Source organism: Actinomadura luteofluorescens (assembly GCF_013409365.1).
Taxonomy (GTDB): domain Bacteria; phylum Actinomycetota; class Actinomycetes; order Streptosporangiales; family Streptosporangiaceae; genus Spirillospora; species Spirillospora luteofluorescens.
The window spans coordinates 7,928,880-8,159,565 of the sequence record NZ_JACCBA010000001.1; the positions used below are offsets into that span (position 1 = coordinate 7,928,880).

Genomic DNA, 230,686 nt, shown 5'->3' on the forward strand with positions numbered 1-230,686 from the left:
GCCGCGTCCGCGCCGTCCCCACCGGGCCGCCGGCCGTCCCTGCTGGGCCCGCTCGACCAAGTGAACCCGAAGGGATAACGATGCCGCCGGCTGAGAAGTTCGCGCGCTCCCACGTGTCCGCCGTCACCTTCCTGGCCCTGGGCGCCGCCGCCCTGGTCGCCCTCCCGCCCGCCGCCGCGTCCGCCTCCCCGCGAGGACTCGGCCTTCCGTCCCTCACCCGCGCCGACCGCTACGTCCTCGCCCCCTCCGGCCGCAATGTCCGCCCCGTGCGGGCCGCGGAGGCGTACGGGGTCAACGGCGACCACGTGGCCGCCGCCTCCGGGACGTCCGAGAAGGGCCACGACCTCGACGCCGGGTCCTCCACCGCCGCCAAGGCCGACGGCGTCATGACCCGCCAGACGGGCGGCGAAGCAGGCGCGGCGTTCGGCTACCGGCTGCGGGTCACGCCCGGGCGCGCGGTCACGCTGCGGGTCGAGGAGGCCGGCAGCGCCACGGCGCACTACGAGGTGCTCGTGAACGGGACGGTCGTCCACGAGCGCGCACCGGACCCGGCCCAGGCCGGCGTGTGGAGCGGCGACAAGGCGGGCCTCGTCCACTACGACGTGGCCGTCCCGGCGCACCTCGTGGGCTCGTCCAAGGACATACGGGTCACGTTCCGCAACACCGACAAGCCGGGCCCCGGCGCCCGCGTCCACGCCGTGTGGACGTTGTACAAGGACGGCCAGGCCCCCGCGGCGCCCTTCGGCGGGACGGTGCGGAACCCGTCCGGCGCCTTCCGGAACGGCACGACCACGCTCGGTTCCAACGAGTACGGCCGCCCCTACGTCGTCTACGACTTCGGGCAGGAGGTCGGGGGGCAGATCCAGGTCACCGCCGACGTCCGCGAGGGCTCGCCCAGGATCGGCCTGGCGTTCAGCGAGAGCGCGCAATACCTCACGACCGCCTCCGACTACAGCCAGGACCCGGTCGGCCTCGCCACCGAGACCCACTACCTGGAGACGAAGAACGGGCGTTCCGCGCTCACCGATCCCGTCATCCGCGGCGGGTTCCGCTACCTCATGGTCTTCCTGGACGGCCCCGGCGAGGTGCGGTTGTCCGACCTGCGGCTGAAGTTCACCGCCGACCCCGCCAACCCCGACCTGGACGGCTACAAGGGCGCGTTCCTGTCCAGCGACGACACCCTGAACCGGCTCTGGTACGCGGGCGCCTACACCGTCCAGATGTCGACGATCGACCCGGCTACCGGGCGCCCCTACCCGGGCCAGGAGGGCCCGGTCCGCAACGACGCCATCGTCGGCGAGGGCGACAGCGTCATCAGCGACGGCGCCAAGCGCGACCGCATGATCTGGGGCGGGGACAACGCGGTCGCCGACCCGGTGGCCTACCTGTCGACCGGGCAGGCCGGTCCGGCGGCCGGCGCCGTCGGGTTCATGGCCAAGGGCCAGGCCGCCGACGGCCAGATCCCCGGCCTCTACCTGACCGACAAGTTCGGCTACAACATGGGCTGGGGCGAGTACGCGGCCTGGTGGGTCCACAACTACTGGACGCACTACCTCTACACCGGCGACCAGGCGTTCTTCGACAAGTGGTACGACGCGATGAAGAAGAACGTCGCGTGGCTGGAGTCGAACGCGGGCGACGACGGCCTCCTCACCATGAAGGGCGCCGGCGGCACCTGGGGCTACGGCAACGAGGCCGGCGGCACCTACGTCTCGTCCCTGTACGTCAAGGTGCTCGGCCAGGCCGCGCAGGCCGCCGAGGCCAAGGGCGACACCGGGCTCGCCGGTGCCTACCGCGAGCGCGCGGCCCGCACCGCCAAGGCGGTGAACGACCGCCTGTGGGATCCGGCCGCGGGCGCCTACAAGGTCAGCCCGTCCGACGGGAACCACCCCCAGGACGGCAACGCCATGGCGGTCGTCGCGGGCGTCGCCACGGGCGACCGCGCGGCGTCGGTGCTGAAGTTCTTCGGCGACAGGCTCGCCGACCCGCACGGCGACCTCACCGTGGACAGGGCGGGCGGCGCCGTCCCGCAGTACATCAGCCCGTTCGTGTCCGCGCAGTCGCTGCTCGCCCACTCCTCCCAGGGCGACACGGCCGGCGCGATGTCGCTGCTGCGCCGCACCTGGTACCCGATGCTCGGCAAGGCGCAGCCCGGGACGCTCTGGGAGAACGTCAGCCGGGCGGGTGCGCCGCAGCTCGGCTCGTACACGAGCCTGTCGCACGGGTGGGCCGCCGCGCCGACCTCGTTCCTGACCAACCAGGTCCTCGGCGTCGCCCCGGCCTCCGGCGGCTTCCGGACGTTCACCGTCCTTCCGCATCCGGCGAGCGGGCTGCGCTGGGCCCAGGGGCGGGTGCCGACGCCGCACGGCGACATCACCGCCGCCTGGAAGCGCGACGGCGGGACGTTCACGCTGCGCGTCGACGCGCCGCGCGGGACCACCGCGACGGCCGGCGTCCCCGCCCGGGGCGCGTCCGAGGTCCGCGCCGGCGGGACGGTCGTCTGGCGGCACGGCGCCGCCGTGAAACCCGGCGTCACCGTCCGGGACGGCCTCGTCCAGGTGCCCGGCCTCACCGGCACGTCCATCCTGACCGCGTCCCGCTGACTGGAGTGATCATGGCTTCCCCCACTGCCCGGCGCTCCCTCGCCCGCGCGGCCGCGGCCGCCGCCCTCTCGGTCACGAGCACCCTCGCGCTCGCCGTCCCCGCCCTCGCCTCGCCTCCCGCGAAGGGGCCCTGGCAGGACGCCTCCTACACGCCGCGCCCCGGCCAGTGGCGGCCGTACGTCCTGGCCCCCTCCGGCCGGGACGTCCCGCCGGTCAGGGTGTTCAAGGCCGACCCGCGCCAGGGCGCGATCGACGGCGACCCGCGCCGCGCGCTGCGGCGGGGAGGCGGCGCGGTCCGCCTCACCGGCGCCGCCGACCGGGCGGGCTCCCCGCTGCTGATCGTCGACTTCGGCAAGGAGGTCGCCGGGCACCTCGAGGTCCGGGTGAACGGCGCCTCCGCCGACCGGCCGAAGCTGCGCGCCTGCTTCTCCGAATCGGTCGAGTACATGGCGCTCGCCCCGGACGCCAACGACGGCCAGGGGAAGATCGCACCGGGCTGCGACACCGCCAACATCTGGAACGGGTTCCCCGGCCAGCCCTACACCCAGGACACCGACAGCCACGCCCTCCCGCTGGACGGGGTGAGCGTGCCCGGCACCGTCCGCGACAAGGAGCTGCGCGGCGGATTCCGGTACGCGACCCTCTTCCTGGACGGCCCGGGGCACGTCGACGTCGACGAGATCTCCCTTGACTTCACCGCCGCGCCGGACCAGCGCGACCTGGACGGCTACCGCGGCCACTTCCTCTCCAGCGACGACGAGCTGAACAAGATCTGGTACGCGGGCGCCTACACCGTGCAGATCGACACCGGCGCCTCGAACACGGCGAAGAAGTGGCCCTACCAGCCGGGGGAGGGCGACCACGCCGACGCGCAGGTCCCGCACGCCGACCCGCGCACCTCCGTGATCTACGACGGCGGCAAGCGCGACCGGATCGTCTGGCAGGGCGACCTCGCCGTCCAGGCGCCCGTCGCCTACGTCAGCACCTACGACCTGGGCTCGGTCGCCAACTCGCTGTCGTCGCTCGCCGCCCAGCAGCTCCCGGACGGCTACATGCCCGCCGCGAGCCTCGTCGGGCAGCACAACCAGAACGAGCTGCGCACCTACGGCGAGTACGTCACCTGGTTCGTGTCCAACATGTACGAGCACTGGTGGTACACCGGCGACCGCGCCTACCTGGACCGGTGGTGGCCCCAGCTCACCCGGGCGACCGCCTGGCTGGAGTCGGTCCGCGCCGCCGACGACGGCGGCCTGATCGGCTTCAAGGACTCCGGCTCGTGCGGCCACTACGGGTACTCCGACTGCGGCCACGAGACCTACGTCAACGCCCTCTATGCCCGCAACCTCGACCAGATGGCCGCGATGGCGAAGGCGCGCGGCGACGCGCCCGCCGCCACCACCTACGCCGGCCGGGCCGCCTCGGTGAAGCGGGCCGTCAACGACCAGCTGTGGGACGAGACGACCGGCGCGTACCGCCTGTCCCGGGAGATCCCCGGCGCCTACCCGCAGGACGGCAACGTCACCGCCGTCCTCACCGGCATCGCCGGGGGCGACCGCGCCAAGCGTGCCCTCGCCTACCTGCGCGCCCGCAACTGGACGGACATCGGCTCGCTCACCGTCTCCCAATCCACCCCCAACGCGAGCCTTCCGCCGTTCTACGCGCCGCTGCCGAGCGGGTTCGAGGCCGACGCCCGGCTGGAGACCGGCGACGCGTCCGGCCTGGAGCTGATCCGCCGCTTCTGGGGCCACCAGCTCAGGCAGGACCCGGGCTCCACGTTCTGGGAGCACATGCAGCCGGACGGCACGCCCAACCTGAAGCAGTTCTCCAGCCTGGCGCACGGCTGGGCCGCGCAGCCGACCGTCACCCTCAGCACCAGGGTGCTCGGGGTGCGGCCCGCCGCGCCCGGGTACGAGTCCTGGTCCGTGGTCCCCTTCACCGGGGACCTGACCTGGGCCGAGGGCACGGTCCCGACCCCGCACGGCGACCTCGCCGCGTCCTGGCGCAGGAGCGGGCGCGGCCTCCGGCTGACGGTCACCGCGCCGCGCGGCACGCACGGCCGGCTCGGCGTCCCGATCACCCCGTCCACCCGGCGGGTCACCCTCGACGGCCGGACGGTCTGGGCCGGCGGGAAGGCCACCGCGCCGGGCGTGTCCGGAGACGGCGGCCACGTCTACGTGGACGGGGCGTCCGCCGGGCGCCACACCCTCACGGCCCGTTAGGAAAGGACAAGCAATGGCAGACACCACAGCGCCGCCGCCGGTGAAGGTCGGCCTCGTCGCCGGCGGGCTCGGCGCCTACTGGCCGCAGTTCCCCGACCTGCTGCCGCAGCTCCAGCGGTCCGCCGAGCGCGTCTCGGAGCGGATGCGCGGGCTCGGCGCCGAGGTCGTCGACGTCGGGTTCATCTCCGACGCGCAGGAGGGCGCGGCGGCGGCCGAGCGGCTGCGGGCCGCGGGCTGCGACATCATCGTCGGCTTCCTCACCACCTACATGACCGCGACGATGCTGGTCCCGGTGGCGCAGCGGGCGGACGCGCCCGTCCTGCTGATCAACCTGCAGCCCACCGAGTCGATGGACCACGCCACCTTCGACACCGGGCAGTGGCTCGCCTACTGCGGCGCCTGCCCGCTGCCGGAGATGGCGAACGCGTTCGCGCGCTGCGGCGTCCCGTTCCGCTCGGTGTCGGGCTACCTGGAGGACGAGCGCGCCTGGGCGAGGATCGGCCGCTGGGTGCGCGCCGCCGGGGTCCGCGCGGCGCTGCGCCGGGGCAGGCACGGGCTGATGGGCCACCTGTACCCGGGCATGCTCGACGTCTCCACCGACCTCACGCTCGTGAGCGCCAACTTCGGCGGGCACGTCGAGGTGCTGGAGTTCGACGACCTGCGGGTCCGGGTCGAGAAGGTCACCGAGGCCGAGACGGCCGCCAAGCGGGCCGAGGCGGAGAAGATCTTCGAGCTGGACGCGTCCGTCGACGAAGACGACCTGACCTGGGCGGCGCGCGTCTCGGTCGGCCTCGACCGCCTCGTCGAGGACTTCGAGCTGGACAGCCTCGCCTACTACCACCGCGGCCTGGACGGCGAGGTGCACGAGCGGCTCGGCGCCGGGATGATCCTCGGCGCGTCGCTGCTGACCGCGCGCGGGATCCCGGCGGCGGGGGAGTACGAGCTGCGCACCTCCCTGGCGATGCTGATCGCCGACCGGCTCGGCGCGGGCGGCTCCTTCACCGAGCTGCAGGCGCTCGACTTCCACCGCGGCCACGTCGAGATGGGCCACGACGGGCCCGCGCACCTGGCGATCAGCGCCCGCCGCCCGCTGCTGCGCGGCCTCGGCGTCTACCACGGCAAGCGCGGCTACGGCGTGTCCGTCGAGTTCGACGTCAGGCACGGCCCGGTCACCGCGATCGGGGTCATCCAGCGCCGCGACGGCCGGTTCGCGCTCGCCGCGTCCGAGGGCGAGACCGTGGACGGGCCGCTGCTGAAGATCGGCAACACCACCTCCCGCGTCGACTTCGGCTGCGACCCCGGCGAGTGGACCGACGCGTGGTCGGCCACCGGGATCTCCCACCACTGGGCCCTCGGGACGGGCCACCGCGTCGCCGACCTCAAGGCGCTCGCCGACCTCCTGGAGATCGAACTGGTCCATGTGAACCCCTGACGACACCCTTACGGCGCGACGCCGTCACCCCCCACCCCCGCGCAGGTCCGAAGGATGTTCCGTCATGCCCGAAATCCCCCTACCACGCGGTGCCGTCTGCGGCGTCGCCCTCTGCCTCGCGCTCACCGCCGTCACCGCACTGCCCGCCCGCGCGGACGCCCCCGGGCTGCGCGCCACCGGGCTGCGGACCGACGCGCTCGACGACCCCATCGGCATCGACGACACGACGCCCACCCTGAGCTGGCGCCTGTCCGCCCCGGGCCGCGGCTCCGCACAGGCCGCCTACCAGGTGGTCGCGGCGACGTCCCGGGATCGGCTCGGCAGCGCCGACCTGTGGGACTCCGGCAAGGTCTCCTCAGGCGCCGCCGACGCCGTCTACCGGGGCACGGCGCTCACCTCCCGCCGCCAGGTGTGGTGGCGGGTCCGGGTCTGGGACGGCTCGGGGCGCGCGTCGGGCTGGAGCACCCCGGCCCGGTTCGAGACGGGCCTGCTCGCCAAGGACGACTGGTCCGCCAAGTGGATCGGCGACGAGCGCTGGCTGAACCGGGAGCCCACTCCCGCCACCGTCGCGCTGCCCGCCGGGACCAGGGCCCGCCACCTGCGGCTGGACGTGACGAAGCTGGGCCTGCCGGTCAAGGAGGGCGGTTCGCTGCTGTCGAGGCTCCAGCTCGCCGAGATCGAGGCGCTCGACCCGTCCGGGGCGAACGTGGCGAAGGGCGCGAAGGTCACCGCGTCCGAGGTCCGCGAGTACCCCGGCAAGTGGATGCCGGAGTTCGTCACCGACGGATCCCTCACCACGCAGAAGGCCCCGTTCGGGTACACGAGCCCCGCCTACGGATCGCAGGACCCCGGCCACCACATCTGGCTCCAGCTCGACCTCGGCGCCGTCAAGGACCTCGCGTCGGTCAAGCTGTACCCGCGCACGGACCTGATGACGGCCGACGGCAAGACGCCGAACTTCCCCGTCGACTTCACGCTGCAGACCTCCGACTCGGCGGACGGCCCGTTCGCCACCGCCAGGACCGTCACCGGCCAGGAGCCGCCGCCCGCCTACCAGACGGACCTGCCGCGGCTGCCCCTCCTCGCCCGGCAGTTCTCGCTGAAGGACAAGGTGCGGTCCGCGCGGCTCTACATCACCGCGCTCGGCATCTACGACGCCACCGTCAACGGCCGCCCGGTGAGCGACGCCGTCCTGGAACCGCCGAACACCGACTACCGCAAGCGCGCCGAGTACGCGGCCTACGACGTCACTAAGCTGCTGCGGCGCGGCGGCAACGCGATCGGCGTCCGGCTCGGCAACGGCACCTACAACGTCACCTCCACCAGCGACCGCTACACCAAGTACGTCGGGGCGCAGGGCGCGCCGAAGCTGCTCGCCCAGCTGGAGGTCACGCTCGCGGACGGGACCACCGCCCGGGTCGCCACCGACCGGTCCTGGCGCACCGACCTCGGCCCGACCACGTTCACGCACTGGTACGGCGGTGAGGACGAGGACGCCCGCCTCGCGCGCGACGGCTGGGACGGGCCGTCGGCGGACCTGGCGTCCTGGCGCCCGGCCGCCGAGGCGCCCGACCCCGGCATCGCGCTCACCGCGCGCATGTCACCCGCGATCGTGCCCGTCGGCCGCCGCCGGACCGTGAAGGTCACGCAGCCCGAGAAGGGCACCTACGTCTTCGACCTCGGCGAGAACATCGCCGGCTGGCCGCAGATCCGGGTCGGCGGCGCGCGCGGGACGGAACTGACGCTCAAGCCGGGGGAGCGGCTCGGTGCGGACGGCCTCGTCGAGCAGGGCACGATGATCGCCGGCGGTGCGCGGCGCCCCCCGGTCGAGGACCACTACACCCTCGCCGGGAAGGGCGCGGAGACCTGGCACCCCCGCTTCGTCTACCACGGCTTCCGCTACCTCCAGGTGACGGGCCTGCCGTCCGCGCCGGACGCGGACGCCGTGTCGGCCGTCGTGCTGCGCGCGGGCAACGCCTCCGCCGGATCGTTCGAGAGCTCCGACCTGCTGCTGAACGGCATCCACACGATCATCGACCGGTCGATCCAGGGCAACATGTACAGCATCCTGACCGACTGCCCCGACCGGGAGAAGCTCGGCTGGCTGGAGGAGACCCAGCTCGTCCAGGGGTCGGTCACCCGCAACTACGACGTCGCCGCCTACTACCCGGCGCTGCTGCGCAACATGGCCGAGGCGCAGACCTCCGACGGGCTCGTCCCCGACATCGCGCCCGAGTACGTCCAGTTCTCCGGCGGCGTCCGCGACGACCCGAACTGGGGCAGCGCCATCATCCTGGCGGCCTGGCAGCACTACCGCACCTACGGTGACACCCGCCCGCTGCGCGACTTCTACCCGAACATGCAGCGCTACCTGGACTACCTGACCTCCAAGGCCAAGGGGAACCTGCTCGACTACGGCCTCGGCGACTGGGCCGCCGTCGACAAGACCACGCCGCGCGGGATCGCCGCCACGTACGGCTACCAGCGCAGCGCCGCCGCGCTCGCCTCCGTCGCCGGGCTGCTCGGCAAGGACGACGACGCCGCCCGCTACCGCAAGCTCGCGGGCGACATCGCCGGCGCCTTCAACGCCGAGTACCTGGACGAGGCCAGGCACACCTACGGCTCCGGCAGCCAGGCCGGGGACGCGTTCGCGCTCGACCTCGGCATCGTCCCGGAGGGGCAGCGGAAGGCCGTCCTCGACCACCTCGTCGCCTCCGTCAAGGCCAAGGGGTACCACCTCACGGTCGGTGAGATCGCGCTGCCCGCGCTGTTCCGGGTGCTGTCGGCGGCCGGGCGCGACGACGTCATCCTCACCGTCGCGCAGCAGGTCACCGACCCCAGCTACGGCTACCAGGTCGTGCACGGCGCGACCGCGCTCACCGAGTACTGGGACGGCCCGACCGGCTACGGCTCCCAGAACCACTTCATGCTGGGCGCCATCGACGAGTGGTTCGGCGCCGGGCTCGCCGGGATCGGCCAGGCCGCCGACTCGGTCGCGTTCGGCAGGCTCGTGGTCCGGCCCGCCGTCGTCGGCGACCTGACCCGCGCCGCCTCCACCTACCGCACGCCGCGCGGCGCCGTCTCCAGCGCGTGGCGCCGGTCCGGGCACGACCTGCGGCTCGACGTGACCGTCCCGCCGGGCGCGCCCGCGCGCGTGGAGGTGCCGCTGCTCGGCGCGTCCGGCGCCCAGGCCCCGGCCGGCGCCAAGGCCCTCGGCGTCCAGGACGGGCGAGCCGTCTACGAGGTCGGATCCGGGTCCTGGACGTTCACCGTCCGCACCCCCGGCTCCGTGCGGCAGGACCGGACCCAGCTCGCCGTCGAACCCCCGTTCGGCGCCGACGTCCCCGTCATCGAGGGCGAGTCCTCGAAGGCCCGGTTCCGCGTCACCAACCTCGAACGCCGCGCCGTCACCGTCCCGGTGAAGGCCGCAGCGTCGGACGGCTTCACGGCCGAGGCCGCGGGACGGGTCACGATCCCCGCGGGCGGCTCCACCGAGGTCCCGGTCACGATCGGGCGCACCGGCGCCGCGACGGACGGGACCGTCACCCTCACCGTCGACGACGAGAGCGTGCGGGCACCGGTGCGCGTCACCGGGAACCTCGTGCGCGTCGCCGAGATGTCGGCCTCCAGCACCCACAGCGGCTCGTCGCCCGCGTGGGCCAACGACGGCGGCACCGACTCCCGCGTCTGGCTCAACGGCGTCGGCGGATGGAACGACGACACCGCCGGGGACTTCCCCGACACCCTCACCGCCACCTGGGACGGGCCGCGCCGCGTCGGCCGCGTGAAGGTCTTCACGCTCGACGACCCGGCGCACCCGGCCGCCAAGACCGGCATCCGCGACTTCGACGTCCAGGCACGCGTGGACGGGACGTGGACGACGGTCGGCACCGTCACCGGCAGCACCGCCGGGACGGTCGAGAAGACCTTCGCGCCCGTCGAGGCGTCGGCGCTCCGGCTCCTCGTCCACGACTCCAACGACCACAACTACAGCCGCGTCATCGAGCTGGAGGGCTACACCTCATGACCCGTTCCAAGGCCCGGCTGCTCGCGGTCCCCGCGGCCGCGCTCGTGGCCCTGTCCGGCCTCGCGGTCGCCGGGGCCGCGCAGGCCGCCCCGCCGTCCGGTCCAGGCGTCCCGGCCCTGACCCGCGCGACCTTCGCCGACCCCCCGGCGTCCGTGCGGCCCAAGTACCGCTGGTGGCAGCCCCTGGCCCACACCGACGACAGGGAACTGGCCGCGGAGCTCGAACAGATCAGGAAGGCGGGCGGCGGGGGAGCCGAGGTCGCCCCGTTCAGTGTGGAGGGCGCCGGCAACAACTCCCCGGAGTTCCTGAAGACCTACGGGTGGGGCACCCCGCTGTGGGCGCAGAAGACCCGGACGATGCTGGCCGCCGCCAAGGCCAACGGCCTCGGCCTGGACTTCACCATCGGCCCGCGCTGGCCCGCGACGGTCCCCACCGTGAACGACGTCAACGATCCGAGCGCGCAGCAGCAGGTCGTCTTCTCCCACGAGTTCCACAAGGGCGGCACCGGCAGGTCCGGTGCGCTGCCGGCGAACTTCAACGTCGCGCCGCCCGCCGGCGCGAAGAAGACGCTCATCGCGGCTCTCGTCGCCAAGTGCGCCGACGCGGGCTGCGCCTCGTCAAGCGGCCCGCGGATGCTGGACCGCGCGAGTGTCACCGACGTCACCTCCAAGGTGGACGCGCAGGGCGGCCTCGCGGTCGACTTCCCCGGCGACGGCGAGAGCACCTACGCGCTGATCGCCTTCTACCAGACGCCCAGTGGGCAGTCCCTGTCCGGCTACACCGCGACCGGCACCAACTACGCCCTCGACCCGTTCAGCAAGGTCGGAGCGAAGGCGACCACGGACTTCTACGACGAGCACATCCTCACCCCCGACGTGCGGAAGCTGCTCGCCCAGATGGGCGAGAGCGACCTGTTCGAGGACTCGCTCGAACTCGGCACCACCCAGAAGTGGACGTCCGAGCTGGTCGGCCAGTGGACGAAGCTGCGCGGCTACTCGCCGGTCGAGGTGCTCCCCGCCCTCGCCGGCGCCGGTGACCAGGGCATCACCGACCGGCCGTTCTTCGACTTCGGCGGCGGCGCCGGCGCCCGGGTCCGCACCGACTACCGGCAGACCCTCAGCGACCTCTACATCCGCAACCGGCTCGACGTGCTGCGCGAGTGGGCCCACAAGCACCACATCAGCACCCGCATCCAGCCCTACGGCATCCCGGTGGACGTCCCGGAGGCCGCCTCGCACGTCGACGTCCCCGAGGGCGAGTCCCTCGCGTTCGGGCAGTCGGTCGGGGCCTACAGCAACGTGCAGGACTACCGGGTCGTCGCCACGGGCGCGCACGTGTCCGGGCGGCCGGTGGTGTCGGACGAGTGCTGCGCCTTCTCCGGCTCGGTGTGGGGCTCGACGGCCGGCGCCGGAACGGACGCCTCGAACCTCCAGGCGGTCTACCGGGGCTTCGCCGGCGGTGTCAACCAGGTCGTCTGGCACGGCTTCCCGTACCTGAGCAGGGGGCCCGCGGGCGCCGGACCGCAGTCGGCCTGGCCCGGCATGACCTACGGCGGCAACACCTCCTACTCGGAGGCGTTCGGCGACAAGGGCGGCCCGAACTGGGCCGACTACCGGGCGGTCAACGACAGCCTGGCCCGGATGCAGCTCGTGCTGCGGCAGGGCAAGCCCCGGTTCGACCTGGCCGTGTACTGGCAGGACTTCGGGATGAACGGCACCGGCACCACCGGGAGCGGGTCGAACAAGCTGATCCAGAGCACCTCGGCGCTGGCGTCGTCCGGATACACCTACGAGTACCTCAGCCCGGCGCTGCTGCGGCGCAAGGACGCCTCCTTCTCCCGCGGCGCCCTGTTCGGCGACCGCTCCGCCTACCACGCGGTGCTGCTGAACGACCAGAAGACGATGCCGGTCGACGCCGCGGAGAAGCTGCTCCGGCTCGCGCGGCAGGGGCTGCCGGTCGTCATCGTCGGGGACGTTCCGGGCACGGTGCCCGGCAACGGCGACACCGCACGGCAGGACGCGCGGCTGAAGTCGGCCGTCTCCGAACTCCTCAAGCAGCGCGGCGTGGTGCGGGTGGCGAGCGAGGCGGACGCGCCGGACGCGCTGCGGCGCCTGAACGTCACGCCCGCCGCCACGCCGCACGACGGCTCGGGCGCGATCCTCGACGTGCGCCGCCAGGCGGGCTCCACCGACTACTACTACCTGTACAACCAGACGAACACCGCGACCGCGCAGAAGGTCACCCTGACCGGCGAGGGCGTCCCCTACCGGCTGGACACCTGGACCGGGAAGATCACCCCGATCAGCGGCTACACGTCCGGGCACGGCACCGTCACCGTCCCGGTCCGGCTGGCCGCGAACGACGCCGCGTTCATCGCGGTCACGCCGCGGCACGACGCCACCTTCACCGGCCGCCCGCAGGCCGCCCGCCCGCCGGGCGGGCAGAGCACGGCGGCCGTCCCGCCGCCGGTGAAGCTCGACGAGTGGTCGCTGTCGGTGGACTCCTGGGGCCCCGGGCCCTCCGGACGGCCCGGCGACACCGCGCACAAGACGCTCGGGCCGGTCACGGTGAAGGCCGGGGAGGGCGGCGCGCTGCCCGCCTGGTCGGCGATCACCAAGGCCAACGGCTACCCCGTGGACCTCGCGGACGTCTCGGGCGTGGGCACCTACACCGCGAACGTCGCCCTGGACGACGGCTGGAAGGGCATCGACTCGGCCGCGCTCGACCTCGGGACGCCGGTGGACACCGTCCGGGTGAACGTCAACGGCCACGACCTCCCGCCGCTGAACCAGGCCGACCTGCGGCACGTCCAGGTGGGCCGGTACCTGCGGCCCGGGAACAACACGATCACCGTGCGGGTCGCCTCCACGCTGCTCAACGCGGTCCGCGCCGCGCCCGGCACCGGGGCCTCGTCCCGGTCGCCGATGGACTACGGGCTGTTCGGCCCCGCCGTCCTCACCCCGTCCGGCGGCGACCGGCCGGTGCTGACCGCCGAGGCGCTCGAACCGGAGCTGCCGCTGGCGGACGGCGGCTACAACCGCGCGAACGTGCTCGTCACCAACGCCTCCGGGCGCGCGGCGAACGTGACGGTCACCGCGTCCGCGGCCGAGGGGGTCAGCGCCGAGCCGGAGCGGGGCCGCGTGGCGGTGCCCGCCGGGGGCTCGGTGACGGTGCCCGTCGGGCTGCGCGGCAAGGGCGTCGCGTCCGGCGCGAGCACCCTGAAGGTGACCGCGCGCAGCGACGCCGGACCGTCCGCCGTCACGGCGGTGACCCTGCGGCACTCCGGTGACCTCGCCCTCAACCCGGGCGGCACGCCGTTCCCGCGGGTGGTCGCCGACGCCGGACAGGACCGGTACCCGGCCAAGCTCGCCGTGGACGGATCACCGAGCACGTTCTGGGTGTCGTGGGGACGCGCCGCAGGCCAGGGACCGACCCCCGCCGACCCGGTCCGCTACGGCGTCGACTTCGGCGCGCCGGTCGAGTTCGGCTCGGTCGTCGTGGGCGGGCGCTCCAACTACGGGCCGCGCGACTACGGCGTCCAGGTCTCCTCGGACGGCCGGAACTGGCGCACCGTGGCCACCGCCACGGACACGCCCAAGGAGGGCGGGACGACGGCCTTCGCCAAGGTCAGCGCCCGCTACGTGCGCCTGGACATCACCAGGAGCTGGGACGGCATCGGCGCGAACGTGCAGATGAGCGGGTTCTCCGTAAGGCCGTAGGCCGGAGGGCCGGGGGCGCGAGGGCGCCCCCGGCCCCGTCCGGCGGATGACCCCAAGCCGCAGCAACGAACTGGAGGACCACTCCTCATGATCCGTTCCAAGACGTTCCGCGTCGCCGCCGCGGCCGGGCTCTCGGCCGCCGTGGTGGCGCTTCCCGGGACCGCGCAGGCCGCGTTGAAGGCCGGGCACGCGCCGCAGGCGCCGGCCGGGCTGACCGTGGGGGACCAGGCCCGCCCGCTGAGCGTGGAGGGGGCGCCGCTGTTCGGGTGGACGCCCCGTGACCGCGACCCCGGGGAGGTGCAGAGCGCGTACGAGATCATCGTGCGGGGGCCGTCCGGCACGGCGGTCTGGGACAGCGGCCGGGTCCGGTCGGGGAGCCAGGAGTACGTGCGGTACGCCGGGCCGTCGCTCGCGCCGGAAACGTCCTACACATGGACCGTCCGGACCTGGGACGCCTCTGGAAAGCGCTCTCCTTGGGCGCGGCCCGCCGCGTTCGACACCGGCCTCTCCGACCGGGACTGGCAGGCCACCTGGATCCGGCGCACCACCGCGGACGCCGACGACTACACGCTCGCCCGCAAGGACTTCACGGTCGGCGGGTCGAAGGTCGTGCGGGCCCGCGTGCACATCGCGGCCGGCCAGCAGTACGCACTGCACCTGAACGGCGAGACCGTCGACCGCGGCCCGGCCTTCGAGTACGCCGACGACGGCTTCTACAAGACCGTCGACGTCACCTCGAAGGTGAAGGCCGGGCGGCCCGCCACGATCGGTGCGCTCTACCACTGGTACGGGTCGGGGCAGGGGCGTCCGAAGGGGGAGCCCGGCCTGCTCGTCCGGCTGGTCATCGACCACGCCGACGGGACCCGGCAGGTCGTCGTCACCGACGGGACGTGGAAGGTCACGCGCGCCCCCTGGAAGAAGGCGCCGAAGCGCAACGGAGACGCCGGCGACTACGTCGAGGACATCGACGGCACCGCCGCCCCGCTCGGCTGGGACGAGCCGGGGCACGACGCGTCCGCCTGGCAGGACCCCCAGGTCGTCGGGGTCCATCCCGCGTCCGGGTTCAAGCACCTGCACGGGCAGGAGACCGCGCTCTCGTACCAGGCCGTCCGGCCCGTGAAGGTCACGCGGCTGGACTCGGGCGCGCTGGTCGCCGACTTCGGGAAGGTGATCCCGGCCGTTCCGGTGGTGCGGTTCCGCGACGGCGTCGCCGGCCGCCACGTAGACATGCACGCCTCCTACGTCCTCAACGACGACGGGACGGTCTCCCGCTCCAAGGACGACAACCAGGACACCGACCTCAGTTACGGCTACACCCAGCGCGCAGGCGACCAGACCTTCCGGCCCCTCACCTATGTCGGCTTCCGCTACCTGGAGATCGCGCCGGACGCCGGAGCCGAGGCCGGCGACGTCTCCGCCGTCCTCCAGCACGACGAGGTGACCCGCGGTGGCCGCCTCCACACGTCCGACGCGGGAGTGAACGCGGCCTACGACCTGATGGCGCGGTCGGCGCTGTACGGGTCGCAGTCCCAGTTCCTCGACACCCCGACCCGGGAGAAGGGGCAGTTCCTCGGCGACTCGGTCGACACCTCGCTCGCCATGATGGGCGCCTACGGGGAGCGGCGGCTGACCCGGCAGGCGATCCGCGAGTTCATCGCGTCGCAGGCGCGGTACTGGCCGGACGGGCGCCTCAACGCGGTCTACCCGAACGGCGACGGCAAGCGCGACATCCCCGACTACACCGAGATGTTCCCCGGCTGGATCTGGGACTACTACGAGCAGTCCGGCGACGCGTCCACCCTGGCGGAGGCCTACCCCGTGATGAGCGCGGTCGCCGGCTACGTCCGCCGCTACATCGCGGAGGGGACTGGGCTGGTCACCAACCTCGAAGGAGGGTCCGGGCAGTACAGGTACGGCATCATCGACTGGCCCGCGACCATGCGCTACGGGCACGACATGGACACCGCCGCCCGCACGGTCATCAACGTGCTCGGCGTGGACGTCCTGAACGCCACCGCCCGCGCCGCCGACGCGCTCGGCAGGAATGGTGACGCGGAGGCGCTGCGCAAGGACGCCGGGACGCTCACCGGCAACATCAACGCCAAGCTCCGCCGTTCCGACGGCGTCTACATCGACGGCCTGAAGAGCGACGGCGCCCAGAGCACGCACGCCTCGCAGATCGCCAACGCCTACGCGCTCGCCTACGGCGTCGCGCCCGCCGACGGGCGGGAGAAGGTCGAGTCGTACATCGCCGGGCTCGGCATGCAGATGGGACCGATGACCGCGCACCGGCTGCTGGAGGCGCTCGGCGGCCGTCCCGCGGACGTCGTCACCCGCCTCACCGACACGAAGGGGCCGGGCTGGGGCAACATCCTCGCGCGCGGCGGCACCTTCACCTGGGAGTCGTGGGACGCCCCCGAGACCGGGCAGAGCTTCTCCCACCCCTGGGGCGCGACGTCGCTGGTCGAGGTGCAGCAGACCCTCCTCGGCGTCACCGTGACCGCCCCGGCCTCGGCCGCCGTCCGGATCAGGCCGCCGCTGACCGGGCTCGACCGCGCGTCCGGGACCGTCCCGCTGCAGCGCGGAGACGTCGGCGTCACGTGGAAGCGCGCCGGCCGCGGCTTCTCCCTCGACGCGGACATCCCGGTCAACGTCCGCGCCGAGATCCACGTCCCGGCGCGTTCGGCCGGTGACGTCCACGTCTCCGGACCGGGCGGTGCCCGCTTCACCGGGATGAAGGACGGCTACGCCGTCTTCGAAGCCGGCTCCGGGCACCTCACCTTCCGATCCGACCACCGCTGAGGAGCACGGAGATGACCGAACGATCGAGCGGGATGAGCAGGCGGCACTTCCTCGGGGCGTCGGCGGCGGGGGTGGCGGGCACGGTCGTCCTCGGCTCCGCCGGGGGCACCGCGTCGGCGGCCCCCGCGCCCCCGGCGGCACGGACGCCGTCCGGGCTGCTGACCTCCCTGATGCCGGACGGCCTCGGCGTCGGCGCCCGGCCGAGGCTGAGCTGGCAGGTCGCCGACCTCGGCCCGGGGACGAAGCAGACGCACTACCAGGTGCAGTTCGCCACCACACCGGCCCGCCTGGAGCACGGCCCGCACGCGTGGGACAGCGGGAAGGCCGCGTCGGCGGTGTCCGTCGCGGTGCCGTACGGCGGCCCGGCGCTGTCGCCGCGGACGGTGTACTGGTGGCGGGTCCGGACGTTCGACGGGCCGAGGGCGTCCCGCTGGTCCGAGCCCGCCCTGCTGGCCACGGGCGTCGGCGGGTGGTCCGCCGAGCCGATCTGGACGACGGCCGCGCGGGCGCCCGGCGACGGCGTCCTCAAGGCCCGGCTCCAGATCACCTCGGTCGCGGCGAGCCTCTGGTTCCGGGCGTCCGGGACGAGCGCCAACTACCTGTGGCAGCTGCGCGCCGGGGCTCCGGGCGTCCTGAAGAAGCACGTCTGCGTGAACGGCGCCTACCAGGTGCTGGAGGAGAAGCGGCTGCCGTTCCCCATCGAGACGGGCCGCTGGTACGACGTGGCGGTCGAGATGGCGGGCTCGACCTTCCGGACGTCGATCGACGGCGCCGAGGTCGACACCGCCACCGACGCCACCTACCGGACGGGCACGGTCGGGATGCGCAACGGCTCCACCGAGGCGAACGTGTGGGACCGCGTCACCTTCACCGGCCCGGACGGCGAAGCGATCATCGACGAGGACTTCACCGACGGCCGCGGCACCTTCGGCGCCGGCACGGTCGCCGGCGGTGCCCTGACCCTCGCCAAGGGGCAGTCGACGCTGTCCTCGGCCGGGTCGCCCGACGACTCCTGGGCGCTGCTGCGCACCGAGTTCGTCCCGGAGCGCAAGCCGGTCGCGGCCGCCGTGCTCCACGTCGCCGCCCAGTCCCCGGCGTCAATCCGCCAGTACCCGGCCAAGATCTGGGTGAACGGGAAGGTGGCCGGCTTCGCCTCCATGCGGGGCGGGGCGGGGGCGCCGAAGTACCACTCCTTCGACGTGACCAAGGCGCTGGAGCCGGGCCGGCGCAACGCGCTCGCCGCTCTGGCGTTCACCCCCGAGGACAAGCGCTTCCTCGCCGAACTCGTCGTCACCTACGCCGACGGAACGACCACCACCGTCGCGAGCGGCGCGGCATGGCGGACGCGACGCCAGGCGGGGCTGCTGCGCGACGCCGGGACGATCGGCTCCGGCTTCTACACCGGCCCCCAGGAGTACTGGGACATGCGGCAGGAACCGGCCGGGTGGACGAGCCCCGGCTTCGACGACTCCGGCTGGGAACCGGCGGTGGTGAAGGCGGCCATCGCCGGGCTGGAGCCCGCTCTCGTCGAACCGGTCGGACTGTACGACGCCGAACCCGCGTCCGTGCGTAAGGTGTCGCCGGGCACCTGGCTCGTCGACCTCGGACGGGAGATCGCGGGCGGTCTGCGCCTGTCCGTGCGCGGCAAGGCCGGGCAGACCGTCGAGGTCCGGCTCGGCGAGGAGCTGAACGGCGACGGGACCGTCAGGTACGCGCTGCGCGCCGGCGTCACCTACAAGGAGGTCTGGACGCTCCGCGACGGCCCGCAGACCATCGAGCACTGGGGCTACCGAGGGTTCCGCTACGCGCAGCTCATCTGCGACGACGACCTCGACCTCTCGCAGGCCGCCACCGGGCGCGCCTGGCGGGCCGCCTGGCGCGACTCCGACGCGTCGTTCTCCAGCTCCGACCCCGACCTCGACCGCGTGTACGAGATGTGCCGGTACTCGATCGAGGCGACGCGCGGCGACCTCTACACCGACACGCCGACACGCGAACGCGGCCCCTACGAGGGCGACGCGCTCATCAACCAGGCGTCCGAGTACGCGGTGCAGCGCTCGTTCGCGCTGGCCCGCGCCTCCGACGTCTACCTCACCCGCAACCCCACCTGGCCGACCGAGTACCGGCTGATGAACGTCATGTCGGCCTGGCAGGACTACCTGCACACCGGCGACCCGGAGCAGCTCGCCGCGGACTACGCCCTCCTCGTCTCCAAGCACCTGACGGCGCACCTCGGCGACGACGGGCTCGTCCACAAGAGCCCCGCTTCACCGACCCAGGACCTGGTCGACTGGCCCACGTCGAATCGTGACGGGTACGTGTTCACCGACGTCAACACGGTCGTGAACGCCTGCCAGTACGCCGCGTTCACCGCCATGGCCGACATCGCGGACGCCCTGGGCAAGACCGCCGACGCGAAGAGCTGGCGGGGCCGCGCCGGCACGCTGGCCAAGGCGATGCGGGAGAAGCTGCTCGACGCGCCCAACGGGCGGTTCTTCGACGGAGCGGGCACCACCCACAGCGCGCAGCACGCCACCGTGTACCCGGTCGCGCTCGGCGTAGCGGGGCCCGGCACGGTTCCCGACTCCGTCGTCCGCGCGTTGGGCGAGACCCTCGCGGACGGCGGTATGAAGGTCAGCGTCTACGGGGCGCAGTTCCTGCTGGACGCCCTGTTCGCCACCGGCCAGGCCAAGGCCGCGATCGGGCTGATGACGGCCACCGGCATGAGCTCCTGGCTGCACATGATGGACGACCTGGGCGCGACCATCGTGGCCGAGGCGTGGGACCCGTCCCTCAAGCCCAACATGACGTTCTCGCACGCCTGGGGGTCGGCGCCCGCGAACGTCATCCCGCGCCACGTCCTCGGTGTGCGGATCACCGCGCCGGGAGCCGCCGAGATCGAGATCCGGCCGCGGCCCGGCGACCTGACCCGGATCTCCGGGCGGGTCCCGACGATCCGCGGCCCCGTCTCCGTCGCGCTCGACCGCGGCGAGGGGTACCGCCTGGACGCGGACGTGCCGCCCGGCATGTCCGCGCGCCTGGTCGTCGAGCTCGGCGACGACGATCCGCGCGCGTTCCACGTCACCGGACCCCATGCCCGCGCCCCCCGCGCCACGGGCCGGGACGCGACCGGCCGGCTCCTCACCCTCGGCCCGGTCGGCTCCGGCCGCATCACAGTGATCAGGAGAAGACAGTGAACGACGAACGCACGGGGCAGGGGTTCACGCGCAGGCGCGTGCTCCAGATGGGCACGGCCGCCGCCGTCGCGGCGGGCGCGGCCCCGGTCCTCGGAGGCGAGGCGGCCGCCCAGGCCGCGCCGCAGGCGGGACCGGGCGGGTTCGCCCGGCCCGGCGCGGCGGTGCGGCCGCGGTTCCGCTGGTGGTGGCCGGACGGCCTGGTCGACCCGGCGGAGATCCGGCGCGAGATCGACCAGATCGCGGACGCCGGGTTCGGCGGCGCGGAGATCGTCGCCGTGCACCACAGCATCCGCGACAAGTCCGTCCTGGACCCGGCGGGGCACGGCTGGGGGACCCCGGCCTGGAACGCCGGCGTCGAGGCCGCGCTCGACCAGGCGGCCCGGCGCGGCGTGACCGTCGACCTGACGATCGGCCCGGCCTGGCCCGCCGCCGTCCCGACCATCACGCCGGACGACGAGGCCGCCGTCCAGGAACTCGCGTACGGGACGGCGGCCCTCGCGGGCGGCGCCACCCACGACGGCCCGGTCCCCGAGCCGGTCGCCGCGCCCGAGGACGGCGTGACGAAGCGCCACCTCGTCGCCGTCCACGCCGTCCGGATCGACGCCGCGAACACCACCCGCAAGGAGACCGGCCTCGACCCCGCGTCGTTCACCGACCTGACCTCGAAGGCCGCGGGGGAGCGGATCACCTGGACGGCCCCGGAGGGCGGCGACTGGCTGCTGTTCTCCTACTGGCGTCGCGGCAGCGGGCAGCGGCCCGAGTCCGGCCCGCACTCCTCCCCGGACAGCTGCGTCGTCGACCACTTCAGCCGCGCCGGGACGCGCGCCGTCACCGCGTTCTGGGAGGCGCGCCTGCTCACCCGCGACGTCCGCGGGCTGATTAGGCGGGCGGGCGCGACGCTGTTCGAGGACTCGATCGAGCTGGAGACCGGCGCGCTCAACTGGACGCCCGACCTGCCCGCCGAGTTCAGGCGGCGCCGCGGCTACGACCTGATGCCGTACCTGCCGGTGATCGTCCGCCTCAAGGAGAACACGAAGTTCGCCTACGACGCGGCGACCACCTCGCACGTGCGGCACGACTTCTGGCAGACGGTCTCCGACCTGTTCAACGAGTTCCATTTCGCGGCGCTCGCCAAGTGGGCGCACTCGCTCGGGCTGGAGTACCGCGCGCAGCCGTACGGGCTGGAGACCGACGCCATCCACACCGCCGCGATCCTGGACGTCCCGGAGGGCGAGTCGCTCGGGTTCAAGAACCTGGACGACTACCGCGCTCTCGCCGGAGGCCGCGACATGGGCGGCCGGACGATCCTCTCCTGCGAGGCAGGCGCCTACCAGGGCGGCGCCTACAACACCACCTGGGGCAGGTTCCTTCGCACCATGGGCGGTGCCTACGCGGCCGGGCTCAACCAGACCGTCCTGCACGGCTTCTCCTACGCCACCGCGCCGGGCGCGGCATGGCCGGGATTCGCGGCGTTCACGCCCTACAACGGCGGCGTCGGGTTCTCCGAGTCGTGGGGACCGCGCCAGCCGACATGGCGGCACGTCCCCGACGTTGCCGGCTATCTGTCGCGCGTCCACCTGGCCATGCAGGCCGGCAAGAGCCGCATCGAGGTGGCCGTGTTCCGCCAGAAGGGCTACACCAAGACCGGGATCGGCGCCGGATGGTTCACCAAGAGCGGTGTACCGCTGGGCTGGACGCACCAGCTCATCAGCGCGCCGCTGCTCGACCTGCCGTCCGCGACCGTGTCCGGGGGGCGGCTCGCCCCCGGCGGCCCCGCCTACAAGGTCGTGTTCGTCGAGGGCGACCGTTTCGGCGGCAACGAATGCACGCTGCCGCTGGGCACTGCCCGCACCATGCTGAAGCTGACGAAAGCGGGCCTGCCGCTGGTGTTCCTGGGCGACTGGTCGGCCGCGACCGTTCCGGGCCTCGCGCGCGACGGCGAGAACGAGCGGCTGCGCGCCGTCCTCAAGCAACTGTTCGCGCAGCCGCGCGTCCGGGTCGTCGCCGCGGAGGCCGACGTGCCCGGGGCCCTGGCCGACCTGGGCCTGCGCCCGGCGGTCTCCTACGCGGAGGCGTCCACGCTGCTCACCGCCCACCGGAGGGACGGCCACGCCGACTACTTCTACCTGTGCAACGGCAAGCACGCCGAGACCGTCAAGCCGCCGGTCGCCGCGATCGACCACGACGTCACCTTCACCCGGTCCGACCGCGAGGCCGTCCCGTACCGGCTGAACCTGTGGACGGGCGAGACCGAGCGGATCGCCGTGTACCGAGAGGAGGGCGACACGGTCACGCTGCGGGTGGCGCTGCAGCCGTCCGAGGCCACCGTGATCATCCTGGCGCGCGGCGGGCACGCCCCGTCCGCCACCGCGTCGCAGGCCGCGCTCCGCGTCGACCGGCAGCGCCTGGTCGCCCGCGCGACCTCCGCCGGCACCTACACGACCACGCTGCCCGGCGGACGCACCGTGCGGACGGAGATCGGCGCCGTGCCCGAGGCGCGCGCCCTCACCTCCTGGCGGCTCCAGGTGGAGGACGTGACGCCGGACGGCGTGAAGCGGCACGACCTGGAACTCGACGGCCTCAAGGCGTGGCCGGACATCCCCGAACTCGCGGACGTCTCCGGCATCGGCACCTACACCACCACCGTGGACTGGGCGGGCGGCGGCGCCCTGCTGGAGCTCGGCGAGGTCCTCGACACCTGCCGCGTCACCGTCAACGGCCACCGGCTCCCGGTCAGCGTGATCGTCCCGGTCGTGGACATCGGCCCGTGGCTGCGGCGCGGCGCCAACACGATCGAGGTCGAGGTCGCCACGACGCTGAACAACCGGCTCCGCGTCTGCGACCCCGGCGTGTACGGCGGCGCGTCCCGCCAGCGGTACGGGCTGATCGGGCCCGTCCGGCTCGTCCCCTACGGCGAGGCGGTGGTCTCCACCCGCTGAACCCCGAACGTGCGGGAGGGCGTTGGCCCGCCCTCCCGCACGGTGGACCCCTCATCCCACGTCCTGCTCAAGACCGGAAAACGCGAGGAATCCATGCGCACCAGCGTATCCAGGCGCCACCGCGGCGTAGTCGCCGTCGCTCTCGGACTGTCCGCCCTGACCGCCGCCCAGGCGGCCCCACTCGCCACCGCCTACGCCCAGCCGGGCCGCGGTCCCGCCCCGTGGGAGCGGTACAACTTCTCCCCGTCGTCGCGGACGCTGCACCCGGTGTCCGTCTTCAAATCCAGCGGCGCCGTGGCCGACCCGGGCGCCGTCCTGAAAGGCGGCACGACCAGCCTGTCCGGGGCCGGATCGTCCGTCACGCTGGACTTCGGCAAGGAGGTCAGCGGACTCACCACGCTGCACTTCGCCGGGTCGGACGGCCCGCAGAAGGTCGGCGTCGCGTTCTCCGAGTCGTCCACGTACGTGGACACGACGAGCGACGCGTCCACCGGCGGGCCCCGCAGCCGCGACGGCGCCCTGTCCGTGGACGTCGACGGCGCCACGTCCTACACCACGCCCGCCGAACTGCTCCGCGGCGGCTTCCGCTACCTGACGATCTTCCTGTCCTCCGGCGGCCGGGTCGACCTGGACAAGGTGTCGCTGTACTACACCCCCGCGCCGACGATGAAGGACCCGTCGAAGTACGCCAACTACTTCTATTCGAGCGACGACCTGCTCAACCGCGTCTGGTACGCGGGCGCCTACACCGTCCAGCTCAACACGATCTCCCCGAAGACCGGCCGGGTCTGGGAGCCCCCGGCGGCGCTGTGGAACAGCACCGGCGACATCGGCGTCGGCGACACCATCCTCGTGGACGGCGCCAAGCGCGACCGGACGGTCTGGCCCGGCGACCTCGGCATCGAGATCCCGAGCGCCTACGCGGCGTTCAACGACACCGAGTCCGCCCGCAACGCGCTCACCACCGTGTACCAGCACCAGCGCGACACCGGCGAGCTGCCCTACGCCGGGCCCGAGCTGAACAAGTACGGCTCGGACACCTACCACCTGTGGACCCTCGCGGCGAGCTGGGACTACTACCGCTACACCGGCGACGCGCGCTGGCTGTCGGGCGTCTGGGACCGGTACCGCAAGGGCGTCGACTTCATCACGCAGAAGATGGACGACAAGGGCCTGGTGTCCATCACCGGGACGTCCGACTCCGTCCGCATCCTGGCCAAGGGCGAGAACCTCATCGCGAACGTGCTGATGTGGCGCGTCCTCGACACCGGCTCGCGGCTCGCCAAGGCGCAGGGCGACGACGCCCTGGCCGCGTCCTACGCCGAGCGGGCCGCCGCGCTCCGCACCGCCATCAACACGAACTTCTGGGACGAGGCCGCCGGCGCGTACAAGTTCTACCCGAACTCGACGATCCACCCGCAGGCGGACAACTCCCTGGCCGTCTGGTACGGCCTCGCCGACCAGAGGCAGGCGCGCCGCATCAGCACGTCCCTCAAGGGCAACTGGAACGAGGTCACCTCGACCGCGCCCGAGAACAAGGGCAACCCGGGAGTCTTCTCCGGATCGATCGAGGTGAACGCCCACTTCGCCGCCGGCGGCCAGGCCGCCGACCAGGCCGGAGTGGACATCATCCGCCGCCAGTGGGGCTACATGCTCGACCACCCGGAGGGCACCGGCAGCACCTTCTGGGAGTCGTTCCGCAACCCGCAGGACGGATGCGTCTTCTGCAGTTCCTACGTCAGCCTCGCGCACGCCTGGGCGACGGGCCCGACCCCGGCGCTCACGTTCTCCGTCCTCGGCCTGAACCCCACCGGGACGGGCGGGCGGTCGTTCGACTTCGTCCCGCACCCGGCCGACCTCACGTTCGCGCAGGGCCGGATCACCACGCCGGCCGGGGCGGTCGACGCCTCCTGGAAGGTCGCCGGCGGAACCTACACCGCGCACCTGAAGGCTCCGGGAACCGCCGTCGGCCGCGCCGGCGTGCCGACGTTCGGCGCCCGGGTCGAGGTCCGCGTCGACGGGCGCCTCGTCTGGGACGGCGCCCGCGCCCGGGGCGTGGCCGGCCTGAAGCTGGGCGTCCACAGCGACGGCGAATACGTGTACATCGACGGTCTGCGCGGCTCGCACCGCCTGCGGAGCGACCGCGCATGACCACCCCGTCCCCCCGCTCCACCCACCCCCCTGAGGAGCACGGCATGAACGAGTTGTCGCGGAGAAGGTTCGTCCAGGCCGGCGGGATCGCCGCCGCGGCGGTCACGGCGAGCGGCGCGGTCGCCGCGCCCGCCCTCGCCGCGCCCGCCGCCGCCCCGCACCGGGAGCTGCGCCCCACCGACCTGCGGGTCGACCACCTGCCGTCCCCGCTCGGCATCGACGACACGGCGCCGACGCTCGGCTGGCGGTTCGCCGCCGGGCCGCGCGACGCCGTCCAGAGCGCCTACCAGGTGCGGGTGGCGAGCACGGACGCCCGCCTCGCCCGCCCCGACCTGTGGGACTCCGGCAAGGTCGCCGGGGGCGCCGTCTCGGCCGTGTACGCGGGACGCGCGCTGAAGTCCCGGCAGCGGGCCTCGTGGCAGGTCCGCGTGTGGGACGGGCAGGGCAGCGCGTCCGCGTGGAGCGAACCGTCGCACTTCGAGATGGGCCTGCTCGCCCCCGCCGACTGGACGGCCGGGTGGATCGGGAACGCGGTGTGGTCGGCCGACCCGGAGCCCGCGCCCGCGACGGTCGCGTTCGCCGCCCGCACCGCCCGGTACGTCCGGCTGAACGTGACCCGGCTCGGGCTGCCGATCAAGGAGGGCTGGCCCTACAAGGTGTCGCGGCTCCAGCTCGCCGAGATCCAGGTGCTCGACGGCGCGTCCGGCCCGAACCTGGCGGCGAAGGCGCCGGTCACCGCGTCGGAGAGCTACACCGTCGGCGGCCAGTGGGAGCCGAAGGCCGTCACCGACGGCAACCTCACCAGCGACGCCGCGCCCTTCGGCTACACGAGCCTCGAGCGCAAGGACCAGGACCTCGCCGCGCCCATCTGGATCCAGATCGACCTCGGCAGGGAGCAGCGGTTCGACCGGATCCGGCTCTACCCGCGCACCGACGAGACGACCGACGACGGCAGGACCCCCAACTTCCCGGAGGACTTCACCGTCCAGACCTCCGGAGACGGCACGGCGTTCGACACGGCCGCCGCGGTCAAGGGCCAGGAGGCGCCGCCGCCGCTGCGCCGCCAGCCCGAGGCCCTGCCCGTCCTCAGGCGCGAGTTCACGATCGGCAGGCGCGTCCGCTCGGCCCGCCTCTACGCCACGGCCCTGGGCGTCCTGGACGTCACCGTGAACGGGCGGCCCGTCAGCGACGCCGTCCTCGAACCGCCCTACAGCAAGTACAAGGAGCGGATCGTCTACACCACCTACGACGTGACCAGGCTCCTCCACCGCGGCGGCAACACCGTGGAGGTGGAGCTGGGCACCGGCATGGCGCACGTGCCGCCGACGCCCGGCCGCTACGAGAAGCTGACCCGCTCGGACGGCAAGCCCGCGTTCCTCGGCCAGCTGGAGATCACCTACACCGACGGGTCGCGCGAGGTCGTCGCGTCCGACACCTCGTGGCGCACGGCCCTCGGCGCGACGACCTTCACCAACTGGTACGGCGGCGAGGACCACGACGCGCGCCGCACCCGGCGGGACTGGACGGCGGCGGTGCGCGTCGCGGCGCCGACCGCCCGGCTCGCCGCCCGCATGGCGCCGCCGATCGTCCCGGTCGAGACCCTGCGCACCAAGAAGATCACGAGCCCGAAGGACGGCGTCCACGTCGTGGACCTCGGCGTCAACTTCGCGGGCTGGCCGCTGCTGCGCGTCAGCGGCCCGGCCGGGACGAAGGTGACGATGCGCCCCGGCGAGCTGCTCAACGCCGACGGGACCGTCAGCCAGCACACCACCGGCTCGCCCATCTGGGACACCTACACCCTCTCCGGCGACGGCACCGAGACGTGGCATCCCCGGTTCTGTTACCACGGCTTCCGCTACCTGCAGCTCGAGGGGCTGCCGGGGGAGCCGGACGACGGCACGGTCACCGGGATCGTCCTGCGCGCGGACAACGCCAGGGCGGGCTCGTTCACCAGCTCGCACGGCCTCCTCAACGACATCCACAAGATCATCGACCGGGCCGTGCAGAGCAACATGTACTCCGTCCTCACCGACTGCCCGCACCGCGAGAAGCTCGGCTGGCTGGAGCAGGCCAACCTGGTGTTCCCCGCCGTCGCCCGCAACTACGACGTCACCGCCTACTACGGCGAACTCGTCCGCGACATCGCCGAGGCCCAGACCGAGGACGGCCTCGTCCCCGACATCGCGCCCGAGTTCACGGTGTTCGGCGGCGGATTCAGGGACGACCCCAACTGGGGCAACGTCATCGTGTTCGCGCCCTGGCAGATGTACCGCGCGTACGGCGACGAGGCGACGCTGCGCACCTACTACCCGAACATGGTCCGCTACGTGGACTACCTGTCCGCGAAGGCGAAGGGGAACCTGCTCGACTACGGCCTCGGCGACTGGATCACCTTCGACAACAGCACCCCGAAGGGGGTGACCGCCACCTTCGGCTACCACCGCGCCGTCACCGCCCTCGCGCGGATCGCCCAGGTCGTCGGGAAGGGAGCCGACGCCGCGCGGTACGAGGCGCTCGCGGGCGAGATCGGCTCGGCGTTCAACGCCAAGTACGCCACCGGCGACACCTACGGGTCCGGCAGCCAGGCGTGCGACGCGCTCGCTCTCGACATGGGGGTCGTCCCGGCGGACAGGAAGGCGGCCGTCCTCGCCCACCTGGTGAAGAGCATCGAGGCGAAGGGCTACCACCTGACGGTCGGCGAGATCGCGCTGCCGTCGGTGTTCCACGTGCTGTCCGCCGCCGGGCGCGACGACGTCATCCACGCGGTCGCGACGCAGACCGGCAACCCCAGCTACGGCTACCAGGTCGTGCACGGCGCGACCTCGCTCACCGAGAACTGGGACGGCCCCACCTCGGGCGCCTCGCAGAACCACTTCATGCTCGGCGCGATCGACGAGTGGTTCCACGCGAGCCTCGCGGGCCTCGGCCAGACCGACGACTCGATCGGGTTCGCGACCCTCCTCGTCCGGCCGGCGGTCGTCGGCGACGTCACCCGCGCGGCCGCGACCTACGAGACGCCGCGCGGGCACGCCGCGTCCTCGTGGCGCCGCGCCGGCAGGAAGCTCCGCCTGGACGTCACCGTCCCGCCGAACACGCGGGCCCGCGTGGAGTACCCGCTCCTCGGCGGATCCGCGAGGCCGAAGGCACCGCAGGAGGCCAGGTGGATCGGTGTCCAGAACGGCCGCGCCGTCTTCGAGGTCGGCTCCGGCGACTGGACGTTCGAGGGGAGCGTGTCATGACGGCCGGATGACCACCGGCGGATCACGTGCCCGCGGGCCGGGGCTCCACGCCCCGGCCCGCGGGCCCCGCGCGCTTGGCCCGGCCATGTTTGACCGCACGTCGCTGGGCAGGAGAAGCACACGGCTCACAGCCGGGGAAGGAGGGACACCGTGACCGTACCCAACGTGGATCTCATCGACGGGACCGCGATGCCGCAGCTCGGCTTCGGGGTCTTCCAGGTGGGGGACGACGAGGCCGAGAGCGCCGTCGCGGTCGCCCTGCGCAACGGCTACCGCAGCATCGACACCGCCAGCGTCTACGGCAACGAGGAGGGCGTGGGGCGCGCCCTGCGCGCGTCGGAGCTGCCGCGCGAGGAGCTGTTCATCACCAGCAAGGTGTGGAACAGCGACCAGGGCTACGACGCCACCCTGCGCGCCTACGAGGCGAGCCTGCGCCGCCTCGGCCTGGAGTACCTGGACCTCTACCTGATCCACTGGCCGATGCCGGGCCGCGACATGTACGTGGAGACCTGGCGGGCGCTGGAGCGGCTCAAGCACGACGGCCGGGTCCGGTCGATCGGCGTCTCCAACTTCACCGTGCCGACGCTGCGGCGCGTCCTCGACGAGGCCGACGTCGTCCCCGCCGTCAACCAGATCGAGCTGCACCCCTACTTCCAGCAGGACGGGATGCGCGCCTTCCACCGCGACCACGGCATCCGCACCGAGGCGTGGGCGCCGCTCGGGCAGGGCCACGGGCTGCTGGACGACCCCGCCCTGGACCGCATCGCGGGGGCCCACGGCCGCACCCCCGCGCAGATCGCGCTCCGCTGGCACCTGGAGATCGGGAACGTGGTCATCCCGAAGTCGGCGACGCCGTCCCGGATCGCCGAGAACATCGACGTCTTCGGCTTCCGGCTGACGCCGGACGACATGAAGACGCTCGGCGAGATGGACAAGGGCGTCCGCTTCGGCCCCGACCCGGCGACGTTCGAGACGGACTAGCGAGCCCCGCGAACCGCACGCCCCGGTGCGGGCACCCCCGAGATCATGACCGGGAGTCACGAGGCGTAACGTTCCGTGCATGGGGGAGGGGCGGGGGAGCTGGACGGGACCCGGGGGACTGCGGGTGACCGCGGTGCGGCTGACCGGCTCGCACGCGGTGTGGGCGGACTTCGCCGGCGTGCGGGGGGCGACCGCGCTGCTGGTGACGCGGGACGGCGTGCCCGTCGGCCGCGGCTACTACCCGTCGGTCGACGACCTCGCCGAGATCGTCGACCTGGCGGAACTGCGCTCGGAGTAGCGGTTGCGCGGACCGCCCCCGCGCGTGTAGTCGGTTACGGGTGGGACAGCGCAGGTGTGACGTGGCCGTGGTGGGGTCGCTCAACGCCGACCTCGTGGTGGGCGTGGAGCGGCGGCCCGCGCCGGGGGAGACCGTGCTCGGGTCCGACCTGGCCACGCATCCGGGCGGCAAGGGCGCCAACCAGGCGGTCGCGGCGGCGCGGCTCGGCGGCCGGGCCGCGATCGTCGGCCGGGTCGGCGACGACGGGCACGGCGCCCTGCTGCGCGAGGCCCTGGCCGCCGACGGGGTGGACCTGGCGCACCTGGCGACCACGCCGGGCGTCCCGACCGGCGTCGCGCTGATCACGGTCGGGCCGGACGGCGACAACAGCATCATCGTCTCGCCCGGCGCCAACGCCAGGCTCGGCCCCGCCGACGTCGAGGCGGCCCGCGCGCTGATCGAGGACGCCGCGGTGGTGTCGTTCCAGATGGAGGTGCCGCTACCCGCGGTGGAGGCCGCCGCCGGCGTCGCCGCCCGCGCGGGCCGCCGGGTCGTGCTGAACCTCTCGCCGGCCGCGCCGGTGCCGGACGGGCTGCTCGCCCTCTGCGACCCCCTCGTCGTCAACGAGCACGAGGCCGCGTTCCTGCTCGGCGGGGACGGCGACCCGAGCCGGATGGCGGCGGAGCTCGCCGGGGCCGGCCCCCGCTCGGTCGCGGTCACGGCCGGCGCCGGCGGCGTCGTCGTCGCCGACGGCGGGGGCGCGGCCGCCATCCCGTCGCCGCGGTCGGAGGCGGTCGACACCACGGGCGCCGGAGACGCCTTCACCGCCGCGCTGTGCCTGCGCCTCGCGCGCGGCGACTCCCTGCGGGACGCGGCCCGCTACGCCACCCGCGCCGGCGCCGCCGCCGTCCGCCGCCCCGGCGCCCAGACCTCGTTCCCCACCCCGGCCGAACTGCCCAGGCTCTAGTTCACCGGTCGGTGCGGGCGCGGAGGCGGTACAGCTCGTCGGCGGCGTCGTGCACGTCCGAGCCCAGGTCGAACGCGCTGAGCAGGTACAGGTCGTCGGCGGTCTCGATCTCCAGGATCCGCGTGTGCAGCAGGAGCCGGCGCCGCTCGTCGACCCGGATGGAGACCACCTGCTCCCAGCGCAGGCGGTGGCGCCTGGCGTAGCCGGTCACGACGGTGAGGCCGTCGCCGTCGGCGGCGAGCCGGACCGGGGCGACCAGGTCGCGCAGCGCGAGCACGTTCAGGCCGATCGCGGCCGCGCCCGCCAGGAAGAGGAACTGGGGGTCGTGCGAGTACAGCACGAGCAGCGCCGTGACCGCCGCCGCGGCGGCGCACTTGACCACCACGTGACCTGGCGGTACGCGCCACCGCCGCTCCTGACCCGGCTCCATGCCGCAGACCATAGCCGCAGCCGGGGCCTGCCCGCGCCATGGATCGGTCCGATAGCGTCGGGATTATGCGACTCGGTGTACTGGATGTGGGTTCGAACACGGTGCATCTCCTGGTGGTGGACGCCCATCGGGGCGCGCGGCCCCTCCCCGCGTACTCCCACAAGGCGGACCTGCGGCTCGCCGATCATCTGGAGGACGGCGAGCGGCTCTCCGACGAGGGCGAGACGCTGCTGCGCGACTTCGTCGACGAGGCGCTGCAGGTCGCCGAGGACAAGGGCGTGGAGGATCTGGTCGCGTTCGCCACCTCCGCCGTCCGCGACGCCTCCAACGGCGAGGACGTGCTGGCGCGCGTCCGCGAGGACAAGCGGATCGACATCCGGGCGCTGTCGGGCGAGGAGGAGGCGAGGCTGACCTTCCTCGCCGTCCGGCGCTGGTTCGGCTGGTCCTCGGGACGGCTGCTGGTGGTGGACATCGGCGGCGGCTCGCTGGAGGTCGCCTCCGGCATCGACGAGGAGCCGGACGCGGCGTTCTCCCTGCCGCTCGGCGCCGGGCGCCTCACCCGCGACTGGTTCACCACCGACCCGCCGCCCGCCGAGGAGGTCCGCAACGTGCGCCGGCACGTCCGCGCGGAGATCGCGCGGCGGGTCGGGGACGTCGCCCGGTACGGGGCGGCCGACCACGCGGTCGCCACGTCCAAGACGTTCAAGCAGCTCGCCCGGATCGGCGGCGCCGCCCCGACGGCCGACGGCCCCTTCCAGCGGCGCGTGCTCGCCGGCGGGGACCTCACCGACTGGACCGACAAGCTCGCCGCGATGCCCTCCGCCGAGCGCGCCGAGCTGCCCGGCGTGTCCGAGCGGCGCGCCCCGCAGCTGCTCGCGGGCGCGATCGTCGCCGACGCCGCGATGGACCTGTTCGAGCTGCCGGAGCTGGAGATCTGCCCGTGGGCGCTGCGCGAGGGCGTCATCCTCCGCCGGCTCGACATGATCACCGGCTGAGCGCGGGGCCGGTGCGGCCCGCTACGACCAGTTCGGGTGGCCGAGCACCCGGCCCTCGGGCGTGACGGCCCGGTCGCCGGTGCCGTCCGCGCGGACGGCGCGGATCACCGGGTCGGTGACCGCGCCGCGCACGTAGGCGAGCCAGCGGCCGTCGCCCGACCACGCGGGGTCCATGTCGCGCGCCGCCCCGGACGTCAGCGCGTGCGCGCCGGACCCGTCCGCGTTCATGATCCAGATGTCGCTCCCGGTGGCCGGGCCCCGCACGTAGGCGACCTTGGAGCCGTCGGGCGACCACTCCGGGTCGACCGCGCGGACACCGTCCTTGGACAGCCGCGTCCAGGTGCCGCCGGGCCGGTCCGCGTCCATGGTGTAGATCTGCTCCACGTCGGAGTCGCGCTTGCTCCAGAACACGAGCCCGCCCTTGGACGACCACATCGGGTCGTCCTTGAGGGAGTCGTCGGTGGTCAGCTGGGTGGCCGGGCCGCCCGCCACGGCCACGGCGAAGATCTGCCGGACGCCGTCCCTCTCGTCCACGTAGGCCAGCCGGGTGCCGTCGGGCGACCACGTCACGCGGGTGCCGCGCACGATGCCGGTCACCTTCCGGGCGCCGGACCCGTCGGCGTTCGCCACCCAGGCCTCGGCGCTCCTGTCGCCCATCCTGGTGAACGCGACGCGCCTGCCGTCCGGTGAACGCTCGGGGAGGACGTCGCAGCTCGGCCCGCCCACGAGCGTCTTCGCGGACGCGTCGCCGGGCCTGTAGACGCCGATGTCGGCGTTGCACGACGTCGGCCAGCCGGGCGCGGTGTCGATCCGGACGAACATCGGCGCGGTCGGGAACGCCGCCGAGCCCGCCGCCGCGTTCCGCGCGCCGCCGGACTTCTGGCCGGACAGGTACACGGCCCCCGCCACGATCCCCGCGGCCAGCAGGGCCGCCGCGGTCGACGCGGCGAGGACGCCGCGCCGCGACGGCCCCCGGCCCCGGGCCGGGGCTGGGGCCGCCGGGAATTCCCGCGCGGTGGGCGGGTCCGTGCGGCTCTCGTACGCGGGTTCGGTCCGCGGCTCCGGCTGGGGCTGCGGCTCCGGCCGAGGCTGGGGCCGAGGTTGCGGGACCGGAACGTCCTGGGAGGTGGCCGACGGGTTCGCGGCGTGCGGAACCACCGGGGCGCCCGCGGGCGGGGAGGTCCACATCTCGCCCAGCTCGGTCGTCACGGCCGCCTCGCCGGACCCGCCGACCAGCGCCAGGAGCAGGTCGCGGGCGCTCGGCCGCTGCGCGGGGTCCTTGCGCAGCGACGACCGGACGAGCCCGGCCAGCGACGGCGGCAGGTCGCCGATCTCGGGGTCGGCGTGCACGGCGCGGGCCGCCATGATCTGGAACGAGCCCTGCCCGAACGGGTTACGCCCGCTGGCGGCGAACGCCACCAGGCAGCCCCAGGCGAACACGTCCACGGCCGGGGTGACCTGCTGCGTGGTGATCTGCTCGGGCGCGATCCAGCCGGGCGTGCCGACGACCTGCCCGGTCCGGGTGTGGGAGGAGGCCATGTCCAGCGCGCGGGCGATCCCGAAGTCGATCACGCGCGGGCCGGAGATGGACAGCAGCACGTTGCTCGGCTTCAGGTCGCGGTGCACCAGGCCCGCGCTGTGGATGGCGACGAGCGCGGCGGCCACGCCGACCGCGACGCCGTGCAGCATCCCCGGCGACAGCGCCCCGTTCGCGCTGACGTGCTGGAGCAGCGACGGCCCGTCGATGTACTCGGTCACCATGTAGGCGAGCCCGAGGTCCTCGCCGTGCTCCAGGACCTGTGCGGTGCAGAACGACGCCACGCGCTGGGCGTTGGCGGCCTCGTCGTGGAAGCGCGCGAGGAACGTCCTGTCGCCCGCCAGCTCGGCCCGGACCACCTTCACGGCCACGGCCCGCCCGCCGGTGTCGCGGCCGAGGTAGACGGCGCCCATCCCGCCCTCGCCGATCTTGGCCTCGATGCGGTACCGGCCGATCCGGGAGGGGTCGTCCGGGCGCAGCTCACCCAGGGAGGTCGCGTCCATGAGGTCTCACCTTCCGCCCCCACGGAGCCACGTCTTGGCGACCGCCCCCACGGCGGCACGCGGCCCCAACGCCTCCATACGATGACAGAGGAGGCGGCGAGGTTCTAGCGCGGGCCGCACGATCTCGTCTCAGTGGAAGTTCCGGGCCCGGACCCGGCCGGGGACCGGCAGCCGGCGCAGCCGGGTCGCGCGCACGTTGGTGACCCCGTCCACGCGCTCCAGACGGCCGCTGACCAGCAGCGCCTGCGAGTCGACGGCGAGGGCGCGGTGCCGCTGGAACACCTGCGGCGGGCACACCACGTTGATGATGCCGGTCTCGTCCTCCAGGGTCATGAACACGATGCCGCCGGCCGTCGGCGGGCGCTGCCGGTGGGTGACGAGCCCCGCGACGACGACGTTGGTCTCGCCCGGCGTCGCCGCGAGCCGCGCGGACGGCAGCGCGCCCAGCTCGTCCAGCGCCTCCCGGACGTGCGCGACCGGGTGGGTGTGGGAGACGCCGGTCGCCCACAGGTCGGCGAGGGTCTCCTCGATCGGCGTCATGGCCGGGAGCGCCGGGGCGGACGCGCCCGGCGTGACGCCCTCGATCCGTCCCGGGCCCGAACCCGCCAGCGCGCCCGCCGCCCAGAGGGCCTCGCGCCGCGACAGGCCGAACCGGTCGAACGCGCCCGCGGTGGCGAGCGCCTCCAGGGCGCCGGCCGACAGCGGCACGCGGCGGGCGAGGTCCTCCATGCCCGTGTAGGGGCGCCCGGCCGCGACCGCCTCGGCGGTGTCGTCGCCCAGGTTGCGGATGCCCGACAGCCCCAGCCGTATCGCCGGCTGCGGCGCGGCGGGCGCGTGGGGATGGGCGGAGTCGACCTCGACGGGCTCCTCCAGGGTGGGATGGACGCCGCTGGCGTTGACGTCCACGCCCCGGACCACCACACCGTGCCGCCGGGCGTCGGCGAGGAGGCTCTGCGGGCTGTAGAACCCCATCGGCTGGTTGCGCACCAGGGCGGCGGTGAACGCGGCGGGGTGGTGGCGCTTCAGCCAGGCGCTCGCGTACACCAGATGGGCGAAGCTCTGCGCGTGCGACTCGGGGAACCCGAACCCGGTGAAGCCGAGGATCTTCTCGTACACGCTCTCCGCGATGGGGGCCGGGATGCCGCGCTCGGCCATCCCGTCGAGCAGCCGCCGCCTCAGCCGCTCGACGCGCTCGGGCGCCCGCTTGGCGCCCATCGCCTGCCGGAGCTGGTCGGCCTCGGCGGGCGTGAAGCCCGCGCAGTCGACGGCGAGCTGCATCATCTGCTCCTGGAACAGCGGGACGCCGAGCGTCCGGGACAGCGCCGGCTCCATCAGCGGGTGCGGGCAGTCGGCGGGCTCCAGGCCCTTGCGCCGCCGCAGGTAGGGGTGCACGGACCCGCCCTGGATCGGACCCGGCCTGATCAGTGCCACCTCCACCACCAGGTCGTAGAACTCGCGGGGCCGCAGCCGGGGCAGCGTCGCCATCTGCGCCCGCGACTCGACCTGGAACACCCCGACCGTGTCGGCGTCGCACAGCATGTCGTAGACCTGCGGGTCGTCCGGGGGGATCGACTGGAGGTCGTGCCGGCGCCCGTGGTGCTCGGCCACCAGGTCGAAGCAGTCGTGCAGCGCCGCGAGCATCCCGAGGCCGAGCAGGTCGAACTTGACGAGCCCGGCCGCCGCGCAGTCGTCCTTGTCCCACTGCAGGACGGTACGTCCCGGCATCGTCGCCCACTCGATCGGACAGATCTCGCCGACGGGCCGGTCCGCGATGACCATGCCGCCGGAGTGGATGCCGAGGTGGCGGGGGAGCGTCAGCATCCGGCCCGCCAGCTCCCGCACCGGCGCCGGGATGCCGGTCTCCGTCCCGACGGGGTCGCGCGGGTCGATGCTCTTCGACCACGCGTCCTGCTGGCCGGGGGAGAAGCCGAGCGCGCGCGCCGCGTCCCGGACGGCCATGCGCGGGCGGTAGCTGATGACGTTGGCGACCTGCGCCGTGTGCGTCCGCCCGTACTTCCCGTAGACGTACTGGATGACCTCCTCGCGGCGCCGGTGCTCGATGTCCAGGTCGATGTCGGGCGGGCCGTCCCGCCCGGGCGACAGGAACCGCTCGAACAGCAGGCCGTGCCGGACGGCGTCGACGCCGGTGATGCCGAGCGCGTAGCAGACCGCCGAGTTGGCCGCCGACCCCCGCCCCTGGCACAGGATCCCCTTGCTCCGGCAGAACTCCACGATGTCGTGCACGATCAGGAAGTAGCCGGGGAAGCGGAGCTGCTCGATCACGTCCAGCTCCCGGGCGATCTGCTCGTGGGCCCCGGTGACCCGCTCCCGCTCGGGCGGCCCGTACCGCCGGAGTGCTCCCTCCTTCACCAGGCGCCGCAGCCAGCTCGCCTCGTCGTGCCCGTCCGGGACGGGCCAGTCGGGCAGCCGGGGCGCGACCACGTCGAAGTCGAACCGGCACTCCTCCGCCAGCGCGACCGTCCGCTCGCGGACTCCGGGGAACCGCGCCAGACGCCTCTCCATCTCCGCGCCGCCGCGGATGTGCGCTGTGCCGCCCGCCGGAAGCCAGCCGGCCATGTCGTCCAGGCCGCGCCGTGCCCGGACGGCGGCCATGGCCTGCGCGAGCCGCGCGTCGGCTCCGGGCGCGGCGAAGTGCACGTTGTTGGACGCCACCACGTCCACCCGGGCCCGGCGCGCCAGCGCGAAGAGGGCGTCGTTGCGCAGGTCGTCGTCCGGCTGGTCGTGGTCGATCAGCTCGACGAACACGTTGTCGCGGCCGTAGGCGGCGATCAGCTCGCGCAGCTCCCGTTCCGCCGCGTCCGGGCCGCCCGCCTCCAGCGCGGCCGGGACCGGGCCCTTCCGGCAGCCGGTGAGGACGGCCCACCGGCCGTCGTGCGCGGCGGCCAGCGCGTCCGCGTCGTAGACGGGACGGCCCTTGCGGCCGCCCGCGAGCTGCGCGGACGTGATCGCCGAGCAGAGCCGCGCGTACCCGGGGGCGCCCCGGGCGAGGACGAGCAGGTGCCGGCCCGCCGGGTCGGGCTCGCCGGTCCGCGGCCCGGGCAGGCCGAGGCCCAGCTCCGCGCCGAACACCGTGCCGATCCCGGCCTCGCCCGCGGCCTGCGCGAACTGCACCGCCCCGTACATGCCGTCGTGGTCGGTGACCGCCATCGCCCGCACGCCGAGCCGGGCCGCCTCGGCGACCAGCGAGCCGGGGTCGCTCGCCCCGTCCAGGAAGCTGAACGAGGAGTGGACGTGCAGCTCCGCCCACGGCACCGCCGCCTCGGCGCGGCGGGGGACGCCGGTCGGCTCGGGCGGCGGCTCGGGCGCCCGCTCCCCGGGCCGCCACGAGAGCCGCTCCTCGAACTCGCGCCACGGGATCGGCGGGTTGTGCCATCCCATCAGCCGGAGCCCTCCTCGGTCATGGACGGCCGCTCAGTCATCGACGGCCGCTCAGTCATAAACCGCCTCGACGTGCCAGCGCCCGCCCTCCACGGCGAGCAGGTAGGCGGCGCCGTCGTCGGTGGTGACCTGGAACCGGGCGCGGCGGCGCGCGGCGGCCGGGTCCCACCAGCGCTCGTCGGCGGGCCACGGGCCCGTCCAGCCGGTCACGGCGGCGGGACGTCCGCGCACCCGGAGCGTCGCGGGCGGCGCGGACACCTCGCACCGCGCCGACACCACGACCGCCGCGCCGGACGCGTCGGCCAGCTCGGCGGGAGCCGGCGACGCCGGGACGACCGACGGCGCGGGCCCGGGCACTCTCCCGGGCCACGGCCCCTCCCGCGGCTCGGCGGGGGCCAGGTCGCCGACCGGGACGCGGATCACCCGCTCGCCCGGGCCGCGCCCGCCCACCAGCACGGGCCGCGCGATCCCGTGGTGGCCGAGGAGCGCCTGGATCCGGTCGGCGGCCCGCGCGACGCGGTCGGTGACGGTGGTGCGCCCCCAGAGCCCCTCCTGCCTCCCGAGGTCGGGGACGAGCTGGTCGGGCGCCAGCTCGACGCACGTCACGCCGCCCCAGACGTCCTCGCCGTCTCCGGCCGGCCGGTGCGCCGACAGCTGCCACCGCACCCGCTCGGCGACGGCCAGCGCCGACAGCCCGTCGTGCCGCCACAGCCGCCGCAGGACGTGCCCGTCGGCGAACCCGACCGCGACCTCCAGCCGGACGCACGCGAGCCCGCCCGCGGCGAGGCCCTCGTGCAGCTCGGCCGCGAGCCGCTTCGCCGCGAACACGACCCGCTCCGCCTGCTCGGCGGGCGGGTCGAAGCCGCCGCGCACCGACAGGTCGGCGGCGGCGCGGACCGGTGCGAGCGGGCGCGGCTCCTCGCCCCGCGCCAGCCGGTGCGCGAGCGCCCCGTCCGTCCCGAAGCGCCCCGCGACGTGCCCGGACGGCAGCGCCGCGAAGTCGCCGAGGGTCTTGACGCCGAGCCGCCGCAGCAGGTCGGCCAGCTCCGGGCGGTCGAGCACCGACAGCGGGTACGGCGCGAGGAACGCCGCCGCGCCGCCCTCCGGCACCACGACGCCGCCCTGCCCCGCGCGCGCCGCCAGCTCGGCCGCGAACAGCCCGTCCGCGACGCCCGTCCCGCAGTCGTGGCCGGCCTCGACGACCGTGTCCTGCACCAGGACGCGCAGCGCGTCCTCGCCCCCGTAGAACCGGGCGGGCCCGCGCGCCGGGATCGCGCACAGCCCCGGCCGCACCACCTCCACGCGCGGCGTCAGCTCCGCGACCGCCTGCGCGACCGCCTCGAAGCGGCGTCCTTCCGCGTCGGTGTCGCGCTCGCGCACCACCAGCTCGGGACACCGCCGCTGGGCGTCGCGGATCCGCTGCCCGCGCCGCACCCCCTCGGCGCGCGCCGCCGCCGAGCAGGCGGCCACCTGCCCCCGCACGACCACGGCGCCCGGTGCCGCCGCGTCGATCCCGACCGCGGTGACCGGCCAGTCCGGGCACCAGGCCGCGAGGACCCTGGTCACGCGATCCCCTCCTCGGCCCGCACCCGCACGAGCGGTGGGACGCCGGACGGGCGCGGATGGACGGGCGCGCCGGCGGCGACGGCGCCGGGCACCAGCTCCAGTGGCGGCCGCGCCGTCTCCACCGGCCGGACGCCGCCGTCGGGCGCGGGGAGCCAGAGGCTCGCGCGGCGGCCGGAACCCGGGGCGTCGTGGCCCTCGGCGACGACCTGGACGCGCCGGCCGGTGAGCCGGCCGTGCCCGTCGGCGAGCCCCTCCCAGACCGGGTCCTGCACGCGGAGGCGGAGCCGGGTGCCGGGCCAGTCGCGGGCGAACGCGCCGGTCAGCGTGAGGACGCAGCCGTGCTTGCGGGCCAGTGCCGACAGCCGGCGGACCGCGGCGGCGCCGGGACGCTCCGGCGGGCACAGCAGGACCAGCTCGACGGCCTCGGCCAGGGCGGCGACGACGTCCGGCCAGCGGTCGCCGGGCTCGTCGACGAGCAGCAGCCGCTCGGGCTCGGCGCCCATGCCCGCCGCGGCGGCCACGCCGAAGCCGGGGAGGCCGACGACGCCGCACCAGCCGCCGGCGCCGTCCTCGCCGCCGTGCCGGGACACGCCCGCGGCGAGGGCGAGTCCGAGGGAGGCGGCGCCGGGGCCGTCCAGCCCGACGACCGAGCCGGGACGCAGCCCGCCGCCGGGGACCACGGTCCGCAGCGCGGGCAGCACCGGCACCGTCGCGTGCGGGGCCGTCCCGGGTCCGGCCTCCAGCGCCGACGCGAGATCCCGCAGGGCCGCCTCCGGCACGCTCGCCCTCCTCTCACACCCTCCCGCACAATCTCGAACACAAGTTCGACCTGTGTCAAGTTGTCGCAGGTCACACGGTGGAGTCGGGCAGGGCCGAAAGCCCGATAGGGGCGGGCTTCACGGCTTTTTTGGGCATGATGGGGAGATGACGACCGATGTGCCGACCATCGCCTGGACGGGCGACGCCCTGCGGCTGCTGGACCAGACCGTCCTGCCCCACCGGGTGGAGTTCCTCGCGGTCCAGGACGTCGACGCGCTCGTGGACGCGATCCGGCGGCTGGTGGTGCGGGGCGCCCCCGCGCTGGGCGTGGCGGGCGCCTTCGGCGTCGCCATCGCGGTCCGCCAGGCCGAGCGCGAGGGCTGGGACAGCGCCGGGCGCGACGCCGCGATCGCCCGCGTCCGGGAGGCCCGCCCGACGGCGGTGAACCTCGCCGCCGGGGTGGACCGGGTCCTGCCGTTCGTCGCGAAGGGCGCCGACGCGGTCGCGGCCGAAGCGCAGGCCCTGCTGGACGAGGACGTGCGCGGCAACCGGGCCATCGGGGCCCACGGCGCCGACTGGATCCTCGCCCGGGCGGGGGACCGGCCCCTGCGCGTCCTGACCCACTGCAACGCCGGATCGCTCGCCACCGCCGGCTGGGGGACCGCCCTCGGCATCGTCCGGGAACTGCACGGCCGCGGGCGCGTCGAGATCGTCTACGCGGACGAGACCCGCCCCCTGCTGCAGGGCGCGCGGCTCACCGCGTGGGAACTCGACCGGGCCGGCATCCCCTGCGTGGTGCAGGCGGACGGGGCCGCGCCGAGCACGATCCTGCGGGGCCTGGTGGACGTCGCGGTCATCGGCGCCGACCGGATCGCCGCCAACGGCGACACCGCCAACAAGATCGGCTCGGTCGGCGTGGCGCTGGCCTGCCGGGAGGCCGGCGTTCCGCTGGTGGTCGCCGCGCCGTGGAGCACCGTCGACCTCGCGCTCCCGGGCGGCGCGGGCGTGCCGATCGAGGAGCGCGACGCCGGGGAGATCCTGTCCTGGGGCGGCGCGCGGACCGCCCCGGAACGGGTGGGCGCGTTCAACCCCGCCTTCGACGTCACGCCCGCCCGCCTCGTGACCGCCCTGGTCACCGAGACGGGCGTGCTGGAGGTCTCGAAGGGCGCGACGCCCGCGGCCGCCGCCACGCCCGGGTCTGGCTCCGCGGGCGTTTAGAAGTACGTGCTGAACAGGTTCGTGGAGGGCCAGGTCGTCAGCGCGTTCGCGACCTTGTGCAGCGGGGCGCTGAAGTCGTCGTACTCGTAGGTGAGCCCGGACGGGTCGTCGCGCTGGTCGAACAGCAGCGCCCAGGTCACGCCGTCGTAGCGGCGCGTCACGATCGTGCTGGTCCCGTCGAGGGCGCCGGAGTGCCAGGTGTTCCGGCCTCCCGTCACGTCGCGCACGTACCAGCCGAAGCCGTAGTAGGACCCGCCCGAGTTCAGGCCGGTCTCCGGCTTGGCGAAGATCGAGGCGATCGAGGAGGAGCCGAGGACGCTCGTCCCGCCGTCGTGGATCTGGGTGAAGCGCACGTAGTCGACGGCGGACGCGAGCCAGCCGCCCATCGGGGTGCGGTTCTCCACGTTGAACGTGCCGTAGGGGGCCGGGAGCGTCGTCCCGACCTCGTCGAACACCGACGGGCCGGTGCGCTGCGAGAAGTAGGGCACCTCCCCGGCCGCGCGGCCGGCCGCCAGCGACCTGCCGGGCCGCATCCGGGTGATCCCCATGGGGGCCAGCACGTTCTCCTGGACGTACTGCTCGTAGCTCGTCCCCGCGGCCTTGGCGATGATCTGGCCGAGCAGCAGGTAGCCGTAGTTGCTGTAGGCGAAGGTGGAGCCGGGGTCGTGGTCGAGTTTCAGGCCCGTCCCGTACTGGACCATGTGCTCCCGGGTGATCGGCAGCGGGACGCCCAGCAGTTTCGCGGTGGTGCGGTCGCGGTAGGTCGGGTCGCCGGAGATGTCGCGGTCCCAGCCGCCGAGGTGCTGGAGCAGCCGCCGCACCGTCACCTGGCCGAGGCGCGGGTCGGCGGACTGGCCGGGCGGCGGCGTCAGCGTCAGCAGGTCCGTCACGCGCGCCGACAGGCTGAGCTTGCCGTCCTGGACGAGCCGGGTGACCGCCGTGGCCGTGACGGCCTTGCTGAGGCTGGCGAGCCGGAACAGCGACGTCGGCTGGACGCTCAGCGCCGCGTCGTCGCTCCAGGTGTATCCGCGCGCGAGCACGAGCTTGCCCTTGCGCATGACGGCGAGCGAACCGCACGGGATGTTCCGGGCCTGCATCAGCGACTTGACGGCGGTGTCGAAGCCGCCGAGCCCGGCGCCCGCCGTCCCGGAGACCCGCCACGTCCGGGTGCCGGCCCGCGTCGCCGCCTTCCGGGACGCCGTCCCGCATCCGCCGGCGAGTGCGGGGGCCGCGAGGCCGAGCCCCGCGGATCCCATGAGCCTGCCGAAGTCCCGCCGGCTGAGCCCCTGCGCCATCGCGTCCCCTCCCGATCACCCTCCCCACATGATCCACATGGGGGTGAGCGGGAAAAATAACATGATCTTGGGGCGATACGGCCGGTTTCCGGCGGGAACGCCGCGCGGGTCACTCCTCCGGGGCGAGGGTGCGGGCGGCCGCGCGCAGGCTCGCGAACAGCCGGGCCTCCTGCGCCCTGGCGGCGCGGACGTCGCGGTCCGAGAACAGCGCGTCGTGCAGCCCGGGAAGCCGCTGCGTGGCGTAGCCGGTGTCGATCCCGGGCGCGTAGATCTGGTGCCGGTACCAGGGGCGGCCCGGCAGCCCGGCCGCGGTCAGAAGGTCCCGCTCCGTCCGCATGATCTTGTCGTTGAGGCGGCGGAACGCGGCGGTGTCGCCGTCGCGCAGCGCCTTCCCCGCGCGCGCCTGGAGCGCCTCCGCCGCGCGCTGCCAGGCCCCGGCCTGCGCGATGTCGCGCGAGACGTCCACGACCACGGAGCCGAGCCGCCTGCGCTGCTCGGCGGTGAAGTCGGCGAGGTAGCGGGCCGTCTCCTGCGCGTACGGGCGGTAGCCCATCGCGATCACGTCGGCGTTGGCGAGCCGCAGCGTCGCGATGCCGGCCAGCCGCGACATCGCCGCGTGGTACTCCCAGGACGGGTCGCCGAAGCGCTCCATCCAGTAGAAGTCGTCGCAGGAGCAGTGGTAGTTCCCTGACGATCCCGGCGACGCGGCGCCGACGTCCATGGCGGGCACCCCGTACCGCTGGAAGAACGCCTGGAAGTCCGAGCCGCCGCCGATGCGGTCGATCGGGGTCTCGCCGGAGTTCTGCGCCTTCCACGCCTCGTACAGCGTCCCGCCGGTGCCGGGCCAGCGCACTTCCTTGGAGGCGTCGATGACCGAGCGGTCCAGCGCGGGCGTGGCCGACGCGCCGAACCGCGATCCTCCGGCGCCGTCCATGTTGACGTAGGCGACGGTGTCGCGGAGCAGGTCCGCGCGCTGCTCGGCGTACTCGGTGGAGCCGAACAGCCCGTACTCCTCGCCGTCCCACGTGGCGAGGACGACGGTGCGCTTAGGGCGCCACCCCTTCTTGAGCAGCGTCCCCAGGGCGCGCCCCACCTGGAGCACGTTCTCGGTGCCGGACAGGTTGTCGCTGCTGCCGTACGCCCAGGAGTCGTGGTGCGCGCCGAGCATGACCTCCTGCTCGGGGTGCTCGCTGCCGGGGATCCGCACGATGACGTCCCAAAGCGGACGTACCTGGAAGGTGTTCCTCAGGTCCAGGTGCGCCCGCGTCCCGCCCGGCCCGAACCGGTACGTGAACGGAAGGCCGCCCTGCCATTCCCTCGGCACCTCCTTGCCGTTCAGCGCGCGCAGCAGCGGCTCGGCCGCGCCGTAGGAGATGGGCGTGGTCGGGACGAGCCCCTTCAGCATCGGCGCCTCCGACGGCGGGACGCGCCGCGCGCCCTTCACCGACGGCCAGCCGGGCGTCTGCGGGTCTCCGGCCGCGAGCTGGATCTGCGCGATGCTGCCGCGCTGGATGCCGTCGGAGGCGCGCCACGGCCCGGCCGGGTACACCGGGCCGTGCGCGGACCCGTCGTCGGCGGGGTCGGAGTAGATCAGCACGCCCCTGGCGCCGCGCCGGGCGGCCTCGCGCGGCTTGATGCCGCGGAACACCGACCCGTACCGGACGAGGACGATCTTGCCCTTGACCGAGACGCCGTTCTCGGCGAGCAGGGCGAAGTCCTCGGGGCGGCCGTAGTTGGCGTAGACGACCTCGCCCCGCACGTCCCCGGACGGCGACATGCCGTTGTGGGACGGGATGACCTCGTCGTAGAACTCCTGCCAGGGGCGCCGCTTCTCCTTCACCGGCAGCGTCAGGCGCCGCGGCGCGGTCATCTCGACCTTCACCCGCTCCGGCATGGACAGGTAGGCGTAGTACGTCCTGACCTCGGGTTTCAGGCCGTACGACCGGAGGCGGGCGACGATCCGCCCGACGCGGTGCCGGTCACCGGTCGTGGTGGCCAGCGCGGGCTCGCGCGCCAGCTCGGCGTCCAGGTCGCGTGCCGTCCGCGCGGACGGGACGGCCGACAGCAGCCGCTCGTACCGGCGCTGCCACTTCGCGTTCTCCGCGGTGAAACCCGGGATCGGGCCGTCCTGCCTGGGGGCGGGGGGCGAGGCCGCGGCCGGAGCCGCGACCGCGAGGGCGAGGACGGCGGACAGGACGGGGCCGCCGATCGCGGCCGGTGCCCGGGTTCGGGAGCGAAACACCGGTGATACCTCCCAGTACGCGTTGTATGGGTGCTGATGTACGGGTGCGCCCGGAACGTATGTCGTGATCACGGGAAGATCCAGAACGTCTGCCGGATCCGGCCATCCCACCGGGCCGATCGGGCACCATGGTGGGCGTGCCGACCTCCCCGAACCCACCCGCCGCGCCGCGTCCGGCGGAGCTGGAGGCGGTACTGGAACGGATCACCTACGCGAACGAGGACACCGGGTACACCGTCGCGCGCGTCGCGACCCCCAAGAGCGGCCCCGACCTGCTCACCGTCGTGGGCGCGCTGCTCGGCGCGCAGGTGGGGGAGAGCCTGCGCCTGGTCGGGCGGTGGCGCTCGCACCCGAAGTACGGCAGGCAGTTCGAGGTCGACTCCTACACGACCGTCCTGCCGGCGACGATCCAGGGCATCCGCCGCTACCTCGGCTCCGGCATGATCAAGGGCATCGGCCCGGTGATGGCCGACCGGATGGTCGGCCACTTCGGCACCGACATCCTGCGCGTCATCGAGGAGGAGCCGGAGCGGCTCGTCGAGGTGCAGGGCCTCGGCCCCAAGCGCACCAAGCGGATCGGGGACGCCTGGCAGGAGCAGAAGGCCATCAAGGAGGTGATGGTCTTCCTCCAGGGCGTCGGCGTCTCCACGTCCCTCGCGGTCCGCGTCTACAAGCAGTACGGGGACGCCTCCATCGACACCGTCCGCAAGCGGCCCTACCAGCTCGCGTCGGACGTGTGGGGCATCGGGTTCAAGACCGCCGACACCATCGCGCAGGCCGTCGGCATCCCGCACGACAGCCCCGAGCGGATCAAGGCGGGCCTCCAGTACACGCTGTCGGAGGCCGCCGACGACGGGCACTGCTTCCTGCCCGAGCCCAACCTCGTCACGGCGGCGGAGAAGATCCTCGGCGTCGGACGGGACCTGATCGTCCCGGCGCTGGACGAGCTGGCGCGCGAGGAGGGCGTCGTCCGGGAGCCGATCCCCGGGGAGGGCGAGGACGCCGCGACGATCCCGGCCGTGTACCTCGTCCCGTTCCACCGGGCCGAACGCTCCCTGGCCCGCGGGCTGCTGGAGCTCCTCGACGCCCCCGCCGACCGGCTCAAGGCGTTCGCCGACGTCGACTGGGACAAGGCGCTGCCGTGGCTCAAGCGGCGCACCGGCCAGGCGCTCGCCCCCGAGCAGGAGGACGCGGTCAAACTCGCGCTGACGTCCAAGGTCGCCGTGCTGACCGGCGGCCCCGGCTGCGGCAAGAGCTTCACCGTCCGCTCGGTGGTGGAGCTGGCCGCCGCCAAGCACGCCAAGATCGTGCTGGTGGCGCCGACCGGGCGGGCGGCCAAGCGGCTCGCCGAGCTGACCGGGCACGAGGCCGCGACCGTGCACCGGCTGCTCCAGCTCCAGCCGGGCGGCGACCCCAGGTTCGACCAGGACAACCCCCTCGACGCCGACCTGGTCGTGGTCGACGAGTGCTCCATGGTCGATCTGATCCTGGCCAACAAGCTGGTGAAGGCGATCCCGCGCGGCGCGCACCTGCTGCTCGTCGGGGACGTCGACCAGCTCCCGTCCGTCGGCGCGGGCGAGGTGCTGGCCGACCTGCTCGGCGCGGAGGCCGTCCCGCGCGTCCGGCTGACGAAGATCTTCCGGCAGGCCCAGCGGTCGGGCATCGTCGTCAACGCGCACCGCGTCAACTCCGGCGAGCACCCCCAGACCCAGGGATTCCCCGACTTCTTCCTGTTCCCCTGCGACGAGCAGGACGAGGCCGCCGAGCTGACGGTGGACGTCGTCGCCCACCGCATCCCGCGCAGGTTCGGCCTCGACCCGCGCCGCGACGTCCAGGTCCTCGCCCCCATGCACCGGGGCGCCGCCGGGGCCGGCACGCTGAACTCGCTGCTCCAGGAGGCCCTGACCCCGCACGACGACACCCGTCCCGAGCGCCGCTACGGCGGCCGCGTGTTCCGCGTCGGCGACAAGGTCACCCAGCTCCGCAACAACTACGACAAGGGCGAGGCGGGCGTCTTCAACGGCACCGTCGGCGTCGTCGCGTCCGTGTCCCTGGAAGAGCAGTCTCTGACCGTCGTGACCGACGAGGACGAGAGCGTCGACTACGCCTTCGACGAGCTGGACGAGCTCGCCCACGCGTACGCGATCACGATCCACCGCTCGCAGGGCAGCGAGTACCCGGCCGTCGTCATCCCGCTCACCACCGGAGCGTGGATGATGCTGCGCCGCAACCTCCTCTACACCGGCATCACCCGGGCCAAGAAGCTGGTGGTCCTCGTCGGTTCGCGCCGGGCCCTGGCCGCCGCCGTCCGCACCGCCGGCGCGGGCCGCCGCCACACCGCCCTCACCCACCGCCTCTCTCAGCGATGACGTCCTCTCCGCCCTAAGGGGCAGAGATTCCCTTCACGCCGCGCTGTGAGCGTGCGGCGTCGGGGTGGGTTACCGCTTCTTTGCGCGCTGCCGGCGCCGCACGGGCACCCCCACGCGCGGATGTCGAGCGCCATCTTCTGGTTGATCCGTCCGCAATCCGAGCACAAGCGAGTGGAGGGGAAGAACCGGTCCACCCGGGCGAACGTCCGCCCGTACCTCTGGGCCTTGTACTCCAGCATGGCGGTGAAGCCCGCCCACCCTGCGTCTTGAACGCTCTTGGCGAGCCTGGTCCGGGCCAGACCGGCCACGCACAGGTCCTCGACGTACACCGCTTGGTTGTCGCGGATGATCGCCGTGGACAGCTTGTGCTGCCAGTCGCGCCGGGTGTCGGCCACCCGCCCGTGAGCGCGAGCGACCTTGATGGCGGCCTTCTTGCGGTTGGCCGAGCCCTTCTGCTTGCGCGACAGGGCCCGCTGCAGTCGCTTGAGCTTGCGGGCGGCGCGGCGCAGGAACCTCGGCGCGGCCACCTTCGTGCCGTCCGACAGCACCGCGAAGTGGGTCAGGCCCAGGTCGACATCCACTTCGCAATCCGAGGGCGGCAGCGTCTCCCCGTGGCCGGTCCGCACGACGAACGAGGCGAAGTACCGCCCGGCCGCATCCCGGATCACGGTGACCGAACTGGGAGCCGACGGCAGCGGGCGTGACCACCGCACCCGCACCTCGCCGATCTTCGGCAGCCTGAGCCGGCCGTTGTCCAACACCTTGAACCGGGCGTTCCTGGTGAACCTGATGGCCTGCCGGTTGTCCTTGCGGGACCGGAACCGAGGCGGGGCCACCTTGCGGCCCTGGCGCTCACCTCTGATCGAGGCGAAGAAGTTGCGGTAGGCCGCGTTCAGGTCGGCCAGGGCCTGCTGCAACACCACGGCCGACACCTCACCCAGCCACGCCCGCTCCGGCGTGGCCTTGGCCTGCGTGATCACCCGCCTGGACAACTCAGCGTCCGATGTATACGGAAGTCCCTGCTCGCGAGCGTCCAACCGCGCGCGCAGCCCGTCGTTGAACACGACCCGCGCGCACCCGAACGCTCTCGCCAGCGCGATCTGCTGACCAGGCGTCGGATACACACGGTAGTTGTAACGTAACTGCACACCCGCACCGTACCGGTTCATGACCAAACCCGGAGGCAATCGCACCGACAGCCGGTATGCCTTTGTGATGCATGGTCTTCGTGGCGAAGTCATAGACCAGATGTTCGGCGGCCGGTGCCTGCTCCGGGTTTAGCGATCCTCGCAAGTGCGCGTCTTTACCCGTCCTGAAGGGCGGAGCGTTGGCCGACATCCCGGTAGCGGGCGAGTTCCCAGGGGTCGTGGGCGCAGAACACCTCGACCTCTCCAGTGCGCGCCAGCTCCCGTAGCCGGGCCACGTTCGCGAGCCGCAGTTCCCGGTCGACCTCGCCGCCCGCCTGGACGAGCTCCATCAGCGGATGCACGACCGGCTCCGGGCGGTCGACCTCGCCGTGGTACATGTACGCGTCTCCGGCGTGCAGCAGCCAGCGGGCGCCGTCGCGGACCGCCACGCCCGCGTGCCCCGGCGTGTGGCCGCCGAGCGGCACCAGCAGGACGTCCTCGGGTACGCCCTCCAGCGACCGGACGCCCTCGAAACCGTGCCAGGTCTCGCCTCCGGCCCCCGCGTAGGCGACCCACTTCGGGCCGTGGGCGAGCTGCGCCGGGGTCTTGCCGCCGTCGGCCAGCTCCGCCTCGAACAGGTGCACCGCCGCGTCCGGGAAGTCGCTCAGCCCGCCCGCGTGGTCGCGGTGCAGGTGCGTGGGGACGACGTGCCGGACGTCGGCCGCCGCGTATCCGAGCGCCTCGATCTGCCGGACGGCCGTCGCCGACGGGTCGAGGGTCGCCCCCGCCATCTCCACCCAGTCGTCCAGCAGCCGTTCGGACGGGCGCTCGATGTCGCCGAGCCCGATCCCGGCGTCCACGAGCACGAGCCCGGCCGAGCCGGTCTCCACCAGCAGCACGTGGCCCACGGCCGGCGCGGGCCGCAGCGGGCTCTCCGGGCCGTCGGCCGGTTCGATCTCCCGCATGGGAGCGCAGTCGAGATGGTGTACGCGCATGGAACGCTCCTTCAGATCAGGTCGCCGAGCTGGCGGGTGACCTCGTGGATGACGGACACGTCGCGCCGGACGCGGGCCAGCATGACGGCGCCCTGGACCGACGACAGGACGAGCGCGGCCAGCGGATCGGCGCGCTCGTCCGGCACCCCCCAGCCGCGCAGGGCGGCCGCGATGCCGTCCTGCCACTCGGCGTAGGTGCCGTCGCAGGCGGCGCGGATGGTCTCGCTCTCGGCGGCCGTCTCCAGCGCCACCGTCGCGACCGGGCATCCCTCGGCGAAGCCGGACTCCAGCAGGGCGTTCGCGAAGTGGTCGCCGAGGGCCGCCAGCCCGGCCCGGCCGTCCGGCGCGGCGACCAGGGCGCCCGCGAGCGCCTCGCCCACCGCGCGGCCGGACCGCGCGACCGACTCCGACGCGAGCTGCTCCTTGCCGTCCGGGAAGTGGAAGTACAGCGAGCCCTTCGGCGCCCCGCTCTCCGCGAGGACCTGGTTGAGCCCGGTGCCGTGGTAGCCCTGCCGCTGGAACAGCTCCGCCGCCGTCCGCAGCACGCGCTCGCGCGTCTCGCCCCGAGGTGTCATGAGGCGATACTAGGTAGACTGGTCTAGTAAGTCAATCCCGGAGCGCGGCGTGCAGCGCCGCCATCGCCCCGGCGATCCGGGCGCGCGGCTCCGCGGTGCGGACCAGGCCGTCCTCGCCCACGTCGGGCCGGGTCACCGGGATCCGCGCGCACGCGGCCTCGACGATCTCGGTGCCCGCGTAGCCGAGCACCTTGCGCAGCGAGGCGTGCGCGTCGCCGCCGCCCGTGGGCGCGGAGGGGGAGGCCACGTTCAGCCAGGCCACCGGCTTCTCGTAGATCTCGCCGCCGCCGATCGTCCAGTCGAGCAGGTTCTTGAACGAGCCGGGCAGCGCGCCCGCGTACTCCGGGGTGCAGATCAGCACCGCGTCCGCGGCGCCGATCGCCGCGCGCAGTCCCGCGACGGCCGGGTGCGGCGGCTCGCGGTCGTCGTCGGGGTTGAAGTGCGGCAGGTCGCCCATGCCGGCGTAGAGCGTCGTGTCGAGCCCGTCCGGAGCCACCGCCTGCGCGGTGCGCAGCGCCGCCTCGTTCGTGGACCCCTTGCGCAGGCTCCCGCAGAGCATCAGCACGTTCGTCATGATCTTCAGGTTATGCGTCAGCCGGTGACGGTCAGCCGGTCCAGGCGCAGGCCGGTGAAGGCGTCGGCGGTGACGCCGCGGGCGCGCTCGGACCAGACCAGGTGGTCGTGGCGGGACCACAGCGGCATCGCCGGCATGTCGCGCAGCAGGGCGCTCTCGGCGAGGCGCGCGGGGACGACGCCCTCGTCCGCGGTGGCCGCGCGCTCGGCCTCGGCGAGGAGGCCGGTCGCGTACTCGTCGTCGAAACCGGTCCCGGCGTCCAGCAGCGGCGCCAGCGACGCGACGGGCGCGGGGTAGGCGGCGGTGGCGTGGACGACGAAGGGGCCGTCCACCTGGTGGGAGTCCACGGCCTCGCGCAGGTCGGCGACCGGACGCGGGCGGGCGTCGAGCCTCAACTCCCTGCCGAGCTGGGCGGCGACGGCCCTCACCCACGCGTCGTCGCCCCGGCCCGCCTCGTACCAGAGGTTCAGCGGGCCGCTCAGCCCGCCCGCGTCGGCCAGCGCGGCGACCGCCGCCTTGGAGTCGTGAACGCACAACCGGCACTGCCCTTCGCGGTGGCCGGGGCGGATGCCCGGCGCGACGAGCGAGTCGGCGGGGGAGTACTGGTGGCCGAGCGGCCCCTCAGTGACGGCGGACCGGTCGATCGCCATCGACAGCGCCGTCCGGACGGTCGGGGACGACAGCCGCTCCACCCGGGCCGGGAACGCCAGGTAGGTGACGTCGCGGCCGGGGACGGCGAGGTGCCGGTCGCCGAAGTCGGCCTCCATCGACTCGTGCCGGTCCGGCGGCACGAGCGTCGCGACGTCGAGGTCCCCGGCGCCGGCCGCGGCGTACTGGCGCCTCGCGTCCGGCATCGCCCGGACGACCACGGACCGGCCCTCGCCCGAGCGGCGGCGCAGGACGATCTCCCGCGCGGTCCGCGACCTCACCCGGAACGGCCCGTTGCCGACCGGGGCGCGGCCGTAGGACGCCCAGTCGCGCGACGCCAGGACGCTCTCCGGCACCGGGAAGAACGCCGGGTCGCCGAGGAGGGCGGGGAACCCGTTCAACGGGCGGTCCAGCGTCACCTCGAAGGTCAGGCCGTCCTTCACCTCCAGGCCCGCGACCGCGTCCTCGCCCGCGCGGGCGCCCTTCACGCGGGCGACCTCGGTGAACAGCCGCGACCCGGCCCAGCGCTCGCGCAGCACGGCCGTCCAGGCGCCGGTGAACGAGCGGGACGTGACGGGCGAGCCGTCCTGGAACGTCGCGCCGGGACGGAGCCGGACCGTCCAGACGCGCCGGTCCGGGCTGGTGACCGACGCGGCGGCGGCGTTCACGGGCGCGCCGGTCTTCGGGTCGTAGGAGACCAGGCCCGTCCACACCGCGTTCGCGATCATCCGGCCGGAGGCGTCGCGGACGTCGCCGGGCAGCAGCGTCGCGGGGGCCGGGGCGCCGACCGAGATCCGCGGGTCGGCGGGCTCGCTCCACGCCTTCAGGGCCGCGACCGGCGCCACCAGCACCGCCACGGCGCCGGCGACCAGGGCGGCGGTGCGGGCTGAGCTCTTCACTGGCCTCTCCCGGGAGCTGGGCGGTCCAGGGGAGGGTAGACCACGGTGTCAGGTCCCACCAGTCCTCACGGTGCTGAGTCCATTTCGTGACCCGGGGACCTGTTGATCAAGACGGCGCCGCCGGTCACACTGGCGCTTGCGAAGATCCATTCCGTGGAGGCGCGATGCTCCCCCGCACATCCTTTCCCTCCGGACGCCTGCTGCAGGGCGGCGTCGCGGTCGCGGCGTCCGTGGCGCTGATGGCCGGCAGCGCCTGGGCGTGCCCGCCCGAGCCGGAGAAGACCCAGACCGAGCAGGCCGCCGCCACCGGGGGCGAGGGCGCCGGCGGCCACGCCGGGCACTACCACCGGGCGGCCGCCGCGAGCACGAAGTCCGAGGCGGTCAAGGGCGTGCGGCGCGTCGGCGGCGTCCCGGACGCCAAGGGCGCCATCTCCCTGATGTTCATGGACTACGGCCAGGGCCGGCACAAGCGGACGATCATGTACGCGACCGGCGAGTTCGGGCTGAAGGCCTACGACATCAGCGCCGACCCCCGCGTCCCCAAGCTGGTCGGGCAGCTGAACATGCCCGGCATGTGGGAGACCGAGGACACCGACTTCGACCCCAAGCGCAAGATCATCTATCTGTCCCGGGACCCCCGCGCGTTCGGCGGCACCACCGCCACCGGGGAGTCGGGCATCTACGTCGTGGACGCCTCCAAGCCGGAGAGCCTGCGCCAGATCACCTACGTGACGGTGCCCGCGGGCCACACGACGACCTGCGTGAACGACTGCAAGTACCTGTGGACGGGCGGCCCCGCGAAGGCCAGCTGGATGCCCGCGGACTGGGGCGGGCGCCCCGTCTGGGTCACCGACGTCCGCGACCCGGCCAAGCCGAAGGTCCACAAGGACCCGATCGACACGGGGCGCAACGACGGCAAGACCGACTACACCCACGACATCCAGGTGGACTCCGACGGGGTCGCCTGGGCGTCCGGGCGCGGCGGCGTGCGCGGCTACTACACGACCGGCCGCCACTACGACCCCGTGCGGAAGAAGTGGCGCAAGGCCACCGCGGTCGACCCCGTCCCGTACGCGGGCGGCGGGCTGGACGAGGCCACCACCAACTCCACCTTCATGCACAACAGCTACCGGGCGGTCGGGCAGACCAAGAACCAGGCGGCCGACCCGCGCAGGTGGGGCGACGGGAAGCTGCTGTACGTCACCGAGGAGACGTTCAACGACGGCTGCGCCAACGACGGCCTGCTCGTCATCGCGTCGCTGCGGGGCTCCTACGGCGGTGAGGGCTGGCGGTCCACGCCGGAGCACAGGTTCCGGCTGAACACCGTTGCGACGTGGGGCGTGGCCGGCAAGGAGGGCAGCGACCCCGAGAGCACGGACTGCTCGGCCCACTACTTCGACGTCCGCGACGGCGTGATCGCCCAGTCGTTCTACTCGCAGGGCACCCGCTTCCTGGACGTCACGGACCCGACGAACCCGCGGCAGGTCGCCTACTACCGCCCGGCGGACGCCGCGTCCTGGCAGCCGTACTGGCACGGCAGGTACGTCTACGTCGCCGACAACACCCGCGGCGTCGACGTGCTGGAGCCCACCTTCCGCTGACCGCCGCACCGGGGCTCCGCCCCGCACGAAGGCCCGTCCTCATCCCCCCGAGGACGGGCCTTCGTCCCGCTCGGGCCGGCTGACGCGCGTTTCGGTCTCGCCCGCGCCGCGCTCGGCCGCCGCGACCGCGGACCCGGCCGCCCGGCGCAGCTGCTGCCCGGCCTGCTGCACGACCTGGACGGGCCGCGCGGGCAGGTGCCGCGAGGCGCCGCGGTGCCGCCGCCAGTGCTCGCGGGCGCGGGCCCCGGTGCTCGACGCGCAGGTTCTCGATGAGCCGGTCGATGTCCATGGACACCTCCCCGTACAGCGGCCACAGGTCGCCGGCCGCGGCCCGCTCGTGCAGCCGCCGGGTGAGGCGGGCGCGGCGCTCGCGCGCCACGTCCACCCGCACCTCCAGCTCGTGCTCGGCGAGGAACGGCCGGGCGTCGCGGGTCAGGTCCGAGCGGGCCAGCCGGCCGTAGGAGGCGACGCTCGCGGCGATCCCGGCCAGCGCGTCGCCGAGCTCGCGGCGCAGCTCGGCGTCGGTGAGCAGCCGGCCCCGCTCGCCGAGCCGCTCGTCGTCGGCCAGGGACCGGGTCAGCCCGCGCAGCGACAGCGTGAAGTGCTCCATCGTCTCCATGGCGTTGCGCAGCGCGACGCCGGCGTCGATGAGCCGCCGCGCCCGCGTCCGCGGGTTGAGCCGGACGCTCTCCTCGGCGGCGCCGAGCTCGCGGTCGGTGCGGCCGAGCTCGCGGGCGAGCCGCTCGGCCTCCGCCTGCCAGCGGGCCGCCTCGCCCTCGGTGCGCTCGCCGCGCAGCCCGTCGGCGATGCCGGCGATCAGCTCCCGCAGGCTCTCGGCGACGTCCTGGACGGCCTCCTCCGCGGGCCGCACCCGCACCGTCGGCACCAGCAGCGTCGCCGCCAGCCCGGTCGCGGCGCCGATCAGCGTCTCCAGGACGCGGTCGGCGGCGCCCGCCTCGCTCGCCGACCCGAGCGCGAAGATCAGCATCGCGGAGATCGGCGCCTCCAGCACGTGCTCGCCGAGGCGCAGCACGTGCCCGATGACCAGGGCCGCGAGGATCGTCAGGCCGAGCGTCCACCAGGAGAACCCGATGGTCCCCGCGGCCAGCACCGCGATCAGCACCCCGGAGGTGACGGCGGCGACCCGCAGGACGCTCGCCTTGATCGTCTGGTAGACGGAGAACTGCACGACGAGCAGCGCGGTCAGCGGCGCCAGCAGCGGCTGCGGCCCGCCGGCCGGCAGCACCTCCAGGGCCAGCACGAACGCCAGCGTGGCGGTGATCGTCAGGCGGGCGATGCGGTACGCGGTGGAGCGCACCTCCGTCGCCACGCGCAGCGGCGAGCGGCCGTCGCGGCCGGCCTCGCCGGAACGGCGGCGGAAGAACACGAGCGACATGCGCTCTGTCATTCCCGCAGGCGGGCAAAGGTCACAGGGGTGGACAAAGATCACAAAAACGACGGAGGCGGGTCACTCCCGGCGGCGGGCGCGGAACGCGGCGACGTTCGTGCGGTTCGCGCAGGCCTCCGAGCAGAACCGGCGCCGGCCCGCCCGGGAGGTGTCGGCGTACACGCGGTCGCAGCCGCCGGCGGCGCAGACGCCCGTCCGGCCGAGCCCGTGCTCGACGACCAGTTCGGCGAGGTTCATGAGCGTGGTCGCGCGGAACCGCTCCACCAGCCGGGACGACGGCGGCGCGTAGTGCATGTGCAGGCCGTGCGGCTCGTGGTCGGCGAGGTGCGGATGCATGGGGATCTCCAGCATCAGCCGGTTCAGCATCGCCGTCGCCTCCTCCAGTCGGTCCGCGTCGAAGAAGGGGCGCAGGACCCGCCCCCAGCGCCGGAAGTCGGCGGCGTCGGCGTCCTCGAACTCCTGCCAGAAGAACTCGTTCTCCCGCAGGAGGCGGCGCAGCGCGTCCGGGGAGTCGTCCCCGTCGGCGCTCGTCACGGCGTTGACCAGCGCGGCGGCGGCCGCCACCCCGTGACTCTTGTATCCAGTGATGCGCATTACCCGGGCCTCCGGTCCCGCAGCCGATCAGTAAATGTTATCTTGTTTACAACCCTTACAGACGTCCCTGGGATGCGCGGTGGAATGCCCACGCTGTGGCTGGCCTGAGTCCGATGTCTACGAGGTGCTGTCGCGGCACCTCACCTCCGAGGGAGTGGTCACCTACACGCGCTGCGCCTGCGGCAGGCCGCAGATGCGCGTGCAGCGCTTCGAGCCGGGCCCGGTCGCGGCGGCCGGACGCGACGGCGCGCCGGAGCACCGCTAGTGCCGCCAGCGGGTGGCGGCGGCCACCTGCTGCGGCGTCGCCCCGTCCAGCAGCGCGATCTCCCCGCGCCGCACCGCCGCCACCGTGTCGGTGACGGCCTCGCCGAGCGCCTCGCGCAGCACCGCGTCGGCCTCGAACGCCGCGACCGACTCGGCCAGCGACGCCGGCAGCGGGGCGATGCCCCGCGCGGCGCGCTCCTCCTCCGCCAGGCCCGCCGGATCCACGTCGACCGGCTCCGGCAGCCTCAGGTCGGCGCCGAGGCCGTCGCGCCCGGCCGCGAGGAGCGCCGCCAGCAGCAGGTACGGGTTGGCGGCGGCGTCCAGGCACTTGACCTCCAGGTTCGCGGCGGTCTCCCGCTCGCCCTCGGCCCCCGTCACGAACCGCAGCGCGGCCTCCCGGTTCTCCAGCCCCCAGCACGCGTACGCGCCCGACCAGTGCGACGGGATGAGCCGCAGGTAGCTCGCCACCGACGGCGCGCCGACCGCGAGCAGCGCGGGCAGCCGGCGCAGGATGCCCGCGGCGAACGCCTCCCCGGCCGCCGTCATCCCGTACGGCCCGGGGCCGCCCGCCATCGCGTTCACCGCGCCGTCCGCCGCGCCGTCCCGCCACAGGCTGAGGTGGGCGTGCGCGCCGTTGCCGACCGAGTCGGCCTCGACCTTGGGGGAGAACGAGGCGGCCATCCCGTGCCGTAGCGTCACCGCCCGGATCGTCTCCCGGACGAGCACGGCGGTGTCGGCCGCGCCGACCGGGCCCTCGGCGGCCACCGACACCTCGTACTGCCCGGCCGCGTACTCCGGGTGCAGCTGGACGACCGTCACGCCCGTCGCCCTGAGCGACTCCAGGACGTCCCGCAGGTAGCCGGCCAGCTCGGTGACCCGCGTCATCCCGTAGGCGGGGCCCTTGCAGGCGGGGGAGAAGTCCTCGCCGTCGCCGTCCGACACCGCCCACTCGATCTCGAACGCGGCCTTCACCGTGAAGCCGAGCCCGGCGAGCCGGTCCGCCTCGCGGCGCAGCAGGGCCCGCGCGTCCAGCGGGTGGACGGACCCGTCCTGGGCGTACCGGAGCGCGGGCGCGTGCGCCCAGCCCGGCAGGGCGGCCAGCGGGACGAGCCGGTCCAGGTCGGGGTGCAGCCGCAGGTCGCCGCTCGGGCCGCCGATGTGGCGCCCGGACACGATCGAGTCGTCCAGCAGGAAGACGTCGAACACCGGGGACATCCCGACGCCCCACGCCGCGGCGTGCTCCAGCCGGCCCACCGGGACGGTCTTGGTGCGGGTGATCCCGCTGACGTCCACCCACGTCAGCGCGACGGCGACGATGCCCTCGCCGGCCAGCCGGCGCGCCGCCTCGGCCGCCCGCGCGCCGAGCCGGTCCCGCTCGCGCCCGTCCAGGACCCGCCCTCCGGCGTCGCTTCCACGGAGTGCGGTGTGAGAGGTGGGTTCCACGGTTGCTCGCTCCTGGTCGGCTGGCGGCGGAGGGAGGTGAACACGCTCCGTAAGGGCATCGTAGGGAGAACGCAGTCGTGTTTCAGGGAGGATGCGGAAGCCGTGCTGGAGTATCTGGAGTCCCTGCGGCTGGTCGACCATCACTGCCACGGCGTCCTCGGCGAGGATCTAGGCAGGACGGCGTTCGAGGCGATGCTCACCGAGGCGGAGACCGCGGGGCCGCCCGGCGTGAGCATGTTCGACACCCAGGTCGGGTTCGCGCTGCGGCGCTGGTGCCCGCCCGTCCTGGGCCTCGACGCCCACGCCGAGCCGGAGGAGTACCTGGCGCGCCGGGCCGAACTGGGCGCCGCCGAGGTCAACCGCCGGTTCCTTGCCGCCGCCGGGCTCGACGCGCTGTGCGTGGACACCGGCCACACGCCGCGGGCGATCCTCGAGCCGCCCGGCCTCGGGCGGCTGGCCGGGGCGCGGGCGCACGAGATCGTGCGGCTGGAGTCCGTCGCGGAGCGGGTGGCGGCGGACGGCGTCGAGGCCGGCCGGTTCGCCGGCGAGGTGCGGTCCCGGCTCGACGCCGCGGACGCCGTGGGGGCCAAGTCGATCGCCGCCTACCGGGCCGGGCTGGAGCTGTCGGGCGCGCGGCCGTCGGACGCGGAGGTCGCCGGCGCGGCCGGGCGGCTGATGCGCGCGGCGGAGAGCGGCGATGACCCGCCGCGCGTGTGCGACGAGATCCTGCACCGGTTCCTGGTGTGGTGCGCGGTGGACGCCGGGCTGCCCGTCCAGTTCCACGTCGGCTACGGGGACGCGGACGCCGACCTGCGCCGCGGCGACCCGCTGCTGCTCATCGAGCTGCTGCGCGCCATGGACCCCGTCCCCGCGATGCTGCTGCACAACTACCCGTTCCACCGGAACGCCGGATACCTGGCGCAGGTGCTGCCGAACGTGCACGTCGACGCCGGCCTGGCGACCCACAACCTCGGGCACCGCTCGCCCGCGCTGATCGCCGAGCTGCTGGAGCTGGCGCCGTTCGGGAAGGTGCTGTACTCCTCGGACGCGTTCGGGCTGGCCGAGCTCTACCACCTCGGGGCGCTGCTGTTCCGGCGCGGGCTCGCGGGGTTCCTGGCCGGGGGAGCGGAGGACGGCGCCTGGACGGCCCGCGACGCCGAGCGGGTCGCGGGGCTGGTCGCCTCCGGCAACGCGCGCCGGGTCTACGGTCTGGAGTGAGCCGATCTTTCCGGCGGAACCGCCGACCGGGAGGAAGCGCAATGGGGAGGTGCGATGGCCGCACGTGAACGCCTGCTCGTCATCGGGGGCGACGCCGCGGGGATGAGCGCCGCGTCCCAGGCCCGCAGGCTGCGCGGCCCGGACGAGCTGGAGATCGTCGCCGTGGAGCGCGGGCACCACGCGTCCTACTCGGCGTGCGGCATCCCCTACTTCGTCGGCGGCGTGGTGGACGAGCTCGACGCGCTCGTCGCCCGCACGCCCGCCGAGTTCCGCGAGCGCGGCATCGAGCTGCGGCTGCGCACCGAGGCCGTGGAGATCGACACCCGCGGCGGCCGGGTGCGGATGCGCTCCCTCGACGGCGGCGGCGAGCGCTGGGAGCCCTACGACCAGCTCATGATCGCGACCGGTGCCGACCCCGCGCGCCCGGACCTGCCCGGCGCGGACGCGAAGGGCGTCCACGGCGTGCAGACGCTCGATGACGGGGTGGCGATCCGCCGCGCGGTCGAGGAGGGGAGCCCGCGCCGCGCCGTCGTGGTGGGCGGCGGCTACATCGGCCTGGAGATGGCCGAGGCGATGGTGATGCGCGGTCTGGAGGTCTCACTCGTGGACTTCGCCGACCAGCCGATGCGCACCCTCGACCCGGACATGGGCGCGATCGTCGCGGAGGCGATGCGCGGCATCGGCGTGCGGCTGCACCTGGGGGAGCCGGTCGAGGGGTTCGACACCTCCCCGGACGGGCACGTCACCGCGGTCCGCACGCGCGACGGCGCGCTGCCCGCCGACCTGGTCGTCCTCGGGCTCGGCGTGCGGCCGGCCACCGGCCTCGCCGAGGACGCCGGGATCGAGACCGGCCCGACCGGCGGGATCGTCACCGACCGGCGGATGCGCACCCGCGCCGAGCGGGTGTGGGCGGCGGGCGACTGCGTCGAGACCCGCCACCTGGTGTCGGGCGCGCCGGTCGCGATCGCGCTCGGCACGCACGCCAACAAGCAGGGCCGCGTCGCCGGGATCAACATCGGCGGCGGCTACGCCACCTTCCCCGGCGTGGTCGGCACGGCCGTCTCCAAGATCTGCCGGGTGGAGGTCGCGCGGACCGGGCTGAACGAGGCCGAGGCGGCCGCGGCCGGGTTCGAGACGCTGAGCGTGGCCGTCGAGTCCACCACCCGGGCCGGCTACATCCCGGGGGCCGTCGCGATGACCACCAAACTGATCGCCGAGCGCCGCTCCGGACGGCTGCTCGGCGCGCAGATCGTCGGCGAGGAGAACGCCGCCAAGCGCGTCGACGGCCTGGCGATCGCGCTGTGGAACGGGATGACGGTGGAGGAGATGACGGGCCTCGACCTCGGGTACGCGCCGCCGTTCGCGCCCGTCTGGGACCCCGTCCTGGTCGCCGCGCGCAAGGCCGCCGACGCCGTCGAGCGGGACATGCGCTCCGCGTCCTGATCCGCTTTGTCGGTGATCTCCCCTACGGTGTGGGCTCATGGCGACTGCGGGGCCGGTGGCGGCCGACGAGAGCACCTGGGAGATGCCGGACGCGTGGCGGCGGGTCGCCCATCCCCGCCGGGACCGTCCGGGGCCGTGGCCGCCGGCGCGGGTCGACGCCGCCGCGGTGGGCAGGGCGCGGGCGCTGGTGGAGGCCGCCAGGGCCGGCGTCGAGGACGTCCTCGCGCTGCCCGGCACGGAGCCCGAGCTCGCCGAGCACGGCCGCGCCTACCTGAAGGGCGAGGCCGACGCGCTGGGCGCGGCGGTGGTCGCGACCGTCGCGGTGTCCAAGGGCGGCCTGCTCGAATCCGGAGGCAAGGACCCGTTCCGGGACGCGTGGGCCGCCGAGCACGGCCTGCCGTTCGCGGCGGCCGCCTATGCCGAGCTGCCCGAGGTCACGAGCGACTACCGGCAGGCGGGGAGCCAGGCGACCTGGACCGGTGTGCGCTGGACCGGGACGCCGGGCAACTACCGCGAATGGTGGTCGGAGGAGGATGCCGCACGGCACCTGCGCGCCCTGCTGGCCGCCGCTGACGACGACGTGTACGCCGCGGCCGTCGAGGAGCTGGCGGGCCGGCGCCGGACGCCGCTCCAGCGGATGGTCGTGTCCTACCTGGTGCCGACCATGCGGGACTGGGTGGACGAGCTCCGCGCCGACCCGGCGGTCATCGGCCTGCCGCCCTACTCGGTGCACCGGTGGATGCTGTTCTGCGCGCTCGGTGGACCGGAGCAGGCCGACCCGGCCGTCCTGCCGCTCGGCTTCTACGACCGCAGGACGAGCGTCGTCGCGACCCTCGTCGACGGCGTCGGCCCGGCCGGCGCGGTGCCGCTGGTGGCCGGAGCCTTGGAAGGCCAGTACACCGACACCGACACGTACCGGAGTCTGCTGGACGTGCTCGCGCGGCTCCCCGTGGACGAGGCGTTCCAGGCACTCGTGGACCGGGCCCGCCACAAGTACGTCCAGCCCGCGCTGCTCGCCGCCGCGCGGGCGTACCCGCGGCGGGCGCTGCGCCTCCTCGCCCCGGCTGCGGGGACGCCGGAGGCGGAGGACATACTGCGGGCCCACCTGCTCACTCATCCCGAGCTGGTGGAGGAGATGCTGCCGGAGCTTCCGGCGGAGTCCCGCGCGGCGGTCGACGCGCTCCGCGAGACCATCGCCCGGGTCCCGGAGGCGTCCGGCGACGCCCTGCCGGCGCTGCTCGTGGACCCGCCGTGGGCCCGGCCCCGGACGAAGGCCAAGCCGGTCGTCATCAAGGACCTGGCCTCGCCCGGCACGCGCCGCATCGCCTGGGAGCCCGGCGAGCGGGACGCCTGGACGGTGGACCTCCACCACATGTGGCGGTGGGTGAAACGCCTGGAGTGGCCCGTCCAGGTGGAGAGGTTCAAGGGCGGCGAGCTGCCCTCCCACCAGCAGCCCGTGCTCTTCATCGAGGCGCCCGAGGACCTCGTCCGCCCGCTCCTGGCGGGCTGGGAGCCGCCCGACCCCTGGTACGTGGGCGAGTGGATGCGGGTCGTCGTCGCCCGGTTCGAGCTCGACGCGCTGGACCCGGCCGTCTTCGCGGCGCGCCGCGACCCCGCGGGCGTGGGCGGCGTCCTCCTGCCGTTCCTGAGCGACGAGGTCGCGCTGCTCATGGCCGACTGGCTCGTCCGTCTCAAGCAGGCGGGCAGGACCGCGCAGACCTGGTTCCGGCGGCACGGCACGGCCGCCGTCCCGGCCCTGGTGCCGCCCGCGCTCGGCAAGGCGGGCGCCCAGCGCCGCGCCGCCGAGGCGGCGCTGCGGTTCGTCGCGGACCGGCACGGCGCCGAGGCGGTCGTCGCGGCGGCCCGCGTCCACGGCGACCGCGCGGCGGACGCCGTCGAGGCGCTGGTCACGGCCGACCCGCTGGACGTCCTCCCCGCGAAGATCCCGCAGGTCGGCGACTGGGCCGACGTGCGGCTGCTCCCGCAGATCCTGCTGCGCGGCCGCGAGCGGGCGCTGCCGGACGCCGCCGCGCGGCACGTCCTCACGATGCTCGCGATGTCGCGGCCCGCCGAGGTCTACCCCGGGGTGCGGACGGTCCGCGACGCGTGCGACGGGGAGTCCCTCGCCGAGTTCGGCTGGCGGCTGTTCCGGCAGTGGGAGGCGCACGGCGCGCCGTCCAAGGACGGGTGGGCGCTGGCGCAGCTCGGCCAGACCGGCGACGACGAGACCGTCCGCCGCCTGACCCCGGTGATCCGGGCGTGGCCCGGCGACGGCGGGCACGCCAAGGCGGTGACCGGCCTGGACGTCCTCGCCGCCATCGGCACCGACGTGGCGCTCGCGCACCTGCACGGCATCGCGCAGCGGGTGAAGTTCAAGGCGCTGAGGTCCAGGGCGCAGGAGAAGATCGAGGAGGTCGCCGCCGGGCTGGAGCTGACCGCCGAGCAGCTCGCCGACCGGCTCGTCCCCGACTTCGGCCTGGACGCCGACGGGACCCTCACGCTCGACTACGGCCCCCGCCGCTTCGTCGTCGGCTTCGACGAGCGGCTCAAGCCGTTCGTGGCGGACGAGGGCGGCGCCCGCCGCAAGGCGCTGCCCAAAGCCGGCGCCAAGGACGATCCGGAGCTCGCCCCGGCCGCCTACAAGGCGTTCTCGGCGCTGAAGAAGGACGTGCGGACCGTCGCCGCCGACCAGCTCCGCCGCCTGGAGGCGGCCATGGTCGCGCGGCGCCGCTGGTCCGCGCGGGAGTTCCGGGAGCTGCTGGCCGGACACCCGCTCGTCCGGCACCTCGTCCGGCGCCTGGTGTGGCTCGCGTCCGAGGGCGAGGAGGAGGACGCGAGGACGACCGCGTTCCGCGTCGCCGAGGACGGCACGTTCGCCGACGTCGACGACGAGGCCGTCACCATCGCCGACACGGCGCGGGTCCGGGTCGCGCATCCGGTCGACCTCGACGGCTCGCTCGCCGCCTGGTCGGAGGTGTTCGCCGACTACGAGATCCTGCAGCCGTTCCCGCAGCTCGGACGCCCCGTCCACGCCCTCGCCGACGGCGAGGGGAAGGGCGGCAGGCTCGAACGCTTCGAGGGACTGACCGTCCCGGTCGGCAAGGTGCTCGGCCTGACCTCGCGCGGCTGGGAACGCGGCGCGCCGCAGGACGCGGGCATCGAACCCTGGATCTCCCGGCGGCTCCCCGGAGGCCGGTACATCGTCATCGACCTCGATCCCGGCATCGCCGTCGGCACCGTGGACGCCCTGCCCGACCAGAAACTCGACGCGGTCGGCCTGGCGAACCGCCCCGAGCAGAGCTGGCTCGGCGGCGGCGCCACGGGCTCCTTCGCCGACCTCGACCCGGTCACCGTGTCCGAGATCATCGCCGACCTGACGACGCTCACCTGAGAAAGAGAACCCCCATGGATCTGCCGAAGGCGCTGCTGGAACCGCCGTGGGCGCGCAAGCCGGCCCCCGCGCCGTCCGGGGACGAGCCGATCATCGTCCCCGGCCTCGTGCCGCCGGACGACCGCGCGGTGGTCTGGGAACCCGGCGAGCGCGAGGAGTGGGCCGCGGTCCGTCCCTTCGGGTCCTGGCAGGACGGCGACTGGGAGAAGGCCGCCGAGGAGTTCCGCGACGGGCGGATGGGCTACGAGCCCACGCGGGCCGGTTTCCTCGCACAGGCGCCCGAGCATCTCGCGCGGCCGCTGCTGGCCGGGTGGGAGCCGCACGTGACGTGGGACTTCGACCATTCCCTGCGGCCGATCGTGGCGCGTTTCGAGACCGCCGCCTGGGACGTGTCGGTCCGGCTGGCCAAGCAGAACCCGTACGGGACGGGCCCGGTCGTGATGCCGTTCCTGTCCGCCGACGTGGCCCGGATGGTCGCCGACTGGCTCCACCGGCTCAAGTCGGCGCAGAAACTCGCGCACGCATGGTTCGACCGGCACGCGTTGGCGGCCGTCCCGTACCTGGTGCCCGACGCGCTGGGCAAGCGCGTCGGCCCGCGCCGGGGCGCGGTGAAGGCCCTGCGGACCATCGAGGGCGACGTCGTCGGAGCCGCGCGCGTCCACGGGGACGAGGCGGCCGAGGCGGTCGCCCGGCTCCTCGCCGCCGCGCCGGCCGGCGCCGCGCCCGTCGAACCGCCGATCAGGGCGCCGTCCCTGCCGAGGTGGCTCGACGCCGACGCCCTTCCCCGCCCGGTCCTGCGCGAGGGCGGGGAGCTGCCGCGCGACGCGGCCCGCAACCTGCTGCTCGCCCTGACGGTGAGCCCTGGCGCCCGGCTCGACGCGACCGCCGTCGTGGACGGCGCCGCCCAGGTCTGCGAGCCGGAGTCGCTGACCGCCCTCGTCTGGGCGCAGTTCGAGGCGTGGCAGGCGGCGGGCATGCCCAAGGGCAGCGGGTTCGTGCTGTCGGCCCTCGGACGCTTCGGCGACGACGTGGTCGTCCGCAGGCTCGCCCCGCTGGCCAAGGAGTGGCCGGGGCGCAGTGGCGGCTACAGCAGCGCCGTCCAGGGACTGGAGGCGCTGGTCGACATCGGCACCGACCTCGCTCTGACGCACCTCAACGGCATCGCGCAGAAGTCCCGGTACAAGGGGCTGCGGGGCGAGGCGCAGCGCAAGCTGGCGCGGATCGCGGAGCGGCGCGGCCTGACGCCCGGGCAGCTCGCCGACCGGCTCGTCCCCGACTTCGGCCTGGACGCCGACGGGACCCTCACGCTCGACTACGGCCCGCGCCGCTTCGTCGTCTCCTTCGACGAGCAGCTCAGGCCGCAGGTGGCGGACGAGGGCGGGACGCGCCGCAAGGCTCTGCCGAAGCCCGGTGCCAAGGACGACCCCGACCTGGCCCCGGCCGCCCACCGGCGTTTCGCGGAGCTGCGGAAGGACGTCCGCGCGGTCGCCTCCGCCGAGGTGGCCCGGCTGGAGTCGGCCATGGTCGCGGGCCGGGCGTGGACGCGCGACGAGTTCGGCGCGTTCCTCGTCGCGCACCCGCTGATGTGGCACCTCGCCCGCCGGCTCGTCTGGCTGGCCGGCGACCGGGCGTTCCGGCTCGCCGAGGACCGGACGTTCGCCGACCTCGACGACGAGACCGTCGAGCCCGCGGCCTCGGCGGACGTCCGGATCGCCCATCCGCTGCTGCTGGGCGACTCGCTGGCCGCCTGGTCGCAGGTGTTCGCCGACTACGAGATCCTGCAGCCGTTCCCGCAGCTCGGACGTCCCGTCCACACCCTCGCCGACGGTGCGGGCGGCGGCCTCGAACGCTTCGAGGGCCTGACCGTCCCCACCGGCAGGTTCCTCGGCCTCACCCGTACGGCGTGGAAGCGCGGCGCCCCGCAGGACAACGGCATCGAGCACTGGATCTCCTGCACGCTCGCGCCCGGCGTCACCGTCGTGGTCGACCTGAGTCCCGGCATCGCCGTGGGCCTGGTCGACCTGAACCCCGTCCAGACGATCGAGCGGGTCTGGATCGGCGCGGTGCCCGGCGCCCCTTCCAGTGCGATCGAGAACGGCCTCGCCGGCGTCGACCCCGTTCTCGTCTCGGAGCTGCTGGCCGACCTGACGAGGCTGACCGCGACCTACTAGGTCCTGTCTCGAAGTGGCTTCGGCCCGTGCGCGAACGCGTGACCTGGCCGGTGGAGCGAGGCCGGAGGCGAGCGGAGCCGGGCAGATCGCGAAGCGATGCCGCGTTCGCCCAGGCGCGGTCACGTAGCGAGCCGCCAGGCGAGCGAAGTGGGCCGGGACTGTGAGAACACAGCCTAGGCGAAGCGGCTGCTCGGCACGGGGCCGGGGGAGCGCACCATGTCCCTCGGCCCGGTGAGCCAGTGGCCGGCGACCGCCCGGACGAAGCCCGCCAGGCGCTCGCCGGGGTCCGGCGGCGCGCCGTCGTCGCCGTCGTCCGGCAGGGGCTCGGCGGCGACGATCTCGGCGGCCAGCTCCTCCTCGGGGCGCTCGTCGGGCGGGGCGGTCTGCGTCTCCCCGCCGGGCGTGACCCGCAGCTGCTCGCCCCAGGGCGCCACCGCGACCTGATGCAGGAATCCGGCGACGTCGGCGCTCACCACGGGCGGGTCGGTCCAGCAGGACGCGTGCTCGAACAGCACCTGCCCCTCGGCCCGCTCCCGCAGGCCGTCCGCGTCCGTCTCGTTCAGGTCGTAGGCGACGACGAGCGCGCCGGGGCGGTCCGGGGCGAACGGCTCGGCGGGCAGCCCGAGCAGCCGCGCCGCGGCCAGCCCCACAATGCGGCTCGACCGGTCGGGCAGCAGGCCGACCGACGCGGGACGCCGCCCCGCCGCGTCCAGGACCAGCCGCAGCCGGTCGAGGGTCCGCCTGCACAGGGCGAAGCTGTCGGAGGTGTAGGCGTAGCGGCCCGTCATGCCCTCGTCGAACCCGTACGGCGAGATCGTCGCGAGGACGCCGCCGCCCAGCGCGAAGTGCCAGCCCCGCAGGTCCCGGGAGCCGAGCGGGCCGGCGGCCCGCGCCCGCGCGAGCATCCGCGCGAGCCGGTCGCGGGCCGGGGCCCAGTCCCCGTCCGGCGCGGGCAGCCGCGCCGCCTCGCGGGCCGCGCGGTCGAGGTCCCCGGAGAACAGCGCGTTGTAGGCCAGCAGGTACCGGGCGGGCCACGGGTCCAGCGCGTCCACGCGCGGTTCCAGGGCCGCGACGGCCTCGGCGTGCCGGTTCTCGCGTTCCAGCGCCGACACGAGCTCCATGAGCAGGACGGGCTCGTCCGGCATCATCTCCAGGGCGCGCCTCAGCGCCGGGATCGCCAGGAAGGCGACGCCGCGCTCGACGCAGGCGAAGCCGAAGTCGTAGAGCTGCTGCGGCTCCTGCCGTACGGCCAGCGCCGCGGCCGCCTCGCGCATGTCCTCGAAGCCCGACAGCGCCGCCGCGCCCTCCATCAGCCGCGCGACCTCGCCCGGCTCCATCGCCTCGGCGTTGAACCGCAGATGCCGGATCAGTCCGGCGATGTCGCCGCTTTCCAGAAGTGCCCACGCGTGGTTCATGGGCGGTCACGGTAGCGCCGGCCGCCCGCGCCGATCACCCGGTTTTCGCGCTACCCGACCGCCGCCAGCGCCCGCAGGACGTCCGCGACGAGGTCGCCGGTGTCCTCGACGCCGGCCGAGAAGCGCACGAAACCGGGCGGGACGGCGTCGCCGCCCCACCGGGCGCGCCGCTCGGCGGAGCTGTGCACGCTGCCGAAGCTCGTGGCCTGCATGACGAGCCGCAGCGAGCCGAGGAACCGCTCGGCGGCCGCCTCGTCCCTCAGCGCGAACGACACGACGCAGCCGAACCGGCGCATCTGCCGGGCCGCGACCGCGTGGGACGGGTCGTCCTCGAGGCCCGGATACCTGAGCCCGGACACGTGCGGATGCCCGCGCAGCGCCTCGGCCACGGCCAGCGCGTTGGCCGCCTGCCGGTCCAGCCTCAGCTGGAGCGTGGCGAGCGACCGGTGCGCCAGCCACGCCTCCATCGGCCCGGGGATCGCGCCCACGGTCCTGCGCCAGACCCGGACCGCTTCCGCCAGGCCCGGGTCGCGAATCGCGACATGCCCGAGCAGCAGGTCCCCGTGCCCGGTCAGCGCCTTGGTGTCGCTGGCGACGGAGAAGTCGGCCCCGAGGTCCAGCGGGCGCTGCCCGAGCGGGGTGGCGAGAGTGTTGTCCACCGCCACGAGCGCGCCCTCCCGGTGGGCGGCCTCGGCGACCCGCCGGACGTCGCACACGTCCAGGTCCGGGTTCGACGGGGTTTCGAGCCAGACCAGCCGCGCCCCCTCCAGCAGCCCGATCTGGGCGTCGCCGGCGGTCGGGCCCATGCGGACCACCGCCCCGTACGACTCCAGGCGCTCCCTCAACGCCCGGGTCGTGTGATAGCAGTCGTCGGGCAGGACCACGACGTCGCCGGACCGGACCTGCGACAGGAGCACGGCCGCGACCGCCGCCATCCCCGAGGAGAACGCGACGGCCTCCGCGCCGCCCTCCAGCTCGCCGATCGCCCGCTCCAGCAGCGTCCACGTCGGGTTGGACTCGCGCCCGTAGGTGTAGGGCCCGCTCGCCTCCCCGGCCAGGTGGTAGTGCGCCGCGAACACGGGCCCGGGCAGGGCCGGGGCGAAGTTCTCCGCCTCCGGCCGCCCGGCGCCCACGGCCAGCGTCCCGTCCCCGATCTCCATGCGCGCCCCTTCCTCACGGTCCGGCCTCCCATCGTTCCACCTGCGGATTCGGGCGGCCGAACCGCTCAGCGCGCGCCGCCCGTCGCCGCTCAGGACGGGCGCTACCAGCCGCCGCGCCCGCGCGTCCTCCGCGTCGAGCATTCACCGGATCCTGCGGATTTGTCGGCGTGCTCCTCTACCGTGGTGCGGCATGGAAGATCAGCTCCCCGGTGAGGACGACCTCGTGATCCCGGACGCCTGGCGGCGTTCGCTGCACGCGCGGCGCGGCGGCGCCCCCGGTTCCAAGATCAAGGTGGCCGGACCGGCGACGGCGGCGCGCGCCGTCCAGGGCTTCGCGGAGCGGAGCCGCGGGGTGGTCGAGGCGCTGCTGCAGGGCGGCGCCGGCGAACCCGAGCTGACCGAGGCGGCGCGGGGGCACCTGGACGGGCGGCCCGATCCGGCGGGCGCTGCGGTGGTCGCGGCCGTCACCGCGATGGGCGTGGGCGGCCACGACACGGACAAGGTGCACCGGGCGCACGTCGACGCGTGGGTCGCCGAGCACGGTGTCGCGTTCGCGGCGTGCGCCCTGGTCGAGCTGAGCCGGACGAAGCCCGTCCGGAAGGGCGGCGGCACCTGGCTCGGCACCTCCGTCGGCGCGGAGCGCATCACGGACGAGTACGCCCTCCAGATCCCGGAGCAGGAGGCGAAGCGCGTCCGCGGGCTGCTGGCCGTCGCCTCCGACGCCGACCACGCCGGCGCGGTGGAACGTCTCGCGGCGCACAGGTCCGGGTGGTGCGCGAACTGGCTGGTGTCCTATCTCGTCCCGAGCCGCGAGGACTGGGTCGACGAGTGCTGCGCGGCCCCGGCCCAGCAGGCGCGCCGCCGCGACCTCCTGTGGGTGGTGATGCCGGCGCTCGGCAAGCCGGAGCAGCTCGCGGCGCCGTACCCGGCGCGCGGCCTGCACTGGGGCCAGGCGACCCGGGCCGTGCTGGCCAGCATGGCCGACGGCATCGGACCTGGCGTCCTGCCCTTCCTGCTCGCTCAGGCGGACGGCCGATACCTGGAGTCCGACGACCGCAAGCGCATCTACGAGACGGTCGCGATCCTGCCGACCGACGAGGCATTCCAGGCGCTGCTCGACCGGATCGACCACAAGCACGTCCGGGCCGCCCTCGGGGAGGCCGCGCGCCGGTTCCCGATGCGGGCGCTGCGGCTGCTCGCCCTCGCGGGCGCCGACGACCTGCTCGCCTCCCACATCGAGGCCAACCCCGAACTGGTCGCCGCGGCGCTGCCCCACCTGCCGGAGGAGGTCGCCGCCGCCGTCCGGCGCGTCGCCGCCTCAACCGCCCGCGTTCCGGACGCGGCGCGCGACGAGGTGCCCGCCGTGCTCGCCGACCCGCCGTGGCTGAACCCCCGGCGCCCCGTGCTCACCGGCCTCACCGTCCCGGAGCCACGGCTCGTGTGGCAGGAGGGCGAGCGGGAGGAGTGGCTCCAGTGGGACCCGAAGACAGAGAAGCCTGACGACCCCGACTGGGAGGCGCTGGTCGAGGCCTACACGTCCGCGGGACACGACTCCGGCAACGTGCAGCTGATGGTGTACGGGCCGGAGGAGCTGATCCGTCCCCTCATGCCCCGCTGGAAGGGCCACGGCGTCCGGTGGGCCCACGTGTGGATGAGGCCTCTCGCCGCCCGCTACGAACTCGACGCCCTGCCCTCGGCGATCCGGATGGCCAAGGCGTTCCCCGACTACTGCTGCGCGCCGCTGATGCCATACCTGGACGGCGGCGTGGCGACGTTCATGGCGGGAGGTCTCGTCAAGCGCGGCGCGCTCCTCGTCCCCGCCCGCCAGTGGTTCGGCCGCCACGGGCTCGACGCGGTGCCCCTGCTGGTCCCGGCGGCGCTCGGCGGCAAACCCAAGGACTGGCGGAGCGCCGAGACCGCCCTGCGGTACGTACGGGACCTGCGCGGCCTCGACGGCGTGGTGGCCGCGGCCCGCGACGCGCACGGCGAGGAGGCCGCCGAAGCGGTCCGCGCGCTGCTGTCCACCCCGCCGCTGGGGACGGGCCTGGAGGAGCCTCCCAAGGTCGGCGCGTGGCTGGATCCGACCCCGCTCCCGCAGGTGCTGCTGCGGGGCCGCGACCGTGCCCTGCCCCGGGACGCGGTCGATCACCTGGTCGGGATGCTCGCCCTCCCGACCTCCTACGGGGTCGAGGAGCTGGCGGAGGCGTTCGCGCCGGGCACCCTCGCGGAGTTCGGGTGGGCGCTGTTCCGGCAGTGGCTCGACGCCGGCAAGCCGTCCAAGGACGCCTGGGCCCTGCGGCAGCTCGGCCGCACCGGCGACGACGACACCGTCCGGCTCCTCACCCCGGTCATCCGGGCGTGGCCGGGGGAGGGCGGGCACAAGAACGCCGTCCACGGCCTGGACGTGCTCGCCGAGATCGGCACCGACGTGGCGCTGATGCACCTGCACGGCATCGCCCAGAAGGTGAAGTTCAAGGGGCTCCAGGCGGAGGCGCAGGAGCGGATCCGGCAGGTCGCGAAGCGGCTCGACCTGACCACCGAGCAGCTCGCGGACCGGCTCGTCCCGGACTTCGGCCTCGACGCCGAGGGCGGCATGACCCTCGACTACGGCCCGCGAAGGTTCCTCGTCCGGTTCGACGAGCAGCTCAAGCCCTTCGTCGCCGACGAGGACGGCAAGCGGCGCACGTCCCTCCCCAAGCCCGGTGCCAAGGACGACCCCGAACTCGCGCCCGCCGCCCACAAGGCGTTCGCCGGGCTCAAGAAGGACGTCCGCACCGTCGCCGCCGACCAGCTCCGCAGGCTGGAGCAGGCGATGGTGACCCGCCGCCGCTGGACGCCCGCCGAGTTCGGCGAGTACATCGTCCGGCACCCGCTCGTCTGGCACATCGCCCGCCGCCTGGTCTGGCTGGCGGAGGACGGCGGCACGACCGCCGCGTTCCGCATCGCCGAGGACCGGACGTTCGCCGACGCCGGCGACGACGCGTTCGCCCTCCCCGGGACGGCCCGCGTCGGCGTCGCCCACCCGCTGGACCTCGGCGACGCGGTGAAGGCCTGGACGGAGGTCTTCGCCGACTACGAGATCACGCAGCCGTTCCCGCAGCTCGCCCGCCCCGTGCACGCGCTGACCGAGCAGGAGCGCGGCAGCGGCAGGCTGGAGCGGTTCGAGGGCCTCAAGCTGCCCTTCGGCGACGTCCTCGGCCTGGTGAAGCTGGGCTGGGAGCGCGGCGCGCCACTGGACGCGGGCGTCGAGCGGTGGATCTACCGCCGCGTCGCCGACCGGCGGTACGTCGTCATCGACCTCGATCCCGGCTTCGCGGTCGGCGCGCTCGACGCCACCGGCGACCATCAGATCCTCAACTACGTGTGGTTCGCGACGGAGCCCACCGACTTCTGGCCCAGCAGGGGCACCCCGCTGACGTTCGGCGAGCTGCACCCCGTCATGGCGTCCGAGATCCTCTCCGACCTGACCGCCCTCGCGGAGAAGGCGGAGAAGTGAGCGGCACGACCACCTGAGCGACCTCTCACCGGCCGGGGCCCGGGACCCGCGGGCCCTGGCCCTGGCCGCCGCACGCGGCGTCCAGGACGGCGGCGACGCGGTCCAGCGTGGTGATCGGCGAGGTGTAGGGGAGGCGCAGATGGTGCGCGCAGGTCGCGTCGGCCGCGAAGGACTGCCCGGGTGAGAGTTCGAGCCCGTACGCGCTTGACTGGGCCGCGACGACGTCAGAGCGCACGTCGGTCAGGCGCAACCAGAGCGCGAGCCCTCCGGGCGGGACCGTGAACCGCCAGCGGCTGTCTCCGGCCAGCAGCCCGCTGAGGTGGTCGCGCTGCCGGCGCAGGGCCGTCCGCCGGTGGTCCAGGACCCGCGCGGGGTCGCGGAGGAGTTCGGCGGCGACCAGCTGCTGCGTCGGCGCCGCAGACAGCGGTTCGCACAGGGGATGGCAGGCCAGTTCGCCGACCAGCGCCGCCGTTCCGCGGATCCAGCCGACCCGCAGGCCGCCCCAGACCGTCTTGGCCGCCGATCCGACGAGGACGGCGCGGGGTATCCGCTCGAGCGGCGACGGTGCCGGGCGCAGGTCGAGATCGCGCATGGTCTCGTCCGCCATCACGGTCACCCGATACCGTTCGGCCAGCCGGGCCACGGTGCGCCGGGCGGCGTCCGGCATGAGCGCACCGGTCGGGTTCTGGAAGTCGGGGACCAGGTAGGCCACCCCGCCCGCCGCGGCCCGGAACGCGTCGTGGAGCTGGTCCAGGTCCCAGCCGTCCGCGGCGACCCGGAAGCCGGCCAGGCGGGTTCCGGAGGCCCGGAAGCCGGCCAGCACGGCGGGATAGGCGGGGATCTCCACGGCCGCGGCCCGGGGACGCAGGTGCGCCGTCAGCAGCGCGAGGGCCGCGCGAGCCCCCGAGGTGATCAGTATCTGCTCGGGCCGCGTGACGAGCCCTTCCTCCGTGTAGCGGCCCGCGATCAGTGAGCGCAGCGCCGGCAGCCCCGGGCCGGTCTCTCCGCTCTCGGCCAGGACCGGGCCGGAGCGCTCGGCCGCTCTCAGCAGCGCCTGCTGGTACGCCGTGTGGGGCGCGGCCGGCACGGCGCTCCGCAGGTCGATGGCGCCGTCCTCGCCGACGGCCGAGACCGGGGCGAGGCGCATCGCCGCCTCCGGCGGAAGCCGCAGCGTGCTCCCGCTGCCGTGGCGCGTGTCGACCCATCCCTCGACGCGGAGGATGTCCAGCGCCGCGGTCAGGGTCCCCCGGCTCACGCCGAGCGCGGCGGCGGCACGGCGTTCGGCGGGAAGCGGGGAGCCGACCCGCAACCGGCCGTCCAGGGCGGCGCCGCCGACCGCGTCGGCCAGCGCCCGCGCCAGCGCCACGCCCGGTCTTCGCCACGCCCCCAGCGCTGAGGCCAACTGGAGGTCGGTAGTACGCACTGGTCCAGTTTGCCAAAATTGGATCGGGATCTCGGACGCCGCCCTGGATACCGTTCCGCTCATGCATCCACGCCTCGCCGCAGATCTCGCCCGGCTTCCAGATCTCCTGCGGACGGTCGGCCTGAGTGCGAACGACCTCCTCGGTCGCCTGCACGAGCAGCCGGTCGTCCCGCCGCTGCACCTGCCCGGCCCCGGACCGCTCCCCGAGGAGGGCGCCGGGCTGGCGGAGGCGCTCACGGAGTTCACCCGCGAGTGGGCTCCGCTGCTGTCCGCCAGCGCCGGGCCCCGTTACCTGGGCTTCGTCACGGGCGGCGTCACGCCGGCCGCGCTGGCGGGCGACTGGCTGACCGCGGCCGCCGACCAGAACCCCACGTCGGCGCTCGACGGCGCGGGCCCGGAGCTCGAACGCCGGACGGTCGGCTGGCTGCGCGAGCTGTTCGGTCTCGGCGCCGCGCACGAGGGGGCGTTCGTCAGCGGCGCGACCATGTCCAACACGGTGGGCCTGGCCATCGCCCGCGAATGGCTCGGCGAGCGCAGGGGCGTCACCGTGGCGGAGGAGGGCACTGCGGCGCTGGGGCGGGTGCGCGTCCTGTCCGGCAGCCCGCATTCGAGCATCGGGAAGGGCCTGTCCCTCCTCGGCCTCGGCCGCGCCTCGCTGGTCCAGGTGCCGGTTCTGCCCTGCCGGGAGGCGGTCGACCCCGAGGCGCTGGAGCGGGCGCTGGCCGGGGCGGACGGCCCGGCGATCGTGGTCGCCAACGCCGGCACGGTCAACACGGTCGACTTCGACGACCTCCGCGCCATCGCCGCCCTGCGCGAACGCCACGAGTTCTGGCTGCACGTCGACGCCGCCTTCGGCGCCTTCGCGGCGCTGTCGCCGGACCACGCGGACCTGGTCACCGGACTCGACGCCGCCGACTCCATCTGCGTCGACCTGCACAAATGGCTGAACGTCCCCTACGACAGCGCCGTGCAGTTCACCCGCCACCGTCGCCTCCAGACCCGGGTGTTCCAGAACGCCGCCGCCTATCTCGGCCCGCTCGGCGAAACGCCCGACCCCGTCCACCTCACCCCGGAGAACTCCCGCCGCCTGCGCGCGCTCGCCGCCTGGTTCACCTTGCGGGCCTACGGGCGGGACGGGCACCGCGAGATCGTCCAGCGGAACACCGCCTGCGCCCACGCCCTCGGACGGGCCGTCGAGGCGATCCCCGGACTGCGCCTGCTGGCACCGGTCCGCCTGAACGTCGTGTGCTTCACGCTGGCCGAGGACCCCACCGCCGAGCGGCTCGCCGACCTCGCCGCCGACCTGAAGGACGACGCGTTCCTCACCCCGACCACGTATGCCGGGGTCCCCGCGCTCCGCGCCGCCTTCAGCAACTGGCGCACCACCGAGGCTGACGTCCACCGCCTCACCGAAGCCTTGAGGAACGCGCTGGGCCGTCCGGCTCCCGCGCCCTAGGCATCGGCCGCCCGCCCCCAGGGGGCGAGCGGCCGCGTGCGCCCCTGTCAGGTGGTCTTGAGGGTGCCGCCGTCGATGACGTGGTCGGCGCCGTGGATGCTGGTGGCGCGGCCGGACAGCAGGAAGGCGACCAGGTCCGCGACCTCCTCGGGTTCGGTGAGGCGCCCCGAGGCGATGCGGAACTGACCGGGCAGGGCCCGCGAGGAGGTCGTCGTGGCCGATCCCGGATGCGGCGGCCACCTTGCCGCCGAAACCGTCCGGGTCGGTCCAGAGCGGGCTGGCGACGACGCCCGGGGAGACGGTGTTCACGCGGACGCCGCGCGGCGCCATCTCCTCGCTGAGCCGCTTCCCGAACTGGACCAGCGCCGCCTTGGCCTCCGCGTAGCCGACTGGCGAGCCGCCGGGCATGCGGGCGTTGATCGAGGAGATGTTCACGATCGCGCCCCTGCGCTCCAGGATGCTCGGCAACGCCGCCCTGGTGGTCCACACCGCGCTGAACAGGTTGAGGTCGAACATCCTCCGCCACTGCTCGTCGCCGACGTCGAGGAACCCGCCGAGGGTCAGCCCGTCCGGGTCGCCCGCGCCGACGTTGTTGACGAGGAAGTCGATCCCGCCGACCGCGGCGAGCGCCTCATCGACGATCGACGTCGCCCCGCCGCGGGTGCTCAGGTCGACGGACACGGCCGCGGCGGCGGCCTTCTCCAGCTCGGGGGTGACGGTGCGGGCGGCGCCCACCACCCGGACGCCCTCCGCGGCCAGGGTCCGGGCGATCGCGAGGCCGATGCCGCGACTCGCGCCGGTGACCAGAGCGGTCCTGCCGCCGATGCCGAGATCCATGATCTGCCTTTCGTGAACCGACAGGTTCTTGAACTAGAGGTCAAAAATGAGGGCGCGGAAAAGGGCCGTCGCCCGAGTTCCCGCGCCTAGAAGGCCGCCAGGGCGGTGTCGATGATCCGGTACAGGGCCGGCCGGTCGAACGTCTTCGCCATGACCCGCAGCCCGGCGAGGGTGGTCTGGAGGAGGAGCGCCTGCGCTCTGGCGTCCACGTCCCGGTCGACGTCGCCGTCCCGCTGCCCCTGCTCGATGCGGGCGGCGAACAGCTCGACGGCTCACCTCGATCAGGGCGTCGGCGTGGTACGCGGGCAGGCCGCGTTCCAGCATGGCCGCGCGGGCGTCGGCGTCCTCCAGTTCGACGAAGCGGACCGGCCTGTCCAGGACGCGGGAGAGCACCTCGGCGGCCGCGCCATAGGTCAGCGCCTCGGGGCCCGTGAGGGCGTGGACGCGGCCGTCGTGACCGTCGGTGGTGAGCACGTGGGCGGCGGCCCGGCGATGGGCGTCAGTTCCTCGTCGGCCCGCCAGACCGACAGCTTGACGACCCGGGACACACCGGCGGCGGTCGCCGCCTCGATGAGGTTGAGCTCGTGCCGGGTCTGGCCGGGGCCCATCGCGCCGACCAGGTCCCACGGCCCCGCCCGCCCCCGTCACCAAGATCATGTCGCGCATGCCGGCCGCCCCCGCCGACAGCCCCGCCCGCCCGCGATCCTCCGGGCCGGTGGGGAAGATGGGGATCTCTGGGCGGAGTGTCCGACGGGTCCCCTAGCGTTGGGGGGCATGAAAGATCATCCCTCGGAGGGGTCCGAGGACGTGGACGCGGGGACGGCGGAGTATCAGCGGCCGCCGGCGGAGGTCCGGTTCGCCGACGAGCTGGACAGGCTCCGCGAGAGCGACACCGGGCCGAGGCCGCCCGGCTGGGCGCTCGGCCTGACGGCCGCGCGGCGGTTCATCGTCGGGGACGAGGCGCTCGGCGTCCGCCGCAAGTTCGTCGGCGACACCGCCCTCATCGACCGGGCCCTGGTCACCCTCGCCACCAGCCGGGGGCTGATGCTCGTCGGCGAGCCCGGGACGGCGAAGTCGCTGCTGTCGGAGCTGATCGCGGCCGCGGTCAGCGGCACCTCCACGCTGACGATCCAGGGCGGCGCGGCCACCACCGAGGACCAGATCAAGTACTCGTGGAACTACGCGCTGCTGGTGTCGGAGGGGCCGTCCACGCGCTCCCTCGTCCCGGCGCCGCTGCTCACCGGGATGGCCGAGGGGAGGGTCGTCCGGTTCGAGGAGATCACCCGCTGCCCGCTGGAGGTGCAGGACTCGCTGCTGTCGCCGCTGTCCGACCGCGTCCTGGCGATCCCCGAGCTGTCCCGCGCGGCCGCCGGCGGCGGGGCGGCCTCCCACGGGGGGCAGAGCGCGGACGCGATGGTGTTCGCCCGCGACGGGTTCAACATCATCGCGACCGCCAACACCCGCGACCGCGGCGTCAACGAGATGAGCGCCGCGCTCAAGCGGCGGTTCAACTTCGAGACCGTCTTCCCGATCGCGGACTTCGCGACCGAGCTCGACCTGGTCGAGCAGGAGGCGGGGAGGCTGCTGGAGCACAGCGGCGTGCAGGTCGCGCCGCGCCGCGACGTCCTGGAGGTGCTCGTCACCGTGTTCCGGGAGCTGCGCGACGCCACCACCGAGGAGGGCCGCTCGATGGACCGGCTCTCGGCGGTGATGAGCACCGCCGAGGCGGTGTCGGTCGCCCACCAGGTCGGCGTGCGCGGCTGGTTCCTGCGCGGCGAGGAGGGCGGGGCCGCCGACATCGTCGAGTGCCTCGCCGGCACCGCCGCCAAGGACAACCCCGAGGACCTGGCCCGGCTGCGCCGCTACCTGGAGCAGCAGGCGGCCCGCCGCGACGGGGAGCAGTGGAAGGCGCTGCACGCCGCCCGGCACCTGCTGCCCGGCTGATGGCCGTCACGTTCGTCGGCGTCCGGCACCACAGCCCCGCCTGCGCCCGGCTCGTCCGGGAGACGATCCGGCGGCTGCGCCCCGCGTACGTGCTGGTGGAGGGGCCCGCCGACTTCGGGGACCGGATCGGCGAGCTGCTCCTCGGCCACGCGCCGCCCGTCGCGGTCTACAGCTACTACCGGGACGACGAGCGCGTGCACGCGTCCTGGTCGCCGTTCTGCGCCTACTCCCCGGAATGGGTCGCGCTGAACGAGGGCCGCGCCGCCGGGGCGGAGCTGCGGTTCATCGACCTGCCCGCGTGGCACCCGGCGTTCGCCGGCCGCAGCAACCGCTACGCCGACGCCGAGCGCCGCTACGCCGAGGTGACCGCGCGGCTGTGCCGGGAGTTCGCCGTCGACAACACCGACATCCTCTGGGACCACCTGTTCGAGATCGACGCCGAGGGGGCGGGGGAGCGGCTCGACGCGTACTTCGGGCTCCTGCGGGGCGAGGCGGAGGCCGGGGAGGACGACACCGCCCGCGAGTCCTACATGGCGGAGTGGGTGCGGGCGGCCGAGGCCGACGCCGGAGACCGCCCCGTCGTCGTGGTGACCGGCGGCTTCCACAAGCCGGCGCTCGAAGCGCTCGCCGCGTCCGGCGGCACGGCGTGGCCGAGCGTGCCCGAGCCGCCCGGCGACGCCATCGGCGGCAGCTTCCTCGTCCCGTACTCGTTCCGGCGCCTCGACGCGTTCACCGGCTACCAGTCGGGCATGCCGTCGCCCGAGTACTACCAGCGGCTCTGGGAGGACGGCCCCGACGCGGCCGCCGGGGCGCTGGTGGAGACGGTCGTGGCCCGGCTGCGCGAGCGCGGGCAGGTCGTGTCGACCGCCGACCTGATCGCCGCCCGCACCCTCACCGGCGGCCTCACCCGCCTGCGCGGCCACCCCGCGCCGGCCCGCACCGACCTGCTCGACGGCCTGGTGGCCGCGCTGGTGAACGACGACCTCGACCAGCGGCTCCCGTGGACCTCCCGCGGCGCGCTCGCGCCGGGGGCGCATCCGGCCGTCGCCGAGATGGTCGACGCGCTGAGCGGCGACCGGACCGGTCGCCTGCACGCCGGCACGCCCGCCCCGCCGCTCGTCGGCCATGTGACGGCCGAGCTCGCGCGGCTCGGGCTCGGCCGCGACGGCCCGGTCGCGCTGAAGCTGGCGACCCCGCGCGGGCTGGATCGCAGCCGGGCCCTGCACCGGCTGCGCGTCCTGCGGATCCCGTTCGCGCACCGCGACTCGGGCCCCGCCACGGGCGCCGACCCGGTGCTCGAGGAGCGCTGGACCGTCGACGCGTCCGACCGCGACGGGCGCCGCCACGCCGCGCTCATCGAGGCGGGCGCCTACGGGCCGACGCTGGCCGACGCCGCGTCGGCCGCCCTGGACGAGCGGATGAACGCCGCGGGCGCCGACATGGAGCGCCTCGCCGCCGTGCTGTTCGACGCGGCGCTGTGCGGATGCGCGGACCAGTCCGGCCGGATCGCCGAGTCGATCTCCGCCGGGGTCGCGGGCGCCTCCGACATCGCCGCGCTCGGCGCCGCGCTGGAATCCGTCCTCGGGCTGTGGCGGCACGACCGCGTCCTCGGCACGGCCGGCAGCCCGCTGTTCGGGACGGTCATCGAGGAGTGCGCCGACCGGATCCTGTGGCTGGCCGAGGGCGTGCGCGGCGGGCCCGCGCCCGCCGACCTGCGCCGGCTCCGCGCGCTCGCCGCCGTCCGCGACGCGCTGCTGCACGCCTCCGGCGCGCTGCGCCTCGACCGGGCCGCGGCGCTCGGCGTCGCACGCCGCGTCGCCGCCGGATCCGGCGCCCCGCCCGACCTGCGCGGCGCCGCGTTCGGGCTCGCCCGCGCCCTCGGCGACGCCTCCGACGCCGCCCGGGCGCTGCGCGGCGCCGCCGCCCCGGCGACGTTCGGCGACTGGCTCGCCGGGCTGTTCGCGCTGGCCAGGCAGGAGGTGCTCGACTCGGGCACCGCACTGCTCGGCGTGCTGGACGAGCTGGTCGCCGGGCTGGACGAGGACGACTTCCTCATCGCGCTGCCCGCGCTGCGGCAGGCGTTCGAGTTCTTCCCGCCCCGCGAGCGCGCGACCATCGCCCAGGGGCTGCTGGACCGCCGGAACCTGCGCGGCTCCGCCCGCACGCTGCTGCGCGCGCCGGAGGCGCCGATGCTCATCGCCGAGGCCCTCGCGCTCGACGCCCGCGTGGACAGGGCCCTCGCGGCGGCGGGCCTCGCGGCCGACGAGCAGGACCCGCCCACCGCACAGCCCAGCGAGGAGGCCTCGTGATCCCGCCCGACCTGGAACGCTGGCGGCTCGTCCTCGGCTCGCCCGCCGAGTCGTGCACGGGCGCGCTCGACGGCGAGGCCGCCGAACGGGACGCGGCCCTCGGCTGGCTGTACGGGCGCGACCCCGACCTCGCCAGGCGCGGCGTGCGGCGCGGTGACGGCGGGGGCGGCGACGGCGAGCCCGTCCGGTCCGAGGACCGCACCGGCGGGATCGGGCCGTCCCAGCTCACCACCGTCGACTGGCTCGACGCCGTGCACCGGCTCTTCCCCAAGGAGACGATCGAGCGGCTCGAACGCGACGCCGTCGAGCGGTACGAGATCCACGAGATCGTCACCGACCCGGCCGTGCTGGAGCGCATCGACCCGGACGAGGCGCTGCTGCGCGCCGTGCTGCGGACCAAGCACCTGATGAACCCCGAGGTCCTCGCGCTGGCCCGCAGGATCGTGGAGGCCGTCGTGCGGCAGCTGATGGAGCGGCTGGCGACCGAGGTCCGGCAGGCGTTCCACGGCACCCGCTCGCGCCGGCCGAGCCGGGTGAAGAACTCCCGCAACTTCGACTTCCACGGCACCGTCCGCGCCAACCTCGCCCACTACCGGCCGGACGAGCGCCGCCTCTACATCGAGAACCCGCGGTTCGTGTCCCGGACGAGGCGGCACGTCGAGCAGTGGCAGATGATCCTGCTCGTCGACCAGTCCGGCTCCATGCTCGGGTCCGTCGTGCACGCGGCCGTCACCGCCGCCTGCCTGTGGGGGCTGCCCGGCCTCAAGACGCACCTCGTCGCGTTCGACACCTCCGTCGTCGACCTGACCTCCGACGTGACCGACCCCGCCGAGCTGCTGATGAAGGTGCAGCTCGGCGGCGGCACCGACATCGGCCGCGCCGTGGCCTACGGGGCCGGCCTGGTCGAGAACCCGCGCCGGTCGATCGTCGCGGTCATCACCGACTTCTACGAGGGCGGCAACGAGTACCGGCTGGTCGAGGAGGTGCGGCGGCTCGTCCAGCAGGGCACGCAGGTGCTCGGGCTGGCGGCGCTCGACGAGGAGGCGAACCCCTCCTACGACCGCAGGACGGCGCAGCGCCTCGCCGACGAGGGCGCCCACGTCGGCGCGATGACGCCGGGGCAGCTCGCCGCGTTCGTCGCGGAAAGGATCGGCCGGTGACCCGCGCCGACCTGCTCGCGCTGACCCCGGACGCGCTCGCCGCCCTCGCCAACCGCGGCCTGGTCAAGCGCGCCGCCAAGGACCTGGACGCCGGCAACGGTCCGGAGATCACCGTCTCCCCGGACGGCGGGGTCGACGGCGCCTTCCCCGACGGCACCACCGCGTCCCTGCCCGCCGGGGCGGGGCTGGAGGCCGCGCGCTGCTCCTGCGCGGCGACCGGCACGTGCCGCCACCGGATCTGCCTCGTCCTTGCCTACCAGCGGACCGCCGCGGAGCCGGAGGAGCCCGCGGCGCCCGTGCAGGCGGCCGGCTGGTCGCCGGGCGCCTTCGACGACGACGCGCTTGCCCGCGTCCTCGGGCGGCGGGCCCTCACCGCCGCGCGCCGCGCCCTGCGCGCCGGGTACCCGGCGAAGATCCGCCGCCCCACCGCGCAGGACCCGGTGGCGCAGGTCGAGCTGCAGACCTGCACGGTCCGGTTCCTGGTGCCGGAGGAACTCGGCTACGTCCACACCGACGCGGTCGCGGCGGTGCGCGGCGAGGTCACCGTGCTCGCCGTCTGGGCCTTCCGCGCCGCCGACGAGCGCGGCCTGGCGGGCGAGGAGATCCGGCTGGAGGTCGGCGGCCCGGAGGGCGCCGGCTCCCCGGGGACCGGCGGGGACGGCCTGGACGCCGCGCTCGACCTCGCCGACCAGGTCCTCCTGGAGGGCGCGGCGCACGCCGGGCCCGTCCTCGCGACCGCGCTGGGCCGCGCCGCCGCCGACCTCGGGGCGGCCGGCCTGCACTGGCCCGCCGCCGCGCTCGGCGACCTGGCCGAGCAGCTGGCCGCCCACCACGACCGCCGCGCCGACCACGACCCGGCGCGCGTCGCGGAGCTGCTCGCCGAGCTCCACGCCCGGCACCGCGCCGCACGCGGCGGCGCCGCCCGCTCCCAGGTGCTCGGCACGCAGGAGTCCGCGGACACGCCGCTGCGCCGCGTCCGTCTCGCCGCCCTCGGCTGCCGCGTCGCGGGCACGCCCGCGGCCCGCACCGCCGACGTCTTCCTCGCCCACACCGGGACCGGCATCGTCCTGGTGCTGAAACGGCGCTGGGACGTCCCGGACGGAGACCGGCTCACCGGCGCCGACCTCGCCGGGCGCCGCGTGCTCGGGTCGCCGCTGCGGTCCCTCGCCGCCGCGAACGTCGTGTCGGAGAGCGCCTCGCGCAGCGCCGGGCGGGTCGTCCGGGTCACCGCCGGGCGGATCGCCAAGACGACGGTCACCCCGCTCGGCGACACCTGGGAGAGACTGCCCGCGGCGCTGCTCGTGCGCGACCTGGCCGCCGAGGGGCGGGCCCTGGACGCGCTGCCGCCCCGCCTCGTGCGGCCCCGCGTGGAGGCGGAGCTGGTCCGGGTCGTCGAGATCGCCGAGGTCCGCGACATCGGCTACCACCCCGGGGCGCAGCGGCTGGAGGCCGTGGTCGCCGACGCGGCGGGCACCCCCGCCGTCGTCTCCGCCGACTACAGCCCGCACAGCCCCGCCGCGCTGGACGTCCTGGCCGGGGCGCTCGCGGCGGGGCCCCGGTTCGTCTCCGGCGCCGTCCGCAAGGACCGCGGGGGCCTGGTCATCGACCCGTTCGCCGTGCTGACGGCCGACGGCCCGGTCGTCCCCGACCTGGCCCCCGGCGAGGGCACCGCCGCCCTCGGGGCCCCGCCCGCCGCCCCGCCCGATCCGCTGGCGCGGGCCCTGGACGAGGCGCTCGCCGCCTGCGCCGAGGCCGCCCACTGCGGCCTCCTGCGCCTGCCGTCCGGGACGCGGGACCGCCTCGCCCGCGCGGCCGCGACGCTGCGGCGCGCCGGCCTCCGCACGTCCGCGGAGACGCTCGCGGCCCTCACCGCCGCGCTCGCGGCCGACGACCCGCGGGAGATGACCCGCGCCTGGGCCGCCGCCCACATCCGCCTGGTCACCGCGGCCGAACTGCGCTGACGCGCCGCTAAGCGCGGCAGGTGAGCGGACGGCCCCCGTTGAAGGCGACCATGTCGGTCAGGGCCGAGACCAAGTCGATCGGCGCGCCGGGAGGCTGCCCGTCCAGTTCGGCGTAGGCGCGGTACAGGTTGCCCACGAGGCGCTCGGGGTCGGTCAGCTCCGCGTACGGGCCGAGATCGGCCTCGCGGGCGGCCTCCAGCGGCGCCAGCCCGGCCGCCCTGGCCTCGGCGGCGGTCGCCTGGACGAAGCGCGCGTAGCCGAGCACCCGGTCGATGAGCTCGGGACCGGCGACGGGACCGTGCCCGGGGACGATCGTCTCCGCGCCCAGCGGCGCGACGACCTCCTCCAGGACCCGGACCGCGCCCGCGACCGACCCCTGCATCAGGAACGGGGTGCCGCCGTTGAACAGCAGGTCGCCGCAGAACAGCACCCGCCGCTCGGGGATCCACACGATGGAGTCGTTGGTGGTGTGCGCGGGCGTCCCGACGTGCCGGACCTCGCAGCGCAGGTCGTCCACCCACAGCGTCACGCCGTCGGTGAAGGTGAGGAACGGCGGCTCGATCTCGACGCCGCCCCAGTCGACCTTCGTCCAGAACGGCTCGTCGAACGGCATGCCCCAGCTGAGCGCGCCCTCCCGCGTGGCCTCGTGGCCGACGACGGTCGCGCCCGAGAACAGGTAGTTGCCGAAGGTGTGGTCGCCGTGGTGGTGGGTGTTGACCAGCGTCCGGACGGGACGGTCCGTGACCGAGCGGATCGACTCCAGGTACGCGCGGGTGCGGCGCTCGGTCGAGCAGGAGTCGACGCTCGTCACCCCCCGCGCGCCCGTGAGGAAGCCGGTGTTGTTGATCCACCAGGTGCCGTCGGGCTGGAGGTAGGCGAAGATCCCGTCGGAGACCTCCTCCAGCCGCGGGCTGCCCGGTCCCTCGCGTTCGGGTGCGTCGCTCATGCCATCGGGAGTGTAACCGCCGCCGGCGGCGGGCCCCGGTCAGTAGTCCGCCAGGCTCGTCAGCACGTGCGGGCGCGGTGAGGTCTCGCGGGCGGACGGCTCCCGCGACCCGGCGGACCGCAGCACCTCCCCGGCGCCGAGCACGGCCGCGTCGCCGGTGTCGTCCCCGACCCGCGCGCCCAGCCCGGTCCGGTCCTGGATCAGCCGCTCCAGTCCGGGCAGCCGGGCGCAGCCGCCGGTGAGCGTGATGCCGACGCCGAGCAGGTCGCCGGAGATCTCGGGCGAGCAGCCGGCGAGGCCGGCGCCGATCGCGTCCACGATCCGCGCCACCGGGCCGGAGATCGCGCGGGCGACGTCCGCGGTGGTGAGGACGACGCCGCGCGGCATGCCCGTCGCGATGTCGCGCCCGTGCACGACGGTCTGCCGCACCGGGCGGCGGCCGAGCGGCGGCACCGCGCCGACCTCCAGCTTGGCCGCCTCCGCCCCCGCCAGCGACAGCGCGAGGCCGTGCTCCTGCCGGACGAGCGCGGCGATGGCGCGGTCCAGCGCCGACCCGCCGACATGCGCGGTGTGCGAGGTGACCAGGCCGCCGAACGCGATGACGCCCACGTCGGTGACGTCCGCGCCGATGTCGGCGATCACCGTGATGTCGGGCCGCCCGCAGGAGGTCATGCCCATCCCGATGGCGGCGGCGATCGGCGTCGGCACGAGTGTGAGGCGCCGCGCGCCCGCCTGGTAGGCGGAGAACTGCAGCGCCCGGTAGTGGACGGAGGTCAGCCCGCTCGGGACCGTGACGACCAGGCGCGGCCGCGCGGTGTAGTGGCGCCGGTGGTGGCGGCGCACCAGGTGCCGCATCAGGTACTCGGCCTCGTCGGTCTCGGTCGGCGCGCCTTCGCGGATGGGCCGCACGAGGGTGACGTCGGGGTTGCGCCCGGCCATCTCCCGCGCGGGGACGCCGAGGGCGAGGATGCGTCCGGTCTCGCGGGAGCGCGCGAGCAGCGAGGGTTCTCGGCAGACGACGCCGCGGCCCTTCACATGCATCCGCACGGTCGCGCTGCCCAGGTCGATAGCGGTGTCCCGGCCCGCGAAGTCCCACATCGCGCCCTCCCAATCGCCCCGTTCGCCGCAAGAGTCCAGATGATTCGATTCCCGTGCGGCCTGCGGCGATGCCCACGCCGGGGTAAGCGAATCGCAACGACCTGGTGATCTGGGATCCGACATGTCGGGAACGCGGTGCGCGGTGCGGCGCCCGCCCGGGGCGCAATCCCGGGCGGGCGCCAAAAGATCATGTAGGGACGGTGCCGGGACGCGCGCCCCGCGGCGCCGTCCACCCCCGCCGGGCCCGGACGGCGCCCGCCGCGCGGCACGCCCCGTACAGCAGGAACGAGATCGTGGTGACGTACGGGCTGATCGGGATGCTGGACCCGATCGACAGCAGGATCCCGCCCAGCACCGACACCGTCGCGAGCGCCGCGCTCAGCAGCGGCGCCAGCACCGGCGACGCGGTGACCCGCACCGCCGCCGCGGCGGGCGTGCAGATCAGCGCGAGCACCAGCAGCGCGCCCACGACCTGCACGGACACGGCCACCGCCAGGCCGAGCACGAGCATGAAGGCCGGCGACAGCGCCCGCACCGGCACGCCCCGCGCGGCCGCCACGTCCGGGTCCAGGCTCGCGAACGCCAGCGGGCGCCACATGACCGCGAGGCAGGCCAGCACCACCGCCGACGTGGCGAGCAGCCACGACAGCCGCGGCGTGTCGATCGCGACGATCTGGCCGGTGAGGATCCCGAACTTGTTGGCCGACCGCCCCTGGTAGAGCGACAGGAACAGCACGCCGAGCCCGAGCCCGAACGGCATCAGGACGCCGATGGCCGACCCGCGGTCGCGCGCCTTCGCGCCGAGGACCCCGATCAGCCCGGCGGCCGCCAGGGCCCCCGCGATCGAACCGCCCGCCACGCTCACCCCGGCCAGCAGGGCGGCCGCCGCGCCCGCGAAGGACAGCTCACTGATCCCGTGCACGGCGAACGCCAGGTCGCGCATGACGACGAACGTCCCGGCGAGCCCTCCGACCAGCCCGAGCACGGCCCCCGCGACGAGCGAGTTGCGCACCAGCGCGAGCAGCGCCCCGTAGTCCTGGAAGTTGAAGATCTCGTGCCACGCCTCCTGCCAGCTCATGCCGTCTCCTGCCGGGAAGTTTGCGCGCCGGGGGCGGCGCCCATGTCGAGGATCCGGTCGGCGAAGGGGAGGACCGGGTCGATCTCGTGCGTGACGAACACGACGGTGGTGCCGTGGTCGCGGCGGCGCCGCTCCACCAGCTCGGCGACGACGCGCTGGTGCTCGGCGTCCAGGGAGGCCAGCGGCTCGTCGCACAGCAGGACGCGCGGGCCGGTCGCCAGAGCCTGCGCGACGCGCACGCGCTGGAGTTCGCCGCCCGACAGGAGTTCGAGCGGGACGTCGGCGAACGCGGCCGCGCCGACGTCGGCGAGGACGGCCTCGACCCGGCGGCGCGCGTCCCGGCGCGGCCGCCCGGGGCCCCAGCGGTGGCCGTCGATGCCGAGCCGCACGAGGTCGCGGGCGCGCAGCGGGGTGTGCGGCGGGACGGCCCGGTGCTGCGGGACGTAGCCGACGGCGTCGCTGCCCCGCCGGGGGCGGCGCCCGTCCACCTCGACGGTTCCGGACGACAGCCGCTGGAGCCCGAGCAGCACCCTGAGCAGGCTGGTCTTCCCCGACCCGTTGGATCCGGCGACGGCGAGGAACTCGCCGGGCCGCACGTCGAGGTCCAGCCCGCGCCACAGGGTCCGTTCGCCGTAGGACAGGGTCGCGCCGCGCAGGGTGATCACGCCAGCGCCCGCTGGAGCGCGGCGATGGTGCCGTCCATCCAGGCGACGTAGTCCCGGCCGGCCGGGAGGGTCTCGGTGACCGGCACCACCGGGACGCCCGCGCCGGCCGCCGCCTTCCGGACCCTGTCGGTCTGCGGGCCGCTCGTCTGCACGTTCGCCACGAGCGCCCGCACCTTCCGGTCCGTGAGCAGCGCCAGCGTGTCGCGCAGCGCCCGCGGCGGGACGTCGTCCCCCTCCTCGACCGCCTCGGCGAACTCCTCCGGCGTCCGGTCGACCAGTCCGGCCGCCTCCAGCAGGTAGACCGGGACGGGCTCGGTGACGGCGACGCCGTCCCCCGCATGCGCGGCCCTGACCGCCGCCACCTTCTCCTCCAGCGCCTTCAGCCTCGCCTTGAAGGCGGCGGCGTTCGACGAGAACGTCCGGGCGTCCCCGGGGGCGGCCTCGGCGAGCGCGGCGGAGATCCGGTCGGCCAGCAGCGCGACGGAGGGCAGGTCGTACCAGACGTGCTCGTTCGGCTCCTCGCCCTTCGGGGCGGTCTTCCCGGAGATCTGGACGGCGTTGAGCACCCGGGCCTTCGACCCGGAGCCCCTGAGCAGCGTCTCCATGAAGTCGTCGTAGCCGCCGCCGTTCTCGATGACCACGCCGGCCTTCGACAGCGCGAGCCTGGTGCGCGTCCCCGCCTCGAAGGAGTGCGGGTCCTGCGCGGGGTCGCTGATGAACGAGGTCACCTTCACCCTGTCGCCGCCGATCTGCCGTGCGATGTCCCCGTACACGTTGGTCGAGGCCACGACCGGGACCGTCTCCGCGGCCCCGGCGCCGGAGGAGGACCCGCAGGCGGAGGCCCCGAGGGCGGAGAGGGCGAGGGCGGCGCCCGCCCCGAGGACGCGGGCGCGCTGAGCAGACATCATGGAAGCTCCTGAAAATGAAAACGATTTTCAGTGGCAACTTAACATGACTCGCCCCTTTGGTCCCGTCCTGTTGCCGTCCCGGCAACCCCGGCACGCGAAAGGCCGCCGTCCCGGTCCCGGGACGGCGGCCTTCGAGGCGGTCGTCTAGCGCTTGCGGAGAACCCCGCCGTACTCGTAGATGCCGCGGTCCAGCTTGGAGGCTCCCTCGTACTGCTCCAGCTCGGGCGGGACGGGGGCGAGCGGCGGCTGCACGTCCAGCGGGCGCCAGTCGACGAGGTTGCACAGGCCCGGCTCGACGGGGTCGAAGTCCGACAGCAGCGCGTCGATCTCGGCGGGCGTCCGCGTCTGCCAGGGGATCCCGGCCCCGCGGACCTGCTCGTTCATCTGCGCGCTGCGCACCGGGTCGTCGCAGGCGACCTGGGAGAAGGTGAGGTGGCTGCCCGGCGCGGCCCGGTCCATGATCGTGTGCAGGACGCGGCGCGGGTCGTCGGCGTCGGGCAGGTGGTGGCCGACCGACAGGAACAGCGTCGCGACCGGCTCGCTGAAGTCGATCAGCCGCTCGACCTCCGCGTCCGCCAGGATGGCCTCCTGGTCGCGCATGTCGCCCTGGATGACCGTGGTCGAGGAGTCCCCGGCCAGCAGCGCCCTGCCGTGCGCGAGGACGATCGGGTCGATGTCCACGTAGACGACGCGCGCGTCCGGCGCGAAGTCGCGGGCGACCTGGTGCACGTTGGCGTCGGTCGGCAGGCCGCAGCCCATGTCGATGAACTGCCGGATCCCGGCCTCGGCGGCCAGGTACCGGACGGCGCGGTACAGGAACAGGCGGTTCTGCCGGGTGATGTCGAGCCCGGCGGGGTGGTGTTCCAGCTGCCCCCTGATGAACTGCCGGTCGACCTCGTAGTTGTCCTTGCCGCCGAGCAGCCAGCCGTAGGCGCGGGCGGACGTCGGGACGTCGTGGGGGATGTCCGCCAGGGACGGCCTGTCGTGATCGTTCACAGGGGGAACGCTACCCCGCCGCGGCCCGCCGCGGGCGCCTGCCGCCACCCGGGCCGCGGCCGGGGGTCACCAGGCGAACGCCTCCGGCACGGGACCCGGGCCCGGGAAGATCTCGTCCAGGGCGGAGAGGAACTCCTCCGGCAGGTCCAGCTCGGCGGCGCGGACGGCGGAGTCGAGCTGCGCGCGGACGCGCGGGCCCACGATCGGGCCCGTCACGCCGGGGCGGGTGAGCAGCCAGGCGAGGCCGACGTCGCCCGGGTCCAGGCCGTGCTCCCCGCACAGGTCCTCGTAGGCCTGGACGCGCGCCCGCTCGGCCGGGTCGTTCAGCATCTCGGCGGAGCGCCCCGACCGGGACCGGGACCCCTCCCCGTCGCGCTCCTTGCGCAGGACGCCGCCGAGCACCCCGCCGTGCAGCGGCGACCACGGGATCACGCCGAGCCCGTAGGCCCGCGCGGCCGGGACGACCTCCATCTCGGCGCGCCGCTCGACCAGGTTGTACAGGCACTGCTCGCTGACCAGGCCGAGCGAGCCGCGGCGGGCGGCGGCCTCGTTGGCCTGCGCGATGCCCCAGCCGGGGAAGTTGGACGACCCGGCGTACAGCACCTTGCCCTGCTGGACGAGCACGTCGATCGCCTGCCAGATCTCCTCCCACGGCGCCGACCGGTCGATGTGGTGGAACTGGTACAGGTCGATGTGGTCGGTGCCGAGCCTCCTCAGCGAGGCCTCGGCGGCCTGGCGGATGTGCAGCGCGGACAGCCCGCCCCGGTTCGGCCAGGGCGCGTCCGGCGCCGCCATGTCCGCGTAGACCTTCGTCGCGAGGACGGTCTTCTCGCGGCGCCCGCCGCCCCTGGCGAACCAGGTGCCGATGATCTCCTCGGTGCGGCCCTTGTTCGCGCCCCACCCGTAGGCGTTCGCGGTGTCGAAGAAGTTGATCCCCGCGTCGAGCGCCGCGTCCATGATCGCGTGGGCGTCGGGCTCCTCGGTGAACGGGCCGAAGTTCATCGTGCCGAGCACCAGGCGGCTGACCTTCAGGCCGGTACGGCCGAGCTGGGTGTACTCCATGGTGATCCAGCCAAGCACCCGGAGTGCCCTCCAGGTCAAGTGTGACGCGCCCCCCCGGCGCCGCGCGCCACGCGCGCGTGCGCCGGGGAGGGCGGAAAGGGGCTAGGGAGAGACGTACTTCGACCACGGCTCGACGCTGGGGCCGTTCCAGAAGGATCTCGGGTGCGCCACGGCTCTCGGCCGGGGCTCAGGCTTTGACTCGTCCGACGGTCCGTCGCTTCGCGGAGCCTGTGCCGCGGAATGGTCCGGTTTCGCGGAGTGGCCGCCGGGTGGCGCGGCCTTCTCCGCCGGGATGTGTCCGGGGGCTGTGATTGGGGGAATGTCCGTTTTCTTGAAATGTGTGCTACTGGGTGGCGGATTATGGGGGGTCCGCTCGCTATCAGGGGGCTGGTCGGCCCGCTTCTCCGCGCTCATCCGGTCGATCTTCTCGACGAGCTCCCGCACGGACGGCGACCACTCCCTGAAGGCGGGGGCGCCGGGCCGCACCGCCCCCGCGAACTGTCTCTTGCGCGCCGCGCCGAACCTGTCGATGCGGACCCTGGCCCCCGAATTGGGCGCGTGCAGGAATCGGCCGTGCCCCACGTACATGCCGACGTGGCTGCGGCCGTGGAAGAAGATGAGGTCCCCGGGCTTGAGACTCCCCATTCCCACCTTCCGGTCCACCTGGCGGTACTGGGCGTAGGTGACGCGGGGGATCTTGACGCCGGCCCGGCGCCACGCGGCCATCATGAGCCCGGAGCAGTCGTAGCCGCCCGGCCCGTCCGCGCCCCACCGGTACGGCTTGCCGAGCTGCTTGCGGGCGAACCGCAGCGCCTTCTTGGCGCGCTTGCGCTGGAGGGTCTCCCGCGTCCGGTACCTGTCGTACGCCTGGACCTTCTCCAGCGTGGCCGCGTCGAGGTGCAGGCTCTTCAGCACCGTCGGGTTGAGTGCGGCGAAGGCCGTGGAACCCAGCGGGACCGTCAGGGCGAGCCCGGTCACCGTGGCCGTGACGGCCGTGCGGAGCACGCTCCGTTTTCGATCGGCCGCCCGGCCGCGGCCGGTATGGCCCGCGACCGCTCCGCTTGCGCTTGCGGTCTCCTGCGAGTGGCGTGCGGACATTCCTCTGCTCTCCGTTTCCGTTCGGGTATTCGGCAGGTGATCATCATCCCGCCGAGGGATCGGGTACCCGTTGATCGGCACGGAATTGTCGGAGCGGGCCGATTTTACGTGATCATGGCGCGGAATTGGGCACGGCCTTCGGTGTCTTTGATCAAGCGGTCAGATGGGCCAGGGATTTCAGCGGAACGGCGAGCCAGGCCGGTCTGTTCTGCGCCTCGTAACGCACCTCGTAGACTGCCTTCTCGAATTCGAAGGCGCGGATGAGCACCGAATGCGCGGCCGGATCCGGTCCGCCGCCCGCCGCGTAGCCGCGGCAGAACGCGGCGCGGTTGCGCGCCGCCCAGGCGTGCGCCCGGGTCTCCAGCCGCGGCCCCGACTCGCTCGGCACCGAGCCCGCCTTGGTGATGAGGAACCGCGCGGCGTACTCGAACGAGCGAAGCATCCCGGCGACGTCGCGCAGCGGGTGCGCGAGGGCCCGGCGCTCGCTCTGCGTCCGCGCCGGCTCGCCCTCGAAGTCCAGCACCGACCACCCCGACTCCGTGCGCAGGACCTGGCCGAGGTGGTAGTCGCCGTGCACGCGCTGGACGGGCAGCGGCTCGGCCCGCGCGGCCAGGTCCAGGAACGCCTCGGTGAGCGCCTTCGCGTGCGGCGCGAGGCCGGGCACCGCGCGGCAGGTCGCGGTCAGCTCGCGGTTCATCCGCGCGGCCGTCGCGCGGACCTCCGCGGCCGGGACGACCGTCACGCCGAACGCGTCGGCGAGCGCCCGGTGCACCTCGGCGGTGGCCGCGCCGAGCCGTTCGGCCTCGGCGGCGAAGTCGCCGCCGGCCGCGCTCGCGTCCAGCTCCGCCCACTCGTCGCCGCCGGGCGGCGGCGTGTGCGCGAACCAGTCGCGGACGCTGGCTATCGCGAGGCTCCAGGCGTCCACGCCGGTGTGCAGGTAGTCCGACAGGAGGGCGAGCGTCACCGGCTCCCCGCCCCCGCCGGCCATCGCCCCGTGCCCCGGGTCCAGCTCGATCCACCCGAGGACGGCCGGGACGCGCGCGCAGCCGCCGCGGGTCAGCGCGAGGTTGACCTCCAGGTCGAGGTTGACGCCGGGGGACAGGCGGCGGAACAGCTTGCAGATGTACTCGTCGCCGAACAGTAACGAGGTGTTGCTCTGCTCGGCGGTCATGGGAAGGCTCGCCAGGTCCGTCCGGACGCGGGCGCCGTCGGCGTGGTGGAACCGCAGCGGGCCCACGGACGCCCCGCTCGCCAGGGCCTCCAGGAGCACGCGGGTCAGGTCCGGGTCGTGCGCGGCGTCGTACAGCCGGGCCCTGCCGGAGCGGTCGCCGCAGGGCCCGCCGATCTCGACGTGCCGGAGCCGGTCCGGCAGGTCGCGGCGGGCGCCGAGGAGGAGCTGGTAGTGGTCGGTGGTGTCGTCCTGGCGGACGTCGAGGATGAGGTGGTGCAGGGCGGGGTCGCCGGGGCGGAGTTCGGTGGCGGTGCCGATGGTGAGGTCGTGGATGGGACCGTCCTTGCCGCCGAACCACCGCTGCCGGGGCAGCCACTCGGCGAGGTCCCGGACGAGGTCCGGCTCTGGAGGAAGCACGGTCAGACGGTCCTTCCCGCGCGCGTGCCCGGTCCCGCGTCCGCGCCCGCCCCTGGAGCGCCGTCCTCAGGAGGGACCAGCTGGAACCAGAAGAACCCGTGCCCGGGCAAGGTGAGCAGGTACGGGAGTTCGCCGATGGCGGGGAACTGCACGCCGCCCATGCACTCGACGGGGGAGTAGCCCTCGAAGCGCCGCAGGTCCAGCTCGACCGGCTGCGGGAACCGCGACAGGTTGCTGACGCACAGGACCGTGTCCATCTCGTCCCACGGGCTCTCGTCCTCGGTGATCTCGCGGGTGAAGGCGAGGACGGAGGGGTTGGAGGCGGACAGTTCGACGTAGGAGCCGACGCCGAAGACGGGGTGGCGCTGGCGGATTTCGATCATTTTGCGGGTCCAGTGGAGCAGGGAGCCGGGGTTGTTGGTCTGGGCCTCGACGTTGACGGCTTGGTAGCCGTAGATGGGGTCCATGATGACGGGCAGGTAGAGGCGTGCGGGGTCGCAGGTGGAGAATCCGGCGTTGCGGTCGGGGGTCCATTGCATGGGGGTTCTGACGGCGTCGCGGTCGCCGAGCCAGATGTTGTCGCCCATGCCGATTTCGTCGCCGTAGTACAGGACGGGGGAGCCTGGGAGGGAGAGCAGGAGTGCGGTGAAGAGTTCGAGTTGGTTGCGGTCGTTGTCCAGGAGTGGGGCCAGGCGGCGGCGGATGCCGATGTTGGCTTTCATGCGGGGGTCTTTGGCGTATTCGGTGTACATGTAGTCGCGTTCTTCGTCGGTGACCATCTCCAGGGTGAGTTCGTCGTGGTTGCGCAGGAAGATGCCCCATTGGCAGTTGTCGGGGATCTTGGGGGTCTGGGCCATGATCTCGGAGATGGGGTAGCGCTGTTCGCGGCGCACGGCCATGAAGATGCGGGGCATGACGGGGAAGTGGAAGGCCATGTGGCATTCGTCGCCGCCGGCGGCGGGGTCGCCGAAGTACTCCACGACGTCGGCGGGCCATTGGTTGGCTTCGGCGAGCAGGACGCGGTCGGGGTAGAGGCGGTCGACTTCGGCGCGGACGCGTTTGAGGTAGGCGTGGGTTTCGGGGAGGTTCTCGCAGTTGGTGCCTTCGCGGGCGTACAGGTAGGGGACGGCGTCCAGGCGGAAGCCGTCGATGCCCAGGTCGAGCCAGAACCGCAGGTTCTCCAGCATGGCGTCCTGGACGTCGGGGTTGTCGTAGTTGAGGTCGGGCTGGTGGGTGAAGAAGCGGTGCCAGTAGTACTGGCCGCGGACGGGGTCGTAGGTCCAGTTGGAGGACTCGGTGTCGACGAAGATGATGCGGGCGTCGGGGTAGCCGGTGTCGTCGTCGGCCCACATGTAGAAGTCGCCGAAGGGCCCGTCGGGGTCGGTGCGCGATGCCTGGAACCAGGGGTGCTGGTCGGAGGTGTGGTTCATCACCAGATCCGCGATCACCCGGATGCCCCGGGCGTGCGCCTGCTCGATCAGCTCGACGAAGTCCCCGAGCTCCCCGAAGTCGGGCAGGATGCTGGTGTAGTTGGCGATGTCGTAGCCGCCGTCCTTCAGCGGGGACTGGTAGATCGGCAGCAGCCACAGGCAGTCGACGCCGAGCCATTGCAGATGGTCCAGCTTGGAGATCAGCCCGCGCAGGTCGCCGTAACCGTCGTTGTTGGAATCGGCGAAGCCCCGGACCGACACCTCGTAGAACACCGCCGTCTTGAACCAGTCCGGCGTGCGGGGGGTGTCCTCGTCGAACGGGTCCGGGATGGGGCCGGCGGCCGGGCCCGCGGCCGGCCGGGCGGTGTACTCCGGGAGCGCGGCGCCCGGTCCCGGTGCGGTGACCCCGTCGGCGTCCCGGTCGGATCGGGTGCTGCGGGTGAAGTTCTTCGGCTGGCCGTCCATGGGTCACCCCGGGTGTGTTGGAGACATCTAGATCAGCAATTCCCTCCGCCCCGGCCAGGTGTCTGCGCGACAGGCAACCATCCGTAAAAGCTTCAGTACGGTCCGTGACCGTGGGGCCGGTTTCGGGTCCCGGCGGCGCCGCCCCGCCGCGGCGGCGCGCCCATGACCGGGGTAGATCGCCCGGGTCCGCGGGCCGTCCGGGCGGGCGGCCGCCCGCGGGGGAAGGTCATCGCCCGGTCGCGGCCGGGCAGCGCACGGAAAGGCAGCGCAAAAGAACGGCGATTCCCGGCCCGTCGAGTGGCGCCGGACGCCGCGAATACTTGCCGCGCGGCGGTTGTGTCATGTCCGTGTTTTTAGGTTCGCCGCTTTTTCTGTCGCAACCCTCGGGTAGGTCATTTCCAACCTCAGAACCCGTCAGGACGGCGGGTTCTGCTCAGTTCGGGCGGAATTCCGTCCAGAAGCGATCGGAGGGACAGTGGAGCGCTGGGAGAAGTCGCCATCGGTCGTACCGACGCGGGATGACCTCGTGGCACGGCTGCGCGTCCGTTTCGCCGACATTCCGGTGGAGCGCGTGCGGCGCTGCGTGGACGACCTGTGGTGCTGCTGCGCCCATCTGGGGGTGCGGCCCGAGGAACGGACCATCGAGCGCCTCGCGGCGTCCCGGCTCACGGGCGTCGTGCGGGGCGGCCGCCCGCCCTATCCGGACGAGCGGCCGGGGTCCAGACCGCCCGGCCACCTGACCGCCTCGCCCCGGCCCGCCCGCGCGGCGGCCCGAACTCCGATCGGGATGTGACAGATGAAGGACACGGCGGTGCCGGGTCTGAGCACCGAGACCCGGCGAGGGTTCATCGTGCTCGGCCTGCCGGCGCAGATCAGTTGGCAGAACTACGCGGGGATCCGGGAGGAGGTGAGCAGGGCCCTGTCGCTGGCCTGCGCGGGCGCGCGGGGGACGCGGCGCGGCGGGGTCGTGGTCGACTTCGGTGACGCGGTCCTGCTGGACGCGGCCGGCCTCGTGCTGATGGCGCGGGCCGAGACGCGGGCGCAGCTGCTCGGCTGCCCGCTGCGGGCCGTGGTGCCGGCCCTGTCGGCGCACGTCCGGCGGGCGCTGCACCTCACCGGCCTGGACCGGCTCGTCCCGGTGTTCGCCGACGTCGCGTCGGCGACGGCGGCGCCCGTCCCGGAGGCGGCGCCGGGGGAGGTCGACACCACGCACGTCCTCGACGCGATCCGCGCGCTGCACCCGGGGGACGCCGGTCTCACCCCGACGCCGCCCGCCCCGTCCGAGCTGATGATCACCACGACGGCGGCCGGCGACGGCGACCACACCGTCGTGCACCTGTCCGGGGTGCTGGACGAGGTGACGGTGCCGCGGCTCGGGGAGACGCTGACCACGCTGGTCGAGGGCGACGAGCGGCACCTGATGGTGCGGATGCACGACCGGCTCGGCGTGCGCTGCGACCCGCTGCCGATCCTGCTCGGCATCCGCTGGCGCGTCGCGGCCGAGGGCGGCTGCCTGGCGCTGCCGGCGATGCCGGCCAGGCTCCGCGAGGTCATCGACCGCGAGGGCCTCGGCTCGGTGTTCACCGGCTGCCGTTCCGCCGAGGACCGCGTGCTCAGCGGCGCCGGGTCCGGGTAGCCCCGCCGCCCTGCCCGCCACCGGCCCGCGCACGTCCGCCGTTCTCCTGGAACGTGAGGATGTGCGCGGGCTTGGTGTGCGGGTCGAGCCGCACGTAGTTGGACTTCCGCCAGGTGTAGGTGGTGCCGTCGAGTTGGTCGGTGACGGTGTGGGGTTGGTCGGGGTCGTCGGGGAGGCCGAGGGCGGGCAGGTCGAGGTGGACGGTGGCTTCGCGGGGTTGGTGGGGGTTGAGGTTGATGATGGTGAGGACGGTGTCGTGGAGGTGGCGTTTGGAGAAGGCGAGGAGTTCGGGTTGGTCGATGTGGTGGAAGTGCAGGTTGGTGAGTTGCTGGAGGGCGGGGTGGGTGTTGCGGAGTGTGTTGAGGGTGGTGATGAGGGGGGCGATGGTGGTGTCGGTGCGGTCGGCGGTTTCCCAGTCGCGGGGGCGGTACTGGTATTTCTCTGAGTCGCGGTATTCCTCGCTGCCGGGGCGTTGGGGGGTGTTCTCGCAGAGTTCGTAGCCGGAGTAGATGCCCCAGGTGGGGGAGAGGAGGGCGGCGAGGATGGCGCGGATTTCGAAGGCGGGGCGGCCGCCGTGCTGGAGGTATTCGTTGAGGATGTCGGGGGTGTTGGTGAAGAAGTTGGGGCGCATGTAGGTGGCGGCGGGGCCGGTGAGTTCGGCCATGTATTCGGTGAGTTCCTGGGCGTTGTTGCGCCAGGTGAAGTAGGTGTAGGACTGGTGGAATCCGATTTTGGCGAGGGTGTGCATCATGGCGGGGCGGGTGAAGGCCTCGGCGAGGAACAGGACGTCGGGGTGGGTGGTGTGGATGTCGGCCAGGAGTCGTTCCCAGAATGCGACGGGTTTGGTGTGGGGGTTGTCGACTCTGAAGATGGTGACGCCGTGGTCGGTCCAGTGGTGGATGAGGTTTTTGACGGCGGTGTAGAGGCCGTCGGGGTCGTTGTCGAAGTTGAGGGGGTAGATGTCCTGGTATTTTTTGGGCGGGTTCTCGGCGTAGGCGATGGTGCCGTCGGCGCGGGTGGTGAACCATTCGGGGTGGTCCTTCACCCAGGGGTGGTCGGGGGAGCATTGCAGGGCGAGGTCGAGGGCGATTTCCAGGCCGCAGTCGCCGGCGTGGGCGACGAAGGCGTCGAAGTCGTCCAGGGTGCCCAGGTCGGGGTGGACGGTGTCGTGGCCGCCGTCGGGTGATCCGATGGCCCAGGGGGATCCGGGGTCGTAGGGGCCGGCGTCCAGGGTGTTGTTGGGGCCTTTGCGGTGGGTGGTGCCGATGGGGTGGACGGGTGGGAGGTAGACCACGTCGAAGCCCATGTCGGCGATCGCGGGGAGGCGTTTCATCGCGGTGCGGAGGGTGCCCGAGGTCGGGCCGCGGCGTCCCAGGGGGTCGAAGGCGGCGCCCTCGGAGCGGGGGAAGAACTCGTACCAGGCCCCGAACAGCGCCCGCTGCCGGTGCACCACCAGCGGATACCAGTCACTGACCGTCAACAGATCCCGCAACGGGTACCGCTCCAGCACCTCCAGCACGGTCGGGTCCTCGGTGGAGGAGAGCCGGTCCAGGGCGTCCTCGTCCTCGTCCGCCAGGAAACGGGCGACGCGGGCCAGCACGCGGCGGTCCTTCGACGGCACCTCGCGTGCCGCCCGCATGAACAGCGCGACGCCTTCGGCGAACATCAGTGCGACGTCCTGACCTCGCGGAACCTTGATCTCGGCGTCGTGGCGCCAGTGCGCGATCGGATCGCCCCAGGCCTCCACCCGGAACGACCACGACCCCATCTCCGTCGGCGTCACCAGCGCCGACCACCGGTCCAGCCCCGCCCCGACCTCGCTCATCCGCTGCGGCGCCAGCTCCTCGCCCTCCGGCGTCCGCAGCACCACGGCCGCGCCCAGCCGCTCGTGCCCCTCCCGGAACACCGTCGCCGACACCTCGACCGTCTGACCCACGACCGCCTTCGCCGGCCACCGCCCGCATCCCACCACCGGCGCCACGTCCAGGATGGGGATGCGGCCGAGCTCCGCCTCCAGCTTCACCTGCATGTGTCCCGCTCCCGCTCGTCGCGCCGGGCCGTCCGGTACCGGTCGCAGACATCCATGCCCCGTCCGCAACTCACCGGCATCCGCGAAATCACAAGATCATGCAAAGAACCGTCCGGCCGCGGCGCGCTCATCGGGGGGGCGACCGGCGGGCGGGCGGCGCGTCGCGGCGCTAGGTTGGGCGGAAACCGAGGATCTTGGAGGTGCCGCGGTGGCGGAGGGACCGGAGATCGACACGAACGTTCCGCATTCGGCGCGGGTCTGGAACCACCTGCTCGGCGGGAAGGACAACTACGAGGTCGACCAGCGGGCCGCCGAGCAGTTCCGGGCCATGTTCCCGCAGATCGTCGACATCGCCCTCGCCGACCGCGCGTTCCTCGGCAGGTCCGTCCGCCACCTCGCGGGCGAGGCCGGCGTCCGGCAGTTCCTCGACATCGGCACCGGCCTGCCGACCATGGACAACACCCATGAGGTCGCGCAGCGCGCGGCGCCGGACGCGCGCATCGTCTACGTGGACAACGACCCCCTGGTGCTGACCCACGCGCGGGCCCTGCTCAGCAGCAGCCCCGAGGGCGCCTGCGACTACCTCCACGCCGACCTGCGCGAACCGGGCGACATCCTGGCGAAGGCCGCCGCGACGCTCGACTTCGGAAGGCCGGTGGCGATCATGCTGCTGGGCGTCGTGCACTTCGTCCACGACGACGGCGAGGCCCGCCGCGTCCTCGACGTGCTGCTGGACGCCGTGCCGTCCGGAAGCCACCTGGTGATGACGCACGCCACCCTGGACTTCGACGCGGGGGAGACCGCCCAGGCCGAGGCGCAGCAGGACTGGAACGAGAAGTCGGCCAATCCGATGGTCCCGCGCACGCGCGCGGCCGTCACCCGCTTCTTCGACGGCCTCGAACTCCTGGACCCCGGAGTCGTCTCCATGTCCAGGTGGCGTCCCGAGCACACTCCCTGGGGCGAGCCCGCCGAAGTGGCCGGTTACGCCGCCGTCGCCCGCAAGCCCTGACCCTTCCCGCGCGGGGAGGGCGGACGGCGCCCGCGGGTGTGGGCCGGGACTGTGAAAACACGGCTTAGCCGGCCGCGCGGATGACCGAGGCGATGCCGTCGGACGTCGTGACGAGGCGCTGGTACTCCGGCCTCCGCAGCTCCCCGCCCATGAACGGGTAGGGGTTGCGGTGCACGGCCGGGCTCGGCTCCTCGCTGAGCGCGGCGAAGTGGATCTCGGTGGCGCCGGTCGCCGCCACGACCCGCGCGACGTTGCGGTCGGTGACGCCGCCGCCGGGCATCACGATGACGCGGTCGCCCGCGTGCCGCACCAGCTCGGCGATCAGCGGCGCGCCCTCCAGCGCGCTCGCGTCCTGCCCTGACGTCAGGACGCGGGCCACGCCGAGGCCGGCGAGGGCGTCCAGCGTGCCGAACGGGTCGGCGGCCATGTCGAAGGCCCGGTGGAAGGTGACGGGCAGCCCGCCCGCCGCCGCCATGAGCCGCTCGACGACCGGGCGGTCGACCGTCCCCTCCGGGGTGAGCGCGCCGATCACCACGCCGTGCGCGCCCGCCTCCCGGACGAGCGCCACGTCGTGCTCCATCGCCGCGACCTCGTGCTCGTCGAAGATGAAGTCGCCGCCGCGCGGGCGGATGATGACGTGCACCCTGATCGACGACACGGCGGCGAGCGCGGCGCGGACCGTCCCCAGCGTCGGGGTGAGCCCCCCGTCGAACAGCGCCGCGCACAGCTCGACGCGCTGGGCGCCGGCCTTCTCGGCGGCGACGGCGCCCGCGACGCTGTCGATGCAGACCTCGTAGGTGAGGCTCACGAACGTCCTTCCGGGATGGTGCGGATCTCGCCCACCGGGCGCCCGCCGCCGAGAACGGGGACGGTGCCCAGCGGGTCGGCCGGGGTGGTGTCGGCGCCGAGCGCGGCGAGCGCGCGCAGCGCGATGGCGGTGGTGGCGCGGGGGCTGCCGTCGATGACCTTCACCGCGACGGCGCGGCCCTCGGCGGTGGCGGCGACGAGCACGCCCTCCGCGCCGCCCTTGACGACCGAGCCGGGCAGCGCCCGCATGAACTCGGTGTTGACGTGGCCCGTCCCGCCGACGTACTCGGGGTGGGCGCGCATGGCGTCCGCGACCGGGCGGGCGTCCCCGGCGAGGACGAGGGACCGCGCGGCCCGGGCCAGGCCGGTCAGGGTGAGGCCGAACAGCGGCGCGCCGCACCCGTCGATCGCGACGGGGGAGGGGTCCTCCCCGGCGCAGTCGGCCATCACCTGCCGCACCAGCTGCTGCAGGGGGTGCGACGGGTCGAGGTAGGTGTCGAGCGGCCAGCCGTTGGCGGCGCACGCGGCGAGCATGGCGGCGTGCTTGCCGGAGCAGTTCATCCGGACCCGCGACTCGCCCTCGCCCGCCCTGATCAGCGCGTTCCGCGTCGCCTCGTCCTCGGGCCAGGACGGCGGGCACCGCAGCGCGTCCGCGCCGAGTCCGGCGTCCGACAGGATCCCCTCGACGGTCTTGACGTGGAAGTCCTCGCCGGTGTGGCTGCCCGCCGCGATCGCGAGGCGCTCCCCGTCCAGCGGCGCGCCCGCCTTCAGGCAGGCGAGCGCCTGGAACGGCTTGGTCGTGGAGCGCGGCAGGACGGTCTCCCCGACGGCGCCCCGCGCGTGGGCGAGGGTGCCGTCCGGGGCGAGTCCGGCGACGCTGCCGTAGTGGCGGCTCTCGGGGAAGCCGTTGCGCACGACCTCCGCCAGTACTTCGTACATGTCGGTCCTCACGGTCGCGCCGCCGGGGCGGCCTCGCGGACGGCGCGGGACGGACGGGTCCGCTGCCGCGCCTCCAGCGTCCGCGCGAGCTTGGCCAGCGACGCGTTGATCACCAGGTAGATCAGCGCGATCACCAGGTAGGTCTGGATGAGCAGATGGTTGTAGTTCGCCAGCACCTTCCCGCTGTAGAGCAGTTCGGCGTAGCTGACGACGTACCCGAGCGAGGTGTCCTTCAGCAGCCCGGCGGACTGGCTGACCAGCGACGGCAGGACGCGCCGCGCCGCCTGCGGCAGCACGACCAGCCGCATCGCCCGCCCGCGGGTCAGGCCCAGCGCGAGCCCCGCCTCCAGCTGCCCGCGCTCCACCGACCGGATCCCGGCCCGGAAGATCTCGGCGAACGCGGCGGCGTTGGACACCGACAGCGGGACGACGAGCTTCCAGAACAGCGGGAGGTCGAGGCCGTACTTCGGCAGCGCGAACAGCACGATGTAGACCAGCAGCAGCGCCGGTACCGTCCGGACGATCTCGACGTAGGCCGCCGACGGGACGCGCAGCCACCGCGCCGGCGACAGCCGCCCGAGCGCGAGCGCGACGCCCGCCGCCGTGGCGAGGACGATCGACACGGCCGCGGCGTACAGCGTGGAGCGAAGGCCCTCCAGCAGGTACCCCCACATCGGCCACGTCCCGTACGGGCGCCACCGGTCGGCGCCGAGCTGGCCGTTCTCGCCGAACTGGCGCAGCGCGAGCGCGACCAGGACGGCGCCGCCGAGCAGCGTCAGCGCGGTGGCGATCCGGATGCGGCGCCGGGCGCGGGGGCCCGGCTCGTCGAACAGCAGGCGCGAGGAGCTCATCGCAGGATCGCCAGCTTCCGTTCCAGGCCGCCGGTCACCAGGCCGAAGACCGCCGACAGCGCCATGTACGCCAGGCCCGCCGTCACGAAGATCCAGATCGGCTGCGCCTCGGCGAGGTTGACCCGGTTCGCGGCGGCGGTCAGCTCGACCACGCCGACCGCGGCGGCCAGCGCCGTGTTCATCAGCGTCATGATCGCGATGTTGCCGAGCGGCTGGACGACCGTCCGCAGCGCCTGCGGGAGGACGACCAGCCGCAGCGACTGGACGAACGTCAGCCCGAGCGCGCGGGCGGCCTCGCCCTGCCCGGCCGGCACCGCGTTGATCCCGGAGCGGATCGCCTCGGCCGTGTACGCCCCCTGGTAGAGGGCGATCACGATGACCGAGGTGGTGAACAGCCCGGCGATCACCCCGATCTCGGGGAGCCCGAACACGGCGATGACGAGCCACACCAGCAGCGGGATGTTCTGCAGGACCTCGACGTAGGCCATCCCGGCGGCGCGCAGCACGCGCACCGGGCTGACCCGCATCGCGGCGACGGCGATCCCCGTCGCGAGGGCTCCGGCGAGGGCCAGCAGCGTCAGCTCGACGGTGAGCAGGAGGCCGTCGCCGAACTCCCCGAGGTGGTCGGTGATGACGTTCATGACAGGGCGGGGCCTCCGCTCACTCCGAGCCCGGGGCCGAGCCGATCGCGGGCGGCTGCGGCGCCTCGCCCTGCACGACCGTCCCGATCGAGTTCTTCCAGACCTTCGCCCACAGGCCCGACTGCTGGATCTGCTTGAGCCAGTCGTTGACGAACTGCTTCATCTGCGCGTCGCCGTGCTTGAGGCCGATGCCGTACGGGTCGCTGGTGAACGGCTTGCCCTGGATCTGGATGGAGGGGTCCTGCTTGGCGGTCGCCAGCAGCACGGCCTCGTCCTGGACGTAGGCGTCGCCGCGCCCCTGCTTGAGCGCCTGCACGCACTCGGGGTCGCTGCCGAACGTGACGATCTTCGCGCCCGGGGCGGCCTTCTTGATGGCCGGGATCGCCGGGGTGTTGGCGCCCGCGATGACGGTCTTGCCCTTCAGGTCGGCGGGGGCCTTGATCCCGGTCTCGTCCTTCTTGGTGGCGATGACCAGGCCGGAGCTGTAGTACGGCCCGGCGAACGCGACCTGCTTGGCACGTTCCGGAGTGATGCTGTAGGTCTGGAACACCACGTCCACGGTGCCGTTGGACAGCAGCGCCTCGCGGGTCTCCGACGCCGAGTTGACGATCTTCACGTTGGGCTTGCCGATGATGTACTTGGCGAGCAGCCGGCCGAAGTCGGCGTCCAGCCCCTCGACCTTCTTCGTCGCCGGGTTCTGCTGGGACAGCAGCGGCGCGTCCAGCGAGCCGCCCACGACGAGCTCGCCGCGCTGCTTGATCTTCTCCATGGTGGAGCCGGCGGGCAGGTTCGCGGCGACCGGGGCCGAGGCCGCCAGGTCGTCGCCGCTGCCGCCGCCGGAGCCGGGCACCGCGGAGTCGGAGTCGCCGCCGGAGCAGGCCGCCAGGCCCGTCAGCGACAGCGCGGCCACCGCGGCCACCGCCGCCCGCCGCATCCCCGCAGGGGTACGCACCATGATCATCAACCTTTCTCGGGTGGCGCGCCATGGGCGGCGCGCCGGGGTCGCACTAGTGGCTGAGGACCTTGGCCAGGAAGTCCCGGGCCCGGTCGCTGGCGGGGGAGTCGAAGAAGGCGGCCGGCGCGCCGGTCTCGACGACCTCGCCGTCCGCCATGAACACGACGCGGTCGGCGACCCGGCGGGCGAACCCCATCTCGTGGGTGACGACCACCATCGTCATGCCGTCGCGGGCGAGGCCCGTCATCACCTCGAGGACCTCGCCGACCATCTCGGGGTCGAGCGCCGAGGTCGGCTCGTCGAACAGCATCGCCTTCGGCCGCATCGCGAGCGCGCGGGCGATCGCGGCGCGCTGCTGCTGGCCGCCCGACAGCTGCGCGGGCAGCTTGCCGGCCTGCTCGCCGATGCCGACCCGGTCGAGCAGCTCGCGCGCGGTCCGCTCGGCCTCGGCGCGCGAGACGCCGCGCACCCGGGTGGGCGCGAGCGTCAGGTTCTCCAGGACGGTCTTGTGCTGGAACAGGTTGAACGACTGGAACGCCATGCCGACGTCCGCGCGGAGGCGGGCGAGGGCGCGGCCCTCCTCGGGCAGCTCCTCGCCGTCGATGCGGACGACGCCGGAGTCCGGCGTCTCCAGCCGGTTCAGGCACCGGCACAGCGTCGACTTGCCCGACCCGGACGGGCCGACCACCACGACGACCTCGCCGCGGGCCACGTCCAGGTCCACGTCGCGCAGGGCCGTGTGATCGCCGAAGCGCTTGTACAGGCCGCGAACCTCGATCATTCGGTCACCTTCGTTCCAACTTCCTTCGAAATCGAAGTCAAAGAGGACGATAGAGCGTCAAATCGACGTAAGTCAACGCGTTGCCGTACCAAGTTCGCGCATGCTATCTATCTGGGGTGCGTAACAGCAGAGACGACGGACCGGCGGCACTCGTGCGGCTGGTGGCGACCGGCCAGGCGGAGTCGCGGGCCGAACTCGCCCGGCTCTCCGGCCTCGCCGCCTCCAGCGTCTCGCTGCGGGTCGAGCAGCTCATCGAGGCCGGCCTGTTCGCAGAGGAAGGCGCCGGGGCCTCGCGCGGGGGCCGGCGGCCCCGCCGCCTTCGGCTCGCCCGCGAGGCGGGCGTGCACCTGGTCGCCGACCTCGGCGCGCACCACGCCCGCCTCGCGGTCGCCGACCTCGCGGGGACGCCCCTCGCACTGTCCGACCTCGCGTGCGACATCGCCGTCGGGCCCGAGGAGACGCTGGCGGCGGTCCTGCGCAGCCTGCACGCCCTCGCCGGCGACCACGGCCTGCGCGACGTCCCCGTCCGCGGCGTCGGGATCGGGCTTCCCGGTCCGGTCGACCCGGCGACGGGCCAGGTCGTCTCGCCCTCGCGCATGCCCGGCTGGAACGACTTCCCCGTCCGCGACTACGCGGCCGGCCTCGCCGGCGTCCCGGCCCTGGTCGAGAACGACGCCAACCTCATGGCCGTCGGCGAGCACCGCGCGTCATGGCCGGCGCTCGACAACGTGATGGTCATCAAGCTCGGCAGCGGCATCGGCTGCGGCGTCATCGTGGACGGGCGGCTGCACCGGGGGCGCGGCGCGGCGGGCGACATCAGCCACGTCCGGATCCTGTCCGAGGCCACCGTCGACTGCTCCTGCGGCCACCCCGACTGCCTGGAGGCCCACGCCAGCGGCGCCGCCCTCGCCGCGTCCCTGGCCGCCCAGGGCATCGAGGCCGACAACCCGTCCCGGATCGTCGACCTCGTCACCGACGGCGTCCCCCAGGCGACCAGCGCGGTGCGCACGGCCGGGCGCCTGATCGGCGACGTGCTGACCGCGCTCGTGAACTTCTTCAACCCCGACGCGCTCGTCATCGGCGGCAGCCTGTCCAACGCCGAGCCGCTGGTCGCGACGATCCGGGGGGTCATCTACGAGCGCTGCCTGCCGCTCGCCACCCGCAACCTGGAGATCGCCACCTCCCGCGCGGGCCGCGACGCCAGCATCCTCGGCGCCGGCCACCTGCTCCTCGGCGCCGCGGACGAGTGGATCGACCGCGCTCTGGAGCGCTGAGGGGCTACGCCCCCGCCGACGCCGACAGCGCCTCGCGGGCCGTCGCCACGTCCGGCGCGATCGCGACGCGGCGCTGGAGCCCCGCCACCTCCGACACCCGGCGGACGATCCCGCGCGGCGGCAGCACCACCCACATGGGCACGCCCAGTTCGGTCGCCCGCATCTGCGACCGCGTGATGACGTTCAGGCCGTTGGAGTCGCAGAACGTGCAGCCGGTCAGGTCGAGGATCAGTGCGGGCGTCCCGGCGTCCAGAAGCCGGACGGCCTGGGCGAGGACGGCCTCGCCGTTGCTGAGGTCGACCTCGTCCGGGAACGTCAGCGTCCCGCAGGTCTCCGTGCGCTCCACGCGCCCCACTCCGAGATCCATGACTCGCCCCAAAGCCGATTTCCTCACCTGGATGACAACGGGGGGTACTTCACTGCGACTGTAAGCTCCAAAGCTGGACGAAACCTGAAAGAAAGAGTCAAGTCTAGGACCTCCCTCACCCATATCGCCGACGATCCCGTTCACTAGCGATTGATCCTGTTTTGTCGAGTTGGAGGACGCGTGCCGGAGCCGCTCACCCTCGCCGGCGTCCAGCCGCCCTCCACGTCCCACGACGTGGCGGCGAACGTGGCGGAGCACGTCCTGACCATTCATGCCGCCCACTCCAGGGTGGTCCTCTTTCCCGAGCTCTCCCTGACCGGATACGAACTTGACGCTCAGGACGTCGTCCCGGATGACCCCCGCCTGGAACCTTTGATCGAAGCGTGCGCGTCCTCGAACACCGTCGCCCTCGTGGGCGCCCCGGTCGGCGGGAGCATCGCGATGCTCCGGGTGGACTCCACCGGCATCACGGTCGCCTACCGCAAGATGTGGCTGGGCCACATCGAGGCGGACCATTTCGAACCGGGCGAGAAGCCCGCCGTCATCACCGTCGACGGCCGCCGCCTCGGCCTCGCCATCTGCAAGGACACGGGCGTCCGGCGCCACGCGGCCGACACCGCCGCGCTCGGCCTCGACGCCTACCTCGGCGGCGTGTGCGAGGACGACGCGGACGTCCTCGCGAACCGGTCCCGCCGCATCGCCGCCGAGCACGGCGTCTGGGTGGCGTTCGCCAGTTTCGCGGGCATGACGGGCGGCGGCTACGAGCCGGCCGCCGGAGGCTCCAGCATCCGCACCCCGGCGGGCCTCGTCGCCGCCCAGGCGGGCCCGGAACCCGGCGGCATCGCCCGGGCGGTCCTGGTCTGACTACCGCCCTTGTCGCCCCAAAGCCCTATATTTCCCCCTACGCCTGCACGTCGCGCGGACCCGGGGGTGGGAATGAGCTCGGACCCAGTCGTCATCGACGGCGGCGACCGTTCCTGCGTGCGCCTCCTGCTCGAACTGCGCGGCCACATCGCCGGCCTGGCGCCCGGGACCGTCGTCCACCTCATCGCCGCCGACCCGGCGGCCCCCATCGACCTGCCCGCCTGGTGCCACCTGACCGGCCACCACTACCTGGGCCCCGTGGACGGCGCGCCCACTCCCACCTACGCGCTCCGGGTGGCGGCCGACGCCCGCCCGACCTCCCCGGAATCTCCCTGGCGCCCCCGCTGACCTCCGCGGCGCCTCCCCAAGCCCCGGCCGGCGGGCGGCCTCAGCACAGCGGACAGCGGCCGGCCCGGGCTCTCTGATTCCTGCCCCGGTCGTCGACGGAAACGCTCCAAGAGTTCTCAGCCCTCGCCTTCCGCGCGCCGCGCCGCGGTCCGGACGGCGTCCGCCATGGTCGCGTCGCCCTGGGCCCGGTAGCCCGCGATGACGCCCGCGATGTCGGCCTCGGGGCGGTTCTGGCTCATCTTCGCCTTGGCCTCGACGCGGGTGACGCGCAGCTCCAGGCCCACGATCGCGCGCAGCTGACCGGCGACGAACGCGGGCGGGGCGTCGTCGACCGCCCAGGACGGGTCGCGGCCCCGCTCGTGGCGTTCGGTCAGGCGGCGGACCATCGACTCCACCCATGCCGGGTCGTCGTGCACGACGAGGCGGCCGTAGACGTGGGCGGTGAGGTAGTTCCACGTCGGCACCACGCGCCCGTGCTCGGCCTTGGACGCGTACCAGGACGGCGACACGTACGCGTCCGGCCCGTGGACGATGAGCAGCGACTCCCCGGACGCGGGCTCGCGCCACTGGTCGTTGTTGCGCGCCACGTGCGCCAGCACCGCGCCGTGCTCGCCGACCGACGGGTCATACAGGACGGGCAGGTACGTCGCGGTCAGCCCCCGCGGGGAGACGGTGACGAGGTCGGCCGCCCCGCACCCGGCCAGCAGCTCCCTGACCTCGGCGTCGTCCGCCGAGAAATGCGCCGGTACGTACATGGACGCGACGCTACTCCACGGCGATGTCGGGGCCGCGTGCGAAGCTGGTGGGGTGAGCGCCGATGAAGAGCGTGACGGGGTTCGGCTGACGAACCTCGACCAGCCCCTGTTCGAGGGGGCGGACGCGACGAAACGCGACCTGGTCGACTACCTGGACGCCGTCGCCGGCTGCCTGGTCCCGCAGATCGAGGGCCGGCCGCTGTCGGTCAAGCGCGTGCTGCGCGGCCAGAAGCCGTTCATGCAGAAGAACACGCCGAAGTACACCCCGTCCTGGGTGCGGACGGTGGCGGTCTGGGCGGCGACGTCGCAGCGGGAGGTGTCCTACGCGCTGTGCGACGACCGCCGCACGCTGCTGTGGTTCGCGAACCAGCGCGCCGTCGAGTACCACCCGCCGCTCGTGCGCGCCGAGACGTGGGACAGGCCCACCCACCTGGTCATCGACATCGACCCGCCCGGCGAGGACGCGTTCGGCGACGCGGTCGCCGCCGCCCACCTCGTGCGCCGCGCGATGGACGACTCGGGCCTGCGGGGCGCCGTCAAGACCAGCGGCGCCAAGGGCGTCCACGTGTTCGTCCCCCTGGACGGCGCCACGCGCGTCGAGGACGTCGCCGCCGCGACGCGCGCCCTGGCCGTCCGCGCCGAGCGGCTCGACCCCGACCTGGTCACGACGGCGTTCATCCGCGAGGACCGCGGCGGCAAGGTGTTCCTCGACTCGACCCGCGCGGGCGGCGCGACCGTCGTCGCCGCCTACAGCCCGCGGATCCGTCCGGGCACGCCCGTCTCGTTCCCCGTGGCCTGGGACGACCTCGACCGCGTGGCGCCCTCCGACTTCACCATCCGCACGGCCGCCGCGGCGCTCGCGGGGCGCGACGTCTGGACCGGCCTCATGCCGGAGCCGCAGGCGGTCCCCGCCGACCTGGTCGAGCAGGGCCACACGATCCCGATCGCCCGGGTCCAGGCGATGCACGAGGGCAAGCGCCGGGCCCGGGCGCGCCGCGACGGCTAGCGGAGCCGCTCAGGAACCGAGCACCACGGGCAGCGTCCGGTGGCCGTTGGAGATGAACGACTCGACCGGCCTCAGGTCGGCGGGGTCGACGGCGAGCGCCATGTCGGGGAAGCGGGCGAAGAGCGCCGGCAGCGCGATCTCCGCTTCCAGCCGCGCGAGGTGGGAGCCGACGCAGTAGTGCACGCCGTGCCCGAACGAGATGTGCTCCTTGTTCGCGCGCCTGAGGTCGAACAGGTCGGCGTCGTCGCCGTGCAGGGCGAGGTCGCGCCCCGCGGCGGCGTAGGCGGCGAGGATCGCCTCGCCCTTGCCGATCGTCACGCCGTCGACGTCGATGTCCTCCACGGCGTAGCGCAGCGGCAGGTTCGCGACCGGCGCCTGCCACCGCAGCGACTCCTCGATGACCTCCGTCCACGGCACCTCGCCGGACCGGACGAGCGCGTACTGCTCCGGGTGCGTCAGCAGCGCCGTGATCGCCTGGTCGAGCAGGTTCACCGTCGTCTCGTGCCCGGCGGAGATCATCAGGATCAGCGTGTCGACCAGCTCCTGCTCGCTCAGCCGCGAGCCGTCCTCGTCGCGGGAGGAGATCAGCACGCCGGCCAGGTCGTCGGCGGGCTCGCGCCGCCGGAACGCGACGAACTCCTGGAGGATCCCGTACATCTCGGTCTGGTTGGCGAAGGCCTCCTCGGCGGTCAGCGCCGTGTTGAAGACGCCGTCCACGCAGCGGCGCAGCGCGGGCCGGGTCTCGTCGGGGACGCCGAACAGCCGGCAGATCACCTCGATGGGCAGCGGGTAGGCGAACGCCTCGCGCAGGTCGGCGCGGCCGCCGGGGGAGGCGGCCAGGCCGTCCAGGAGCGACCGGGTGATCTCCTCGACGTCCGGCCGCAGCGCCTCGGTGCGGCGCGGGGTGAACGCCCGCGAGATGATGGTGCGGAGCCGCCGGTGGTCGTCGCCGTAGGCGGTGAACATGTTCCGCACCGAGACCCACAGGCTCAGCGGCCAGTCCTCCGCGATCTCACCGTTGATCCATTTCGTCCAGTGCAGGTTCGGATTCTTGGACACCCGCGGGTCGGCCAGCAGTCGTTTCAGCTGCTCCTGGCCGGTCACCGCCCAGGCGACGACGCCTCCGGGCAGTTCCACGGGGGTCACCGGCCCCCGCGACCGCAGCTTCGCGGCCTCTCCCTGGACGTCGCTGCCGGCCGGGTCGATGACGAGCGGGATCTCCATTGAGGTCCTCTCCAAGCGGGATATGGAACATGTCCGTAACGACATGCATGCGATGAGCGACGGGTGCCAACGTAAGGGGTCGTGGCGCCTTACCGCCAATTCACCTGGAAATGGACGCGTCCCGCTCGTTTCGGCCTTTCCTTAAACCGCTGTACGGAAATCCTCAGGCCGGGACTCGGGGAGGAGCCGGGCCCGATCCGGTTCAGCCGGCGGCCGAGGCGAGGCCGGGCGGGGCGGCGGCGAGGGCCCGCTGGATGGCCTCGACGAGCGCCAGCGCCGACTCCTCGGTCAGCTCGACCGCGACGCGCGCGGACGGCCCTTCCCCGGCGTTGGTGAAGTCGATGTTCACGGTGTGCTCGTGGCAGGCGTGGTACGGGTGGTCGACGTAGACCGCGCCGCCGGTCAGCGTGAACCAGCCGTTCGCGCCCTTGGCCGCGCCGTCCAGCTCCATCTTCACCGTCTGGTAGGTGCACATGGGGTCTCCTCTCAGGCGCCGAGGTGGCGGCCGAGGAAGGCGAAGATCTTCTCCCAGCCGTCCTTGGCCGCGGCGGGACGGAACGCGGGCCGCTCGACGGCGAAGAACGCGTGCCCCGCGCCGGGGTAGCTGTGGAACTCGTGCTCCTTGCCGAGCCTGGTCAGCTCGGCGTCCAGCGCGGCGACCTCGTCGGGCGCGGGGAAGCGGTCCTCCTCGCCGAACAGGCCGAGCAGCGGGCACGACAGGCCGGGCGCCTTGGACAGGATCGACCGGGCGGAGGTCGGGTAGTCCTCGGGCGGATCGCTGACGACGAAGGCGCCGTAGCAGTCGACGGCCGCGTCGAGGTCCAGCTCGCAGGCCGCCAGGAACGCGTGCCGCCCTCCCGAGCAGTGCCCGATCACCCCGATCCGGCCGCTGGCGTGGTCGAGCGAGTTCAGATGCGCGGCGGCACCGGCGACGTCGCCGACGAGCTGCTCGTCCGGGACACCGCCCTTGGCGCGGGCCGCGGCCGCCTGGTCGTCCGGACTGACGCCCGCGCCCTCGCGCGAGTACAGGTTCGGGGCGATCGCGGCGTACCCGTGCGCCGCGAACGTCCGGACGAACTCCTTGGTGCCGGGGTCGTAGCCGGGCATGTGGTGGATCACCACGACGCCGCCGCGCGGGGCGTCGCTTAGCGGCCGCGCCAGGTAGGCCTCCAGCTCGTCCTCGCCGTGCCCGGTGATGGAGACCGTGCCGGCCCACATCGCGTCGCTCATGCTCGAAGCTCCGTTCCTCAGCGGGGTCCGCGCGCACGCCGTGCTCTCACCGGCGTGCGGACCGTGACAGTCTCTCGCATACCCCCGTGAGGCTCAGGCGTTCAGCGCGCCCGCGCCGAGGAGGCCGAACAGCAGCAGGCCGACGACGATCCGGTAGACCACGAACGAGGTGAAGCTGTGCCGCGCCACGAACCGCAGCAGCCAGGCGATGGAGGCGTAGGCCACGACGAACGACACCGCCGTGCCGACCGCGAGCGGCAGGACTCCGGCGCCCGAGCCGAGCGCGCTCGGCAGCTCGTAGATGCCGGCGCCGGTCAGCGCCGGGATGCCCATGAAGAACGACAGGCGGGTCGCGGCGACCCGGTCGAGGCCGAGCATGAGACCCGTCGACATCGTCGCGCCCGACCGGGAGAAGCCGGGGAACAGCAGGGCGAGGATCTGCGACGAGCCGATCAGCATCGCGTCGGTGAGGGACGTGTCGTCCTCGCCGCGCTTGTGCGTGCCGAGCCGGTCGGCGGCGAACATCACGGCGCTGCCGCCGATCAGGGACCCGGCGACCACCCACAGCGAGGCGAGCGGGCCCTCGATGAGGGGCTTGGCGGCGACCCCGACGATCACGACCGGGATGGTGGCGTAGATGACCCACCAGGCGAACTTGTAGTCGTGGTGGTAGCGCTCGGAGGGCCGGGCGATCCCGACGCCCCACGCCTTGACGATCCGGACGATGTCGGAGAGGAAGTACACCAGTACCGCCGCGATCGCGCCGACCTGGATCACCGCGGTGAACCCGACCACGGCCTTGTCGTCCACCGGGATGTCCATCAAACCCTCGGTGATCTTCAGATGCCCGGTCGAGGAGACCGGGAGGAACTCGGTCAGGCCCTCCACGATCCCGAGGACGATCGCCTGCCCGACATTGATCACGCTCAAGGACCCGGTTCCTCTCCGACCTGCGCTGGCTTCGGGCCGAGCCTACTGCCGCGCCGCGGCCGGATCCCGCGACGGGAACGATAACTTCACTGATCGTTAACCCGGCGGACCGCCTCCGGACACGCTCGGCTCCGGCCGGCCTGGTCCGGGCGTGTGCTACCGGCCGGAGCCGGCCAGGGCGGCGACGGCCGCGAGGTCGCGCCAGGCGTCGCCGGGGCGCAGCGTCTCGTCCGGGTCGCCGTTGAAGGGATCGAGGAGGACCGTGCCCGCGCCGAGCAGCCGCAGTTGCTCCAGGTCGTCGGCGACCTGGTCGACCGTCCCCTCTCCCGCGAGCCGGTCGGGACCGGTGACGGGGGAGGACGTCAGCCGCAGGGCGATGCGGGGCTCCAGGCCGGGCATCGGGCGCCCCTGCTCGTCCGCGACGGTCTTCAACCGCTCCAGCGCACCGCGGAGCCAGGGGAGGGCGAAGCGCAGGGGGTGCCAGGCGTCGCCGACGCGCACGGCCCGGCGGAGCGCGGCGTCGCTGTTGCCGCCGATCCAGAGGGGGATCCGCCCCGCGCGGTAGTCGCCCTCGTCCTCCCACGCGGCGCGGATCGCCCGCAGGTACTCGTCGGTGAGGGCGCCGCGCCGGGTGTACGGGACGCCGAGCGCGGCGTACTCCTCGCGGGCCCAGCCGACCCCGGCGCCGAGGACGAACCGCCCGCCGCTCAGGTCGTTGAGGTTGGCGGCCATGCGCGCGATGAGCAGCGGATGCCGGTACGGGACGACCAGCACGGTGGTGCCGAGCCGCACCCGCTCGGTCACGCCGGCGAGCCAGGAGAGCGTGGTGAACGGCTCGTAGAACGGCGCCGGGTACTGCGCGGCGACGTCGGCCGTGATCGCGACGTGGTCGGAGACCATCAGCAGGTCGAAGCCGAGGCCCTCGACCGTCCGCGCCCACTGCCGCAGGACGCCCGGGTCGGTGCCGGGGCCGAAGTTGGGGACGTTCACACCGAGGCGCATCGCCCCAGGCTAGCGGCATGGTCCAGCGGGCCGGGAGGCTCGGTCAGGGGCGGGGCCAGGGGCTCCCGGCGAGGCGCTCGATGTCGGTGTTGAAGCGCTGGAGGAAGGAGGCGAAGGCCTCGACCTCCTCCGCCGTCCAGTCCGCCATGATCTTGTCGATGCCGGCGGTGATCTGGCCGCGCTCGCTGTCGAGGCGGCGCTCGCCCTCGCCCGTGATGCGGAACTTGCGGGCGATGCCGCCGGCCGGGTCGGGGATGCGCTCGACGAGGCCGTCGCGCAGCATGGCCGAGGTCTGCCGGTTCAGCGTCGAGGGGTCCAGGTCGAAGGCCTCGCTGAGCTGCCGGATCGACATGGGGCCCTCGATGCGGATGCGGCTCAGCAGGATGTAGGCGCTGCGCTCCAGCAGGCCGCCCTCGCGCCGGGAGCGCCGGGTGGCCAGGCTGTGCCGCCCGAGCAGCATGGTCTCGTACTCGATCAGATCCGTGGGCTTGTGCATGCCGGTCCTTCTCCCGGACGCGGTCCGCCCGGGTCGCTCCTGCCTGGATGCTCGCACCCCATGACTACCACAGGGATGTGCGTCGTACATAAGTTGTGCATCGACCATAACGTATGTATGGTGCACAAGTTCCTCGACCCGACAGAAGGGATGTCACGTGGACGAGTCCGCGCCCGCCGTCCGACCCGGCGGGATCGTCGGCGTTCTCGCCGTGGGCGGCATCGTCGCCGCGTTCATGCAGACCCTCGTGGTGCCGCTGATCGCCGAGCTGCCGCGGCTGCTGCACACCACGGCCTCCAACGCGACCTGGGTGGTCACCTCGACGCTGCTGGCCTCCGCGGTCGCGATGCCGATGATCGGGCGGCTCGGCGACCTGTACGGCAAGCGGCGGATGCTGCTGGTCTGCATGGTGCCGCTCATCACCGGGTCGGTGATCTGCGCGCTGGCCGGCTCGCTGGTCCCGATGGTCGTCGGCCGGGGCCTGCAGGGCGTCGGCATGGGCATGATCCCGCTCGGCATCAGCGCGCTGCGCGACCTGCTGCCGCCCGAGCGGCTGGGGTCCTCGATCGCGCTGCTGAGCTCGTCCATGGGCATCGGCGGGGCGTTCGGCCTGCCGCTCGCGGCCGTCATCGCGGACAACATGAGCTGGCGGGTGCTGTTCTGGGGCTCGGCCGCGATGAGCGCGCTCGTCGCCACGCTGATCTACCTGCTGGTGCCGGCCACGCCCGTCCAGGCCCGGGGCCGCTTCGACGCCGTGGGAGCGGTCGGCCTCGGCATCGGCCTCGTGTGCCTGCTGCTCGGCGTCTCCAAGGGCGCCGACTGGGGCTGGGCGAGCGGCACGACCATCGGGCTGTTCACCACCACGGTCGTCGTGCTGCTGGCGTGGGGCTGGTGGGAGCTGCGGACCCGCGAGCCGCTGGTCGACCTGCGCGTCACCGCGCGCACCCAGGTGCTGCTCACCAACGCGGCCTCGGTCGTGATCGGGTTCTCGATGTACGCCCAGTCGCTGATCGTGCCGCAGCTGCTGCAGCTGCCGAAGGCGACCGGGTACGGGCTGGGCCAGTCGATGGTGGCCGCCGGCCTGTGGATGGTGCCGTCCGGCCTGCTGATGATGGCGGTGTCCCCGCTCGGTGCGCGGCTGTCGGCCGCCCGCGGGCCCAAGGTCACCCTGGTCGCCGGGAGCCTGGTGATCGCTCTCGGCTACGGGTCGTCCACGCTGCTCATCGGCGCCGCGTGGGGCCTGATGGTCGTCACGGCGATCTGCGGCATGGGCGTCGGTCTCGCCTACGGCGCGATGCCCGCCCTCATCATGGGCGCGGTGCCGCGGTCGGAGACCGCCTCGGCCAACAGCTTCAACACGCTGATGCGCTCGGTCGGCACCTCGGTGTCGGCGGCCGTGGTCGGGGTCGTGCTGTCCCAGCTGACCATCGACCTCGGCGGGCACGTGCTGCCGTCCGAGGACGGCTTCCGCGCGGGCCTGCTGATCGGCTGCGGCGTGGCGCTGCTCGCCGGCCTCATCGCGCTGGCCATCCCCGGGCGCGGCCGCTCGGTCACCGCCGCGGCCGAGCAGGGCGCCCCGGCGGAGGAGCGCGCCGCGTCCAAGGCTTGACCCCGGGGGACGGGCCGGTCAGGGACGTGCCGGGGGCTCGCGCCGCAGGAGGTAGGTGTCCATGATCCACCCCTTGCGGGCGCGGGCCTCGGCGCGCACGGCGCGGATCCGCTCGGCCACCTCCGCGACCGGGCCGGAGACGAGGATCTCGTCGGTCGTGCCCAGGTAGGCGCCCCAGTAGATGTGGTAGCCCTCGCCCGCCTCGGCGAACGCGCAGTGCGCGTCCAGCATGACGAGGACGTCGTCGGCGGTGGGGCCCTCGGCGGCGAGGCGGCGTCCGGTGGTGACGTGGACGGGGCGCCCCACCCGCGTGAGCCCGACGCCATGCCGCGCGGTGAGCGCCGAGACGCTGCTGATGCCGGGAATCACCTCGCACTCGAACTCGGCGCCGACCTCCTCCAGCGCCGCGAGGGTGCTGTCGTAGACGCCGGGGTCGCCCCAGACGAGGATCGCGCCGGTCTGCCCGTCGGCGAGCTCACCGGTGACGAACGACTCGTAGATCCGTGCGCGCCGCGACCGCCAGTCCTCGACGGCGGCGGTGTAGGCGGCGGCGTCGCGGTCGCGGTCGGGGTCGCGGGCCTCCACGATCCGGTACGGGGGCCGGCCGTGCGCCGCGATGAGGTCGTGCCGCAGCCCGGCCAGGTCGTGCTTGGCCTCTCCCTTGTCGACGACGAGGAAGACGTCGGCGGCGGCGATCGCCTTGGCCGCCTGGAACGTCAGGTGGTCGGGGTCCCCCGCGCCGATGCCGATGATCAGAAGCCGCTTCACGGCGCCAAGTGTGCCAGAGCGCTCCTATAGGCTTCATGTCCCGTTCGACCGAGGAGGCCAGTGGACGCGCGTGTCATCACCGTCGTGGGAATCGGCGCCGACGGGTGGGACGGGCTCGCGGAGGAGTCGCGCGAGGCGCTCCGGACGGCGGAGGTCCTGTTCGGCAACCGCAGGCAGCTCGACCTCGTCCCCGGCGCCGACCGCGAGCGGGTCGCCTGGCCGTCGCCCCTGCTCCCCGCGCTGCCGGGGCTGATCGAACGGCACGAGGGGCGCGCGATCGCCGTGCTGGCGAGCGGCGACCCCATGTTCCACGGGATCGGCTCCACCCTCGCCGGGATGCTCGGCGCCGACCGGCTCCGCGTGCTGCCCCACCCGTCGTCGGCGTCGCTCGCGTGCGCCCGGCTCGGCTGGCCGCTGGACCGGGTCGACGTCCTCAGCATCGTGGGCCGTCCCGCCGCGGCGCTGAACGCGGCTGTCGCCCCCGGCCGGCGGCTCGTCGTGCTCGGCGCCGGGCGGGAGGCTCCGATCATCGTCGCCGCGGTGCTGTCGGGCCGCGGCTTCGGCCCGAGCCGGATGACCGCCCTGTGCGACCTGGGCTCGGCCGAGGAGACGATCAGGCACGGCGTCGCGCAGGAGTGGACCGAGCCCGCCGCGTCCGCGCTGACCCTCACCGCCGTCGAATGCGTGCCCGGCCCGGACGCGGCGCCGCTGCCCCGCACCCCCGGGCTCCGCGACGACGCCTTCGAGCACGACGGGCAGATCACCAAGAGCGAGGTCCGCGCGGTGACGCTGTCGCGCCTCGCTCCGCTGCCCGGCGAGCTGCTCTGGGACGTCGGCGCCGGCTCCGGCAGCGTGGCGATCGAGTGGGCGCGGGCGCACCCCGCCTGCGAGGCCGTCGCGATCGAGAGCAGCCCCCGCCGGGCCGAGCGGATCGGCGCCAACGCGGCCGCGCTGGGCGTGCCGCGCCTGCAGGTCGTGAAGGGCGAGGCTCCGGACGCGCTGGACGGCCTGCCCGAGCCGGACGCGGTCTTCATCGGCGGCGGCCTCACCGAGGCCGGGCTGCTGGAGCGCTGCTGGGACGCCCTCAAGCCGGGCGGGCGCCTGGTCGCCAACGCCGTGACCCTCGAATCGGAGGCCAGGGTGGTCGAGGGGCGCCGGCTGCTCGGCGGTGAGCTGGTCCGTGTCGGCGTCGAGCGCGCCGGGCCGCTGGGCGGGTTCACGGCCTGGCGCCCGGCGATGCCCGTCACGATCTGGACGGTCCGCAAGGAGGCCCCGTGACGGTGTACTTCGTCGGCGCGGGCCCCGGCGCCGCCGACCTCATCACCGTGCGCGGCCTGCGGGTCCTGGAGTCCGCGCCGGTCTGCCTGTACGCGGGGTCGCTGGTGCCGGCCGAGCTGCTGGAGGCGTGCCCGCCCGGCGCCCGCGTCGTCGACACCGCGAACATGACGCTGGACGGGATCGTCGCCGAGCTGACGGCCGCCCACCGCGGCGGCCTGGACGTCGCGCGGCTGCACTCCGGCGACCCGTCGGTGTTCAGCGCGGTCGCCGAGCAGATGCGCCGCCTCGACGCCGAGGGCGTGCCGTACGAGGTCGTCCCCGGCGTCCCGGCGTTCGCGGCGGCGGCGGCCTCGCTCGGGCGGGAGCTGACCGTCCCCGGCGTCGGCCAGACCGTGATCCTGACCCGGACGGCCGTGCGCGCCACCCCGATGCCGGACGGCGAGGACCTCGCGACCCTCGGCGCGAGCGGCGCCACGATGGTGCTGCACCTGGCAGTCCAGCGCATCGAGGAGGTCGCCGCCGAACTGCTGCCCCGCTACGGCGCGGACTGCCCGGTCGCCGTCGTCGCCCGCGCCAGCCGCGAGGACGAGCTGATCCTGCGCGGCACCCTCGGCGGCATCGCCGCCCTGGTCCGCGAGGCCGGGGTGCGGCGCACGGCGGTGATCGTCGTCGGGCGCGTCCTCACCGCGTCGGCGTTCCCCGACAGCCACCTCTACAGCGCCGGGCGGGACCGGGCGTGCGGCGCGTCCTGATCCTCGGCGGGACGGCGGAGGCCCGCGCCCTCGCGGCCCGCTTGACCGGCGTGCACGTCGTCTCCTCGCTCGCCGGGAGGGTTTCCGATCCGCGCCTGCCCGCGGGAGAGGTCCACATCGGCGGGTTCGGCGGCGCCGAAGGGCTCGCCGCGTGGCTGCGCGAGCACCGGATCGACCGCTTCGTCGACGCGACGCACCCGTTCGCGGAGCGGATGAGCGCCTCCGCCGAGCGCGCGTCGCGGCTGACGGGCGTGCCGCTGCTCGCGCTGCGCCGCCCCGGGTGGGACGAGGAGGACGGCGACGACTGGCGGCGCGTCCCGTCCCTGCCGGACGCTGCCGCCGCGCTGCCGGACGGCGCCCGCGCGTTCCTCACGACCGGGCGCCGCTCCATCCCGGTGTTCGCCGCGCGGGCCGGCGTGTGGTTCCTGGCGCGGTCGGTGGACCCGCCGGAGCCGCCCGTCCCGCCCAACGTGCGCGTCCTGCTGGCGCGCGGCCCCTACACCGTGGACGGCGAGCGCTCCCTGATCCGCGAGCACCGGCTGGACGTCCTGGTCACCAAGGACAGCGGCGGCGCGATGACCCGCGCGAAGCTCACCGCCGCCCGCGAGGACGGGCTGCCGGTCGTGATGGTCGACCGCCCGGCCCTCCCCGGGGGCGTCGAGGCGACCGGCGACGTGGCGGCCGCGGCGGCCTGGGCTCAGGGGTAGCGGCGCGGGGTGTAGACCACGCCCTGCCCGGTCACGCGGGTGGCGGACGACCCGACGATGAGCAGGCAGCGCATGTCGACCCGCTCGGGGTCCAGCTCGCCGAGCGTCGTCACCGTCACGCTCTCCTCCGGTCCGCCCACGTCCCGCCCGACCACCACCGGGGTCTCGGGGGAGCGGTGCTTGAGCAGCAGGTCGCGGGCCGCCGGGAGCTGGTGCCTGCGCCGGCTCGACGAGGGGTTGTAGAGGGCCAGGACCAGGTCGGCCTCGGCCGCGGCGGCGAGCCGCCGCTCCACCACGTCCCACGGCTTGAGGATGTCCGACAGCGACAGGACGCAGAAGTCGTGCCCGAGGGGCGCGCCCGCCCGGGCGGCGACGGCCTGCGCCGCCGTCAGGCCCGGAACGACCTGCACCGGCACGTCCGCGAACTCGTCTCCGGCCGCGGCCTCCAGCACGGCCGTCGCCATCGCGAACACCCCAGGGTCGCCGGAGGAGACGACGGCGACCCGGGCCCCGTCCCGCGCGAGTTCCAGCGCGAGCCGGGCCCGGTCGGCCTCCACCCGGTTGCCGGACCCGTGCCGCCGCTGCCTCGGGTTTGGCGGCACCCGGTCCAGGTAGGGGCCGTAGCCGACGAGGTCGGTCGCGGACGCCAGGACGTCCTGCGCCTCCGGGGTCAGCCAAGGCCGCCCCGCCGGCCCGAGCCCGACGACCCACACCCCGCCGGTCCCCTCCGGCCGCGCCGGGGGAGGCGCCGCGAACGAGCGCTCCGCCGGGCTCGTCAGCAGCGCGAGCGACATGTAGGGCACGTCCGCCGGGTCGACGGCGGCGAGCGGCAGGACGCGTTGCCGGTCGGTGGCGGCCCGCTCCACGTACCAGCCGTCGCCGAGCCGCCCCGCGTCCTCGAAGGCCTGCCTGACCTTGGGGAACGTCCGCCCGAGCTTGAGGACGGCCGCCGCGTCCGCGGTGCGCAGCCGCTCGGCCAGCTCCTCGCCGGGCAGCGTCCCCGGCAGGACGGTCAGCGTCTCCTCCCGCTCCACCAGCGGGCGGCCCGCCGCCGCCGACGCCGCGCTGAGCGACGTCACGCCCGGCACCACCTCGGCCGGATAGTGCGGCGCGAGCCGCTTGTGCAGGTGCATGTAGGACCCGTAGAACAGCGGGTCGCCCTCGCTGAGCACCACGACCGTCCGTCCCGCGTCGAGGTGCGCGGCGAGCCGGGCGGCGCAGTCGGCGTAGAAATCCTCCAGCGCCCCCTGGTAGCCGCCGGGATGGTCGGTGGTCTCGGTCGTCACCGGGTAGACGAGCTGCTCCTCGATCCGCCCGTCCCGCAGGTACGGTCCGGCGATCGCCCGGGCGATGCTGCGGCCGTGCCGCGCGCAGTGGAAGGCCACCACGTCCGCCTCGCCGATCAGCCGCGCCGCCTTCACCGTGACCAGTTCGGGGTCGCCGGGCCCGACGCCCACGCCGAACAGCCGTCCCGCCATCACTCCGCCTCACTGGCGACGGCGTTGACCGCCGCCGCCGTCATCGCGCTGCCGCCGCGCCGCCCGCGCACCACCAGATGGTCCAGGCCGCTCGCGGCGAGCGCCTCCTTGGACTCGGCCGCCCCGATGAACCCGACCGGGATCCCGAGGACCGCCGCCGGGCGAGGCGCGCCCTCCTCCACCAGCTCCAGCAGCCGGAACAGCGCGGTCGGCGCGTTGCCGATCGCGACGACCGCGCCGCCGAGCCGGTCGCGCCACAGCTCCAGCGCCGCCGCGCTGCGCGTGGTCCCGAGCCGCTCGGCCAGCCCGGGCACTTCCGGGTCGCCCAGGGTGCAGACGACCTCGTTGCCGGCGGGCAGCCGCGCGCGGGTCACGCCGGAGGCGACCATCCGCGCGTCGCACAGCACCGGCGCGCCCGCCAGCAGCGCCGCCCGGGCCCGCGCCACCACCCCCGGCGACCAGGCCAGATCCTCCACGAGGTCGGTCATGCCGCAGGCGTGGATCATGCGGACCGCGACCCGCGCCACGTCGTCCGGCAGTCCCGCCAGGTCGGCCTCCGCGCGGATCGTCGCGAACGACCGCCGGTAGATCTCGGCGCCGTCCCGGACGTAATCGATCACTGCTGTCCCTCCGCCGTCCTCAGCTCGACCGGGCCGCGGGGTATCCCGCAGCGCCGCTCGCATCCCGTCCAGTGGACGGGCGTCTCGGGCGCGCGGCCGAGGCCGGCGACGAAGCGCCGCGCCTCGCCCTGCACGTCGCCGCGCGACTTCGCGCATCCGGGGCTCCCGGTGCAGGCCGTCACGCCGACCCAGGGCGACGCGGGGTCGGTCGCGAAGCCCGCCGCCGCGAGCGCCGCCGCCGTGCGCCGCGCCTCGCCGCGGTCCAGGTCCCGCAGCACGACGCTGCGCCAGGGCGTCACCCGCACCTCGTCCGCGACTGCGGCGAGCGCCTCGGCCTGCGCGCCGGACAGCCGGCCGAGCGGGGCCACGGCCTCCAGCGCGGCGCGCCCGTCCCGCTGCGCGACGATCCCGGCGTGCGGCGGCGCGGGATCCGGGCGCGGCGGCGTCTCTCCCACGGCCGCGCCCAGCCGCTCGGCGACGAGCCGGGCGCCGTCCGGGACCTCCGCGAGCCGCCAGGCGTCGCCCCGGATCTCCAGGAACGCCTCCGCCGCCGCGAGCAGTGCCGCGACGGGATCGCCGGGGACGGGCCCGAGCCGCGTCCCGGCCAGCCGAAGGCCGCCGGGAGCGAGGGCCGCGTCGGCGTCCAGCGCGGCCGTGTCGCCGGTTCCGTCGTCGAGCGCGAACAGGAACCGCCCCGGCAGCCGGGCCAGCCCCGGACGGGCGCACAGCGCCTCGTCCAGCGCCGTGACCAGCGGATCCGTGGCGAGGGCGCCGTGCGGGCCGCGCCCGCCGAGCGGGGACGCGACGATGTTGCGCACCCGCTCGTGGGTCGCCGACGGGAGCAGCCCCGCGGTGGCCAACCGGGCCGCGAGGGCCGCCGGGTCGCGGACGCCGCGCACCTGGAGGTTGCCGCGGGAAGTGAGTTCGATCACGTCCCGGCCCAGCTCGCGTGCGGCGGCGCCGAGCACCGCGAGCTGCGCGGACGACACCGCGCCGCCCGGGACGCGGACGCGCGCGAGCGGCCCGTCGGCGGCGTCGTGGGTGCGCAGCGCCCCGGGGCACGCGTCGGGACGGGCTCTGACATTCGGCACGGGGAGGATGTTAACCACAGTTTGCAGGGCGACCGCGCTGCCGTACTCTTCTGCTCAGGCGATGGCAATGGGAGGAAGCCGGTGCGAATCCGGCGCGGTCCCGCCACTGTGACCGGGGAGCGAACCCCGCTGTAGGCCACTGTCCGCGAGGACGGGAAGGCCGGGGCGAGCGTCGATCCGGGAGCCAGGAGACTCCTGCCGTCGCGACACCCGCGACCGGGGCGAGGACCCCAGGGGGAGGATGCGCCGTGCCCGAGCACAGCCGCACGGTCCTGTTGCTGTCGACGTCCGACACCGATCTGCTGAGCGCCCGCGCGTCCGGCGCCGCCTACCGGCTCGGCAACCCCGCGCGGCTCACCGCCGCCGACCTGCCCGAGCTCACCGAGGGCGCCGACCTCGTCGTGGTGCGGCTGCTCGGCGGCCGGCGCGCCTGGGAGGACGGGCTCGGCGCGCTGCTCGCGGGCCTCCGGCCGGTCGTCGTCCTCGGCGGCGAGCAGGCCCCCGACGCCGAGCTGATGGAGCTGTCCACGGTCAGCGGCGGGGTGTGCGCCGAGGCGCACGCCTACCTCGCGCACGGCGGTCCCGCCAACCTCGCCGAGCTGCACGCGTTCCTGTCCGACACCGTGCTGCTGACCGGGCGCGGCTTCGCCCCGCCGGCGCCGGCGCCGGCCTGGGGACGGCTCGACCGCGCCGCCCGCGACGGCGGCGGACCCGTGGTCGGCGTGCTCTACTACCGCGCCCACCACATGGCGGGCAACACCGCGTTCGTCGAGGCGCTGTGCACGGCCGTGGAGGACGCGGGCGGTCGCGCGATGCCGGTGTTCTGCTCGTCGCTGCGCACCGCCGAGCCCGAGCTGCTCGACACGCTCCGCCAGGCGGACGCCCTGGTGGTGACGGTGCTCGCGGCGGGCGGGTCGCGGCCCGCGACGGCCGGGGCGGGCGGCGACGACGAGGCCTGGGACGTGGGCGCGCTCGCCGCGCTGGACGTCCCGATACTGCAGGGCCTCTGCCTCACCACGAGCCGGTCCGAGTGGGAGGGCAGCGACGACGGGCTGTCGCCGCTGGACGCGGCGTCGCAGGTCGCGATCCCCGAGTTCGACGGGCGGATCATCACGGTCCCGTTCTCGTTCAAGGAGATCGACGAGGACGGGCTCACCGTCTACGCCGCCGACCCCGAGCGCGCCGCGCGGGTCGCGGGGATCGCCGTCCGGCACGGCCGGCTCCGCCACACCCCGGCCGCCGCCCGCCGCCTCGTCGTGATGCTGTCGGCGTACCCGACCAAGCACGCCCGCGTCGGCAACGCCGTCGGCCTCGACACCCCGGCGAGCACCGTCCGGCTGCTGGCCCGGCTCCGCGACGCGGGCTACGACCTGGGGGAGGGCTTCCCCGGCGTCGGCGGGCAGGACGGCGACGCCCTCGTCCACGCGCTCATCGCGGCGGGCGGGCAGGACGAGGACTGGCTCACCGAGGAGCAGCTCGCGGGCAACCCCGTCCGCATCTCCGCCGCGTCCTACGAGCGCTGGTACCGCACCCTGCCCGCCGGCCTGCGCGAGGGGATGGAGCGGCACTGGGGCCCGCCGCCCGGGGAGCTGTTCGTCCAGGACGGCGACATCGTCCTCGCCGCCCTGCGCGCCGGCAACCTCGTCGTCATGGTGCAGCCGCCGCGCGGCTTCGGGCAGAACCCCATCGCGATCTACCACGACCCCGACCTGCCGCCCAGCCACCACTACCTGGCCGCCTACCGGTGGCTGTCGGACGAGTTCGGCGCGCACGCGATCGTCCACGTCGGTAAGCACGGCAACCTGGAGTGGCTGCCCGGCAAGGCGGCGGGCATGTCGGCGTCGTGCGGCACCGACGCGGCGCTCGGCGACGTCCCGCTGGTCTACCCGTTCCTCGTCAACGACCCCGGCGAGGGCACGCAGGCCAAGCGCCGCGCGCACGCCGTCCTCGTCGACCACATGGTCCCGCCGATGGCCCGCGCCGAGACCTACGGCGACATCGCCCGCCTCGAACAGCTCCTCGACGAGCACGCGACGATCGCCGCGATGGACCCGGCGAAGCTGCCCGCGATCCGCGCCCAGATCTGGACGCTCATCCAGGCCGCCAAGCTCGACCACGACCTCGGCCTGGACGACCGCCCGCACGACACCGAGTTCGACGACTTCCTCCTGCACGTCGACGGCTGGCTGTGCGAGGTGAAGGACGCGCAGATCCGCGACGGCCTGCACGTCCTCGGCCAGGCGCCCACCGGCGCGGTCCGCGTCGACCTGGTGCTGGCCATGCTCCGCGCCCGCCAGATGTGGTCGGGCCGCGAGACGCTGCCGGGCCTGCGGGAGGCGCTCGGGCTCAGCGAGGCCGGCGGCGAGGCGCTCGCCGACGTCGACGCCGCCGAGGCCGCCGCCCGTTCCCTCGTCCAGGCCATGGAGGACGCCGGCTGGGCCGTGGACGCGGCCCGGGAGGCCGCCCGGGACGTTCCGGCGGAGAACCGCGAAGCCGTGACGCGGGTCCTGGAGTTCGCGGCCGCCGAGATCGTCCCGCGCCTGGCCCGCACGTCCGACGAGCTCGACCACGTCCTGCACGCCCTTGACGGCGGCTACGTCCCGGCGGGCCCGAGCGGGTCGCCGCTGCGCGGCCTCGTCAACGTCCTGCCGACCGGCCGCAACTTCTACTCGGTCGACCCGCGCGCCGTCCCGAGCCGCCTCGCCTGGGAGACCGGGCAGGCGATGGCCGACTCGCTCCTGGAGCGCTACCGCGCCGACCACGGGGAGTGGCCGCGCTCGGTCGGGCTGTCGGTGTGGGGGACGAGCGCCATGCGCACGGCGGGCGACGACGTGGCCGAGGTCCTCGCGCTGCTCGGCGTCCGCCCGGCCTGGGACGAGGCGTCCCGCCGCGTCACGGCGCTGGAGCCGGTCCCGCTCGCCGAGCTGGGCCGGCCGCGCATCGACGTCACCGTCCGCATCAGCGGCTTCTTCCGGGACGCGTTCCCGCACGTCGTCGCCATGCTGGACGACGCCGTCCGGCTCGTCGCCGGGCTGGACGAGCCGGACGCCGACAACCACGTCCGCGCCCATGTGCGGGCCGACCGGGAGCGGCACGGCGACGAGCGCCGCGCCACCCTGCGCGTGTTCGGGTCCGCGCCCGGCGCCTACGGGGCCGGGCTGCTGCCGCTCATCGACAGCCGCAACTGGCGCGACGACGCCGACCTCGCCGAGGTGTACGCGGTGTGGGGCGGCCACGCCTACGGCCGCGACCTCGACGGGGTGCCCGCCCGCGCCGACATGGAGAGCGCCTACCGGCGGATCGCCGTCGCCGCCAAGAACGTCGACACCCGCGAGCACGACATCGCCGACTCCGACGACTACTTCCAGTACCACGGCGGCATGATCGCCACCGTCCGCGCGCTGACCGGAAAGGCCCCCGAGGCCTACGTCGGCGACAGCACCCGCCCCGACGCCGTGCGCACCCGCACCCTCTCGGAGGAGACCGCGCGGATCTTCCGGGCCCGCGTCGTGAACCCGCAGTGGCTGGCCGCCATGCGCCGGCACGGCTACAAGGGCGCGTTCGAGCTGGCCGCGACCGTGGACTACCTGTTCGGCTACGACGCCACCACCGGCGTCATGGCCGACTGGATGTACGACCGGCTCACCGCCGCCTACGTCCTGGACGAGGAGAACCGCGCGTTCATGGCCGAGTCGAACCCGTGGGCGCTGCACGGCATCGCCGAGCGCCTGCTGGAGGCGGCCGAGCGGGGCATGTGGGAGCACCCCGACCCGACGGTCCTCCAGGGGCTCCAGGAGGTCTACCTCAAGACGGAGGGCGACCTGGAGGACGACACCAGCCGCTGAGCCGCGTCCGGGAACCCCGCCCAGTGCAGGTGCAGGTAGGAGGCGGTGATCCGGTCGTCGCCGTACCCGTCGCGGCCGTCCCGCCACCGGAACAGCGGCCCGGCCTGCGTGTCCAGCTCCGTCCGGTGGAACTCGTGGCCGCGGAACCGCTCGCCCGGGCGGGTCAGCGGCGACTCGGCCACCGCCACCGCCTCCCGGTAGCCGAGCGTCAGCCGGGACGTCATCCGCGCGCGTCCCGGCACCCGCCCGCACATCGCCCGGCCGTCGAGTTCCTCGCACAGGTAGAGGAGACCGGCGCACTCCGCGGCGATCGGACCGGGGAACGCCGCGACCTCGGCGAGCATCGGCGCGTTGGCGGCCAGCTCGGCGGCATGGACCTCGGGGAAGCCGCCGCCGATGACGAGCGCGCCCGTCCCGTCCGGCAGGGCCTCGTCCCGCAGCGGGTCGAAGACGGCCACGTCGGCGCCCGCCGCGCGCAGCAGCTCCACGTGCTCGGCATAGGAGAAGGTGAACGCCGCCCCGCCCGCGACCGCGACGACCGGCCCGCCCTTGACCGGCGCGACCTGCTCGGACGGATCCCACGCGGGGCCCGGCAGCGGGGGAGCGGTGCCAGCCAGGCGCAGCAGGGCGTCCACGTCGCAGGACCGCTCCACCAGCGCGCCGAGCCGCTCCACCGCCCGGACGGCCTCCGCGCCCCGCTCGGCCGCCGGGATCAGCCCGAGGTGGCGGGACGGGGTGACGACCGCGTCGTCCCGCCGGATCGCGCCGAGCACCGGCACGCCAGTCGCCTCCAGCGCGCCCCGGCACAGCTCCTCGTGCCGCTCCGAGCCGACCCGGTTGAGGACGACGCCGCCGATCCGCACCCCCGGCTCGAACGTCGCGAAACCGTGCACGAGCGCCGCCACCGACCGGCTCTGCCGCGCGGCGTCCACGACCAGCACGACCGGCGCCGAGAGCAGTCGCGCGACGTGCGCCGTGGACGCGAACCCCGTGTCGCCGCGCCCGTCGAACAGGCCCATCACGCCTTCGACCACCGCCACGTCGCAGCCGGCGGCGCCGTGCAGGAACAGCGGCGCCACCCGTTCCTCGCCGGTGAGCCACGGGTCGAGGTTGCGGCCGGGCCGCCCCGCCGCGAGCGCGTGGTAGCCGGGGTCGATGTAGTCGGGACCGACCTTGTGCGGCGACACGGCGAGGCCGCGCGCCCGCAGCGCCGCGATCAGGCCGGTCGCCACGGTCGTCTTGCCCGTGCCGGACGCGGGCGCCGCGACCACGAGCCGGGGGATCACCACTCGATGCCCCGCTGGCCCTTCTGCCCGGCGTCCATCGGATGCCGGACCTTTCCCATCTCCGTCACCAGGTCGGCGGCCTCGACCAGCGGGCCGGGCGCGTCACGGCCGGTGACGACGACGTGCTGGGTCCCGGGACGCGCGGTGAGGGTCCCGACCACGTCGTCCAGGTCGAGCCAGCCCCACTTGAGCGGATAGGTGAACTCGTCGAGCACATAGAAACGGTACGTCTCGGCGGCCAGGTCCCGCTTGATCTGCGCCCAGCCCTCGCGGGCGTCGGCCGCGTGGTCCTCCTCGCTGCCGGGGCGCTGGATCCACGACCAGCCCTCGCCCATCTTGTGCCAGGCGACCGGACCGCCCTCGCCGCTCTCCCCGAGCACGCGCAGCGCCCGCTCCTCGCCGATCCGCCACTTCGCCGACTTCACGAACTGGAACACCCCGACGGGCCAGCCCTGGTTCCACGCCCGCAGCGCCATCCCGAACGCCGCCGTCGACTTCCCCTTCCCGGGGCCGGTGTGGACGATCAGCAGGGGCCGGTTGCGGCGCTGCCGCGTGGTGAGGCCGTCGTCGGGGACGGACACGGGCTTTCCCTGGGGCATCTCAGGCCGCCTTTCCACCGTCGAGTCCGCGGTGGGCGCGGACGATCCCGTCGAGGTCGCCGAGCGGGACGAGCCGCGCCCCGAGCCGGACCGCGAGCCGCCCCGCGAGGCCGAGCCGGACCGGGCCGTCCTCGCAGTCCACGACGATCCCGGCGGTGCCGGCCAGCAGCCCGGCGGCCCGGTCCACGTCGCCTCCGGCGGTAGCCCGCCCGTCGGTGACGACCACGAGCAGCGGCCGCCGCGCCGGGTCGCGCAGCCGCTCGGCGCGCAGCACCTCCGCCGCGCGCGCGAGCCCGGCCGCCAGCGGCGTGCGGCCCCCGGTCGGCAGGGACCGCAGCCGCGCCGCGCCCGCCTCGACCGACGACGTCGGCGGCAGGACCAGCTCGGCGGTCCGCCCGCGGAAGGTGACCAGGCCGACCTTGTCGCGGCGCTGGTAGGCGTCCAGCAGCAGGCTGAGGACGGCCGTCTTCACCGTCGTCATGCGCCGGCGCGCGGCCATCGAGCCGCTCGCGTCCACGACGAACAGCACCAGGTTCCCCTCGCGGCCCTCGCGGACCGCCTCCCGCAGATCGTCCGGGCGCAGCACGAGACCGGCGCCGGACCGGCCCCGCGCCCGCTGCCGCGGCGCGGCGGCCAGCAGCGTCGCCACCACGTGGGGGTCGCGGACCTTCGCGGCCGGGCGCCGCGCACCGGTGACCCGGCCCCGCGCCGTCCGCGAGCGCGACCGCCGTCCCGCGGCACCCTCGCCGACGCCCGGCACCTCCAGCAGCGGCACGGCGTGCGGCACGCCGACCGACGCGACCCGCACCCCGCCCCCGGGCCCCCCGTCCTGCTCCAGGCCCGCACCTTGCTCGGGGCCTCCGCCCTGCTCAGGGCCCGCGCCTCGCTCCGAGGCCGCGTCCCGTTCCGAGCCCGCGCCTCGCTCCGAGCCCGCGCCCTGGTCGGAGCCTGCGCCTTGCTCGGGGCCCGCGTCCGGTGACGGGGCCGGGCCCTGCCCGCCGTCGTGCCGCTGGGACGGGGGCTTCCCGCCACCCCCGCCGTCCGGGGGAGGGTCGTCGCCGGGGGACGTACTGTCGAGCAGCTCGTCGAGCAGGGACTCGTCCAGGCCGGGGGCGTCGAACGGGTCCCGCCTGCGCCGATGCGGCAGCGACAGCCGGGCCGCCGCGCGCACGTCCTCGTCCGTCACCACGTCGCGTCCCCGCCACGCGGCGTGCGCGAGCGCGGCGTTCGCCGTGACCAGGTCGGCGCGCAGCCCGTCGACCTCGAAGCCCGCGCACACGGCCGCGATCTGCTCCAGCCGCGCGTCCGGCAGGCCGACGTCGGCGAGCCTCTCCCGCGCGGCCGAGATGCGCTCCGCCAGCTCCGCCTCGGCGTCCTCCCAGCGCGCGGCGAACGCGGCCGGGTCGGCCTCGAACGCCAGCCGCCGCCGCACGACCTCGGCCCGCTCCCTCGGGTCCCGCGACGCCCGCACCTCGACCGTCAGCCCGAAGCGGTCGAGGAGCTGGGGGCGCAGCTCGCCCTCCTCGGGGTTCATCGTCCCGACCAGCAGGAACCGCGCGGCGTGCCGCACCGACACCGACTCTCGCTCCACGTAGCAGGTGCCGAGCGCGGCGGCGTCCAGCAGGAGGTCCACCAGATGGTCGTGCAGAAGGTTGACCTCGTCCACGTACAGGACGCCGCGGTGGGCCGCCGCGAGCAGCCCCGGCTCGAACGCCTTGACGCCCTCGGTCAGGGCGCGCTCGACGTCCAGCGACCCGGCGAGCCGGTCCTCCGAGGCCCCCACCGGCAGCTCCACCAGCGCGGACGGCCGCCGCACCGCCGGTCCGCCCGGTTCGTGCGGACCGTCCGGGCAGGACGGGTCGGGCGCCACCGGGTCGCAGGCGAACCGGCAGCCCGGCACCGTGTCCACGGCGGGGAGCTGCGCGGCCAGGGCGCGCACGATCGTCGACTTGGCGGTGCCCTTCTCGCCGCGCACCAGCACACCCCCGACCCGCGGCGAGACGGCGTTGAGCAGCAGCGCCAGCTTCAGGTCGTCCAGCCCGACGACGGCGCTGAACGGATAGGCGACGTTCACACCTGGACCTTCCGGTTGACATGGGCGACCCGCCAGCCGTACCCGGCGGCGGCGAGCCTCGTGGTGGACAGCGGCGCGAGATCGATCCGGTCGGCCGCGAGGACGCCGACGCCGAGCGCGTGGGCGAGCGCCGCCCGGATCACGCCCGCGTCGCAGACGGCGACGCCGGACGGGCCGCCGCCGAGCCACGCCGCGACCCGCGCCGCGAGCGCCGACCGGCTCTCCCCGCCGTGGGGCGCGGCGTCCGGGTCCGCCAGCCAGGCGGCCAGCGCGTCCGGATCGGCGTCGGCGAGGCGCAGGCCCGCCCAGGAGCCGTGGTCGGCCTCGGCGAGCGCCGCGGCCGGGCGGGCGTCGAGGCCGAGCGCGGCGCAGGTCTCCCGGGCGGCGCGGGCGGGCGACGTCCACGCCGCCCCGCCCGGCAGTGCCCCGGCCAGGGCCCTCGCCCTCGCCAGGCCGGACGGGTCGGCGGCGGGATCGGCGGGGAAGCGGGCCTGCCGCATCCCCGCCGACGTCGCGTGCCGGACGAACAGCACTCCGGTCAGGGCGGCCCGCTCACGCCGGTGCCGGTGCCGGGGCACGGGCGGCCCGGTCGCAGAACCACCCGAACAGGGTCCCGAAGGACGCCCAGAACACCAGCTGCGTCCCGAGCGAGGTGATGCGGAACTGCCACAGCAGCGTGGCGGGGAACCCGTCCGGCACCTCGTCGACGGTGGGCAGCAGCAGGGACGCCACCGCCACCGGCACGACGAACGCCAGCACGGCCGCCGGCCACCGCGCCCACGGCCCGCCGCGCACGCTGCGCGCCGTGGTCACCGCGATGGCGGTGGACAGCAGCCCGACCCCGATCATCGCCAGGTACAGCAGGGTGCGGGTGTTGATCGTCTCCGGGTCGCCCACCGCGGGCGGGTTCGCCGGATACTTCAGGAACGGCACGACGATGACGGCGGCGAAGGCCGTCCCGGCGGCGGCGAGCGCGAGCGCGGCGTCCGAGCGCGGCCCGACGCGCCCCCGCAGCCCCGCGAAGGCCAGCGCGAACACGCCGCCCACCGCGAGGCCGTACAGACCCGTGGCGAGGAAGAGCCCGGCCTTCTGCGTGCCGCGGCTCACCTCCTCGCCGTGCTCGTGCTTTCCGGTCTCCTGTTCGTGTGTTCCGGACTCGTGCCCGTGTGTTGCGGACTCGGGCTCGGCCGCCGCGCCGTGCCCGGGCGCGGCGGCGGCGTTCTCCAGGGCGATCGCGTCGTCGATGCGGGGTTCGCCGACCGCGAAGGCGAAGACGCCCGCGACGAGACCGGCCAGCAGGCCCAGAAGAAGGCCCCTGACCAGCAGGGTGCGCACCATGCGGCGGCCTAGTGGCAGGGCACGCCGAGCAGGTGCCGCCCGTCGTGCATCAGCTCGTGGAGGTAGCCGCCGGTCTGCGACACGGCGCCGTTGTCCATCAGGACGAGGTAGCCGAGGAGCAGCAGCGCGGGCACCGCGAGCAGCCAGGGAACGAGGTGGGAGAGGGGGATGTGGCGAGCCGACAGCGTGCTCACGGAGCCTCCGTAGGGGATCTAGCGCGTCCCGGACAATGAGGTCGCGATCACCCGAGCGACCTGGCTCCCGGGATCGTCGTCCCGGATACAGTGGCGCGTCCGCACCGGCATCTCACCGGATTTCCCTCGGGCAACCGTGAATCAGCCGAACCGTACGGTCCCGGCGAACGCCCTGTCAACAGCGCGCCCCCGGCCCCGTCCCGCCCAACGAACCGGATGACCAGCCAGCAAGAGGCCGAAATCCGGCTTTGTTGCCATGAAGCGCGACTCACCTATCATGGCGATTTTCGTCTCGCGTCCCCCCGCTGTCGAGAACGACGACGTTGGAGCTCCCCACATGATCAAGCAAGAGACCGGCCCGCCCTCCTCCCTCGACGAGGTCCGGGGGTGGTTCCCGAAGATCGACCAGCTGCTCTTCACCTGGTTCCTGGAACGCCAGGAGCGGCTCGGCCAGCGCGGCGACCTGGTGGAGCTCGGCTCCTACCTCGGCAAGAGCGCCATCCTCATGGGCCGCCACCTGCGGGACGGCGAGACCTTCACCGTCTGCGACCTGTTCGACGACGACGCCCCCGACGACTCCAACCGGGCGGAGATGCAGGGGTCCTACTCGACCCTGACCCGCCAGGCCTTCGAGTCGAACTACCAGGCCTTCCACGACCGGCTCCCGGAGATCGTCCAGGGGCCGACCTCGCTGATCCTGGACCACGTCCAGCCGGAGACCTGCCGGTTCGTGCACGTGGACGCGTCCCACCTGTACGAGCACGTCCACGCCGACATCCAGGCGGCGCACGTGCTGCTTCCCGCCGGGGGCCTCATCGTGTGCGACGACTACCGGTCCGAGCACACCCCCGGGGTCTCCGCCGCGGTGTGGGAGTCGGTCGCCACCGACGGCCTGCGCCCGATCTGCGTCACGACGCAGAAGCTCTACGGCACCTGGGGCGACGCCGACGCGGTCCAGGACGACCTCCTGGACTGGCTGGCGACGAGGGAGGACGCCTGGCACGAGATCCAGCAGGTGGCCGGGCGGCGGCTCGTCCGCGTCAAGGGCAAGGGGGCGACGCGCCCGCCGAACGAGACGGGCAGGCTGAAGGAGCGGCTCGCGCGGGCGGAGAAGCGGCTCGCACGCGCGGAGGACAGGCTGGCCCGCGCGCGCGGCGAGCTGGAAGCCGTCCGCGGCTCGGTCAGTTTCAGGGTCGGCCGGGCCGCCACCGCCCTCCCGCGCGCCCTGCGCGGCGGCCGCGGCCGGTAGCCCGCCCTCGGCACGAGGATAGAACGCGTTCTAGTATCGGCCGCATGCGACACGGCATCGTGCTCTTCACCAGTGACCGGGGCATCACGCCCGCCGCCGCCGCGCAGGCCGCCGAGGAGAACGGGTTCCATACCTTCTACGTGCCCGAGCACACCCACATCCCGGTCCGGCGCGACGCCGCGCACCCCGGGACGGGCGACGAGACGCTGCCCGACGACCGCTACACCCGCACGCTCGACCCCTGGGTCGCGCTGGCGTCCGCGGTCACCGTCACCTCGGCGATCCGGCTCGCGACGGCCGTCGCGCTCCCGGTGGAGTCGGATCCGATCACGCTCGCCAAGACCATCGCCTCGCTCGACCACCTGTCGGGCGGCCGGGTCACGGTCGGGGCGGGGTTCGGCTGGAACACCGACGAGCTCGCCGACCACCACGTGCCGGCCGACCGGCGCCGGACGGTGCTGCGCGAGTACGTGGAGGCGATGCGGGCCCTCTGGACGCGGGAGCAGGCCTCCTACGCGGGGGAGTTCGTCTCGTTCGGGCCGTCCTGGGCGTGGCCCAAGCCCGTCCAGGCGCACGTCCCGCTGCTGATCGGCGCCGGTGGCGGCCCGAAGACCCTCGCGTGGATCGCCGCCCACGCCGACGGATGGATGACCACCCCGACCGAGCGCGACATCCTGCCCAAGGTCGCCGCCCTGCGCGCGGCGTGGGCGGACGCGGGGCGCGCCGGCCGGCCGGAGATCTGCGTCCTGGCCACGGCGCGTCCCTCGCCCGAGGACGTCGCCGCCTGGGAGGAGGCCGGTGTCACCGAGATCATGTGGGGGCTGCCGGACCGGCCCGCCGACGAGGTCGTCGCCTTCCTCGCCCGCCACGCCGCCCGGCTCGGCCTGTGACGCGGACCGGAGGGATGTAGTGAAAGAAGGGCTTTTAATGTACTTTGCCGGGCTCGTCCGAAATGTCAGGGAACAATGGCGCGGACCCGCCGGTCAGCGCTTTCGGCCGACCCCCGCATAGCACCATTGGCGGTCCGCGCGGGGCGGCATGGCCGTCCCCGGATCGGGACGCCACATCGACAGGGTGGTGAGACCGGGCTCCACGAGCTCGAAACCGTCGAACAGCCGCATGACCTCCGCGCGTTCGCGCAGGGTGATCTGGTATGTGGCCCGCTCGTACACCGCGCCCGCGTGCCGGACCCTGCGGTCGGCGTCGAAGTCGCCGGTCACGTGCGAAACCGTCAGGTAGCTGCCGGGGGCCATGGCCTCGCGGAGCCGCGCCACGATCCCGGGCGGGTCGTCGCCGTCGCCGATGAAGTGCAGCACGGCCAGCATCAGCACGGCGACCGGCCGGTCGAAGTCGATGAGCCTGTTGAGCTCCGGGTTCGCCAGGACCTCGCCCGGACGGCGGGCGTCCCCCTGGATGACGGTCACCTCGGGCGTCCCGGCCAGCAGTGCCCGCCCGTGGACCAGGACCACCGGCTCGATGTCGACATAGACGACGTGGGCGTCCGGCGCGACCTGGTGGGCGATCTCGTGCACGTTGCCCTGGGTGGGCAGGCCCGAGCCGATGTCGATGAACTGCCGGATGCCGGACTCGGCGAGGAAGCGCACCGCGCGCCGCAGGAACGCGCGGTTCTGGCGCGCCATGAAGGGCGTGTCGGGAGCGTGCTTGACGACCTCGTCCACGGCCTCCCGGTCGGCGGCGTAGTTGTCCTTTCCGCCCAGAAGGTAGTCGTACATCCGCGGAACGTTCGGCGTGTGCGGATCGACGGTGTCCAGCGTCCTCTCCCCGGGTCGCGGCGTCGCGACTTCCGGCCTGGGAAATGTCGCGAAGTTACCCGGGACATGTAAGCATTGTGATCAACCCGGAAACAACCGAAACGACGATGCCGACGCGGAGGACGCGAATGCGAAGCGACGCCGGTACCCCATCGCTCATCCCCGGCCCGCCCGCCCGGGACGATGGGACGGCGGCCATCGCGGCGGCCGGCGGGCTGCACGAGTACCAGCTGAGGCTGCACGCCGAGTACGGGCCGGTGGTGCGGTTCCCGCTGCCCGGCGCCGGCCTGGCGGTGTCGGTGGCCGACCCGGTGCTGCTGGAGGCCACCGCGAAGATCGACAAGCGGCCGGAGAAGCTGTTCGAGTTCCTGGCGCCCCTCCAGGAGTCGGGCAACCTGCAGACGATCCCGGCCGACGAGCACGGCCCCTGGCGCCGGGTGATGCTGTCGGTGCTGGCGGGGCGCCCCTCCCACGAGGCGCACTTCGCCCGCTTCACCGCGCTCGCCGCCGAACTGGCCGGCCGGTGGGAGGCCCACGACGGCCCGGTCGCGCTGCAGCGGGACCTGAGCGAGCTGTCGCTGCGCATGATCTGCCAGTACGCGCTCGGCAGCGGCCTGGAGTCGCCGGACTCGGCCGCGCGGGTCGTGGCCGCGTTCGAGACCGTCCTCACCGAGTACATGGGCCAGGCCGGGGACGGGGCGGGGGACCGCGCCCAGGAGGCCCTGGCCTACCTGCGCGCCACCGTCGACCAGGTGCTGACCGCGCACCGGGAGCGCGGCGACGCGGCGCCGGCCGGACGCAGCGACCTGATCGCGGCCCTGGCCGAGGCGGGCGAGTCCCCGGCGCGGATCCGCGACACGGTCCTGATGACGATGCTCGCCGCCCACCACACCACCGGCGTCGCCATCTCCTGGACGCTGTACCTGCTGGCCCGGCACCCGGACGCCGCCGAGCGCGTCGCCGAGGAGCTCGACCGCGTGCTCGGCGACCGGTCGGTCCCCGAGTACGGCGACCTCAGGCGGCTGACCTACCTGGACATGGTCCTCCGGGAGACCATGCGCCTGTACCCGCCGGGACCCTACGGCGCGCGGGAGGCCACCGAGGACCTCGTGCTCGGCGAGTACACCGTCCCGGCCGGCACGACGATCTTCTACCCGTTCCGGGCCGTGCACACGAACCCCGAGTACTGGCCCGACCCGCAGCGGTTCGACCCCGGCCGGTTCGCCCCGGAGGCGTCGGCGGGCCGCCCGCGCCTGGCCTACATCCCCTTCGGGATCGGCCCCCGCAGCTGCGAGGGCGCCGCGCTCGCGACGGTCGAGGCGCAGCTCGTCCTCGCCGTCCTCCTCAAGCGCTTCTCCTTCCGGATGGCCCCCGGCCAGACGGTCACGCCCATCGAGCGCTTCGTCCTCTGGGCCGCCGAGGACATCCACATGACGGTCGCCCCTCGCGCGTCCACCTGAGTCCGGCGGATGGTAGAAAGCCCGGATGGAGTTCTTCTGCTACCACCGTGACCGTGCCGGCTCGATCGGGCTCCGCGAGGAACTGGGGGAGCAGCACTGGTCCTACATGGACCGTTACGACAAGGAGCTGATCGCCCGGGGCCCGACGTTCGCCGGCGAGGTCCCCACGGGCAGCGTCCACATCGTCGACCTGCCCGATCCCGCCGCCGCCCGCGCGTTCGCCTTCGACGAGCCCAACTACCAGGCGGGCGCGTACCGGGACGTCATGCTGCGCCGCTGGCGCAACGCGCTGGGCCGCACGATGTGGGACTTCCCCGGCGGCCGGACGGGCGGCGACCGCTTCCTGGTCATCGGCCTGGGCGAGGGGGAGGCCGCAGACCTGGAGGTCCCGGCGGGCGACGACCTGATCGCCTACGGCCCCCTGCTCTCCGACGACGGCGAGGCCTGGCTCGGCACGATCGCCCTGCTCCGCGCCCCGGACGCGGACGCGGCCCGCGCCGTCCTGACCCAGGACCGCTACGCCGCCGTCGAGGTGCACGAGTGGGAGTTCGGCGGACGCCGCTGACGCCGCGTCCCGGGGTCAGACGTTGCGCAGGACCGAGACGACGATGCCGAGGACGGCGGCCTCGTCGCCGTCGATGACGTCGTAGGCGGGGTTGCGGGGTTCGAGCAGGACGTGGCCGTCGCGGCGGCGGTACACCTTCACGGTGGCCTCGCCGTCGATCATGGCGGCGACGATCTGGCCCGAATGAGCCTCGGGCTGCCGGCGGACCACGACGATGTCGCCGTCGCAGATCGCGGCGTCCACCATCGAGTCGCCGCGCACGCGCAGGCCGAAGACGGTGCCGCGCCCGGTGAGCTCGCGGGGCAGCAGCAGCGTGTCGTCGGCGTGCTCCTCGGCCGGGATGGGGACGCCGGCGGCGATGTCCCCGACCACGGGCACCGGCACCGGGCCGCCGGCGGACTCCCGCGACGGGCCCTCCCGCAGGAACGCCCGCACGTCGATCGGCCGGGCCACCGCGTCGCCGCGCCGCAGGAAGCCCTTGTCCTCCAGGCTCGCCAGGTGGCGCGAGACCGACGACGGCGACCGCAGGCCCACGGCGTCGCCGATCTGGCGGGTGCTCGGCGCGTACCCGTACCTGACCGCCCAGTCGCGGATCATGGCCAGTATCCGCTGCTGGCGCGGCGGCAGCGCGGAGGCGTCCAGGTCTCCGAACGGGTCGAGCTCACTGTAGGCGGTCACCCACGGGATTGTAGGGGCGCGGAGGCCGGGGGAGCGGCCGGGACGCGCGCGGGGGCGCCGCTCAGGCGCGCGTGGCCGCCTCCAGCGCGGCCGTCTCGAACTCGGCGGCCAGCGCCACGACGTCCTCGGGGGCGCTGGACGGGGAGCCCGCGTCGAACGGGGGCCGCGGGTCGTACTCCGTCCAGAGCTGGACTGCCTGGGCGGTCCGCGTGTCGGTGAGGAACTCCACCAGCCGCAGCGCCATGTCGATGCCGCTGGAGACGCCGGCGGCGGTCACGATGCGGGCGTCCCGCTCGACCACCACCCGCTCCTGGGCCGGGACGGCACCGAAGAGGGGGAGTTTGTCCAGGTGCCGGTAGTGGGTGGTCGCGCGCAGCCCGTCGATCAGGCCCGCGGCGCCGAGGACGAGCGACCCGGAGCACACCGAGGTCGTCCAGCGGGTGGCGGGGTGGACCTCGCGGAGCCAGGCGGGGAGCGCCCCGTCCAGGACGTGCACGGTGCCGGGCCCGCCGGGGACGACCACCACGTCCGGGCGCGGCGCCTCGTCGAGCCCCACGGCCGTCAGCCGGAGGGCGCGGCAGTCGTCGAGCACCGGGCCGGGCCGCTCGGCCGCGAACACGACGCGCACGCCGGGGGTGAGGGCCAGCATCTGGTAGGGGCCGATGACGTCCAGGGCGGTGAAGCGGTCGTACAGCGGGATGACGACGGTGGTGTCGGGAGTGGTCATGGCGGCGGCTCAGTGGTGGTACTCGCGCCGGCGCCGGAGCAGCACGGCGAGCATCGCGACCATCATCAGCACGTGCGCGGCCGTCATGAACGCCATCCCGCTCATGACATCGGCCCACACGAGCGGGACGAGCACCGCCGGGACGTACATCGCGGCGCACATCTCCAGCGTGCAGGCCCAGCCGTGGCGGCGCAGGCGCATCCAGGCGGCCATGCCGATCGCCATGTCGGTGGCCATGAGCAGGTAGTGGGCGCCGGGATGCGCGTCGAAAGCGACCGTGAGCCCGAGGAGCGCGCGGAGGCCGCCGAGGACGAGCATCCCGGCGAACATCGCGAGGACCATCTCGACGTAGTGCAGTGTGAGCCTGCGCCAAGGGGCGCGCGCCCGTGCGGGGGCCGGTGAACCCTGATCCAGGGTGGGGGACGTGGTAGCCATGACATCACCTTCGGCGCGCCGGGGCTCGGCCGCCAGTCCCGGACGAGGGCGGGTCCGAAAACTTGGGGTAGCCGTCTATCGGACATAGGTGATAAGCGCCGGATCGGGCAATACCGTGGCGGTATGCACGAAATGCGGCGCGTCCTCGTGGTGGGCTACCCGGCGGCCGAACTGCTCGACATCGCCTGCGTCGTCACGGCGCTCCAGGTGGCGAACTTCCTGAACCGGCGCGGCGTCTACGAGGTCTCGCTGGCCTCGCCGGGCGGCAGGCCGATCCACACCGGGACGGGCCTGACGCTCCAGGCGCAGCGGTCGCTGGAGCGCGCCACCGGGCCGCTCGACACGCTGGTGGTGTCGGGAGGCATCGGCTACGTCGACGCGATGGAGGACAAGCGGCTGGTCGCGCACGTGCGCAGGCTCGGCGTGGAGTCCCGCCGCGTCGCTTCGGTGTGCACCGGCGCCGGGGTCCTCGCCGCGGCCGGTCTCCTGGACGGGCGGCGGGCGTCGACCCACTGGGAGCACGCCGACTTCCTGGCGCGCCGGTTCCCGGCCGTCGACTTCGACAGCGGGCCGATCTTCGTGTCCGACGGGCGGTTCTGCACGTCCGCCGGCGTGACCGCCGCCCTGGACCTCACCCTGTCGTTCATCGAGGCCGACGTCGGCCCGGATCTGGCGCGGAGCGTGTCGCGGCAGCTGGTGACGTACCTCCAGCGGCCCGGCAACCAGGCCCAGATGAGCATGTTCACGGCGCCCTCGGCCCGCCACTCGCTGGTCCAGGACGCCGTCGCGCACATCGCAGGGAACCCGGCCGCGGACCTGTCGACGGCCGCGCTGGCGGCCCGCGCGGGGGTCAGCCAGCGCCATCTGGCCCGGCTGTTCCTGGCCGAGCTCGGCATGGCCCCGGGGCGGTTCGTGCGCCGGGCGCGCGGCGAGGCGGCGGCGCACCTGCTGACCGGCACGACGCTGACCGTCGAGACGATCGCGGCCCGCTGCGGGTTCGGCAGCGAGGAGGCGCTGCGGCAGGCGTTCCGAGGCCTGTACGGCGTCTCCCCGTCCCACTACCGCGCCACGCAGAGCACCACGCGGTGAGCCGGGAAGATCCGCCTCCGCGGGTTCGCGCGATCGAGCACCTCGAACACCAGGTCGATGTTTAGATCGAGGCCGAGGCGGTAGCGAGCGGACCGATTGCTTCGGTCGCCTCGGGAGACGAGACATGCCACTTTCAGACCAGCCGCACCGCGACCACGCATGCGTGCCCGAGGACCCGACCGGCGACCAGGCGGGCGCGCCTCCCTGCCACACCGCCGCCCGCTACGCCTCCTTCACCGCGGCGACCTCGCCCACGCCGGCCGCCCGATCGCCGCTCACCGCGTCCGACCCCACCTGACCCGCGACCCCGGCTCTCCGCGACCGGGCGCCCGACACCTGCGCCGGTCTCGGCGGCAGGAGACCGGCGCCCCGACCGTTTCCCGGAGCCCGTGATCACTGCTCGCTTCGCGTCGCGTCCCCGGCGGTGCCGCTCGCGCCCGTCCCGAGGTGCCGGACGCGCCGCTCGACGTCCCTGCTCGCGCCGCCGGTGTCGGGCGCCGGGTCCGACCCGAGCGTCCCGGCGGCCCGGCTCGCGCCCGTTCCCACTCCCCGGACGCGCCGCTCCACATCGGCGCGGGCCCGCTCGGCCGCCGACTCCGGCGCGCGGTCCCCGACGTCGCCGTGCCCGCCCGTCCCGAGGTGCCGGACGCGCTCCCGGACGTCGGCGCCCGCCTCGTCCCCGCCCGGCCAGGCCTCGGTTCCGAGCCTTCCCGGCCGGTCGCTCGCGCCGGTGCCGACGCGCAGGACGCGCCGCTCGACGTCCGTCCCGGCGTCCATGCCGCTGGTCTCCTCGCGCACGCTTCCCCCCGGCCTCTCGTCCGAACACTGCTCATACCCGCGCCGACCAGGCAACAAGCCCTCGCGCGCGCAAACACGGCGGTCGAGCCCGCGGACGGGGCGGGCCGTGCTGCTCTGGGCGGATCCGCCCAGAGCAGCACGGGCTGCGACCGGTGCGCGGGCGGGCGCAGAGTGAAGGCATGAGTGAGGAACAGGCAATCCCGTTGTTCAACGAACGAGTGCGGCGCGAGCTCTACCAGCAGCGCGTCCTCGTCCTCGACGGCCCGCTGGACGACGACAACGGCACGCTGCTGGCGACGCAGCTGATGATCCTGGCGAGGGAGGACTCCTCGACCGACATCGCGCTGTGGATCCATTCCCCCGGCGGGTCGGTGCCGTCGATGCTGGCGATCCGCGACGTCATGCGGCTCATCCCGTGCGACGTGTCCACGCTGGTGCTCGGCATCGCCTACAGCGCCGGCCAGTTCCTGCTGTCGTCCGGCACCCCCGGCAAGCGCCGCGCCATGCCGCACGCCCGCGTGCTGATGCACCAGGGCTCCGCCGGGATCGGGGGCGCCGCCGTCGACATCGAGCTGCAGGCCAACGACCTGCGCCACACCCGCGACACGGTGCTCGGGCTCATCGCCGAGGACACCGGCCGGCCCCTCGAGCAGGTCTTCGACGACTCGCTGCACGACCGCTGGTACACGGCGCGCGAGGCGCTCGACTACGGGTTCGTCGACGCGATCGTCAGCTCGTTCGACGAGGTCATGCCCGCCCGCCGCCGCCCCGTGGGGCTCGGCGCCCCGTCCGGAGGATCCGCCCGATGAGCACCTACACGATCCCGAACGTCATCGCGCAGCACCCCCGCGGTGAGCGCATCATGGACGTCTACTCGCACCTGCTGACCGAGCGGATCATCTACCTCGGCACCGCCATCGACGCGGGGGTGGCGAACGCGCTCGTCGCGCAGCTGCTGTACCTGGAGTCCGACAACCCCGAGAGCGACATCCAGCTGTACATCAACTGCGAGGGAGGAGACCCGAGCGCGATGCTCGCCGTGTACGACACGCTGCGCTACATCCGCCCGCAGGTGGCGACGACGTGCGTGGGGCAGGCCGTCGCCGTCGGCGCCGTCCTCCTCGCCGCGGGCACCCCCGGCAAACGGGCGGCGCTTCCCCACACCCGCGTCGTCCTGCACCAGCCGATGGGGCAGGGCCGCGGAGCGATCCCGGACCTCATCCTCCAGGCCGACGAGGTGGTCCGGGTGCGCGCGGACATCGAGAGCATCCTCTCCCGGCACACCGGACAGGACATCACGACCCTGCGCACCGACACCGACCGCGACCGCGTCTTCACCGCGCGGACGGCACTGGAGTACGGCCTCCTCGACCACGTGATCGAGGAGCGGCAGCCGATACCCGCGTAGCGGGCACGGCTACGCGGCGAGGGCGTACGCCGCCTGGCAGGTCGGGCCGGCCGGAACCGCGGCCGGCACGGCCAGCAGGGTCGTCGCGATCGCGAGCGTCAGGTCGCCGAGCGTCACGTCCAGGGCGCCGGCGACCGCGGCGATCATCTCGCTGGACGGCTCCTTGACGCCGCGCTCCATCTCCGAGAGGTACTGCGGCGAGACCCCGGCGCGGCGGGCGGTCTCCACCAGTATCTCGCCGCGTTCGAGGCGCAGGCGCCGCAGGCACTGGCCGAGCGCGTCGCGCCACAGCGGCTCCGCCGCGGGGTCGCGGGGCGTCTCGTCGGCGGGCCTGTCGTCGGGTGGTGCGAGCGGTCGCGCGGTCTCGGCCATGCGCACATCGTAGATCGGCCGCGCCGTGGCCCCCAGGAATTCCGCCGACCGCAGAACGGCGGGGCCTGCCATCCTGGGAGCATGCGCGTACTGGTCGTGGGAGCGGGGATCATCGGGGCCGCGCTGGCGGACCGGCTCACCCGCCCGGCGTCCGGCGCCGCCGTGCGCCTGACCGTGGTCGAGGCGGAGGGCCCGGGCGCCGGGACGTCCGGCGCGAGCTACGCCTGGATCAACGCCAACGACCCCTCCGACCCGGGCTACCACCGGTTCCGGACGGCGGCGATGTCCACCTGGCGCGACCTGGCGGGGGGCTTCGACGACCCGGCCTGGTACCGGCCGTCGGGCAACCTCACGTGGGCGGCCGGGGACTCCGCGAAGGAGCGGCTGGCCGACCGGGTCGCCCGCCTCTCCGGCCTCGGCTACCCCGCCGGCCTGATCACCTCCGACCGCCTCCGCGCGCTGGAACCGCACGTCGCGGCTCCACCCGACGCGCTCGCCGCGCACTACCCCGGCGAGGCCCACCTGCACGGAGGGCCCGCCGCTAGGGCACTGGCCCGGCGCGCCCGCGCATCCGGCGCCGGCCTCGTGACGGGCCGCGCGGTCCGCCTCAACACCGACGGCGACCGCGTCACCGGCGTCCGGCTCGACGACGGCCGCGACCTGGACGCCGACCTCACGGTCTGCGCGGCGGGCCGGCACAGCCCCGCGCTGCTGGCCACCGCGGGGGTCGCACTGCCGCTGGTCGACCCGTCCGAGCCGGGCTCGGCCGCCCCCTGCCTCGTCGCCACCACTTCTCCGGTGCACGGCGCCCTCAACGGCCTCGTCCATGCCCCCGGCCTGTCCGCCCGGCCCGCGGAGAACGGGGGACTGGTCTTGGAAGCCGACGACCTGGACGCCGGAATCGACGAGTCGGCCTCCCCGGCGCTCATCCAGGCGGTCGGCGGCGAACTGCTCGCCCGCGCGCGTGCGCTCGTCCCCACCCTGACCGCGACCATCGCCGAGGTGCGGCGCTGCGTACGCCCCCTGCCAGTGGACGGGTACCCGCTCATCGGCTTCCAGCGCCCCGGCCTGTACACCGCCGTCACCCACAGCGGCATCACCCTCGCCCCCCACCTGGCCGCCCTGATCGCCCAAGAGATCGCCGGCAGACCGTCCCCGGCACTCGCCCCCTACCGCCCGGACCGGGCGGCCCCTCACCCGGAGCTCTAGCGGTACGGGCCAGACTTACCGTGTACGGATAGAGTGCGTCGGGAGGAAGACTGATGAGCCCACGGACCGACGCCGACGAGCTGACCGAGCGGCCCCGCGTCCCGCTGAGCCGCAGGCGGGTCCTGCGGGCGGCCGTGCGCCTCGCCGACCGCGACGGCCTCGAATCGCTGACCATGCGCCGGCTCGCGCAGGAGGTCGGGGTCGAGGCGATGTCGCTGTACCACCACGTCGCCAACAAGGAGGCGGTTCTCGACGGCGTCGTGGAGGTCGTCCTCGACGAGATCATGACGGCGGTGCGGGAGGCCGAGGCCCCGCCCCCCGAGCGGGACTGGCGGGCGGCGCTGCGGGCGCGGATCCTCGCCGCCCGGGACGTCCTGCTCCGCCACCGCTGGGCCCCGGGGCTGCTCGGCGCCCGCACCACCATGAACCCGGTCGTCATCGCGTACTACGACCAGGTCGTCGGCCTGCTCCGCGCGGGCGGCTTCTCCTTCGACCTGGCCCACCGCGCGCTGCACGTCCTCGGCAGCCGCGCCCTCGGGTTCGCTCAGGAGCTGTTCCAGCCCGGCGAGGCCCAGCCCGCCGACGCCGCCACGGCGGAGCAGATGGCCGACCGGTTCCCCAACCTCGCGGGGATGCTGGCGGACGCCGTCCACGACGATCCGGACGGCACCCTCGGCTTCTGCGACGACCAGTTCGAGTTCGAGTTCGCCCTCGACCTGATCCTCGAAGGGCTGGAGCGGCGCCGCGCCGCAGGTGCCTGACCCCGCCCGCGATCGCATCGACACCCCTTGACTGCCTTACGGCGTACGACTACCTTACGGCGTATGAGAACCTTACGGCGTACGACGCCTGATACGCCCCCGGGGGAGACCGCCATGAAGGCCTGGACCTGGGACCGCTACGGCCCGCCCGACGTGCTGGCCCTCAAGGACGTCGACGAGCCCCGCATCGCCCCCGACGAGGTGCTCGTCCGGGTGCGGGCGGCGTCCGTCAACCCCTACGACTGGCGGCACATGCGGGCCGACCCGAAGCTGGTGCGGCTCAGCTGCGGCCTGCGGCGCCCGAGGCCGGGCCTCGTCCTCGGCGCCGACCTCGCCGGGGTCGTGGCGCGGACGGGCGACGCGGTGACCGGGCTGCGGCCCGGTGACGAGGTCTTCGGAGAGGTCCGCCTCGGCTCGTTCGCCGAGGCCGTCGCCGTCCCCGAGGACCGGCTGGCCGTCAAGCCCGCCCGCCTCACCTTCGAGCAGGCGGCGTCGGTGTCGATGGCCGCGCACACCGCGCTGCAGGGGCTGCGGGACACGGGGAGGATCGCCGCCGGGCAGCGGGTCCTCGTCAACGGCGCCTCCGGCGGCATCGGGACGTTCGCCGTCCAGCTCGCCAAGGCGTTCGGAGCCGAGGTCACCGGCGTGTGCAGCACCCGCAACCTCGAACTGGTCCGCTCCCTGGGCGCGGACCACGTCGTGGACTACACCCGCGAGGACTTCACGGAGCGGAAGGGACGGTACGACCTGCTCCTGGACATCGTGGGCGACCGGCCGCTCGCCGGGCTGCGGCGCTGCCTGACGTCCCGCGGCACGCTGGTGATCGTGGGCGGCATCGCCTCGCCGCGCGGCGGGCTGCTCGGCCCCGCGGGGCAGATCATCCGCGGCGCGCTGGCCTCTCCCTTCGTCAGCCAGCGCATCGACCACGTCGGCTGGAGACCCAACGCCGAGGACCTGCGGTTCCTGGCCGACCTGATGGAACGGGAGCAGGTCACGCCCGTCATCGACCGCACCTATCCGTTCGCCGAACTCCCCGACGCCCTCCGCTACATCGAGCGCGGCCACGCCCGGGGCAAGGTCGCCATCGCCCTCTGACCGGCGCGGGGGTCAGGCCATCGCGATGGCGGCGATCCCGGCCAGCACCACGACCGAGCCTGCGAGCCGGCGGACGGCGTTCGCCTCGCCCAAGACCCGCCACGCGGCCAGTCCGCCGAGCACGATGCTCAGCTCGCGGGCGGGAGCGACCAGGCTGACCGGCGCGATCCGGAGCGCGAACAGCACGAGCAGGTACGCCACCGGCGACAGCAGGCCGATGGTCAGCACTTCGCGCCGGTGGTCGCGCCACAGCCCGGCGACCCGCGCCCTGTCCCGCAACGCGAACGGGGCGAGGAGCAGGCTCTGGGCGAGCGCGCCGGAGCCGAAGTAGACAAGGGGCGGCACGGCCAGTCCCGTGACCGAGTGCGCGTCCCACAGCGTGTAGCCCGCGATGACGACCCCGGTCAGCACGCCGTAGAGGACGCCGGCGCGGCGCCGCGCCGGCGAGGCGCCGCCCTCCGCCGGGGCGCCACCGCTGACGACCAGGACCCCCGCGACCACCAGGAGCGCCCCGGCCAGCCCCGGCAGGCCGGGGTCCTCGCCGAGGAAGAGCACCGCCACCAGCACCGACAGCAGCGGCCCGGTCCCCCTGGCCAGGGGATAGACGAGGGACAGGTCACCGACGGCGTACCCGCGTTGCAGCACGATCCCGTACGCCACGTGCAGGATCGCGGTCACCAGTGCCGCAAGCAGCCATGTCCATTGCGGACGCTGGGGATCCAGCACCAGGAAGACCACCGCCGCCGGGGCGAACACAACGGCCGAGACGGTGTAGTAGAGGAAGACGAACGGCGCCCCTCCGTCGCCGACCCGTTTGGCGGAGAAGTTCCAGAACGCGTGCACCACGGCGGCGACCAGAACGAGCGAGAGGGCCCAGCCGTTCACGAGAAGACCTTCCCCTGGAGAGCGGTGTCCGGTTGTGGACGCCGGGCGGGATCTTCCGACCTCCCCGTGGCTACATTGAACATGAATCTCACTCAAATTTCGTGATTCGTGGGGCCGCGGGGCGCGCAGGCGGCTTCCGGGACGAGGGTTGGCTGATGGGCAGACGGTTTCTCGGCAGGCTCTGGTTGATCGTCGTCACCGCGTCCGGGCTGGTGCTCGGTCTGATGGCGAGCGCGGACGCGCACATCGAGCGTCCCTCGTACTGGCCGCTGCCCGGCCCGGACTGCTCGGTCAGCCCGTGCGCGGGCGGCGCGGTCCCCAAGGCGAGGAGCCTCGCCTCGTCGGTCGCGACGGGCAAGGGCAGCACGACCCGCGTGGTGTGCCGCCCCGACTCGCTCAAGCGGCTGGAGGCCTCGATCAAGCGGGCGCGGAAGTCGGGCTACGACATCCGGCCGCACGACCACCGGCGGTTCAGCGCCGCGGAGGCGCGCGAGCTCACACGGATCAACCGGGCGCTGGCGTCGCGCTGCCGGTACAGCGAGATCCAGCCCGCGGTGACCGACTCGGGCAACAACGACCGGGTCGTGGTCCTGCCGGGCGTCTACACCGAGCCCACCTCGCGCGCGAAGCCCACCCACGACAAGGCGTGCGACCCGTACAAGCTGAGCACGGGGGCCTACTCCTACCTCGGCGAGTACAAGTGCCAGAACGACGCCAACCTCATCGCCGTGCTGGGCCGTTCGCCCGGTTCCGGCAAGGACCCGGACCCGCCGCTGGTCGACCGGCACGGCATCCCCAACCGGGGCGCGTGCGTGCGCTGCAACCTCCAGCTCGAAGGGTCCGGCGTCAGCGCGGACGACGTGGTCGTGGAGGCCGGCGACCCCTCGTCGGGCAACGGCGGCCCGCGCCGCTCGGCGAAGGACGTCGGCATCCGCGCCGACCGGGCCGACGGCTTCGTCCTGCGGAACGTGACCGTCCGGCACGCCAACGAGCATGACATCTACGTCCTGGAGAGCAACGGCTACCTGCTCGACCGCTTCAAGACCTTCTACGCGGGCGAGTACGGCGTGCTCACCTTCGTCGAGGACCACGGCGTGATGCAGAACTGCGAGGCGGCGGGCAATGGCGACTCCGGGCTCTATCCAGGGTCTGGCGCCAAGACCTCGGCGGGCCGCGACCCGAGGTTCTATCCGACGGCGCGCTACAGCCAGGAGATCCGCTACTGCGACTCCCACCACAACACCAGCGGCTACTCCGGCACGGACGGCAGCGGCACCTGGCTGCACCACAACAACTTCTACGGCAACGCCCTCGGCTTCACGACCGACGTGTTCACCGCGGCGGGCCACCCCGGCTTCCCGCAGCAGGGCGACCTGATCGAGAAGAACGACTTCTACTCCAACAACTTCAACCCCTACCTGCCCGGCAGTGACGTGGTGCCGTCGGTGCCGGTCCCCGTCGGCACCGGAATGTGGATCGCGGGCGGCGACGACAACGTCGTGCGCGACAACCGGTTCCGCGACAACAGGAGGCGCGGCGCGATGCTGTTCGCCGTCCCGGACGCCTTCGTCTGCGGGCCCGGGAACGGCCCCATCACCGGCTGCGACCCGCTGAAGCTGTCCACGTCCCACCGCAACTCGTTCCACGGCAACACGATGTCCGGCAACGGCGTGGACTTCTGGTGGGACGCGTTCCCCGGCAACGTGGGCAACTGCTGGTACTCCAACGGCAACGCGACCGGCTCCCCGAAGAACCTGCCCGACTGCCTGAACGGCAAGGTGCCCTGGCTGAGCATCGGTCTCGGCAACCTCGAGAACGAGGCCGAACTGTTCGTCTGCATGTCCGACCTGAAGCCGGGCGGCCCGTGCCCCTGGTTCAAGTCCCCGGCCGCCGCGAAGGCGGCGCCCGCCGGCGACCACGGCCACGGCGTGACGGGAGAGCTCAACGACGCGCTGCTCGCGGCGGTGACCTGCGGCTCCTGGCACGACATGAGCGCCGACCAGCGCGACCACATGCTGACCAGGATGCAGGTGTTCATGGGCGGCCAGATCGACCATCCCGGGGCGCGCGGCACGACCCTCAGCAACAGGAAGGCGACCAGCGTCCTCGACAACGCCTGCGGCCTTCCCTTCGCCGGCGAGTTCAAGCTGTACAAGCTCTACGCCCGCGCGGCGGCTTTCACCCCGCAACTGCAACGCTGAACAAATACGTCGACCACCGCGGCGCCCTCTGGAAAGGTGTGGAACGACCCCGCACCGAAGGAACTCCCATGCCCCGCGCCGTCACACTGATCCGCTCCGCGTCCCTGTCGTCCGTCGCCGAGTACGCCTACGCGGCGACCGCGCCGGCGGAGGCCAGGCTGATCTTCCTGGCCGGGGCGTGCCCGCTGAACGAGGACGGCTCCACCGCCGCGGTCGGCGACTACGCGGGCCAGGCGGCCAGGGCCCTGGAGAACCTGCGGACCGCCCTGGCGGACGCCGGCGCGTCCTTGCACGACGTCATCAGCACCCGCGTACTCGTCGCCTCCCAGCGGCAGCAGGACCTGGTGAAGGCCTGGGAAGTGGTCCGGGACGCGTTCGGCGACCACGACGTCCCGAGCACGCTGATGGGCATCACCGTCCTCGGCTACGCCGACCAGCTGGTGGAGATCGAAGCCGTCGCGGCCGTGCTCGACTCCTGACGCAGGAAGTCGCGGATCAGGGCGGCCCACTCGCCGGGCCGCTCGAGAAAGGGAAGGTGCCCGGTCGCGATCTCGGCGTAGTGCGCGCCGGGGATGCCGTCGGCGAGCTGCCGGTGATGCGGCGGCGTGACGAGCTGGTCGAGCGTGGTGGAGATGACGAGCGTCGGCACGGCCAGCCCTGGGAGGTCGCCCCGCACGTCGACGCCCGAGATGATCAGTTCTACATGCTCCGGTGTGCCGGGCGGGACGGTCGCCGCACCCGTCGTGACGGCGGCGGCGAGCTCGTCTTCATCGAGGGCGTCCACGACCGGGGCGCTGAGCCCGATCAGTGACAGCAGACCGGCCAGCTCCTCCAGCGCTCCCCGGCGGAGCATGTCCCGCCACAACCGGGCCGCCAGCAGGAACCGGGGGTTGGGGTAGGCGAACCCCGCGGTGAGGACAAGGGCGGTGACGCGGTCGGGGTGCCGAGCGGCGGCCCGGACGGCGACGGCGGCGCCCAGAGAGAACCCGGACACCGCGAAGGTCTCCAGCCCCTCCTCGACAGCAGCACCGACCAGTTCGTCGGCCAGCCCGTCCAAGGTGAGCGGAGCACCGCTCCGAGGCGTCCGCCCACTCCCGGGAAAGTCCGGCCCGACAACGGTGTGCTCCGCAGCCAACACGTCCATGATGGCGCCGTAGTTAGCGTCGATCCCCCCACCGGCCCCATGGGCAAGCAGCAACCCGGGCCCATCCCCAAGCACCACGCGCCCAAGACCAGAAACAGGCAGTGTCTCTTTCGTCATGGCCGGAACGCTAAAACCTCACACCAATGTGAAAGTCAACAAGCTGAGCCAGGCCACCCAGACACGAAGAGACCCCACCTGCCACCATCCCGCGACACGGACCAGAGCCCCTGCCACCACCGGCGAAGGCGAGCAAAGCGCGCCGAGCAGACGCCACCTCGCGAGTTCCAGACCCAACCTGAACGGCCAGAGGCGAGGCGGCCTAGGCTATGTTTCACAGTCCCGGCCCACTTCGCTCGCCTGGCGGCTCGCTACGTGACCTGGCCTGGGCGAACGCGGCATCGCTTCGCGATCTGCCCGGTTCCGCTCGCCTCCGGCATCGCTCCACCGGCCAGGTCACGCGTTCGCGCACTTGACCGGAGCCAATTCGAGACAGGCCCTAGCAGGAACCCCAGCCACGCGAGCCCGAAGGAAGCGCGAGAAAGCTAAGCCCGCACGCAGGGGATGTGGAAGACGGAGTCCCCCACATCAGGGTCCAGGGGTCGCCCCCAAAACAGGCATAGCGGCACCGGTGAAGGCGAGTGACAGGCCGGAGGCGTGGGAGCCCAGTAGGAACCCCAGCCACGTGAGCCCGAAGGCCGCACCAGAAAGCTAAGCCCGCACGCAGGGGGCGTGGGGGACGGAGTCCCCCACATCGGGGGTCTGGGGGTCGCCCCCAGGAAAGCATTGCGGGCCACCGGGAAGGCGCCTAAAGGCGCCGAACACGATGGCCCGACTCGGGGGTCTGGGGGTCGCCCCCCAGGAAAGCATTGCGGGCCACCGGGAAGGCGCCTAAAGGCGCCGAACACGGCAGCCCGACTCGGGGGTCTGGGGGTCGTCCCCCAGGAAAGCATTGCGGGCCATCGGGGAAGGCGCAAAGCGCCGACCACGACACCCGACTCGTGGGCGATACTGGGATTGAACCAGTGGCCTCTACCGTGTCAAGGTAGCGCTCTCCCACTGAGCTAATCGCCCTTGCGTGTGCTGCGAGGTGGAGACGGGATTTGAACCCGTGTACACGGCTTTGCAGGCCGTTGCCTCGCCTCTCGGCCACTCCACCAGAGCGAGGCCTGACGGGGGCCTCTCAGAGCGGACGACGGGATTCGAACCCGCGACCCTCACCTTGGCAAGGTGATGCTCTACCAACTGAGCCACGTCCGCGTGCCGGTCCGGGGGTCGCCCCCCGGGCTCGCACGAACAACTCTAGCGGAATCCTGGAGTGCTTGCGTACCGGTCGTCGGCCGAGTCGGTGAGCTCGGCGTGGAGGGTGTTCCAGAAGTCGAGTTCGCTGTCTTCTTCGAGGTGGGCGATGCGGCCCCAGAACTCGCGGTCCTCGGCGGCGTGGGCGGCGGCGAGCGAGATGGCGGGCATCAGGGTGGTGCCGGCGTCGGCGGCGTCGAGGTCGGCGGGGGTGACGTCGGCCGGGAGGGCGACGGGGGTGGCGGGGCGGTGGTGCTTGCCGCGCTTGCGGACGCGGATGGGCGGGGTCGTGGGGGCCTTCGCGGCGGCGGCGCGGCCGGCGGCGAGGGCGACGGTGCCGCACAGGACGAAGGCGAGGATGCCGCCGAGGACGACCTCCTGGGCGGGGACGTGCTCGGGCGCGGGCGAGGGGGAGTGCTGCTGCTCGTGGGTGCGCGCCGGGGCGGCGGGGGCGCCGACCTGGTCGACGGTGGGGGCGGGGGCGGCGTGCCTGGGGGCGTACTTGGCCTCGACCTTGATCTTGGACGGGTAGCCGAAGCCGACGACGGAGTCCATGTCGCGGGTCTTGCGCATGAGCTTGTAGCCGTCGGCGTTGCCCTCGATGGTGTGGAGGGTGTGGCCGTCGACCTTCTCGACGATGCCGACGTGGTCGATCTGGTCGATGTCGCCGGAGCCGTTCCAGTCGTAGAAGACGATGGCGCCGGGTTCGGGGTCGTGGCCCCAGGCGTCGTTCTTCTTGAACCACTTGGCGTGGTCGACGGTGGAGGCGAACTGCCCGGCCTGGCCGGTGACGTCGGCCTTGTCGGCGGCCCAGGCGAGGAACATGTCGCACCAGGGCGCCGTGGTGAAGTACTCGTCGTGGTCGCCGTCGATGTTCTTGCGGTACCACTCGCCGAACTTGGTGTAGCCGTCGCCCTTCTCGGTGTACCCGAGCTCCTTCGTGGCGATGTCGAGCAGCTTCTTGCCGATCGGGTCCATCACGCTCCTGACGCGCCTCGCTCGTTCGGGCGAGGTGGCGCCCGAGACCGGGGACGGAACGTGCCGCGGTCCAAGGTCACGTTCCGATCTCGACGGAATGTAGCCGAGGTAAACGGTGGGCGGCAACCGCTTCCAGGCAAACGGTCATAACGGACTACTCAGTAGTAGCCTCGCGGGAGGACGGCGACCGGGCAGGGGGCGGCGCGCAGGACCTTGAGGGCCACCTCGCCGAGGAAGACGCGGTGGGCGGCCGCGTCCTCGCTGGACGCGCAGACCAGCAGCTCGCCCTCGGGCCAGTCCACGTCTTCCAGCGCGTCCGCGACGTCGTCGCCCTCGGCCACCTCGGCGGACACGTCCTCGGGGAGCAGGTCCGCGGAGTCCAGGGCGAGCCGGATGGCGAGGGCCAGGTCGTCGCGGAGCGGTTCGGGGTTGACGTCGCCGATGGCCAGGGTGACCAGCCGGAGCGGCACCTCCAGGCGCTCGGCGGCCTGGGCGGAGCGGATGACCGCCTCGTCGCACTGGGGCCGCCGCACGTACATGACCGTGATCCGACCCAGCTCGTCGGGCGACCGGTGGCCGGACGGGGCGAGCATCACGGCCTCGGTCGCCGAGTGGAGCAGGTGGTCGGCGGCGGCGCCGACGCCGATCCGGCCGCGGGCGCCGCCCTCGGGGGAGCCGACGACGATCAGGTCGGCGCCGATCCGGCTGGCGAGCACGGTGAGCCCCCGCCCGACGCTGCGGCCCTCCTGGACGAGCAGGTCCGCCGGCTCCCCCTCCAGGAGGTCGGCCACCTGGTCCAGCAGTGCGCGGGCCTCGCCGGCCGCGGCGGGGAGGTCCGGCGGGTGGACGGTCGCGACGCTCAGCCGGCCGCCGGTCAGCGCGACGATCCCGCGGGCGAGGTCGAGTGCCTCCCGGCCGCCCGCGTCGGGGACGTATCCGGCGAGCACGTGTTCACCGATCATGTCCGAAGCATTCCCCCTGAGGGCCCGGACAGACCAGAGTGACTTTTGGGGTACTTTTGCCGGGTTGTCAGATTTTTGGGGGGATTTGATGGGTGGCGAGGTGCCCGACCTCGAAGCCGGCCGCTGGACCATCGACCCGGTCCACTCCGAGATCACCTTCTCGGTCCGGCACCTGATGACGACGGTGCGCGGCTCGTTCCCGGACTTCGAGGGCGAGGTGGTGATCGGGGCGGACCCGCTCGACTCCGGCGCCCGCGCGGAGATCCGGATGGGCTCGATCGACACCCGCAGCGCCGAGCGGGACGAGCACGTCCGCTCCGCAGACTTCCTGGACGTGCGCCGGCACCCGGTGATGAGCTTCACCGGTACCGGTGTGGAACGTGCCAAGATCGGTCGCCGGGCCCGCACGCCCCGCTACCACCTGCACGGCGACCTGACGATCAAGAACGTCACCCGCCCGGTCCGGCTGCTGACCGAGTTCCACGGCGTGGGCCCCGACCCGTGGGGCGGCGTCCGCGCGGGCTTCACCGCGACCGCCTCCATCAGCCGCCGCGACTTCGGCATCGAGTTCAACATCCCGCTGCAGGGCGATCGCGTCATGCTCGGCGACGAGATCGCGATCGCGCTGGAGATCCAGGCCGTGTTCGCCGCCGCCGAGGCTCCCGGTCCGGACGCCGACGCCCCGCTCGACCACTGCCCGCCCGCCTGAGCGCCCCGCCCGGCGGGACGGGCTTGTCTCGAAGTCGCCTCAGCCACGCGCGCGAACGCGTGACCTGCCCGGTGGAGCGACGCCGAAGGCGAGCGAAACCGGGCAGATCGCGAAGCGATGCCGCGTTCGCCCCAGGCCCGGTCACGTAGCGAGCCGCTAGGCGAGCGAAGTGGGCCGGGACTGAATCAACACAGCCGCTAGGCGAGCGAAGTGGGCCGGGACTGAATCAACACAGCCGCTAGGCGAGCGAAGTGGGCCGGGACTGAATCAACACAGCCGCTAGGCGAGCGAAGTGGGCCGGGACTGAATCAACACAGCTAGCCGCCGGTGCGCGGGGCGCGGGTCAGGCCCAGCAGGTCCCGGGCGGGGCCGGTGGGGCGCCGGCCGGCCGGCCACACCGCGCGCAGCGGGCGCGACAGGTCCAGTTCCGGGACGGGGACGCAGACCAGCCGCCCGGCGGCGACCTCGTCGTCGACGGCCAGATCGCTCACCACGACCGGCCCGGCGCCGGAGACGGCCGCCGCCTTGAGCGCGGTGGTGGACGCGAGTTGCAGCAGCGGCGGCGCCGTCCCGCCGTGCGCGGCGAGCGCCCGGTCGAGGACCTCGCGCGTCCCCGACCCCTCCTCGCGCAGGACCAGCGGCGTCCTCGCCAGCTCGGCGGCCGGGACTCCGGAGCGCCGCCGCGCCCAGGGGTGCCGCGGGCCGACCACGACGACGAGCCGGTCGGTGGCGACGACGGTGCCGTGCAGCCCGGCCGGCGTTCGCGCCCCCTCCACGAACCCGAGGTCCGCGCCGCCGCCGCGGACCTGTTCGGCGACCACGGTCGAGTTGGCGGTGCGGAGGGTCACCGCGACGCCCGGGTGGACGGTCTTGAGCGTCACCAGCCAGCCGGGCATCAGGTACTCGGCGACCGTGAGGCTCGCCACGACGCGCAGCCGCCCGTCGCGGCGCTCGCGCAGCGCGTCGAGCCCCGCGTCGAGCGCCTCCGCCGCCGCGACCACCTGCCGGGCCCACTCGGCGACCAGCGCGCCCTCCTCGGTGGGACGGGAGCCGCGCGGCGACCGGTCGAGCAGCGCCACGCCGATCTGCCGCTCCATCGAGCGGATCCGGGCGCTGGCGGCGGGCTGGGTGACGCCGAGCTCCGCCGCCGCGCGCCCGACGCTGCCCAGCCGGACGACGGCGAGCAGCAGTTCGAGGGCGCCGAGGTCGGGGACGCGGTGCGAGACGGCCATGACCGCGATTCTACGGACCCATAGGGCTGCTTTATGACCTCATAGGGTCATGACCTCTACTGATGGGGACGAACACGGAGGAACCTGGACCTCATGAGCCTCCCCACCCCGAACCGCGCCCTGCTGGGCGCGCTCGACCGCCCCGCCGAGGTGTTCCGGAATCTGGGTCCCAACTGGTACGCGGCCGTCATGGGCACCTCGATCGTCGCGAACGGCGCGAACGCGCTGCCGGTGGACGTCCCCGGCCTGCACGCCTTCGCCGTGGTCGTGTGGGCGGGCTCGCTGCTGATGCTCGTCGCGCTCATGGCGGCGCGCGCCGTCCACTTCATCCGGCACACGGACGTCGCGCGGTTCCAGCTCCTGGACAACCCCGCCACGGCCGTGTTCTACGGATGCCCGCCGATGGCGATGCTCGCCGTCGGCTACGGGACGCTCATGCTCGGCCCCGAGGTGATCGGCGCCCAGGCGGCGGTGGCGCTGGACGCGGTGCTGTGGACGGCCGGGACGCTCTACGCCGTGCTGGCCGCCGCCGGCGTCCCCTACCTCATGATCACCCGGCACGAGCCGGGGCCCGCGAACCCGACCTGGCTGCTGCCGGTCGTCGCCCCGATGGTCGCCGCGGCGCTCGGTCCCGCGCTCGTCCCGCACCTGCCGGAGGGGCAGGCCCGCGCCACGATGCTGTTCGGCTGCTACGGCCTGTTCGGCGCGAGCCTGCTGGCCACGCTCGTCCTGCTGCCCGGCATCTGGTCGCGGCTCGCCGGCGGCCCGCCGTCACCGGTCGCCCTCACCCCGACGCTGTTCCTCGTGCTCGGCCCGCTCGGGCAGTCCACCACGGCCGTCGTGCAGATCGCGAACGCGGCGGGGCAGGCCGCCCCCGCCTACGCGGCGGCGACGCGCGCGTTCGCGGTCCTCTACGGCGCGCCGGTGATGGGCTTCGCGCTGCTCTGGCTGGCCGTCGCGGTGACCGCGAACCTGCGGGCGCTGCGCGGCGGCATGCCGTTCGCGATGACGTGGTGGGCGTTCACCTTCCCGGTCGGGACGTGCGTGACCGGCGCGTCGGGCCTGTCGCGGATCACCGGCCTGGACGCGCTGACCGACGTGGCCGTCCTCCTCTACCTCCTGCTCGTCACGGCCTGGGCCGTGGCCGGCTTCCAGACGGTCCGGGGCGCGCTCAGCGGCCGCCTCTTCCTGCCCGCCGTGCCGCGCCCCGCGTCCCTGCGGCCGCTTCCCGCCGCCTAGAAGGCGCCCGGGCCCCCGGGCGGGGGCAGGAATACCCGCCCGGGGGCCGGGGTTCGGTAGAATAATTGAAAGTTCTACTATTCGGGAGGCCGGCATGCAGTTCGGGATCTTCACGGTCGGGGACGTCACCCCCGATCCGACCGACGGGCGCGTCCCGACCGAGGCCGAGCGGATCAAGGCCATGGTGGCGATCGCGCTCAAGGCCGAGGAGGCCGGCCTGGACGTCTTCGCGACCGGCGAGCACCACAACCCCCCGTTCGTGCCGTCCTCCCCGACCACGATGCTCGGCTACATCGCGGCGCGCACCGAGCGGCTGATCCTGTCCACCGCGACCACGCTGATCACCACGAACGACCCGGTGAAGATCGCCGAGGACTTCGCGATGCTCCAGCACCTCGCCGACGGCCGGGTGGACCTGATGATGGGGCGCGGCAACACCGGCCCCGTCTACCCGTGGTTCGGCAAGGACATCCGCGACGGCATCCCGCTGGCCATCGAGAACTACCACCTCCTGCACCGCCTCTGGCGCGAGGACATCGTCGACTGGGAGGGCGAGCACCGCACGCCGCTCCAGTCGTTCACCTCGACGCCGCGGCCGCTGGACGGGGTCCCGCCGTTCGTCTGGCACGGCTCGATCCGCAGCCCCGAGATCGCCGAGCAGGCCGCCTTCTACGGCGACGGCTTCTTCGCCAACCACATCTTCTGGCCGACCGACCACTTCCAGCGCCTGATCGGCCTGTACCGGCGGCGCTACGAGCACTACGGGCACGGCTCCGCCGACCAGGCGATCGTCGGCCTCGGCGGCCAGGTGTTCATGCGGCGGAACTCCCAGGACGCCGTCCGCGAGTTCCGCCCGTACTTCGACAACGCCCCCGTCTACGGGCACGGGCCGTCGCTGGAGGAGTTCACCGCGGAGACGCCCCTCACGGTGGGCAGTCCGCAGCAGGTCATCGAAAAGACGCTGACGTTCCGCGACCACTTCGGCGACTACCAGCGCCAGCTGTTCCTGATGGACCACGCGGGGCTGCCGCTGAAGACCGTCCTGGAGCAGATCGACATCCTGGGGGAGGAGGTCGTGCCCGTGCTGCGCAAGGAGTTCGAGTCGCTGCGTCCGGCGCACGTCCCGGCGACCGCCCCGACCCACGCGTCCCGCCTCACCGAGGAGGTGCGATGACCGCCCTCGCCGTCGTCTCCGCCGGGCTCGGGCAGCCCTCGTCCACCCGGCTCCTGGCCGACCGGCTCGCCGAGGCGGCGGCCGGCGCACTCCAAGGGGACGCGACCGTCGAGACGATCGAGCTGCGCGACCACGCGCACGCCATGGTCGACGCGACCCTGACCGGCTTCCCGTCCGGGACGCTCCGCGCCGCCGTCGAGACGGTGGCGAACGCCGACGGCCTCATCGCCGTGACACCGGTCTTCAACGCGTCCTACAGCGGGCTGTTCAAGACGTTCTTCGACGTCCTGGAGCGCGGCTCCCTGGACGGCACGCCAGTGCTGCTGGGCGCGACCGGCGGCACCGCGCGGCACTCTCTGGCCATCGATTACGCGATGCGCCCCCTCTTCGCGTACTTGCGCGCTAGCGTCGTCCCGACCGGGGTGTACGCGGCGTCCGAGGACTGGGGGAGCGCCGAGTCAGCCCTGGCCGAGCGCGTCGCCCGGGCCGGTGCCGAACTGGCCGCACTCATGCGGGCCCGTCCGGCCCCCGCGAAGGACGACCCGTTCGAGGCGCCGGTGCCCTTCGAGCGGCTTCTCGCGGGACACTGAACTTGAGATTTGGCTTATATAAGCCAAGCCTGTAACTTGGGTCACGTGCACGCATTCGATGTGGTGGGCGACCCCGTCCGGCGCCGGATCCTCGAACTGCTCGCCGGCGGCGAGCGCTCGTCCGGCGAGGTCACGGCGGTCGTCCGGAAGGAGTTCGGGATCTCCCAGCCCGCGGTGTCGCAGCACCTGAAGGTGCTGCGCGACAACGGATTCGCCGTCGTGCGGGCGGAGCGGACGCGCCGGCTCTACGCTGTCGACTCGGCACCTCTGCAGGAGATCGACGCGTGGCTCGAACGCTTCCGCCGGTCCTGGACGCCGCGTCTGGACGCCCTGGCGACCGAGATCGCCCGCGGGAAGCGCGCACACCGCACGCATCACGACGACCCAGGGAGCGAGACATGATCGAAGTCACCGGCCAGATCAACGCGGTCACCCGCACGGTGGGCGAGAAGGCGCTGGAGTCCGGCACCGCGAGGACCGCGACGATCAGCAGGGTCTACGACACCGGCGTCGACGACCTGTGGAACGCCGTCACCGACCCCGAGCGGATCTCCCGCTGGTTCCTGCCGGTCTCCGGCGACCTGCGGCTCGGCGGCCGCTACCAGCTGGAGGGCAACGCCAGCGGGACGATCGAGCGCTGCGACCCGCCGAAGGGGTTCGCGGCGACGTGGGAGTTCGGCGGCCAGACCACCTGGATCGAGGTCCGGCTGACCCCCGAGGCGGACGGCCGGACCCGGTTCGAGCTGGAGCACACCGCCCTCGTCGACCCCTCGCAGAACCAGTTCGGCCCGGGCGTCGTCGGCATCGGCTGGGACATGGGGCTCCTCGGCCTCACCGTCCACCTGGAGTCCGGCGAGGACGCCCGGAACAAGCTCGGCGACGACTGGGCCGCGTCCGAGGAGGGGCGCGAGTTCGCGCGGCAGGCCGGTGAGGGCTGGTACGCCGCCGACGTCGCGGGCGGCGCCGACGAGGCCACCGCACGCGCTGCGGCGGACTTCACCATCGCCGCCTACACCGGGGGGCAGTGAGCTCCGGCGCCGAGCACGCCCGGCGTCCGCCCCTCCCTTCGCGGAGTCGCCGACGAGACACGCCCGGTGGCCGTCCTCGGCCGTCGGCGCTGGTCGGCGCGGCAGAATGGCGGGGTGGACGTCAGGGTCGGCGTGCGCGTCGAGGGGGTCGTGCAGGGCGTCGGTTTCCGGCCGTTCGTGCACGGTCTCGCGACCGGCCTCGGGCTGTCGGGGCTGGTCGGCAACGACGCGGGCGGCGTGTTCATCGAGGTCGAGGGCGCCCCCGACAGGGTCGGGCGCTTCCTGGACGGGCTGCGCACGCGCCCGCCCCGGCTCGCCCTCGTCGAGCGCGTCACCACCCGGGAGCTGGACGCCGTGGGCCGCGGCGGCTTCGCCATCGTGGGCAGCGACGGGTCCGGTGAGCGCCGGGCCCTCGTGTCGTGGGACGCCGCGACCTGCGATGACTGCCTGCGCGAGATGCGCGACCCGGGCGACCGGCGCCACCGCTACCCGTTCATCAACTGCACCGCCTGCGGGCCGCGGTTCACGATCGTCACGAGCGTCCCGTACGACCGTCCGAACACGACCATGGCGGGCTTCGCGATGTGCGCGCCGTGCGCCGCCGAGTACGAGGACCCGGCCGACCGCAGGTTCCACGCCCAGCCGGTGTGCTGCCCGGCCTGCGGCCCGTCCCTCACCATGCGGCCCCACGCGGGCGAGCCTCTGGACGCGGCGCGGGCGGCGCTCGCGGATGGCGCGGTCCTCGCGGTCAAGGGCCTCGGCGGCTACCACCTCGCGGTACGGGCGGCGGACCCCGGGGGGGTCGCCGCGCTGCGCTCCCGCAAGCACCGCGAGGACAAGCCGTTCGCGGTGATGGTCCCCGACCTGGAGGCGGCTCGGGCCCTGTGCGACCTCTCCGAGGCAGAGGAGGCGCTGCTCGCCGGGCCCCGGCGCCCGATCGTGCTCGCGCGGCGCCGGCCGGACGCGGCCCTCGCGGACGCGGTCGCCCCGGGCAACCGTGCCGTCGGCCTCATGCTGCCCTACACCCCGCTTCACCACCTGCTCGTCACCGAGCCCCTCGTCCTGACCAGCGGGAACGTCTCGGACGAGCCGATCGCCTACCGCGACCGCGACGCCCTGGAGCGGCTCGCCCCCATCGCCGACGCCTTCCTCCTCCACGACCGGCCCATCCACACCCGGACCGACGACTCGGTGATGCGGGCGTTCCGCGGCCGGCCGCTCCCCGTCCGCCGGTCCCGCGGCTACGCGCCCGAGCCGATCCCCATTGCCGCGGGCCGCCCGGTGCTGGCGTGCGGCGCGGAGTTGAAGAACACGTTCTGTCTGACCCGCGACGGCCGGGCGTTCGTCTCCCACCACATCGGCGACCTGGAGAACCACGAGACCCTCCGCGCCTTCGAGGAGGGCGTCGCGCACTTCCGGCGGCTGTTCGGCATCGAGCCCGAACTGATCGCCTACGACCCGCACCCGGAGTACCTGTCCACGAAGTACGCGCTCGACCAGGACCTGCCCGGTGTCGCCGTCCAGCACCACCACGCGCACATCGCCTCGTGCCTCGCCGACAACGGCGCGGACGGCCCGGTGATCGGCGTCGCGTTCGACGGCACCGGGTACGGGACCGACGGCACCCTGTGGGGCGGCGAGTTCCTGGTCGCCGACCTGCGCGGCTTCGAGCGCGCCGGGCACCTGGAACCGGTTCCGCTGCCCGGCGGCGCCGCCGCGATCCGCGAGCCGTGGCGCATGGCGGCGGCCTACGGGGTCCCGGGCGACCTGCCGGTGGCCCGCCGCCCCGGCTGGGCCGCGGTGACCGCCCTGGCCCGGCGCGGCGTCAACGCCCCGCCGACCTCCAGCATGGGCCGCCTCTTCGACGCGGTCGCCGCCGTCCTCGGCGTCCGCGACCGCGTCAACTACGAGGGACAGGCCGCCATCGAACTGGAGCACTGCGCCGACCTCGCCGAGACCGGCGCCTATCGGGCGGCTCTGAACGGCACGGCCGGCTTCACCGTCGCGGGCGGCGACATCGTGGACGCGGTGGTGGCCGACCTCAGGGCGAGCGTCCCCGTCCCGGTGATCGCCGCGCGCTTCCACAACGGCGTCGCGGCGCTCGTCGTCGACGCGGCCTCCCGCATCAGGTCGCAGACGGGCCTCGGCACGGTCGCGCTCTCCGGCGGCGTGTTCCAGAACATGCTCCTGCTCGACCGCGCCGTCTCCGGCCTCGAAGGCGCGGGCTTCGACGTGCTGACCCACCACCGCGTCCCGCCCAACGACGGCGGCATCAGCCTCGGCCAGGCGGCCGTCGCCACCGCCCGCGGCTGATCTGCGAGGCCGCCCTGGCCGGATCCGGCCGCGCGGCCCGGGCACCGGCGATGCTCTCCCGAATGGAGCGTGCCCACCAGGGACGCGGTGCCGCGGGCGCATTCCGCCGCGGTCCCGCGGAACGGCGCCCGCGGTGCGAAACCGCGACGCGGCGCCCCGCCCCGAGGGCATGATCATCGAATGGCGGACGCAGGGGACGAGTCGCGGGAACGCGAGCCGAGATCATGGGTCGTCCGGCGATGGGCGGCCCCGCTGGCGCTGTCGGTGTCCGTCGCCGCCTCCATCGGCGCGGTGCACCTGCTGGTGGACGGGCCGGCGGCCACCGCCGCGCTTCCCGGCGGGCAGCGCATGCCGCGCTTCGTCATCGAGGTCGGGGAGATCGGGAGTTCTCCCCAGGAAGGCGGGCCGAAGCCGTGGTTCCAGGTCAGGGCGGCCGGGGCCGGCGGCGGAGCGCGGGCCGTGGACTCGGTGCCCGCACCGCGATCGGCCGGCCCGGCGCAGTCGCTCATCGCGGGGCCTGGGGGATTGTTCGTGTTCTCCAGCTTCCGGGAGAAGACGTGCACGACCCGTTTCCACCGGTTCCGCCTCACCGGCGGCGGCCGGGTGAAGGATCTCGGGCCGCTCACCAGGGACACCGTCCCGGCGCGCGTGGCCGGGCCGGCCATGAGCCCGGACGGTGAACGGCTCGCCTACGCGACGGCCCCCTGCGCGAAGGCGGCGCGGCCCCAGGCGACGGTGACCGTCCTCGACCTCGGCTCGGGCCGGCGGCGGACCTGGAGCGCGGCCGCGCCCTCCTTCGTCGGCGAGATCGTCTGGGCGCGCGACAGCCGCACGCTCGGCTACACGCTCGGCGATGTGCGGCCCGAGTCCGATCCCCGCCCCTTCCAGAAGCGCAGAGTCGGGAACGTCGCCGTCCACGCCCTCGACACGGGCGGGCGAGGCGCAGACCTGCGGAGCGGCCGCGTCCTGTTCCGGCAGTCCGACGACTCCGCGGCCGTCACCACCGCCGTGATGAACCCGGACGGGCGGACGGGATACGGCGCGATGAAGAAGGCGCGCCCGGCGAGCTTCGTCGTTTTCTCCTTCGCGGCTGGCAGGCCGATGAAGGTCACCCAGACCATCAAGCTCGAACCAGGCGTCGGAACGGCCATCGGCTTCACCACCCACGACGGCCCCCGGTACGCCTGCCTGGGCGGGATCGACTCCTTCGGCAGGACGGACGACCGCGGCTTCATGGAGGCCCTCGGAAGCGACCGGGGGTGCGCGGTCGCCTACGCCACCTGACCGTCCCCCGGACGCCCGCCCTCTGGAGCGGTGTCAGAGGTTGCCCAGGACCCGGGTGGGGGTGATCTCGATGACGACGCGGTTCGGGTTCGGGCGCGGGGGCTTGTAGCGGGCGGTGTAGAGGTCCTCCGCGCGGGTCACGGAGGCCGGGTCGGTCCGCAGGACGGCGCGGCCCTCGATGGTCGACCAGCGGCGGCCGTCCACCTGAGTGACGGCGACGGGCAGGCCGGAGGCGCCGGCGGCCCGGACGTGGCGCGCCTTCGCCGAGGAGGCCGAGGTGATCACGCGGACGGTGCCGGCGTCGAGCGTCGCGCCGACGGGGACCGAGTGCGGGGTGCCGTCCGGGCGGAGGGTGACGAGGGTGCACAGGTGGCGGTCGCGCCAGAAGGCGGTCAGGCGCTCGTCGGTGAGGTCCAGCCGGTGTCGTCCGTCCATCGGAGTAAGCCTATCCGGACTGGCCGGTTTCGACGGTTTTATGATTAGTTAGCGGAAGAAACTATCTGACGACGGGGAGGGGGCGGCGTGCCGTCCAAGCACTATCCGTGGATCGCGCTGAGCAACACCACGCTCGGCATGCTGCTGGCCACGGTCAACTCCTCGATCGTGATCATCTCGCTGCCGGCGATCTTCCGCGGCATCCATCTGAACCCCCTCGAACCGGGCAATGTCAGCTACCTGCTCTGGATGCTGATGGGCTACATGCTCGTCTCGGCGGTGCTGGTGGTGACGCTCGGCCGGCTCGGGGACATGTTCGGGCGCGTCCGGATGTACAACGCCGGGTTCGCGGTCTTCACGGTCGGGACGCTCGTGCTGGCGCTGGATCCGCTGCACGGGGGCGCCGGTGCGCTCTGGCTCATCGGCTGGCGGGTGTTCCAGGGGATCGGCGGCGCCATGCTGATGGCGAACTCGGCCGCGATCCTCACCGACGCGTTCCCCGCCCACCGGCGCGGCATGGCGATGGGCGTCAACCAGGTCGCGGGCATCGCCGGGACGTTCATCGGGCTGGTCGCGGGCGGGCTGCTGAGCGAGATCAACTGGCGGCTGGTGTTCTTCGCCTCGGCGCCCATCGGCGTCGCCGGGACGATCTGGGCCTACCGGAGCCTGGTCGAGACCGCCACGCGGGCGGTCGGCGCGAGGATCGACTGGCTCGGCAACGTGACGTTCGCGGTCGGGCTGACCGCGCTGCTCGCCGCGATCACCTACGGCATCCAGCCCTACGGCGGGCACGACATGGGCTGGACGAACCCCTGGGTGCTCGCCGGGGTGATCGGCGGCGTCGCCGTCCTGGCGCTGTTCTGCTGGATCGAGACCAGGGTCGAGCAGCCGATGTTCCATCTGAGCCTGTTCCGCATCCGGGCGTTCGCGGCCGGCAACCTGGCCGGGCTGCTCGCCGCGATCTCGCGCGGCGGGATGCAGTTCATGCTGATCATCTGGCTGCAGGGCATCTGGCTGCCGCTGCACGGCTACGACTACGAGGACACCCCGCTGTGGGCGGGCATCTACCTGCTGCCGCTCACCGCCGGCTTCCTGGTCGCCGGGCCGATCTCGGGGCACCTGTCCGACCGGCACGGCGCCCGCGCGTTCGCCTCCGGCGGGCTGGTGCTGTCGGCACTGGCGTTCGCGGGGCTGCTGGTGATCCCGACCGACTTCGGGTACACCACCTTCGCGCTGCTGATCTTCCTCAACGGGATCGGCTCCGGGCTGTTCGCCGCCCCGAACACGACCGCGATCATGAACTCGGTCCCGGCGGACCAGCGCGGCGTGGCCTCCGGGATGCGCGCCACCTTCATGAACGCCGGCATGGTGCTGTCGATCGGCGTGTTCTTCTCGCTGATGATCGCCGGCCTGGCCGACACGCTGCCGAGGACGCTGACGCAGGGCCTGACCGAACACGGCGTCCCGGCCGGGCCGGCCGCGCGGGTGGGCGAGCTGCCGCCGGTCGGCACGCTGTTCGCGGCGTTCCTCGGCTACAACCCGATCCAGAACCTGCTCGAACAGTTCCACGCGCTCGGCGGGCTCGCGCCGGACGACGTGGCCACGCTCACCGGCCGCTCGTACTTCCCGCACCTGATCTCCGAGCCGTTCCACCACGGCCTGGTCATCGTGTTCGGCCTGGCGATCGCGATGTCGCTGGTGGCGGCGCTGGTGTCGCTGCTGCGCGGGCGCCGCTACGTGCACGACGACGAGGCCTCCGGCGAGCCCGCGCTGCAGAAGACCGGCCGCGGCGCCGCCTGACCGGAGGCCGCCTGACCCGAGCCAGACCGAAGCCCCCCGGCCCCCGCCCGGCCGGGGGGCTTTCCGGCGCGCTATTGACACTGTTCCGCAAACGTTTTCATAATCCTGGGCATGGGCGGCACGGGCACCGGCGGAGGCGGGGCCGCCCGCCGCGGTGCCTCCGGGCCGGGCGGCGGCCCCCGGGCCTCGATCCGGGCCGTGGCGACCCTCGCCGGGGTGTCGCCCTCCACGGTCTCGCGCGCCCTGAACAACCCGGAGCTCGTGAACGCCGAGACCCGGCGGCGCGTGCTCGAATGCGCCGAGCGGCTGGGCTACCGGCCGAACCGGGCGGCGCAGTCGCTGGTCCTCGGCCGGACCCGCAACGTCGGCCTCATCGTCCCCGACATCGCCAACCCGTTCTTCGCACCGTTCATCAAGGGCGTCGAGGCGTACTTCCGGGACACCGAGTACGCGGTGTTCCTGGCCGACACCGACGAGGACACCGCGACGGAGGTCCGGCTGGCCGAGGCCATGGTCGAGCGGGTGGACGGGCTGATCCTGTGCGCCCCCCGCATGACCGGGGCGCGGCTGCGCGCCGTCGCGGCCAGGACCGCCGTGGTGCTGGCGAACCGGACCAGCGGGGCGGCGCCGTCGGTCCTGCTCGACTTCCGGCCCGGCATGGAGCAGGCGGTCGCGCACGTCCACGCGCTCGGCCACCGCCGCTGCGCGTACCTGGCCGGCCCCGCCAACTCCTGGTCCAACCGGCAGCGGCGCAGGTTCCTCGGCGCCGCCTGCGCGGAGCGCGGCATCGAGCTGGTGGACCTCGGCCCGTACGAGCCGCGCTTCACCGGCGGGTACCGGGCGGCGGACGAGGTGCTCGCCGCCGGCGTCACCGCGGTGTTCGCCTACAACGACCTGGTCGCGCTCGGCGTGCTGTCCCGGCTCGCCGCGCGCGGCGTCCCGGTGCCCGGCGAGCTCAGCATCGTCGGATTCGACGACGTCCCGATGGCCTCGATGACCAACCCGCCGCTCACCAGCGTGGCCATGCCCGTCAACGCGCTGTCGCGGGCGGCCGCCGCGACCGTGCACGCGATGCTCGACCCCCGGGCGCCGAAGGCGCCGCCGCTGCCGCCGGCCACCGAGCTGGCGACCCGACTGCTGATCAGAGGCACCACCGGGCCGGCGTGACCGGCCCAGGACCGCACGTCCTGCCTGGAGGACCGCCATGAGAACTCCACGATCCGCACTCCTCACCCTCGCCGCCGCCGGCCTGCTGATGACCGCCTGCGGGGCGCCCGACTCGGGCGGCGCCGCCTCCGAACCCGCCGCCTCGGACGTCCGGCTCCCGTCCAAGCCCGTCACCCTCAACATCATCGACGTCGCCGGGAACCTCCAGCTCACCCAGCAGATCTTCGAGAACTACAGGAAGGCGCACCCCGGCCTCGTCAGCAGGATCACCTACACCAAGGCCACCGCGCCCGAGCTGGCCGGCAAGGTCAAGGCGCAGCAGGACGCCGGACGCCTCGACATCGACCTCGTGCTGACCGGCACCGACGGCCTCTCCGCCGGCCTGGAGCAGAACCTGTGGGTCGACCTCGCCGGCAAGTACGCCGCCAAGCTGCCCGACCTGAGGTCGCAGTACCTGGAGCCCGCCTCCAAGATGCAGGACCTCGCGCAGGGCCGGGGCGTCGTCGTGACGTACTACCCCTCGGGCCCGCTGCTGGAGTACGACCCGAAGAGGGTCCCGGACCCGCCGAAGACGGCCGAGGCCCTGCTGGCCTGGGCGAAAGCGCACCCCAAGAAACTGGAGTACGCCCGCCCGTCCAACTCCGGCCCCGGACGGACGTGGCTCATGGGCCTGCCCTACATCCTCAAGGACTCCGACCCCAAGGACCCCGCGAACGGCTGGCCCAAGACCTGGGCGTACCTGAAGGACCTCGACCGGTACATCGAGTACTACCCGACCGGTACCACGCAGACGATGAAGGAACTGGGCGAGGGCACCCGCGACATCATCCTCAGCACCACCGGCTGGGACATCAACCCGCGCGTCCTCGGACAGGTGCCCAAGGACGTGAAGATCCAGCCCTTGGAGGGCTTCACCTGGGTCACCGACGCCCACTACATGGTCGTCCCCAAGGGCGTGTCCGGCGGGAAGCTCGCCGTCCTGCTCGACCTGGTGAAGTTCGCGCTCCGGCCGGAGCAGCAGGCGGTCACCTACGACAAGGGCTACTTCTACCCGGGCCCCGCCGTGAAGGGCGTGACGCTCGCCATGGCCCCGCCCGAGAGCCAGAAGGCGATCAAGGAGTACGGCCGTCCCGAGTACGACTCGCTGATCGCCGCGAACCCCAAGGCCCCGCCGCTCGACGCCAAGGCCCTCGTCGCCGCCTTCGACCGGTGGGACCGCGAGGTCGGCGGGCAGAAGGTCAAGCAGTCATGACGGCGGGCACCGCGACGGAACGGGACCCGCGGGCCGGGTTCGGGCGGCTGCGGCTGGACGGCGTCACGCGGCGGTTCGGGAAGGCGACCGCGCTGAGCGGGTTCGATCTGCGGATCGAGGGCGGCGAGTTCATCGCGCTGCTCGGGCCGTCCGGATGCGGGAAGTCGACCGCGCTGAACTGCCTGGCCGGGCTGCTGCCGCTGTCCGGCGGCGCGATCTGGCTGGACAAGGAGCGCATCGACACGCTGCCGCCCGAGCGGCGCGGGTTCGGGATGGTGTTCCAGAACTACGCGCTGTTCCCGCACCTGTCCGTCCGCAGGAACGTGGCGTTCGGGCTGGCGGTGCGGCGGGTCGGGAAGGCGGAGACCGCGCGGCGGGTGGACGAGGCGCTGCGCACCGTCGAGCTGACCGAGCACGCCGCCAAGCTTCCCGGGCAGCTGTCGGGCGGCCAGCAGCAGCGGGTCGCGATCGCCCGCGCGATCGTGCTGCGGCCGAGGCTCGTGCTGATGGACGAGCCGCTGTCCAACCTCGACGCCAAGCTCCGCGTGCAGATGCGCACCGAGATCCGGCGCATCCACCAGGACCTCGGACTCACCACCGTCTACGTGACGCACGACCAGGAGGAGGCGCTCGCGCTCGCCGACCGGGTCGTGGTGCTGCGCTCGGGACGGATCGAGCAGGTCGGGACGCCCGAGGACGTCTACACCCACCCGGCCGGCACCTACATCGCCGGGTTCATGGGCTACCGGAACCTGCTGGAGTTGCCCGTCCTGTCGTCCGGCGACGGCACGGTCCGCCTCGGCGGCGAGGACGGGCCGGTCCTGACCGGGCGGAGCCGGGAGCCGATCGGCGGGCCGCGCGCGGTCGCGGCCGTCCGGCCGGAGGACTTCAGGGTCGCCGGGTCCCCCGACACGGCGACGGGCGAGAACCTCGTGAGGGTCCGCGTCGAGGTGGCGGAGTTCCACGGCCGCGAGGTCGCCGCCGAGGGCGTGACGGACGGCGGGCGCGTCATCCACTTCCGGACGCCGGAGCGGGTCGCGCCGGGGGACCGGGTCGCGCTGACCGTCCCGCCCGACCGCGTGCTCGTGTTCGGGGAGAGCGTGCGGGAGGCGGCGCGGGCCCTCGACGGACCCGCCGCCGAGGCCCTCGGCAAGAGCGGGGTGCGCGATGGCGGTTGAGGCTCCCGCCCGCGCGGAGGCGCGGGCGCCCCGGCGCGGCGGCCTGCGGCACCGGCTCGCCGAGCGCGGCGTCGACCGCGTGCTGCTCCTTCTGCTGCCCGCCGTGCTCGTCGTCGCGCTGCTGTTCCTCTACCCGATGATGTACGGGGTGGGTCTGTCGCTGCAGCCGAAGGACGGCGGCGGCCCGTTCGGCAACTACACCGGCTTCTTCCGCGACCCCTACCAGCGCGGCACGATCTGGAAGACGCTCAGGCTCGCGCTGCCCGCCGCCCTGATCAACGTCGGCGCGTCGGTGCCGATCGCGTACCGGCTGCGCGGCCGGTTCCGCGGCCGGCGGCTGCTGACGGCGCTGCTCGTCCTGCCGGTGACGCTCGGAACCGTCCTGGTCGCCGACGGCCTGCTGCGCTACCTCGGCCCCAAGGGCTGGTTCAACCGGGTGCTGCTCGACCTCGGCGTCGTGGACGAGCCCGTCCGGCTCGTCTACAACTACTGGGGCGTGCTGTTCTCGCTGCTCATCACCGGGTTCCCGTTCGCGTTCCTGCTGGTGCTGGCCTACATGTCGGGCATCGACCCGACGCTGGAGCGGGCCGCGGCCACGCTCGGGGCCGGGCCCTGGCAGCGGATGCGGCGGATCGTCCTCCCGCTGCTCGCTCCGGGGCTCGCGACGACGTTCGTGCTCGCGTTCGTGCTGGCGTTCTCGGTGTTCCCGTCCGCGAACCTCGTCGGCGAGCCGGCCGGGGAGACGCGGGTGATGGCGATCGCCGCCTACCAGGCGGCGTTCGAGAAGTACGACTACTCGATGGCCTCCACCATCGCCGTGCTGATGGGCGTGTTCGAGCTGCTCGTCATCGCGGTCACGCTGCTGCTGCGCGGCCGCCTCTACACCGGCCCCGCGACGGGAGGTAAGGGATCATGACCGCCGTCTCGCGCCCGCGCGGGCTGCCGAGGGTCCGGCCGGGCGGCTGGGCCGTCTGGCTGTTCGTCGCGTTCTTCCTGCTGAACCTGGCCGCGCTGATCCTGTCCGTGGTCGTGAACTCGTTCGGCACGAAGTGGTTCGGCGGATGGCTGCCGGAGGGCTTCACGGGCGCGTGGTACTCCGACGCCTGGGCGGAGTTCGCGCTCGGCGACGTGCTGACCGCGACGCTGGAGATCACCCTGATCGTGGTCGCGCTGTCGCTGCTGGTCGGCGTCCCCGCCGGATACGCGCTGGCCCGGCGCGACTTCCCCGGCAGGCGGGTCGTGACGGTCCTGCTGCTGCTCCCCGTGGCGCTGCCGCCGATCACCTACGGGATCCCGCTCGCGACCGTCCTGTACAAGGTGCACCTGGCCGGGACGATGACGGGCGTGGTCGCGGCGAACCTCGTCCCGGCGCTGCCGTTCGTCGTGCTGGTGGTGACGCCGTTCGTGGAGCAGATCGACGCGAACGTGGAGTCGGCGGCGCGGATGTGCGGCGCCCGCACCCGGCAGGTGTTCGCGCGGGTGCTGGTTCCGCTGCTGCTGCCGGGGATCCTCGCCGCCGGGATCCTCGTGCTCGTGCGGACCGTCGCCATGTTCGAGCTGACGTTCCTGGTGGCGGACGCCGACAGCCAGACGCTGATCGTCGCGCTCTACGGCGCCGCGTTCACGCCCGGGATCCGCGCCGCCCAGGCCATCGACGCGATGGCCGTCGTCTACATGGCCCTGTCGGCGGTGCTGCTGGTCATCGCCCTGATGTTCGTCAATCCGACGCAGATCGTCGCGCAGGTGAGGGAGGCCCCGGCCGAATGAGCGCCGTCCGGTTCGACTACACGGGGGAGCGGGTGCTGGTCACCGGCGCCGCGGGGCTGATCGGCCGCGCGCTGGTGCGGCGGTTCGCCGACGCGGGCGCCGCCGTGCTCGCCGTCGACGTGGACGCCGCCGGCCTCGCGGTCCACGACGGCGATCGGCGGGTGGCCACGATGCCCGGCGACCTGGCCCGCGAGGACGTCGCCGACGCCGTCTTCGCCAGGCTCGCGCGCGACGGCGGCCTGGACGTGCTCGTCAACAACGCCGCGATGACCGGGGTGCGCACCCCGTTCGCCGACATCGGCGCCGGCGTCTGGGACGCGGTGGTCGCCGCCAACCTGCGCTCGGCGTACCTGCTGTCGGTGCGGGCGGTCCGCCACTGGCGCGACGCCGGGCGCGGCGGGGCGATCGTCAGCCTGTCCTCGCCGGGCGCGTCCCGCGCGCACGAGAACCAGAGCGCCTACGACGTGACCAAGGCGGGCATCGAGGCGCTCAGCCGGGCGATCGCCGTGGAGCTGGGCGGCCTCGGCATCCGCGCGAACTGCATCGCGCCCGCCAGCGTCGTCGAGGAGGTCCGGCCCGCGACCGACCTCCCCGCCGGCCGCACCACCGCTCCGGAGGAGGTCGCGGACGCGGCGCTGTTCCTGGCGTCCCCGGCGGCGGCGCAGCTCAACGGGCACGTCCTTCGCGTGGACGGCGGCCTGCACGCGCGTCTGCGGACCGGACCGTCCGAGGAGCGGGGACGCGACTCCTGAGAAGCGCGCCCGTGACGGGCGGAGAACGCGGAACGGCCGCCCGCGGTGGCGGGCGGCCGTTCCGGAAGGCGCGCAAGCGCGCCGGCGTCAGACGCGCCAGGACTGGACGAGCGCGTCCAGCGTCACCTGGTCGTAGACGATGCCCTGGGCGTTCAGCTCCTGGGCGACGAGCTCGCCGTCGCCGTGGTGCTTGGCCAGCAGCCGGTACACCGCGTACGGGAACCAGTGGTTGTCGCTGATCCGCTGGATCTCGGCCTCGTCGCAGCGGTAGCCCTCGGCCCTGACCTCGGCGAGCGTCGCGGCGACGTCGCCGTGGCGCCGTTCCAGGATGTCGATGACCAGGGACCGCAGGTTCTCCGGCGCGGGCCCGGCGGGCACGTCCTCCTCGGGGGCGGTGCCGTAGGAACTGCGCCCGTTCAGGCTGCCGCGCGACGCGGCGCTGACCACGGCCAGCTCCGGCTCCGGCTCCGGCTCGGGAGCGGGGGCCGGCGCGGGTGCGGGCGCGGGCTCGGTCGCGGCGGGGGCCGCGGCCGGAGCGGAGGCCGCCGGTGCGGCCGGGGCCGGAGCGGCCTCGCCCGCGGGCGCCGCCTTGGGCTCGGCCCTGCCCGACGTCCCGGACTCGATCGCCTTGCCGGAGTACCCCGGCACCTGGATCTGCGCGAACGGGCCGGTGTTGCGCAGCGGCATCAACGTGATCTGGTTCAGCGTGACGGGCCCGGCGATCGCGCGCGTCTGCGGCTCGGGCTGCTTGGTCTCCTCCTCCTCGGTCCTCTGCGACACGTACCGGTGCAGCGTCCGCAGCAGGACGAACAGGCCGAGCATCGACACGATCGGCGGGACCGCGGCCGTCGCCTGGAAGGAGAAGGTCTTGTGGCCGACGTGGCCGACGTTGAAGATCAGGCTGGCCGTCCAGCCCGCGAGGGCGATGGTCAGCGGCAGGCAGAAGTCGAGCCAGCTCATCAGGGCCCGGCGCTTGATGACGAAGGCGTCGATGGCCAGCAGGAACAGCCCGAGCTCACCGACGATGATGAACAGGTCGACCAGCAGGGGGAACGACTCGGCCTTCCAGCCCCGCAGGCCGTGTTCCAGGGCCCAGTGATAGAGACCGGCATAGGACTGGGCGAAGCCACCGGCGGTGGCGGTCAGGACCGCGGCCGCCATGAAGGCGATGGCCCCCCACCGTGTGATGACCTGTGCCCGGTTGGCAGCGCTCATGCGCGTGTGCTCCCAGATTCCTTACACAACCAAAAGTGATCGGTGGGAGACTATCCATTCCTTTGCCGTTTCGTGGGCGAATCGCATCACGTCTCGGTCCCGTTCCCCGCGAAACGGCGCGGCGCGCCGGTGGGAACTCACGAAAAACCGCAGGCGGGGCGCCCCCGCAGACTCTTGGCGGGCGCCCCCGCAGAGTCATAGCGGGCGCCCCCGCCAAGGCGCGCCGGTGCCTTGGCGGGGGCGGGATTCCGCGGGAGCGGTGACGGAATCCGGCCGCGGAACCCCGGTCAGGGAACCTGCAGGACGAAGTCGAACTTCGCGGTGCGCCCGCTGGGACCGGTCTGGACCTTCATGAGCAGCGCGGGGTCGTAGAGCATGTCGGAGCTGTTCCGGGGCTCGTTCGGGAAGTAGAGCTGCGTCGTCAGGATCTGCTGGTACGGGGCCTGGGCCTTCACGTGGATGTGCCGGGTGCGGCCGGGGTAGAGGCCGGGCACGATCGTCGTGAGGGTGAATCGTCCGGAAGCGTCCGTGTATTGATGTCCACGGAGCTTATAGCCGTAGTTGTCGTAATTGCCGTAGTAGTCCGCCTGCCAGAAGTCGAGCAGGGCGTGGGCCACCGGCGCGCACGACATCGAGTAGACGATCCCGGACACGGTGAGGGGGGTCCCCGGCATGCCGGGGGTCACGATCGAGGCGCGCTCGGGGGAGCCGGGCTTGAAGTAGGGGCCCTCCATCTGCGAGTGCGTCGGGGAGTCGTCCCCGTCGTCGCACTTGGGCGTCGGGGTGAGGGGCCGCTGCTCCGTGCGGGCCTGCGCGGGCGCGGCCACCGCGGACACGGCGGTGGGCAGCGCGAGCGCGCCGATGCCCGCCGCGCCCGCGGCGACGATGAAGTTCTTGCGGCTGATGCCGTTCTCCTGGCCGTCACCGGGGTCGTGGCCGGTGGCGGTTTCCTGCTCGTCCGCTGTCATGGGGGTTCCTTCGGGGGTCGTCCGGGATCTTCCGGTTGGCGGGGCTCCCTGGGAGTCGGTCCGCGACATGTATAAGCCGCCCGGGAAGGGGCGGTCTTGCCGCTGCGTGCCGTCACTTTGGCGGCGAGTGCCAAAGCCCGCCCGAAGCGTCGTGCTGACTCGCTCATTGACCTTCCTGACGGGCCGTAGAAGCCTTGCGGGTGGCGTCCGAGACCCCGCCCGCCGACCGGAGGAGCGTCATGCCCACGCTCGTTGACACCTCGGACCACCCTGCCCGCGACCAGGCGGACTTCTGGCGCCACCTGATCAGCTCGGCCTTCGGGCCCTTCCACGTCCAGCCGCGCCTGCCCGGCGGGTTCGCCGCCCGGCTGAGCGGCCGGGCGCTGGGCCCGGTGGAGGCCGGCGACGTGTACGCGCCCGCGCACGCGGTGCGGCGCAGCGCCCGGCAGATCGCCCGCGACACACGCGAGTGCTACAAGCTCGGCCTGGTGCTGCGAGGCTCGTGCGTGCTGCGGCAGAACGGCCGCCGCGCCGTGGTCGGGGCGGGGGACGTGGTGTTCTACGACCTCACCCGTCCGGTCGAGATCGCCTTCGACGCCCACCACATCTTCACCGTCGTGATCCCGCACAGCGCCGTCCCGCTGCCGCGCGAGCGCCTCGCCGCGTTCGGCGGCACCCTGCTCGGCGGGCGGGGCCGGACCGGGCGGCTCGTCTCGTCCTTCCTCGCCGCCCTGGCCGAGAGCGGCGAGGAGGACGCGGCGCGGAACGGGGCCGCGGCCGGCGACCCGCTCGGGACCGCGCCCGACGAGATCTACGCCCACCACCTCGGCGGCGCGCTGGTCGAGCTGGTCACCGGCGCGGCCGGCGAGTGGCTGGGCGCGCCGCCGTCCCCGTCGCCGGAGGGAGCGGAGATGCTGCGGGCGATCGAGGAGTGGATCGAGGCGCGCCTGCACGACCCGTCGCTGAGCCCCGCCGCGATCGCGGCCGCGCACCACATCTCCGTCCGCCAGCTCTACCGGGTGTTCGCGCCGACCGGGACGACCGTCGCCCGGTACGTCCGGACCCGCCGCCTGGAGCACTGCCGCCGCGAACTCGGCGACCCCTTCCTCGGCACCCAGCGGATCGGCGCGATCGCCAACCGCTGGGGCCTGCCTGACGCGGCCGCCTTCAGCCGCGCGTTCCGCGCCGCCTACGGGCAGACCCCCAGCGACTACCGCGCCCGCACCACCGGCATCCGGCGGGACGCGTAGCGCCGCGCGATCCCGCCCGGCGCGAATCGATCCCCGTATCCCGGGAACGCGAAGAAGAGGACCTGGAAACGCGATGGAGGACGCGAGGGGGACGCCGTCATGCCACGCCAGGAGAGCCGAGCCGCCGCCGACGTGCGCGGAGCGGCGCTGCCGCTGGAGTACGCCGAGGACCTGGACCCGCTCCTCGACCGGATCGGGGACGCCCGGTGCGTGCTGATCGGCGAGGCCAGCCACGGGACCCACGAGTACTACGCGTGGCGGGCGGCGCTGACCAGGCGGCTGATCGCCGAGCGCGGGTTCGCGTTCGTCGCCGTCGAGGGCGACTGGCCCGACTGCCGCCGGGTCGGCCGCTGCGTGACGCTCGCGCCGGGGGCGCGGCGGGAGCCCCGGGACGCCCTGAACGCCTACGAGCGCTGGCCGACGTGGATGTGGGCCAACGAGGAGACCGTCCGGTTCTGCCGGTGGCTGCGCGACCGCAACGCGGGCCTTCCTTCCGGCGAGCGGGCCGGCTTCCACGGGCTGGACGTCTACAGCCTCTGGGAGTCGCTGCGGGCGGTCGTCGACTACCTGGCGGAGCATCGCCCCGAGTACCTAGACACGGCGCTGGAGGCGTACCGCTGCTTCGAGCCCCACGGCCACGACCCCCGCGCCTACGGGTGGAACACGGCCCTGGTCCCGGGCGGCTGCACGGCGGAGGTCCTGGAACTGCTGGCCGCGCTGCGCCGCCCTGCGCCGCCGGGGGAGGCGGGCGACCCGGAAGAGGAGTTCGACGCCCGGCAGAACGCCGAAGTGGCGGCGGGCGCCGAGCACTACTACCGCACGATGCTCGACGGCGGGCCCGAGTCGTGGAACGTCCGGGACGTCCATATGGCCGACACCCTGGACCGGCTGATGGACTTCTATGGCGGCAAGGCCGTGGTGTGGGCGCACAACACCCACGTGGGCGACGCGCGGGCGACCGACATGGCGGGCGCCGGGATGGTCAACCTCGGCCAGCTCGCCAGGGAGCGGTACGGCGCCGGCGGCGCCGTGCTGGTCGGGTTCGCGGGCGGACCCGGCGAGGTCGTCGCGGCGCCGGCCTGGGGCGCCCCGATGGAGATCATGCGCGTCCCGCCGCCGGCGCGCGGCTCGCTGGAGCACGTGCTGGCGGAGTCGGAACTGCATCGGGCGATGTTCGTCGTGCCGCCGGAGCGGGAGAAGCCCGCCTTCTTCACCGACGCGCTCGGGCACCGCGCGATCGGCGTCGTGTACGACCCGGACCGGGACCCGCGCCAGTACGTCCCGACGCGGCTCGCCGACCGCTACGACGCGCTGTGCTGGTTCCGCGCCACCTCGGCGCTCCAGCCGCTGCATCTGGAGGCCGCGCGCCGTGGTGAACTGGAGACGATGCCGACCGGCGTCTAGTCATCGGGCAGTCTGAGGAGTCGCGCCATGTCCTTGACCAAGCAGCCGGGCCCGCTCGCCGGCTCCCTCGGCGACGAGGTCAACTTCACGATCGACGGGCCGGCGCACCGGTTGTTCATGCACGACTTCCCGCGCCGGGTGCGCGCCCGGTTCGCGGGCGAGACGGTGCTGGACACCGAGCGCGGGAGGCTCCTGCACGAGACCGGGCTGCTGCCCGTCCTGTACGTCCCTGAGGAGGACGTGCGCACCGACCTGCTGGAGAAGACCGTCCACTCCACGCACTGCCCGTTCAAGGGCGACGCCGTGTACTGGACGGTGCGGGCGGGCGATCGGGCGGCCGAGAACGCGGTCTGGGGGTATCCGGAGCCGAAGCCGGAGGCGGCGTGGCTGCGCGGGCACATGGCCTTCTACTGGGACCGGATGGACGCCTGGTTCGACGAGGACGAGGAGGTCAAGGGCCATCTGCGCGACCCCTTCCACCGCGTCGACGCGCGCACCACGTCCCGGCGCGTCCGGGTGCTGCTGGACGGCGAGGTCGTCGCCGAGACGGGACGGCCGAAGCTGCTGTCGGAGACCGGGCTGCCCAACCGGTACTACATCCCGGCCGAGGGCGTCCGCCGCGACCTGCTGACCCGCAGCGCCAAGCGGACCTTCTGCCCGTACAAGGGCGAGGCGACGTACTGGTCGCTGGCCGGGGCCGAGGACGCCGCCTGGTCGTACGAGGAGCCCTTGGAGGACGCGGCGAAGATCGGGGGATACCTGTCCTTCGACCACGAGGCCGTGACGGTCGAGTCCCAGCCGCCCCTGGCCTCCTGACGCCGGCCCGGGGCCGGGGGTTCGCGGAGCGGCGGCCTCCTGGAGCATGATTGCGGAATGGTCGATACCTCCCTTTATGCGGCGTTCGTTGTCGCCGCGTTCGCGCTCTGCGTCACGCCCGGCCCCGACATGATGTTCATCGTCGCGATGGGCGGGCGCGGCGGGCCGGTCACGGGCCTCATGGCCGCGGCGGGCGTCGCCACCGGCGCCCTGACGCACGCCGTCGCCGCCACGCTCGGCCTGTCCGCCCTGTTCACCGCGCTGCCGGCGCTCTACCACGTGCTGCGCTGGGCCGGCGCCGCCTACCTGCTCTACCTCGCGGTCAAGTCGTTCCGGGACCGCGGCGAACCCGCCGGGGAGGGCACGGCCCCCGCCGGCCCGGGGCGGCTCCGCGCGTTCTGGCAGGGCGTCGTCACGAACCTGCTGAACCCCAAGGTGATCCTCTTCAACATCGCCTTCCTGCCGCAGTTCGTGAACCCCTCGATGGGGCACCCGATGGCGCAGCTGCTCGTCCTGGGCGTCACGCTCGTCCTGATCGGCCTGGCCGTGGACGCCTCCGTCGGCCTGCTCTCCGGCCGGCTCGCGAACCTGCTGCGGCGCAGCCGCCGCGTCGCCCGCGGCCTGAACATCTTCAGCGGGACCGTGTTCACGGGGCTCGCCGTGCGCCTCATCGCCGTCCCCAAGTGAGAGCCTGCGGGTTTACAGTTCAGGTGACCCTGAGCAAAGGAGGCGGCTGTTGGTTCCGTACGCGGCGTCCTCACCGCCTTCCGCGTTCTGGTCGGCGCTCGAACCCGCGCAGCGGACCGCGCTGCGCGCCGCCGCGCGCCCCCGCACGTTCCCGGTCAAGGCGCCGCTGGTGTACCAGGGCGACGAGTCCGACCATGTGATCATCATCGAGCGGGGCTGGGCCAAGGTGACCTCCGCGACAGAGGACGGCCACGACGTGGTGCTGGCCGTGCGCGGCCCCGGCGACCTGCTCGCCGAGAGCGCGGTGCTCGGCGGGCGGCCGCGCGCCGCGACCGTCACCGCGCTGTCCCCGATCCGCGCCCTGGTCGTGCCCGCGGCCCGCTTCACGGGGTTCCTGGACGCGCACCCGGACGTGTGGATGCTCGTCACCGGTACCTTCGTCCAGCGCATGGACGACTCCGACCGGCGGCTCACCGCCCACATCACGAGCCGGGGCCCGGAGCGGCTGGCGTCCCTGCTCGCCGACCTGGCGGAGCGCTCGGCCCAGCACGCCCCGCCCGCGGCGGACGGGTCGATCGAGATCGGGCCGCCGCTGTCGCAGGAGGAGCTCGGCAGCTGGATGGACGCCTCCCGGGAGACCGTCGCCCGGGCCCTCGGCGGGCTGCGGCGCGAGGGCCTGATCCGCACCGGCTGGCGCAGGATCACCGTGGTGGACCTGGCGCGGCTCCGCGCGTTCGCCAAGGAGCACGACTGACGGCCGGCCCGTCCTCCCGCCCTAGGATTCCGGGCATGAGCGGTGACGCCTACCACCACGGCAACCTGAGGCGCGCCGTGCTCGACGCCGCGATCGAGGCGATCGCCGAGTCGGGCCCGGCGACGTGGAGCCTGCGCGAGCTGGCCCGCCGCGCCGGGGTGTCGCACGCCGCGCCCGCCCACCACTTCGGCGACAAGACCGGCGTGCTGACGGCCGTCGCCGCCGAGGGGTACGCGCTGTTCGCCGACGCCCTGGAGGCCGCCGGGAGCGACCTGCACGGCGTCGGGCTCGCCTACGTGCGGTTCGCCGTCGAGCACCGGGTCCACTTCGAGGTCATGTTCGCCCCCGCGCTCTACCGCCCGGACGACCCGGAGGTGGCCGCCGCCCGCGACCGCGCCGGCCGGGTCCTCGCCGAGGGCGTCCGCGGCGCCGTGCCCGGCCGTCCCGCGGGGGACCGGACCGCCGGGATCGCCGCCTGGTCGATCGTGCACGGCTTCGCCCACCTGTGGCTGAGCGGCGCCCTGCGCGACCTCGGCGACGACCCCGTGGAGGCCGCCGGCCCGGTCATCCGCCTCCTGTTCGAGCGTCCCGGGTCAGCGTGACGCGGCCTTCTCCTCGATCGCCGGCCGCTCGCCGTCCGGTTCCGCTTGGCGGCGTTCGGGGACGGTGGCCAGGTCCGCCCGGAAGCGGCGGTTGAGGGCCGCGCGCACGCGTCCCCTGGCGGTGCGGCCGCGGGGGCTGTCGACGTCGTCGACGGGCGGCGGGACGTCCAGGTCGGCGGCGGGCGCGGGACGCGGATCGGTGATCGCGGCGATCTCCTCGTCCCGGAGCGGGCGCTCGACCTCGCTGAACCTCCCGTCCGGCGACTGGCGGACGATGCCGGTCTCCAGCCCGTGCCGGGCCAGGCCGAGGTCGCGGTGTTGCAGGCCGACGCAGATCCGGTAGGTGACGATGTAGGCCAGCACCGGTCCGAGGACGATGAGGAAGCGGAAGAACCACGTCGTCCAGAAGAGCGAGACGTGGAAGCTGTGGGAGAGGACGTCGTTGCCGCCCGCGAGCCACAGCCCCCCGTAGAAGACCACGCCGCCGACGCCGATGCCGGTCCGCGCCGGGACGTCGCGCGGCCGGTCCAGCAGATGGTGGATCTGCGAGTCGCCGGTCACCCAGCGTTCCAGGAACGGGTAGGCGGCCAGGCCGGTGAACAGGAGCCCGGGCACCACGAGGGCCGGGACGACCACGCTCATCGCGACGGTGTGGCCCCACACGCTGATCTCCCAGGACGGCATGATCCGCAGCGCGCCCTCCAGCCAGCCCATGTACCAGTCGGGCTGCGACCCGGAGCTGATCGCGCCGGGGTCGTAGGGCCCGAACAGCCAGATCGGGTTGATCTGGAAGAACGCGGCGAGCAGCGTCGTCACGCCCAGCACCCACAGGAAGAACGCCGTCGTCTTGGCGATGAAGACGGGGAAGAACGGGTAGCCGCGCACGGTCGTGTTCGAGCTGCCCTTGCCCGGGAACTGCGTGTGCGTCTGCCGCCAGGTGAGCACGACGGCGTGCAGCGGGATCAGCGCCGCCAGGATGCCGGGGATCAGCAGCACGTGGATGACGTACAGGCGCGGGATGATGTCGGTGCCCGGGTACTCGCCGCCGAACAGGAACATCACCGCGTACGAGCCGACCAGCGGGATCGACGCGAGCACGCCCTCCAGGATGCGCAGGCCCGTGCCGGACAGCAGGTCGTCCGGCAGCGAGTAGCCGAACAGGCCGTTCAGCATCACGAGCATGAACATGGCGACGCCGATCAGCCAGTTCAGCTCGCGGGGCTTGCGGAACGCTCCGGTGAAGAAGTTCCGCAGCATGTGCACGAGGATCGCGCCCATGAAGATGAGCGTCGACCAGTGGTGGATCTGCCGGACGAGCAGGCCGCCCCGCACATCGAAGCTGATCTTGAGGGAGGAGGCGTACGCCTCGCTCATCTCCACGCCCTTCAGCCTCGTGTACGAGCCGTTGTAGACGACCTCGTGCATGCTCGGCTTGAAGAACAGCGTCAGGTACACCCCGGTCAGCAGAATGATCACGAAGGAGTACATCGCGATCTCGCCGAGCAGGAAGGTCCACTGGTCGGGGAAGGCCTTGCGCATCGCCTTGCGCGCGAATCCGGCGGTGCCGAACCGCTCGTCCAGCGCCCGCGCCGTGACGTCCAGCCCCCTGGGCGGCCTCCGCGTGCCGGCCCGCGCCCCGCCGGGCGCCCTCGTTCCCGCCATCGTCCGCATCCCTCCGTCGCGCTCTGGGCAGTCGCGCTTCCAGGGATGAGACCCACCTCGGCCGACGAATGTGACATTTCAGGATGTGTAGCGCGTCACACGGCGGGGCGGCACGCCGGGACCCGCCGGGGCGGGATCAGCGCGCCGGGACGGCGAGCCCGCGGCGGCGCAGGTAGCGCGGGCGCCAGCGGACCCGGTAGCAGAGCCGGATCGGCGGCGGCAGCAGCCCGAGGACGGCGCGGCGGGTGCCGTCCGGGGCGCCGTCGAGCAGCCAGGGCAGGAACACCCCGAGCCCGCGCAGCCCCAGCTCGCGGCGGAGCTCCACGTCGAAGGCGCCCCACTCGAACGGGGTGAGGGTCTCCTGGATCAGCGGCAGGACGTTGGACTCCTTGAAGTCCAGCAGCGCGTCCACCGAGGCCCGCAGGTCGCGCGCGTACCTCGCGAGCGCGCCGCGGTCGCGGTGCTCCAGCGCCGCGTCCATGCCGTCGATCAGCGGGACGGCCCTCAACGCCAGTGACGCCATCGCGTCGAGGACCACGCCGACGCGGCCGGGCCCGTCGGCGTCCTTGGCGTACATGACGGTCCACAGGGCGTTCTTCTCGGCGCGGTCCTGGAGGCTCCAGTGGGAGGTGAACAGGGTCCAGCTGTTCGCGGCCTCGGCCCAGCCGAAGGCGGAGCCCGGCAGGGCCGCCGATTCCGCTCCCGCCGCCGTCTGCAGTCGGGCCGCGTCGCGGCGGAACGCGTCGTAGGCGGCGTACAGCATCGTCAGGTCGAACTTCCTCGCCACGCTGTCCATGCCGCCTCCCAAGCTCTCCGCGCCCGTGCCGCTCACAGAGATAGATGGGCGGCGCACGCCCGGATGTGACGCGATGCGGAGCCTGACTTCTGTGATCTGCCCCACGGGCGCCGGGATATGCGGGAGCGAGGGCGTGCCCGTCGGCACCGGCGCGCCACCCGCCCGGTCCGGTACGTTGCTGGACGTTCCCAGCGAACGAGGAAGGGGCCGGGCATGGCTGTAGACACGGCGGGGATCGACATCGCCTCCCTGGTCCTGCGGGTGTCCGTCGGCGGCACCCTCGTGGCGCACGGCTGGAACCACGCCTTCGGCGGCGGGAAGATCGAGGGCACGTCGGGCTGGTTCGAGTCGATGGGCCTGCGGCCGGGCCGCCTGCACGCGCTGATGGCGACCGGCACCGAGCTGGGCGCCGGCGTGCTTCTGCTGCTCGGACTGCTCACCCCGCTGGCGGCCGCGGGGGCGGTGGGCACGATGGCGGTCGCGTTCGTCACCGCGCACCTGCGCAACGGCTTCTTCATCTTCCGCCCCGGGCAGGGCTACGAGTACGTGGTCATGATCATCATGGTGGCGTGCGCCGTGGGCGCGCTCGGCGGCGGCGCGGTGTCCCTGGACCGCGCCCTCGGGATCGAGGACGCCCTGTCGGGCTGGACGGGCCTGGCCGTCACCGCCCTGGCCGGCGGGCTCGGCGCCGCGCTCCTGCTGGCCGCCTTCTGGCGCCCCGGCAGCCGACGCCCCGCCGAGACGGGGGAGGGCTGACGCGCGCTGCCGCCGGCGGATCACACGCGGGTCGGATAACGTCACGAGCGTGCGACCCTCGATCTCCGAAGAGCCCGAAGCGCGGTTGGAATCCCTCCATTCCGTCCTGGACCTGCTGGATCTGGAAGAGCTCGACCGGGACCTCTACCGGGGCGCCCTCGTCTTCGACGACCCCTACCCGCTGTACGGCGGGCAGGTCGCGGCGCAGGCGCTGCGCGCGGCGGGCGGCACCGTCCCGGAGGGGCGGCTGCCGCACTCGCTGCACGGCTACTTCCTGCGCGGCGGCGACGCCGCGCGGCCGACGATCTTCCGGGTGGACCGGGACCGCGACGGCCGCTCGTTCTCCGCGCGGCGCGTGGTGGCGCTGCAGGGCGGCGAGGTCATCTTCAACATGTCGGTGTCGTTCCAACAGCCCGCAGAGGGCGAGGACCGGCAGGTGCACGCGGCGCCGCGGACCCCGGGGCCGGAGGGCCTCCCGGCCTCCCCGGTCCCGCGGCTGTTCTCCATGGAGAGCCGCGTGCCGCCGCAGCCCTACGAGGCGGCCGACTTCCCGACGCGGCTGTGGTCGCGCTGCACCGCGCTGCTGCCGGACGACGACCTTCTGCACGCGTGCGTGCTGACGTACCTGTCCGACATCTCCAGCGGGCTGATCGCGCTGCACGACGGCGCCGCCCGGTCGGGCTCCAGCCTCGACCACGCCGTCTGGTTCCACCGGCCGGTCCGGATGGACGACTGGGTGCTGATGGACCTCGTCCCGCAGACGGTCGCCGCCGGTCGCGGCTGGTACACCGGAACGATCCACGCCCGGGACGGCGTCCTCGTCGCGAGCCTCACCCAGGAGACCCTCTTCCGCACGCCGCGCTCCTGACACGCGCCCTGCTCCTGACACGCGCCCTGCTCCTGACACGCGCCGGGCCGGCCTCCGCGCACGCGGAGGCCGGCCCGCGGTCGGGCTATCGCCAGGTGTCGTTGGCGGTGCGGCTGGACGTGCCGGTCGTGTAGGTGCGGTTGGCGCCGTTCTCCCACGTCACGGCCCCGCCGTCGGTCTTCTTGACGTACTTGTACTCGATCCTCGTGTTGGCGGGCAGCGTCACCGTCCCGTTCCAGATCGGGTAGCCGGACGGGGACAGCTTGACCGCCTTGGAGGTGTCCCACGCGCCGAGCGCCGCGGCGTCGCCGACGAGGTAGACGCTCGTCCCCCAGGTGGTGGTGGCGTTGACGTTGAAGGTGTCGGAGACGGTCCCGGGGTCGGAGGTGGGCGGCGGGGTCTGCCCGGACCGGGCGTCCACGTGGATCGCCACCGCGCCGCCCGCGGGGATCGTCACGGTCGCCGTCCCGCCCGACACGGTGACGGCGGTGCCCTGGCAGCCGCCGCCCGAGCCGAGGCCGCCGGTGATGACGTCGCAGTAGACGCCGTCAGCGAGGCCGGTCCGGTAGGACGCGGTGGACGGGCCGGAGGAGTCGTTGAGGCCGATCCAGCCCTTCGAGCCGCGGCTGAATCCGATGACGTTCCCCGCGGTGGCCGTGAAGTTGCCGACCGTCGTGGCGGACGCGGTCGCGTTGTGCCAGCCGACCATGCCCTTCATCCCGGTCGAGCGGCTGATGCACTGCCAGCCGCTCGAGCAGTTCGCGCCGGTGACGAACCCGCGGGAGTCGGCGGGCGGCGACTGCCCGGCCGACGACCAGGTGAACCCGTCGTACACGGTGGGCTTGCCGTACGGGTAGGCCAGCAGGAAGTAGGTCGCCAGGGTGTAGTCGGAGCCGTTCTTGTAGTTGAGCGTGGACCCGTCCCGCTCGGTGTCGTGGTTGGCGATCATCGTGTAGGTCTTGGAGCCGTCCGCGTCCAGCGACCAGGACGGGATGCCCGACAGGTTCGACAGCGTCCCGTTCTGGAACTGCGTCTTCAGACCCTGGGCGTAGGAGAAGCCGAGCACGTCGCCGTTCCCGGTGAACGCCGACGGCTTCAGGTCGGCCGTGTTCGACCCTGGGAAGATCTCCTGCGCGATGTACGGCGCCTTCCCCTCGGCGGTGGTGGTGTGCAGGGCGCCCTTGATGGCGGCGAAGTCGCTCTGGGCGATGTGCTTGGCGGCGTCGACCCGGAACCCGTCCACGCCGAGGCCGATCAGGTCGTTGAGGTAACCGGTGATCTTGTCGCGGACGTAGCCGGACTGCGTCTTCAGGTCCGACAGCGAGACCAGCTCGCAGTTCTGCACCTCGGAGGTGTTGTTCCAGTCGTCGATGCCGGCGTCGTCGTCGTTGCAGTACCCGTCGTTGGCGTGGTGGAAGTCGCCGTACCCGTAGGGGACGGCCGGGTAGGCGAACCCGCCGGGATCGAACGTCGAGCCGCCGTAGGTGGTGTTGAGCGTGTTGTTGTGGCCCGCCATGTGGTTGACGACCGCGTCCGCGTAGACGCGCACGCCAGCGTTGTGGCAGGCCGTGACCATGGAGGAGAACTGGGCGCGGGTTCCGAGCCTGCTGGTCAGTCCGTAGGAGACGGGCTGGTACACCTCCCACCACGGGTGGGCTCCGTCGTTGGTCGAGGCCAGGCTGACCGACTCGGCGGGCGGCGCGACCTGCACGGCTCCGTACCCGGCCGGGCCGAGGTGGTCGGTGCAGGCGGCCGCGACGGACGGCCAGTTCCACTCCCACAGGTTGGCGGTGACGTCGCCGGCGTTGAGGGAGGCGGCGGCCCTGGCGGGGCGGTCGGGGAGCAGGGCGGCGACGGGCGCCGTCCCGGCGAGGACGAGGAGGCCGGCGGCGAGCAGCGACCGGCGGCGGGGGACTCGTGCGCGTGGGGCGTCGTTTGCAGACATTTCGGCGAACTCCTGTCACAGGGCGCCTGGCGGGCGCCTGAGGGGGTGGGGGACGGCCGTCCGCGAGCACCGTGAGAATGCTCTCTTCTTGCATTCAGGTCAAGAGCTTGCGCAAGATTTCAATCGACTTGCAGAAAGGTGGCAGCCTCAGGAGGCGGCCGCCGTGCCGCGTGTGGCGAGGCGTTCCCGCTGGGGAACGACGGTGTACTTGGGGTCCTCCGCCGACTGCACGCCCGCGTGGAAGACGCCGAAACGCGTGCAGGCCGAACTCGCCAGAAGGGCGGCCCCGCTCAGCGCCGCCGCGGCCCGGCTGCGCCCGCCGAGCAGCACGCAGCCCGCGGTGCCCGCGGCGGAGAGGACCTCGCCCGCGCGCATGTAGGCCCCGCTCCTGCCCCGCCCGTACGGCTCGGCGGCGAGCCCGGCCCGTCGCTCCAGCAGCTTGGCCGCGGCCAGCTCCAGACCGGCGCCGAACACGGCGGCGGTGCGCATCGGGGCGTTCTCCCGGACGGGCGCGGCGACCAGCGCCATACCGGCCGCGGCGGCGGCGGCCGAACCGACGAAGACGAACGGCAGCTCGCGGTACGCCTCGTGCCAGGCGGGCACGGCGGTGTCGGCGGCGAGCACGGCGGTGTAGGCGGCGACGGCCGGGCCGAGCACGGCGGCTCCGGCGGTGGCGGCGCGGCCGAGGCGCGGGAACAGCCCGGTCACCTCCAGCGCGGCGGCGGCGCCCGCGGCGGGGCCGTAGGCGGCCAGCAGCCAGGAGCCGACGCTCATCGGCGACGTCGGCTTCATGACGCGCAGCATGTTGTAGAACCGCTCCGGCCGGCCGAGGTCGTGGACCAGCGCGGCCGTGGACCCGCCGATGGCGGCCAGCGAGGAGATCTTCAGCGCCCGCGCGGCCGCCGGGCGCCCGGTGAGCTGGGCGCCGGCCGCGAGCACCGACCCCGCGCCGGCCAGCCCGCCGAGGAAGAAGTACCCCGCGATGTCGAGGGACTTCCACACCGGCGGATTCAGGATGGGCTTGCCGTAGTAGGAGGTGAACTCCGCCTCCGGCACCATGGCCTTCTCGCCGCGCCCGCCCCGGCGCCCTCCGCGCCGTCCACGGCCGCGCAGGCCCTTGCCGATCTGGGCCTCCCGGCCGGGCCGTTCCCCGCGCACGCCTTCCTTACCGACCTCCGACGAGCTCATCGCGCGCCCCCCTCGCGGCCGTGGGCGGTGAAGACGGCGGCGAGCCCGCCGAGCAGCGCGGCCGCGGCGACACCGGCGTGCCGCCACATGGACGGCAGGTCGCGCGTCGTGACGACCGGATCCGGTGGCAGCCCGTACACCTCCGGCTCGTCCAGCAGCAGGAAGAAGGCGCCGTCACCGCCGACGCCGTCGTCCGGGTCGTGCCCGTAGAGGCGCGCGTCCTCGACGCCGAGATCGTGGAGCTGGTCGACGCGCAGCGCGGCCCGCTCGCGCAGCTCGTCTAGCGGGCCGAACTGGATCGAGTCGGTCGGGCACGCCTTCGCGCACGCGGGTTCCTGCCCCACGCCGATCCGGTCGTAGCACAGGGTGCACTTCCAGGCCCGCCCGTCGCCCTTGCGCTGGTCGATGACCCCGTACGGGCAGGCGGGCACGCAGTAGCCGCAGCCGTTGCAGATGTCCTCCTGGACGACGACCGTGCCGAACTCGGTGCGGAACAGCGAGCCGGTGGGGCACACGTCGAGGCACGCGGCATGCGTGCAGTGCTTGCACACGTCGGAGGCCATCAGCCAGCGCATGCCGGACGCGTCCGGCGCCGCACCGTGCTCGACGCCGGTCTCGTTCTGGCCGATCGGCTTGCTCTGCTCGATGAAGGCGACGTGCCGCCAGGTGTCGGCACCGAGGCCCTGCGTGTTGTCGTAGGACATGCCCGTGAACTCGAGCCCGTCCTCGGGGACGGCGTTCCACTCCTTGCACGCCACCTCGCACGCCTTGCAGCCGATGCACACCGACGTGTCGGTGAAGAACCCCATGCGGGGCGGGTGGTCGGCGTAGCCGGAGTCGGCGGCGACGTCGGGGTCCGATCCGGCGAGCAGGTTCCGTCCTATCAGGCTGCCCATTTCCACGACTCCCATCGACGACACCGGCCCCTACCCGACTTCCCGGGGACGCGTCGCCTACACACCGCGCGCCGTCAGGCGCTCAACGCCTTCCACTGGCGGTCGGCGACGGGACGCCAGGTGTCGTGACGTTCGTGGAAGAGCGCCACGGCCTGCGCGCCGCTCCAGTCGTCGGGGAGGAGCGCCGCCGGAAGGCCCGGATCGAGGAACGGGAACCGGCGCCATTCCTGGACGAGCCTGGTGTGCGCGGCGAACGTCCCCGGATCGTCGGCGGGACGTAGCGCGCCGACGGCGTCGAGGAAGTCGCCGTAGGCGAGTCCGATCTCCTCCAGGTCCCACGCCTGGCGCGCCACGCGCCGCGCCTCGGCCAGATCGCCGAGCTCACCGGTGAACAGCGTGGAGCCGTCCGCGACGCCGATTCCGGCGAGGACCTCCCGCACCTCGGGCTCGCGCTCGGGATGCGGGCTGACCCACACGCCGGGGGCGAGGTTGCCGAGGCCGCTCCAGGCGAGCCGGGTCCGCAGCAGGTGGCGCAGGCGGCGGCTGGTCTCCGGGACGGTGGCGAGGACGAGCAGCCAGCGCCCGTCCCACGCGCCGACCGGGCGGCCGAAGCCGTAGATCCGCTCGGTGCCGTCGGTGAGGAGCCGCTCCCCGGACGGGGTGAGCCGCCAGGCGGTGCGGCGGCCGTGCCGCTCCCCGGCGAGCCAGCCCTCGCCGGCGCTGCGGGCGAGCGCCTGCCGGACGGCCTTCTCCTCGACGCCGAGGAGCCCGAGCGCGCGCAGGAACGTCGCCGTCCACACCGGCTCGCCGCCGGGCAGGACGAACTCGCCCAGCACGGTCAGCAGCAGCGACCGCGCGCTCGCCGCGCCGAGTTCGCGCCGGCGCCGGAACCTCGGTTCCGGGTGCGCCGCGTCCTCGCCGATCGAGGCCATGTGCTCCTCCTCTGGGCCCTGGTGGGCGCGCCCGTCCGGCCGCGGGGCGGCCGGACGCCGTCCAGTATCGCGCGGGTCCGGCCGGGTTCCCCGCAGGTCCCCTCCGGGATCGCTGTCGTTCCACAAGTCTATTGACTAGCGTTTCGTCTATGTAGAGCATTGGGGGCACGGTTCCCGGCGAGGGGAGACCTCGATGACCGCTGGAACGGCGACCGCACCGGTCCCGCCCGACACCTTCAACGCGTCCGACTACCTGCTCCGGGCGGCGTCCGGGCCCGGCGGCGACCGGACGGCGCTGACCGGACCGGGCGGGGACCTGAGCTACGCCGAGCTCGCCGAGCTGGCCGGGAGCGTCGCCGCCGGCCTGGAGCGCTGGGGCCTGCGCGCCGAGGAGCGGGTGGTGCTGTTCATGGCCGACGGCCCGCGGATGGCCGCCGCGATCCTGGGCGCGATGCGGCTCGGCGCCGTCCCGGTCCCGGTGTCGACGATGCTGACGGGCCCCGAGCTCGGCGGGCTGCTCGCCGACGCGCGCGCCAGGGTGCTGCTGGTCGGCGACCGGTTCGCGGTCGCAGCGGAGGCGGCCCTCGCCTCCGCTCCCGGTGTGCGGCGCGTCGCGGTGGAGGGGGACGCGGGGCTCCGGGTCCCGGCGGGCGTGCGGGTGGACCGGTTCGAGGACCTGGTCCGCGAGGGGCGCGCCCACGGCGGCGCCCCCGCCGAGCCGTACGCGACCTCGGACGACTCCAGCGCCCTGTGGCTCTACACGTCCGGGACGACGGGACGGCCGAAGGGCGCGATGCACCGGCACGCCAACATCCGGCACGTCGTGGAGACCTACGGCCGCCAGGTCCTCGGCATCCGGCCGGACGACCGCTGCTACTCGGTCGCCAAGCTGTTCTTCGCCTACGGGATCGGCAACTCGCTGTTCTTCCCCCTCGCCACGGGCGCGACCGCCGTCCTGGACCCGGACCGGCCGACCCCGGCCTCGGTGGCCGGGCGGCTGGCCGAGTACCGGCCGACCCTGTTCTTCGCCGTCCCGACCTTCTACGCCGCGATTCTCAACGCCGGGGTCCCGGTGGAGGCGTTCGCGTCCGTCCGGCTGGCGGTGTCGGCGGGGGAGCCGCTGCCCGCCGAGCTGTGCCGCCGCTTCACCGAGCGGTACGGCGTGGAGATCATCGACGGGATCGGCTCCACGGAGTGCCTGCACATCTTCCTGTCGAACCGGCCCGGCCGGGTCCGCCCGGGGACGACGGGCACCGCCGTCCCCGGCTACGAGCTGCGGGTCGTGGACGCCGGCGGGGCCGACGCCCCGCCGGGGACGCCGGGCTCCCTGCTGGTGAAGGGCGAGTCGATCGCGACGGGCTACTGGTGCCGCACCGAGACGACCCGGCAGGTCTTCCAGGGGGAGTGGCTGCGCACGGGCGACACCTACGTGGTGGACGAGGACGGCTTCTACACCTGCCTCGGCCGGACGGGCGACATGCTCAAGGCCGGCGGCATCTGGGTGTCGCCGTCCGAGGTGGAGGGACGGCTGCTGGAGCACCCCGCTGTCGCGATGGCCGCCGTCGTCGGGCTGCCCGACGCCGACGGCCTGGACAAGCCCGTCGCCTGCGTCGTGCTCAAGGAGGGCGCGACCGCCGAGCCGGCCGAGCTGATCGGGTTCTGCCGGGCGGGCCTCGCCTCGTTCAAGCGCCCCCGCGAGGTACTGGTCGTGGACGGGCTGCCCACGACGCCGACCGGCAAGCTGCGCCGCTTCGCCGTCCGCGAGCTCGCTTCGGACCTGCTCGCGGCGCCCTGACCCGTCTCCGGGCCGCTTTTGCCCAGGGCGGCCGCACGAGTCGAAGTGCTACAAACTGTTGACGCGAAGAGCAGAATCTGTGGAACATGATGGAGACGGCACCGGCGGAAGGACAGCGCATGACCAGCCCGCACGTGGAGTTCCGGGTGGACCCGTCCCGCTACCGGCACTGGCGCCTGGACGTCGACGGCCAGGTCGCCACCCTCACGATGGCGGTGGACGAGCAGGGCGGGCTGGTCCCCGGGTACGAGCTGAAGCTGAACTCCTACGACCTCGGCGTGGACATCGAGCTCTACGACGCCGTCCAGCGGCTCCGCTTCGAGCACCCCGCGGTGCGCACGGTGGTCGTCACCGGCGGCAAGGAGAAGATCTTCTGCGCGGGCGCCAACATCCGGATGCTGGCCGCGTCCACGCACGGCTGGAAGGTGAACTTCTGCAAGTTCACCAACGAGACCCGCAACGGCATCGAGGACGCGACGGCGAACTCCGGCCAGACCTACCTGGCGGCGCTGAACGGCACCGCGTCCGGCGGCGGATACGAGCTGGCCCTCGCCTGCGAGCACATCATGCTCGTCGACGACCGCTCCTCGGCGGTGTCGCTTCCGGAGCTGCCGCTGCTCGGCGTCCTGCCCGGCACCGGCGGCCTGACCCGGGTGACGGACAAGCGGCGCGTCCGCCGCGACCGCGCCGACTACTTCTCCACCAGGGCCGAGGGGCTCGGCGGCAGGAAGGCCGTCGCGTGGGGCCTGGTGGACGAGGCCGTCCCGCGCACCGCCTGGGACGAGACGGTCGCCGAACGCGCGCGGGAACTGGCGGCCCGCTCGTCCCGTCCACACGATGCCGAGGGGATCGCGCTGACGCCGCTCGGCAAGGAGCGCACGGACGCCTCGATCGCCTACCGTCACGTCTCGGCGGAGCTCGACCGCGACGCGGGCGCCGCCCTGATCACCATCGCGGGCCCGGACGCGCCTCCCGGCGACTTCCACGGCGCGGACTTCTGGACGCTCGCCATGACCCGCGAGCTGGACGACCTGATCCTCGACCTGCGGACCAACGAGCCGGAGCTCGGCACGTGGGTGCTCCGCACGCGGGGGGCGTCCGAGCACGTCCTCGCCCACGACCGGCTGCTGCTCGGCAACGCCGGCGACTGGCTCGCCAACGAGATCGTGCACTACCTCAAGCGGACCTTGAAGCGGCTGGACGTCACCAGCCGCAGCCTCATCGCCCTGATCGAGCCCGGCAGCTGCTTCGCCGGCTCCCTCCTGGAGGTCGCGCTCGCCGCCGACCGCTCCTACCAGCTCGACGGCGTCTTCGAGGACGTCGATCCCGGCGCCGACCCCGCCGCGGTCACCGTGGACGCGATGAACCTCGGCCCGCTCCCGATGGGCAACGGGCTCACCCGCCTCGCCACCCGGTTCCTCGGCGACGGCGCCGCGCTGGCCGCCGCCGGCGACGCCGCGGGCAAGCCGCTGGAGGCCGCCGACGCCGAGCGCCTCGGCCTGGTCACCTTCGCGCCCGACGACCTCGACTGGGACGAGGAGATCCGCATCGCCGTCGAGGAGCGGGCCGGTTTCAGCCCGGACGCGCTCACCGGCCTGGAGGCCAACCACCGCTTCCCCGGCCCCGAGACCCTGGAGACCAAGATCTTCGGACGGCTGTCCGCCTGGCAGAACTGGATCTTCACGCGCCCGAACGCGTCCGGCCCGGACGGCGCCCTGCGCCGCTACGGCACCGGGCGGCGCGCCGACTTCGACCGAAAGCGAGTCTGAGCGATGGCGACCACCGCCGACTACACCGAGAAGATCCCCAACAACGTCGACCTGCGCGAGGACCGGCGCCTCCAGCGCGCCCTGGAGTCGTGGCAGCCGAACTTCCTGTCCTGGTGGGAGTCGATGGGGCCGTCGCTGCCGACCCGGGAGGTGTACCTGCGCACGGCCGTCGACGTCGGCCGCGAGGGCTGGGCGCACTTCGGGCACGTCGCCATGAAGGACTACCGGTGGGGCATCTTCCTGGCCGAGCGCGACGGCGACCGCCGCATCGGCTTCGGCGCCCACAAGGGCGAGCCCGCGTGGCAGAAGGTCCCCGGCGAGTACCGCGCCGACCTGCGGCGCCTCATCGTCATCCAGGGCGACACCGAGCCCGCGTCCGTGGAGCAGCAGCGCAACCTCGGCGCCACCGCGCCCAGCCTCTACGACCTGCGCAACCTGTTCCAGGTGAACGTCGAGGAGGGCCGCCACCTGTGGGCGATGGTCTACCTCCTGCACGCCCACTTCGGGCGGGAGGGACGCGAGGCGGCCGAGGAGCTGCTGCACCGAAACTCCGGCAGCGAGGAGTCGCCCCGCATCCTCGGCGCCTTCAACGAGGAGACCCCCGACTGGCTCTCGTTCTTCATGTTCACCTACTTCACCGACCGGGACGGCAAGTACCAGCTCGGCACGCTGAAGGAGTCCGGCTTCGACCCGCTGGCGCGCACCTGCGAGTTCATGCTCAAGGAGGAGGCCCACCACATGATGGTCGGCACCACGGGCATCGACCGGGTCGTCGAGCGGACCGTCCGGCTGATGAAGGAGCACGACACCGACGACGTCGCCCCGCACGGCGGGATCTCCCTGGACGTCGTGCAGAAGTACCTGAACTTCCACTACTCGGTGTCGCTCGACCTGTTCGGCTCCGAGACGTCCAGCAACGTCGCCGGCTACTACACGGCCGGGCTCAAGGGGCGCTGGATGGAGGACCGCCGCCAGGACGACCACCGCCTCACCGACGACGCCGTCATGGTGGACGCCCTCGTCGAGGGAGGCGTCGGGCAGACCGAGGTCGCCGCGCTCGTGGGCCTCAACACCGACCTGCGCCGCGCCTACGTCGCCGACTGCCAGAGCGGCGTCAACCGCTGGAACCGCATCCTGTCCGAGGCGGGCCTCCCGCAGCGCCTGCGCCTGCCGAGCGTCGCCTTCAACCGAAAGGTCGGCGCCTTCGCCGGCATCGAGGCCGCGCCGGACGGCGAGGTGCTCGACGCCCCCGAGTGGGAGCGGCGCAAGGACGCCTGGCTTCCGACGGAGGTCGACAGGACGCACGTCCGCTCGCTGATGCGGCCCGTCCACGAGCGCGGCAGGATCGCGGCCTGGATAGCCCCGCCCCGCAACGGCATCAACGGCCGGCCGTTCGACTACGAGTACGTCCGCCTCTAGCCGCCCCGCCGCTAGACGGCGGCCGGGAAGAGGCGCAGCCAGGCGTCGCCGGGGCCCGGCACGCGCACCTCGACGGGCTCGAACTCCGGTCCGGCCCCGGAGATCCCCCGGTGCACCGGCGCGGAGACGATCAGCCCTAGGACGGCCGCGACGCCCGCGAGCCGCCGCCGCAGGACGTCCGACTCCAGCAGCCGGGCGGCGCGGGCCAGCGCCGCCCCGGTGACGCCGTCCGGCCCGGCGTGCACCGGGCCCGCGTCGACCGCGACCCGCACCTGGAAGCGCCGCGCCTCCGCCGCGCCCCCGTTGTGCCGGTCGATGCGCTCGGCGAGCGCCCGCACCAGCGGATCGGCCGGTGTGCTCACCGGGACCCCGGGCGGGACGACGAGCAGCACGCCGTCCCCGCGGTCCTCGCGGTGGCAGGCCGCCCAGGGCACGCCGGCGGCGGCGAACGACTCCTCCAGGGACCGGAACAGCACCCGCCGGATCGCCGCGCGGTCCGCCTCGGTCAGGTCCGGGGACCCGAACCCCACCACGTCGGCGAACACGACCGTGCAGTCCTGCCCCGTGAGGAACAGGGAGCCGGGCACGGCCTCCGGGCGTGGCCCGCCGCCCGCCGTGAGCCGCTCCAGCCGGACCGGGTCGAGGACGTCGATCGTGCCGTCCCCGGCGTGGACGAGTCCCGCGCCGTCCCACTCGTTGAGCACGCTGGCCACCGCCGCGGGCGTCGAGGATGTCCAGCCCGCGAGCTCGGTCCCCGTCAGCGGGAGCGCCCCGCCCCGCGCCCGCGACAGCGTGGTGAACAGGGCGGCCAGCCGGCGCTCGGTGTCGGCGAGTTCGGTGCCGGAGGTGCGGGCCGCCGCTTCGACGGTGCGGTCGTGCGCCTGCTTCTCCAGCACCGACTGCACGCCCGCGTACCGCTCCACGACGCGGCGGAAGTCCGCCGCGGCGACGACGAGCGCCTCCACGGCGTCGAGCGCGATGACCGTCGCCGACCAGGCCTCGTCCTCGAACAGCGCCCGCTCGCCGATGAGGTCGCCGGGGCCGCGGACCGCCACGATCCGCTCCTCGCCCGCCCGGTCGACGCGGACCTTCGTCCACCCCGACCGGATGACGACGACGTAGTCGGCCGGATACCCCTGCCGCAGCAGGGGCGCCCCCGGCCCGAAGGCGCACGGGCGCGCGACGCCGCGGACGGCGTCGCGCTCCTCGGAGCCGAGCGCGTGCCAGAAGCTGTCGCGGAGCCTCTCGGTCCGGCCGGCGGACCGCGCGCCGTCCCCCTGCGCCCGGGCCCACGCGGCCTTGGCGCGCGCGAACCCGGCCAGCGGCGCCACGAACAGGGCCAGCACGGCGAGCGTGAACGCGGCGAGCAGCGCCGCGGCGGACGTCCCGGTCTCCGCGGCCGCCCACGCCGTGCACACCGCCCCGAGGACGCCCAACGTCACGACCCCCCACACGAGCGTCCGCCCCGGATCCGCCGTCGGCGCGGGGGACGGCCCCGCACCGTCCGCGAAGGCGGGCGAGGCGTCGGAGAACGCCTCCAGCAACCGCCGCGCCCGGTCCGCCGCACCCGGCGGCGCCGTGCTCGGCCCGCCGTTGGCCGGCGCGTCGGAGAACGTCTCCAGCAGCCCGCGCCAGCCGCGATCAGAACTCGGCATCGCATCCCCCATTCATCCGGCCTGACCAGGCCCGTCGTCCTCGTCGTCGCCGCCCGGGCCCGGCGGCAGCGCCCAGAGCGCGTACCGGCCGAGCTTCGCCATGACGGCGGGGGCGCTCGCACCGCACGCGAACGCCAGCCACGGCGCGTCGATCAGGTCGCTCGCCGCGGCCGCCGACGTCACCATCGCGGCGAGCCCGCAGTGCAGCGCGCAGGCGAACAGGTAGTACCGGCCGCCCGGTCCCTTCGGGTAGCGCCAGGGCGGCCCCTTCACGCGCCGGTTCGCCTCCAGGAACGCCAGCGTGCGGTTGGCCGCGGCCCCCATGAGCCCCCACACGACGAACTGCCACATGACCCGACGGTAGGTTCCGGGACGAGGGCAGACCGTGGCACACCGCACAAAACAACACAGAACCCACCGTCCGGTCGCGCGACGGCGGCTCCGCTACGCTGCGCCGCATGGGTCCTGAGGAAGCCGCCGCGAAGGTCAAGCTCGCCACCACCCGGTACGAGGACCTCGCGGAGCAGCTCGAAGCCGCGAAGCGAGACCTGCTCGACGCCTACGCGGACGCGGCCCGCGAGGGCCTCGGCCCCGAGGAACTGGCCGGCGGCTCCCCGTTCACCGCCGACGAGATCGCCCGCGGGCTGCGGGAGCGCGGCGCGGGGTCCGCCTAGCGGGCCAGGTGGCGGGAGATGACCAGGCGCTGGATCTGGTTGGTGCCCTCGAAGATCTGCATGACCTTGGCCTCGCGCATGAAGCGCTCGACCGGGAAGTCGCGGGTGTAGCCGGCGCCGCCCAGCACCTGGACGGCGTCGGTGGTGACCTTCATGGCGTTGTCGGTGGCGACCAGCTTGGCGACGGACGCCTCGCGGCCGTAGGGGCGGCCCGCGTCCTTGAGCCGGGCGGCGGCCAGGTAGGTGGCGCGCGCCGACTCGACGGCGGCGGCCATGTCGGCCAGGACGAACGCGAGCCCCTGGTGGTCGATGATCGCCTTGCCGAAGGCCTCGCGCTCCTTGGCGTAGCCGACGGCGGTGTCGAGCGCGCCCTGCGCCAGGCCGGTGGCGACGGCGGCGATGCCGAGGCGGCCGGCGTCGAGGCCGGCGAGGGCGATGGACAGCCCCTGGCCCTCGTGGCCGATCAGGTGGTCCGCGGGGACGCGCGCGTCCACCAGGCGGACGGTCGCGGTGGTGGAGCCCATCAGGCCCATCTTGTCCTCGGGCTCGTCGAACTCCAGGCCGGGGGTGCCCGCGGGGACGTGGAAGCAGGAGATGCCGCGCGACTTCTCCTGTGACGTGCGGGCCATGACGGTGTAGAAGTCGGCCTTGCCGCCGTGCGTCGTCCACGCCTTGGCGCCGTTGAGGACGTAGGAGTCGCCGTCGCGGACGGCCCTGGCGCGCATCGCGGCCGGGTCGGAGCCCGCGTGCGCCTCCGACAGGCAGTAGGCGCCGAGGCGCTCGCCGGAGAGCATGCCGGGCAGCCACCGCGCGCGCTGCTCGTCGGTGCCGAAGGCGAACAGCGGGAAGCAGGACAGGGCGTGCACGCTGACGCCGACGCCGACGCTCGCCCAGACGGCCCCGATCTCCTCCAGGACCTGCAGGTAGATCTCGTAGGGCTGGTCGCCGCCGCCGAACTCCTCCGGGTACGGCAGCGTCAGCAGGCCCGCCCGGCCCAGTGTCGTGAACACCTCGCGGGGGAACGTCCCGGTGCGCTCGGCGTCCGCGACGCGCGGTGCGAGCTCCTTGGCCGCGATCTCGCGGGTGAGGGCGACCAGGTCCTCGGACTCGGAGGTCGGCAGGTGCCGGGTGGCGGGCATGGGCGGTCTCCTTTCGGCACCGCCAACCGTACCAAAGACAGTACCGGCGAACCCGTTTTGGTACTGTCGCCGTCATGACCTCGGTGGACGAGCGGGCGACCAGGGCGTCGCGGCGGCGCGAGACGCTGATCGACCGGCTCATGGACCTCTTCCTGGAGCGCGGGTTCGCCGAGCTGAGCGTCGCGGACCTGGCCGCGCTGCTGCGCTGCTCCAAGAGCACGCTCTACTCGGTCGCGGCGAGCCGGGAGCAGATCATCACGGCCGTCGTGCGGGCCTTCTTCCGCCGCGCCACCGAGCGCGTGGAGGCCGCGCTCGACGGCAACGCCGACCCCCGCGAACGGGTCGGCGCCTACCTGCGGGCGATCTCGGGCGAGCTGGCCCCCGCGTCCGCCGCGTTCTTCGCCGACCTGGACGCGTTCGCCCCCGCGCGGGAGATCTACAAGAGCAACACCCGGTACGCGGTGCGGCGCGTGCAGGGCCTCGTGCGGGAGGCGGCGCCCGGCGGCGACGCCGCGTTCGTCGGCGCCGTCGCCGGGCAGGTGATGGAGTCCATCCACCGCGGCGAGATCAAGGCGCAGACCGGCCTGGACGACTCGTCCGCCTACGCCGCCCTCGCCTCCCTCATCGTGGCCCGGATGGCGGCCGGTTAATTGCGGGACGCGTGCAGTGCGTGCTCGACGAGCGCCACCAGGACGCCGCGCGCCACCTCACGGCTCCGCACGTCGCACATCATGACCGGGACCTCGGGATCGACGTCCAGGGCGTCGCGGATCTCCTCCACCGTGTAGCGGCGGGCGCCCTCGAACCGGTTCGCCGCGATGACGAACGGCAGGCCCCGCTGCTCGAAGAAGTCGATGGCCGCGAAGCTCGTGCTGAGCCTGCGGGTGTCGACCAGCACGATGGCGCCGACGGCGCCGTAGGCGATCTGGTCCCACATGAACCAGAACCGCTCCTGGCCCGGCGTGCCGAACAGGTACAGCCGGACGCCGCCGGAGAACGTCAGCCGGCCGAAGTCCATCGCCACGGTCGTGGTGGTCTTGCCCTCCACGCCGCCGAGGTGGTCGACGCCGACGGAGGCGTCGGTGAGGACCTCCTCGGTGCGCAGCGGGCGGACCTCGCTGACCGCGCTCACCAGCGTCGTCTTGCCGACGCCGAAGCCGCCGGCCACCAGGACCTTCAGGGTGTGGAGCGGGACGTCGTCGTCGCGCCCGTGCGCGGTGGCGGTCGGGTCAAAGGCGGCGGAGTTCATCGAGCACTCTCATGAGGATGCGGGGGTCGGGGCGTTCGGTGTGCGCGGCCTGCGGCATCTCCTCGATCAGGCCGTACTGGTGCAGGTCCTCCAGCAGGATCTGCACGACCCGCAGCGGCAGGTCGGTCTCCGAGGCGAGGTCGGCGGGCGTGGAGGGCCGCCCGCACAGCTCCAGCAGCAGCCGCTGCTCGCGCGACAGCCAGACCCGGTCGGCCGGGGTCCGGCCGGTCGCGACGAGAACGGTCACGAGGTCGAGGACGAGCCCGCGGGGGCGGGTGCGCCCGCGGGTGACCGCGTAGGGCCGGACGACCGGGCCGGCGTCCGACCCGACCCAGCGCTCTCTCGGGCTCTGCACGCCGGCTCTAGCCTGACGCGCCCGAGCGCACCGGCGGATCCTGCGACTCGGCGCCGCGCGGCTGCGCCGACAGCGTGCGCCGCACCCGCTTGATCAGCATGGTCGTCTCGTAGGCGACCAGCCCCGCGTTGCCGCCGGCGTCGCTCAGCACGGCGAGGCAGCTCCCGTTGCCCGCGGGCATGACGAAGAACAGCATGCCGTCCAGCTCGACGACGGTCTGCCGCACCTGCTTGGCCTGGAAGTGCTCGCGGGCGCCGTTGGCCAGGCTGTGGAAGCCCGACGACAGCGCCGCGAGGAACTCGGCGTCCTTGCGGGTGACGTCCCCTGAGGCGCCCATGACCAGTCCGTCCCTGGACAGCAGGACGGCTTGGCGGACCTCCCCGACCCGCTGCACCAGATCGTCGAGCAGCCAGTCGAGCTCGCCGGAGGCGTTGCCCTGCCGCATCATGACTCCCCCCATTCATCGCGTGGATCCAGTTCGCCCGGTTCGTCGTCGACCCTGCCGCGCAGCCATCCCGACTGCAGCGACGCCATCAGGTCGCGGCTGAGCTCCGGGCTCGGTTCTTCGAAATCGTCCTCGCCCGCCGGCGCGGCGGGCTGGGCGTGCCGCGGCGCGGACCGCCCGCGCAGCTGCGGGGCCAGGGAACTCTGCCGCACCCGGCGCGGGAGCCGCCCCGTGACCTCGCTGTCCTCCACCCCGCCCGGCCGCGGCTCGGCGCCGTTCGGGCGGGCCCGGTCCGTGAGCGTCCCGGACGGGTCGAGCGCCGAGTCGAGCGGCGGGTCGAGGGGCGGCGCCGGCGGCGGCACGGCGCCCCGCCCGGCGGGCAGGCCGGCGAGCTCGCCGGACGGCTGCGCCTGGACGATCCGGCCGGGCAGCGCCGGACGCGACGGGCGGCCGAGCCGCGCCGGGCCGCCGCCCCCGTGCGCCGCCGAACCGACGGGCTGCGGCGCCGCGGCCGCGCGGCCGCGGCCCGCGTGCCAGTCGTCGTCGAGGACGACCAGCGCGTGCGGCACGAGGACGATCGCGGTCGTGCCCCCGTACGGGGACGGCAGGAGCGAGACCTGGATGCCGTGCCGGTCGGCGAGGCGCGCGACGACGAACAGGCCGAGCCGCTCGGTGTCGACCAGGTCGAACTCGACGGCGCTGTTGAGCCGCCGGTTCAGCTCCTCCAGCTCGTCGGGCTCCAGGCCGACGCCCCGGTCCACGACCTCGACGGCCAGCCCGTTGGCGACGGTCTCGACCTTGACGGTGACCTCCGTGGCCGGCGGGGAGAACGACGCCGCGTTCTCGATCAGCTCCGCCAGCAGGTGGATGACGTCGGCGACGACGTCGCCGGTGACCGCGGCCGAGGACGCGCCGGTCACCTCCACCCGCGTGTAGTCCTCCACCTCGGCGATCGCGGCGCGCACCACGTCCTCGGCGGCGACCGGGTGGTCCCAGGCGCGCACGGTCGGCGACCCGGACAGGATGACCAGGCCCTCGGCGTGCCGCCGCATGCGGGTGGTCAGGTGGTCGAGGCGGAACAGGTCGTCCAGCTCCTCGGGGCTGGACGCGCGCCGCTCCATCTGGTCCAGCAGCCGCAGCTGCCGGTGCAGCAGCGACTGGCTGCGCCACGACAGGTTGATGAAGACCCGGTTGATGCTGGCGCGCAGCTCGGCCTCGCCGACCGCGGTGCCGACGGCCGTGCGCTGGACGGCGTCGAACGCGTCGGCCACCAGGGCGATCTCCTTGGTCCGCCCGCGCTCCGGGCGCGGCGCCTCGGCGTCGACGTCGACCTTCTCGCCGCGCCGCAGCCGGGCCACGACCGCGGGCAGCCGCTCGTGCGCGAGCCGCTGCGCGAAGGCCTGCAGGTCCCGCAGCTCCCGCGCGAGCCGCCGGGCGAACAGCACCGACAGCGTGACCGAGGCGGCCACGATCAGCAGGCCCACGACGCAGGCCAGGAAGAAGCGCAGCATGATCCGGTGCCCGGCCGGCTCGACGACGTCGTCGTTCAGGACGTCGCCGACGCGGGAGGAGGAGGTGAACCACAGCGGTGTCAGCTCCTGCGTGGCCGTCCGCCACTGCCGGACGCCGGGATTGAGGCCCTGCCAGCGGATCTGGGTCTCGATCAAGGTGAAGCTGCCGTAGGCGGTCGAGGTGGCGAGATCCTCGACGACCCGGGACAGTTCGCCGGTCACCTCGACGCGGGCGAGCGAGAAGAACTGCTCGCGGTTGCCGGCCCAGCCCGCGAAGGCCATGCGCTCGGCCGCGGTCAGCCGGCGCGCGCCGGCCGCGGACATCAGGGCGTCCTCGCGCAGCATGAAATCGCTCGCCCACGAGAAGTGGGTGATCCCGGCGCTCTGCCGGTACACCGCCGTGTCGTTGACGCTGATGAAGGTCGTCAGCAACCGGAACGTCGAGTCGGAGAAGCCGCTGTAGGCGTCGATGGCCTGCACCGTGCTGGCCGCGCGCTGGGTGATCTGGGTCCGCAGCGGTTCGAGCTGGTCGAGGCTGTCGTCCAGCGCCTCCATGCGCTCCCAGAGTTCCGGGCCCATCGCGTTCCTGAGGCGGGGCTTGAAGGCGGCCGCGCGGAAGGCCGCCACGGCGGCGTCGGTCTTGGCCGCGAGGTCCTCGTAGGCCCGCCCGCCGGCCGCGGTCCGCGCCGTCAGGACGGCCACGGCGGCGGCGCGCTCGCGCTGGATCGCCCCGATGACGGTGCCGGCCGGCAGCCCCACGTCCTTGTACATCCGCGTGAACTCCGACCGCTGCAGTGCGGCGGACAGCGTCGTCCCCGCCGAGAAGACCCACAGCGAGACGAGAGCGGCGAGCGGAATGGCGAGGAGCATCGCGATCCGCCGGCCGACCGGCCGCGTCCGCGGCCGCCCATGGGAGCCATGAAGCTGCTCGGGCTTCGTCACCGGCCCACACTCCTGATCGTCATCGAACCGGCCGTCCCCGACCGACCTGGCGGGACCGGAGCATACTTAGTTCGATTTGCCGGGGACCAGAGGTCTCACCTGGGGCGACTTGTGATCTCTCGCGTGCGCCGCGTGAACGGCCGCTTCCCGGGCGTGTACGCGGCGGTTTGCGGGCCCTGCTCCGGCGCGGCCGTCCAGGCCGCCCACCGACCGCCTTTTCCCGAGTGTCGCCGCAGGTCACTGCGTCGGCATCCATTTAATGATCTTGCAATTGATTGGCCTTCGGGGCCCGGCCGGCCACGTCCTCTGAGAGGCGCGAAGGGGCGCGAGGGGGAATCGGCGGAGGTATGTCAACCGTGTTAACCCGGTGAAAAACTAGGCCAACATTGGCCGTTTTGATGCGGAGTCGTGTCTTGTTGCAAGAAATGACACATGTCAAGCTTCGGCTTACTTTGTCCCCCCCACCAACGGAGACCGAGCATGCGCAGAGCCGCGCTAGCCGTCCTCGCCGGGCTGTCGCTCGCCGCCACCACCGTGGCCGCGGCGCCCGCCCAAGCCGCCGGCCCGGCCCAGTCCAGGCTGGCCGCGCTCGTCAAGCTGAGCGACGTGCGGCACCACCAGCTGAACCTGCAGAAGATCTCGGACGCCAACGGCGGCAACCGGGCCGCGGGACTGCCCGGCAACAAGATCACCATCAAGTACATCGCGGACCAGCTCAAGCGGGCCGGATACGCGCCGGTGATCCAGAACTTCGAGTTCGACTTCTGGCAGGAGCTGTCGGAGCCGGTCCTCGCGGAGACCGCGCCGGATCCGAAGACGTTCGCGCCGCACGGCGACTTCGAGACGCTCCAGTACTCCGGGTCGGGCGACGTCACGGCCCCCGCGACCCCGGTCGACCCGCAGGCCACCGGGGACGGCAGCGGGTGCGAGGCCGGCGACTTCGCCGGGTTCCCCAAGGGCCACATCGCGCTGATCCAGCGCGGCGGCTGCTTCTTCTCCCTCAAGGCCGACAACGCCGTCGCCGCCGGCGCGTCCGCAGTCGTCATCTACCAGCTGCCCGACCAGCCGGGCCCGGTCGGGGGGACGCTGACCACGCCCTACGGCCTCCCGGTGGTCGGCCCGACGAACGCGGTCGGCAAGGCCCTCGTCCAGCAGGCGCAGAACGGCGGCGTCACGCTCCGGGTCAGGACCGACACCCTGAACGAGAAGCGCCAGGCCGCCAACGTCATCGCCGACACCAGGCGCGGCAGGGCCGACAACGTCGTGGTGGTGGGCGCGCACAACGACAGCGTCACCGCCGGGCCCGGCATCAACGACGACGGCTCGGGCACCGCGACGCTGCTGGAGATGGCCAAGCAGATCAACAAGCTCGGCTCCAAGGTCCGCAACAAGGTGCGGTTCGCCTTCTGGGGCGCCGAGGAAGAGGGACTGCTCGGCTCCCAGTACTACGTCGACAACCTTCCGCAGGCCGAGCGCGACAAGGTCGCCCTGATGCTCGACTTCGACATGCTCGCCTCGCCCAACTACGTCAACTTCGTCTACGACGGTGACAACAGCGCGGGCGAGAACAACGTCGAAGCGCCCGCCGGGTCCGGCGCGATCGAGAAGGCGTTCGTCGACCACTTCGCCAAGCGCAAGCTGCCCACCGACCCGACGCCGTTCAACGGGCGTTCGGACTACGACGCGTTCATCAGCGTCGGCATCCCCGCCGGCGGCCTGTTCACCGGCGCCGAGGGCATCAAGACCCCCGAGCAGGCGAAGCGGTACGGCGGCACCGCGGGCCTCGCCTACGACCCGTGCTACCACCAGGCCTGCGACCGCTACGACAACGTGAACCTGAAGGGCTTCGACCAGATGATCGACGGCACCGCCGCGGTCACCGAGCTGTTCGCGCACAGCACCCTGACGGTCAACGGGAACGAGCTCGCCCGCCGGCAGGCGCAGCCCCGCACGCGCGTGACGCCGGACGTGATCGGCAACCACGCGACCCGCTAGACCCTTCGCAGCGAGGGGCGCGCCCGGCCCGGGCGCGCCCTTCGCCATGTCAGAGCAGCGCCTCGGCGATCGCCCGCAGGGCGGGACGGGGATCGCCGCCGGGCTCGGTCAGCACCTGGACGGCGACGTTGTCGGCGCCCGCCTCCAGGTGGGCGGCCAGCCGCGCGGCCACCGCCGCGGCGTCGCCGTGCGCGACCAGCGCGTCCACGAGCGCGTCGCTGCCGCCGCCCTCGAAGTCGCCGGCCGTGAACCCCAGCCGCTCGAAACTGGCGACGTAGTTGCGCAGGGCGAGGTAGCGGCCCAGGGTGTCCCTGGCGATCGCGCGGGCGCGCACCGGATCGGGTTCGAGCACGACCTTCTGCTCCGGCGCAAGCAGCGGGCCCGCCCCCAGGATCTCCCGAGCCGACCGGGTGTGCTCGGGCGTGGTCAGGTACGGGTGGGCGCCCGCGGCGCGCTCGGCCGCCAGCCGCAGCACCTTCGGCCCGAGCGCGGCGAGGACCCGCCCTTCCACGGGGACCTTCCCGGCGTCCAGCCGGTCGAGGTAGTCCACGATCGTCTCGTACGGGCTGCGGTACTCCTGGTCCCGCTCCCGGTGGCCGATGCCGGCGCCGAGCAGGAACCGCCCGCCGTGCGTCTCGTTCAGCCGGTGGTAGGCCGCGGCGGCCTCCTCGGCGGGCGTGCTCCACATGTTCACGATGCCGGTGGCGACCACGATGCGTCCGGTCGCGGCCAGGAGCCGCCCGGCGACGTCCGGGTCGGCCGGCGAGCCGCCGATCCAGACCGTGCCGTAGCCGAGCTCCTCGACGTCCCTGGCCAGTTCGGGGCTCAACTGCGGCCAGGGGCGCCAGATGCCGAGCCGTCCGAGTTCGATCTTGGTCATGCCGTCCCAACACCCCCGCCGCCGGTTTCATGCCCCATGCCCGGGTGCCAGGATGTGACACATGACGGACCGGCCCCGCCTGCTGCTCCTGGACGGCCACTCGCTGGCCTACCGGGCGTTCTACGCGCTGCCGGTCGAGAACTTCACCACCACCTCCGGGCAGCCGACCAACGTCGTGTACGGGTTCGCGAACATGCTCGCCAACGTGCTGCGGGACGAGCGCCCCACGCACGCGGCCGTCGCGTTCGACGTCTCCCGGCAGACGTTCCGGACCGAGGCGTACCCCGAGTACAAGGCCACCCGGGCGCGCTCGCCGCGGGAGTTCGGCAGCCAGCTGCCCCTCCTCGACCGGCTGCTCGCCGCGATGAGCGTGCCGGTGGTGCGGGCCCCCGGCTACGAGGCCGACGACGTCATCGCGACGCTGGCGACGGCGGCGGAGGCGGACGGCATGGACGTGCTGATCGTCACCGGCGACCGGGACGTGCTCCAGCTCGTCAGCGACGGCGTCACCGTCCTGTACTTCTACCGGACGGCCTCGGAGATGATCCGGTACACGCCCGGCGCGGTGCGCGAGCGGTACGGGCTCACCCCGGCCCAGTACCCCGACTTCGCGGCGCTGCGCGGCGACCCGTCCGACAACCTGCCGAGCATCCCCGGCATCGGGGAGAAGACGGCCGCCCGGTGGGTGCGCGACTACGGGTCGCTGGCCGCCCTGCTGAAGCGCGCCGGCGAGGTCAGGGGCAAGGCGGGGGAGAAGCTGCGGGCCGCCGCCGGCACGGTCGCGCTGAACCGGCGGCTGACCGAGCTCGTGCGCGACCTGGACCTCCCGGTGGAGCCCGCCGGCCTGCGGCGGCGCCCGTACGACCTGGCGGCCTTCACCTCCCTGCTCGACGAGCTGGAGTTCCGCAACGCCAGCCTCCGGCAGCGCCTGTTCGCGGCGGACCCGGGCGGCGGACGCCCCCCGCCGGACGCCGAGCCGGACCACGTCCAGGGGCGGGAACTGGGGCCGGACGAGCTGGCCCCCTGGCTCGCGTCGCACGCGACCGGCCTCACGGGGCTGGTCGCCGACTGCACGTGGGTGCGCGGCGCCGGAGACATCGCGCGGATCGCGCTGGCCGCGGGCGACGGGAACGCCGCGTCGTTCGAGCCGTCCGTCCTCACCGCGGAGGACGAGCGGGCCTTCGCCGCCTGGCTGGCCGATCCCGCCCGGCCGAAGGCGCTGCACGACGTGAAGTCGCTGCTGCGCGTCCTCGGCGAGCGCGGCCGGCGCCTCGACGGGATCGCCACCGACACCGCGATGGCCGCCTACCTCCTGCTGCCGGGCCTGGCCGCCTACGGGATCGCCGACCTCGCGGGCCGCCATCTCGGGCGCCGCCCGGCCGCCGAGGGCGCGGCCGGGCTGATGATGAGCGCCCGCGCCGTCCTCGACCTCGCCGGCGTGTTCGCCGCCGACCTGGCGTCCACGGGCATGGACGAGGTCCTGCGGGACGTCGAGCTGCCGCTGTCCCGCCTGCTCGCCCGCGCCGAACGCGCCGGCGTGCACGTCGACGCGGGCCAGCTGCACGAGCTGGAACGGTACTTCTCCGCCGGGATGGAGCGCGCCGCCGACGAGGCCGCCGAGATCGCCGGACGCCGCTTCAACCCCGCCTCGACCAAGCAGCTCCAGGAGGTGCTGTTCGGCGAGCTCGACCTGCCCAGGACCAAGAAGATCAAGTCGGGGTACTCCACCGACGTGGACGCTCTGACCTGGCTGGCCACCCGCACCGGCAACGGCCTGCCGCAGGTCCTGCTGCGGCACCGCGACCAGGCGAGGCTGCGCTCCACGGTCACCGGGCTCATCCGGGAGATCGGCGCGGACGGCCGGATCCACACCGACTTCCAGCAGACCGTCGCCGCGACCGGCCGCCTCACCTCCGCCGACCCGAACCTCCAGGTCATCCCGATCCGGACGGAGGAGGGGCGGCGCATCCGCCGCGCGTTCACGCCCGGCGAGGGCTACGCGGCGCTGATGACGGCCGACTACGGCCAGCTCGAACTGCGCGTCATGGCGCACCTGTCGCAGGACCCCACGCTGCTGGCGGCGTTCGAGTCCGGCGAGGACCTGCACACGACGATGGCCGCGCGGGTCTTCGGAGTGACCCCCGGAGGCGTCACCCCGGACATGCGCCGCAAGATCAAGGCGATGTCGTACGGGCTGGCCTACGGGCTGTCGGCGTTCGGCCTCTCCCGGCAGCTCGGCATCCCGGTGGCCGAGGCGCGCCCGCTGATGGACGCCTACTTCGAGCGGCTCGGCGGCGTCCGCGACTACCTCGACCACGTCGTCGCCGAGGCCCGGGCCACCGGCCACACCCGCACGATCCTCGGCCGCCGCCGCTACCTGCCCCACCTGAACAGCGACGACCGGCGGCGCCGCGAGACCGCCGAGCGGATGGCGCTGAACGCCCCCGTCCAGGGCTCCGCCGCCGACATCGTCAAGATCGCGATGCTGCGGGTGGATGCGGCGCTGACCGCCGCCGGGCTCGCCAGCCGCCTGCTGCTCCAGGTGCACGACGAGATCGTCCTGGAGGTGGCGCCCGGCGAGGCGGACGCGGTGCGGGAGATCGTCCGCACCGGGATGACGACGGCCTACCCGCTCGCGGTCGGCCTGGAGGTCGCCATCGGCACCGGCCCCGACTGGAACGCCGCCGCCCACTGAGGTGGCGGGGCGACTCGTGGGTAGTGCTCCCCTGGGGAGGGATTCATGGAGATCGACATGATCGTCGAGATTCCCCGGGGATCGCGCAACAAGTACGAGATGGACCACCGGCTCGGCCGCATCCGGCTCGACCGGATGCTGTTCACCTCGACGCAGTACCCGGCGGACTACGGGTACATCCCGGACACGTGCGCGGAGGACGGCGACCCGCTGGACGCGATGGTGCTGCTGGAGGAGCCGACCTTCCCCGGGTGCGTGATCAGGGTGCGCAGCATCGGGGTGTTCTGGATGCTCGACGGGGGCGTCCCCGACGCCAAGATCCTCACCGTGGCGGCCGGGGACGTCCGCTACGCCGGGATCCGCGACCTGCGGGACGTCCACGAGCACGTCCTCGACGAGATCGCGCACTTCTTCGACATCTACAAGAGCCTGGAGCCCGGCAAGGGCACCGACGTGCGCGGCTGGCAGGACCGGCGGGTCGCCGACCGGACGATCGAGCGGGCCGCCGAGCGCGCGCGGGAGGTGGCCGGGAACGCCGCGACGTGATCAGGTGGAGGCGTGAGGGGCAGCGAACCGGTCGTCGTCGTGGGCGCGGGTCCCGTCGGCCTGGTCACGGCGCTGCTGCTGGCGCGGCACGGCGTGCCATCGGTGGTGCTGGAGGCCGCCGCCCGCCGCGACCCGTCCGGGTCCCGGGCGATCTGCTTCCAGCGCGACGTCCTCGACGTGCTCGACCGGGTCGGCTGCGCCGAGACGATGATCGCGCGCGGGGTGACGTGGACGACCGGCCGCACCTACCACCGCGGGGACGAGCTGTTCGCCGTGACCTTCCCGGGCGCCGGGCGCGGCGCCGTGCCGCCCTGGATCAACATCTCCCAGGCGGAGGTCGAGGCGCGGCTGCGGGACCTGGCCGCCGCCGAACCGCTGGTGGAGGTCCGGTACGGGCATCGCGTCACCGGACTGCGCCAGGACGGGGACGGCGTCGAGGCCCTCGCCGAGGGGGCCGCCGTGCGCGGCACCCACCTGGTCGGCGCGGACGGCGGGCACGGCGCCGTCCGGGACCTGCTCGGCATCGGCTTCCCCGGCCGCACCTTCACCGACCGGTTCCTCATCTGCGACATCCGGGCGGACCTGCCGTTCCCGAGCGAGCGGCGGTTCTACTTCGATCCCGAATGGAATCCCGGGCGCCAGGTCCTGGTCCACCAGTGCCCGGACCGGACGTGGCGCATCGACTGGCAGGTGCCCGCCGACCTCGACCTCGACGCCGAGCGCGGGTCGGGCGCGCTGGACGCCCGCATCCGCAGGATCACCGGGGACGTCCCGTACGAGATCGTGTGGGCCACCGTGTACCGGTTCCACGAGCGGGTCGCGGCGGCGTTCGCGTCCGGCCGCGCCTTCCTGGCCGGGGACGCCGCCCACGTCTACGCGCCGTTCGGTGCCCGCGGTCTGAACTCCGGCGTGCAGGACGCGGAGAACCTCGCCTGGAAGCTCGCGTTCGTCCGGCACGGCTGGGCCCCGCCCGCGCTGCTGCGCAGCTACGACGCCGAGCGCCGTGCGGCCGCCGAGGAGAACCTGCGGGTGACCACGCGGACGATGGAGTTCCTCGTCCCGCGGACCCCGCGGCAGCGGGCCCGGCGGCTGGAGTCCCTGGAGGCGGCCCGGACCCACCCGGACCCCCGCACGATCGTCGACTCGGGCAGGCTCGCCGAGCCGTTCTGGTACCTGGACTCGCCGCTGACGACCCCGGCCGGGCAGGTGGAGGACTTCCCTCGCGGTCCCGGGGCCGTCCGGCCGCCGCTGCCGGGCGTCCTCTGCCCGGACGGGCCGTGCGTCGTGGACGGGGAACCGACCCGCCTGCGCCGCCTGTTCGGCACACGATTCGTGGTCCTCACCCAGGGCGGGCGAACCGAGAGGCTGCCGACCGACGTCCCGCACGAGATCCACGCGCTGGACGACATCGACACCGGCGGGGCACTGCGGGCGGCCCTGCACTCCGGCGCGGACACGGTCCACATCGTCCGCCCGGACGGTCACCTGGCCGCCGTGCTGCCGTCCTACGACCCCGAGGCCGCGGTCGCGGCCCTGCACCGCGCCTGCGGGCGCTAGCTGTGTTTCCGCAGTCTCGGCCCACTTCGCTCGCCTGGGGCTCGCTACGTGACCGGTACTGGGCGAACACGGCATCGCTTCGCGAACTGCCCGGTTTCGCTCGCCTCCGGCTTCGCTGCACCGGGCAGTTCACGCGTTCGCGGGCTTGACCGAGGCAGGTTCTAGACAGGCTCTAGCTGGCGTCCAAGACGGCGCGGGCCGCGTTGTGGCCTGGGATTCCGCTGACGCCTCCGCCCCGCCTGGCGCCCGCCCCGCACAGCAGCACGCGCGGATGCTCGGTCTCGACGCCCCACCGCCCGTGTTCCGCGGCCGCCTCCGCGAACGGCCACGACAGGTCGCGGTGGAAGATGTGTCCGCCAGGGAGGCCGACGCCGTTCTCCAGGTCGACGGGCGTCTTGGCCTCCAGGCACGGCGTGCCGTCGGGGGCGCGCAGGAGGCAGTCCTCGATCGGCTCGGCGAGTACCGCGTCGAAGGACGCCAGCGTCGCGCGCAGCGCCGCGGCGCGCGAGCCCTCGGGGTCGGACCGGAACAGGCGCGCGGGCATGTGCAGGCCGAACAGCGTCAGCGTGTGGGCCCCGGCCTCCCGCAGTTCCGGTCCGAGAATGGACGGATCGGTCAGCGAATGGCAGTACACCTCGGCGGGCGGGACCGAGGGGACGCGGCCGTCGCGGGCCTCGCGGTAGGCCCTGTCGATCTGCTCCCGGCTCTCGTTGATGTGGAAGGTGCCCGCGAACGCCTCCTCCGGCCGGACGGACGGGTCGCGCAGCCGCGGCAGCCGCGACAGCACCATGTTCACCTTCAGCTGCGACCCCTCGGCCGTCCCCTCCCGCGGCATGTTGACCAGCACCCACCTGGCCGAGGCGGCGTGCTCGGCGCCGTCCGCGTCCCGGAACGTGACCTCTCCGGCCGGGTCGACGTGCAGGACCTCCATGCCGGAGCGCAGTTCGGCCCCGGCCGCGCGGGCGGCGTCGGCCAGGGCCCCGGTCACCGCGCCCATGCCGCCGACGGGTACGTTCCAGTCACCGGTCCCGTTCCCGACGACGTGGTAGAGGAAGCACCGGTTGGCCAGCAGCGACGGATCGGAGATGTCGGCGAACGTCCCGATCAGCGCGTCGGTGAGGACGACGCCGCGCACGGTGTCGTCGGTGAAGCGCTCGTCCACGACGTCTCCGATGGGCCGTTCGAACAGGTCGCGCCAGGCTTCCTCGTCGCCTACCACCTCCCGGAACCCCGCGCGGTCGCGCAGCGGTTCCAGCAGGGTCGGCGCGACGCGTTCGGCGACGTGACCGGCCATCGCGTAGAACCTCCGCCAGGCGGCGGCGTCGCCCTTGAGGGAGGCGGCCGTCCGCGCGGCGTCCCCGTTGTCGATCAGCAGGCCGCCGTCGCCGGCCGGCGTGTACGAGGCGAACCGCCGCCCGCGCAGCTCGATGCGCAGGCGCAGGTCCCGGATGATCCGTGACGGCAGCAGGCTCACCAGGTAGGAGTAGCGCGAGAGCCTCGCGTCCACGCCGGGGAAGACGCGCGCCGAGACCGCCAGCCCGCCGAAGTGCCCGAGCCGTTCCAGCACCAGCACGCGCCTGCCGGCGCCCGCCAGGTAGGCGGCCGCGACCAGGCCGTTGTGCCCGCCGCCCGCGATGATCACGTCGTACATGTCCACAGGGAACCACACGGGCCGCCGGATGCGGGGAAATCCGTTGGCCCGTGCGGCCGCCGGGAGGAAGATGGGGCGGGTGAAGATCCGGCTTTCTGGGGGAGTGGTGGCGTCCGGGCGCCATGCCTGGATCGCCCGTCCGTCCGGACCGCACCGGCTGCCGGACGGGGCGGGCGCGCGCCCGGGGACGCCCGTCGCGCTGGGGCCCGAGGAGGCCCCGGCGCAGGACGTGGCCGACGCCGTCCGGGAGCTCTCGCTGCTCGTCGCCGACGGGGGCGCCGTCGCGGCCGGAGCGGGCGTCGACCTCGGCGGCGGGTTCCGTTCCGCGCGGCTGGACGGGGCGCGCGGGGACCAGCGGGACGCGGTCCTGGCCGCGCTCCGGGCGGTCGGCCTGAGCGGTGCGCACCGCCTCGGTGAGCGGGCCGGGGTCCTCGTCGCGCTCTTCGGGCCCGCGGTCACCAAACGGGTCGGCGCGGCCGCCGGGCGGGCCGCCGAGGAGGGGCGCTGGGCGGCGCTGCATCTGGCGTCGGCCGCCAGCGACGTCCTCGGGCCCGAGCAGCTCGAACGGGTGCTCGCCCTGGAGGCTCCCGAGGGCGTCGACCTCACCCCGGGCGGGCAGCCGTCCGTGCTCGCGGGGTACCTGCGGCAGGTGTTCGGGCCGGTGCCCGCGCCCCGCAGGCTCGCGCTGATCCTGGACCTGTGGGAGCGGGTCGCCGAGCGCCGCGCCGGGCTCGCCCGCCGGGAGGCGCGGCTGGCGACGCAGAGCCGCCGCGACCGGCTCGAAGACCTGCGCGCGCGACGCCGCCACGACGACGACGAGCACATCATGTGGCAGGTGCGCATCGACCTGGCGGACGAGCAGCCCTCGCTCGCCGACATCGCGCGCTGGACCCCCGGCCGCTGGTACTGGCACGAACGCCTCCAGCGCGCCTTCGCGGACGCGATCGCCGCCACCGCGCTGGTCCGGACCGCCGCGGCCGTCGCCGACCACGGCTTGGAGGACGGCCTCGGGCGGTCGGCCCCGATGCTGCGGGCCGCCGCGTCCATGATGCCCGACTGGGCCGCCGGGAAGGCGGTGCGGCGCGTGCCGGGGCTGACCGGTCTCCCCGCGCGTCCCGGCGCCTACGTCCGCGACCTCGCGCACAGGCTCGCCGCCGGCAGGCCGATGGACGCCAAGGCCGCCGGCTATGTCAGGCCGCGCCTGGCCTGCGCCCGCGACTTCGCGCTGGTCGTCGTCGAGGACATCGGGCGCCTGATGGACGACATGGTCGGGACGCACGACGACCTGCTGCGCGAATGGTCGCCCAGCCTGGAGAGCTGGCGCGAGGGGGCCGGGTACGGCCGCCCGCCCGCCGAGTGGGACGGCATCCTGCCGTGGTCCGGGCCGATGCTGGGAGACGCCGAGCCCCTGCGCCGCAGGCTCGCTCCGGGGCAGGACCCGGCGACCGCGGAGACCGCCGCCGACCTCCTCTGGTACGCCGACCTGATCGATGCCCTCGCCCGGCTGTACGGGCACGAGCGGGCGCAGCCCACTCCCGGGACCGGCCGGCCGTGGTTCGACCACGACCCGCCGCCGGCGGGCGAGCCGCTGACCCCGCGCCTCGACTCGCTCATGGGCGCCGTGTCCGGCGCGGCGCAGCTGGTCGCGCTCGGAGGCGTCCCGCCCCGGGCGCCCCGCACGTGGGCCGCCCTCACCGTGGGCCTGATGTCGGCCACCGCGATCGCCGAGGCCCTCACCGGCGACTTCGCCGTCCCGGCGCCGCTCGCCGCCGTGGACGGCGCGACCGTCCCCGGGACCCGCCTCCGGCTCAAGATCGCCCGCAGCGCCCGGGACGTCGCCGAATGGGCGGACCACATGGGCAACTGCATCGCCGGACCGGCCTACGTCGAGGAGGCCAGGGAGGGCCGGAGCGGTCTCGCCGGCCTCTACGACGCCGACGGCCTGCTGGTCGTGAACGCCGAGCTGATGCCGCTGCGGCCCGCGTCCCGCGGCTGGCGGGTCAGCGAGATCGCGGCGAGGTTCAACGACGCGCCGGACGAGACCCTCGAACAGCGGTTCCGCGACTGGATCGCCGGGATCCCCGGAGCCGCCAAGGACGACACCGCGCCGGTGCCGGAGGAGCTCCCGCCGGTGCGGCCGGCCCGGCGGCGCGCCGCGCCCCGCCTCGTGGAGGAGGCCGGGCGCGCGCTCGGCGAGCTCGCGCTCGGGTCGTGGGAGCGGGTCGCTCCGGAGGCGCTCGGCGCCTTCGCCGCCGTGGCCGGGACAGGGCCGGACGCCGCGCTCGTCCGGCTGCGGCGTTTCGGCGGCCCGCAGCTCACCGGGGCCGTCGGGCGGGCCCTGGAGGAGGGCGCCACCGATCTGGTCCGGATCTGGACGGCTTCCGGCCACCGGCCCCTGCGCGGCGCACTCGACGCTCTCGACCCGGCGCTGCGCGACCGCTTCGACCAGCTCCCGCTCCTGCTCGGCGAGCCGCCGCTGCCGAAGACGCTGCGCAGGCTGGTCAAGCTCCCCGCCATCGCCGACGCGTACTCCCTCGACCTCGTGGCGCGCCGCGTCCGCCGCGCGATCGGGGTCCTCGCCCTCCGGGACGATCCGGTCATCGCCCGCGCCTTCGCCAAGCCGACGGCCGAGCCCCTGCTGTGCGCGCTGGCCGTGACCGTTACCTGCGCTGCGCCGGACATCGGCCTCGTCCCCGTGATGCCGCCGCGCACCACCACCGTCCCCGGCTACCCCGCCACGGCGCTGGAGGACGAGGAAGGCCCCTGGCAGCGGGCCCTGCCCGCCGTCCGCGAGCTGGGCGCCGACACCGCCGTCTTCTGGGACGAGATCGCCGAGCACGGGCTCCGCGTCCCGGCGTCCTGGCTGGCGCACGGCGGCTGGGCGGCCCTCTGGTCCCGCGCCCACTCCCACCGTGGCTGACCCGGCGGCCCGAGCAAGGCGCTACGGGCGCGGTGCGGGCCGGCGGAAGATGGTGACGGAGTACCCGACCTCGTCGATCGGCTCGCTGGTGCGGAGCAGCGGTGTCAGGCGCGGGTCGTTCTTGACGAGCCAGCTGTCGGAGACCACCAGCAGGCCGCGCACCTGGCCGGGCGGCGCGGTGAGCGGGTCGCGCGCGTGGATGCCGTAGGCGGACGGGACGCCGCTGCCCTTGAAGACCAGCCAGACCGGCTCGCCCGGATACCGCTCCCGGAGGCGGTCGGCGAGCCGTCCGAGATCCTGGCCCCAGTCGACGTTGGAGTCGTGCAGGCGCAGGTGGGTCTTGGAGGGGCCGCCGAACGCCTCGTTGGAGTACGGCAGGTAGTAGGGGAAGGCCCGCAGCGAGCTGACCGCGACGAGCAGCAGCAGCGCGACCGTCGCGCCCCTGGCCCACCGCCATCGGACGAGGACCGTGCCGCCCGCCGCCACCGCCAGAAAGATCGGAACGAAGATGGCGTAACGGACGCCGAGGTCGCGCGACCCGGTCATCGCCACCGCCAGCAGTACGGCCGTCGGCGCGAGAAGGTACGGGGCGGCCGGACGCAGCCGGGGCAGCGCCACCGTCGCCGCGACCCCCGCCACCCACAGGACGAGCATGCCCAGCGGCGTCTTCACCAGCAGCGCGGCGGGCAGGTAGTACCAGCGGGAGCCCTGGTAGACGTCGCCGAACAGGAAACCGGTCCACCGCATGCCCTCGAAACCGAACTGCGCGCGCATCCCGTCCTGGAAGGGCCGGGGGAACGGCAGCCAGCCGGCGGCGAGCCCGCGCAGGCCGCCGACGGACGGCAGGCTCGCCGGCGCCGCCCAGCGCAGGCGCGGGTCGACGGCGAGGTAGCTCGCCCACACCACCGCCACGGCCAGGACGCCGACGCCGGCCGCCGACAGCAGGGCGGTCGTCACGGGACGGCGCTGCGGCCGCGACGTCCAGACCGACACCGCCGCCAGGACGAGGAGCACCGGCAGCGCCGGCAGCGCGCTCATCTTGGTCGCCATGGCCGCGCCGAGCGCCGCCCCGGCGAGCGGCAGGTAGAGCCGCGGTCCGCGCCTCGCGCGCCAGAGCAGCCACACCGAGGTCAGCAGGAGACCGGCCGTGGGGACGTCCAGCGTGGCCAGCGACCCGTGCGCGATGACGTCGGGGGAGAAGGAGTAGAGGGCCAGCGCCGTGAGGCCGCCGGCCGGACCGGCGAGGTCGCGGGCGAACGCGAAGACCACCAGCCCGAACAGCAGGGTCAGCGCGATGACGGGCAGCCGCCCGGCGAGCAGCACCCGCTGCGCGTCGTTGCCCCACCGGTACAGGAACTGCCTTCCGAGCCGGTAGTCGCTGCCGGTGAAGGAGGCGCGCAGGTGCGGGCCGGCGAGCACCGCCCCGGCCCCGATGACCAGCTTGCCGAGCGGCGGGTGCTCGGCGTTGTGGCGCAGGTCGTGCCGGCGGAGGTACACCACGCCCGTGCTGATGTAGACGGGCTCGTCGACGGTGGGGCTCTGCTGCACGGCCGTGGTGACCATCGCGGCGGCCATCTGGGCCAGCAGCGCCGCCACGACCGCCGCGAGCAGCCAGCGCCGGTGCAGCGGGCGGAGCCGGCCCGCGGGCTCGGCCGAAGGCGCCGCGGGCCGGTCGGGCTCCGCGGACAAGGACGTCACGCCGCCACCCTTCCCGGAGACCGTCCCCCCGATCTCCGTTCAGCCTCCGAACGCGGTCAAGAATCGGTCGCGGAACGCGCTCATCGGCCACACCGGGGTGTCCCTGCCGGGCCGCAGGCCGTCCTGCCAGCCCCACCCGGAGATCCTGTCCAGGACGGCGCCGTCCTTCGCCACGACGGTGATCGGGACGTCCCGGCTCGCGCCGGGGCCGGTGATGAGCGGCGCGGGCTGGTGGTCGCCGAGGAAGACCAGCACGGTGTCCTTGCCGCCGTAGGTCTCCAGAAAGGAGACGAGCGTGTTCAGCGTGTACTCGATCGACGCGCGGTACTCGGCGCGGATGCGGCCGGGCGCGGGCCACGGCGCGTCGTAGCCCTTGCCCATCCCGTTGAAGACCGAGCCGTCACCGACCCGCTCCCACGGGACCGGCCGCGGGATGGACGCCCACGGGGCGTGGCTGGACACCAGCGCCGTCTCCGCCATCACCGGCGCCCGGTCGTCCTTCGCCAGCTCGGTGCGCTGGAGCGTGGACAGGGTGTACTGGTCGGGCATCGTGGCGAAGCTGAAGCGCGGTCCGCGGTAGCCGAGGTTCCGGTCGTCGTAGACCTTGTCGTAGCCGTAGAAGGACGCCTCCGGCCAGGCCCGCGTGATCGCCGGCATGAGCGCGACCGTCCGGGAGTCCGCGCGGTGGAACGCCCCGTTCAGCGTCAGCCGGTCGCTGTTGACCAGCGCGCGGTACCGCTGCTGGTTGTTCACCCACAGGCCCGACAGCAGCGTGGCGTGCGCCAGCCAGCTGCCGCCGCCCGCCGTCGAGGAGGTGAGCCAGCCGCTGCGCGCGGCGAACCCCGCCTTGCGGAGCCGCCGCGTCCCCTGGTCGAGGACGGCGCCGACCTGCGGAGCGTACTGCGGGCTCTCCACGGCCGACCGCCCGTAGCTCTCCACGAACGCCAGGACGACGTCCTTGCCGCGAAGCCCGGTCAGCAGCCTGTCGGGCGGTGTGTCGCGGAACCTGTCCACCGCGGCGGCCTTGGCGAACTCCTTGCGGTCGTTCAGGCTCGTCCGCACCTGCCGCGCGTGGTCGTAGGCGAGGACCGCCGCGCTCCTGGACGCCACCGGCACACCGTGGACGAACTGCGCTCCGAGCACGGCGCAGGCGAGCCAGACCGTCCCCAGCACACCGGCGGCCGAGGACGCCGGTCTCCTGTGCCGGACCGCCACGCCGCTCAGGCGCAGCGTCGACAGCGCCGTCAGCACGACCACGCCGACCGCCAGCACCACCGCCACCACGACGGCCGCGACCGCCCCCGCCGGCCCGGACGACTCCTTGACGAACTCCACGGCCGGTCCCAGCAGCGGCCAGTCCAGGACCAGGTCGAACGGCCGGACGAGCACCGCGTCGAACCCGATGTCCAGCACCTTCAGCACGAGCAGCAGCCCGAGGACGGCCCCCGCGGTCCCCGCCGCCCACCGCCTCGCCCGGGCCGGGAGCACGAGGACCAGCGCGACGCCGGCCACGCCCTCGATCGGGACGCGCACGAACGCGCCCGGGGACAGGCGGGCGAACTCGGCCGGCGCGACCAGCGCGACCAGCACGAGCAGGAACGCCGCGCCGGTCACCGACCGCGCCGCGATCCGCCGCCGTCTCGGCGGCTCACCCGCCTCCGGGGCGTCGGCCGGCACGTCCTCGTCTGTGATCCGCTCCAGGCGGCTGTCGGTCGTCAGGTCGTCCTCCCAGGTTCGGCCCCCCGCCGCGCACGCGACACCCCACAGCACGTCCGGCCCCCGGCCGCGGGTTCAAAGTTTTCCTCTTTGTGAGGTCCGGGATGTCGAGAATGCGAGCACGGCTCCGATCCACTGGTGAAAGGCGCCGCAGGGGCGCCGCCGAGGAGGCACCGCAATGGGCAAGATCACCTGTGACATCGGGGTTTCGGTCGACGGTTTCGCCGCGGGCCCGAACCAGCGCCTGGAGGAGCCGCTCGGGGACGGCGGCGAGCGGCTGCACCGGTGGATGTTCGAGGAGCAGGAGGCCAACGCCGAGGAGATCGCGAAGATCACCTCGGCGGGGGCCTACATCATGGGCCGCCACATGTTCGGCCCCGACCGCGGGCCGTCGTGGACCCCGGACTGGGCGGGCTGGTGGGGCGAGGAGCCGCCCTACCACGCGCCGGTGTTCGTGCTGACGCACCACCCGCGCGAGAGCATCGAGATGAAGGGCGGCACGACGTTCCACTTCGTCAGCGACGGGATCGAGCCGGCGCTGGCCCGGGCCCGGGCCGCCGCGGGGGAGAAGGACGTCGCGATCGCCGGGGGAGCGAGCACCGTGAACCAGTACCTCGCGGCGGGCCTCCTTGAGGAGCTCCGCCTGCACATCGCCCCCGTCGTCCTCGGGGCGGGCGAGCGCCTGTTCGAAGGCGTCGGCGACCTGGCGCTGGAGCCGGTCGAGGTGGCCCGGACCCCCATGGTCACCCACGTCACCTACCGCGTCGGCGGCCCGCGCGGATGACGTGCAGCAGGCGGGCGACCTCGTCGGCGACCGCGTCGCGGCCGGCGGAGGCGTAGCGGCGCGGGTCGACGAGGCCGGGGTCGGCGGCCAGCCGGTCCCGGACGGCCGCGGTGAACACCTTGTTGAGCTGCGTCGCCACGTTGATCTTGGTCATGCCGTGCTCGACGGCGGCGGCGAGCCCGTCGTCGGGCACCCCGGAGGACCCGTGCAGGACCAGCGGGACGGGCACCGCCGCGCGCAGCCGGGCGATGAGCGCGAGATCGAGGACGGTGTCGCGGGTGAGCATCGCGTGGGACGTGCCGACCGCGACCGCCAGCGCGTCCACGCCCGTGGCGGCCACGTACCCGGCGGCCTCCTCCGGGTCGGTGCGGGCGTGCGGGGCGTGCACGCCGTCCTTCCCGCCGATCTCGCCGAGCTCCGCCTCGACCCACACGCCCTCGCCCCGGCAGCGGGCGGCGACCTCGGCGGTGCCCGCCACGTTCGCCTCGTGCGGGAGGGCGGACGCGTCGAACATCACCGACCCGAAGCCGAGGGCGACCGCCTCGCGGACGAGGTCCGCCGAGGTGGCATGGTCCAGATGGACGACGACCGGGACGGACGCGGCGCGGCCGAGCGCCAGCACCGCCCGCCCGATCGGGGCGAGCGCGCCGTGGTAGGCGACGCAGTTCTCGCTGACCTGGAGCACCACGGGCGCGCCCGCGCGCTCCGCGCCGGCGACGATCGCCTCGGCGTGCTCCAGCTGGATCACGTTGAACGCCCCCAGACCGCGGCCCTGCGCGGCCGGTGCGGCGATGACGTCACTCATGGGGGCGAGCGGCATGGTTCTCCTCGGTCCGGAGGGTGACACGGGGCAGCAGCGAGGGGAGCCCGGCGGGGTCGATCTCGCCGGCGACGGGGGAGCCGACCGCGCAGGCGGCCAGCGCGACGGCGCGGCGGAGGCGGTCCGGCCAGGGCAGGCCCGCGGCCAGCCCCGCCGCCAGGCCCGCCACGAGCGCGTCCCCCGCGCCCGTCGGGTTGCCCGGGACGGGACGGTCGAGCGCGGCGCGCAGGACGCCGTCCGGGGTCTCGGCGAGGACGCCGCCCGCGCCGAGCGAGGCGACCACGGCCTCCGCGCCCGCCTCGCGGAGCGCGCGGACACCGGCGGCCGCGTCGCCGGTGCCGGTCGCGCGAGCCAGCTCCTCGGCGTTCGGCTTCACGATGCCGGGCCTTCCGGCGAGCCCGAGGCGCAGCGCGTCCCCGTCGGCGTCCAGGATCACCGGGCCGGGCGCGAGGCGGGCGAGCCGCGCGTAGGCGTCCGGGGGGACGCCCGGCGGCAGGCTCCCGGACAGGACGACGACGGCGGCGTCCCGGGCCAGGGACTCGAAGCCGGCGCGGAACGCCGCCCACTCCGCGCCGGTCACCTCAGGACCCGGCTCGCAGAACATCGTCGCCTCGGCGCCGACGACGGTGACCGTCCGCCGCGACTCCGCGGCGACCGGCGTGAACGCGGCCGGCACGCCGAGGGAGGCGAGCCCCTCCTCGATGCGCCGCCCCGCGTGGCCGCCGGCCAGCCCGGCGGCCACGACCTCGTGCCCGAGGGCGTGCAGCACCCGCGCCACGTTGACGCCCTTGCCGCCGGGCCGCGAGTGCACCGCGGCCACCCGGTGCACCGCGCCGAGCCGCGCGTCCGGCACCTCGTAGGTGTCGTCGATCGCGGCGTTCAGGGTGACCGTGAGGATCATGCGGCCGGGCCGCCGGGCGCGGCGTCGTCCAGGATGACCGAGCGGGTCAGGTGGCGGGGTCGCTCCGGGTCCAGGCCCGCCGCGCTCGCCCGCGCGACCGCGAGCCGCTGCACCCGGACCAGCTCGGCGAGCGGGTCGGCGTCCGCGGCGCGCAGCAGCCCGCCGGTCGCGGCGACCTCCTCGCCGAGGCCGTCCGGGAGGCCGCCGAACATCCACACCGCCCGGCGGGGGCCGGTGATGCTGATCGGCCCGTGCCGGTACTCCATCGCCGGGTAGGCCTCGGTCCAGAAGCACGCGGCCTCGCGCATCTTCAGGGCGGCCTCCTGCGCGAGGCCGACCGTCCAGCCGCGGCCGAGGAAGGTGATCTGCTCGACGTCCAGCAGCCAGGGCGGGACCGGGTCGGCCACCGCGGCCTCGGCGGCCGCGATCGCGGCCGTCAGGTCCTCGCCGAGGTGCGCGCGCAGCAGCGCCAGCTGGGTGGTGGCGAACCGGGTCTGCACGACCGACTCCTCGTCGGCGAAGTCGAGGACGATCAACCGGTCGGCCTTGCCGGACACCGGCGTGTCCGGGTCGGCGGTGATCGCGGTCGTCGGGACCGAGCCGGCGAGCCGGTCCAGGACGGCGAGGACCTCGGTCGTCGTCCCGGACCTGGTGAGCGCCAGCACCCGGTCGTAGCGGCGGCCGGGCGGCATCTCCGAGGCGGCGAACGCGTCGGTCTCCCCGTGCCCGGCGCCCTCCCGCAGCGCCGCGTACGCCTGCGCCATGTACAGCGAGGTGCCGCATCCGACGACCGCCACCCGCTCCCCGCGGGCCGGCAGCGCGTCCCGCAGGCCGCCGGCCAGCCCGGCGGCCCGCCGCCAGCACTCCGGCTGCGCGGCGATCTCGGTCATGATGCGGTTTCCGGCCATGGCCCCTCCCGAAGGTCGATCCGTCCTGCGACTGTATGCTCATTCATGCTCGAAAAAGAAGAGTACAGAGCATGAAAAATCATCAACGCGCGGGGGGTCGCAGCCGCACCAGCCGGACGAAGCGCACGTCGAGGTCGTCGCCCGCGCCCGTCGCGATCCGGAAGTCGGTCCCGCCGGCGAGGCCGTTCGCGAACGCGGGCCGGGGGAGCCGGAACGTCGCGGTCTTCCACGCCCCGTCGCCCGTGCGGCGCACCGCCGGGGAACGTCCGCCCCGGTACTCGATCCACCAGTCGCCCCCGCCCGCGTCGCGGTACGTCACCTTGATCTGCACGGGTTCGCGCCGCCCGCGCGGGAACCGGTCGTCGAGATCGAAGTACAGGGACGTCTGCCCCCGCGCGCGGTCGGTGCGCAGTCCTTCGTAGGCGGTGCCGTTCTCCGGCCCGAGGACGCCGCTGTGGACGTCGGCGGTGGAGCGGCGGGCCCTGCCGTCCGGGCCGACGTCCCGCTGCACGAGCCAGCGTTCGAGGTTGCGCACCCACGGCCGCCCGGGCCAGCGACGGTCACCGGTGAAGGGCCCCGTCGTGTTCTTCCAGTAGGTGTCCTCGGCGTCGCGTAGCGCGGCCCACGCGTCCGGCGAATCGGAGGCGGTCTTGCCGATGCTCAGCCGCACCCATCTCCAGTGCAGCGGAAACTGCCTCATGTAGGACGGGCCCGGCACCACGTAGAGCCAGTTCGTCCGCAGTTGCAGCGCCTTGAGGTTCGCCTGCCGGACGGCGTAGTAGGGCTCGCTCGTGTGGTAGTCGCAGTCGTTGAAGCACTCGTTCTCGGTGGCGGCGACATGCCGTCCGTCATGGACGGGCAGGGACTCGTCCACCGTCATGTGCCCGTCGGGCTCGATGCGGCTCCCGTAGGAGGGAGCCTCGCTCAGGTGGAAGTTGAACACCTCGGTGATTCCCGTCCGGATGCCGAGCCCAGCGTCGACGGCCTGCTTGGCGAACAGGTCCGTCCTCGCCCCCCACGGCCCCCACGGATAGTCCTCGCCGGTGAACACGAGCTTGGAGCTGTAAGGCCCGAAAAGGGAGGTCAGATCCCGCCAGGCGTGCCGGTACCACGACCGGTACTTCTCGAAGGTCAGCCCCTGCTCCGCCGCCTTGCTGACCATGTCGTAGTCGTACTCCGCCCACGTGAACGCGCCCGGGACGTACACCAGCCGCAGCCGCGGGTCCGCGCGCAGGCCCTCGTCGACGAAGAGCCTCCGGTAGAGCGCGAGCAGCCGCCCCCACACGCACTCGTTCCACAGGGGCAGGTGGTACTGCCCGTCGTAGTCGGGCCCGATCGGCTCCACTCCGCACTCGTCCGCCACCCACGCGGGCGCCCACCGCGACCCGCTGGCGAAGATGCGCGCCCAGAAGGGCCGCCGGTCCGCGAGCTGCCGGCTCAGCGGCGGGAAGCTCATGTCCTGGGCGAAGCCCGCGCCGCGGGCGTCCAGCGTCCCGGGGCCGTCCGGCTGGAGCTGGCGCCAGCTCAGGTCGAGGCTGCGCGTTTCGACGCCGAACTCCGGGGCGGCCGTCTCGGAGAACAGGCCCGAGTTCGCCGACGGACGGACCCAGCCCGGCAGCGTCCAGTCGTCTCCCGGCCGCACCCGCACGCTGCCGGCCACGGTGCCCGCCGGCCCGGCGCCCGCCACGGTCGACAGGAGCACCAGCCCGGCGAGAACCGCCACCACCCGTTTCACGCCCGGCCTCCCCAGCCCTCGTTCTCCGCGCCCCCGCGTGCGCGTTTCCGTTCAAAAACCATGCTCATCCTTCGAGTGCGAGCATGAAAGGGCAATCCGTGCCCGGAAGCCACCCGAGCGCCGGCGCAAGCGAAGTCCCGACAGCCGCAGTCCGCCGGGCTGCCGCGCGGACCTGTGCTGCGCGGACCGGTGGGTTCGGAGGCGCTGCCGACCTTGTTCACCACCTCTGACATGCACGGTAAGCGGGGGCTCCCGCTGCGCAACTCTCATTCCAAAACATAATTTAAGATGAAAATTATGTACCGGTCAGAGGTCCTTTTGATGCTGGTTTGACCTTCCGTCCTGACAGTCCGCGCGCCCGGCCCGGGCGCTCCGCCCGCACCGCCTATGGAACGCTCCGAGCACTCGACAGCGGTCGCTGACTCCACCGCCGTCCTGACTGCGTCCCCGCACGTCAGAGAAGCGAATGACGGACTTCGAGCAGGTTTCCGCCAGGGTGATGACGGATGTCGAGCAGCGGTGTTACGTTCCACCGCGTGACATCGAGCATGCGACGGGCGCAGATCGTGTCGTCCCTTCGCGCCAAGGGCGCCGCCTCCGTCCGGGAGCTGGCCGAGACCCTCCAGGTCAGCGAGTCGACGATCCGGCGCGATCTCGACGTGCTCGACCGCAACGGCGAGCTGCTGCGCACCTACGGGGGAGCGGCGCTGTCCCCGCGGCCGGCGGCGCCGGAGATCTCCTTCGCGGCGTCGGCCGAGCACGACAGCGCCGAGAAGGCGGCGGTCGCCGAGCGGGCGGCGAAGCTGGTGGAGGACGACATGGTCGTGGTCCTCGACATCGGCACCAGCACGCGGCTCCTCGCCCGGCACCTGCGCGGCCGGCCCGTCACCGTCATCACCGCCAACCTGGCCGTGCTGGACGAGCTGCGCGACGACGAGGCCGTCCGCCTGTGCCTGCTCGGCGGCGTCGTGCGGCGCAACTACCTCTCGCTCGTCGGCTCGCTCACCGAGACCGCGCTCCGCCAGGTCCGCGCCGACCTGGTGTTCCTGAGCTGCACCGGGGTGCGGCCCGACGGCCATGTCATGGACGACATGGAGGTCGAGACGCCGATCAAGCAGGCGATGCTGGAGTCGGCGGACCGGGTGGTGCTGGTCGCCTCCGAGGCCAAGTTCCCCGGCACCGGCTCGCTGCGCGTCTGCTCGCTCGACCGCGTCGACGCGCTGGTCACGACGGCCGGGGCCGACCCCCGGACTCTGGAGGTCTGCCGCGAGGCGGGCGGGAAGGTGTACATCGCATGAAGCTGGCCATTCTCGGCGGCGGCGGGTTCCGGGTGCCCTACGTGTACCAGGCCCTGCTGCGCGACCCCGGCTCCCCGCGCATCGAGGAGGTGTGGCTGCAGGACTCCGACGCCGGCCGTCTGGCGGGGATGGCGGAGGTCCTCGCGGCCCTCGCCGGCGGAGTCGAGGACGCGCCGCGCGTGTTCACCAGCACCGGGCTCGACGAGGCCCTGGAGGGCGCCGACTTCGTCTTCGCCGCCGTCCGGGTGGGCGGCCTGCGGGGACGGGTGTGCGACGAGCGCGTGGCGCTGGACCTGAACGTGCTCGGCCAGGAGACCACCGGCCCCGGCGGGATCGCCTACGGGCTGCGCACCATCCCCGTGATGCTCGACATCGCGCACCGCGTGAAGGCCCTCGCGCCGGACGCCTACGTCATCAACTTCACCAACCCCGCCGGAATGATCACCGAGGCGATGCAGGGCGTGCTCGGCGACCGGGTGCTCGGTATATGCGACACCCCGTCCGGCCTCGGCATGCGGGTGGCGGCCGCGCTCGGCCTGGACCCGGACCGGATCCGGCTCGACTACGTCGGCCTCAACCACCTCGGGTGGATGCGCCGCATCCTGCACGACGGTGTGGACGTCCTGCCCGGGCTGCTCGCCGACGACGACCTGCTCGGGACGCTGGAGGAGGGCGTGGTCTTCGGCCGCGAGTGGCTGCGCGACCTCGGCCTCATCCCCAACGAGTACCTGTACTACTACTACTTCAACCGGGAGGCGGTCCGCGCCACCCTGGACGCGCCGCAGACGCGCGGCGAGTTCCTGCTCAAGCAGCAGGAGGCGTTCTACGAGCGGATCGCGGCGGCGTCCGGCGGCGCGGCCATGGAGATGTGGCGCGAGACCGTCGCCTCCCGCAGCGCGAGCTACATGGCCGAGATGAAGGGCGCGCGGACCGGCGAGGCGCTCGACGACCACTCCGGCGTCGACCCCGCCGAGGAGGGCTACGCCAGGGTCGCGCTGAACGTGATGGCCGCGATCAGCCGCGACGAGCCCGCCAGCATGATCCTCAACGTGCGGAACGGGACGACCGTCACCGCGCTGCCCCCGGACGCGGTCGTCGAGGTGCCCGTCACCGTCGACGCCGGCGGCGTCCACCCGCTCCCCCTCGACCAGCCCGACCTGCACCAGGCCGGACTGATGCAGCAGGTCAAGGCCGTCGAACGGCTGACCGTCGGCGCGGCCGTGACCGGTTCGCGGACCGAGGCCGCCAAGGCCTTCGCCCTGCATCCCCTGGTCGACTCGGCGCGGATCGGCCGGCTGCTGCTCGACGGCTACATCGACCGGATCCCCGAGGTCGCCGCCGTCTTCTCCCGTGAGGAGTCGTCATGACAGTGGAAACCCTTGGCGGGAGCCCACCCGTCGACCACCCCGCGCCGGGAGCGGCCGCGGCGCCCGGGCAGCCGCCCGAACCCTCCCTGGCCGACCCGTGCACCGAGCGCGTCCCGGCCGGCGACCTGCTGCGCGGCGGGGACGCCCCCGGCCCGGCGCCCGAGCTGGACGTCTTCCTGAGCGGCCAGGTCTTCATGGACATGATCTTCACCGGGCTGCCGGGGCTGCCGCCGCCCGGGACCGAGATGTTCACCGAGGGGCTCGGCTCGGCGCCCGGCGGCGCCGCCAACATCGCGGTGGCGATGAGCCGGCTCGGCCTGCGGGTCGGGCTCGCGGCCCCGTTCGGCGACGACATGTTCGGCTCCTACCTGTGGCGGACGCTCGCCGAGCAGGAGGGCATCGACCTCGGGCACTCCCGCCGGATCAAGGGCTGGCCCACCCCGGTCACGGTCTCGCTGGCCTACGACTCCGACCGCAGCATGGTCACCTACGCCAGGCCCCTGCCGGACCTCGACCCCGGCGAGACGGGCGACGCGGAGGCGGTGCTCGGCTCCCCGCCGCCGGCCGCGCGCGCCTGTTTCGTCGACATCGAGCATCCGGTGCCGGGCTGGGCGAGGGAGATGCGGCGGGCGGGCGCCGCCGTGTTCGCCGACATCGGCTGGGACGCCACCGAGACGTGGTCCAGCGAGGTCCTCGACCGGCTGGAGCACGTGGACGTGTTCCTGCCCAACGCCGTGGAGGCCATGGCCTACACCCGCACGACCACGCCGGAGGACGCGGCCCGTGCCCTGTCCGAGCGTGTCCCGGTCGTCGTCGTCAAGCGCGGCGGCGCGGGCGCCATCGCGATCGACTCGGCGACCGGCGAGGTCGCCGAGACCGACGCGCTGCCGGTGCGGCCGCTCGACGCGACCGGCGCCGGCGACGTGTTCGGCGCCGGGTTCCTGTTCGGGACGCTCGCCGGCCTGCCGCTCCTGGAGCGGCTGCGGTTCGCCAACCTGTGCGCGGGCCTGTCGGTCCGGCACCGCAGCGGCTCGCTCGGCGCACCGTGCTGGGGGGAGATCGCCGCGTTCGGCGAGTCCGGCGAGGTGCCCGAGTCCGTCCTCGAACCGTACGCCTTCGTCGTCGACTTCATCCCCGACTCGGCGACCGACACGGTCGTCCGGGCCGAACCCACCCTCCGGGCCGACCACTAGCGCGCCGTCCCCGACCGACGCGGACGCAGCAGGACAGAAAGCAATAGGGAGCCGTAGCTATGCCGACACTGACGAGGCGAGGAGCGGCCGCGGCGGCCGCGGCCCTCGCGACCCTGCTCGCGGCGGCGTGCGCCCCGGGCTCGTCCGGCGACAAGCCGGAGAGCAAGGCGCCCGCCGCGGTGAGCACCGACGTGGCCAAGGCCGGGAACGTCACGCTCACCGTCTGGGACCAGGAGGTCCAGGGCGGGCAGAAGAAGCAGATCGAGGAGCTGAACAAGCGCTTCGAGGCCAAGTACCCCAACGTGAAGATCAAGCGGGTGTCGCGGTCGTTCAGCGACCTGCAGAAGACGCTCCGGCTCGCGCTGTCGGGCGGCAGCCCGCCCGACGTCGTGGAGGCCAACCAGGGCTACGCGTCCATGGCGCAGTACGTCAAGGCCGGGATGCTCCTCCCGCTCGACTCCTACGACCAGGTCTACGGGTGGCGCAAGCGCTATCCCAAGGGCCTGACGGACCTGAACAGCGTCACCCAGGACGGCAAGCTCATCGGGTCCGGCAACCTGTACGGCGTCTCGCTGAACGGCGAGATCGTCGGGCTCTACTACAACAAGGAGAAGCTCGCCAAGCTCGGCGTCCAGCCGCCGAAGAGCTGGGCGGAGTTCGACCAGGCGCTCGCCACGGCCAAGGGCAAGGGCGAGGTCCCGATCGCGTTCGGCAACCTGGAGAAGCTGCCCGCGATGCAGCTGTACGGCGTCCTCCAGGACGGCGCCGCCGACAAGGAGGCCGTCCGCAAGCTCGTGTTCGGCAGCGGCGGCTCCTGGACGGACGCCCCGAACGTCCAGGCGGCGCAGAAGCTCGCCGACTGGTCGAAGAAGGGCTACTTCACCAAGGACGCCAACGCCGTCAAGTGGGACGACACCCCCGTCAACTTCGCCAAGGGCGACGGCGTGTTCATGTTCGGCGGCACCTGGTGGGCGTCCGAGCTCAACGACAAGATGAAGGACAAGGTCGGCTTCATGGTGCCGCCCCCGACGCAGGCCGGGGCGCCTTCCGCGACGATGGGCGGCGAGAGCCTGCCCTGGTCGATCACGTCCAAGAGCAAGAACCCGGACGTCGCCGCCGCCTACATCAACTTCATCACCTCCCCGGAGGCGATGGACGTCTCGATCGAGACCGGCAACCTGCCGGCGCTCGCCGCGCCCTCCAAGCAGCCGACCGGACCGCTGCTGAAGGAGGTGTCGACGGCGTGGGCCGAGCTGAGCAAGAACGACGGCATCACCCCGTACCTCGACTACGCGACGCCGACCTTCGCCGACGCGTTCGGCGGGCCGCTGCAGGAACTCGTCGCCGGGCGCAAGCCGGCCGACGCGGTCATGAAGGCGGCCCAGGACGACTACTCCGCCTTCCAGAAGAAGAAGTAGGGATCGGCCATGCCCGCCTCCGGCCGGCGCGTCGCCCGCGGCGCGGCCGGGGGCGGGTCGGCGCCGGACGCACGACCAAGGAGCCCGCACATGACGACCGTCGCGCGGCGAAAGACCCCCAAGTCCAGGCACGCGGCCTCGGCCCCGCGCACGGCACGGCGCCAGGGCCGCGCCTTCTCCGGGTCTCCCGGGGAACCCGGCCGGATCGGCTGGCTCTACACCCTGCCGGCCCTGCTGGTGTACGGGACGTTCCTGCTGTGGCCGCTGGCGCGGGGGGCGCAGTTCTCCCTCTACCACTGGGACGGCCTCGGCCAGGCGACGTGGGCGGGATTCTCCAACTACACCGCCACCTGGTCGGACCCGTCGCTGCGCGGCGCGTTCGGGCACCTGCTCGTCCTCATCCTGTTCTACTCGGTGCTGCCGTGCTGCATCGCGTTCGTGCTGGTCGCCGCCATGTCGCGGACGAAGATCCGCGGCCTGACGTTCTTCCGGACCGTGCTGTTCCTGCCGCAGGTCGTCGCGATGGTCGCGGTGGCCGTGGCGTGGCAGTGGGTGTACTCCGCCGACGGGCCGGTCAACACCGTCCTCGGCTGGCTGCACGCCCTCGGCCTGCCCGACTGGCGCCACGGCTGGTTCGGCGACTTCACCTTCGCGCTTCCCGCGGTCGGGGCCGTCGGGACGTGGGTGGGGATCGGCCTGGCGATGGTGCTGTTCCTCGCCGGGGTGCAGAAGATCCCGCGGGAGCTGTACGAGGCCGCGCGGATCGACGGCGCGGGGCCCTTCCGCGAGTTCTTCGCCGTCACCCTGCCGGGGCTGCGGCGCGAGCTGGCGGTGGCGCTCACGCTGACCACCATCATGGCGATCCGCAACTTCGACCTCATCTACATGGCCACCGCCGGCGGGCCGGGCGACGCGACGAAGGTCCCCGCCTACGAGGTCTACAACCGCACGTTCAACACCGGTGAGGTCGGCCTCGGCTGCGCGATCGGCGTCACGCTGGCGGTGCTGGCGTTCGCCGTCACGGCCGGCGTCCGGCGGCTCGTGGAAGGGAAGGACGCATGAACGTCCGGGCGGAACGGTTCGTCAACCACGCGATCCTCGTCCTCTTCTCGGTCATCGCGGTGTTCCCGATGATCGGGATCGTCGCGCAGGCGTTCCAGCTGCCGCACGTGGACCTGTCCACGTTCGGCACGGCCTGGCGCGAGGGCCACTTCGCCACCTACCTGCGCAACAGCGTCATCGTCACCACCGTCACCGTCGTCACGTCCGCGGTGCTGTCGATCATGGCGGGGTACGCGCTCGGCACCATGCGGTTCCGCGGCTCCGGCGCGCTGTTCCTGCTGTTCGTGGCCGGGCTGACGATCCCGACCGAGGCCATCGTCGTGCCGCTGTACTTCGACCTGAGGTCGGCGGGGCTCGACAACAGCTACGCCGGGCTCATCCTGCCGCAGGTGGCCATGTCGGTGGCGTTCGGCACGTTCTGGATGCGCGCCTACTTCCGCAGCATCCCCCGGTCGCTGCTGGAGGCGGCGCGCATCGACGGCGCGTCCGGCTGGACGACGCTGTGGCGCGTGCTCGTGCCGGTCGGCCGCCCGGCCATCCTCACCATGGTGCTGCTGACCACCATGTGGACCTGGAACGAGTTCCTGCTCCCACTGGTGATCGTCAACTCCGACGAGGGGCTGCGCACCGCGCCCCTCGGGCTGTCCTTCTTCCAGGGCACCCACAAGACCGACTACTCACTGCTCATGGCGGGCGCGCTGATCATCGCCGCGCCCATCGTGATCGTCTATGTCTTCCTGCAGCGACAGTTCATCGCAGGAATGCTCTCGGGGGCCGTCAAGGAGTAGGGAAAGAACAGGAGAGTTCATGCGAAGACTCGCCCTACCCGCAGTCCTGTCCGCCGCGCTCGCGGCCATGGCCGTCGCCTTCGCGGGCCCGCCCGCGCAGGCGGCCGGCCCGGCCGGCGCCGGATCCGCCGACGGCCGGCTCGACGTCCTCTTCGTCGGGGCGCACCCCGACGACGAGGCCGGCGCCCTGTCGACCCTCGGCCAGTGGAACGAGTACGACAAGGCGAAGGTCGGCGTCCTCACCGTCACCCGCGGCGAGGGCGGCGGCAACGCCTCCGGAACCGAGGAGGGCCCGGCGCTCGGGCTGCTCCGCGAGAACGAGGAGCGGCGCGCCGTCGGCAAGGCGGGCGTCACCGACATCCACTACCTGGACAAGGTCGACTTCTACTACACGGTGAGCACGCCGCTCACCGCCGAGACCTGGGACCACGACAAGACCCTGGAGAAGGTCGTCCGGCTCGTCCGCGAGACGCGCCCGAAGGTGATCGTCACCATGGTCCCGGCGCCGCTTCCGGGCCAGCACGGCAACCACCAGATGGCCGCGCGGCTCGCCACCGAGGCCTACTTCGCCTCCGCGGACCCGAAGGCCTACCCCGCGCAGCTCGGCGGCGAGGGGCTGAGCACCTGGGCGCCGGGACGCCTGTTCCAGACCGGCGGAGCTTCGGGGCCCGCCGGGTCCGGCTGCGCCGCCAAGGGGACGCCGTCCGCCGCGGCGTCGGTCACCTACGGCGTGTGGGGAGGCCGCGCGTCCGCCCGCAACGGCGGCAAGACGTGGGCGCAGGTGGAGCGCGAGGCCCAGCGCACCTATGTCAGCCAGGGCTGGGGCGGGTTCCCGGACGTCCCGTCCGACCCGGCCCAGATCGGCTGCGACTACTACCGGCAGATCCACAGCCGGGTCCCGTTCACGCTCGGGAACACGGACCCGTCCGCGATGCTCGAGGGCGCGGTGCTGCCGGCCAAGGGCGGTCTCCCGCTCGGGAGCCGGTTCTCGCTGACGGCGGACGCGTTCGGCGTCACCGCGGGCCGTCCCTTCAAGGTGACCGCGCGCGCGAGCTCGCCCGAGCGGCTTCGCGCGGCGAAGGCGACGCTCGCGGTCCCCACGGGTTGGAACGTGACAGGCTCCGGTGAGCTGGGGACGGTCGGCCGGTCCGAGCGCACCGCGACCTTCACCGTCACGCCCCCGGCGGGCGTCAAGGCCGGGCGCGCGCAGCTCTCGGCGACGCTCACCGCCGGCGCCGCCAAGGGCCAGACGGCCGCGTCCGTGGAGGTCCGGCCCGCCGTCACCGGTGTCCTGGAGCCGCTGCCCCGCGTCTCGGACTTCGACACCTGGGCGGACGAGACGGGCGTCCCCGAACTGACCGGGCAGGTGAAGCGGGTGCTCACGCTGGCGTCCGGCGCGTCCCGCCAGGTGCGGGTGGACCTGTCCAACACGACCGCCTCGGCGCAGTCCGGCACCGTCAAGCTGGGCCTGCCGGCGGGCTTCACCGCCGACGCCGCGTCCAAGCCCTACACGCTCGACGCGGGCAAGACCGGCTCGGCGACCTTCACCGTCACCAACACCGACACGTCGCTGCCCACCTCCAACCAGGGCGGGACCGACGGCGACTACGACCTGACCATCACCACGGCCTCCTCCACGGGCGACACTGACCTGCAGAACGGCGCCCTGGAACTGGTCCCGGCGGCCGAACTGCCGAAGGCGTCGACCGCGCCCGCGGTCGACGGCAAGGAGTCGCCCGGCGAGTACCCCGGGCCCGAACTGAACCTGTCCCGCCGCTGGGAGGGGTCGGCGTGCGAGTCCGCCGACGACTGCTCGGCCACCGGCAAGGTCACCTGGACCGACAAGGCGCTGCACGTGCTGGTCAAGGTCCGCGACGACAAGCAGGGCACGGTGCTCGGCGCCGACGACTGCAAGCGGCACTGGCGCACCGACTCGGTCGAGATCGGCATCGACCCGCGCGGCGACTCCGAGAACACCTCCACCACGTTCAAGACCGGGATCTTCCCCAAGATGTCGGACGGGAAGCCGTGCTTCGAACGCGACGCGGACGCGCGCCAGGGTCCGGGCGAGGAGACCGCCCCCGGCATGCGGGTCGCCTCGACGGTCGCCGACCCCTACGACGGGTACGTCATCGAGGCGGAGATCCCGTTCACGGCGCTGCCGACCGCGGTGGACCCGCGGCGCATGGGCCTGAACGTCTTCGTCTACGACTCCGACACCCAGGACAAGACCGGCCAGACCCGGATCGGCTGGTCGACCTGGGGCGGCGTGCAGGGCGACCCGTACCGGTGGGGCCTGGTGTCCCTGCCCGGCCACACCCCGCCGGCCGGCATGCCGACCACGCCCCCGCCGCCGGTCATGCCGACCGACGCGACGCGGTCGGTGAACGCGCCTGAGTCGATCATCCAGGCGGTGCGCACGGGCGTCCCGCTGGCCGCCGGACCCGCGGCGCCGCGCTCGGACACCGCGCGGATCGCCGGCCGGCCGTCGGTCTCCGGCGGCTCGGCCACCGTCCGGCTCCTCGCGACCGGACCGGGCACCGCGCACGTCCACGTGTGGGACGGCAAGCTGCTCGGCACCAGGCAGGTCGAGATCCGCAAGGCGGGCGTCACCACCGTGACCGTGCCGGGCGCGACCGGCACCCTCACCGTGGCCTTCGAGGCGGCGAAGGGAGGAACGGCGAGCAGCGCCGTCCGCCTGGGCGGCTGACACGACGCCGCCGGGCCGGGGAGCGGACACGCTCCCCGGCCCGGCGGCCGGGCGCGGTGAACCTCGGGGCCCGTTGAACTCCGTCCCGCCGGGGCGCGTATCCCCACGCGTAGATCGACACCCCGGAACCGGGAGGGTTCATGAGGCGCCGGAAGAGCGTGAGGAACAGTCGGCTGCGCACGGCGGTCACGACGACCGCGGTGGCGGCCGGATCCGCCGGGCTCCTGGCCGGCTCGCTGTACGTCGTGCACACCGAGGGACGGCCCGGCGGTCAGGAGGCCCGGCTCGCGGGCGACGCCCGCGCCGGCCGGCCCGCCACGGGGCAGGCCGCCGCGAAGGCCGCCGGGATCGCCGGCCGTCTCGGCGACCGCACCACCGGCGCCTACGTCGACTCGGCCGGACGCCCCGTCGTCACGGTCACCAACGCCGCGGACGCCGCCGCGGTGCGCGCTGCGGGAGCCGTCCCGAAGATGACGGAGCGCAGCCCGGCGACCCTCAGGAAGGTGACCGGCGCCCTGCGCAGCTCGTTCTCGGACATCCCCGGCACCGGATGGGCCGTGGACCCGGCGACGTCCAAGGTCACGGTGTGGACGGACGACACCGTCACCGGGACGCGGATGGCCGCCGTCCAGCGCACGACCCGCCGGATGGGGGCGGCGGTCCGGATGGTCCGCATCCGGGGCGCGCTGCACACCCTCGCCCTCGGCGGCGACGCGATCTTCGGGCAGGGCGCGCGCTGCTCGCTCGGCTTCAACGTCAAGCGCGGCGGGCAGGACTTCTTCGTCACCGCGGGGCACTGCGGCAACGAGGTGCGGAACTGGGCCGCCGACCAGCAGGGCGCCGAACCCCTCGG

Annotated in this window: 185 protein-coding genes, 3 tRNA genes, 1 pseudogene and 1 riboswitch (1 of these 190 running past the window's edge); of the genes and pseudogenes, 94 read left to right on the forward strand and 95 right to left on the reverse strand. The window is 73.9% G+C overall.

Going from position 1 to position 230,686, the window contains the following annotated elements:
- Positions 1 to 80: 80 nt before the first annotated feature.
- The 13 genes from BJY14_RS36670 to BJY14_RS36730 all read left to right on the forward strand — a co-directional run bounded on the left by BJY14_RS36670 (position 81) and on the right by BJY14_RS36730 (position 30,553).
- The gene (locus BJY14_RS36670; protein WP_179847797.1) at positions 81 to 2,603 is read left to right on the forward strand and encodes an alpha-L-rhamnosidase-related protein; all 2,523 of its coding nucleotides are present in this window, start codon (positions 81 to 83) and stop codon (positions 2,601 to 2,603) included.
- Positions 2,604 to 2,614: 11 nt separating this feature from the next.
- Positions 2,615 to 4,822, forward strand: coding sequence for an alpha-L-rhamnosidase-related protein (locus BJY14_RS36675; protein ID WP_179847798.1), 2,208 nt, complete (start codon positions 2,615 to 2,617; stop codon positions 4,820 to 4,822).
- A gap of 13 nt (positions 4,823 to 4,835) precedes the next feature.
- Positions 4,836 to 6,254 carry an L-fucose/L-arabinose isomerase family protein gene (locus BJY14_RS36680; RefSeq protein ID WP_179847799.1) on the forward strand — a complete coding sequence of 473 codons (1,419 nt, stop codon included), beginning with the start codon at positions 4,836 to 4,838 and terminating at the stop codon, positions 6,252 to 6,254.
- A 64-nt stretch (positions 6,255 to 6,318) separates the two neighbouring features.
- The gene (locus BJY14_RS36685) at positions 6,319 to 10,281 is read left to right on the forward strand and encodes a family 78 glycoside hydrolase catalytic domain (RefSeq protein ID WP_179847800.1); all 3,963 of its coding nucleotides are present in this window, start codon (positions 6,319 to 6,321) and stop codon (positions 10,279 to 10,281) included.
- Positions 10,278 to 14,000 carry a glycosyl hydrolase gene (locus BJY14_RS36690; RefSeq protein ID WP_179847801.1) on the forward strand — a complete coding sequence of 1,241 codons (3,723 nt, stop codon included), beginning with the start codon at positions 10,278 to 10,280 and terminating at the stop codon, positions 13,998 to 14,000. The genes BJY14_RS36685 and BJY14_RS36690 overlap by 4 nt, the downstream gene beginning before the upstream one ends.
- An 87-nt stretch (positions 14,001 to 14,087) precedes the next feature.
- Positions 14,088 to 16,802 carry a family 78 glycoside hydrolase catalytic domain gene (locus BJY14_RS36695; protein WP_179847802.1) on the forward strand — a complete coding sequence of 905 codons (2,715 nt, stop codon included), beginning with the start codon at positions 14,088 to 14,090 and terminating at the stop codon, positions 16,800 to 16,802.
- 11 nt (positions 16,803 to 16,813) lie between these two features.
- Entirely contained in the window at positions 16,814 to 19,999 is a 3,186-nt protein-coding gene (locus tag BJY14_RS36700) for a family 78 glycoside hydrolase catalytic domain (protein ID WP_179847803.1), read from the forward strand.
- Complete coding sequence (locus BJY14_RS36705) at positions 19,996 to 22,938, forward strand: glycosyl hydrolase (RefSeq protein ID WP_218905750.1); 2,943 nt, start codon at positions 19,996 to 19,998, stop codon at positions 22,936 to 22,938. Before BJY14_RS36700 ends, BJY14_RS36705 begins: the two co-directional genes overlap by 4 nt.
- A 93-nt stretch (positions 22,939 to 23,031) precedes the next feature.
- A complete protein-coding gene (locus BJY14_RS36710) occupies positions 23,032 to 25,089 on the forward strand; it encodes an alpha-L-rhamnosidase-related protein (protein ID WP_179847804.1) in 2,058 nt (685 codons plus the stop codon).
- A 44-nt stretch (positions 25,090 to 25,133) separates the two neighbouring features.
- Positions 25,134 to 28,328: a family 78 glycoside hydrolase catalytic domain gene (locus tag BJY14_RS36715; protein ID WP_179847805.1), complete on the forward strand. Its 3,195-nt coding sequence runs from the start codon at positions 25,134 to 25,136 to the stop codon at positions 28,326 to 28,328.
- Between the two features lie 189 nt (positions 28,329 to 28,517).
- Entirely contained in the window at positions 28,518 to 29,309 is a 792-nt protein-coding gene (locus tag BJY14_RS36720; protein ID WP_179849869.1) for an aldo/keto reductase, read from the forward strand.
- 79 nt (positions 29,310 to 29,388) lie between these two features.
- Positions 29,389 to 29,607, forward strand: a complete 219-nt coding sequence (locus BJY14_RS36725; RefSeq protein WP_179847806.1) for a hypothetical protein — start codon at positions 29,389 to 29,391, stop codon at positions 29,605 to 29,607.
- 61 nt (positions 29,608 to 29,668) lie between these two features.
- Positions 29,669 to 30,553, forward strand: coding sequence for a ribokinase (locus tag BJY14_RS36730; protein ID WP_312879590.1), 885 nt, complete (start codon positions 29,669 to 29,671; stop codon positions 30,551 to 30,553).
- Position 30,554: 1 nt separating this feature from the next.
- Here BJY14_RS36730 and BJY14_RS36735 read toward each other — a convergent pair whose 3' ends face one another.
- The gene (locus BJY14_RS36735) at positions 30,555 to 30,983 is read right to left on the reverse strand and encodes a PH domain-containing protein (protein ID WP_179847808.1); all 429 of its coding nucleotides are present in this window, start codon (positions 30,981 to 30,983) and stop codon (positions 30,555 to 30,557) included.
- A gap of 65 nt (positions 30,984 to 31,048) precedes the next feature.
- On the opposite strand from BJY14_RS36735, the gene BJY14_RS36740 reads away from it, so the two are divergent.
- Positions 31,049 to 31,978: a Ppx/GppA family phosphatase gene (locus tag BJY14_RS36740; RefSeq protein ID WP_179847809.1), complete on the forward strand. Its 930-nt coding sequence runs from the start codon at positions 31,049 to 31,051 to the stop codon at positions 31,976 to 31,978.
- Between the two features lie 21 nt (positions 31,979 to 31,999).
- Here the strand turns inward: BJY14_RS36740 and BJY14_RS36745 are convergent, their stop codons facing one another.
- The 4 genes from BJY14_RS36745 to imuA' all read right to left on the reverse strand — a co-directional run bounded on the left by BJY14_RS36745 (position 32,000) and on the right by imuA' (position 39,762).
- Complete coding sequence (locus BJY14_RS36745; protein ID WP_179847810.1) at positions 32,000 to 34,018, reverse strand: protein kinase domain-containing protein; 2,019 nt, start codon at positions 34,016 to 34,018, stop codon at positions 32,000 to 32,002.
- A gap of 129 nt (positions 34,019 to 34,147) precedes the next feature.
- Positions 34,148 to 37,417: an error-prone DNA polymerase gene (locus BJY14_RS36750; RefSeq protein WP_179847811.1), complete on the reverse strand. Its 3,270-nt coding sequence runs from the start codon at positions 37,415 to 37,417 to the stop codon at positions 34,148 to 34,150.
- A 51-nt stretch (positions 37,418 to 37,468) separates the two neighbouring features.
- On the reverse strand, positions 37,469 to 38,983 hold the full coding sequence (locus BJY14_RS36755) for a DNA polymerase Y family protein (protein WP_179847812.1): 1,515 nt from the start codon (positions 38,981 to 38,983) through the stop codon (positions 37,469 to 37,471).
- Positions 38,980 to 39,762: a DnaE2-dependent mutagenesis accessory factor ImuA' gene (gene imuA' / locus BJY14_RS45990; RefSeq protein WP_179847813.1), complete on the reverse strand. Its 783-nt coding sequence runs from the start codon at positions 39,760 to 39,762 to the stop codon at positions 38,980 to 38,982. Before imuA' ends, BJY14_RS36755 begins: the two co-directional genes overlap by 4 nt.
- Positions 39,763 to 39,907: 145 nt before the next feature.
- Between imuA' and mtnA the strand changes: the two genes are divergently transcribed.
- Positions 39,908 to 40,960 (forward strand): S-methyl-5-thioribose-1-phosphate isomerase, encoded by a 1,053-nt coding sequence (mtnA, locus tag BJY14_RS36765; RefSeq protein ID WP_179847814.1) that lies wholly within the window; start codon positions 39,908 to 39,910, stop codon positions 40,958 to 40,960.
- Here mtnA and BJY14_RS36770 read toward each other — a convergent pair.
- Positions 40,957 to 42,255, reverse strand: coding sequence for a serine hydrolase domain-containing protein (locus tag BJY14_RS36770; protein ID WP_179847815.1), 1,299 nt, complete (start codon positions 42,253 to 42,255; stop codon positions 40,957 to 40,959). The genes mtnA and BJY14_RS36770 overlap by 4 nt on opposite strands.
- Positions 42,256 to 42,364: 109 nt before the next feature.
- Positions 42,365 to 44,497 (reverse strand): M28 family peptidase, encoded by a 2,133-nt coding sequence (locus BJY14_RS36775; RefSeq protein WP_179847816.1) that lies wholly within the window; start codon positions 44,495 to 44,497, stop codon positions 42,365 to 42,367.
- A 137-nt stretch (positions 44,498 to 44,634) separates the two neighbouring features.
- Here BJY14_RS36775 and recD2 point away from each other — a divergent pair, with 137 nt between their 5' ends.
- Complete coding sequence (gene recD2, locus BJY14_RS36780) at positions 44,635 to 46,866, forward strand: SF1B family DNA helicase RecD2 (protein WP_376770026.1); 2,232 nt, start codon at positions 44,635 to 44,637, stop codon at positions 46,864 to 46,866.
- Here recD2 and BJY14_RS36785 read toward each other — a convergent pair.
- The 7 genes from BJY14_RS36785 to BJY14_RS45995 all read right to left on the reverse strand — a co-directional run bounded on the left by BJY14_RS36785 (position 46,857) and on the right by BJY14_RS45995 (position 55,287).
- Positions 46,857 to 48,014 (reverse strand): RNA-guided endonuclease InsQ/TnpB family protein, encoded by a 1,158-nt coding sequence (locus BJY14_RS36785; protein WP_312879591.1) that lies wholly within the window; start codon positions 48,012 to 48,014, stop codon positions 46,857 to 46,859. The two genes, recD2 and BJY14_RS36785, sit on opposite strands and share 10 nt — an antisense overlap.
- 155 nt (positions 48,015 to 48,169) lie before the next feature.
- Positions 48,170 to 48,988, reverse strand: a complete 819-nt coding sequence (locus BJY14_RS36790; protein ID WP_179847818.1) for an MBL fold metallo-hydrolase — start codon at positions 48,986 to 48,988, stop codon at positions 48,170 to 48,172.
- A gap of 11 nt (positions 48,989 to 48,999) precedes the next feature.
- Positions 49,000 to 49,563, reverse strand: coding sequence for a TetR/AcrR family transcriptional regulator (locus BJY14_RS36795; RefSeq protein ID WP_179847819.1), 564 nt, complete (start codon positions 49,561 to 49,563; stop codon positions 49,000 to 49,002).
- Positions 49,564 to 49,594: 31 nt separating this feature from the next.
- Entirely contained in the window at positions 49,595 to 50,137 is a 543-nt protein-coding gene (locus tag BJY14_RS36800; RefSeq protein WP_179847820.1) for an NADPH-dependent FMN reductase, read from the reverse strand.
- 17 nt (positions 50,138 to 50,154) lie between these two features.
- Positions 50,155 to 51,684 (reverse strand): peptide ABC transporter substrate-binding protein, encoded by a 1,530-nt coding sequence (locus BJY14_RS36805; protein WP_179847821.1) that lies wholly within the window; start codon positions 51,682 to 51,684, stop codon positions 50,155 to 50,157.
- Between the two features lie 1,458 nt (positions 51,685 to 53,142).
- A complete protein-coding gene (locus BJY14_RS36810) occupies positions 53,143 to 54,693 on the reverse strand; it encodes an FUSC family protein (RefSeq protein ID WP_218905751.1) in 1,551 nt (516 codons plus the stop codon).
- A gap of 60 nt (positions 54,694 to 54,753) precedes the next feature.
- Positions 54,754 to 55,287, reverse strand: a complete 534-nt coding sequence (locus BJY14_RS45995; RefSeq protein WP_246396242.1) for a CGNR zinc finger domain-containing protein — start codon at positions 55,285 to 55,287, stop codon at positions 54,754 to 54,756.
- A 124-nt stretch (positions 55,288 to 55,411) separates the two neighbouring features.
- Between BJY14_RS45995 and BJY14_RS36820 the strand changes: the two genes are divergently transcribed.
- Positions 55,412 to 55,552 carry a hypothetical protein gene (locus tag BJY14_RS36820; protein ID WP_179847823.1) on the forward strand — a complete coding sequence of 47 codons (141 nt, stop codon included), beginning with the start codon at positions 55,412 to 55,414 and terminating at the stop codon, positions 55,550 to 55,552.
- On the opposite strand, the gene BJY14_RS36825 is transcribed toward BJY14_RS36820, so the two are convergent.
- Positions 55,549 to 56,994, reverse strand: coding sequence for a type I glutamate--ammonia ligase (locus BJY14_RS36825; RefSeq protein WP_218905752.1), 1,446 nt, complete (start codon positions 56,992 to 56,994; stop codon positions 55,549 to 55,551). The two genes, BJY14_RS36820 and BJY14_RS36825, sit on opposite strands and share 4 nt — an antisense overlap.
- A 102-nt stretch (positions 56,995 to 57,096) precedes the next feature.
- Here BJY14_RS36825 and BJY14_RS36830 point away from each other — a divergent pair, with 102 nt between their 5' ends.
- The 4 genes from BJY14_RS36830 to BJY14_RS36845 are packed head-to-tail and all read left to right on the forward strand — an operon-like array spanning position 57,097 to position 65,217.
- A complete protein-coding gene (locus BJY14_RS36830; RefSeq protein ID WP_179847824.1) occupies positions 57,097 to 58,212 on the forward strand; it encodes an amidohydrolase family protein in 1,116 nt (371 codons plus the stop codon).
- 54 nt (positions 58,213 to 58,266) lie between these two features.
- On the forward strand, positions 58,267 to 59,655 hold the full coding sequence (locus tag BJY14_RS36835; protein ID WP_179847825.1) for an FAD-dependent oxidoreductase: 1,389 nt from the start codon (positions 58,267 to 58,269) through the stop codon (positions 59,653 to 59,655).
- A gap of 37 nt (positions 59,656 to 59,692) precedes the next feature.
- Positions 59,693 to 63,046, forward strand: coding sequence for a DUF4132 domain-containing protein (locus tag BJY14_RS36840; protein ID WP_179847826.1), 3,354 nt, complete (start codon positions 59,693 to 59,695; stop codon positions 63,044 to 63,046).
- 14 nt (positions 63,047 to 63,060) lie between these two features.
- On the forward strand, positions 63,061 to 65,217 hold the full coding sequence (locus BJY14_RS36845; protein ID WP_179847827.1) for a DUF4132 domain-containing protein: 2,157 nt from the start codon (positions 63,061 to 63,063) through the stop codon (positions 65,215 to 65,217).
- Positions 65,218 to 65,390: 173 nt separating this feature from the next.
- Here the strand turns inward: BJY14_RS36845 and BJY14_RS36850 are convergent, their stop codons facing one another.
- On the reverse strand, positions 65,391 to 66,632 hold the full coding sequence (locus BJY14_RS36850) for a tetratricopeptide repeat protein (protein WP_179847828.1): 1,242 nt from the start codon (positions 66,630 to 66,632) through the stop codon (positions 65,391 to 65,393).
- A gap of 50 nt (positions 66,633 to 66,682) precedes the next feature.
- Positions 66,683 to 67,933 (reverse strand): cystathionine gamma-lyase, encoded by a 1,251-nt coding sequence (locus tag BJY14_RS36855; RefSeq protein ID WP_218905753.1) that lies wholly within the window; start codon positions 67,931 to 67,933, stop codon positions 66,683 to 66,685.
- Between the two features lie 49 nt (positions 67,934 to 67,982).
- On the opposite strand from BJY14_RS36855, the gene BJY14_RS36860 reads away from it, so the two are divergent.
- Entirely contained in the window at positions 67,983 to 71,288 is a 3,306-nt protein-coding gene (locus tag BJY14_RS36860; protein ID WP_179847829.1) for a DUF4132 domain-containing protein, read from the forward strand.
- 25 nt (positions 71,289 to 71,313) lie between these two features.
- Here the strand turns inward: BJY14_RS36860 and BJY14_RS36865 are convergent, their stop codons facing one another.
- Positions 71,314 to 72,711 carry an aminotransferase-like domain-containing protein gene (locus tag BJY14_RS36865; RefSeq protein WP_218905754.1) on the reverse strand — a complete coding sequence of 466 codons (1,398 nt, stop codon included), beginning with the start codon at positions 72,709 to 72,711 and terminating at the stop codon, positions 71,314 to 71,316.
- 61 nt (positions 72,712 to 72,772) lie between these two features.
- Between BJY14_RS36865 and BJY14_RS36870 the strand changes: the two genes are divergently transcribed.
- Positions 72,773 to 74,167: a pyridoxal phosphate-dependent decarboxylase family protein gene (locus BJY14_RS36870; RefSeq protein WP_179847831.1), complete on the forward strand. Its 1,395-nt coding sequence runs from the start codon at positions 72,773 to 72,775 to the stop codon at positions 74,165 to 74,167.
- 47 nt (positions 74,168 to 74,214) lie between these two features.
- On the opposite strand, the gene BJY14_RS47505 is transcribed toward BJY14_RS36870, so the two are convergent.
- The 4 genes and pseudogenes from BJY14_RS47505 to BJY14_RS36880 form a co-directional block, all read right to left on the reverse strand.
- Positions 74,215 to 74,361, reverse strand: a complete 147-nt coding sequence (locus BJY14_RS47505; RefSeq protein ID WP_312879809.1) for an SDR family oxidoreductase — start codon at positions 74,359 to 74,361, stop codon at positions 74,215 to 74,217.
- A gap of 112 nt (positions 74,362 to 74,473) precedes the next feature.
- A pseudogene (locus BJY14_RS36875) lies at positions 74,474 to 75,004 on the reverse strand (SDR family NAD(P)-dependent oxidoreductase); the annotation flags it as partial.
- Positions 75,005 to 75,090: 86 nt separating this feature from the next.
- Positions 75,091 to 75,213, reverse strand: a complete 123-nt coding sequence (locus tag BJY14_RS46900; protein ID WP_281382163.1) for a hypothetical protein — start codon at positions 75,211 to 75,213, stop codon at positions 75,091 to 75,093.
- Between the two features lie 204 nt (positions 75,214 to 75,417).
- Positions 75,418 to 75,612 (reverse strand): hypothetical protein, encoded by a 195-nt coding sequence (locus BJY14_RS36880; RefSeq protein ID WP_179847832.1) that lies wholly within the window; start codon positions 75,610 to 75,612, stop codon positions 75,418 to 75,420.
- A 166-nt stretch (positions 75,613 to 75,778) separates the two neighbouring features.
- Between BJY14_RS36880 and BJY14_RS36885 the strand changes: the two genes are divergently transcribed.
- From BJY14_RS36885 to BJY14_RS36900, 4 genes are read left to right on the forward strand one after another with little or no spacing between them, the layout of a single operon-like run.
- Positions 75,779 to 76,948: an ATP-binding protein gene (locus BJY14_RS36885; RefSeq protein ID WP_179847833.1), complete on the forward strand. Its 1,170-nt coding sequence runs from the start codon at positions 75,779 to 75,781 to the stop codon at positions 76,946 to 76,948.
- Positions 76,948 to 79,257 (forward strand): DUF5682 family protein, encoded by a 2,310-nt coding sequence (locus BJY14_RS36890; protein WP_179847834.1) that lies wholly within the window; start codon positions 76,948 to 76,950, stop codon positions 79,255 to 79,257. Before BJY14_RS36885 ends, BJY14_RS36890 begins: the two co-directional genes overlap by 1 nt.
- The gene (locus BJY14_RS47510) at positions 79,254 to 80,417 is read left to right on the forward strand and encodes a VWA domain-containing protein (protein ID WP_179847835.1); all 1,164 of its coding nucleotides are present in this window, start codon (positions 79,254 to 79,256) and stop codon (positions 80,415 to 80,417) included. Before BJY14_RS36890 ends, BJY14_RS47510 begins: the two co-directional genes overlap by 4 nt.
- The gene (locus BJY14_RS36900) at positions 80,414 to 82,378 is read left to right on the forward strand and encodes a YehQ family protein (RefSeq protein WP_179847836.1); all 1,965 of its coding nucleotides are present in this window, start codon (positions 80,414 to 80,416) and stop codon (positions 82,376 to 82,378) included. The genes BJY14_RS47510 and BJY14_RS36900 overlap by 4 nt, the downstream gene beginning before the upstream one ends.
- A 7-nt stretch (positions 82,379 to 82,385) precedes the next feature.
- Here the strand turns inward: BJY14_RS36900 and BJY14_RS36905 are convergent, their stop codons facing one another.
- The 10 genes from BJY14_RS36905 to treS form a co-directional block, all read right to left on the reverse strand.
- Positions 82,386 to 83,324, reverse strand: coding sequence for an MBL fold metallo-hydrolase (locus tag BJY14_RS36905; RefSeq protein WP_179847837.1), 939 nt, complete (start codon positions 83,322 to 83,324; stop codon positions 82,386 to 82,388).
- 39 nt (positions 83,325 to 83,363) lie between these two features.
- Complete coding sequence (locus tag BJY14_RS36910; RefSeq protein ID WP_179847838.1) at positions 83,364 to 84,422, reverse strand: rod shape-determining protein; 1,059 nt, start codon at positions 84,420 to 84,422, stop codon at positions 83,364 to 83,366.
- A gap of 187 nt (positions 84,423 to 84,609) precedes the next feature.
- Entirely contained in the window at positions 84,610 to 85,500 is an 891-nt protein-coding gene (locus BJY14_RS36915) for a metal ABC transporter permease (protein ID WP_179847839.1), read from the reverse strand.
- A complete protein-coding gene (locus tag BJY14_RS36920) occupies positions 85,497 to 86,165 on the reverse strand; it encodes a metal ABC transporter ATP-binding protein (RefSeq protein ID WP_179847840.1) in 669 nt (222 codons plus the stop codon). The genes BJY14_RS36915 and BJY14_RS36920 overlap by 4 nt, the downstream gene beginning before the upstream one ends.
- The gene (locus BJY14_RS36925; protein ID WP_246396244.1) at positions 86,162 to 87,073 is read right to left on the reverse strand and encodes a metal ABC transporter solute-binding protein, Zn/Mn family; all 912 of its coding nucleotides are present in this window, start codon (positions 87,071 to 87,073) and stop codon (positions 86,162 to 86,164) included. Before BJY14_RS36925 ends, BJY14_RS36920 begins: the two co-directional genes overlap by 4 nt.
- 144 nt (positions 87,074 to 87,217) lie before the next feature.
- Complete coding sequence (locus BJY14_RS36930) at positions 87,218 to 88,069, reverse strand: SAM-dependent methyltransferase (protein WP_179847841.1); 852 nt, start codon at positions 88,067 to 88,069, stop codon at positions 87,218 to 87,220.
- A gap of 66 nt (positions 88,070 to 88,135) precedes the next feature.
- Complete coding sequence (locus BJY14_RS36935) at positions 88,136 to 89,131, reverse strand: aldo/keto reductase (protein WP_179849874.1); 996 nt, start codon at positions 89,129 to 89,131, stop codon at positions 88,136 to 88,138.
- Positions 89,132 to 89,233: 102 nt separating this feature from the next.
- Positions 89,234 to 90,136 carry a C40 family peptidase gene (locus BJY14_RS46905; RefSeq protein WP_179847842.1) on the reverse strand — a complete coding sequence of 301 codons (903 nt, stop codon included), beginning with the start codon at positions 90,134 to 90,136 and terminating at the stop codon, positions 89,234 to 89,236.
- Positions 90,137 to 90,380: 244 nt separating this feature from the next.
- Positions 90,381 to 91,817 (reverse strand): maltokinase N-terminal cap-like domain-containing protein, encoded by a 1,437-nt coding sequence (locus BJY14_RS36945; RefSeq protein WP_179847843.1) that lies wholly within the window; start codon positions 91,815 to 91,817, stop codon positions 90,381 to 90,383.
- A gap of 2 nt (positions 91,818 to 91,819) precedes the next feature.
- The gene (treS, locus tag BJY14_RS36950; RefSeq protein WP_179847844.1) at positions 91,820 to 93,712 is read right to left on the reverse strand and encodes a maltose alpha-D-glucosyltransferase; all 1,893 of its coding nucleotides are present in this window, start codon (positions 93,710 to 93,712) and stop codon (positions 91,820 to 91,822) included.
- A 526-nt stretch (positions 93,713 to 94,238) separates the two neighbouring features.
- On the opposite strand from treS, the gene BJY14_RS36955 reads away from it, so the two are divergent.
- Together BJY14_RS36955 and BJY14_RS36960 are read left to right on the forward strand one after the other, a co-directional pair.
- Complete coding sequence (locus tag BJY14_RS36955) at positions 94,239 to 94,505, forward strand: hypothetical protein (RefSeq protein ID WP_179847845.1); 267 nt, start codon at positions 94,239 to 94,241, stop codon at positions 94,503 to 94,505.
- Positions 94,506 to 94,508: 3 nt separating this feature from the next.
- Positions 94,509 to 95,348, forward strand: a complete 840-nt coding sequence (locus BJY14_RS36960; protein ID WP_179847846.1) for an STAS domain-containing protein — start codon at positions 94,509 to 94,511, stop codon at positions 95,346 to 95,348.
- Here the strand turns inward: BJY14_RS36960 and BJY14_RS36965 are convergent.
- Entirely contained in the window at positions 95,326 to 97,377 is a 2,052-nt protein-coding gene (locus BJY14_RS36965; RefSeq protein WP_179847847.1) for an alpha-1,4-glucan--maltose-1-phosphate maltosyltransferase, read from the reverse strand. The genes BJY14_RS36960 and BJY14_RS36965 overlap by 23 nt on opposite strands.
- A 208-nt stretch (positions 97,378 to 97,585) precedes the next feature.
- Between BJY14_RS36965 and BJY14_RS36970 the strand changes: the two genes are divergently transcribed.
- Positions 97,586 to 98,386, forward strand: coding sequence for an SAM-dependent methyltransferase (locus tag BJY14_RS36970; protein ID WP_312879596.1), 801 nt, complete (start codon positions 97,586 to 97,588; stop codon positions 98,384 to 98,386).
- Positions 98,387 to 98,450: 64 nt separating this feature from the next.
- Here BJY14_RS36970 and BJY14_RS36975 read toward each other — a convergent pair whose 3' ends face one another.
- From BJY14_RS36975 to BJY14_RS37000, 6 genes are read right to left on the reverse strand one after another with little or no spacing between them, the layout of a single operon-like run.
- Positions 98,451 to 99,194: a copper homeostasis protein CutC gene (locus BJY14_RS36975; RefSeq protein WP_179847849.1), complete on the reverse strand. Its 744-nt coding sequence runs from the start codon at positions 99,192 to 99,194 to the stop codon at positions 98,451 to 98,453.
- On the reverse strand, positions 99,191 to 100,132 hold the full coding sequence (locus BJY14_RS36980; protein WP_179847850.1) for an asparaginase: 942 nt from the start codon (positions 100,130 to 100,132) through the stop codon (positions 99,191 to 99,193). The genes BJY14_RS36975 and BJY14_RS36980 overlap by 4 nt, the downstream gene beginning before the upstream one ends.
- Before the next feature lie 8 nt (positions 100,133 to 100,140).
- On the reverse strand, positions 100,141 to 100,983 hold the full coding sequence (locus BJY14_RS36985; protein WP_179847851.1) for an amino acid ABC transporter permease: 843 nt from the start codon (positions 100,981 to 100,983) through the stop codon (positions 100,141 to 100,143).
- Positions 100,980 to 101,624 carry an amino acid ABC transporter permease gene (locus BJY14_RS36990; RefSeq protein ID WP_179847852.1) on the reverse strand — a complete coding sequence of 215 codons (645 nt, stop codon included), beginning with the start codon at positions 101,622 to 101,624 and terminating at the stop codon, positions 100,980 to 100,982. The genes BJY14_RS36985 and BJY14_RS36990 overlap by 4 nt, the downstream gene beginning before the upstream one ends.
- Before the next feature lie 19 nt (positions 101,625 to 101,643).
- Entirely contained in the window at positions 101,644 to 102,579 is a 936-nt protein-coding gene (locus BJY14_RS36995) for a glutamate ABC transporter substrate-binding protein (protein WP_179847853.1), read from the reverse strand.
- 52 nt (positions 102,580 to 102,631) lie between these two features.
- Positions 102,632 to 103,360 (reverse strand): amino acid ABC transporter ATP-binding protein, encoded by a 729-nt coding sequence (locus BJY14_RS37000; protein ID WP_179847854.1) that lies wholly within the window; start codon positions 103,358 to 103,360, stop codon positions 102,632 to 102,634.
- Between the two features lie 116 nt (positions 103,361 to 103,476).
- Between BJY14_RS37000 and BJY14_RS37005 the strand changes: the two genes are divergently transcribed.
- Positions 103,477 to 104,634, forward strand: a complete 1,158-nt coding sequence (locus tag BJY14_RS37005) for an ROK family protein (RefSeq protein ID WP_258943149.1) — start codon at positions 103,477 to 103,479, stop codon at positions 104,632 to 104,634.
- A 4-nt stretch (positions 104,635 to 104,638) separates the two neighbouring features.
- On the opposite strand, the gene BJY14_RS37010 is transcribed toward BJY14_RS37005, so the two are convergent.
- The gene (locus BJY14_RS37010; RefSeq protein WP_179847855.1) at positions 104,639 to 105,001 is read right to left on the reverse strand and encodes an STAS domain-containing protein; all 363 of its coding nucleotides are present in this window, start codon (positions 104,999 to 105,001) and stop codon (positions 104,639 to 104,641) included.
- A gap of 180 nt (positions 105,002 to 105,181) precedes the next feature.
- Between BJY14_RS37010 and BJY14_RS37015 the strand changes: the two genes are divergently transcribed.
- The gene (locus BJY14_RS37015) at positions 105,182 to 105,865 is read left to right on the forward strand and encodes a carbon-nitrogen hydrolase family protein (RefSeq protein WP_179847856.1); all 684 of its coding nucleotides are present in this window, start codon (positions 105,182 to 105,184) and stop codon (positions 105,863 to 105,865) included.
- 72 nt (positions 105,866 to 105,937) lie between these two features.
- Positions 105,938 to 106,213, forward strand: coding sequence for a sulfurtransferase TusA family protein (locus BJY14_RS37020; RefSeq protein ID WP_179847857.1), 276 nt, complete (start codon positions 105,938 to 105,940; stop codon positions 106,211 to 106,213).
- Positions 106,214 to 106,329: 116 nt separating this feature from the next.
- Here BJY14_RS37020 and BJY14_RS37025 read toward each other — a convergent pair whose 3' ends face one another.
- The gene (locus tag BJY14_RS37025) at positions 106,330 to 106,968 is read right to left on the reverse strand and encodes an FMN-binding negative transcriptional regulator (RefSeq protein WP_179847858.1); all 639 of its coding nucleotides are present in this window, start codon (positions 106,966 to 106,968) and stop codon (positions 106,330 to 106,332) included.
- 52 nt (positions 106,969 to 107,020) lie between these two features.
- On the opposite strand from BJY14_RS37025, the gene ligD reads away from it, so the two are divergent.
- Positions 107,021 to 107,974, forward strand: coding sequence for a non-homologous end-joining DNA ligase (ligD, locus tag BJY14_RS37030; protein WP_179847859.1), 954 nt, complete (start codon positions 107,021 to 107,023; stop codon positions 107,972 to 107,974).
- A gap of 9 nt (positions 107,975 to 107,983) precedes the next feature.
- On the opposite strand, the gene BJY14_RS37035 is transcribed toward ligD, so the two are convergent.
- From BJY14_RS37035 to BJY14_RS37060, 6 genes are all read right to left on the reverse strand, one after another.
- Positions 107,984 to 109,213 carry a cytochrome P450 family protein gene (locus BJY14_RS37035; RefSeq protein WP_246396248.1) on the reverse strand — a complete coding sequence of 410 codons (1,230 nt, stop codon included), beginning with the start codon at positions 109,211 to 109,213 and terminating at the stop codon, positions 107,984 to 107,986.
- A gap of 187 nt (positions 109,214 to 109,400) precedes the next feature.
- On the reverse strand, positions 109,401 to 109,673 hold the full coding sequence (locus BJY14_RS37040) for a DUF6295 family protein (RefSeq protein WP_179847860.1): 273 nt from the start codon (positions 109,671 to 109,673) through the stop codon (positions 109,401 to 109,403).
- A gap of 11 nt (positions 109,674 to 109,684) precedes the next feature.
- Positions 109,685 to 110,428 (reverse strand): dienelactone hydrolase family protein, encoded by a 744-nt coding sequence (locus BJY14_RS37045; RefSeq protein ID WP_179847861.1) that lies wholly within the window; start codon positions 110,426 to 110,428, stop codon positions 109,685 to 109,687.
- 93 nt (positions 110,429 to 110,521) lie between these two features.
- The gene (locus tag BJY14_RS37050) at positions 110,522 to 111,352 is read right to left on the reverse strand and encodes an undecaprenyl-diphosphate phosphatase (protein ID WP_312879810.1); all 831 of its coding nucleotides are present in this window, start codon (positions 111,350 to 111,352) and stop codon (positions 110,522 to 110,524) included.
- A 162-nt stretch (positions 111,353 to 111,514) separates the two neighbouring features.
- A complete protein-coding gene (locus tag BJY14_RS37055) occupies positions 111,515 to 112,360 on the reverse strand; it encodes an LLM class flavin-dependent oxidoreductase (protein ID WP_179847863.1) in 846 nt (281 codons plus the stop codon).
- Between the two features lie 43 nt (positions 112,361 to 112,403).
- On the reverse strand, positions 112,404 to 112,856 hold the full coding sequence (locus tag BJY14_RS37060; RefSeq protein WP_179847864.1) for a MarR family winged helix-turn-helix transcriptional regulator: 453 nt from the start codon (positions 112,854 to 112,856) through the stop codon (positions 112,404 to 112,406).
- 157 nt (positions 112,857 to 113,013) lie between these two features.
- On the opposite strand from BJY14_RS37060, the gene BJY14_RS37065 reads away from it, so the two are divergent.
- Positions 113,014 to 114,465, forward strand: coding sequence for an MFS transporter (locus BJY14_RS37065; RefSeq protein WP_179847865.1), 1,452 nt, complete (start codon positions 113,014 to 113,016; stop codon positions 114,463 to 114,465).
- A gap of 18 nt (positions 114,466 to 114,483) precedes the next feature.
- On the opposite strand, the gene cobF is transcribed toward BJY14_RS37065, so the two are convergent.
- Complete coding sequence (cobF, locus tag BJY14_RS37070) at positions 114,484 to 115,233, reverse strand: precorrin-6A synthase (deacetylating) (RefSeq protein ID WP_179847866.1); 750 nt, start codon at positions 115,231 to 115,233, stop codon at positions 114,484 to 114,486.
- 60 nt (positions 115,234 to 115,293) lie between these two features.
- Here cobF and cbiE point away from each other — a divergent pair, with 60 nt between their 5' ends.
- Genes cbiE through BJY14_RS37085 form a run of 3 tightly spaced genes read left to right on the forward strand, consistent with a single transcriptional unit; the run spans position 115,294 to position 117,970 of the window.
- A complete protein-coding gene (gene cbiE / locus BJY14_RS37075) occupies positions 115,294 to 116,511 on the forward strand; it encodes a precorrin-6y C5,15-methyltransferase (decarboxylating) subunit CbiE (protein ID WP_179847867.1) in 1,218 nt (405 codons plus the stop codon).
- On the forward strand, positions 116,508 to 117,263 hold the full coding sequence (gene cobM, locus BJY14_RS37080) for a precorrin-4 C(11)-methyltransferase (RefSeq protein WP_179847868.1): 756 nt from the start codon (positions 116,508 to 116,510) through the stop codon (positions 117,261 to 117,263). The genes cbiE and cobM overlap by 4 nt, the downstream gene beginning before the upstream one ends.
- A complete protein-coding gene (locus BJY14_RS37085) occupies positions 117,248 to 117,970 on the forward strand; it encodes a cobalt-precorrin-6A reductase (RefSeq protein ID WP_179847869.1) in 723 nt (240 codons plus the stop codon). The genes cobM and BJY14_RS37085 overlap by 16 nt, the downstream gene beginning before the upstream one ends.
- Here the strand turns inward: BJY14_RS37085 and BJY14_RS37090 are convergent.
- Genes BJY14_RS37090 through BJY14_RS37100 form a run of 3 tightly spaced genes read right to left on the reverse strand, consistent with a single transcriptional unit; the run spans position 117,961 to position 121,159 of the window.
- Positions 117,961 to 119,448, reverse strand: coding sequence for a precorrin-2 C(20)-methyltransferase (locus BJY14_RS37090; RefSeq protein WP_179847870.1), 1,488 nt, complete (start codon positions 119,446 to 119,448; stop codon positions 117,961 to 117,963). The genes BJY14_RS37085 and BJY14_RS37090 overlap by 10 nt on opposite strands.
- Positions 119,448 to 120,068 carry a precorrin-8X methylmutase gene (locus BJY14_RS37095; protein ID WP_258943164.1) on the reverse strand — a complete coding sequence of 207 codons (621 nt, stop codon included), beginning with the start codon at positions 120,066 to 120,068 and terminating at the stop codon, positions 119,448 to 119,450. The genes BJY14_RS37090 and BJY14_RS37095 overlap by 1 nt, the downstream gene beginning before the upstream one ends.
- Positions 120,065 to 121,159 (reverse strand): ferredoxin-like domain-containing protein, encoded by a 1,095-nt coding sequence (locus BJY14_RS37100; protein WP_179847872.1) that lies wholly within the window; start codon positions 121,157 to 121,159, stop codon positions 120,065 to 120,067. The genes BJY14_RS37095 and BJY14_RS37100 overlap by 4 nt, the downstream gene beginning before the upstream one ends.
- Before the next feature lie 45 nt (positions 121,160 to 121,204).
- A riboswitch (cobalamin riboswitch) is annotated at positions 121,205 to 121,376 on the forward strand.
- Positions 121,377 to 121,407: 31 nt separating this feature from the next.
- Here BJY14_RS37100 and cobN point away from each other — a divergent pair.
- Positions 121,408 to 125,004, forward strand: a complete 3,597-nt coding sequence (gene cobN, locus BJY14_RS37105) for a cobaltochelatase subunit CobN (RefSeq protein ID WP_179847873.1) — start codon at positions 121,408 to 121,410, stop codon at positions 125,002 to 125,004.
- Here the strand turns inward: cobN and BJY14_RS37110 are convergent.
- From BJY14_RS37110 to BJY14_RS37135, 6 genes are read right to left on the reverse strand one after another with little or no spacing between them, the layout of a single operon-like run.
- Positions 124,959 to 126,290, reverse strand: a complete 1,332-nt coding sequence (locus BJY14_RS37110) for a cobyrinic acid a,c-diamide synthase CobB (protein WP_179849877.1) — start codon at positions 126,288 to 126,290, stop codon at positions 124,959 to 124,961. The genes cobN and BJY14_RS37110 overlap by 46 nt on opposite strands.
- The gene (cobO, locus tag BJY14_RS37115) at positions 126,287 to 126,889 is read right to left on the reverse strand and encodes a cob(I)yrinic acid a,c-diamide adenosyltransferase (RefSeq protein ID WP_179847874.1); all 603 of its coding nucleotides are present in this window, start codon (positions 126,887 to 126,889) and stop codon (positions 126,287 to 126,289) included. The genes BJY14_RS37110 and cobO overlap by 4 nt, the downstream gene beginning before the upstream one ends.
- A gap of 1 nt (position 126,890) precedes the next feature.
- Positions 126,891 to 128,963, reverse strand: a complete 2,073-nt coding sequence (locus tag BJY14_RS37120) for a VWA domain-containing protein (RefSeq protein ID WP_179847875.1) — start codon at positions 128,961 to 128,963, stop codon at positions 126,891 to 126,893.
- Positions 128,960 to 129,541 carry a histidine phosphatase family protein gene (locus tag BJY14_RS37125; RefSeq protein WP_218905758.1) on the reverse strand — a complete coding sequence of 194 codons (582 nt, stop codon included), beginning with the start codon at positions 129,539 to 129,541 and terminating at the stop codon, positions 128,960 to 128,962. The genes BJY14_RS37120 and BJY14_RS37125 overlap by 4 nt, the downstream gene beginning before the upstream one ends.
- Entirely contained in the window at positions 129,516 to 130,301 is a 786-nt protein-coding gene (locus BJY14_RS37130; RefSeq protein WP_179847876.1) for a CbtA family protein, read from the reverse strand. Before BJY14_RS37130 ends, BJY14_RS37125 begins: the two co-directional genes overlap by 26 nt.
- Positions 130,302 to 130,309: 8 nt before the next feature.
- The gene (locus BJY14_RS37135) at positions 130,310 to 130,495 is read right to left on the reverse strand and encodes a CbtB domain-containing protein (RefSeq protein ID WP_179835852.1); all 186 of its coding nucleotides are present in this window, start codon (positions 130,493 to 130,495) and stop codon (positions 130,310 to 130,312) included.
- Positions 130,496 to 130,832: 337 nt separating this feature from the next.
- Between BJY14_RS37135 and BJY14_RS37140 the strand changes: the two genes are divergently transcribed.
- Entirely contained in the window at positions 130,833 to 131,744 is a 912-nt protein-coding gene (locus BJY14_RS37140) for a class I SAM-dependent methyltransferase (RefSeq protein ID WP_179847877.1), read from the forward strand.
- Positions 131,745 to 131,788: 44 nt separating this feature from the next.
- Positions 131,789 to 132,634, forward strand: a complete 846-nt coding sequence (locus BJY14_RS37145; RefSeq protein ID WP_179847878.1) for an LLM class F420-dependent oxidoreductase — start codon at positions 131,789 to 131,791, stop codon at positions 132,632 to 132,634.
- Between the two features lie 93 nt (positions 132,635 to 132,727).
- On the opposite strand, the gene BJY14_RS37150 is transcribed toward BJY14_RS37145, so the two are convergent.
- Positions 132,728 to 133,516 carry an SAM-dependent methyltransferase gene (locus BJY14_RS37150; RefSeq protein ID WP_281382439.1) on the reverse strand — a complete coding sequence of 263 codons (789 nt, stop codon included), beginning with the start codon at positions 133,514 to 133,516 and terminating at the stop codon, positions 132,728 to 132,730.
- Positions 133,517 to 133,644: 128 nt separating this feature from the next.
- On the opposite strand from BJY14_RS37150, the gene BJY14_RS37155 reads away from it, so the two are divergent.
- Entirely contained in the window at positions 133,645 to 134,976 is a 1,332-nt protein-coding gene (locus BJY14_RS37155) for a cytochrome P450 (protein WP_179847880.1), read from the forward strand.
- A 25-nt stretch (positions 134,977 to 135,001) separates the two neighbouring features.
- Positions 135,002 to 135,541, forward strand: coding sequence for a YciI family protein (locus BJY14_RS37160; RefSeq protein WP_179847881.1), 540 nt, complete (start codon positions 135,002 to 135,004; stop codon positions 135,539 to 135,541).
- A gap of 15 nt (positions 135,542 to 135,556) precedes the next feature.
- Here the strand turns inward: BJY14_RS37160 and lexA are convergent, their stop codons facing one another.
- The 3 genes from lexA to BJY14_RS37175 all read right to left on the reverse strand — a co-directional run bounded on the left by lexA (position 135,557) and on the right by BJY14_RS37175 (position 137,381).
- On the reverse strand, positions 135,557 to 136,219 hold the full coding sequence (lexA, locus tag BJY14_RS37165) for a transcriptional repressor LexA (protein WP_179847882.1): 663 nt from the start codon (positions 136,217 to 136,219) through the stop codon (positions 135,557 to 135,559).
- A gap of 61 nt (positions 136,220 to 136,280) precedes the next feature.
- Complete coding sequence (locus tag BJY14_RS37170) at positions 136,281 to 136,946, reverse strand: DJ-1/PfpI family protein (RefSeq protein WP_179847883.1); 666 nt, start codon at positions 136,944 to 136,946, stop codon at positions 136,281 to 136,283.
- 9 nt (positions 136,947 to 136,955) lie between these two features.
- The gene (locus tag BJY14_RS37175) at positions 136,956 to 137,381 is read right to left on the reverse strand and encodes an LPXTG cell wall anchor domain-containing protein (protein ID WP_246396249.1); all 426 of its coding nucleotides are present in this window, start codon (positions 137,379 to 137,381) and stop codon (positions 136,956 to 136,958) included.
- A gap of 123 nt (positions 137,382 to 137,504) precedes the next feature.
- Here BJY14_RS37175 and BJY14_RS37180 point away from each other — a divergent pair, with 123 nt between their 5' ends.
- Positions 137,505 to 138,470 (forward strand): GlxA family transcriptional regulator, encoded by a 966-nt coding sequence (locus tag BJY14_RS37180; protein ID WP_179847884.1) that lies wholly within the window; start codon positions 137,505 to 137,507, stop codon positions 138,468 to 138,470.
- Positions 138,471 to 138,594: 124 nt separating this feature from the next.
- The gene (locus BJY14_RS37185; protein ID WP_179847885.1) at positions 138,595 to 138,768 is read left to right on the forward strand and encodes a hypothetical protein; all 174 of its coding nucleotides are present in this window, start codon (positions 138,595 to 138,597) and stop codon (positions 138,766 to 138,768) included.
- 95 nt (positions 138,769 to 138,863) lie between these two features.
- Here the strand turns inward: BJY14_RS37185 and BJY14_RS37190 are convergent, their stop codons facing one another.
- Entirely contained in the window at positions 138,864 to 139,268 is a 405-nt protein-coding gene (locus BJY14_RS37190; RefSeq protein WP_179847886.1) for a hypothetical protein, read from the reverse strand.
- 179 nt (positions 139,269 to 139,447) lie between these two features.
- Between BJY14_RS37190 and BJY14_RS37195 the strand changes: the two genes are divergently transcribed.
- Both BJY14_RS37195 and BJY14_RS37200 read left to right on the forward strand, forming a co-directional pair.
- Positions 139,448 to 140,077 carry a ClpP family protease gene (locus tag BJY14_RS37195; RefSeq protein WP_179847887.1) on the forward strand — a complete coding sequence of 210 codons (630 nt, stop codon included), beginning with the start codon at positions 139,448 to 139,450 and terminating at the stop codon, positions 140,075 to 140,077.
- Positions 140,074 to 140,676, forward strand: a complete 603-nt coding sequence (locus tag BJY14_RS37200; protein WP_179847888.1) for a ClpP family protease — start codon at positions 140,074 to 140,076, stop codon at positions 140,674 to 140,676. The genes BJY14_RS37195 and BJY14_RS37200 overlap by 4 nt, the downstream gene beginning before the upstream one ends.
- A gap of 9 nt (positions 140,677 to 140,685) precedes the next feature.
- Here BJY14_RS37200 and BJY14_RS37205 read toward each other — a convergent pair whose 3' ends face one another.
- Positions 140,686 to 141,048, reverse strand: a complete 363-nt coding sequence (locus BJY14_RS37205; protein ID WP_179847889.1) for a helix-turn-helix domain-containing protein — start codon at positions 141,046 to 141,048, stop codon at positions 140,686 to 140,688.
- Positions 141,049 to 141,129: 81 nt separating this feature from the next.
- Here BJY14_RS37205 and BJY14_RS37210 point away from each other — a divergent pair, with 81 nt between their 5' ends.
- The 3 genes from BJY14_RS37210 to BJY14_RS37220 all read left to right on the forward strand — a co-directional run bounded on the left by BJY14_RS37210 (position 141,130) and on the right by BJY14_RS37220 (position 144,113).
- Positions 141,130 to 142,257 carry an NAD(P)/FAD-dependent oxidoreductase gene (locus BJY14_RS37210; RefSeq protein ID WP_179847890.1) on the forward strand — a complete coding sequence of 376 codons (1,128 nt, stop codon included), beginning with the start codon at positions 141,130 to 141,132 and terminating at the stop codon, positions 142,255 to 142,257.
- Positions 142,258 to 142,310: 53 nt separating this feature from the next.
- Positions 142,311 to 143,018, forward strand: coding sequence for a TetR/AcrR family transcriptional regulator C-terminal domain-containing protein (locus tag BJY14_RS37215; protein WP_179847891.1), 708 nt, complete (start codon positions 142,311 to 142,313; stop codon positions 143,016 to 143,018).
- 114 nt (positions 143,019 to 143,132) lie between these two features.
- Positions 143,133 to 144,113 carry an NAD(P)-dependent alcohol dehydrogenase gene (locus BJY14_RS37220; protein ID WP_179847892.1) on the forward strand — a complete coding sequence of 327 codons (981 nt, stop codon included), beginning with the start codon at positions 143,133 to 143,135 and terminating at the stop codon, positions 144,111 to 144,113.
- Between the two features lie 12 nt (positions 144,114 to 144,125).
- Here the strand turns inward: BJY14_RS37220 and BJY14_RS37225 are convergent, their stop codons facing one another.
- Positions 144,126 to 144,998, reverse strand: a complete 873-nt coding sequence (locus tag BJY14_RS37225) for an EamA family transporter (protein WP_179847893.1) — start codon at positions 144,996 to 144,998, stop codon at positions 144,126 to 144,128.
- Between the two features lie 155 nt (positions 144,999 to 145,153).
- On the opposite strand from BJY14_RS37225, the gene BJY14_RS37230 reads away from it, so the two are divergent.
- Entirely contained in the window at positions 145,154 to 147,199 is a 2,046-nt protein-coding gene (locus BJY14_RS37230) for a right-handed parallel beta-helix repeat-containing protein (RefSeq protein ID WP_179847894.1), read from the forward strand.
- Positions 147,200 to 147,267: 68 nt separating this feature from the next.
- Positions 147,268 to 147,678: a RidA family protein gene (locus BJY14_RS37235; RefSeq protein ID WP_179847895.1), complete on the forward strand. Its 411-nt coding sequence runs from the start codon at positions 147,268 to 147,270 to the stop codon at positions 147,676 to 147,678.
- Here BJY14_RS37235 and BJY14_RS37240 read toward each other — a convergent pair.
- The 6 genes from BJY14_RS37240 to BJY14_RS37265 all read right to left on the reverse strand — a co-directional run bounded on the left by BJY14_RS37240 (position 147,624) and on the right by BJY14_RS37265 (position 151,579).
- Positions 147,624 to 148,460 carry an alpha/beta fold hydrolase gene (locus tag BJY14_RS37240; RefSeq protein ID WP_179847896.1) on the reverse strand — a complete coding sequence of 279 codons (837 nt, stop codon included), beginning with the start codon at positions 148,458 to 148,460 and terminating at the stop codon, positions 147,624 to 147,626. The two genes, BJY14_RS37235 and BJY14_RS37240, sit on opposite strands and share 55 nt — an antisense overlap.
- A gap of 882 nt (positions 148,461 to 149,342) precedes the next feature.
- Positions 149,343 to 149,414, reverse strand: a tRNA-Val gene (locus BJY14_RS37245).
- Positions 149,415 to 149,428: 14 nt separating this feature from the next.
- Positions 149,429 to 149,499, reverse strand: a tRNA-Cys gene (locus BJY14_RS37250).
- 28 nt (positions 149,500 to 149,527) lie between these two features.
- Positions 149,528 to 149,600: transfer RNA gene (locus BJY14_RS37255), tRNA-Gly, on the reverse strand.
- Positions 149,601 to 149,642: 42 nt separating this feature from the next.
- A complete protein-coding gene (locus BJY14_RS37260) occupies positions 149,643 to 150,617 on the reverse strand; it encodes a CHAP domain-containing protein (protein ID WP_179847897.1) in 975 nt (324 codons plus the stop codon).
- 158 nt (positions 150,618 to 150,775) lie between these two features.
- Positions 150,776 to 151,579 carry a universal stress protein gene (locus BJY14_RS37265; RefSeq protein ID WP_179847898.1) on the reverse strand — a complete coding sequence of 268 codons (804 nt, stop codon included), beginning with the start codon at positions 151,577 to 151,579 and terminating at the stop codon, positions 150,776 to 150,778.
- A gap of 88 nt (positions 151,580 to 151,667) precedes the next feature.
- On the opposite strand from BJY14_RS37265, the gene BJY14_RS37270 reads away from it, so the two are divergent.
- A complete protein-coding gene (locus BJY14_RS37270; protein WP_179847899.1) occupies positions 151,668 to 152,288 on the forward strand; it encodes a YceI family protein in 621 nt (206 codons plus the stop codon).
- Positions 152,289 to 152,605: 317 nt separating this feature from the next.
- Here the strand turns inward: BJY14_RS37270 and BJY14_RS37275 are convergent, their stop codons facing one another.
- Positions 152,606 to 153,520, reverse strand: a complete 915-nt coding sequence (locus BJY14_RS37275) for a LysR family transcriptional regulator (RefSeq protein ID WP_179847900.1) — start codon at positions 153,518 to 153,520, stop codon at positions 152,606 to 152,608.
- Positions 153,521 to 153,613: 93 nt separating this feature from the next.
- On the opposite strand from BJY14_RS37275, the gene BJY14_RS37280 reads away from it, so the two are divergent.
- The 7 genes from BJY14_RS37280 (at position 153,614) to BJY14_RS37310 (ending at position 161,148) form a co-directional block, all read left to right on the forward strand.
- Complete coding sequence (locus tag BJY14_RS37280; RefSeq protein WP_179847901.1) at positions 153,614 to 154,759, forward strand: TDT family transporter; 1,146 nt, start codon at positions 153,614 to 153,616, stop codon at positions 154,757 to 154,759.
- A 94-nt stretch (positions 154,760 to 154,853) separates the two neighbouring features.
- Positions 154,854 to 155,933, forward strand: a complete 1,080-nt coding sequence (locus BJY14_RS37285; protein WP_179847902.1) for an LLM class flavin-dependent oxidoreductase — start codon at positions 154,854 to 154,856, stop codon at positions 155,931 to 155,933.
- On the forward strand, positions 155,930 to 156,523 hold the full coding sequence (locus tag BJY14_RS37290; protein ID WP_179847903.1) for an FMN reductase: 594 nt from the start codon (positions 155,930 to 155,932) through the stop codon (positions 156,521 to 156,523). Before BJY14_RS37285 ends, BJY14_RS37290 begins: the two co-directional genes overlap by 4 nt.
- Before the next feature lie 45 nt (positions 156,524 to 156,568).
- Positions 156,569 to 156,925: an ArsR/SmtB family transcription factor gene (locus BJY14_RS37295; RefSeq protein ID WP_179847904.1), complete on the forward strand. Its 357-nt coding sequence runs from the start codon at positions 156,569 to 156,571 to the stop codon at positions 156,923 to 156,925.
- A complete protein-coding gene (locus tag BJY14_RS37300) occupies positions 156,922 to 157,551 on the forward strand; it encodes an SRPBCC family protein (protein WP_179847905.1) in 630 nt (209 codons plus the stop codon). The genes BJY14_RS37295 and BJY14_RS37300 overlap by 4 nt, the downstream gene beginning before the upstream one ends.
- 114 nt (positions 157,552 to 157,665) lie before the next feature.
- Positions 157,666 to 159,864, forward strand: coding sequence for a carbamoyltransferase HypF (hypF, locus tag BJY14_RS37305; RefSeq protein WP_312879604.1), 2,199 nt, complete (start codon positions 157,666 to 157,668; stop codon positions 159,862 to 159,864).
- A 180-nt stretch (positions 159,865 to 160,044) separates the two neighbouring features.
- Positions 160,045 to 161,148, forward strand: a complete 1,104-nt coding sequence (locus BJY14_RS37310) for a hypothetical protein (RefSeq protein WP_179847906.1) — start codon at positions 160,045 to 160,047, stop codon at positions 161,146 to 161,148.
- A 33-nt stretch (positions 161,149 to 161,181) separates the two neighbouring features.
- Here BJY14_RS37310 and BJY14_RS37315 read toward each other — a convergent pair whose 3' ends face one another.
- The gene (locus BJY14_RS37315; protein ID WP_179847907.1) at positions 161,182 to 161,583 is read right to left on the reverse strand and encodes a PPOX class F420-dependent oxidoreductase; all 402 of its coding nucleotides are present in this window, start codon (positions 161,581 to 161,583) and stop codon (positions 161,182 to 161,184) included.
- Positions 161,584 to 161,670: 87 nt separating this feature from the next.
- Between BJY14_RS37315 and BJY14_RS37320 the strand changes: the two genes are divergently transcribed.
- The 7 genes from BJY14_RS37320 to BJY14_RS37350 all read left to right on the forward strand — a co-directional run bounded on the left by BJY14_RS37320 (position 161,671) and on the right by BJY14_RS37350 (position 169,499).
- Positions 161,671 to 163,383, forward strand: coding sequence for an MFS transporter (locus BJY14_RS37320; RefSeq protein WP_312879605.1), 1,713 nt, complete (start codon positions 161,671 to 161,673; stop codon positions 163,381 to 163,383).
- A 111-nt stretch (positions 163,384 to 163,494) separates the two neighbouring features.
- Entirely contained in the window at positions 163,495 to 164,550 is a 1,056-nt protein-coding gene (locus BJY14_RS37325; RefSeq protein WP_179847908.1) for a LacI family DNA-binding transcriptional regulator, read from the forward strand.
- Positions 164,551 to 164,587: 37 nt separating this feature from the next.
- A complete protein-coding gene (locus tag BJY14_RS37330) occupies positions 164,588 to 165,802 on the forward strand; it encodes an extracellular solute-binding protein (protein WP_179847909.1) in 1,215 nt (404 codons plus the stop codon).
- Positions 165,799 to 166,980, forward strand: a complete 1,182-nt coding sequence (locus BJY14_RS37335; protein WP_179847910.1) for an ABC transporter ATP-binding protein — start codon at positions 165,799 to 165,801, stop codon at positions 166,978 to 166,980. Before BJY14_RS37330 ends, BJY14_RS37335 begins: the two co-directional genes overlap by 4 nt.
- A complete protein-coding gene (locus BJY14_RS37340) occupies positions 166,970 to 167,896 on the forward strand; it encodes an ABC transporter permease (RefSeq protein WP_179847911.1) in 927 nt (308 codons plus the stop codon). Before BJY14_RS37335 ends, BJY14_RS37340 begins: the two co-directional genes overlap by 11 nt.
- Positions 167,893 to 168,747 carry an ABC transporter permease gene (locus tag BJY14_RS37345; RefSeq protein ID WP_179847912.1) on the forward strand — a complete coding sequence of 285 codons (855 nt, stop codon included), beginning with the start codon at positions 167,893 to 167,895 and terminating at the stop codon, positions 168,745 to 168,747. The genes BJY14_RS37340 and BJY14_RS37345 overlap by 4 nt, the downstream gene beginning before the upstream one ends.
- The gene (locus tag BJY14_RS37350) at positions 168,744 to 169,499 is read left to right on the forward strand and encodes an SDR family NAD(P)-dependent oxidoreductase (RefSeq protein WP_179847913.1); all 756 of its coding nucleotides are present in this window, start codon (positions 168,744 to 168,746) and stop codon (positions 169,497 to 169,499) included. Before BJY14_RS37345 ends, BJY14_RS37350 begins: the two co-directional genes overlap by 4 nt.
- Before the next feature lie 87 nt (positions 169,500 to 169,586).
- Here the strand turns inward: BJY14_RS37350 and BJY14_RS37355 are convergent, their stop codons facing one another.
- Both BJY14_RS37355 and BJY14_RS37360 read right to left on the reverse strand, forming a co-directional pair.
- Positions 169,587 to 170,714: a DUF2637 domain-containing protein gene (locus tag BJY14_RS37355; RefSeq protein WP_179847914.1), complete on the reverse strand. Its 1,128-nt coding sequence runs from the start codon at positions 170,712 to 170,714 to the stop codon at positions 169,587 to 169,589.
- A 287-nt stretch (positions 170,715 to 171,001) separates the two neighbouring features.
- On the reverse strand, positions 171,002 to 171,682 hold the full coding sequence (locus BJY14_RS37360) for a dioxygenase family protein (RefSeq protein ID WP_179847915.1): 681 nt from the start codon (positions 171,680 to 171,682) through the stop codon (positions 171,002 to 171,004).
- Positions 171,683 to 171,921: 239 nt separating this feature from the next.
- Here BJY14_RS37360 and BJY14_RS37365 point away from each other — a divergent pair, with 239 nt between their 5' ends.
- The 6 genes from BJY14_RS37365 (at position 171,922) to BJY14_RS37390 (ending at position 177,195) form a co-directional block, all read left to right on the forward strand.
- Positions 171,922 to 172,932 (forward strand): AraC-like ligand-binding domain-containing protein, encoded by a 1,011-nt coding sequence (locus BJY14_RS37365; RefSeq protein ID WP_179847916.1) that lies wholly within the window; start codon positions 171,922 to 171,924, stop codon positions 172,930 to 172,932.
- Between the two features lie 99 nt (positions 172,933 to 173,031).
- Positions 173,032 to 174,336: an erythromycin esterase family protein gene (locus tag BJY14_RS37370; RefSeq protein WP_179847917.1), complete on the forward strand. Its 1,305-nt coding sequence runs from the start codon at positions 173,032 to 173,034 to the stop codon at positions 174,334 to 174,336.
- Between the two features lie 27 nt (positions 174,337 to 174,363).
- Positions 174,364 to 175,152, forward strand: coding sequence for a DUF427 domain-containing protein (locus BJY14_RS37375; RefSeq protein ID WP_179847918.1), 789 nt, complete (start codon positions 174,364 to 174,366; stop codon positions 175,150 to 175,152).
- A 57-nt stretch (positions 175,153 to 175,209) separates the two neighbouring features.
- Positions 175,210 to 175,839 carry a LysE family translocator gene (locus tag BJY14_RS37380; protein ID WP_179847919.1) on the forward strand — a complete coding sequence of 210 codons (630 nt, stop codon included), beginning with the start codon at positions 175,210 to 175,212 and terminating at the stop codon, positions 175,837 to 175,839.
- A gap of 49 nt (positions 175,840 to 175,888) precedes the next feature.
- The gene (locus BJY14_RS37385) at positions 175,889 to 176,593 is read left to right on the forward strand and encodes a Crp/Fnr family transcriptional regulator (RefSeq protein WP_246396253.1); all 705 of its coding nucleotides are present in this window, start codon (positions 175,889 to 175,891) and stop codon (positions 176,591 to 176,593) included.
- A gap of 35 nt (positions 176,594 to 176,628) precedes the next feature.
- Entirely contained in the window at positions 176,629 to 177,195 is a 567-nt protein-coding gene (locus BJY14_RS37390) for a TetR/AcrR family transcriptional regulator (protein ID WP_179847920.1), read from the forward strand.
- Here BJY14_RS37390 and qcrB read toward each other — a convergent pair.
- Complete coding sequence (qcrB, locus tag BJY14_RS37395) at positions 177,187 to 178,857, reverse strand: cytochrome bc1 complex cytochrome b subunit (protein WP_179847921.1); 1,671 nt, start codon at positions 178,855 to 178,857, stop codon at positions 177,187 to 177,189. The two genes, BJY14_RS37390 and qcrB, sit on opposite strands and share 9 nt — an antisense overlap.
- A 136-nt stretch (positions 178,858 to 178,993) precedes the next feature.
- On the reverse strand, positions 178,994 to 179,653 hold the full coding sequence (locus tag BJY14_RS37400) for a hypothetical protein (protein ID WP_179847922.1): 660 nt from the start codon (positions 179,651 to 179,653) through the stop codon (positions 178,994 to 178,996).
- Between the two features lie 213 nt (positions 179,654 to 179,866).
- Between BJY14_RS37400 and BJY14_RS37405 the strand changes: the two genes are divergently transcribed.
- Positions 179,867 to 180,409 carry a DoxX family protein gene (locus tag BJY14_RS37405; protein ID WP_179847923.1) on the forward strand — a complete coding sequence of 181 codons (543 nt, stop codon included), beginning with the start codon at positions 179,867 to 179,869 and terminating at the stop codon, positions 180,407 to 180,409.
- A gap of 49 nt (positions 180,410 to 180,458) precedes the next feature.
- On the forward strand, positions 180,459 to 181,277 hold the full coding sequence (locus BJY14_RS37410) for an acyl-CoA thioesterase (protein WP_312879607.1): 819 nt from the start codon (positions 180,459 to 180,461) through the stop codon (positions 181,275 to 181,277).
- An 85-nt stretch (positions 181,278 to 181,362) separates the two neighbouring features.
- Here the strand turns inward: BJY14_RS37410 and BJY14_RS37415 are convergent, their stop codons facing one another.
- The 4 genes from BJY14_RS37415 to BJY14_RS37430 form a co-directional block, all read right to left on the reverse strand.
- The gene (locus BJY14_RS37415; protein WP_179847924.1) at positions 181,363 to 183,222 is read right to left on the reverse strand and encodes a carbohydrate-binding module family 20 domain-containing protein; all 1,860 of its coding nucleotides are present in this window, start codon (positions 183,220 to 183,222) and stop codon (positions 181,363 to 181,365) included.
- Between the two features lie 147 nt (positions 183,223 to 183,369).
- Complete coding sequence (gene nrfD, locus BJY14_RS37420; RefSeq protein ID WP_179847925.1) at positions 183,370 to 184,410, reverse strand: NrfD/PsrC family molybdoenzyme membrane anchor subunit; 1,041 nt, start codon at positions 184,408 to 184,410, stop codon at positions 183,370 to 183,372.
- Complete coding sequence (locus BJY14_RS37425) at positions 184,407 to 185,219, reverse strand: 4Fe-4S dicluster domain-containing protein (protein ID WP_246397698.1); 813 nt, start codon at positions 185,217 to 185,219, stop codon at positions 184,407 to 184,409. The genes nrfD and BJY14_RS37425 overlap by 4 nt, the downstream gene beginning before the upstream one ends.
- A 161-nt stretch (positions 185,220 to 185,380) precedes the next feature.
- Positions 185,381 to 186,238, reverse strand: a complete 858-nt coding sequence (locus tag BJY14_RS37430; protein ID WP_179847927.1) for a PaaX family transcriptional regulator — start codon at positions 186,236 to 186,238, stop codon at positions 185,381 to 185,383.
- A 193-nt stretch (positions 186,239 to 186,431) separates the two neighbouring features.
- Between BJY14_RS37430 and BJY14_RS37435 the strand changes: the two genes are divergently transcribed.
- The 3 genes from BJY14_RS37435 (at position 186,432) to boxB (ending at position 191,221) form a co-directional block, all read left to right on the forward strand.
- On the forward strand, positions 186,432 to 188,033 hold the full coding sequence (locus BJY14_RS37435; RefSeq protein ID WP_179847928.1) for a benzoate-CoA ligase family protein: 1,602 nt from the start codon (positions 186,432 to 186,434) through the stop codon (positions 188,031 to 188,033).
- Between the two features lie 119 nt (positions 188,034 to 188,152).
- The gene (gene boxC / locus BJY14_RS37440; protein WP_179847929.1) at positions 188,153 to 189,802 is read left to right on the forward strand and encodes a 2,3-epoxybenzoyl-CoA dihydrolase; all 1,650 of its coding nucleotides are present in this window, start codon (positions 188,153 to 188,155) and stop codon (positions 189,800 to 189,802) included.
- Positions 189,803 to 189,805: 3 nt separating this feature from the next.
- Positions 189,806 to 191,221, forward strand: coding sequence for a benzoyl-CoA 2,3-epoxidase subunit BoxB (boxB, locus tag BJY14_RS37445; protein ID WP_179847930.1), 1,416 nt, complete (start codon positions 189,806 to 189,808; stop codon positions 191,219 to 191,221).
- A gap of 11 nt (positions 191,222 to 191,232) precedes the next feature.
- On the opposite strand, the gene BJY14_RS37450 is transcribed toward boxB, so the two are convergent.
- A complete protein-coding gene (locus BJY14_RS37450; protein ID WP_179847931.1) occupies positions 191,233 to 192,876 on the reverse strand; it encodes a cyclic nucleotide-binding domain-containing protein in 1,644 nt (547 codons plus the stop codon).
- Between the two features lie 12 nt (positions 192,877 to 192,888).
- Positions 192,889 to 193,227, reverse strand: a complete 339-nt coding sequence (locus BJY14_RS37455; RefSeq protein WP_179847932.1) for a hypothetical protein — start codon at positions 193,225 to 193,227, stop codon at positions 192,889 to 192,891.
- Between the two features lie 107 nt (positions 193,228 to 193,334).
- On the opposite strand from BJY14_RS37455, the gene BJY14_RS37460 reads away from it, so the two are divergent.
- The gene (locus BJY14_RS37460) at positions 193,335 to 193,550 is read left to right on the forward strand and encodes a hypothetical protein (protein ID WP_179847933.1); all 216 of its coding nucleotides are present in this window, start codon (positions 193,335 to 193,337) and stop codon (positions 193,548 to 193,550) included.
- Here BJY14_RS37460 and BJY14_RS37465 read toward each other — a convergent pair.
- Positions 193,547 to 194,689, reverse strand: a complete 1,143-nt coding sequence (locus tag BJY14_RS37465) for an acyl-CoA dehydrogenase family protein (protein ID WP_179847934.1) — start codon at positions 194,687 to 194,689, stop codon at positions 193,547 to 193,549. The two genes, BJY14_RS37460 and BJY14_RS37465, sit on opposite strands and share 4 nt — an antisense overlap.
- Positions 194,690 to 194,763: 74 nt before the next feature.
- Here BJY14_RS37465 and BJY14_RS37470 point away from each other — a divergent pair, with 74 nt between their 5' ends.
- Positions 194,764 to 195,339 carry a TetR/AcrR family transcriptional regulator gene (locus BJY14_RS37470; protein ID WP_179847935.1) on the forward strand — a complete coding sequence of 192 codons (576 nt, stop codon included), beginning with the start codon at positions 194,764 to 194,766 and terminating at the stop codon, positions 195,337 to 195,339.
- Here BJY14_RS37470 and BJY14_RS37475 read toward each other — a convergent pair.
- Genes BJY14_RS37475 through BJY14_RS37490 form a run of 4 tightly spaced genes read right to left on the reverse strand, consistent with a single transcriptional unit; the run spans position 195,336 to position 199,191 of the window.
- Positions 195,336 to 195,938, reverse strand: a complete 603-nt coding sequence (locus BJY14_RS37475) for a GTP-binding protein (RefSeq protein WP_179847936.1) — start codon at positions 195,936 to 195,938, stop codon at positions 195,336 to 195,338. The two genes, BJY14_RS37470 and BJY14_RS37475, sit on opposite strands and share 4 nt — an antisense overlap.
- Positions 195,919 to 196,293: a DUF742 domain-containing protein gene (locus BJY14_RS37480; protein WP_179847937.1), complete on the reverse strand. Its 375-nt coding sequence runs from the start codon at positions 196,291 to 196,293 to the stop codon at positions 195,919 to 195,921. The genes BJY14_RS37475 and BJY14_RS37480 overlap by 20 nt, the downstream gene beginning before the upstream one ends.
- 7 nt (positions 196,294 to 196,300) lie before the next feature.
- Positions 196,301 to 196,753, reverse strand: coding sequence for a roadblock/LC7 domain-containing protein (locus BJY14_RS37485; RefSeq protein WP_246396255.1), 453 nt, complete (start codon positions 196,751 to 196,753; stop codon positions 196,301 to 196,303).
- Positions 196,738 to 199,191, reverse strand: coding sequence for a sensor histidine kinase (locus BJY14_RS37490; protein ID WP_179847938.1), 2,454 nt, complete (start codon positions 199,189 to 199,191; stop codon positions 196,738 to 196,740). Before BJY14_RS37490 ends, BJY14_RS37485 begins: the two co-directional genes overlap by 16 nt.
- A gap of 480 nt (positions 199,192 to 199,671) precedes the next feature.
- On the opposite strand from BJY14_RS37490, the gene BJY14_RS37495 reads away from it, so the two are divergent.
- Entirely contained in the window at positions 199,672 to 201,186 is a 1,515-nt protein-coding gene (locus BJY14_RS37495; RefSeq protein WP_179847939.1) for a M28 family metallopeptidase, read from the forward strand.
- Between the two features lie 49 nt (positions 201,187 to 201,235).
- Here the strand turns inward: BJY14_RS37495 and BJY14_RS37500 are convergent, their stop codons facing one another.
- Entirely contained in the window at positions 201,236 to 202,066 is an 831-nt protein-coding gene (locus BJY14_RS37500; RefSeq protein WP_179847940.1) for an LLM class F420-dependent oxidoreductase, read from the reverse strand.
- A 61-nt stretch (positions 202,067 to 202,127) separates the two neighbouring features.
- On the opposite strand from BJY14_RS37500, the gene polA reads away from it, so the two are divergent.
- From polA to BJY14_RS37515, 3 genes are read left to right on the forward strand one after another with little or no spacing between them, the layout of a single operon-like run.
- Positions 202,128 to 204,761 carry a DNA polymerase I gene (gene polA / locus BJY14_RS37505; RefSeq protein ID WP_179847941.1) on the forward strand — a complete coding sequence of 878 codons (2,634 nt, stop codon included), beginning with the start codon at positions 202,128 to 202,130 and terminating at the stop codon, positions 204,759 to 204,761.
- A 45-nt stretch (positions 204,762 to 204,806) separates the two neighbouring features.
- Positions 204,807 to 205,307 (forward strand): inorganic diphosphatase, encoded by a 501-nt coding sequence (locus BJY14_RS37510; protein WP_179847942.1) that lies wholly within the window; start codon positions 204,807 to 204,809, stop codon positions 205,305 to 205,307.
- 12 nt (positions 205,308 to 205,319) lie between these two features.
- Positions 205,320 to 206,864 carry an FAD-dependent monooxygenase gene (locus BJY14_RS37515; protein WP_179847943.1) on the forward strand — a complete coding sequence of 515 codons (1,545 nt, stop codon included), beginning with the start codon at positions 205,320 to 205,322 and terminating at the stop codon, positions 206,862 to 206,864.
- A 172-nt stretch (positions 206,865 to 207,036) separates the two neighbouring features.
- Here BJY14_RS37515 and BJY14_RS37520 read toward each other — a convergent pair whose 3' ends face one another.
- On the reverse strand, positions 207,037 to 208,515 hold the full coding sequence (locus BJY14_RS37520) for a phytoene desaturase family protein (RefSeq protein ID WP_179847944.1): 1,479 nt from the start codon (positions 208,513 to 208,515) through the stop codon (positions 207,037 to 207,039).
- A 79-nt stretch (positions 208,516 to 208,594) separates the two neighbouring features.
- On the opposite strand from BJY14_RS37520, the gene BJY14_RS37525 reads away from it, so the two are divergent.
- Entirely contained in the window at positions 208,595 to 211,435 is a 2,841-nt protein-coding gene (locus BJY14_RS37525) for a hypothetical protein (protein ID WP_179847945.1), read from the forward strand.
- Positions 211,436 to 211,456: 21 nt separating this feature from the next.
- Here the strand turns inward: BJY14_RS37525 and BJY14_RS37530 are convergent, their stop codons facing one another.
- Both BJY14_RS37530 and BJY14_RS37535 read right to left on the reverse strand, forming a co-directional pair.
- Entirely contained in the window at positions 211,457 to 213,133 is a 1,677-nt protein-coding gene (locus tag BJY14_RS37530) for an ArnT family glycosyltransferase (protein ID WP_218905760.1), read from the reverse strand.
- 39 nt (positions 213,134 to 213,172) lie between these two features.
- Positions 213,173 to 214,903, reverse strand: coding sequence for an alkaline phosphatase family protein (locus BJY14_RS37535; protein ID WP_312879609.1), 1,731 nt, complete (start codon positions 214,901 to 214,903; stop codon positions 213,173 to 213,175).
- A 124-nt stretch (positions 214,904 to 215,027) separates the two neighbouring features.
- On the opposite strand from BJY14_RS37535, the gene BJY14_RS37540 reads away from it, so the two are divergent.
- A complete protein-coding gene (locus BJY14_RS37540) occupies positions 215,028 to 215,633 on the forward strand; it encodes a dihydrofolate reductase family protein (RefSeq protein ID WP_179847946.1) in 606 nt (201 codons plus the stop codon).
- Here the strand turns inward: BJY14_RS37540 and BJY14_RS37545 are convergent.
- The 4 genes from BJY14_RS37545 to BJY14_RS37560 form a co-directional block, all read right to left on the reverse strand.
- Positions 215,602 to 216,438 (reverse strand): class II fructose-bisphosphate aldolase, encoded by an 837-nt coding sequence (locus BJY14_RS37545; RefSeq protein ID WP_246396257.1) that lies wholly within the window; start codon positions 216,436 to 216,438, stop codon positions 215,602 to 215,604. The two genes, BJY14_RS37540 and BJY14_RS37545, sit on opposite strands and share 32 nt — an antisense overlap.
- Complete coding sequence (locus BJY14_RS37550; RefSeq protein ID WP_179847948.1) at positions 216,431 to 217,354, reverse strand: 1-phosphofructokinase family hexose kinase; 924 nt, start codon at positions 217,352 to 217,354, stop codon at positions 216,431 to 216,433. The genes BJY14_RS37545 and BJY14_RS37550 overlap by 8 nt, the downstream gene beginning before the upstream one ends.
- The gene (locus tag BJY14_RS37555; RefSeq protein WP_218905761.1) at positions 217,351 to 218,262 is read right to left on the reverse strand and encodes an SIS domain-containing protein; all 912 of its coding nucleotides are present in this window, start codon (positions 218,260 to 218,262) and stop codon (positions 217,351 to 217,353) included. Before BJY14_RS37555 ends, BJY14_RS37550 begins: the two co-directional genes overlap by 4 nt.
- An 82-nt stretch (positions 218,263 to 218,344) precedes the next feature.
- Positions 218,345 to 219,997: a hypothetical protein gene (locus tag BJY14_RS37560; protein WP_179847949.1), complete on the reverse strand. Its 1,653-nt coding sequence runs from the start codon at positions 219,995 to 219,997 to the stop codon at positions 218,345 to 218,347.
- A gap of 536 nt (positions 219,998 to 220,533) precedes the next feature.
- On the opposite strand from BJY14_RS37560, the gene BJY14_RS37565 reads away from it, so the two are divergent.
- The 8 genes from BJY14_RS37565 to BJY14_RS37600 all read left to right on the forward strand — a co-directional run.
- Positions 220,534 to 221,295 (forward strand): DeoR/GlpR family DNA-binding transcription regulator, encoded by a 762-nt coding sequence (locus BJY14_RS37565; protein WP_258943242.1) that lies wholly within the window; start codon positions 220,534 to 220,536, stop codon positions 221,293 to 221,295.
- Positions 221,292 to 222,662, forward strand: a complete 1,371-nt coding sequence (locus BJY14_RS37570) for a 6-phospho-beta-glucosidase (RefSeq protein ID WP_179847950.1) — start codon at positions 221,292 to 221,294, stop codon at positions 222,660 to 222,662. The genes BJY14_RS37565 and BJY14_RS37570 overlap by 4 nt, the downstream gene beginning before the upstream one ends.
- Positions 222,659 to 223,855 carry a carbohydrate kinase family protein gene (locus tag BJY14_RS37575; RefSeq protein WP_179847951.1) on the forward strand — a complete coding sequence of 399 codons (1,197 nt, stop codon included), beginning with the start codon at positions 222,659 to 222,661 and terminating at the stop codon, positions 223,853 to 223,855. Before BJY14_RS37570 ends, BJY14_RS37575 begins: the two co-directional genes overlap by 4 nt.
- A 59-nt stretch (positions 223,856 to 223,914) precedes the next feature.
- Entirely contained in the window at positions 223,915 to 225,273 is a 1,359-nt protein-coding gene (locus tag BJY14_RS37580) for an extracellular solute-binding protein (protein WP_179847952.1), read from the forward strand.
- A 90-nt stretch (positions 225,274 to 225,363) separates the two neighbouring features.
- A complete protein-coding gene (locus BJY14_RS37585; RefSeq protein WP_179847953.1) occupies positions 225,364 to 226,335 on the forward strand; it encodes a carbohydrate ABC transporter permease in 972 nt (323 codons plus the stop codon).
- Positions 226,332 to 227,123, forward strand: coding sequence for a carbohydrate ABC transporter permease (locus BJY14_RS37590; RefSeq protein ID WP_179847954.1), 792 nt, complete (start codon positions 226,332 to 226,334; stop codon positions 227,121 to 227,123). The genes BJY14_RS37585 and BJY14_RS37590 overlap by 4 nt, the downstream gene beginning before the upstream one ends.
- 19 nt (positions 227,124 to 227,142) lie before the next feature.
- Positions 227,143 to 229,833 carry a sugar-binding protein gene (locus BJY14_RS37595; protein WP_179847955.1) on the forward strand — a complete coding sequence of 897 codons (2,691 nt, stop codon included), beginning with the start codon at positions 227,143 to 227,145 and terminating at the stop codon, positions 229,831 to 229,833.
- Between the two features lie 140 nt (positions 229,834 to 229,973).
- On the forward strand, positions 229,974 to 230,686 hold the 5' portion of the coding sequence (locus BJY14_RS37600; protein WP_218905763.1) for a S1 family peptidase. The gene runs 412 nt beyond the window's last position; only the first 713 of its 1,125 coding nucleotides appear in the window; it begins with the start codon at positions 229,974 to 229,976; the stop codon falls past the right edge of the window.

Coding starts and splice junctions, on each gene's coding strand:
- BJY14_RS36670 (WP_179847797.1), top strand. CDS start 81: ATGCCGCCGGCTGAGAAGTTCGCGCGCTCCCACGTGTCCGCCGTCACC.
- BJY14_RS36675 (WP_179847798.1), top strand. CDS start 2,615: ATGGCTTCCCCCACTGCCCGGCGCTCCCTCGCCCGCGCGGCCGCGGCC.
- BJY14_RS36680 (WP_179847799.1), top strand. CDS start 4,836: ATGGCAGACACCACAGCGCCGCCGCCGGTGAAGGTCGGCCTCGTCGCC.
- BJY14_RS36685 (WP_179847800.1), top strand. CDS start 6,319: ATGCCCGAAATCCCCCTACCACGCGGTGCCGTCTGCGGCGTCGCCCTC.
- BJY14_RS36690 (WP_179847801.1), top strand. CDS start 10,278: ATGACCCGTTCCAAGGCCCGGCTGCTCGCGGTCCCCGCGGCCGCGCTC.
- BJY14_RS36695 (WP_179847802.1), top strand. CDS start 14,088: ATGATCCGTTCCAAGACGTTCCGCGTCGCCGCCGCGGCCGGGCTCTCG.
- BJY14_RS36700 (WP_179847803.1), top strand. CDS start 16,814: ATGACCGAACGATCGAGCGGGATGAGCAGGCGGCACTTCCTCGGGGCG.
- BJY14_RS36710 (WP_179847804.1), top strand. CDS start 23,032: ATGCGCACCAGCGTATCCAGGCGCCACCGCGGCGTAGTCGCCGTCGCT.
- BJY14_RS36715 (WP_179847805.1), top strand. CDS start 25,134: ATGAACGAGTTGTCGCGGAGAAGGTTCGTCCAGGCCGGCGGGATCGCC.
- BJY14_RS36720 (WP_179849869.1), top strand. CDS start 28,518: ATGCCGCAGCTCGGCTTCGGGGTCTTCCAGGTGGGGGACGACGAGGCC.
- BJY14_RS36725 (WP_179847806.1), top strand. CDS start 29,389: ATGGGGGAGGGGCGGGGGAGCTGGACGGGACCCGGGGGACTGCGGGTG.
- BJY14_RS36735 (WP_179847808.1), bottom strand. CDS start 30,983: ATGGAGCCGGGTCAGGAGCGGCGGTGGCGCGTACCGCCAGGTCACGTG.
- BJY14_RS36740 (WP_179847809.1), top strand. CDS start 31,049: ATGCGACTCGGTGTACTGGATGTGGGTTCGAACACGGTGCATCTCCTG.
- BJY14_RS36745 (WP_179847810.1), bottom strand. CDS start 34,018: ATGGACGCGACCTCCCTGGGTGAGCTGCGCCCGGACGACCCCTCCCGG.
- BJY14_RS36750 (WP_179847811.1), bottom strand. CDS start 37,417: ATGGGATGGCACAACCCGCCGATCCCGTGGCGCGAGTTCGAGGAGCGG.
- mtnA (WP_179847814.1), top strand. CDS start 39,908: ATGACGACCGATGTGCCGACCATCGCCTGGACGGGCGACGCCCTGCGG.
- BJY14_RS36770 (WP_179847815.1), bottom strand. CDS start 42,255: ATGGCGCAGGGGCTCAGCCGGCGGGACTTCGGCAGGCTCATGGGATCC.
- BJY14_RS36790 (WP_179847818.1), bottom strand. CDS start 48,988: ATGCGCGTACACCATCTCGACTGCGCTCCCATGCGGGAGATCGAACCG.
- BJY14_RS36795 (WP_179847819.1), bottom strand. CDS start 49,563: ATGACACCTCGGGGCGAGACGCGCGAGCGCGTGCTGCGGACGGCGGCG.
- BJY14_RS36800 (WP_179847820.1), bottom strand. CDS start 50,137: ATGACGAACGTGCTGATGCTCTGCGGGAGCCTGCGCAAGGGGTCCACG.
- BJY14_RS36810 (WP_218905751.1), bottom strand. CDS start 54,693: ATGACAGAGCGCATGTCGCTCGTGTTCTTCCGCCGCCGTTCCGGCGAG.
- BJY14_RS45995 (WP_246396242.1), bottom strand. CDS start 55,287: ATGCGCATCACTGGATACAAGAGTCACGGGGTGGCGGCCGCCGCCGCG.
- BJY14_RS36835 (WP_179847825.1), top strand. CDS start 58,267: ATGGCCGCACGTGAACGCCTGCTCGTCATCGGGGGCGACGCCGCGGGG.
- BJY14_RS36840 (WP_179847826.1), top strand. CDS start 59,693: ATGGCGACTGCGGGGCCGGTGGCGGCCGACGAGAGCACCTGGGAGATG.
- BJY14_RS36845 (WP_179847827.1), top strand. CDS start 63,061: ATGGATCTGCCGAAGGCGCTGCTGGAACCGCCGTGGGCGCGCAAGCCG.
- BJY14_RS36850 (WP_179847828.1), bottom strand. CDS start 66,632: ATGAACCACGCGTGGGCACTTCTGGAAAGCGGCGACATCGCCGGACTG.
- BJY14_RS36855 (WP_218905753.1), bottom strand. CDS start 67,933: ATGCTCGACGCGGAGGACGCGCGGGCGCGGCGGCTGGTAGCGCCCGTC.
- BJY14_RS36860 (WP_179847829.1), top strand. CDS start 67,983: ATGGAAGATCAGCTCCCCGGTGAGGACGACCTCGTGATCCCGGACGCC.
- BJY14_RS36870 (WP_179847831.1), top strand. CDS start 72,773: ATGCATCCACGCCTCGCCGCAGATCTCGCCCGGCTTCCAGATCTCCTG.
- BJY14_RS36880 (WP_179847832.1), bottom strand. CDS start 75,612: ATGGGCCCCGGCCAGACCCGGCACGAGCTCAACCTCATCGAGGCGGCG.
- BJY14_RS36885 (WP_179847833.1), top strand. CDS start 75,779: ATGAAAGATCATCCCTCGGAGGGGTCCGAGGACGTGGACGCGGGGACG.
- BJY14_RS36890 (WP_179847834.1), top strand. CDS start 76,948: ATGGCCGTCACGTTCGTCGGCGTCCGGCACCACAGCCCCGCCTGCGCC.
- BJY14_RS36905 (WP_179847837.1), bottom strand. CDS start 83,324: ATGAGCGACGCACCCGAACGCGAGGGACCGGGCAGCCCGCGGCTGGAG.
- BJY14_RS36910 (WP_179847838.1), bottom strand. CDS start 84,422: ATGTGGGACTTCGCGGGCCGGGACACCGCTATCGACCTGGGCAGCGCG.
- BJY14_RS36915 (WP_179847839.1), bottom strand. CDS start 85,500: ATGAGCTGGCAGGAGGCGTGGCACGAGATCTTCAACTTCCAGGACTAC.
- BJY14_RS36925 (WP_246396244.1), bottom strand. CDS start 87,073: ATGATGTCTGCTCAGCGCGCCCGCGTCCTCGGGGCGGGCGCCGCCCTC.
- BJY14_RS36935 (WP_179849874.1), bottom strand. CDS start 89,131: ATGGAGTACACCCAGCTCGGCCGTACCGGCCTGAAGGTCAGCCGCCTG.
- treS (WP_179847844.1), bottom strand. CDS start 93,712: ATGGACGGCCAGCCGAAGAACTTCACCCGCAGCACCCGATCCGACCGG.
- BJY14_RS36960 (WP_179847846.1), top strand. CDS start 94,509: ATGAAGGACACGGCGGTGCCGGGTCTGAGCACCGAGACCCGGCGAGGG.
- BJY14_RS36965 (WP_179847847.1), bottom strand. CDS start 97,377: ATGCAGGTGAAGCTGGAGGCGGAGCTCGGCCGCATCCCCATCCTGGAC.
- BJY14_RS36980 (WP_179847850.1), bottom strand. CDS start 100,132: ATGTACGAAGTACTGGCGGAGGTCGTGCGCAACGGCTTCCCCGAGAGC.
- BJY14_RS36985 (WP_179847851.1), bottom strand. CDS start 100,983: ATGAGCTCCTCGCGCCTGCTGTTCGACGAGCCGGGCCCCCGCGCCCGG.
- BJY14_RS36990 (WP_179847852.1), bottom strand. CDS start 101,624: ATGAACGTCATCACCGACCACCTCGGGGAGTTCGGCGACGGCCTCCTG.
- BJY14_RS36995 (WP_179847853.1), bottom strand. CDS start 102,579: ATGGTGCGTACCCCTGCGGGGATGCGGCGGGCGGCGGTGGCCGCGGTG.
- BJY14_RS37000 (WP_179847854.1), bottom strand. CDS start 103,360: ATGATCGAGGTTCGCGGCCTGTACAAGCGCTTCGGCGATCACACGGCC.
- BJY14_RS37010 (WP_179847855.1), bottom strand. CDS start 105,001: ATGGATCTCGGAGTGGGGCGCGTGGAGCGCACGGAGACCTGCGGGACG.
- BJY14_RS37020 (WP_179847857.1), top strand. CDS start 105,938: ATGAGCTCGGACCCAGTCGTCATCGACGGCGGCGACCGTTCCTGCGTG.
- BJY14_RS37025 (WP_179847858.1), bottom strand. CDS start 106,968: ATGTACGTACCGGCGCATTTCTCGGCGGACGACGCCGAGGTCAGGGAG.
- BJY14_RS37040 (WP_179847860.1), bottom strand. CDS start 109,673: ATGTGCACCTACCAGACGGTGAAGATGGAGCTGGACGGCGCGGCCAAG.
- BJY14_RS37045 (WP_179847861.1), bottom strand. CDS start 110,428: ATGAGCGACGCGATGTGGGCCGGCACGGTCTCCATCACCGGGCACGGC.
- BJY14_RS37055 (WP_179847863.1), bottom strand. CDS start 112,360: ATGCGCCTCGGTGTGAACGTCCCCAACTTCGGCCCCGGCACCGACCCG.
- BJY14_RS37060 (WP_179847864.1), bottom strand. CDS start 112,856: ATGCACAAGCCCACGGATCTGATCGAGTACGAGACCATGCTGCTCGGG.
- BJY14_RS37090 (WP_179847870.1), bottom strand. CDS start 119,448: ATGGCGGGACGGCTGTTCGGCGTGGGCGTCGGGCCCGGCGACCCCGAA.
- cobO (WP_179847874.1), bottom strand. CDS start 126,889: ATGCCCCAGGGAAAGCCCGTGTCCGTCCCCGACGACGGCCTCACCACG.
- BJY14_RS37130 (WP_179847876.1), bottom strand. CDS start 130,301: ATGGTGCGCACCCTGCTGGTCAGGGGCCTTCTTCTGGGCCTGCTGGCC.
- BJY14_RS37140 (WP_179847877.1), top strand. CDS start 130,833: ATGATCAAGCAAGAGACCGGCCCGCCCTCCTCCCTCGACGAGGTCCGG.
- BJY14_RS37145 (WP_179847878.1), top strand. CDS start 131,789: ATGCGACACGGCATCGTGCTCTTCACCAGTGACCGGGGCATCACGCCC.
- BJY14_RS37155 (WP_179847880.1), top strand. CDS start 133,645: ATGCGAAGCGACGCCGGTACCCCATCGCTCATCCCCGGCCCGCCCGCC.
- BJY14_RS37160 (WP_179847881.1), top strand. CDS start 135,002: ATGGAGTTCTTCTGCTACCACCGTGACCGTGCCGGCTCGATCGGGCTC.
- BJY14_RS37170 (WP_179847883.1), bottom strand. CDS start 136,946: ATGACCACTCCCGACACCACCGTCGTCATCCCGCTGTACGACCGCTTC.
- BJY14_RS37175 (WP_246396249.1), bottom strand. CDS start 137,381: ATGGCTACCACGTCCCCCACCCTGGATCAGGGTTCACCGGCCCCCGCA.
- BJY14_RS37180 (WP_179847884.1), top strand. CDS start 137,505: ATGCACGAAATGCGGCGCGTCCTCGTGGTGGGCTACCCGGCGGCCGAA.
- BJY14_RS37185 (WP_179847885.1), top strand. CDS start 138,595: ATGCCACTTTCAGACCAGCCGCACCGCGACCACGCATGCGTGCCCGAG.
- BJY14_RS37195 (WP_179847887.1), top strand. CDS start 139,448: ATGAGTGAGGAACAGGCAATCCCGTTGTTCAACGAACGAGTGCGGCGC.
- BJY14_RS37200 (WP_179847888.1), top strand. CDS start 140,074: ATGAGCACCTACACGATCCCGAACGTCATCGCGCAGCACCCCCGCGGT.
- BJY14_RS37205 (WP_179847889.1), bottom strand. CDS start 141,048: ATGGCCGAGACCGCGCGACCGCTCGCACCACCCGACGACAGGCCCGCC.
- BJY14_RS37210 (WP_179847890.1), top strand. CDS start 141,130: ATGCGCGTACTGGTCGTGGGAGCGGGGATCATCGGGGCCGCGCTGGCG.
- BJY14_RS37215 (WP_179847891.1), top strand. CDS start 142,311: ATGAGCCCACGGACCGACGCCGACGAGCTGACCGAGCGGCCCCGCGTC.
- BJY14_RS37220 (WP_179847892.1), top strand. CDS start 143,133: ATGAAGGCCTGGACCTGGGACCGCTACGGCCCGCCCGACGTGCTGGCC.
- BJY14_RS37230 (WP_179847894.1), top strand. CDS start 145,154: ATGGGCAGACGGTTTCTCGGCAGGCTCTGGTTGATCGTCGTCACCGCG.
- BJY14_RS37235 (WP_179847895.1), top strand. CDS start 147,268: ATGCCCCGCGCCGTCACACTGATCCGCTCCGCGTCCCTGTCGTCCGTC.
- BJY14_RS37240 (WP_179847896.1), bottom strand. CDS start 148,460: ATGACGAAAGAGACACTGCCTGTTTCTGGTCTTGGGCGCGTGGTGCTT.
- BJY14_RS37260 (WP_179847897.1), bottom strand. CDS start 150,617: ATGGACCCGATCGGCAAGAAGCTGCTCGACATCGCCACGAAGGAGCTC.
- BJY14_RS37265 (WP_179847898.1), bottom strand. CDS start 151,579: ATGATCGGTGAACACGTGCTCGCCGGATACGTCCCCGACGCGGGCGGC.
- BJY14_RS37270 (WP_179847899.1), top strand. CDS start 151,668: ATGGGTGGCGAGGTGCCCGACCTCGAAGCCGGCCGCTGGACCATCGAC.
- BJY14_RS37275 (WP_179847900.1), bottom strand. CDS start 153,520: ATGGCCGTCTCGCACCGCGTCCCCGACCTCGGCGCCCTCGAACTGCTG.
- BJY14_RS37280 (WP_179847901.1), top strand. CDS start 153,614: ATGAGCCTCCCCACCCCGAACCGCGCCCTGCTGGGCGCGCTCGACCGC.
- BJY14_RS37285 (WP_179847902.1), top strand. CDS start 154,854: ATGCAGTTCGGGATCTTCACGGTCGGGGACGTCACCCCCGATCCGACC.
- BJY14_RS37290 (WP_179847903.1), top strand. CDS start 155,930: ATGACCGCCCTCGCCGTCGTCTCCGCCGGGCTCGGGCAGCCCTCGTCC.
- BJY14_RS37300 (WP_179847905.1), top strand. CDS start 156,922: ATGATCGAAGTCACCGGCCAGATCAACGCGGTCACCCGCACGGTGGGC.
- BJY14_RS37310 (WP_179847906.1), top strand. CDS start 160,045: ATGGCGGACGCAGGGGACGAGTCGCGGGAACGCGAGCCGAGATCATGG.
- BJY14_RS37315 (WP_179847907.1), bottom strand. CDS start 161,583: ATGGACGGACGACACCGGCTGGACCTCACCGACGAGCGCCTGACCGCC.
- BJY14_RS37325 (WP_179847908.1), top strand. CDS start 163,495: ATGGGCGGCACGGGCACCGGCGGAGGCGGGGCCGCCCGCCGCGGTGCC.
- BJY14_RS37330 (WP_179847909.1), top strand. CDS start 164,588: ATGAGAACTCCACGATCCGCACTCCTCACCCTCGCCGCCGCCGGCCTG.
- BJY14_RS37335 (WP_179847910.1), top strand. CDS start 165,799: ATGACGGCGGGCACCGCGACGGAACGGGACCCGCGGGCCGGGTTCGGG.
- BJY14_RS37340 (WP_179847911.1), top strand. CDS start 166,970: ATGGCGGTTGAGGCTCCCGCCCGCGCGGAGGCGCGGGCGCCCCGGCGC.
- BJY14_RS37345 (WP_179847912.1), top strand. CDS start 167,893: ATGACCGCCGTCTCGCGCCCGCGCGGGCTGCCGAGGGTCCGGCCGGGC.
- BJY14_RS37350 (WP_179847913.1), top strand. CDS start 168,744: ATGAGCGCCGTCCGGTTCGACTACACGGGGGAGCGGGTGCTGGTCACC.
- BJY14_RS37355 (WP_179847914.1), bottom strand. CDS start 170,714: ATGAGCGCTGCCAACCGGGCACAGGTCATCACACGGTGGGGGGCCATC.
- BJY14_RS37360 (WP_179847915.1), bottom strand. CDS start 171,682: ATGACAGCGGACGAGCAGGAAACCGCCACCGGCCACGACCCCGGTGAC.
- BJY14_RS37365 (WP_179847916.1), top strand. CDS start 171,922: ATGCCCACGCTCGTTGACACCTCGGACCACCCTGCCCGCGACCAGGCG.
- BJY14_RS37370 (WP_179847917.1), top strand. CDS start 173,032: ATGCCACGCCAGGAGAGCCGAGCCGCCGCCGACGTGCGCGGAGCGGCG.
- BJY14_RS37375 (WP_179847918.1), top strand. CDS start 174,364: ATGTCCTTGACCAAGCAGCCGGGCCCGCTCGCCGGCTCCCTCGGCGAC.
- BJY14_RS37380 (WP_179847919.1), top strand. CDS start 175,210: ATGGTCGATACCTCCCTTTATGCGGCGTTCGTTGTCGCCGCGTTCGCG.
- BJY14_RS37390 (WP_179847920.1), top strand. CDS start 176,629: ATGAGCGGTGACGCCTACCACCACGGCAACCTGAGGCGCGCCGTGCTC.
- qcrB (WP_179847921.1), bottom strand. CDS start 178,857: ATGGCGGGAACGAGGGCGCCCGGCGGGGCGCGGGCCGGCACGCGGAGG.
- BJY14_RS37400 (WP_179847922.1), bottom strand. CDS start 179,653: ATGGACAGCGTGGCGAGGAAGTTCGACCTGACGATGCTGTACGCCGCC.
- BJY14_RS37405 (WP_179847923.1), top strand. CDS start 179,867: ATGGCTGTAGACACGGCGGGGATCGACATCGCCTCCCTGGTCCTGCGG.
- BJY14_RS37415 (WP_179847924.1), bottom strand. CDS start 183,222: ATGTCTGCAAACGACGCCCCACGCGCACGAGTCCCCCGCCGCCGGTCG.
- nrfD (WP_179847925.1), bottom strand. CDS start 184,410: ATGAGCTCGTCGGAGGTCGGTAAGGAAGGCGTGCGCGGGGAACGGCCC.
- BJY14_RS37425 (WP_246397698.1), bottom strand. CDS start 185,219: ATGGGGTTCTTCACCGACACGTCGGTGTGCATCGGCTGCAAGGCGTGC.
- BJY14_RS37430 (WP_179847927.1), bottom strand. CDS start 186,238: ATGGCCTCGATCGGCGAGGACGCGGCGCACCCGGAACCGAGGTTCCGG.
- BJY14_RS37435 (WP_179847928.1), top strand. CDS start 186,432: ATGACCGCTGGAACGGCGACCGCACCGGTCCCGCCCGACACCTTCAAC.
- boxC (WP_179847929.1), top strand. CDS start 188,153: ATGACCAGCCCGCACGTGGAGTTCCGGGTGGACCCGTCCCGCTACCGG.
- boxB (WP_179847930.1), top strand. CDS start 189,806: ATGGCGACCACCGCCGACTACACCGAGAAGATCCCCAACAACGTCGAC.
- BJY14_RS37450 (WP_179847931.1), bottom strand. CDS start 192,876: ATGCCGAGTTCTGATCGCGGCTGGCGCGGGCTGCTGGAGACGTTCTCC.
- BJY14_RS37455 (WP_179847932.1), bottom strand. CDS start 193,227: ATGTGGCAGTTCGTCGTGTGGGGGCTCATGGGGGCCGCGGCCAACCGC.
- BJY14_RS37460 (WP_179847933.1), top strand. CDS start 193,335: ATGGGTCCTGAGGAAGCCGCCGCGAAGGTCAAGCTCGCCACCACCCGG.
- BJY14_RS37465 (WP_179847934.1), bottom strand. CDS start 194,689: ATGCCCGCCACCCGGCACCTGCCGACCTCCGAGTCCGAGGACCTGGTC.
- BJY14_RS37470 (WP_179847935.1), top strand. CDS start 194,764: ATGACCTCGGTGGACGAGCGGGCGACCAGGGCGTCGCGGCGGCGCGAG.
- BJY14_RS37475 (WP_179847936.1), bottom strand. CDS start 195,938: ATGAACTCCGCCGCCTTTGACCCGACCGCCACCGCGCACGGGCGCGAC.
- BJY14_RS37485 (WP_246396255.1), bottom strand. CDS start 196,753: ATGGGGGGAGTCATGATGCGGCAGGGCAACGCCTCCGGCGAGCTCGAC.
- BJY14_RS37495 (WP_179847939.1), top strand. CDS start 199,672: ATGCGCAGAGCCGCGCTAGCCGTCCTCGCCGGGCTGTCGCTCGCCGCC.
- BJY14_RS37500 (WP_179847940.1), bottom strand. CDS start 202,066: ATGACCAAGATCGAACTCGGACGGCTCGGCATCTGGCGCCCCTGGCCG.
- polA (WP_179847941.1), top strand. CDS start 202,128: ATGACGGACCGGCCCCGCCTGCTGCTCCTGGACGGCCACTCGCTGGCC.
- BJY14_RS37510 (WP_179847942.1), top strand. CDS start 204,807: ATGGAGATCGACATGATCGTCGAGATTCCCCGGGGATCGCGCAACAAG.
- BJY14_RS37520 (WP_179847944.1), bottom strand. CDS start 208,515: ATGTACGACGTGATCATCGCGGGCGGCGGGCACAACGGCCTGGTCGCG.
- BJY14_RS37540 (WP_179847946.1), top strand. CDS start 215,028: ATGGGCAAGATCACCTGTGACATCGGGGTTTCGGTCGACGGTTTCGCC.
- BJY14_RS37545 (WP_246396257.1), bottom strand. CDS start 216,438: ATGAGTGACGTCATCGCCGCACCGGCCGCGCAGGGCCGCGGTCTGGGG.
- BJY14_RS37550 (WP_179847948.1), bottom strand. CDS start 217,354: ATGATCCTCACGGTCACCCTGAACGCCGCGATCGACGACACCTACGAG.
- BJY14_RS37555 (WP_218905761.1), bottom strand. CDS start 218,262: ATGGCCGGAAACCGCATCATGACCGAGATCGCCGCGCAGCCGGAGTGC.
- BJY14_RS37570 (WP_179847950.1), top strand. CDS start 221,292: ATGAAGCTGGCCATTCTCGGCGGCGGCGGGTTCCGGGTGCCCTACGTG.
- BJY14_RS37575 (WP_179847951.1), top strand. CDS start 222,659: ATGACAGTGGAAACCCTTGGCGGGAGCCCACCCGTCGACCACCCCGCG.
- BJY14_RS37580 (WP_179847952.1), top strand. CDS start 223,915: ATGCCGACACTGACGAGGCGAGGAGCGGCCGCGGCGGCCGCGGCCCTC.
- BJY14_RS37585 (WP_179847953.1), top strand. CDS start 225,364: ATGACGACCGTCGCGCGGCGAAAGACCCCCAAGTCCAGGCACGCGGCC.
- BJY14_RS37590 (WP_179847954.1), top strand. CDS start 226,332: ATGAACGTCCGGGCGGAACGGTTCGTCAACCACGCGATCCTCGTCCTC.
- BJY14_RS37595 (WP_179847955.1), top strand. CDS start 227,143: ATGCGAAGACTCGCCCTACCCGCAGTCCTGTCCGCCGCGCTCGCGGCC.